The 220,767-nt window shown below is 67.1% G+C and carries 221 protein-coding genes, 2 tRNA genes, 1 other RNA gene, 1 pseudogene and 2 riboswitches (2 of these 227 only partly in view); of the genes and pseudogenes, 133 read left to right on the top strand and 92 right to left on the bottom strand.

What is annotated here, in order from left to right:
• Positions 1–767, bottom strand: the beginning of a protein-coding gene (locus tag KKR91_RS16545) for a long-chain-fatty-acid--CoA ligase (protein ID WP_210227222.1). Its footprint begins 772 nt before the window's first position; 767 of the gene's 1,539 nt are visible here — the first part of the coding sequence; it begins with the start codon at positions 765–767; its stop codon lies beyond the left edge, outside the window.
• Between the two features lie 464 nt (positions 768–1,231).
• On the opposite strand from KKR91_RS16545, the gene KKR91_RS16540 reads away from it, so the two are divergent.
• Genes KKR91_RS16540 through KKR91_RS16515 form a run of 6 tightly spaced genes read left to right on the top strand, consistent with a single transcriptional unit; the run spans position 1,232 to position 6,131 of the window.
• Complete coding sequence (locus tag KKR91_RS16540; RefSeq protein ID WP_210227224.1) at positions 1,232–2,743, top strand: SulP family inorganic anion transporter; 1,512 nt, start codon at positions 1,232–1,234, stop codon at positions 2,741–2,743.
• Positions 2,744–2,752: 9 nt separating this feature from the next.
• Positions 2,753–3,334, top strand: coding sequence for a methylated-DNA--[protein]-cysteine S-methyltransferase (locus tag KKR91_RS16535; protein ID WP_210227225.1), 582 nt, complete (start codon positions 2,753–2,755; stop codon positions 3,332–3,334).
• Positions 3,335–3,341: 7 nt separating this feature from the next.
• Positions 3,342–3,914 (top strand): RNA polymerase sigma factor, encoded by a 573-nt coding sequence (locus KKR91_RS16530; RefSeq protein WP_210227227.1) that lies wholly within the window; start codon positions 3,342–3,344, stop codon positions 3,912–3,914.
• Positions 3,911–4,540, top strand: coding sequence for a methylated-DNA--[protein]-cysteine S-methyltransferase (locus tag KKR91_RS16525; RefSeq protein ID WP_210227229.1), 630 nt, complete (start codon positions 3,911–3,913; stop codon positions 4,538–4,540). Before KKR91_RS16530 ends, KKR91_RS16525 begins: the two co-directional genes overlap by 4 nt.
• Positions 4,537–5,223, top strand: coding sequence for an alpha-ketoglutarate-dependent dioxygenase AlkB family protein (locus KKR91_RS16520; protein ID WP_210227231.1), 687 nt, complete (start codon positions 4,537–4,539; stop codon positions 5,221–5,223). Before KKR91_RS16525 ends, KKR91_RS16520 begins: the two co-directional genes overlap by 4 nt.
• Positions 5,223–6,131 (top strand): DNA-3-methyladenine glycosylase family protein, encoded by a 909-nt coding sequence (locus KKR91_RS16515; RefSeq protein WP_210227233.1) that lies wholly within the window; start codon positions 5,223–5,225, stop codon positions 6,129–6,131. The genes KKR91_RS16520 and KKR91_RS16515 overlap by 1 nt, the downstream gene beginning before the upstream one ends.
• A gap of 19 nt (positions 6,132–6,150) precedes the next feature.
• On the opposite strand, the gene KKR91_RS16510 is transcribed toward KKR91_RS16515, so the two are convergent.
• Positions 6,151–6,534 carry a DUF1304 domain-containing protein gene (locus KKR91_RS16510; RefSeq protein ID WP_337924984.1) on the bottom strand — a complete coding sequence of 128 codons (384 nt, stop codon included), beginning with the start codon at positions 6,532–6,534 and terminating at the stop codon, positions 6,151–6,153.
• Positions 6,535–6,787: 253 nt separating this feature from the next.
• Here KKR91_RS16510 and pstS point away from each other — a divergent pair, with 253 nt between their 5' ends.
• The 3 genes from pstS to KKR91_RS16495 all read left to right on the top strand — a co-directional run bounded on the left by pstS (position 6,788) and on the right by KKR91_RS16495 (position 9,453).
• A complete protein-coding gene (gene pstS, locus KKR91_RS16505; RefSeq protein WP_237687424.1) occupies positions 6,788–7,903 on the top strand; it encodes a phosphate ABC transporter substrate-binding protein PstS in 1,116 nt (371 codons plus the stop codon).
• 109 nt (positions 7,904–8,012) lie between these two features.
• A complete protein-coding gene (locus tag KKR91_RS16500; RefSeq protein WP_237686118.1) occupies positions 8,013–8,213 on the top strand; it encodes a hypothetical protein in 201 nt (66 codons plus the stop codon).
• A gap of 31 nt (positions 8,214–8,244) precedes the next feature.
• A complete protein-coding gene (locus tag KKR91_RS16495; RefSeq protein ID WP_210227236.1) occupies positions 8,245–9,453 on the top strand; it encodes an AI-2E family transporter in 1,209 nt (402 codons plus the stop codon).
• Here KKR91_RS16495 and KKR91_RS16490 read toward each other — a convergent pair.
• Both KKR91_RS16490 and KKR91_RS16485 read right to left on the bottom strand, forming a co-directional pair.
• On the bottom strand, positions 9,450–10,397 hold the full coding sequence (locus KKR91_RS16490; RefSeq protein WP_210227237.1) for a lantibiotic dehydratase C-terminal domain-containing protein: 948 nt from the start codon (positions 10,395–10,397) through the stop codon (positions 9,450–9,452). The two genes, KKR91_RS16495 and KKR91_RS16490, sit on opposite strands and share 4 nt — an antisense overlap.
• Before the next feature lie 540 nt (positions 10,398–10,937).
• A complete protein-coding gene (locus tag KKR91_RS16485; RefSeq protein WP_210227238.1) occupies positions 10,938–12,206 on the bottom strand; it encodes a multidrug effflux MFS transporter in 1,269 nt (422 codons plus the stop codon).
• A gap of 82 nt (positions 12,207–12,288) precedes the next feature.
• Between KKR91_RS16485 and KKR91_RS16480 the strand changes: the two genes are divergently transcribed.
• Positions 12,289–12,753, top strand: coding sequence for a MarR family winged helix-turn-helix transcriptional regulator (locus tag KKR91_RS16480; RefSeq protein WP_210227239.1), 465 nt, complete (start codon positions 12,289–12,291; stop codon positions 12,751–12,753).
• 13 nt (positions 12,754–12,766) lie between these two features.
• On the opposite strand, the gene KKR91_RS16475 is transcribed toward KKR91_RS16480, so the two are convergent.
• From KKR91_RS16475 to KKR91_RS16465, 3 genes are all read right to left on the bottom strand, one after another.
• A complete protein-coding gene (locus KKR91_RS16475; RefSeq protein WP_210227240.1) occupies positions 12,767–13,276 on the bottom strand; it encodes a PGPGW domain-containing protein in 510 nt (169 codons plus the stop codon).
• On the bottom strand, positions 13,266–13,922 hold the full coding sequence (locus tag KKR91_RS16470; RefSeq protein ID WP_210227241.1) for a hypothetical protein: 657 nt from the start codon (positions 13,920–13,922) through the stop codon (positions 13,266–13,268). Before KKR91_RS16470 ends, KKR91_RS16475 begins: the two co-directional genes overlap by 11 nt.
• 84 nt (positions 13,923–14,006) lie before the next feature.
• Complete coding sequence (locus KKR91_RS16465; protein WP_210227243.1) at positions 14,007–14,222, bottom strand: hypothetical protein; 216 nt, start codon at positions 14,220–14,222, stop codon at positions 14,007–14,009.
• Positions 14,223–14,480: 258 nt separating this feature from the next.
• On the opposite strand from KKR91_RS16465, the gene KKR91_RS16460 reads away from it, so the two are divergent.
• Together KKR91_RS16460 and KKR91_RS16455 are read left to right on the top strand one after the other, a co-directional pair.
• Positions 14,481–15,353: an alpha/beta fold hydrolase gene (locus tag KKR91_RS16460; RefSeq protein ID WP_210227244.1), complete on the top strand. Its 873-nt coding sequence runs from the start codon at positions 14,481–14,483 to the stop codon at positions 15,351–15,353.
• A complete protein-coding gene (locus KKR91_RS16455) occupies positions 15,343–17,004 on the top strand; it encodes an ATP-binding protein (RefSeq protein WP_210227245.1) in 1,662 nt (553 codons plus the stop codon). Before KKR91_RS16460 ends, KKR91_RS16455 begins: the two co-directional genes overlap by 11 nt.
• Here KKR91_RS16455 and KKR91_RS16450 read toward each other — a convergent pair.
• Both KKR91_RS16450 and KKR91_RS16445 read right to left on the bottom strand, forming a co-directional pair.
• Positions 17,001–17,711, bottom strand: a complete 711-nt coding sequence (locus KKR91_RS16450) for an IclR family transcriptional regulator (protein WP_210227246.1) — start codon at positions 17,709–17,711, stop codon at positions 17,001–17,003. The two genes, KKR91_RS16455 and KKR91_RS16450, sit on opposite strands and share 4 nt — an antisense overlap.
• Positions 17,712–17,717: 6 nt before the next feature.
• The gene (locus KKR91_RS16445) at positions 17,718–19,619 is read right to left on the bottom strand and encodes an FAD-binding monooxygenase (RefSeq protein ID WP_210227247.1); all 1,902 of its coding nucleotides are present in this window, start codon (positions 19,617–19,619) and stop codon (positions 17,718–17,720) included.
• A gap of 312 nt (positions 19,620–19,931) precedes the next feature.
• On the opposite strand from KKR91_RS16445, the gene KKR91_RS16440 reads away from it, so the two are divergent.
• A complete protein-coding gene (locus tag KKR91_RS16440; protein ID WP_210227248.1) occupies positions 19,932–21,335 on the top strand; it encodes an FAD-binding oxidoreductase in 1,404 nt (467 codons plus the stop codon).
• On the opposite strand, the gene KKR91_RS16435 is transcribed toward KKR91_RS16440, so the two are convergent.
• Complete coding sequence (locus KKR91_RS16435) at positions 21,332–22,246, bottom strand: alpha/beta hydrolase family protein (RefSeq protein WP_210227249.1); 915 nt, start codon at positions 22,244–22,246, stop codon at positions 21,332–21,334. The genes KKR91_RS16440 and KKR91_RS16435 overlap by 4 nt on opposite strands.
• A 73-nt stretch (positions 22,247–22,319) precedes the next feature.
• Between KKR91_RS16435 and KKR91_RS16430 the strand changes: the two genes are divergently transcribed.
• Together KKR91_RS16430 and KKR91_RS16425 are read left to right on the top strand one after the other, a co-directional pair.
• Complete coding sequence (locus KKR91_RS16430; RefSeq protein ID WP_237687422.1) at positions 22,320–22,973, top strand: TetR/AcrR family transcriptional regulator; 654 nt, start codon at positions 22,320–22,322, stop codon at positions 22,971–22,973.
• 42 nt (positions 22,974–23,015) lie between these two features.
• The gene (locus KKR91_RS16425; protein ID WP_210227250.1) at positions 23,016–25,565 is read left to right on the top strand and encodes an MMPL family transporter; all 2,550 of its coding nucleotides are present in this window, start codon (positions 23,016–23,018) and stop codon (positions 25,563–25,565) included.
• A gap of 117 nt (positions 25,566–25,682) precedes the next feature.
• On the opposite strand, the gene KKR91_RS16420 is transcribed toward KKR91_RS16425, so the two are convergent.
• Complete coding sequence (locus KKR91_RS16420; protein ID WP_210227251.1) at positions 25,683–26,156, bottom strand: hypothetical protein; 474 nt, start codon at positions 26,154–26,156, stop codon at positions 25,683–25,685.
• A 143-nt stretch (positions 26,157–26,299) separates the two neighbouring features.
• Between KKR91_RS16420 and KKR91_RS16415 the strand changes: the two genes are divergently transcribed.
• The 5 genes from KKR91_RS16415 to KKR91_RS16395 all read left to right on the top strand — a co-directional run bounded on the left by KKR91_RS16415 (position 26,300) and on the right by KKR91_RS16395 (position 30,466).
• The gene (locus KKR91_RS16415) at positions 26,300–27,277 is read left to right on the top strand and encodes an aldo/keto reductase (RefSeq protein WP_210227253.1); all 978 of its coding nucleotides are present in this window, start codon (positions 26,300–26,302) and stop codon (positions 27,275–27,277) included.
• A gap of 99 nt (positions 27,278–27,376) precedes the next feature.
• On the top strand, positions 27,377–28,267 hold the full coding sequence (locus KKR91_RS16410) for a Rieske (2Fe-2S) protein (RefSeq protein WP_210227254.1): 891 nt from the start codon (positions 27,377–27,379) through the stop codon (positions 28,265–28,267).
• Between the two features lie 9 nt (positions 28,268–28,276).
• Complete coding sequence (locus tag KKR91_RS16405; RefSeq protein ID WP_210227255.1) at positions 28,277–28,723, top strand: hypothetical protein; 447 nt, start codon at positions 28,277–28,279, stop codon at positions 28,721–28,723.
• Between the two features lie 70 nt (positions 28,724–28,793).
• Positions 28,794–29,615: a DUF1295 domain-containing protein gene (locus KKR91_RS16400; RefSeq protein WP_210227256.1), complete on the top strand. Its 822-nt coding sequence runs from the start codon at positions 28,794–28,796 to the stop codon at positions 29,613–29,615.
• Positions 29,616–29,839: 224 nt separating this feature from the next.
• Complete coding sequence (locus tag KKR91_RS16395) at positions 29,840–30,466, top strand: TetR/AcrR family transcriptional regulator (RefSeq protein ID WP_210227257.1); 627 nt, start codon at positions 29,840–29,842, stop codon at positions 30,464–30,466.
• Positions 30,467–30,553: 87 nt separating this feature from the next.
• On the opposite strand, the gene KKR91_RS16390 is transcribed toward KKR91_RS16395, so the two are convergent.
• Positions 30,554–30,630, bottom strand: a tRNA-Met gene (locus tag KKR91_RS16390).
• 95 nt (positions 30,631–30,725) lie between these two features.
• Here KKR91_RS16390 and KKR91_RS16385 point away from each other — a divergent pair.
• Positions 30,726–31,610: an alanyl-tRNA editing protein gene (locus KKR91_RS16385; RefSeq protein WP_210227258.1), complete on the top strand. Its 885-nt coding sequence runs from the start codon at positions 30,726–30,728 to the stop codon at positions 31,608–31,610.
• A gap of 30 nt (positions 31,611–31,640) precedes the next feature.
• Here KKR91_RS16385 and KKR91_RS16380 read toward each other — a convergent pair whose 3' ends face one another.
• Together KKR91_RS16380 and KKR91_RS16375 are read right to left on the bottom strand one after the other, a co-directional pair.
• The gene (locus KKR91_RS16380; RefSeq protein WP_420481408.1) at positions 31,641–34,040 is read right to left on the bottom strand and encodes an ATP-binding cassette domain-containing protein; all 2,400 of its coding nucleotides are present in this window, start codon (positions 34,038–34,040) and stop codon (positions 31,641–31,643) included.
• Positions 34,041–34,367: 327 nt separating this feature from the next.
• On the bottom strand, positions 34,368–34,799 hold the full coding sequence (locus tag KKR91_RS16375) for a VOC family protein (protein ID WP_210227259.1): 432 nt from the start codon (positions 34,797–34,799) through the stop codon (positions 34,368–34,370).
• Positions 34,800–35,140: 341 nt separating this feature from the next.
• Between KKR91_RS16375 and KKR91_RS16370 the strand changes: the two genes are divergently transcribed.
• Positions 35,141–35,638 carry a nucleoside deaminase gene (locus KKR91_RS16370; protein ID WP_210227261.1) on the top strand — a complete coding sequence of 166 codons (498 nt, stop codon included), beginning with the start codon at positions 35,141–35,143 and terminating at the stop codon, positions 35,636–35,638.
• Here the strand turns inward: KKR91_RS16370 and KKR91_RS16365 are convergent.
• The gene (locus KKR91_RS16365; RefSeq protein WP_210227262.1) at positions 35,632–36,186 is read right to left on the bottom strand and encodes a GNAT family N-acetyltransferase; all 555 of its coding nucleotides are present in this window, start codon (positions 36,184–36,186) and stop codon (positions 35,632–35,634) included. The two genes, KKR91_RS16370 and KKR91_RS16365, sit on opposite strands and share 7 nt — an antisense overlap.
• Before the next feature lie 138 nt (positions 36,187–36,324).
• On the opposite strand from KKR91_RS16365, the gene rlmN reads away from it, so the two are divergent.
• Entirely contained in the window at positions 36,325–37,578 is a 1,254-nt protein-coding gene (gene rlmN, locus KKR91_RS16360; RefSeq protein ID WP_237687421.1) for a dual-specificity RNA methyltransferase RlmN, read from the top strand.
• An 87-nt stretch (positions 37,579–37,665) separates the two neighbouring features.
• On the opposite strand, the gene purB is transcribed toward rlmN, so the two are convergent.
• The gene (gene purB, locus KKR91_RS16355; protein ID WP_210227263.1) at positions 37,666–39,087 is read right to left on the bottom strand and encodes an adenylosuccinate lyase; all 1,422 of its coding nucleotides are present in this window, start codon (positions 39,085–39,087) and stop codon (positions 37,666–37,668) included.
• Between the two features lie 267 nt (positions 39,088–39,354).
• Between purB and KKR91_RS16350 the strand changes: the two genes are divergently transcribed.
• Both KKR91_RS16350 and KKR91_RS16345 read left to right on the top strand, forming a co-directional pair.
• Positions 39,355–39,633 (top strand): hypothetical protein, encoded by a 279-nt coding sequence (locus tag KKR91_RS16350; RefSeq protein WP_210227264.1) that lies wholly within the window; start codon positions 39,355–39,357, stop codon positions 39,631–39,633.
• Positions 39,633–41,039 carry an alpha/beta hydrolase gene (locus KKR91_RS16345; protein WP_210227265.1) on the top strand — a complete coding sequence of 469 codons (1,407 nt, stop codon included), beginning with the start codon at positions 39,633–39,635 and terminating at the stop codon, positions 41,037–41,039. Before KKR91_RS16350 ends, KKR91_RS16345 begins: the two co-directional genes overlap by 1 nt.
• On the opposite strand, the gene KKR91_RS16340 is transcribed toward KKR91_RS16345, so the two are convergent.
• Positions 41,016–41,414: a phage holin family protein gene (locus KKR91_RS16340; protein ID WP_210227266.1), complete on the bottom strand. Its 399-nt coding sequence runs from the start codon at positions 41,412–41,414 to the stop codon at positions 41,016–41,018. The two genes, KKR91_RS16345 and KKR91_RS16340, sit on opposite strands and share 24 nt — an antisense overlap.
• Before the next feature lie 110 nt (positions 41,415–41,524).
• Here KKR91_RS16340 and KKR91_RS16335 point away from each other — a divergent pair, with 110 nt between their 5' ends.
• The 5 genes from KKR91_RS16335 (at position 41,525) to KKR91_RS16315 (ending at position 46,764) form a co-directional block, all read left to right on the top strand.
• Entirely contained in the window at positions 41,525–42,664 is a 1,140-nt protein-coding gene (locus KKR91_RS16335) for a histidinol-phosphate transaminase (RefSeq protein WP_210227267.1), read from the top strand.
• 143 nt (positions 42,665–42,807) lie between these two features.
• Complete coding sequence (pdhA, locus tag KKR91_RS16330; protein ID WP_420481407.1) at positions 42,808–44,004, top strand: pyruvate dehydrogenase (acetyl-transferring) E1 component subunit alpha; 1,197 nt, start codon at positions 42,808–42,810, stop codon at positions 44,002–44,004.
• Positions 44,001–44,975, top strand: coding sequence for an alpha-ketoacid dehydrogenase subunit beta (locus KKR91_RS16325; RefSeq protein WP_210227269.1), 975 nt, complete (start codon positions 44,001–44,003; stop codon positions 44,973–44,975). Before pdhA ends, KKR91_RS16325 begins: the two co-directional genes overlap by 4 nt.
• A 55-nt stretch (positions 44,976–45,030) precedes the next feature.
• Positions 45,031–46,509, top strand: coding sequence for a dihydrolipoamide acetyltransferase family protein (locus tag KKR91_RS16320; RefSeq protein WP_210227271.1), 1,479 nt, complete (start codon positions 45,031–45,033; stop codon positions 46,507–46,509).
• A 33-nt stretch (positions 46,510–46,542) separates the two neighbouring features.
• Positions 46,543–46,764, top strand: coding sequence for a hypothetical protein (locus KKR91_RS16315; RefSeq protein ID WP_210227273.1), 222 nt, complete (start codon positions 46,543–46,545; stop codon positions 46,762–46,764).
• Between the two features lie 22 nt (positions 46,765–46,786).
• Here the strand turns inward: KKR91_RS16315 and KKR91_RS16310 are convergent, their stop codons facing one another.
• Positions 46,787–48,079, bottom strand: a complete 1,293-nt coding sequence (locus KKR91_RS16310) for an aminotransferase-like domain-containing protein (protein WP_210227275.1) — start codon at positions 48,077–48,079, stop codon at positions 46,787–46,789.
• 47 nt (positions 48,080–48,126) lie between these two features.
• Positions 48,127–49,095: a helix-turn-helix transcriptional regulator gene (locus KKR91_RS16305; RefSeq protein WP_210227277.1), complete on the bottom strand. Its 969-nt coding sequence runs from the start codon at positions 49,093–49,095 to the stop codon at positions 48,127–48,129.
• A 502-nt stretch (positions 49,096–49,597) separates the two neighbouring features.
• On the opposite strand from KKR91_RS16305, the gene KKR91_RS16300 reads away from it, so the two are divergent.
• Positions 49,598–50,557: a lantibiotic dehydratase C-terminal domain-containing protein gene (locus KKR91_RS16300; RefSeq protein ID WP_210227280.1), complete on the top strand. Its 960-nt coding sequence runs from the start codon at positions 49,598–49,600 to the stop codon at positions 50,555–50,557.
• Between the two features lie 73 nt (positions 50,558–50,630).
• The gene (locus KKR91_RS16295; protein ID WP_210227281.1) at positions 50,631–50,822 is read left to right on the top strand and encodes a hypothetical protein; all 192 of its coding nucleotides are present in this window, start codon (positions 50,631–50,633) and stop codon (positions 50,820–50,822) included.
• 190 nt (positions 50,823–51,012) lie between these two features.
• On the opposite strand, the gene KKR91_RS16290 is transcribed toward KKR91_RS16295, so the two are convergent.
• Positions 51,013–51,573 carry an NAD(P)H-dependent oxidoreductase gene (locus tag KKR91_RS16290; protein ID WP_237687420.1) on the bottom strand — a complete coding sequence of 187 codons (561 nt, stop codon included), beginning with the start codon at positions 51,571–51,573 and terminating at the stop codon, positions 51,013–51,015.
• Between the two features lie 105 nt (positions 51,574–51,678).
• On the opposite strand from KKR91_RS16290, the gene KKR91_RS16285 reads away from it, so the two are divergent.
• From KKR91_RS16285 to KKR91_RS16275, 3 genes are all read left to right on the top strand, one after another.
• On the top strand, positions 51,679–52,308 hold the full coding sequence (locus KKR91_RS16285) for a TetR/AcrR family transcriptional regulator (protein WP_210227283.1): 630 nt from the start codon (positions 51,679–51,681) through the stop codon (positions 52,306–52,308).
• Between the two features lie 80 nt (positions 52,309–52,388).
• On the top strand, positions 52,389–54,608 hold the full coding sequence (locus tag KKR91_RS16280) for a catalase (RefSeq protein WP_210227284.1): 2,220 nt from the start codon (positions 52,389–52,391) through the stop codon (positions 54,606–54,608).
• 331 nt (positions 54,609–54,939) lie between these two features.
• Complete coding sequence (locus KKR91_RS16275; protein ID WP_210227285.1) at positions 54,940–56,271, top strand: MFS transporter; 1,332 nt, start codon at positions 54,940–54,942, stop codon at positions 56,269–56,271.
• Positions 56,272–56,284: 13 nt separating this feature from the next.
• Here KKR91_RS16275 and ald read toward each other — a convergent pair whose 3' ends face one another.
• The 7 genes from ald to KKR91_RS16240 all read right to left on the bottom strand — a co-directional run bounded on the left by ald (position 56,285) and on the right by KKR91_RS16240 (position 61,744).
• The gene (ald, locus tag KKR91_RS16270; RefSeq protein ID WP_210227286.1) at positions 56,285–57,403 is read right to left on the bottom strand and encodes an alanine dehydrogenase; all 1,119 of its coding nucleotides are present in this window, start codon (positions 57,401–57,403) and stop codon (positions 56,285–56,287) included.
• A gap of 69 nt (positions 57,404–57,472) precedes the next feature.
• Complete coding sequence (locus KKR91_RS16265; protein ID WP_210227287.1) at positions 57,473–57,958, bottom strand: helix-turn-helix domain-containing protein; 486 nt, start codon at positions 57,956–57,958, stop codon at positions 57,473–57,475.
• Positions 57,959–57,998: 40 nt separating this feature from the next.
• Positions 57,999–59,597, bottom strand: coding sequence for a malate synthase A (gene aceB / locus KKR91_RS16260; protein WP_210227289.1), 1,599 nt, complete (start codon positions 59,595–59,597; stop codon positions 57,999–58,001).
• Positions 59,598–59,680: 83 nt separating this feature from the next.
• Positions 59,681–60,328, bottom strand: a complete 648-nt coding sequence (locus tag KKR91_RS16255) for a hypothetical protein (protein WP_210227291.1) — start codon at positions 60,326–60,328, stop codon at positions 59,681–59,683.
• A gap of 3 nt (positions 60,329–60,331) precedes the next feature.
• On the bottom strand, positions 60,332–60,643 hold the full coding sequence (locus KKR91_RS16250; protein WP_210227292.1) for a hypothetical protein: 312 nt from the start codon (positions 60,641–60,643) through the stop codon (positions 60,332–60,334).
• A complete protein-coding gene (locus tag KKR91_RS16245; protein ID WP_210227294.1) occupies positions 60,636–61,085 on the bottom strand; it encodes a hypothetical protein in 450 nt (149 codons plus the stop codon). The genes KKR91_RS16250 and KKR91_RS16245 overlap by 8 nt, the downstream gene beginning before the upstream one ends.
• Complete coding sequence (locus KKR91_RS16240; RefSeq protein WP_210227295.1) at positions 61,076–61,744, bottom strand: RNA polymerase sigma factor; 669 nt, start codon at positions 61,742–61,744, stop codon at positions 61,076–61,078. Before KKR91_RS16240 ends, KKR91_RS16245 begins: the two co-directional genes overlap by 10 nt.
• Positions 61,745–62,016: 272 nt before the next feature.
• Here KKR91_RS16240 and KKR91_RS16235 point away from each other — a divergent pair, with 272 nt between their 5' ends.
• From KKR91_RS16235 to KKR91_RS16205, 7 genes are all read left to right on the top strand, one after another.
• Positions 62,017–62,487, top strand: coding sequence for an Asp23/Gls24 family envelope stress response protein (locus KKR91_RS16235; protein ID WP_237687419.1), 471 nt, complete (start codon positions 62,017–62,019; stop codon positions 62,485–62,487).
• A 75-nt stretch (positions 62,488–62,562) separates the two neighbouring features.
• A complete protein-coding gene (locus tag KKR91_RS16230) occupies positions 62,563–62,742 on the top strand; it encodes a hypothetical protein (RefSeq protein ID WP_210227299.1) in 180 nt (59 codons plus the stop codon).
• Positions 62,739–63,158: an Asp23/Gls24 family envelope stress response protein gene (locus KKR91_RS16225; protein ID WP_210227301.1), complete on the top strand. Its 420-nt coding sequence runs from the start codon at positions 62,739–62,741 to the stop codon at positions 63,156–63,158. The genes KKR91_RS16230 and KKR91_RS16225 overlap by 4 nt, the downstream gene beginning before the upstream one ends.
• Positions 63,155–63,718: a DUF6286 domain-containing protein gene (locus tag KKR91_RS16220; RefSeq protein WP_210227302.1), complete on the top strand. Its 564-nt coding sequence runs from the start codon at positions 63,155–63,157 to the stop codon at positions 63,716–63,718. The genes KKR91_RS16225 and KKR91_RS16220 overlap by 4 nt, the downstream gene beginning before the upstream one ends.
• Before the next feature lie 50 nt (positions 63,719–63,768).
• The gene (gene amaP, locus KKR91_RS16215) at positions 63,769–64,368 is read left to right on the top strand and encodes an alkaline shock response membrane anchor protein AmaP (RefSeq protein WP_210227303.1); all 600 of its coding nucleotides are present in this window, start codon (positions 63,769–63,771) and stop codon (positions 64,366–64,368) included.
• Positions 64,369–64,448: 80 nt separating this feature from the next.
• Positions 64,449–64,952: a DUF805 domain-containing protein gene (locus tag KKR91_RS16210; protein WP_210227304.1), complete on the top strand. Its 504-nt coding sequence runs from the start codon at positions 64,449–64,451 to the stop codon at positions 64,950–64,952.
• Between the two features lie 105 nt (positions 64,953–65,057).
• The gene (locus KKR91_RS16205; protein ID WP_215057249.1) at positions 65,058–65,924 is read left to right on the top strand and encodes an MBL fold metallo-hydrolase; all 867 of its coding nucleotides are present in this window, start codon (positions 65,058–65,060) and stop codon (positions 65,922–65,924) included.
• 9 nt (positions 65,925–65,933) lie between these two features.
• Here the strand turns inward: KKR91_RS16205 and cycA are convergent, their stop codons facing one another.
• Entirely contained in the window at positions 65,934–67,403 is a 1,470-nt protein-coding gene (cycA, locus tag KKR91_RS16200; protein ID WP_210228231.1) for a D-serine/D-alanine/glycine transporter, read from the bottom strand.
• Between the two features lie 299 nt (positions 67,404–67,702).
• Positions 67,703–67,814, top strand: a riboswitch (glycine riboswitch).
• Between the two features lie 151 nt (positions 67,815–67,965).
• On the opposite strand from cycA, the gene gcvP reads away from it, so the two are divergent.
• The 9 genes from gcvP (at position 67,966) to KKR91_RS16155 (ending at position 80,729) form a co-directional block, all read left to right on the top strand.
• Positions 67,966–70,833, top strand: a complete 2,868-nt coding sequence (gene gcvP, locus KKR91_RS16195; protein WP_210227305.1) for an aminomethyl-transferring glycine dehydrogenase — start codon at positions 67,966–67,968, stop codon at positions 70,831–70,833.
• A 12-nt stretch (positions 70,834–70,845) separates the two neighbouring features.
• On the top strand, positions 70,846–71,979 hold the full coding sequence (gene gcvT / locus KKR91_RS16190; RefSeq protein WP_210227307.1) for a glycine cleavage system aminomethyltransferase GcvT: 1,134 nt from the start codon (positions 70,846–70,848) through the stop codon (positions 71,977–71,979).
• A gap of 93 nt (positions 71,980–72,072) precedes the next feature.
• On the top strand, positions 72,073–72,450 hold the full coding sequence (gene gcvH / locus KKR91_RS16185; RefSeq protein ID WP_210227309.1) for a glycine cleavage system protein GcvH: 378 nt from the start codon (positions 72,073–72,075) through the stop codon (positions 72,448–72,450).
• The gene (glyA, locus tag KKR91_RS16180) at positions 72,447–73,748 is read left to right on the top strand and encodes a serine hydroxymethyltransferase (RefSeq protein ID WP_273544902.1); all 1,302 of its coding nucleotides are present in this window, start codon (positions 72,447–72,449) and stop codon (positions 73,746–73,748) included. Before gcvH ends, glyA begins: the two co-directional genes overlap by 4 nt.
• A 10-nt stretch (positions 73,749–73,758) precedes the next feature.
• The gene (locus KKR91_RS16175) at positions 73,759–75,174 is read left to right on the top strand and encodes an L-serine ammonia-lyase (RefSeq protein WP_210227311.1); all 1,416 of its coding nucleotides are present in this window, start codon (positions 73,759–73,761) and stop codon (positions 75,172–75,174) included.
• A 100-nt stretch (positions 75,175–75,274) separates the two neighbouring features.
• Positions 75,275–75,649 (top strand): hypothetical protein, encoded by a 375-nt coding sequence (locus KKR91_RS16170; protein WP_210227313.1) that lies wholly within the window; start codon positions 75,275–75,277, stop codon positions 75,647–75,649.
• Positions 75,650–75,772: 123 nt separating this feature from the next.
• Entirely contained in the window at positions 75,773–77,347 is a 1,575-nt protein-coding gene (locus KKR91_RS16165) for an alanine/glycine:cation symporter family protein (protein WP_210227314.1), read from the top strand.
• 188 nt (positions 77,348–77,535) lie between these two features.
• Positions 77,536–79,335 carry an L-lactate permease gene (locus tag KKR91_RS16160; RefSeq protein ID WP_237687418.1) on the top strand — a complete coding sequence of 600 codons (1,800 nt, stop codon included), beginning with the start codon at positions 77,536–77,538 and terminating at the stop codon, positions 79,333–79,335.
• A gap of 95 nt (positions 79,336–79,430) precedes the next feature.
• Complete coding sequence (locus tag KKR91_RS16155) at positions 79,431–80,729, top strand: FAD-binding oxidoreductase (protein ID WP_210228237.1); 1,299 nt, start codon at positions 79,431–79,433, stop codon at positions 80,727–80,729.
• A 94-nt stretch (positions 80,730–80,823) separates the two neighbouring features.
• Here the strand turns inward: KKR91_RS16155 and KKR91_RS16150 are convergent, their stop codons facing one another.
• From KKR91_RS16150 to KKR91_RS16140, 3 genes are read right to left on the bottom strand one after another with little or no spacing between them, the layout of a single operon-like run.
• On the bottom strand, positions 80,824–83,610 hold the full coding sequence (locus KKR91_RS16150) for a molybdopterin-dependent oxidoreductase (protein WP_210227315.1): 2,787 nt from the start codon (positions 83,608–83,610) through the stop codon (positions 80,824–80,826).
• Positions 83,607–84,479: an FAD binding domain-containing protein gene (locus tag KKR91_RS16145; protein ID WP_210227316.1), complete on the bottom strand. Its 873-nt coding sequence runs from the start codon at positions 84,477–84,479 to the stop codon at positions 83,607–83,609. The genes KKR91_RS16150 and KKR91_RS16145 overlap by 4 nt, the downstream gene beginning before the upstream one ends.
• Before the next feature lie 10 nt (positions 84,480–84,489).
• On the bottom strand, positions 84,490–85,587 hold the full coding sequence (locus KKR91_RS16140; RefSeq protein ID WP_237687416.1) for an XdhC family protein: 1,098 nt from the start codon (positions 85,585–85,587) through the stop codon (positions 84,490–84,492).
• Between the two features lie 548 nt (positions 85,588–86,135).
• On the opposite strand from KKR91_RS16140, the gene KKR91_RS16135 reads away from it, so the two are divergent.
• The 8 genes and pseudogenes from KKR91_RS16135 to KKR91_RS16105 all read left to right on the top strand — a co-directional run bounded on the left by KKR91_RS16135 (position 86,136) and on the right by KKR91_RS16105 (position 94,124).
• Positions 86,136–87,470 (top strand): 8-oxoguanine deaminase, encoded by a 1,335-nt coding sequence (locus KKR91_RS16135; protein WP_237687650.1) that lies wholly within the window; start codon positions 86,136–86,138, stop codon positions 87,468–87,470.
• 276 nt (positions 87,471–87,746) lie between these two features.
• A pseudogene (uraD, locus tag KKR91_RS17080) lies at positions 87,747–88,250 on the top strand (2-oxo-4-hydroxy-4-carboxy-5-ureidoimidazoline decarboxylase); the annotation flags it as partial.
• A 6-nt stretch (positions 88,251–88,256) separates the two neighbouring features.
• A complete protein-coding gene (gene uraH, locus KKR91_RS17075; protein ID WP_237687649.1) occupies positions 88,257–88,598 on the top strand; it encodes a hydroxyisourate hydrolase in 342 nt (113 codons plus the stop codon).
• 5 nt (positions 88,599–88,603) lie between these two features.
• Complete coding sequence (pucL, locus tag KKR91_RS16125) at positions 88,604–89,587, top strand: factor-independent urate hydroxylase (RefSeq protein WP_237687415.1); 984 nt, start codon at positions 88,604–88,606, stop codon at positions 89,585–89,587.
• Positions 89,587–90,972: a DUF6986 family protein gene (locus KKR91_RS16120; protein WP_237687414.1), complete on the top strand. Its 1,386-nt coding sequence runs from the start codon at positions 89,587–89,589 to the stop codon at positions 90,970–90,972. Before pucL ends, KKR91_RS16120 begins: the two co-directional genes overlap by 1 nt.
• On the top strand, positions 90,973–91,815 hold the full coding sequence (locus KKR91_RS16115; RefSeq protein WP_210227318.1) for a bifunctional allantoicase/(S)-ureidoglycine aminohydrolase: 843 nt from the start codon (positions 90,973–90,975) through the stop codon (positions 91,813–91,815).
• The gene (gene allB, locus KKR91_RS16110) at positions 91,816–93,171 is read left to right on the top strand and encodes an allantoinase AllB (RefSeq protein WP_237687413.1); all 1,356 of its coding nucleotides are present in this window, start codon (positions 91,816–91,818) and stop codon (positions 93,169–93,171) included.
• Positions 93,172–93,278: 107 nt separating this feature from the next.
• Positions 93,279–94,124: an HpcH/HpaI aldolase/citrate lyase family protein gene (locus KKR91_RS16105; RefSeq protein ID WP_210227320.1), complete on the top strand. Its 846-nt coding sequence runs from the start codon at positions 93,279–93,281 to the stop codon at positions 94,122–94,124.
• 27 nt (positions 94,125–94,151) lie between these two features.
• Here the strand turns inward: KKR91_RS16105 and KKR91_RS16100 are convergent, their stop codons facing one another.
• From KKR91_RS16100 to KKR91_RS16090, 3 genes are read right to left on the bottom strand one after another with little or no spacing between them, the layout of a single operon-like run.
• Positions 94,152–94,736, bottom strand: a complete 585-nt coding sequence (locus KKR91_RS16100) for a dienelactone hydrolase family protein (RefSeq protein ID WP_210227322.1) — start codon at positions 94,734–94,736, stop codon at positions 94,152–94,154.
• Between the two features lie 18 nt (positions 94,737–94,754).
• Positions 94,755–95,231, bottom strand: a complete 477-nt coding sequence (gene rraA, locus KKR91_RS16095) for a ribonuclease E activity regulator RraA (protein WP_210227323.1) — start codon at positions 95,229–95,231, stop codon at positions 94,755–94,757.
• Positions 95,232–95,252: 21 nt separating this feature from the next.
• Positions 95,253–95,825: a TetR/AcrR family transcriptional regulator gene (locus KKR91_RS16090; protein ID WP_237686107.1), complete on the bottom strand. Its 573-nt coding sequence runs from the start codon at positions 95,823–95,825 to the stop codon at positions 95,253–95,255.
• A 111-nt stretch (positions 95,826–95,936) separates the two neighbouring features.
• Between KKR91_RS16090 and KKR91_RS16085 the strand changes: the two genes are divergently transcribed.
• A complete protein-coding gene (locus KKR91_RS16085; RefSeq protein WP_237687412.1) occupies positions 95,937–97,457 on the top strand; it encodes an MFS transporter in 1,521 nt (506 codons plus the stop codon).
• A gap of 40 nt (positions 97,458–97,497) precedes the next feature.
• On the opposite strand, the gene KKR91_RS16080 is transcribed toward KKR91_RS16085, so the two are convergent.
• Complete coding sequence (locus tag KKR91_RS16080) at positions 97,498–97,944, bottom strand: universal stress protein (RefSeq protein ID WP_210227324.1); 447 nt, start codon at positions 97,942–97,944, stop codon at positions 97,498–97,500.
• Between the two features lie 90 nt (positions 97,945–98,034).
• Between KKR91_RS16080 and KKR91_RS16075 the strand changes: the two genes are divergently transcribed.
• Positions 98,035–99,237, top strand: a complete 1,203-nt coding sequence (locus KKR91_RS16075) for a multidrug effflux MFS transporter (RefSeq protein WP_210227325.1) — start codon at positions 98,035–98,037, stop codon at positions 99,235–99,237.
• Positions 99,238–99,480: 243 nt separating this feature from the next.
• Entirely contained in the window at positions 99,481–100,389 is a 909-nt protein-coding gene (locus KKR91_RS16070) for an SDR family oxidoreductase (protein ID WP_210227326.1), read from the top strand.
• 104 nt (positions 100,390–100,493) lie between these two features.
• Here the strand turns inward: KKR91_RS16070 and KKR91_RS16065 are convergent, their stop codons facing one another.
• Entirely contained in the window at positions 100,494–101,492 is a 999-nt protein-coding gene (locus tag KKR91_RS16065; RefSeq protein WP_210227327.1) for a hypothetical protein, read from the bottom strand.
• 196 nt (positions 101,493–101,688) lie between these two features.
• Here KKR91_RS16065 and KKR91_RS16060 point away from each other — a divergent pair, with 196 nt between their 5' ends.
• A complete protein-coding gene (locus KKR91_RS16060) occupies positions 101,689–102,189 on the top strand; it encodes a DUF456 domain-containing protein (RefSeq protein ID WP_210227328.1) in 501 nt (166 codons plus the stop codon).
• Between the two features lie 12 nt (positions 102,190–102,201).
• Here the strand turns inward: KKR91_RS16060 and KKR91_RS16055 are convergent, their stop codons facing one another.
• Together KKR91_RS16055 and KKR91_RS16050 are read right to left on the bottom strand one after the other, a co-directional pair.
• On the bottom strand, positions 102,202–103,734 hold the full coding sequence (locus KKR91_RS16055; protein WP_210227329.1) for a S10 family peptidase: 1,533 nt from the start codon (positions 103,732–103,734) through the stop codon (positions 102,202–102,204).
• A 28-nt stretch (positions 103,735–103,762) separates the two neighbouring features.
• The gene (locus KKR91_RS16050) at positions 103,763–104,011 is read right to left on the bottom strand and encodes a hypothetical protein (RefSeq protein WP_210227331.1); all 249 of its coding nucleotides are present in this window, start codon (positions 104,009–104,011) and stop codon (positions 103,763–103,765) included.
• A 359-nt stretch (positions 104,012–104,370) separates the two neighbouring features.
• Between KKR91_RS16050 and KKR91_RS16045 the strand changes: the two genes are divergently transcribed.
• The 3 genes from KKR91_RS16045 to KKR91_RS16035 all read left to right on the top strand — a co-directional run bounded on the left by KKR91_RS16045 (position 104,371) and on the right by KKR91_RS16035 (position 108,042).
• Positions 104,371–105,252: a manganese catalase gene (locus tag KKR91_RS16045; RefSeq protein ID WP_210227333.1), complete on the top strand. Its 882-nt coding sequence runs from the start codon at positions 104,371–104,373 to the stop codon at positions 105,250–105,252.
• Positions 105,253–105,491: 239 nt separating this feature from the next.
• Entirely contained in the window at positions 105,492–106,844 is a 1,353-nt protein-coding gene (locus KKR91_RS16040; protein WP_210227335.1) for an MFS transporter, read from the top strand.
• A gap of 79 nt (positions 106,845–106,923) precedes the next feature.
• Entirely contained in the window at positions 106,924–108,042 is a 1,119-nt protein-coding gene (locus KKR91_RS16035) for an alcohol dehydrogenase catalytic domain-containing protein (protein WP_210227337.1), read from the top strand.
• Between the two features lie 5 nt (positions 108,043–108,047).
• Here the strand turns inward: KKR91_RS16035 and KKR91_RS16030 are convergent, their stop codons facing one another.
• The 4 genes from KKR91_RS16030 to KKR91_RS16015 form a co-directional block, all read right to left on the bottom strand.
• The gene (locus KKR91_RS16030; protein WP_237687411.1) at positions 108,048–108,419 is read right to left on the bottom strand and encodes an META domain-containing protein; all 372 of its coding nucleotides are present in this window, start codon (positions 108,417–108,419) and stop codon (positions 108,048–108,050) included.
• A complete protein-coding gene (corA, locus tag KKR91_RS16025; RefSeq protein WP_210227341.1) occupies positions 108,416–109,411 on the bottom strand; it encodes a magnesium/cobalt transporter CorA in 996 nt (331 codons plus the stop codon). Before corA ends, KKR91_RS16030 begins: the two co-directional genes overlap by 4 nt.
• Before the next feature lie 57 nt (positions 109,412–109,468).
• A complete protein-coding gene (locus KKR91_RS16020) occupies positions 109,469–111,370 on the bottom strand; it encodes a heavy metal translocating P-type ATPase (RefSeq protein WP_210227343.1) in 1,902 nt (633 codons plus the stop codon).
• Positions 111,371–111,471: 101 nt separating this feature from the next.
• Positions 111,472–111,696 (bottom strand): hypothetical protein, encoded by a 225-nt coding sequence (locus KKR91_RS16015; RefSeq protein WP_210227345.1) that lies wholly within the window; start codon positions 111,694–111,696, stop codon positions 111,472–111,474.
• A gap of 155 nt (positions 111,697–111,851) precedes the next feature.
• On the opposite strand from KKR91_RS16015, the gene KKR91_RS16010 reads away from it, so the two are divergent.
• Entirely contained in the window at positions 111,852–112,364 is a 513-nt protein-coding gene (locus KKR91_RS16010; protein WP_210227347.1) for a mycothiol transferase, read from the top strand.
• Between the two features lie 43 nt (positions 112,365–112,407).
• Here the strand turns inward: KKR91_RS16010 and KKR91_RS16005 are convergent, their stop codons facing one another.
• Complete coding sequence (locus KKR91_RS16005; RefSeq protein WP_210227349.1) at positions 112,408–112,824, bottom strand: four-helix bundle copper-binding protein; 417 nt, start codon at positions 112,822–112,824, stop codon at positions 112,408–112,410.
• Between the two features lie 223 nt (positions 112,825–113,047).
• Between KKR91_RS16005 and KKR91_RS16000 the strand changes: the two genes are divergently transcribed.
• A tRNA-Ala gene (locus KKR91_RS16000) sits at positions 113,048–113,120 on the top strand.
• Positions 113,121–113,195: 75 nt separating this feature from the next.
• Here KKR91_RS16000 and arfB read toward each other — a convergent pair.
• From arfB to KKR91_RS17145, 5 genes are all read right to left on the bottom strand, one after another.
• Positions 113,196–113,618, bottom strand: coding sequence for an alternative ribosome rescue aminoacyl-tRNA hydrolase ArfB (arfB, locus tag KKR91_RS15995; protein ID WP_210227351.1), 423 nt, complete (start codon positions 113,616–113,618; stop codon positions 113,196–113,198).
• Between the two features lie 55 nt (positions 113,619–113,673).
• Positions 113,674–114,960 (bottom strand): Y-family DNA polymerase, encoded by a 1,287-nt coding sequence (locus KKR91_RS15990; RefSeq protein WP_210227353.1) that lies wholly within the window; start codon positions 114,958–114,960, stop codon positions 113,674–113,676.
• Between the two features lie 63 nt (positions 114,961–115,023).
• Positions 115,024–115,455, bottom strand: a complete 432-nt coding sequence (locus KKR91_RS15985) for a LexA family protein (protein ID WP_210227355.1) — start codon at positions 115,453–115,455, stop codon at positions 115,024–115,026.
• A gap of 103 nt (positions 115,456–115,558) precedes the next feature.
• On the bottom strand, positions 115,559–116,134 hold the full coding sequence (locus KKR91_RS15980) for a TetR/AcrR family transcriptional regulator (protein ID WP_210227357.1): 576 nt from the start codon (positions 116,132–116,134) through the stop codon (positions 115,559–115,561).
• Positions 116,131–116,370, bottom strand: coding sequence for a DUF2867 domain-containing protein (locus KKR91_RS17145; protein WP_475558890.1), 240 nt, complete (start codon positions 116,368–116,370; stop codon positions 116,131–116,133). The genes KKR91_RS15980 and KKR91_RS17145 overlap by 4 nt, the downstream gene beginning before the upstream one ends.
• A gap of 592 nt (positions 116,371–116,962) precedes the next feature.
• Here KKR91_RS17145 and KKR91_RS15970 point away from each other — a divergent pair.
• A complete protein-coding gene (locus tag KKR91_RS15970) occupies positions 116,963–117,964 on the top strand; it encodes an ABC transporter ATP-binding protein (RefSeq protein WP_210227360.1) in 1,002 nt (333 codons plus the stop codon).
• Positions 117,961–119,637, top strand: a complete 1,677-nt coding sequence (locus KKR91_RS15965; protein WP_237687410.1) for an ABC transporter permease — start codon at positions 117,961–117,963, stop codon at positions 119,635–119,637. The genes KKR91_RS15970 and KKR91_RS15965 overlap by 4 nt, the downstream gene beginning before the upstream one ends.
• Here the strand turns inward: KKR91_RS15965 and KKR91_RS15960 are convergent.
• Both KKR91_RS15960 and KKR91_RS15955 read right to left on the bottom strand, forming a co-directional pair.
• A complete protein-coding gene (locus KKR91_RS15960; protein WP_210227362.1) occupies positions 119,634–119,984 on the bottom strand; it encodes a hypothetical protein in 351 nt (116 codons plus the stop codon). The two genes, KKR91_RS15965 and KKR91_RS15960, sit on opposite strands and share 4 nt — an antisense overlap.
• A gap of 11 nt (positions 119,985–119,995) precedes the next feature.
• The gene (locus tag KKR91_RS15955) at positions 119,996–120,676 is read right to left on the bottom strand and encodes a DUF6308 family protein (RefSeq protein WP_210227363.1); all 681 of its coding nucleotides are present in this window, start codon (positions 120,674–120,676) and stop codon (positions 119,996–119,998) included.
• 78 nt (positions 120,677–120,754) lie between these two features.
• Here KKR91_RS15955 and KKR91_RS15950 point away from each other — a divergent pair, with 78 nt between their 5' ends.
• The 3 genes from KKR91_RS15950 (at position 120,755) to KKR91_RS15940 (ending at position 123,290) form a co-directional block, all read left to right on the top strand.
• Entirely contained in the window at positions 120,755–121,297 is a 543-nt protein-coding gene (locus tag KKR91_RS15950) for a GNAT family N-acetyltransferase (protein ID WP_210227364.1), read from the top strand.
• 188 nt (positions 121,298–121,485) lie between these two features.
• Positions 121,486–122,415: an ABC transporter ATP-binding protein gene (locus tag KKR91_RS15945; protein WP_210227365.1), complete on the top strand. Its 930-nt coding sequence runs from the start codon at positions 121,486–121,488 to the stop codon at positions 122,413–122,415.
• Positions 122,412–123,290, top strand: a complete 879-nt coding sequence (locus KKR91_RS15940; protein WP_210227366.1) for an ABC transporter permease — start codon at positions 122,412–122,414, stop codon at positions 123,288–123,290. The genes KKR91_RS15945 and KKR91_RS15940 overlap by 4 nt, the downstream gene beginning before the upstream one ends.
• Before the next feature lie 30 nt (positions 123,291–123,320).
• On the opposite strand, the gene KKR91_RS15935 is transcribed toward KKR91_RS15940, so the two are convergent.
• Positions 123,321–123,908, bottom strand: a complete 588-nt coding sequence (locus KKR91_RS15935) for a GNAT family N-acetyltransferase (RefSeq protein WP_210227367.1) — start codon at positions 123,906–123,908, stop codon at positions 123,321–123,323.
• Positions 123,909–123,945: 37 nt separating this feature from the next.
• On the opposite strand from KKR91_RS15935, the gene KKR91_RS15930 reads away from it, so the two are divergent.
• On the top strand, positions 123,946–124,179 hold the full coding sequence (locus KKR91_RS15930) for a hypothetical protein (protein ID WP_210227369.1): 234 nt from the start codon (positions 123,946–123,948) through the stop codon (positions 124,177–124,179).
• Positions 124,180–124,208: 29 nt separating this feature from the next.
• Here the strand turns inward: KKR91_RS15930 and KKR91_RS15925 are convergent, their stop codons facing one another.
• The gene (locus tag KKR91_RS15925; protein WP_420481406.1) at positions 124,209–124,580 is read right to left on the bottom strand and encodes an ArsR/SmtB family transcription factor; all 372 of its coding nucleotides are present in this window, start codon (positions 124,578–124,580) and stop codon (positions 124,209–124,211) included.
• A gap of 112 nt (positions 124,581–124,692) precedes the next feature.
• On the opposite strand from KKR91_RS15925, the gene arsB reads away from it, so the two are divergent.
• The 4 genes from arsB to KKR91_RS15905 are packed head-to-tail and all read left to right on the top strand — an operon-like array spanning position 124,693 to position 128,745.
• Positions 124,693–125,808, top strand: coding sequence for an ACR3 family arsenite efflux transporter (arsB, locus tag KKR91_RS15920; protein ID WP_210227371.1), 1,116 nt, complete (start codon positions 124,693–124,695; stop codon positions 125,806–125,808).
• Positions 125,805–126,221: an arsenate reductase ArsC gene (locus KKR91_RS15915; protein WP_210227373.1), complete on the top strand. Its 417-nt coding sequence runs from the start codon at positions 125,805–125,807 to the stop codon at positions 126,219–126,221. The genes arsB and KKR91_RS15915 overlap by 4 nt, the downstream gene beginning before the upstream one ends.
• Positions 126,222–126,242: 21 nt before the next feature.
• Complete coding sequence (gene trxB, locus KKR91_RS15910; protein WP_210227376.1) at positions 126,243–127,220, top strand: thioredoxin-disulfide reductase; 978 nt, start codon at positions 126,243–126,245, stop codon at positions 127,218–127,220.
• Entirely contained in the window at positions 127,213–128,745 is a 1,533-nt protein-coding gene (locus KKR91_RS15905) for an NAD(P)-binding domain-containing protein (protein WP_210227378.1), read from the top strand. The genes trxB and KKR91_RS15905 overlap by 8 nt, the downstream gene beginning before the upstream one ends.
• Here the strand turns inward: KKR91_RS15905 and KKR91_RS15900 are convergent.
• Entirely contained in the window at positions 128,742–130,049 is a 1,308-nt protein-coding gene (locus KKR91_RS15900; RefSeq protein WP_210227380.1) for an Nramp family divalent metal transporter, read from the bottom strand. The two genes, KKR91_RS15905 and KKR91_RS15900, sit on opposite strands and share 4 nt — an antisense overlap.
• Positions 130,050–130,292: 243 nt before the next feature.
• Here KKR91_RS15900 and KKR91_RS15895 point away from each other — a divergent pair, with 243 nt between their 5' ends.
• A complete protein-coding gene (locus KKR91_RS15895) occupies positions 130,293–131,882 on the top strand; it encodes an HNH endonuclease signature motif containing protein (RefSeq protein WP_210227382.1) in 1,590 nt (529 codons plus the stop codon).
• On the opposite strand, the gene KKR91_RS15890 is transcribed toward KKR91_RS15895, so the two are convergent.
• From KKR91_RS15890 to KKR91_RS15875, 4 genes are all read right to left on the bottom strand, one after another.
• Positions 131,879–132,280 (bottom strand): PLDc N-terminal domain-containing protein, encoded by a 402-nt coding sequence (locus KKR91_RS15890; RefSeq protein WP_210227384.1) that lies wholly within the window; start codon positions 132,278–132,280, stop codon positions 131,879–131,881. The two genes, KKR91_RS15895 and KKR91_RS15890, sit on opposite strands and share 4 nt — an antisense overlap.
• A 25-nt stretch (positions 132,281–132,305) precedes the next feature.
• The gene (locus tag KKR91_RS15885) at positions 132,306–132,674 is read right to left on the bottom strand and encodes a DUF1622 domain-containing protein (RefSeq protein ID WP_210227386.1); all 369 of its coding nucleotides are present in this window, start codon (positions 132,672–132,674) and stop codon (positions 132,306–132,308) included.
• Between the two features lie 56 nt (positions 132,675–132,730).
• Complete coding sequence (locus KKR91_RS15880; protein ID WP_210227387.1) at positions 132,731–133,138, bottom strand: hypothetical protein; 408 nt, start codon at positions 133,136–133,138, stop codon at positions 132,731–132,733.
• A gap of 76 nt (positions 133,139–133,214) precedes the next feature.
• The gene (locus KKR91_RS15875; protein WP_210227389.1) at positions 133,215–133,598 is read right to left on the bottom strand and encodes a hypothetical protein; all 384 of its coding nucleotides are present in this window, start codon (positions 133,596–133,598) and stop codon (positions 133,215–133,217) included.
• Positions 133,599–133,769: 171 nt separating this feature from the next.
• Between KKR91_RS15875 and KKR91_RS15870 the strand changes: the two genes are divergently transcribed.
• Positions 133,770–134,960: an MFS transporter gene (locus tag KKR91_RS15870; protein WP_237687409.1), complete on the top strand. Its 1,191-nt coding sequence runs from the start codon at positions 133,770–133,772 to the stop codon at positions 134,958–134,960.
• 142 nt (positions 134,961–135,102) lie between these two features.
• Here the strand turns inward: KKR91_RS15870 and KKR91_RS15865 are convergent, their stop codons facing one another.
• The 3 genes from KKR91_RS15865 to KKR91_RS15855 form a co-directional block, all read right to left on the bottom strand.
• Positions 135,103–136,569 carry an amino acid permease gene (locus KKR91_RS15865; protein ID WP_210227391.1) on the bottom strand — a complete coding sequence of 489 codons (1,467 nt, stop codon included), beginning with the start codon at positions 136,567–136,569 and terminating at the stop codon, positions 135,103–135,105.
• A gap of 138 nt (positions 136,570–136,707) precedes the next feature.
• Positions 136,708–137,067, bottom strand: a complete 360-nt coding sequence (locus tag KKR91_RS15860; RefSeq protein WP_210227392.1) for a DMT family transporter — start codon at positions 137,065–137,067, stop codon at positions 136,708–136,710.
• A 2-nt stretch (positions 137,068–137,069) separates the two neighbouring features.
• Positions 137,070–137,384, bottom strand: a complete 315-nt coding sequence (locus KKR91_RS15855; RefSeq protein WP_210227393.1) for a DMT family transporter — start codon at positions 137,382–137,384, stop codon at positions 137,070–137,072.
• A gap of 10 nt (positions 137,385–137,394) precedes the next feature.
• A riboswitch (guanidine-III (ykkC-III) riboswitch) is annotated at positions 137,395–137,459 on the bottom strand.
• A 389-nt stretch (positions 137,460–137,848) separates the two neighbouring features.
• On the opposite strand from KKR91_RS15855, the gene KKR91_RS15850 reads away from it, so the two are divergent.
• A complete protein-coding gene (locus KKR91_RS15850) occupies positions 137,849–138,910 on the top strand; it encodes an FAD-dependent oxidoreductase (RefSeq protein WP_210227394.1) in 1,062 nt (353 codons plus the stop codon).
• Here the strand turns inward: KKR91_RS15850 and KKR91_RS15845 are convergent.
• Entirely contained in the window at positions 138,903–139,823 is a 921-nt protein-coding gene (locus tag KKR91_RS15845) for an SMP-30/gluconolactonase/LRE family protein (RefSeq protein WP_210227395.1), read from the bottom strand. The genes KKR91_RS15850 and KKR91_RS15845 overlap by 8 nt on opposite strands.
• Before the next feature lie 145 nt (positions 139,824–139,968).
• Between KKR91_RS15845 and KKR91_RS15840 the strand changes: the two genes are divergently transcribed.
• Positions 139,969–140,268, top strand: a complete 300-nt coding sequence (locus KKR91_RS15840) for a hypothetical protein (protein ID WP_210227397.1) — start codon at positions 139,969–139,971, stop codon at positions 140,266–140,268.
• Positions 140,269–140,294: 26 nt separating this feature from the next.
• Here the strand turns inward: KKR91_RS15840 and KKR91_RS15835 are convergent, their stop codons facing one another.
• On the bottom strand, positions 140,295–140,981 hold the full coding sequence (locus tag KKR91_RS15835; RefSeq protein WP_210227399.1) for a nucleoside/nucleotide kinase family protein: 687 nt from the start codon (positions 140,979–140,981) through the stop codon (positions 140,295–140,297).
• Between the two features lie 149 nt (positions 140,982–141,130).
• Here KKR91_RS15835 and ssrA point away from each other — a divergent pair.
• Positions 141,131–141,501, top strand: a transfer-messenger RNA (tmRNA) gene (ssrA, locus tag KKR91_RS15830).
• 312 nt (positions 141,502–141,813) lie between these two features.
• Positions 141,814–142,791 carry an ABC transporter substrate-binding protein gene (locus KKR91_RS15825; RefSeq protein ID WP_210227401.1) on the top strand — a complete coding sequence of 326 codons (978 nt, stop codon included), beginning with the start codon at positions 141,814–141,816 and terminating at the stop codon, positions 142,789–142,791.
• Here KKR91_RS15825 and galK read toward each other — a convergent pair.
• Both galK and galT read right to left on the bottom strand, forming a co-directional pair.
• Positions 142,788–143,945: a galactokinase gene (galK, locus tag KKR91_RS15820; RefSeq protein ID WP_210227404.1), complete on the bottom strand. Its 1,158-nt coding sequence runs from the start codon at positions 143,943–143,945 to the stop codon at positions 142,788–142,790. The genes KKR91_RS15825 and galK overlap by 4 nt on opposite strands.
• A gap of 2 nt (positions 143,946–143,947) precedes the next feature.
• Positions 143,948–145,066, bottom strand: coding sequence for a galactose-1-phosphate uridylyltransferase (galT, locus tag KKR91_RS15815; protein WP_210227406.1), 1,119 nt, complete (start codon positions 145,064–145,066; stop codon positions 143,948–143,950).
• Between the two features lie 221 nt (positions 145,067–145,287).
• Between galT and KKR91_RS15810 the strand changes: the two genes are divergently transcribed.
• Positions 145,288–145,569 carry a hypothetical protein gene (locus tag KKR91_RS15810; RefSeq protein WP_210227408.1) on the top strand — a complete coding sequence of 94 codons (282 nt, stop codon included), beginning with the start codon at positions 145,288–145,290 and terminating at the stop codon, positions 145,567–145,569.
• A 31-nt stretch (positions 145,570–145,600) separates the two neighbouring features.
• On the opposite strand, the gene KKR91_RS15805 is transcribed toward KKR91_RS15810, so the two are convergent.
• The 3 genes from KKR91_RS15805 to KKR91_RS15795 are packed head-to-tail and all read right to left on the bottom strand — an operon-like array spanning position 145,601 to position 147,780.
• Complete coding sequence (locus tag KKR91_RS15805; protein ID WP_210227410.1) at positions 145,601–146,428, bottom strand: hypothetical protein; 828 nt, start codon at positions 146,426–146,428, stop codon at positions 145,601–145,603.
• A gap of 46 nt (positions 146,429–146,474) precedes the next feature.
• Positions 146,475–147,134: an alpha/beta hydrolase family protein gene (locus KKR91_RS15800; RefSeq protein ID WP_210227412.1), complete on the bottom strand. Its 660-nt coding sequence runs from the start codon at positions 147,132–147,134 to the stop codon at positions 146,475–146,477.
• Positions 147,135–147,144: 10 nt separating this feature from the next.
• Positions 147,145–147,780 carry a TMEM175 family protein gene (locus tag KKR91_RS15795; RefSeq protein WP_210227414.1) on the bottom strand — a complete coding sequence of 212 codons (636 nt, stop codon included), beginning with the start codon at positions 147,778–147,780 and terminating at the stop codon, positions 147,145–147,147.
• Between the two features lie 191 nt (positions 147,781–147,971).
• Here KKR91_RS15795 and KKR91_RS15790 point away from each other — a divergent pair, with 191 nt between their 5' ends.
• Positions 147,972–148,553 (top strand): TIGR03086 family metal-binding protein, encoded by a 582-nt coding sequence (locus tag KKR91_RS15790; RefSeq protein WP_210227415.1) that lies wholly within the window; start codon positions 147,972–147,974, stop codon positions 148,551–148,553.
• Between the two features lie 38 nt (positions 148,554–148,591).
• On the opposite strand, the gene KKR91_RS15785 is transcribed toward KKR91_RS15790, so the two are convergent.
• Positions 148,592–149,374 (bottom strand): alpha/beta hydrolase, encoded by a 783-nt coding sequence (locus KKR91_RS15785; protein WP_210227416.1) that lies wholly within the window; start codon positions 149,372–149,374, stop codon positions 148,592–148,594.
• Between the two features lie 176 nt (positions 149,375–149,550).
• On the opposite strand from KKR91_RS15785, the gene KKR91_RS15780 reads away from it, so the two are divergent.
• Genes KKR91_RS15780 through KKR91_RS15770 form a run of 3 tightly spaced genes read left to right on the top strand, consistent with a single transcriptional unit; the run spans position 149,551 to position 152,239 of the window.
• Positions 149,551–150,273, top strand: a complete 723-nt coding sequence (locus KKR91_RS15780; RefSeq protein WP_210227417.1) for an ABC transporter ATP-binding protein — start codon at positions 149,551–149,553, stop codon at positions 150,271–150,273.
• A complete protein-coding gene (locus KKR91_RS15775) occupies positions 150,270–151,541 on the top strand; it encodes an ABC transporter permease (protein WP_210227418.1) in 1,272 nt (423 codons plus the stop codon). Before KKR91_RS15780 ends, KKR91_RS15775 begins: the two co-directional genes overlap by 4 nt.
• A gap of 5 nt (positions 151,542–151,546) precedes the next feature.
• On the top strand, positions 151,547–152,239 hold the full coding sequence (locus KKR91_RS15770; RefSeq protein ID WP_237687408.1) for a TetR/AcrR family transcriptional regulator: 693 nt from the start codon (positions 151,547–151,549) through the stop codon (positions 152,237–152,239).
• Positions 152,240–152,269: 30 nt separating this feature from the next.
• Here KKR91_RS15770 and KKR91_RS15765 read toward each other — a convergent pair whose 3' ends face one another.
• Together KKR91_RS15765 and KKR91_RS15760 are read right to left on the bottom strand one after the other, a co-directional pair.
• A complete protein-coding gene (locus tag KKR91_RS15765; protein WP_210227419.1) occupies positions 152,270–152,770 on the bottom strand; it encodes a hypothetical protein in 501 nt (166 codons plus the stop codon).
• 67 nt (positions 152,771–152,837) lie between these two features.
• Positions 152,838–153,101 carry a hypothetical protein gene (locus KKR91_RS15760; RefSeq protein ID WP_210227420.1) on the bottom strand — a complete coding sequence of 88 codons (264 nt, stop codon included), beginning with the start codon at positions 153,099–153,101 and terminating at the stop codon, positions 152,838–152,840.
• A 247-nt stretch (positions 153,102–153,348) separates the two neighbouring features.
• Between KKR91_RS15760 and KKR91_RS15755 the strand changes: the two genes are divergently transcribed.
• Positions 153,349–153,825, top strand: a complete 477-nt coding sequence (locus tag KKR91_RS15755; protein WP_210227421.1) for a TetR family transcriptional regulator — start codon at positions 153,349–153,351, stop codon at positions 153,823–153,825.
• Here KKR91_RS15755 and KKR91_RS15750 read toward each other — a convergent pair.
• On the bottom strand, positions 153,822–154,451 hold the full coding sequence (locus KKR91_RS15750) for a GyrI-like domain-containing protein (protein WP_210227423.1): 630 nt from the start codon (positions 154,449–154,451) through the stop codon (positions 153,822–153,824). The genes KKR91_RS15755 and KKR91_RS15750 overlap by 4 nt on opposite strands.
• A 113-nt stretch (positions 154,452–154,564) precedes the next feature.
• On the opposite strand from KKR91_RS15750, the gene KKR91_RS15745 reads away from it, so the two are divergent.
• The 4 genes from KKR91_RS15745 (at position 154,565) to KKR91_RS15730 (ending at position 158,127) form a co-directional block, all read left to right on the top strand.
• Positions 154,565–155,269, top strand: coding sequence for an NUDIX hydrolase (locus tag KKR91_RS15745; RefSeq protein WP_210227425.1), 705 nt, complete (start codon positions 154,565–154,567; stop codon positions 155,267–155,269).
• A gap of 22 nt (positions 155,270–155,291) precedes the next feature.
• The gene (locus KKR91_RS15740; RefSeq protein WP_210227426.1) at positions 155,292–155,729 is read left to right on the top strand and encodes an SRPBCC family protein; all 438 of its coding nucleotides are present in this window, start codon (positions 155,292–155,294) and stop codon (positions 155,727–155,729) included.
• 132 nt (positions 155,730–155,861) lie between these two features.
• A complete protein-coding gene (locus KKR91_RS15735) occupies positions 155,862–156,674 on the top strand; it encodes a trimeric intracellular cation channel family protein (RefSeq protein ID WP_210227427.1) in 813 nt (270 codons plus the stop codon).
• A 55-nt stretch (positions 156,675–156,729) separates the two neighbouring features.
• On the top strand, positions 156,730–158,127 hold the full coding sequence (locus KKR91_RS15730; RefSeq protein ID WP_210227428.1) for an NAD-dependent succinate-semialdehyde dehydrogenase: 1,398 nt from the start codon (positions 156,730–156,732) through the stop codon (positions 158,125–158,127).
• 25 nt (positions 158,128–158,152) lie between these two features.
• On the opposite strand, the gene KKR91_RS15725 is transcribed toward KKR91_RS15730, so the two are convergent.
• From KKR91_RS15725 to KKR91_RS15710, 4 genes are all read right to left on the bottom strand, one after another.
• Entirely contained in the window at positions 158,153–158,701 is a 549-nt protein-coding gene (locus KKR91_RS15725) for a GtrA family protein (RefSeq protein ID WP_210227429.1), read from the bottom strand.
• 58 nt (positions 158,702–158,759) lie between these two features.
• Positions 158,760–160,355: an ATP-binding protein gene (locus KKR91_RS15720; protein ID WP_210227430.1), complete on the bottom strand. Its 1,596-nt coding sequence runs from the start codon at positions 160,353–160,355 to the stop codon at positions 158,760–158,762.
• 6 nt (positions 160,356–160,361) lie between these two features.
• Positions 160,362–161,177 (bottom strand): alpha/beta fold hydrolase, encoded by an 816-nt coding sequence (locus tag KKR91_RS15715; protein ID WP_210227432.1) that lies wholly within the window; start codon positions 161,175–161,177, stop codon positions 160,362–160,364.
• An 89-nt stretch (positions 161,178–161,266) separates the two neighbouring features.
• Positions 161,267–161,824: a dihydrofolate reductase family protein gene (locus tag KKR91_RS15710; RefSeq protein ID WP_210227434.1), complete on the bottom strand. Its 558-nt coding sequence runs from the start codon at positions 161,822–161,824 to the stop codon at positions 161,267–161,269.
• Between the two features lie 66 nt (positions 161,825–161,890).
• Here KKR91_RS15710 and KKR91_RS15705 point away from each other — a divergent pair, with 66 nt between their 5' ends.
• Positions 161,891–163,696 carry a thiamine pyrophosphate-requiring protein gene (locus tag KKR91_RS15705; protein ID WP_210227435.1) on the top strand — a complete coding sequence of 602 codons (1,806 nt, stop codon included), beginning with the start codon at positions 161,891–161,893 and terminating at the stop codon, positions 163,694–163,696.
• A gap of 32 nt (positions 163,697–163,728) precedes the next feature.
• On the opposite strand, the gene KKR91_RS15700 is transcribed toward KKR91_RS15705, so the two are convergent.
• The 3 genes from KKR91_RS15700 to KKR91_RS15690 all read right to left on the bottom strand — a co-directional run bounded on the left by KKR91_RS15700 (position 163,729) and on the right by KKR91_RS15690 (position 166,591).
• Complete coding sequence (locus KKR91_RS15700; RefSeq protein WP_210227437.1) at positions 163,729–165,009, bottom strand: ammonium transporter; 1,281 nt, start codon at positions 165,007–165,009, stop codon at positions 163,729–163,731.
• A gap of 208 nt (positions 165,010–165,217) precedes the next feature.
• Positions 165,218–165,775, bottom strand: a complete 558-nt coding sequence (locus KKR91_RS15695) for an HdeD family acid-resistance protein (protein ID WP_210227439.1) — start codon at positions 165,773–165,775, stop codon at positions 165,218–165,220.
• Between the two features lie 129 nt (positions 165,776–165,904).
• The gene (locus tag KKR91_RS15690) at positions 165,905–166,591 is read right to left on the bottom strand and encodes a phosphoribosyltransferase (protein ID WP_210227440.1); all 687 of its coding nucleotides are present in this window, start codon (positions 166,589–166,591) and stop codon (positions 165,905–165,907) included.
• 165 nt (positions 166,592–166,756) lie between these two features.
• Here KKR91_RS15690 and KKR91_RS15685 point away from each other — a divergent pair, with 165 nt between their 5' ends.
• The 6 genes from KKR91_RS15685 (at position 166,757) to KKR91_RS15660 (ending at position 174,682) form a co-directional block, all read left to right on the top strand.
• A complete protein-coding gene (locus KKR91_RS15685) occupies positions 166,757–167,518 on the top strand; it encodes an SDR family NAD(P)-dependent oxidoreductase (protein ID WP_210227441.1) in 762 nt (253 codons plus the stop codon).
• Positions 167,519–167,593: 75 nt separating this feature from the next.
• A complete protein-coding gene (locus tag KKR91_RS15680) occupies positions 167,594–168,958 on the top strand; it encodes a M20 family metallopeptidase (RefSeq protein ID WP_210227442.1) in 1,365 nt (454 codons plus the stop codon).
• Positions 168,959–168,993: 35 nt separating this feature from the next.
• The gene (locus KKR91_RS15675) at positions 168,994–170,595 is read left to right on the top strand and encodes an AbgT family transporter (protein ID WP_210227443.1); all 1,602 of its coding nucleotides are present in this window, start codon (positions 168,994–168,996) and stop codon (positions 170,593–170,595) included.
• A 120-nt stretch (positions 170,596–170,715) separates the two neighbouring features.
• Positions 170,716–171,678, top strand: coding sequence for an ATP-grasp domain-containing protein (locus KKR91_RS15670; RefSeq protein WP_210227444.1), 963 nt, complete (start codon positions 170,716–170,718; stop codon positions 171,676–171,678).
• A 95-nt stretch (positions 171,679–171,773) separates the two neighbouring features.
• Entirely contained in the window at positions 171,774–173,462 is a 1,689-nt protein-coding gene (locus KKR91_RS15665) for a long-chain-fatty-acid--CoA ligase (protein ID WP_210227446.1), read from the top strand.
• A 248-nt stretch (positions 173,463–173,710) separates the two neighbouring features.
• Entirely contained in the window at positions 173,711–174,682 is a 972-nt protein-coding gene (locus tag KKR91_RS15660; RefSeq protein WP_210227448.1) for a YsnF/AvaK domain-containing protein, read from the top strand.
• Positions 174,683–174,773: 91 nt separating this feature from the next.
• Here the strand turns inward: KKR91_RS15660 and KKR91_RS15655 are convergent, their stop codons facing one another.
• Positions 174,774–175,685, bottom strand: coding sequence for a LysR family transcriptional regulator (locus tag KKR91_RS15655; protein WP_210227449.1), 912 nt, complete (start codon positions 175,683–175,685; stop codon positions 174,774–174,776).
• A 146-nt stretch (positions 175,686–175,831) separates the two neighbouring features.
• Here KKR91_RS15655 and KKR91_RS15650 point away from each other — a divergent pair, with 146 nt between their 5' ends.
• The 3 genes from KKR91_RS15650 (at position 175,832) to KKR91_RS15640 (ending at position 180,867) form a co-directional block, all read left to right on the top strand.
• Positions 175,832–179,308: a proline dehydrogenase family protein gene (locus tag KKR91_RS15650; protein WP_210227451.1), complete on the top strand. Its 3,477-nt coding sequence runs from the start codon at positions 175,832–175,834 to the stop codon at positions 179,306–179,308.
• Positions 179,309–179,689: 381 nt separating this feature from the next.
• A complete protein-coding gene (locus tag KKR91_RS17070; RefSeq protein WP_237686100.1) occupies positions 179,690–179,986 on the top strand; it encodes a hypothetical protein in 297 nt (98 codons plus the stop codon).
• A 122-nt stretch (positions 179,987–180,108) separates the two neighbouring features.
• A complete protein-coding gene (locus tag KKR91_RS15640) occupies positions 180,109–180,867 on the top strand; it encodes an SDR family NAD(P)-dependent oxidoreductase (RefSeq protein WP_210227453.1) in 759 nt (252 codons plus the stop codon).
• Here the strand turns inward: KKR91_RS15640 and KKR91_RS15635 are convergent.
• Positions 180,864–181,103 (bottom strand): hypothetical protein, encoded by a 240-nt coding sequence (locus KKR91_RS15635; RefSeq protein ID WP_210227455.1) that lies wholly within the window; start codon positions 181,101–181,103, stop codon positions 180,864–180,866. The genes KKR91_RS15640 and KKR91_RS15635 overlap by 4 nt on opposite strands.
• Positions 181,104–181,227: 124 nt before the next feature.
• Between KKR91_RS15635 and KKR91_RS15630 the strand changes: the two genes are divergently transcribed.
• Both KKR91_RS15630 and malQ read left to right on the top strand, forming a co-directional pair.
• Complete coding sequence (locus KKR91_RS15630) at positions 181,228–181,557, top strand: DUF6221 family protein (RefSeq protein WP_210227456.1); 330 nt, start codon at positions 181,228–181,230, stop codon at positions 181,555–181,557.
• A 59-nt stretch (positions 181,558–181,616) separates the two neighbouring features.
• Complete coding sequence (gene malQ, locus KKR91_RS15625) at positions 181,617–183,800, top strand: 4-alpha-glucanotransferase (protein WP_210227457.1); 2,184 nt, start codon at positions 181,617–181,619, stop codon at positions 183,798–183,800.
• Between the two features lie 56 nt (positions 183,801–183,856).
• On the opposite strand, the gene KKR91_RS15620 is transcribed toward malQ, so the two are convergent.
• A complete protein-coding gene (locus KKR91_RS15620; protein WP_210227458.1) occupies positions 183,857–184,339 on the bottom strand; it encodes a MarR family winged helix-turn-helix transcriptional regulator in 483 nt (160 codons plus the stop codon).
• Between the two features lie 85 nt (positions 184,340–184,424).
• On the opposite strand from KKR91_RS15620, the gene KKR91_RS15615 reads away from it, so the two are divergent.
• Genes KKR91_RS15615 through KKR91_RS15600 form a run of 4 tightly spaced genes read left to right on the top strand, consistent with a single transcriptional unit; the run spans position 184,425 to position 188,528 of the window.
• Positions 184,425–185,435: an SDR family NAD(P)-dependent oxidoreductase gene (locus tag KKR91_RS15615; RefSeq protein ID WP_210227459.1), complete on the top strand. Its 1,011-nt coding sequence runs from the start codon at positions 184,425–184,427 to the stop codon at positions 185,433–185,435.
• Entirely contained in the window at positions 185,432–185,884 is a 453-nt protein-coding gene (locus tag KKR91_RS15610; RefSeq protein WP_210227460.1) for a MaoC family dehydratase, read from the top strand. The genes KKR91_RS15615 and KKR91_RS15610 overlap by 4 nt, the downstream gene beginning before the upstream one ends.
• Before the next feature lie 60 nt (positions 185,885–185,944).
• Complete coding sequence (locus tag KKR91_RS15605; protein ID WP_237686099.1) at positions 185,945–186,949, top strand: ABC transporter substrate-binding protein; 1,005 nt, start codon at positions 185,945–185,947, stop codon at positions 186,947–186,949.
• Positions 186,950–186,953: 4 nt separating this feature from the next.
• Entirely contained in the window at positions 186,954–188,528 is a 1,575-nt protein-coding gene (locus KKR91_RS15600; protein ID WP_210227461.1) for an acyl-CoA synthetase, read from the top strand.
• Positions 188,529–188,563: 35 nt separating this feature from the next.
• Here KKR91_RS15600 and KKR91_RS15595 read toward each other — a convergent pair whose 3' ends face one another.
• The 4 genes from KKR91_RS15595 to KKR91_RS15580 all read right to left on the bottom strand — a co-directional run bounded on the left by KKR91_RS15595 (position 188,564) and on the right by KKR91_RS15580 (position 192,988).
• Positions 188,564–189,796 (bottom strand): ABC transporter permease, encoded by a 1,233-nt coding sequence (locus KKR91_RS15595; protein ID WP_210227463.1) that lies wholly within the window; start codon positions 189,794–189,796, stop codon positions 188,564–188,566.
• Complete coding sequence (locus KKR91_RS15590; RefSeq protein WP_210227465.1) at positions 189,793–190,674, bottom strand: ABC transporter ATP-binding protein; 882 nt, start codon at positions 190,672–190,674, stop codon at positions 189,793–189,795. The genes KKR91_RS15595 and KKR91_RS15590 overlap by 4 nt, the downstream gene beginning before the upstream one ends.
• A gap of 113 nt (positions 190,675–190,787) precedes the next feature.
• Positions 190,788–191,519 (bottom strand): response regulator, encoded by a 732-nt coding sequence (locus tag KKR91_RS15585; protein WP_210227468.1) that lies wholly within the window; start codon positions 191,517–191,519, stop codon positions 190,788–190,790.
• Positions 191,520–191,593: 74 nt separating this feature from the next.
• Positions 191,594–192,988, bottom strand: a complete 1,395-nt coding sequence (locus tag KKR91_RS15580; RefSeq protein ID WP_210227469.1) for a sensor histidine kinase — start codon at positions 192,986–192,988, stop codon at positions 191,594–191,596.
• Positions 192,989–193,179: 191 nt separating this feature from the next.
• Between KKR91_RS15580 and KKR91_RS15575 the strand changes: the two genes are divergently transcribed.
• From KKR91_RS15575 to KKR91_RS15560, 4 genes are all read left to right on the top strand, one after another.
• Positions 193,180–194,355, top strand: coding sequence for a M20 metallopeptidase family protein (locus KKR91_RS15575; protein WP_210227471.1), 1,176 nt, complete (start codon positions 193,180–193,182; stop codon positions 194,353–194,355).
• Between the two features lie 9 nt (positions 194,356–194,364).
• Complete coding sequence (locus KKR91_RS15570; RefSeq protein ID WP_210227473.1) at positions 194,365–194,820, top strand: DoxX family protein; 456 nt, start codon at positions 194,365–194,367, stop codon at positions 194,818–194,820.
• Between the two features lie 82 nt (positions 194,821–194,902).
• The gene (locus tag KKR91_RS15565; protein ID WP_210227475.1) at positions 194,903–195,130 is read left to right on the top strand and encodes a helix-turn-helix transcriptional regulator; all 228 of its coding nucleotides are present in this window, start codon (positions 194,903–194,905) and stop codon (positions 195,128–195,130) included.
• Positions 195,131–195,171: 41 nt separating this feature from the next.
• Entirely contained in the window at positions 195,172–195,672 is a 501-nt protein-coding gene (locus KKR91_RS15560; protein ID WP_237687407.1) for a hypothetical protein, read from the top strand.
• Here KKR91_RS15560 and KKR91_RS15555 read toward each other — a convergent pair.
• From KKR91_RS15555 to KKR91_RS15540, 4 genes are read right to left on the bottom strand one after another with little or no spacing between them, the layout of a single operon-like run.
• Entirely contained in the window at positions 195,663–196,115 is a 453-nt protein-coding gene (locus tag KKR91_RS15555; protein WP_210227477.1) for a MaoC family dehydratase, read from the bottom strand. The two genes, KKR91_RS15560 and KKR91_RS15555, sit on opposite strands and share 10 nt — an antisense overlap.
• A gap of 25 nt (positions 196,116–196,140) precedes the next feature.
• A complete protein-coding gene (locus tag KKR91_RS15550; protein WP_210227478.1) occupies positions 196,141–197,325 on the bottom strand; it encodes an acyl-CoA dehydrogenase family protein in 1,185 nt (394 codons plus the stop codon).
• Complete coding sequence (locus KKR91_RS15545) at positions 197,322–198,215, bottom strand: amidohydrolase family protein (protein ID WP_210227479.1); 894 nt, start codon at positions 198,213–198,215, stop codon at positions 197,322–197,324. The genes KKR91_RS15550 and KKR91_RS15545 overlap by 4 nt, the downstream gene beginning before the upstream one ends.
• 36 nt (positions 198,216–198,251) lie before the next feature.
• The gene (locus KKR91_RS15540) at positions 198,252–199,187 is read right to left on the bottom strand and encodes an SDR family oxidoreductase (protein WP_210227480.1); all 936 of its coding nucleotides are present in this window, start codon (positions 199,185–199,187) and stop codon (positions 198,252–198,254) included.
• A gap of 95 nt (positions 199,188–199,282) precedes the next feature.
• Here KKR91_RS15540 and KKR91_RS15535 point away from each other — a divergent pair, with 95 nt between their 5' ends.
• From KKR91_RS15535 to KKR91_RS15520, 4 genes are all read left to right on the top strand, one after another.
• A complete protein-coding gene (locus KKR91_RS15535) occupies positions 199,283–199,768 on the top strand; it encodes a MarR family winged helix-turn-helix transcriptional regulator (RefSeq protein ID WP_237687406.1) in 486 nt (161 codons plus the stop codon).
• A gap of 155 nt (positions 199,769–199,923) precedes the next feature.
• Positions 199,924–200,895, top strand: a complete 972-nt coding sequence (locus tag KKR91_RS15530; RefSeq protein ID WP_210227482.1) for a sugar ABC transporter substrate-binding protein — start codon at positions 199,924–199,926, stop codon at positions 200,893–200,895.
• A 2-nt stretch (positions 200,896–200,897) separates the two neighbouring features.
• The gene (locus KKR91_RS15525) at positions 200,898–201,944 is read left to right on the top strand and encodes an ABC transporter permease (protein WP_210227483.1); all 1,047 of its coding nucleotides are present in this window, start codon (positions 200,898–200,900) and stop codon (positions 201,942–201,944) included.
• Positions 201,941–202,717: an ATP-binding cassette domain-containing protein gene (locus KKR91_RS15520; RefSeq protein WP_210227484.1), complete on the top strand. Its 777-nt coding sequence runs from the start codon at positions 201,941–201,943 to the stop codon at positions 202,715–202,717. The genes KKR91_RS15525 and KKR91_RS15520 overlap by 4 nt, the downstream gene beginning before the upstream one ends.
• A 78-nt stretch (positions 202,718–202,795) precedes the next feature.
• Here the strand turns inward: KKR91_RS15520 and KKR91_RS15515 are convergent, their stop codons facing one another.
• On the bottom strand, positions 202,796–204,127 hold the full coding sequence (locus tag KKR91_RS15515; RefSeq protein ID WP_210227485.1) for an acyl-CoA dehydrogenase family protein: 1,332 nt from the start codon (positions 204,125–204,127) through the stop codon (positions 202,796–202,798).
• 176 nt (positions 204,128–204,303) lie between these two features.
• Here KKR91_RS15515 and KKR91_RS15510 point away from each other — a divergent pair, with 176 nt between their 5' ends.
• The 13 genes from KKR91_RS15510 to KKR91_RS15450 all read left to right on the top strand — a co-directional run bounded on the left by KKR91_RS15510 (position 204,304) and on the right by KKR91_RS15450 (position 217,369).
• Positions 204,304–205,002, top strand: a complete 699-nt coding sequence (locus KKR91_RS15510; protein WP_210227486.1) for a TetR/AcrR family transcriptional regulator — start codon at positions 204,304–204,306, stop codon at positions 205,000–205,002.
• A 25-nt stretch (positions 205,003–205,027) separates the two neighbouring features.
• Positions 205,028–205,624 carry a TetR/AcrR family transcriptional regulator gene (locus KKR91_RS15505; protein ID WP_210227487.1) on the top strand — a complete coding sequence of 199 codons (597 nt, stop codon included), beginning with the start codon at positions 205,028–205,030 and terminating at the stop codon, positions 205,622–205,624.
• 325 nt (positions 205,625–205,949) lie between these two features.
• Entirely contained in the window at positions 205,950–206,471 is a 522-nt protein-coding gene (locus KKR91_RS15500) for a nuclear transport factor 2 family protein (RefSeq protein WP_210227488.1), read from the top strand.
• A gap of 2 nt (positions 206,472–206,473) precedes the next feature.
• Positions 206,474–207,085 (top strand): NADPH-dependent FMN reductase, encoded by a 612-nt coding sequence (locus KKR91_RS15495; protein ID WP_210227491.1) that lies wholly within the window; start codon positions 206,474–206,476, stop codon positions 207,083–207,085.
• A 35-nt stretch (positions 207,086–207,120) separates the two neighbouring features.
• Positions 207,121–208,491 (top strand): acyl-CoA dehydrogenase family protein, encoded by a 1,371-nt coding sequence (locus KKR91_RS15490; protein ID WP_210227493.1) that lies wholly within the window; start codon positions 207,121–207,123, stop codon positions 208,489–208,491.
• A 65-nt stretch (positions 208,492–208,556) separates the two neighbouring features.
• The gene (locus tag KKR91_RS15485; protein ID WP_210227495.1) at positions 208,557–209,744 is read left to right on the top strand and encodes an acyl-CoA dehydrogenase family protein; all 1,188 of its coding nucleotides are present in this window, start codon (positions 208,557–208,559) and stop codon (positions 209,742–209,744) included.
• A 41-nt stretch (positions 209,745–209,785) separates the two neighbouring features.
• On the top strand, positions 209,786–210,442 hold the full coding sequence (locus tag KKR91_RS15480) for a nuclear transport factor 2 family protein (protein WP_210227497.1): 657 nt from the start codon (positions 209,786–209,788) through the stop codon (positions 210,440–210,442).
• A gap of 40 nt (positions 210,443–210,482) precedes the next feature.
• Entirely contained in the window at positions 210,483–211,007 is a 525-nt protein-coding gene (locus KKR91_RS15475) for a flavin reductase family protein (protein ID WP_210227499.1), read from the top strand.
• A gap of 74 nt (positions 211,008–211,081) precedes the next feature.
• Positions 211,082–211,771, top strand: coding sequence for a VOC family protein (locus KKR91_RS15470; RefSeq protein WP_210227501.1), 690 nt, complete (start codon positions 211,082–211,084; stop codon positions 211,769–211,771).
• 3 nt (positions 211,772–211,774) lie between these two features.
• Positions 211,775–212,626, top strand: coding sequence for a fumarylacetoacetate hydrolase family protein (locus KKR91_RS15465; RefSeq protein WP_210227503.1), 852 nt, complete (start codon positions 211,775–211,777; stop codon positions 212,624–212,626).
• A gap of 5 nt (positions 212,627–212,631) precedes the next feature.
• Positions 212,632–214,578 (top strand): acetoacetate--CoA ligase, encoded by a 1,947-nt coding sequence (locus KKR91_RS15460; protein ID WP_210227505.1) that lies wholly within the window; start codon positions 212,632–212,634, stop codon positions 214,576–214,578.
• Positions 214,575–216,152: a bifunctional 3-(3-hydroxy-phenyl)propionate/3-hydroxycinnamic acid hydroxylase gene (locus KKR91_RS15455; protein ID WP_210227506.1), complete on the top strand. Its 1,578-nt coding sequence runs from the start codon at positions 214,575–214,577 to the stop codon at positions 216,150–216,152. Before KKR91_RS15460 ends, KKR91_RS15455 begins: the two co-directional genes overlap by 4 nt.
• Positions 216,149–217,369, top strand: coding sequence for an acetyl-CoA C-acetyltransferase (locus KKR91_RS15450; protein WP_210227507.1), 1,221 nt, complete (start codon positions 216,149–216,151; stop codon positions 217,367–217,369). The genes KKR91_RS15455 and KKR91_RS15450 overlap by 4 nt, the downstream gene beginning before the upstream one ends.
• A 79-nt stretch (positions 217,370–217,448) precedes the next feature.
• On the opposite strand, the gene KKR91_RS15445 is transcribed toward KKR91_RS15450, so the two are convergent.
• Positions 217,449–218,102 carry a nuclear transport factor 2 family protein gene (locus tag KKR91_RS15445; RefSeq protein WP_210227508.1) on the bottom strand — a complete coding sequence of 218 codons (654 nt, stop codon included), beginning with the start codon at positions 218,100–218,102 and terminating at the stop codon, positions 217,449–217,451.
• 41 nt (positions 218,103–218,143) lie between these two features.
• Positions 218,144–219,331, bottom strand: coding sequence for an acyl-CoA dehydrogenase family protein (locus KKR91_RS15440; protein ID WP_210227509.1), 1,188 nt, complete (start codon positions 219,329–219,331; stop codon positions 218,144–218,146).
• Positions 219,332–219,571: 240 nt separating this feature from the next.
• Between KKR91_RS15440 and KKR91_RS15435 the strand changes: the two genes are divergently transcribed.
• Together KKR91_RS15435 and KKR91_RS15430 are read left to right on the top strand one after the other, a co-directional pair.
• The gene (locus KKR91_RS15435) at positions 219,572–220,096 is read left to right on the top strand and encodes a DUF726 domain-containing protein (protein ID WP_210227510.1); all 525 of its coding nucleotides are present in this window, start codon (positions 219,572–219,574) and stop codon (positions 220,094–220,096) included.
• 56 nt (positions 220,097–220,152) lie between these two features.
• Positions 220,153–220,767, top strand: partial view of a DUF6308 family protein gene (locus KKR91_RS15430; RefSeq protein WP_210227511.1) — the 5' portion only. It continues 78 nt past the right edge of the window; 615 of the gene's 693 nt are visible here — the first part of the coding sequence; it begins with the start codon at positions 220,153–220,155; its stop codon lies off the right edge, out of view.

Below are 220,767 nucleotides of genomic sequence, written 5' to 3'. Positions count from 1 at the left end.
AGCATCCCCACATACATGGTGGGCACGCCCTCGAAGATGGTCACGCCGTCGCGCTCGATGATCTCCAGCGCCTTGCCGGCGTCAAAACGCGGCAGCAGACTGATCGACGCTCCGACCATGACTGCCGAATTCAGCGCCGAGGTCTGGCCGAACACGTGGAAGAACGGGAGGCCGCCGAAAATCACGTCGGATTCCAGCGTGTGCAGCAGGTTCCGTGAAATATCGGCATTGCTGCGCAGATTGTCGTGGGTCAGAGCCGCACCCTTTGGCCGTCCGGTGGTGCCGGAGGTATAGAGGATGACGGCGACGTCCCCGCCGTCGACCTCCCTCACCTCGGGGGCCGGGTCGGTGTCGGCCAGCAGCTGCATGAATGTGCCGGCGTCCACAGGGATGACAGGAATGCCGCCGGCCTCTTCGGCGCCTCCGAGGGCTTCGGCCAGGATGCCCTCCCAAGCGAAGACCAGGCGGGAGCCGGAATCGGAGAGGTGGTAGGCCACTTCGCGGGCCTTGAGCAGCGGATTCATCGGCACCACCACCGCACCGTAGCGAAGCACCCCGTAATAGACGAACGCCATCTGCGGGATATTGGGCATGATCAGCGCCACGCGTTCTCCCGGCGCGATGCCGAGGTCCCGGAGCACTCCGGCCACCTTGGCGCTCATCGCATCCAGCAGTGCATAGGAAATGACGGTGGAGTCCAGTTTCAGGACCGTGTTGTCAGGAACCCGGGCGGCCGTATCGGTCAGAATGCCGGCGAGGTTTTGCATGAAGATCTCCTTTGATCAGACATGAACGGGGGGTCAGCGGCGCCAACCGACAGCGGCTGGATGGATCGTGACCAGCATCACATACTGAGCGGTATGTATGCAGTGTAACCCCGGCTGTACCCGTTCGGATGGGTGGTCGCAGGGGAATTTCCCGCCCGGCGCGTGCCACCACTGATTCCCCCCCACTTTGTGACAATCGCTCCGGCGCGCAGCGGAGGGATAACGACAAACCGGAGGGATGCCGCAAACCGGAGGGTGGCCGCCTGCACCCCGGTCCCGGCTCCGCCCGCTCCCGGCCCCGCCTGCACCCCGGTCCCAGCGCCGCCCGCTGCCCGGTCCCGCCTGCACCCCGGCCGCTCCGCCCGCTGCCCGGTAATTGCCCGGTAATCTGGAACTGGATCCACCCCCGCGGCCCCTGCCCCGGCGCGTACGGGCCCACCATCGAAGACCCCAAAGGAACACTTATGCCCTCTTCCGCGGCACCCGTCCTTACACCTGCCGCCCGGCAGTCGGTGCTGGGCACCCTGAAGTCTCCGCGCCTGCTGAAGACCGAGGCGCTGGCCGGCCTGGTCGTGGCCCTGGCGCTGATCCCGGAAGCGATTGCATTCTCGGTCATCGCCGGAGTGGACCCCCGGATGGGCCTGTTTGCCTCCTTCACAATGGCCGTCACCATCGCCTTTGTGGGCGGCCGCCCGGCCATGATCTCCGCCGCAACCGGCGCCGTCGCGCTGGTCATTGCCCCGGTGGTGGCCGAACACGGCACGCAGTACCTGGTCCCGACCGTCATCCTGGCCGGTGTGTTCCAGATCCTGCTGGCCGTGGCCGGCGTCGCGAAGCTGATGCGCTTCATCCCGCGCTCGGTCATGGTGGGCTTTGTGAATGCCCTGGCCATCCTGGTGTTTTCATCCCAGGTGCCCGAACTGCTGGGCGTGCCCTGGCTGGTGTACCCGGTGACCGTCGTGGGGCTGGTGATTGTCTTTGGCCTGCCGAAACTGACGACGGCGGTGCCCGCACCGCTGGTGGCCATTGTGGTCCTCACCGCCGCGGCCGTCCTGGCCGGCTGGAACCTGCCCACGGTGGGAGACAAGGGCGAGCTGCCCGAATCCCTGCCGTCGCTGCTGTTCCCCGACGTCCCGCTGACCCTGGAGACCCTTCGGATCATCGCCCCGTATGCGGTGGCCATGGCCTTTGTCGGCCTGCTGGAATCCCTGCTGACCGCCAAGCTGGTGGACGACATCACCGACACCCGCTCCTCCAAGGTCCGCGAGTCCTGGGGCCAGGGCGTGGCAAACATCGTCACCGGGTTCTTCGGCGGCATGGGCGGCTGCGCCGTCGTGGGCCAGACCATGATGAACGTAAAGGCCTCCGGCGCGCGCACCCGGATCTCCACCTTCCTGGCCGGCGTGTTCCTGCTGCTGCTGGTGGTGGTGCTCGGCGACGTGGTGGCCCTGATCCCGATGGCGGCGCTGGTGGCCGTGATGATTTACGTGTCCATCGCGACCTTCGACTGGCACAGCATCCGCCCCTCCACCCTGAAACGGATGCCCAAGTCCGAAACCGCCGTCATGGGAATCACCGTGGCCGTGGTGGTGCTGACCTCCAACCTGGCGATCGGCGTCGGGGTGGGCGTGCTGGCCGCGATGGTGCTCTTCGCCCGCCGGGTGGCGCACTTTGTCACCGTCCGGCGCACGCTGGACGACGACGGCGCCGCGGTCACCTACACGGTGGTCGGCGAGTTGTTCTTCGCCTCCTCCAACGACCTCTACACCCAGTTCGAGTACGCCCTGGATCCGGATGAGGTGCTGATCGACATGAGCGGCTCCCACGTCTGGGACGCGTCCACCGTGGCAGCGTTGGATTCCATCACGGAGAAATACCGGAGGCACGGCAAAACGGCACGGATCACCGGCCTGAACGAATCCTCGGAGACCATCCGGTCCCGGCTCAGCGGCCAGTTCGGGGGCGCAGGCGGCTAGGCTCGGCTCATGACTGCCCTGCATGCCGTGATGGCCTCGCCCATCGGGGAGCTGACGCTGCTGGCCGACGGCGGCGCCCTCGCGGCCGTGTACATGGAGAACCACAAGCGCGGGCCCGCGCGTGAGCTGCTGGGCACGCGGGTGGAGTTGGACGACGACGCCGTGTGTGGCGCGGGCGACGCCGCTGCGGCCGGGCGGGAAGTGGTGGCGGGGCGGGAAGCACCTGCCGCCGCGGTCCTGGCTCGGACCCGGGACCAACTGGCCGAGTACTTTGCCGGGGAACGCCGGGAGTTCGACCTGCCGCTGGCACCGGCAGGCAACCCGTTCCGGCAGCAGGTTTGGGCGCTGCTGCAGGAAATCCCGTACGGCGAGACCCGGTCCTACGGCGACCTGGCCCGGCAGCTGGGGGACAGGAACCTGGCCCAGGCCGTCGGGTCGGCCAATGCCCGCAACCCGGTCTCCATCATCATTCCCTGCCATCGGGTGGTGGGAGCGGCGGGTGCCCTGACCGGATACGCCGGTGGACTGGCCCGCAAGCATTTCCTGCTGGGGCTGGAGGATCCGCGCCGCATCCAGGACGCGCTGTTTTGAGAAGAGCATGGGAGCCACACAGGAAAGCTCACAAATCCGCGTCCGGAAACGTCTACCGGGTGTGGAAGTGAAACCGTTCGAAGCCATAGTCAGGGAACACGGCGCCGCCGTGCTGCGGGTCTGCCGCGCCGTCCTGGGACCACTGGACGCCGATGACGCCTGGTCGGAGACCTTCCTGGCCGCCCTGCGTGCCTATCCGGATCTGGCTCCGGGCGCCAATATCCAGGCCTGGCTGGTGACCATTGCCAAGCACAAGGCCATCGATTTCCACCGCGCCGCAGCACGGCGGCCGGTGCCCGTCGAAGACCTGCCGGAGCCGCCGGATCGTTCCGGCACTGCCAGCGCCGGCTCAGCAGCTCCCGGCGGCCCGGACAGCGGACCCGAGGACTACGATCCGCTGTGGGCCGCCCTGAAAACCCTGCCGCAGCGCCAGCGCGAGGCCCTGGCCTACCACCACCTCGCCGGGCTGTCCTACGCCGAAGTGGCTGTCCTGCTGGGCGGCACCGAGGCAGCCTGCCGCCGGTCGGCGGCGGACGGCATGAAAAAACTACGCGCCCTGAACCTGGAGGACTCCCGATGAGCCTGCCGCTGGAAGAACTACTGCCACCGGGACGGCAGCCGGCGTGCGGCCCGGACGCTGCCGAGGCCGCAGCCCTGTCCCGGCTGCACCGCCGACTTACCGCCTCCGCAGCGGAGACCGGCCTGCTCGACGTCGCCTACACCGTGATCGATACGCCGGTGGGTGAACTGCTCCTTGCCGCCACCCCCGCCGGGCTGGTCCGGGTCTCGTTTGCCTGCGAGGACCACGACGCCGTGCTGGCAATCCTGGCGCAGCGGATCAGCCCCCGGATCCTGAAGGCGCCCGAGCGGCTGCAGGACGCAGCGCGCCAGGTCGCCGAGTACTTTGACGGCGCCCGCCAGTCCTTCGACCTGCCGCTGGATCTTCGGCTGACCGCGGGCTTCCGCCGCTCCGTGGTGGAGCACCTGCCGGACATCGGTTACGGGTCCACGGCCACCTATGCCGCGGTGGCAGCCCTGGCCGGCAGTCCGGGGGCGGTCCGCGCCGTCGGCACCGCCTGCGCGCTGAACCCGCTGCCCGTCGTCGTGCCCTGCCACCGGGTGGTGCGCTCCGACGGAACCCCCGGAGGCTACCGCGGCGGTCCCGCCGCCAAGAGACTGCTGCTGAACCTGGAGGCCGCCGCATGACCGGCACGCTCTTTCCCCGCGACCGCTCCGAACCGGCGCCGGGCGCAGTGCACGTTCCCGGCTGGCTGGACCATTCCACCCAGCGCGGGATCGTCGACGCCTGCCGGCAGTGGGCCATCGGCCCGGTGCCCATGCGCGCGGCAGTGCTGCCCGGCGGGCATCCGATGTCGGTGCAGACCGTCTGCCTGGGCTGGCACTGGCAGCCCTACAAATACACCCGCACCGCCGACGACGCCGGCGGCGGCCGGGTGGCCGACGTCCCCGACTGGCTGGTGCAGCTGGGCCGGCGGGCGCTGGCCGAGGCCTACGCCGCTCCCGGGCAGGCGGGCTACGCCCCGGAAATCTGGAAACCGGAGGACTACACGCCCGACACCGCGCTGATCAACTACTACGCCCACGGCGCGCACATGGGCATGCACCAGGACAAGGACGAGAAGTCCGCTGCCCCGGTGGTGTCCCTCAGCATCGGGGATACGTGCATATTCCGCTTCGGGAATACATCGACGCGGACCAAGCCCTACACCGATATTGAGCTCGGCTCGGGTGACCTGTTCGTCTTCGGCGGCCCGTCCAGGTTCGCCTATCACGGCGTGCCCAAAACGCTGCCCGGAACCGCGGACCCCGACACCGGGCTGAGCTCCGGACGGATCAATATCACCCTGCGCATGACCGGACTGCAGTGATGCTCTCCGCCGGCCTGCAGCCCCCGGCCGTCCGGCACCTGCTGCCCTGCGCCGAGCCGTTTGCCTGGCAGCCGCTGTTCCGGGCGCTGGCCGCGCACGCCGTCCCCGGGCTGGAGGGGACAGGGCACGACGACGGCGGCGCCTGGGTGCGCCGCCTGGTGTCCGGGCCGGCGGGGCCGGCGCTGGTCCGGGTCCGGTTCGGGCGCCCGGGCATAGTGGAGGCCGAGCTCACCCTGGCTCCCGGAACCCCCGAGGATGCCGTGCCTGGGCAGGAGGCCGCAGTGCTGGCTGCCGTGCGGCGCTGGCTGGACCTGGACGCCGACCCGGCGCAAATCGATCCGTTCCTGGCCGGCTTTGACCTGCTGGCTCCGCTGGTGGCGGCCAATCCCGGGCTGCGGGTGCCTGGTTCGGTGGACGGCTTCGAAACCGCCGTGCAGACCATCCTGGGCCAGCAGGTCTCCCTGGCGGCCGCCCGTACCTTCGGTTCCCGGCTGGTGGCGTCCTTCGGCGGGGCCGAGCTGCACGGGTTCCGCGCATTCCCCTCTGCCGGGCAGCTGGCCGCCGTCGGGCCGACGGCGCTGCAGGCCCAGGTGCGGATCACCCACTCCCGGGCCCGGACCATTATCAGCCTGGCCGAGGCAGTGGCGGGCGGACTGGCCCTGGATGCCGCAACGGAACCCCTGGCCACCCGGGCCGCGCTGCTGGCGCTGCCGGGGATCGGCCCCTGGACGGCCGACTATCTGGCGGTACGGGTCTTTGGCGACCGGGATGCCTATCCGGCGGATGACCTGGTGCTCAAGCGGGCGCTGGGTGTGACGACGGCCCGGGCTGCCCGGGACCTCTCCGAACCCTGGCGGCCGTGGCGGGCCTACGCCCTGTTCCATCTGTGGACCGGTGCTGCGTACTGATGCTTCCCGCGCCGGCGGCTCAGGCCCCCAGCACCGTGAACACCAGGCAGATGAGCGCCGGCCCGCCCTGGATCAGCGCGGGCCTGATCATCGCCCGGTTGCTGATCACCAGCACCAGGGCGGCCAGGACCATTGACGCCGAGGCGAAGCTGATCAGCGTCAGCCCGGCTACCCGGCTGCCCGCGGTGAGCAGCACTACCCCGAGCAGTGCACCCACCCCCAGGAACAGATTGTAGAAGCCCTGGTTGTAGGCCAGCGCCTGCGTGGCGGCGGCCTCTTGCGGGGTGGCCACCCGGAAAACGGCCATGGTGGTCGGAGCCGTCCAGCGCAGGGATTCCAGGACAAAGATGTAGAGGTGGATGGCCGCGGCAATCACGGCAAAAACGGCTGCGGTAATGAGCACAATGACTCCTCGTGGCCGAAGACAGCTGCCCGCGTCCGGTGGCCGCCGCTTCAGCGGCCGCGGTGGAAGGGGCGCTGCCGTGGTGCTCCCATGCTTCCACCTGCGCAGGACCGGGCCAAGGGGAGGGCCGTCTTTTCGGTTGGCGGAGGACCGGGAAGGGCCGCTAGCCTTGAAGGGGTGCCCGGCCTTCCCGCCGCGCCCCGGCGGGCCACCAACCAGACCCGCACCTCCAGTTCCCGGAAGGACACTCCCAGTGCCCAAGCCCCGTTCCGTCCGCACCTTCGCCTGGGCTGCCGCCGCCGTGCTGGCGCTTTCTGCCTGCGGCTCCGACTACCCGTTGGGTGACGAGCAGCGCGAGGCCGCGGAGAACAGCACCTCCACGCTGTCCGGCATCCTCTCCGGTTCCGGTTCCAGCGCGCAGGGCCCGGCCATGGACGCCTGGATCGCCGGCTTCGGCGTGATGCACCCGGACGTGCAGCTGCAGTATTCCCCGGACGGCTCCGGTGCCGGCCGCAACGCCCTGCTGGCCGGCGCCGTCGACTTCGCCGGTTCGGACGCCTACCTGCAGGACGAGGAGATCGCCGAAGCCAGGGAGGTCTGCGGTCCCGGCGGGGCACTGGACATTCCTGCCTACATCTCACCGATCGCCGTGGCTTTCAACCTGCCCGGCATCGAGTCCCTGAACCTGGACGCTGCAACCATTGCCGCCATTTTCCGGGGCGACATCGAGAAGTGGAACGATCCGGCCATTGCCGGGCAGAATCCCGGAACCGCCCTTCCGGACCTGCCCGTGACCCCGGTGAGCCGGGCCGATGACTCCGGCACCACCGAGAACTTCACCGAGTACCTGCATGAGGCAGCACCCCAGGCCTGGCCGGAGCGCCCGTCGGGCACCTGGCCCGCCGGGCTCGGCGGCGAAAACGCGCAGGGCAACTCCGGGGTGGTCAGCACCGTGACGCGGACCGAAGGGGCAATCACCTACGCCGATGATTCGGTCATCGACGATTCCATGGGCACCGCCAACCTGCTGGTCGGGGAGCAGTACGTGCCGATCAGCGCCGACGGTGCCTCGATCGCCGTCGCGCAGGCCACCCGCGTGCCGGACCGCGCGCCCCACGACATCGCCCTGCAGCTGGACCGCACCACCACTGCCGCCGGTGCCTATCCGCTGGTGCTGGTGTCCTACCAGATCTTCTGCAGCGGCTACGAGAATCCCGAGACGGTCGAACTGGTTAAGACGTTCGGACTCTACGTGGTGGGCGGCGAAGGGCAGGCCGCGTCGCAGGACGCCGCGAAGAGCGCACCCATTCCGGGACCCCTGGCCGAACAGGCCCAGGCCGCCATCGAGAGCATCACGGTAACCCCCTAGCGGTCCGGGCCACCGGCCGCCCGGCCTAAACCAGGCACTTGCGCAGGCCCCCTTGCGTGTGCCGGGGTGCGGTGGCACCGTTGATCTACCGCACGTTAAGGGGGCTCGAATGCAACCGATTCAGATTGAGCGCTGGTGGCCGTATCTCGATGGCTCAGCCAAGGCATGGCTCCGGGAGAACCTCCGCGACGAAGGCATCCCGGGGAAGATCCAGGACCGCATCGCAGAGGCAGGCGGGCCCGTGATGGAACCCCTCCTGGAGGAACGCGACTGGGTGTTCATCGAAACGCAGCAGCAGTTCGCGGAGTAGCCCGGCCCCCGGGGTGGGGCAAGATGGAACGGTGACTACGAACGACACCGCCGCCCTGCTGCCGGACACTCCGCCAACTGCCGCGCCCAAGCCGCGCGGCTCCTTCGCCCGCGGACTGGCCGCGTCTTCGGTCTGGGTGGGGCGGAGCCTGATCGTGCTCGCCGGCCTGGTGGTGCTCTGGTTCGGCATCCGCTCGCTCTGGTCCATCGCGCTGCCGGCCCTGTTGGCCCTGCTGCTTTCCTCCATCCTGTGGCCGTTGAACCGGGGCCTGCGCAGGGTCCTGCCGAAGGCGCTCGCTGCCCTGCTCTCCCTGGCCAGCCTGCTGGCGGCCGTCGCGGCAGCGGCATTGCTGGTGCTTCCGTCCATTTCCGCCGGATCCCGGCAGCTGGTCGGCATGGCGGGCCGAAACCTGCGGGAACTCAGCGACTTCGTGGCCGGGCTGCCGTTCGCCGTCCAGGAAATCGACTTTTACGGGCTGCTCAACGCGGGAGTGGACCAGCTGCGGGAACACAGCTCCGACATCGTCTCCGGCATCACAGCCGGACTGGGCACGGTGACGTCCCTGACCCTGGTATTCCTGCTGACCCTGGTGTTCACCTTCTTCTGCCTCAAGGACGGGGACAGGTTCCTGCCCTGGGCCAGCCGGTGGACCAACAACCGGGCCTTCGTCCACGCCGTGCGGGTCTCCGAGGAGGCATGGCAGACCCTGTCCGCCTACATCCTGGCCCAGGCCACGGTGGCACTGGCTGACGCCGTCTTCATCGGGCTGGCCCTGTGGCTGCTGGACGTTCCACTGGCGCTGGCGCTGACGGTGATGATTTTCTTCGCCGGGTTCATTCCGGTGGTCGGAGCAGTGACAACCGGCGTCCTGGCCACGATGGTGACACTGGTGGCCCACGGCTGGGTTACCGCGTTGGTGGTGCTGGGCATCGTACTGGTGGTCCAGCAGCTCGAGTCCAACATCCTGCAGCCGTTCCTGGTGGGCAAGACGCTGAAGCTGCATCCCGCCGTCGTACTCGGATCCGTCACGGTGGGCGGCACCCTGTTTGGCATCGTGGGTGCCTTCCTGGCCGTTCCCACCACCGCCGTCGCCATTGTGGTGCTGCGCTACCTGCGTGACCAGTCGCTGCTGGGGTCGGCTACCGCTGCTGCTGCGGTGCCCGACGACGACGGCGTGCCGGATGGCGGGATGGCGCCGGCGACGGCCGGGGCCGCCGGCGCGGGCGGCCCCACACCCTAGGAGTGGCTCAGGAAGTCCGCTTCCCGCTCCTTGCTCCAGGACCGCGCGTACAGTCCCAACCCCGCCTCGTCGCGTACCGATATTCCCAGCCGGTTGAGCATGAGTCGGCTCTGATACATGGTCAGATGCTGGGCGCTGCGGCTGGCCCGGGCCTTGTCGGCCCGGTAAAGGTAGGTGTCGATGGCCCGGGACCAGCGCTTGCGCCAGTTGTCCACGGCGGGTTCGGACGCCGTCGCCGCCATCAGCCGGTGTGCCGGGACAATCCGCGGCGCCAGCTGCGAGGTGAGGGCATTTCGCACCTGGGCCGACTGCGGTCCGGAGGCGGCAGTGCAGCTGTGCAGGTGGCTGTCCCAGTAGTAATCCCAGGAAATGCTCCGGCGGTCTGCCCAGACGGGGGACCGGGGGCCACGCATCATGGCGTGCCCGGCGTCAAAGAGCAGCAGGGCTGCCAGCGAGGAGCGGGTATTGGCCTTGGGGAACCGGGACGTTGCCCAGGAGGCCAGGTCGGACGAGAGTTCGAAGACTTCCTCCGCCAGCGCCAGGCCCTCGGCCCCGCCGTACTTGGCCACCTCGGATTCTGCCCGCTGGGACAGCGGACCCGACTCCCACCGCGGCGGGATCGCGTCTTCCCGGTGGTCGGCGGTCTGCAGTTCCCCCAGATGCGGAATCGACTGGTCGACCAATGCGCGCATCAGGGAGTGCAGGCGCTCCAGTACCCGGGGCGAGGCCAGGATGCGTACTTGGATAAAGGGATGAGCCGGATCGGCCGAACGGGTGTGGAACCACCGTTGGGCACCCCAGGACCTTGCCTGGGCGGCCAGGGGCGTCACGATCTCTCCGAGGATTGAATCACAGCAGTCCCCGCTTACGGGGACGATGGTCAGCGACCACCATTCGGCTCCGGCGGACATCGGCTTGGATGCCTGTGTGGCTAGTTGGCTCATGGGGTCCCTCTCGTTGTTTTCCTGCGGATATGAGAAGACGTGGAGCAGTGGCGCAAGCCTGGTGGCGGCATGCCAAAGGCGGGGCGCGGGGTTCCAAGCGGGCCGCTGGGGCGGCGGGGAAACGGAGCGTCATCGGCTGGTTGCGCGGCGGTCCTGCGGCAGGTAGGGGGCGTGCTCACCCCTCCTGCGGTCCTGCTGCCCGGGCCCGGGCTGAAGGAGGAAAAGCGGGGTTCTGTAACTTCCTTCCGGCTGTGTGAGTGACGTGTGCTGGAGTGTTGCCGTCAGGCTCATATCCTTCCAGCAGCCGCGCATCTCTGCCAGTACTAGCCGGAAATCACCGGGAAAAATGGGCAGGCTGTTGCGCTTGGCGAAAAGCCGGGGGGAGAAAAAAAGACGCCCCCGGGAGCCTTGACGGCACACGGAGGCGTATGCCGAATCACTGCCGACGCGGAGGCGTGGCAGAGGTTCGGGTGGGTGTGCTGCCCGGTCGGGCAGGACCTGGGGAAACCGGCTGTGCCCCTGGGGAAACCGGCTGTGCCCCTAGGAAACCGGCTGTGCAGGCGCTTGGGCCGGCAGGTCTGCTTCGGTCCCGGCGGGTGCCGCGGTCTTGCGGGTCAGGGTCAGGTAGGAAACACCGGACAGGACCGCAAATGCGACCATGGCGATACCCATCGGCACGGCGGTGTCTTCTCCGCCAAGACCCACGATGGGAGCCACTGCGGCCGCGAGGACGTACTGCAGGCAGCCGAGGAAGGCTGAGCCGGTGCCGGCGTGGTGGCCGGCTTCCTCGAGGGCCAGGGCGGTGGCGTTGCCGAAGATGAAGCCCAGCGAGCCCTGGAAGGCCGCGAACAGGACCAGCATGGGAACCATCGGCGTGCCGTTCAGCGCGAAGGTCAGCAGCCCTGCGGCGGCCAGGATGGCAACCACGAGGCCGATGGCGATCATCCGGCGGTAGGACACCTTGCCGGCCAGCGCTGCAGCGATGACGCTGACGATGGTGATGCACAGGGCGTTCATGGCGAAGATCAGCGAGAAGCGGGTCTCGGAGAGTCCCATGATGTTCTGGATGACGAACGGGGACGCGGAGATGTAGGCAAACAGTCCGGCGAATGCGAAGCAGAAGGTCAGCAGGTAGCCCGTGTAATTGCGGTTGCCGAGGACCACTCCGGCCACGTGCAGCGTGGTCTTGATGCCGCCGTGGTTGCGCTCTTCCATCGGAAGGGTTTCCTGGGCGCCAAACACGGCCCACACGAAGAGGGCCAGGACCAGTACGGCAAGGACCCAGAACACGGCCCGCCATCCCGCTGCGGCAATGATGGCGCCGCCGGCCAGCGGGGCGATGACGGGAGCAACAACGCAGATGATGGTCAGGATGCCCAGGAGCTTGGCTGCTGCGGCACCGCGGGCGGTATCGGAGACGATGGCGCGGGCAAGGACGACGCCGGCGGCGCCTCCGAGGCCCTGCAGGAAGCGGGCCGAAGCAAGCACTTCAACGTTGGGGGCGACGGCGCAGATCACGCTGGCTGCGGCACAGACGAACGTGCCGGCGAGCATCGGCTTGCGCCGGCCGATTCCGTCGGAGAGCGGGCCGATGAACAGCTGGCCGAGTCCCAGGCCTACCAGGAAGGTGGTCATGGTCAGCTGGATGCCGGCGGCAGTGGTGTCAAGATCGCCTGCCATGCCGGGGAAGGCCGGCAGATACAGGTCAATCGACAGTGGTCCCACGGCTGTCAGGAGAGCGAGCAGGAGAATGAGCTGGCCGCTGGTGCGGCGCCCCGTGGAAGGGGGAATAAGGCTGGAGTCGGGCATGGTGGCTTTCGTAGGTGAATCGGGGAAAGCCACTATATATATGCAAACATATGTATGTCAAAATATGGGTTAAGATGGGCGCATGACCGAAGAGCGCGAGACAGCGGCCCGGCGGCGGGAAGTGGCCATACTGCTCCGCGACCTCGCCTGGACCATTCACCGGCGGATTCCCGATGTCAGCGGCATCGATCCGCTTGCCTCCACCGAACTGGCAGTGCTCAAGCATGTGCTGGAAACCCCCGGCCTGACCGTCACGGAACTCGCGCGGCGGATGGCCCTCAAGCAAAGCAATACCAGTGCCGCTGTCCGCGTCCTGACCGAACGCGGGCTGGTGACGCGGGAGGGCAGCCCCACGGACCGGAGGATCAGCCGGCTGGTGCCGACTGAAGTGGCGCTGGCGCAGGACGAGGCCATCGAGGATGCCTGGGCCGGCCCGATCCGGAGCGCGCTCGCCGGACTGACCGGCGAGGAAGTTGAAGCCCTGAACGCCGCGGTGGCCCCGCTGCAGCGGTTGAACTCCCTGCTGCGGGCCGACCAGGGGGCCTGAAAGCCTGTCTTGGTTATGCCGCTTCGGCGGCATCGGCCACGGGTGGCTCAGCCGCCGGTTCTGCCGGCTGCCGTCCGCGGAACCGGTAGCAGCTGTAGAAGATCAGGGTGAGGGCGATCAGCCCCGACAGCATCAGTCCTGCTCCGGTTCCCCAGCCGCCGGGCAGCCAGTAGGTATCGGCGAGGGGCCACCAGGGCGGAATTTCGGTCCAGGTTCCCCAGATAATGCCCGCCGCAATGACGGCCAGGGCGCCACTGACGCTGGCGCTGATGCGGGGCCAGGTACACACTCCCTGTTCGGCCGCATGTAAGGCCTTGGCCTTGAGCGGCCGCAGGTATCTGCCGGCCCAGTGGTACTGGAGTGAAAGTACGGCCAGTCCGGCCGCGAGGGCCAGCAGCCCCGGTCCGGGCAGGACCAGGGCTGCCAGGCCAAGGAGGACCAGAGTCCATCCGGCCACTTCGATGCCGGTGCGTCTGACCCATCCAGGCAGTATCCGTGAGTGTTTTTCGCCGTCAGTTGCCAAGTCCGGCCTTGTCGACGCGGCGGTGGAACCGCATTCCGGTCAGTCCGCCGACGATGGCTCCGGCGAGGGCAACAAGGGCGGCGATAATGGCCGAAACGACGGCTGCTGCCGTGTTGTCCCCGGAGAGCTGCGGGTAGGTGTTCAGCTGGGCATTGATATCCAGCTGGCTGCCGGCAATGGCGCCAATGAGGGCGAGGACCACCGCAATGACGATGCCCCAGACCCAAACGGCCACTCCCTGCTTGATGCCGCTGAACCGCGCCATCCGGCCCGCAACATAGCCGCCGCAGAAGTAGGCGATAAAAAGGATCACCATCAGGATGATGACGCCCGTGATGCCTGCTCCCTGCGGATTTGCCACTGCTTCGCCGGCCACATCCACATTGTTGGCAACCAGGGCGGCGCCGAATGCGGTGGCAATGGCGCTCAGGACCACGGTGGTTCCGGCGGCAGCGAGCCATCCGAAGAACGCCGATCCGATCTTGACGCCGCCGAACTGCTCCTTTTCCCGCCCGACGATCTGATCGCGGCTTTCCGTGCCGCCGCTGCGTGCGGAATCACCGGAGGCCGAGGTGCCAGGCGAGGCGGGCCGGGCCCGGTTGGGCTTGCGCGCCGGCTGGCCGGCGGCTCCTGCGCTGGTGCTCATGGGAAGACTCCTTTCGTCGCGTTTCCATCAGAATACGGAGACCTTCCCATGAAAGACAGCCTGCTTACTAAATTTTTGCGGGGCCTAGGAAGAGGGCTTGGCTTCGGATGCGGGGCTGTCCTTATCCGTCTCCAGCGCGGGCTGCTCCTCGCGCTCCTGGCGCTCGTCGTCATGCTGTTTCGAGGTCGCTTCCTCGACGAGCTGCTTAGTCACCTCATCGTTGAACTCCTCCCGGGTGCCGGCCAGGTTGTTTTCCATAGCGTCGGCGCCGGGATTGATGTTCGGGTCCTTGGTGGCCATGATGTGCTCCTGCCAGAGTGGAAACGGATGGACATGTTGAGACCTTCCTTACACTCCTACCTTTGCACACCCTGTGCACAGCAGGCGGTGGCGGGGCAGCTGCCCCGCCCGGCGCTGGCCGGCAGGGAAAGCGGTCCGGGCTCCTTATGCTTTTCTGTTAGCGTTCGTTTGGGCCGGGGCAGCACGGGGTGATTCTCCGCCTGGCCCTGCCTCGTCAACGTGCCGGCTGCCAGTCCGCTCCATAGTGAAGGTCACCCGATGTCCGCTCCGTCCCCGCGTCTATTCGGCGCCGGCATTCAGGCTCCGAGGTCCTCGAGCCCGATCCTGGCCCGCAACAATGTCCGGGTAATTGGTCCGGCCGACGGGCCCGTGCTGCTGCTGGCGCAGGGGTTTGGTTGTGACCAGGTGATTTGGGACCGGTTGCTGCCCTATCTGGAAAACACGCACAGGATCGTGCTGTTTGACCACGTCGGAACCGGCGGCGCAGACCTTCCCGATTTTCAGGACGGTAAATACTCCTCCCTCGCCGGCCACACCGGAGATCTCCTGGACATTCTGGACGCCCTTGAGCTTGAGGATGTCACCGTTGTAGGCCATACCGTGGCGGGCATGATGGCTCTCACCGCCGCTGCCGGCAGTCCGAGAATCGGGCGGCTCGTTCTGCTCAATACGTCCGCCTGCTACGGGCAGGTGCCGGCCGAGGGGTACGACGGTGGCTTAACTCCAGCTGACATGGACCAGATCCTGGCTGCCGTCGATGGCAATCACCCGCTCTGGGCGGACTCCGTTGCACCGTCGCTGCTGGGGCAATCCGCCCCATCCGCCCTCAGCGGCCAGGTGGCGGAGCGCCTCTGCCTGCTGGATCCGGACTTTGTCCTGGGTTTCCTTCGGATGACCCTGCACGCCGACGTCCGGCACCTGCTGGGACAGGTTTCGGTCCCGGCCCTGATCCTCCAATCCGCCGGAGATCCGCTGACCCCCGCCTCCTCCTGCCAGTACCTCTCCGAGCAACTGTCCTGCAGCGCGCTTGTCCACCTCAATGCCAAAGGCAACATGCCCCACGTCAATGCCCCCGCGGAAATCGCCCAGGCCATTCTCGGTTTCCTCCCCGGGTCCACCCATGCCTCCTGAGCCGCCTGCCGAAGAACCCGGCAACAGCGGGACCGGCGTGACCAGCACGCCGGCGCTGCAGGGCTATGAGGCCCATTTCCATGCGGCCCCCTCCGGCTTCCTGGTTCTCCGGCCGGACGGCACCATCCTGGACGTCAATCTCACGCTGTCACGCTGGGTCGGGCGGTCCCGTCAGGGCCTGATCGGAACCAGTGTGCTGGAGCTGATGCCGGTGGGTGACCGGGTGGTCTATGCCTCCTTTGCCGAGCCGCGGCTGGCGGTGTCCGGCTGGTTCGAGGAGATGGCTGTGACCTTCCTGAACGCCGTCGGTGAGCGGCTGCCGGCCCTGGTGTCCGGCGTCCGCTCCTGCCCAGCCGAGAGTGGGGCCGGCGACTCTGCCGTGGACCGCCTGACCGTGTTCAGCGTGCCCAAGCGCACGCTCCGGGAGCGTGAGCTGGCCGCGGCCCTGCGTGCTGCCGAAGCAGCCGAGGCGGCCCGGGCTGAGGCGGAGCAGTTGTTGCTCGAAAAGCAGCGCGCCCTCGAGGAGAAAGACCGGATCCTGCAGGAAAACCTGTTGGAGAGCAGGCAGCGGGAGGCGCTGCTGGAAACCGTGCTCAACACCGCCCAGGTGGGCCTGCTGGTGGTGGACGGAGAGGGGAGCCCCATGCTCGCGAATGCACACTTCACCACGCACTCGATGCGGATCGCCGGCACGGAGTCCACGGATCCCACCCAGCCCGCGGCGCTCACCGACCTTTTTACATACTCCGCCTTCGGCGCCGACCGGGTCACGCCCCTGGCGCCGGAGCAGTGGCCGATCCGGCGTGCCGCCGCCGGGGAGACGTTCTCGGACGAAGTCATGTGGCTGGGTACCGGCGAGCAGCAGGCCGCAGTGAGCGTTTCCGCCCGCCCGGTCCATGGTGGCGAGATCAGCGGATCGGTGCTCTCCTACAGCGACGTCACCCGCCTCGTGCATGCCGTGGCAGCGCAGGAGGACTTCGTGGCCAACGTTTCGCACGAGCTGCGGACTCCGCTGACCTCCATCCTGGGATATCTGGATCTGGCCCTGGACGAGGAGGGCCTGTCGGAGCAGGTGAGCGGTTCACTGACGGTGGCGCAGCGCAATGCCGAGCGCTTGCTCGACCTGGTTTCGGATCTGTTGTCGGTAGCGTCGGGCAACACCAAAATGGAACGCAGGACCGTGGATCTGGCCGCCCTGGTGCGTTCCGGTGCCGTTTCGGCGGCACCGCGGGCCGTGGCTGCCGGCGTCGACCTGGTGGTGGAGGTTCCCGCCACCATGCCTGCCTGCGTCGACCCGCAGCGGATGGAGCAGGTCCTGGACAACCTGCTGTCCAACGCGGTGAAATACTCGCCCGACGGCGGCACCGTCACCATCCGCCTGCGGCGGGAGGCCGGCGCCCTCACGCTTGAGGTGGCTGATACCGGAATCGGCATGTCACCGGCCGAGCAGGAGAAGGTGTTCACCAAGTTCTTCCGCTCCCGCCGCGCGCTCTCCTCGGCCATTCCCGGCGCTGGACTGGGCCTGGTCATCGCACGGAACATCATGGAATCCCACGGCGGCACCCTGGGCTTCAGCAGCATCCCCGGAGAAGGATCCGTATTTACGGCAGTTCTTCCGGAGGAAGGCCAGCGTCGCGGGGAGGGTGCCTAGCCGAGCCGGGCGGCAATGGCGGCTGCCGCCTGCCGGAGCCGGGCACCAATGGTTTCGTTGTCAAAGGGCGTAGCGATATAGACAACCGACACCGCGGCCGGTGGCCGGCCGGGCGCGATGAGGGGCACGGAAACGCCCGTCAGGCCCTCAATCACCTCGTTGCGGCTGACCGTGTATCCGCGGGACCGCGCCAGTCCCACCTCCGGCCGGATCCCGCGGCCCTCGAACAGGGCGGTCAGCTCCGCGTCGGACATGGCCGACTGGATCGCGACGCCGGAGGCTCCCTTTTCCAGCGGATGCCGGGCCCCGGGCCGGCGCGACACCGTACCTGGTCCTTCCCGGGGCTCGGCGCTCAGCAGCGTGATGCACGTGGTGTTCTCCAGTACCACCAGGAACGCAGTCATGCCCAGGTCATCCGCCACGGCACCCAGTTCCGGGCGCGCGGCGGCCTGCAGGTCCTTCGCGACATGCTGCGCCAGGGCCGCCAGTCCCGCTGCCAGATGCAGGTTCCCGGCGTCGTCGCGTTCCACCAGGCTGTGGTCCTCGAGCGTGCGGACAATCCGGTAGGCGATGGAACGGTGGACTCCCAGCTGGGCGGCCGCCGTGGCGATGCTCATCGGCTCGGTCTGCCCAGCCAGGATCTCCAGGAGCCGGATCCCCCGCGAGAGGGTCTGCGACGCCGGACCGTTCACCGGCCGGTCAGCCATGCCGGTCTAGCCGGCAGCCGGTGAGTTGCGGGCCAGCTGCGGCGCGAAGAACGCGGCCAGTTCCGCCGTCGCGGCCAGGGGCAGTACATTGGCCACGTACTGGTCCGGCCGGACCACGACGACGGCGCCGGCCCGGTCCACTCCCCGCACCTCGAAGATGTCCTCGCGTGATTCAGTGCCGAAGACCTTGGCCAGGTCGCTGAGCCGGAACGGTCCGACCTGCGGCTTGAACAGTGCGGGAACGGCACCCAGATCGATGTTCCGGTGATCCTGCTGGTAAATGACCTTGATATCGAACCAGGCATCGAGGTCCGCACCCTCGGGCATTGCGGCAAGCGGCGAGTCCGGTGCCGTGGTGAGCCACTGCGCTAGGTCGGCCACCGGGGAGGCGGCACCGGCGGGCGCGGCATCGGCGAAGACGTAGATCCGCCAGCGGCCGTCGGCCTGCGCCAGGTGGCCGAGCTGGACCGGATTGGCGTCGCTGACCCGCCGCACCGGAGCCGATTTGAAGCGCTTGCCGATAGGGAAGCCCGTGGCCAGGGCCTGGTGGGTGGATTCGGCAATCAGCATGGAGGGCGTGTACTGCGTCATGAATCCGGCCGGGAATTCAGCCGTGCTCACGTAGAAGTCCTCGAGGTCGGAGGGATTCTCGAACTCCTCCGGCCGCTTGGCCATGAGCGTGGACCACTCCTTGTCGAAGTCGATGAGGTTCTGCGCGACGACCTGGCGTTCGGCGGAATAGGTGGAGAGCAGGGCCTCGGGGGCACGGCCCTCCAATACGTGGCCCAGTTTCCAGGCCAGGTTGAAACCGTCCTGCATGGACACGTTCATGCCCTGGCCGGCCTTGGCGCTGTGGGTGTGGCAGGCGTCGCCGGTGATGAAGACGCGCGGGGTGCGGGTGCCCAGGTCCGCGGGCAGGACGTCGTCGAACCGGTCCGTGAGCCGGTGGCCCACTTCGTAGACGCTGTGCCAGGCCACGTTGCGGACGTCCAGGGTATAGGGGGCCATGATGTCATTGGCCCGCGAGATGATGTCCTCGATCGGGGTGGTGCGGACGGCGCCGTTGTCATCCTCGGGCACCACGCCCAGGTCCACATACATGCGGAAGAGGTGGCCGCCCTCGCGCGGGATCAGCAGGATGCTGCCGCCGTTCGAGGACTGGATGGCGCACTTGGTGCGGATATCGGGGAAGTCTGTCTCGGCGAGCACGTCCATGACGCCCCAGGCGTGGTTGGCCTTGTCGCCGGCGAGGGTGCAGCCAATGGCCGCCCGGACCTTGCTCCGCGCGCCGTCGGCGCCAACCACGTACTTGGCCCGGACGGTCCGCTCGGACCCTTCGTCGGGTCCGGCGGTGGCGGCCAGGGTGACGGTGACGGGGTACTCGGCGTCGTCATCGACCTCCAGGCCGCGGAATTCGAAGCCGAAGTCGGGGGACATCCGGGAGGGCGAGTTGGCCATGAAGCGGGCGAAGTAGTCCAGCACGCGGGCCTGGTTGACGATCAGGTGCGGGAATTCGCTGATGCCGGTTTCATCGTCGACGGCGCGGCCGGTGCGGATGATGCGCGAGGGATCCTCCGGGTCAGGCCGCCAGAAGGCCATCTCGACGATCCGGTAGGCCTCGGCGGTGATCTCCTCGGCAAAGCCGAACGCCTGGAAGGTTTCCACGCTGCGGGCCTGGATGCCGTCAGCCTGGCCGATGGCCAGCCGGCCGGGCCGGCGCTCGACAATGCGGGTGGTGATGCCGGGGAACTGGGAGAGCTGGGCAGCTGCCAACATGCCGGCCGGTCCGGAACCCACGATGAGAACGTCCACCTCGTCCGGGAGCTCCTCTGGCCGGTTGATGCCGACGCCCGCGGCGGGCTGGATGCGCGGGTCACCGGAGACATATCCGTGGTGGTGGAATTGCACGGGACTTTCCTCACTTCTTTGTGTCAGAGGCCGCCGGATCTTTGTGTCAGAGGCCGCCGGAAAACGTGTTCTATATTCGAACGGCGAGTTCTCATATCGTTCAGCCGATGTTAGCTGCATTACATTCGGGCTTCAAGCTTCGATGTGATTTACGACGCACTGTGGCAGTCCACCGGCGGGCAGCCGCTCGTAGCTGCTGTCTCTTGACTGCCCCGGGGCGGCGGCGAACAATTTGGAGCAACAGCGGCACGAAAGCCGTCAGAGCGGACACCACCACGGGTCCCGCGGTTGCCGCCAAAGGCGGTGCCTCCCATGCAGTCCGAGCTGAATCCCCATGCCCTTGCCGACCTCCGCGCTGCGCTGGCCGGACCGGTGATCCTGCCCGACGATGAGGGCTTCGACGATGCCCGCGCCGTCTGGAACGGCATGATCGACGTGCGGCCGGCGCTGATTGTCCGGCCAGCAACCTCCACGGACATCGCTCCGGTGCTGGACTTCGCCTCGCGCTGGGGGCTGCCGCTGGCCGTGCGCGGCGGGGGTCACAATGTGGCCGGCAACGGCACCGTAGCCGACGGCGTGGTCCTGGATATGGGTGGGCTGCGCGAGGTCTCGGTGGACCCCGGGACCGGCACCGTCACGGTGCAGGCCGGGGCAACCATGGGCGACGTCGATGCCGCGACGGCGCCCTACAACCTGGCCGTTCCGATGGGGGTGGTCTCCGGAACAGGCGTGGCCGGCCTGACCCTGGGGGGAGGCGTCGGCTGGCTGACGCGCGCGCACGGACTGAGCGTTGACAACCTGCTGGCGGCTGACGTCGTCACCTCCGACGGCGAGGAGGTGCGCGCCGACCCGGATCAGCACCCCGAGCTGTTCTGGGGGCTGCGCGGCGGCGGCGGGAACTTCGGCGTCGTGTCCTCTTTCACCTTCCAGGCTCACCCGCTGCCGGAGCAGGTCCTCACCGGGACCCTGGCCTACGGCAACATGCACTGGCACGCCGCGCTGCGCGCCTACGACGCGTGGGCCGCCGGTCTGCCCGACGAAATGACCACGATCGTTTCCTGCCTGATACCGATCGAGGAATGGGAGATGGGGGACCAGCCGCTGCTGTTGATCGGGCTCGCCTGGGCGGACCCGGACCAGGAGGCGGGGGCCGAACTGATCCGGCAGCTTACGTCGGCGGCTCCACCTGACATGGAGGCAGTGGAAGCGGTGCCCTGGGCCACCTGGCAGACGGCAATGGATTCAACCTTTCCGCGCGGCTCCCGCGCCTACTGGAAAAACTCTTCCATCGACCGGCTGGATGACGCCGTCATCGACGCCCTGGTGCGTGCCGGATGCGAGCAGACCCGGCGGGGGACCGGCTTCGACATCCACCACATGGGCGGCGCCTATGGCCGGGTGGCCGAAGAAGCCACCGCGTTTCCCACCCGGGACGCCCCGTACTGGCTGAACATTTACGGCTACTGGCAGGACCCGGCGGATGACGCCGCCCACACGGCCTTTATCCGTGGGCTGGCGGCGGCCATGGAACCGTTTTCCTCCGGCGCCCAGTACGTGAATTTCATGGGTGCCGAGGATCCGGTGGCCCAGGGTACGGCCCCGTCGGTCTACGGCCCGGACAAGCTCGCCCGGCTGACCGCCCTGAAGAGCGCCTACGATCCGCAGAACCTCTTCCGCCGCAACCACAACATCGTTCCGGCAGCGCCGGCGGGCTAGCTTTCAGCGCGGGGTTGGCGGGCAGCCCCGGACTTCTCCGTCAGCCAGGCGAGCAGTTCAGGCCAGAGGGCAGCGGAAACACCGCTGCGGAAAAAGCCCATGTGCCCGATGGCCGGGACGCCGCCGTCGGCCGGGCTGTAGGTGCGCCGCTCCACCCGGGCATTCACCAGGTGGGCATAGAACCCGTCGATCTGCCGGGGCGTGGCCCACAGATCATCGGTGAGGCCGACGGCGAGCACCTCCGTGGACACGGTTGCCGCACGTTCCGCCGCCCGCATGCCGGGGTCATCAAAAAAGTAGCCCGGCCGGCGCGACCATCTGCTCCATTCCAGCATCGCCGCTGCCGGCATGTCCTCACCCAGGCCCATGCCCCGCCCGGGCACAAAACCCAGCAACAGGGCCGTCAACGGACCAAGGACGTGCAGCACCAGTGACGCCCGCAGGCGTTCGGGCCGGTCCTCGATGGCGGCGACCACGCCGGCATGCGAGGCGACGGCGACGAAACCGGCCAAATGCGACGTCGCGTTGCCCAGTACCAGGGCCTGCCCGCCAAGGCTGTGGCCCACCGCGAGGTGCGGCAGTTCGGGGAACCGGGCGGCCATCCAGTCCGCTGCGGCTGGAACGTCCTGGCTCATCCAGTCCCGCATGCGCAGCGTCCGGTTCTCCCGTGGTGCACCCGAGACGCCGGTTCCGCGGTAGTCGTAAGTGAAGACGGCAAAACCGTGATCCGCGAGGTAGCGGGCAAAACCGTTGTAGAGCCGCTCGGCCACGGCGGTCGCCGGATGAATGGTTACGGTTGCAACCGGCGGGGTCCCCGCCGGCTGCCGCAAGGTGCCGGTGAGGGCTCCGCCTGCCGGCACCGGAACGGTAACACGTTCGGAAGTACTGTCCGTTCCGCTGTTGTTCTGCATGCGGTCCAACCTACGGCCCCGGTTACTCTGCGCCGAATTGCACGAAGTGCATCGGTGCACTTAGTGTAAAGGCGTGCTGAGTAACCTTCCCGCTGACCGCCGCGTGGCGCTGAAGACCCGTCACCGGCAGGCCATCGTTGATGCCGCGGCGGAGCTGATGAATGAACGGTCCGGCACCGATTTCACCGTCGAGCAGCTGGCCGAGCGCGCGGATGTTTCCCGCCGCACGGTGTTCAACCACTTTTCCTCGGTGGACGACGTCGTCACGGAAGCGTGCGGCAATGTCCTCAGCTCCGTCATCGAAAGCCTTGCCGCCGTGCCGGCAGGCGACTGCGGCGAGGCCACCATGATGGAGGAAATGGCCGCCGCGTTCCGATCTGCCGATCTGGTTGCCCCCATGGCCTACCTGACGCGGGTCTTGGGTTGCCCCGAGCAGGACCCGTCTCCGCGGCAGGCCCTGATGACGCTGCGTGTTTTCACCGAGGCAAGCGACCGGCTCCTGGCTGAGATGCTGGCCCGGCGGCCGGAAGCCGACAAGCTGGCCGTGCACCTGCTGGTCGGCTCACTCGCCGGCGGCGTGGGCGTCCTCTATCACCACTGGGCCGCAGAAACCGGCGCAGTGGACACCCCCGAATCCCGTCGTGTCTGGTCCCTGCTCCTGGAACGCCTGATAGCGGCAGTCCGGGACGGGCACGGCAACGAATCCCCACCGCAGCCTCTGCACTGATACCTGCCCTTCCACTTACCCTTCCTCCCTGTTAGGACTCTCATGGCTGAATTCCTCTACCGGCTCGGCCGGGCGGCGGCGCACCGCGCGCGCACCGTCCTTGCGGCCTGGTTCGCAGTGCTGGTGATCGCCGGGGTCGCCTTCACGCTCTTCGGCGGCACCCTTGCCACTTCCTTCTCCATCCCGAACACCCCCACCACGCAGGTGACCGAACGGCTGCAGGAAAAGCTCCCGGCGGCGTCGGGCGGATCGGGTTCGGTCATTGTCCAGACCGAGGACGGCTCGGCCTTTACAGAGGAGCAGCAGCGGGACATTTCCGCACTGGTCGCCGAGACGGCGAAAATCGACGGCGTCGAAAACGTCGTCGACCCCTTTGCCACCGAGGCAGAGCGTGCGGCGCAGGCACAGCAGCTGGCCGACGGCCAGGCGCAGATTGACGCCGGCCGCGCCCAGCTCGACCAGGCCCGTGCCGAGCTCGACGCCGGACAGGCCCAGCTGGACGCCGCCCGGGCGCAGGCCGAGGCGGCCGGTGCACCGGCGGAAATGCTCGCCGCCCTGGATGCCCAGCAGGCCCAGCTGGATGCCGGCCGTGCGGACCTGGAGGCAGGGACCGCCGAGCTTGAAGCCCAGGCGCTGCCTGCCGAACAGGGCGCCGAGCTGCTGGAGATGGCCAAGGAAATCCGTACCGTCTCCGAGGACGGCAGCGCCGCAGTGGTGAACGTTGTCTTCAGCGAATCCCAGATGGAAATCACTCAGGAGACCAAGGACGCCGTCGTGGCGGCCTTCGACGACGCGTCGATCGACGGCGTGAAGGTGGACTATTCCGCAGAGATCTCCGCCGCCGTCCCCAGCCTCTTCGGCATTGGCGAGGTGGTTGGCCTGGTGGTCGCCGCCGTCGTGCTGGTGGTTATGCTCGGCAGCTTCATCGCCGCCGGGCTGCCCCTGCTGACTGCTCTGATCGGCGTCGGTATCGGCGCCCTGGGCGCGCTGGCCTTCTCCGGCGTCGTCGAAATGGCCTCCATCACCCCGGTGCTCGGACTGATGCTGGGACTGGCCGTGGGTATCGACTACGCCCTGTTTATCGTCAACCGGCACCGCCGCCAGCTCAAGGCCGGCTACACCCTGCAGGAATCCATCGCCCTGGCGAACGGCACCTCCGGCAATGCCGTGGTGTTCGCCGGTGCCACCGTGTTCATCGCCCTGCTGGCCCTGAACGTCACCGGCATCCCCTTCCTGGGCCTGATGGGCACCGTCGGTGCAGCCTGCGTTGCCATCGCTGTGCTCATCGCCGTCACGCTGACCCCGGCGCTGCTGAAACTCGCCGGAATACGCGTACTCAGCCGCAAGGAGCGGGCTGCCCTCGACGCTCATAACACTGCCGCTTCAACCGGTGCCGCCGGCAACGGCCGTCCCGAAAGCGTGCAGGCCAAGCCCATGGGCACCGGCCGGGCCATCCTCACCGTGGTCGCCGCCATTGCCGGCCTGCTGCTGATCGCCATCCCGGCCCTGGACCTGCGGCAGAACCTGCCGGACGGTTCAGCCGAAGCGCACGACTCCAGCCAGTACCAGGCCTACGCCGCAGTGTCCGAGAAGTTCGGCGAGGGACAGAACGGCACCTTGCTGGTAGTGGCTGAAATCCCCGGCGAGCCCACCGAGGAAGAAGCGCTGGCGGCCCAGACCGAAATCGCCCGGACCATCTTCGGGGCGCAGGACGTGGCGGCAATTGCGCCGATCGGTTCCTCCGAGGACCGCACCGTGGCCGCCTTCCAGGTCATCCCGGAAGAGGGCCCCACCAGCGAATCCACTGAAACCCTGGTGCACACGCTCCGGGACATGTCTCCGCTGAACGGCGAATACGAGATCGGCGTGGCCGGCTCCGCCAGCGGCAACATCGACATCTCCGAGAAGCTCTCCGAAGCCCTGCCGATCTACCTCGGCGTGGTGGTGGGCCTGTCGCTGCTGATCCTCATCCTGGTATTCCGGTCCCTTTACGTTCCGGTCATCGCCACCCTCGGCTTCATCCTGTCCTACTTCGCAGCCCTGGGCGGCGTCGTGGCGATCTACCAGTGGGGCTGGCTCTCCGCCGTCTTCGGCGTGGAGACCCCCGGCCCGATCCTGAGCTTCCTGCCGACCATCCTGGTGGGTATCCTCTTCGGCCTGGCCATGGACTACATGCTGTTCCTGGGCTCGGGCATGCGCGAGGCCTACGCCCACGGAGCGCCGGCCCGTTTGGCTGTTGCCCAGGGCGTCCGGGCCGGCCGCTCAGTGGTGACCGCCGCGGCGATCATCATGGCCGCGGTGTTCGGCGGCTTCATCTTCTCGCACAGCACCATGATCCGGCCGATCGGTTTCGCGCTGGCCTTCGGTGTCCTCCTGGACGCCTTTGTGGTGCGCATGCTGCTGATCCCGGCGCTGATGCACCTGGCCGGGGACAAGGCCTGGTGGCTGCCGAAGTGGCTGGACAAGATCCTGCCCGACGTCGATGTGGAAGGCGCGTCGCTGGAGCGCCGCCATCCGCACGCCGAGGTTCAAGCGGATGACGCCGGTTCCGCCCCTGCCGTGGCCGGTGTGGACGGCGCGTCTGCCCGCTGACGCGAACCGGGTAGCTGAACCGAAACAGCGCCGGTGCCGCTCTTCTCCCGTGACGGAGGAGGGCGGCACCGTCCGTTAAACCTCAGGTCCGGCCCGGCTATCCTGCGGCGCTACGGTTTAGCGCCCTGCCGCCGCCTCCAGGCGTGGGCCGAGGCAGGCGAGCAGCCGTTCGGGATCGGTGCAGGAGACCACCACGGCCGTGCTGCCGCAGTCGATCCGGACTGACGGACCGCCCACCAGGTACCCCGTTCCGTCGGGCAGGATCCGCAGGCCCATGCCTTCCCGGAGCCCGGTGACCGGTCCCGCCGAGATGCCGGTTATTTCCCGGTACCGGATCTGCGTTGAGAACAGGGCCGCCACCCGGATCTGCACACCGTCCTCCCCAACCGAAATCCGGGCTGTCATCATCAGGATCGGCGCAAAAACGGCCGCGATCAGCAGGCCGGTGACCAGCGGCAGAGGGCCGGCCTCGAGGGCGGCAAGAGCGCTGCCGCCTGCGGCGGTCAGCCCCAGGACGCCCAGAACAGCCCTGTACCTGACCGGTATGCGGGTGCGGAACGTGGTGGCTGGCGGCTGTTCCCCCGAATTCATGACCACCACCCTGCCACACGGGCCGGCTGGACCCTAAACCCCCGGCTTCCCTCCCGAACACGCGGCACCCCTTCTAGCCTTGGTCAGTGGAAGCCGTTTCTGAACAGGGCGGCAACGCAGCAGGCAACCAGGAGGAACCGGACATGCGAACAACCACACTGGGGACCAACGGCCCCGAAGTCGGCGTCATCGGGCTCGGCTGCATGGGCATGAGCTACGCCTACGACATGCAGGCCGAGCGCGACGACGAGACCGCCGTCTCCGTGATCCGCGGAGCGATCGGGCTGGGGGCAACCCTGATCGACACGGCTGACGTTTACGGTCCGTACACCAATGAGGAGCTGGTGGGACGGGCGCTGAGGGGTGGTTTCCGCGAACAGGCGGTGCTTTCCACCAAGGTGGGCCTGGAAATCAGCAACGCGGCTCCCGCCGCCGGGACCATGCCCGGGCTGGTGAAGAACGGGCGCCCCGAGCACATCCGGGAAGCCATCGACGGGAGCCTGCGCCGCTTGGGCACCGACCACGTTGACCTGTACATCCTGCACCGGGTGGATCCGCAGGTGCCGCTGGAGGAGTCCTGGGGTGCCATGGCCCAGGCCGTCCAGGACGGCAAGGCCCGCGCCATCGGACTGTCCGAAGCCAGCGTGGAACAGATCCAGCTCGCCCAGTCGGTGCACCCGGTGACCGCAGTGCAATCGGAACTCTCCCTGTGGACCCGGGACCGGCTGTCCGACGTCGTGCCCTACTGTGAGGCGAACGGTCTGGCCTTCCTTCCCTTCTCGCCGCTGGGACGGGGATTTTTGACCGGCCGCTTCACCTCATTTGAGGACCTGCCTGCCGACGATATGCGGCGCAGGCTGCCACGTTTCCAGCAGGAGAACCTGCGAACCAACCTAGCCATCGTGCAGCGGGTGCGCGACGTCGCTGAACGGGTTGGCGCGACGCCGGGGCAGGTGGCGCTGGCGTGGGTGGCGGCCCGGGGCCGCCGGGTGATCCCGATTCCGGGGACCAAGACGCCCAAGCACCTGCGTGAAAACGTTGCCGCCGCTGACCTCATGCTCAGTGATGAGGACCTGGCCATGCTGGACAACGCGCCGCAGCCGGAGGGCAGCCGGTACTAGGCGGGTCCGGCAGCCCAGACCGGGCCGCTTACTGTGGTGCCCGATCGGCTTGGTGGCTACCCTGTTCAGGACCTGCCGGTCCCGTCTGAGGAGAACACCATGCCACGTCTGCCCCTGGTCAGTGTCGTTGACAAGCTCGAGGACGCAGCCTGGCTGGATCCGGCCGCCAGTACAGTGTCCGGCAGTGTCAGGAAAAACATGCCTGGGCAGCCCGCGGTGACGGATCTGCTGCACGGGGTTCCGCTGGGCCATCCATTGCATCCGGGCTTGGTGGCAGTGCCCCTGGGCGCATGGGTTTCCGCCGCAGTGTTGGATCTGCTCCCGGGCAATGAGCGGGCCGCCCGGACCCTGGTCGGCTTCGGTGCGCTGGCAGCACTTCCTACCGCGCTGACCGGTGTCACCGACTTCTCGCAGCTTGAAACGCAGCAGCAGCGGGTCGGGATCGTGCACGAGGCCGCCAATGTCCTGGCCACCGCCCTGTACGCCTGCTCGTGGGCAGCCCGGAGGCGGGGCAACCAGGGCCTCGGGAAAATCCTCTCCTTTGCCGGGCTGGCCGCTGCGGGGATCGGCGGCTTCCTGGGCGGGCACCTGTCCTACCGGCAGGGCGCTGGCGTGAACCGCAATGAGGACCTGCCCGAGGAGGTCCCGGACGGTTGGCATTCGCTGGGCCCGGTGGACGGTTTCCCGGTGGGCCAGCCCGCCTCAGCCAAGCTCGGCAGTGTTCCCTTGATGGTGCTGCGGACGGTGGCGGCCGACGACGGCGTCTCGGTGCTGGCGGGCACGTGCTCGCATTTGGGCGGCCCCCTGAAAGAGGGGCACCTGGAAGAAGTCCGTGGCCAGCTGTGCGTGGTCTGCCCCTGGCATGGAAGTACCTTCTCAGTGGCCAGCGGCGAAGTGATCCATGGCCCGGCAACAGCTCCGCAGCCGGTGTTCCGCACCCGGGTCCGGGGCGGGCAGTTGGAAGTGAGCCTGACCGGGGCCGGGGAATAGCGGCCCCGGATGCGTGCAGGAAAAGGCCTGGCCGGAAGCGGCCGGGTGGTGCTGGGTAACTACGCCCTGATCAAGGGCCTTGCCGTGGCCACGGGACTCTGGCTGGCGGCAGCGACGTTTCTGTACGTTGTCCTTCTGTTTCAAGGGCAGGAGCAGCCTGGATCGGACTTCAACCCCTTCGGCTTGTGGCTCTTTATGATGGTCGTCTTCGGCGGGCTGTCACTGCTGGTGGGGGTGCCCATGGGGCTGGTGATGGGGCTGTTGCTGCGTCCGGTACGGCGGCAGTGGATTCATGTAGCCGTGTTTTTTGCGGTGCCTTCCGCCGTGTTGTGGGCAGTGTTCGGGTTCGACCCCTTCGGGGGAGTCGTCGGGCTCAGCGTCGGGATTGCAGCTGCATTGGGGCGGCTGTCCGTGTGCCGTGATGTTGAGCTGGTTCCCGCTGGAGGCATCCGCTAGCTGGGGACCGCCAGCCGCCGAGGCTGCCAGCAGCATTCCCCGCAGCTGGCACCGGACGTATCCTCCAAACATGTCCCCGATTCTGGTGTGCCTTTGGATCCTTGCCGCGGCCTGCGCCGGCACCTGGGTCCTCTCCCTGATGACGCGGGAGTATTCCTGGACGGACCGCATCTGGTCCCTGGTGCCGCTGGCCTACGTCTGGGTGTTCGCTGCGGCGTCGGGCTTCGAACCACGGCTGGTGCTCATGGCGGTGCTGGTGAGCCTGTGGGGAGCCCGGCTGACGTTCAACTTCGCCCGTAAGGGCGGCTACGCTCCCGGCGGTGAGGACTACCGGTGGTCGATCCTAAGACAACGCCTGAAGCCGTGGCAGTTCGCCGTCTTCAATCTGTTGTTCATCAGCGTCTATCAGAACCTCATCATCTTCGGCATGACCTTGCCGGCCCTGACCGTGTACCAAAACCCGGGTCCGCTCAACCCGGCAGACTGGATTCTGGCGGTGTTGTTCCTGGCCGCCCTCGCGGGAGAAACCACCGCTGATCAGCAGCAGTGGGACTTTCACCGGTGGAAGGCCTCCGAGCGGGCGGCCGGCCGCACCCCGCAACCCGGATTCCTGCAATCCGGCCTGTTCCGGTTCTCCCGCCACCCCAACTTCTTCTGCGAGCAGGCGCAGTGGTGGATCTTCTACGGGTTTGCCGTGGCGGCCACCGGCGCCTGGCTGCACTGGACCATCCTGGGCGCGTTGGCGCTGACCCTGCTCTTTGCCGGCTCGACCCTGTTCACCGAAAGCATTTCCCGGTCCCGATATCCGGACTATGTCCAGTACCAGCGCCGCACCTCGCCCATCATTCCCCTGCCGCCGCGCGGCCGGCCGCGGCCGGCACCGGCCGGTTGAGCGGGGGGAGTGCCCGCTCAGGATCCGGCCCACGCCGTCCATCCCCGGTCAACACGCCCGGAAGGTCAGGTGCGCCGGAGCCGGCCCGCTCTGCACTAGACTCTTTTCTACAGGTGTTGAATAACCAAGAACGCCTCGGTACCGGCGTCCCCCTGCGCCGGCGCACGGCCAAGGGCCCCGCTTCGGCGGGGCCCTTTGTCGTTTGTTCTGCGAAGATTGATGGCATGGCTGCACCAGTTCCTTCCCTCCCGCCCGACGCGGCCCCCGCGGTCGAGCCCCGGATCGCCCGCACGCGCTGCGCGCTCGAAACCGGGCTGTGGGAATTGCTGCGGGACCATGACCTGGCGGACATCAGCGTCTCGGCGCTTTGCCGGAAGGCAGGCGTGCACCGCACCACGTTCTACGGCCACCACCGCAACATCATCGACTTCGCAGCCTCGGTCTATGCAAACGTGGTGAACGGGCTTGGCGCGGTGGACGTGGACCAGCGCGGAACGGGCAAGACCCAGCTGGAGGTTGGCGTCCTCTATGCCGATGCCCTCCGCCGGATCCTGGAGCACACCTTCGCGGAGCGGCGGGTCTACCGTGCCCTGTTCCAGACCGGCACGTTCCATGCGGTGCTGGCGGACGGGCTGCGCCCGCGGTTCCTCCTGGCGCTGTATGCCTGGCAGGGGTATGGGCTGGTCCCGGACCTGGACTGCGAGGTTGCCGCCGCATTCCTCGGTGGGGCGTACGCATCGTGGATTGCGCAGTGGGTTTCCGGGGAGGATGACGACGTCGAAGCCTGGCTGGCGTCCCTGACGAGCCTTTTGCCCGGGTGGTGGCCCCGGGACGGTTTTCCCCAGCCCTGAGAAACTCCCAATGGTGGGGCCCGGGACACCCAGGGCGGCTTAAACAAAACGGCCCCGACCGGTTTTCACCGGTCAGGACCATCTTCTTGGTTGCGGGGGCAAGATTTGAACTTGCGACCTCTGGGTTATGAGCCCAGCGAGCTACCGAACTGCTCCACCCCGCGTCGTACTTAGAACTGTACCCCCATGTGCGCCCGGATAAAGAATCCAGTGACAGCCGTCACCATTCGGCTCCTGAATCAGCCGCTAGGGTGGACAGGTGAGCCTGCCTACCGTAGATACAACCGTCACTTATCCCTCCGGCGCCGTGGAGTCCACCGGCATCGTTCTCCACGTTGAAGAGCTGCCCGACGGCACACGCGCCGTGCTGCTGGACACCACCGCAGTTCATCCCGTGGACGCCGGCTGGCCGGACCAGGGCGCTGACCGCGCGGTACTCACTGCGGCGGACGGAACCGCTTACGGCCTCCTCGACGCCGTCGTCGCCGCCACCGACGGCACCGCACTGTTCCTCGGCGCGGACATCCCGGTCAAAAAGGGCACCGAGGGGTGGGCCTTCACCGTCGCGCACCTGCTGCCCGCCGGCGCTTCGGTGGCTGAAGGCGAGCCGGTGCGGATCGAGGTGGACCGCGCCTACCGGGCCGCGCTCTCGGCCGGACACACCGCCTGCCACCTGGCCTCGCTGGCGCTGAACCGGCAGCTGGCCGGGGCCTGGAAAAAGGACGTTCAACCAGACGCCGCCGGGAACCCCAATTTTGATGCGCTGGCCATCGAGACCTCCACCATCACCGAGCATGGCTCCACCGACGTCTACCGGCTGGGCAAGTCCCTGCGGCGCAAGGGCTTCATGCCGGAGGCGCTGCTTCAGGACCTGCCTGCTGCCGAAGCAGGCATCAACGCAATCCTCGCGGACTGGACCGCCACCGGTGCGAAGGTGCGGATCGAGTGCGACGGCGAAGGCCTCACCGACCTGCGCCGCTGGACCGTGGACCTGCCCGAGGGTACGGTTCACATCCCCTGCGGCGGCACCCACGCGCAGTCCCTGGCGGAGACCGGCGGCATCCAGGTGACGCTGACCGCCGACGCCGGCGACGGCGCCGTCACGCTCACCATGGACACCATCTGCGTCCAGCCTGCCGGCTGAGCCGCCCGGTCCGGCCGAGGAGCCGGCCGGTCAGGCTCCCACGTAGGCCGCAAGGTGCTCGCCGGTGAGGGTGGACCGGGCGGCCACCAGCTCCGCCGGGGTGCCCTCGAAAACGATCCGCCCGCCGTCATGCCCTGCCCCCGGGCCCAGGTCGATGATCCAGTCCGCGTGCGCCATCACCGCCTGGTGGTGCTCAATGACGATCACCGACCGGCCCGAATCCACCAGCCGGTCCAGCAGCCCGAGCAGCTGTTCGACGTCGGCCAGGTGCAGCCCGGTGGTGGGCTCGTCCAGGACGTAGACGCTGCCCTTCTCGGCCATCTGCGCGGCCAGCTTCAGGCGCTGCCGTTCGCCGCCGGAGAGGGTGGTCAGCGGCTGGCCGAGGTGCAGGTAGCCGAGGCCGACGTCGGCCAGCCGGCCCAGGATCTTGTGCGCCGCCGGGGTGGGGGCGCTGCCGTCGTCTCCGCTGCCGAAGAAGACCTCGGCCTCGGTCACGGACATGCCCAGTACCTCGGCAATGTTCCGCCCACCCAGTGTGTATTCCAGTACTGCGGCCTGGAAACGCTTGCCGCCGCATTCCTCGCAGGTGGATTCCACCGTGGCCATGACGCCCAGATCGGTGAAAATGACACCGGCGCCGTTGCAGGCCGGGCAAGCCCCCTCCGAATTGGAACTGAACAGGGCCGGCTTCACCCCGTTGGCCTTGGCGAACGCCTTGCGGATCGGCTCCAGCAGCCCGGTATAGGTGGCAGGATTACTGCGCCGCGACCCCTTGATTGCCCCCTGGTCGACCACCACCACGCCGTCGCGGCGCGCCACGGAGCCGTTGATCAGTGAACTCTTGCCGGAGCCGGCCACGCCCGTGAGGACGCAGAACACGCCAAGCGGAATATCGACGTCGACATCGCGGAGGTTATGCGTCGCGGCGCCGCGGACCTCCAGGGCGCCCGAAGCCGCGCGGACCGCCGGCTTCAGCCGTGCCCGGTCATCGAGGTGCTGCCCGGTAATCGTTCCGCTCGCGCGCAGGCCTTCCACTGTCCCCTCGAAGCAGACGGTGCCGCCGTCGGTTCCGGCGCCGGGGCCGAGGTCGATCACATGGTCGGCAATGGCGATGGCTTCGGGTTTGTGCTCGACGACGAGCACGGTGTTGCCCTTGTCGCGCAGCTGCAGCAGCAGCCCGTTCATCCGCTGGATGTCGTGCGGATGCAGGCCGATGGTGGGTTCGTCAAAAACGTAGGTGACATCCGTCAGGGAGGAACCGAGGTGGCGGATCATCTTGGTGCGCTGGGATTCTCCGCCCGAGAGGGTGCCGGAGGGCCGGTCCAGGCTCAGGTATCCGAGCCCGATTTCAGCGAAGGAATCCAGCAGGTGCTGAAGCCCGGCCAGCAGCGGCGCCACCGAGGGCTCCTTCAGGCCGCGGACCCACTGGGCCAGGTCGGTGATCTGCAGGGCGCAGGCATCGGCGATGCTCATTCCGTTGATCTTCGAGGACCGGGCCTCGGGGCCAAGCCGGGTGCCGTTGCACTCGGGGCACGTGGTGAAGGTGATGGCCCGGTCCACAAAGGCCCGGATGTGCGGCTGCATGGCCTCCGGATCCTTGGACAGCATGGACTTCTGGATTTTCGGGATCAGGCCCTCATAGGTGATGTTGATGCCCTCCACCTTGATCTTGGTGGGCTCCTTGTAGAGCAGGTCGTGCAGCTCCCGCTTGGTGAACCTGGCGATCGGCTTATCCGGGTCAAAGAAGCCGGTTCCGCTGAAGATGCGCCCGTACCAGCCCTCCATGGAATAGCCGGGGATGGTCAGGGCGCCCTCGTTCAGGGACCTGCTGTCGTCGTAGAGGGCGCTCAGGTCGAAATCGGTGACCGAGCCCATGCCCTCGCAGCGCGGGCACATGCCGCCGAGCCGGTTGAAGGTTGCCTTCTCCGCCTTTGTCTTCCCGCCGCGCTCCACCGTGATGGCGCCGCTGGCCTTCACCGAGGGGACGTTGAACGAATAGGCGTTCGGCGAGCCGATCTGCGGCTGGCCGAGGCGGCTGAAAATGATGCGGAGCATGGCGTTGGCGTCCGTGGCGGTTCCGACCGTGGAACGGGGATTGGAGCCCATCCGCTCCTGGTCGACGATGATCGCGGTGGTCAGGCCCTCGAGCCGGTCCACGTCCGGGCGCGCGAGGTTGGGCATGAAGCCCTGCACAAAGGCGCTGTAGGTCTCGTTGATCAGCCGCTGGGATTCCGCCGCGATGGTGCCGAAGACCAGGGAACTCTTGCCGGAGCCGGAGACGCCGGTGAAGGCAGTGAGGCGGCGCTTGGGAATGTCTACGGTGACATCTTTGAGGTTGTTCTCGCGGGCACCCTGCACCCGGATCACATCCTGCCGGTCGGCCACGTGCGGGGCCGCCCGGCGCATCTGCGCAGTGGTGGACATGTCCATCTCCGTTCCTTGCCCTCGCGCCTTGGGCGCAGGTCCTGCTTCATTCTGTGCGGCCGTTCCCGGCTCTGCAACGGCCGGGAAAACGCCGCGCATCCACTGGCGCCTGTGCCCGCACCGCTGTTCCCCCGGAAGCGGACGCGCACCCTGAAGGCGCTGTTCCTGAAGCAGCTCTCCGGCTCCGGAGATTCAGGCCCGGCCCTGACCAGAAGGGCCGGCCACGGTATCGGCCCGTGGCTCAGCGGCGGCATGGTCCGGCACGCGCCGGGTCGCGCCGCCGCTTCTTTTTGCAGCCGATGCCTCTTTAGGAGGTTTCCTTAGGAGGTTTCCTTAGGAGGTTTCCTCCACCACAGTGGTGGGGATGGACGGATCCAGCCAGAAAAACTCCCAGATGTGTCCGTCCGGGTCCGCGGCCGACCCCGAGTACATGCCCGGCATTTGTTCGGTCGCCGGCTGATACAGGGCCCCGCCGCCCTTGGCGCAGTTTGCCAGGAACGTGTCCACCTCCTCGCGGCTGTCACAGGTGAGGGCATTGATGATCTCCTTGCCGGCTGAGCCAAGATGCGGGCTGTCACCTTTTGGAAGGAAACCCTGGAAGAAGTCCTGCTGCAGCAGCATCACAGAAATGTTGTCGGAAATGACCACCGCCGTGCATTCGTCGTTGCTGAATTGGCGGTTCTTTACAAAGCCCAGACCCAGGTAAAACTCCGTGGACTTTTGAAGGTCTGCGACGGGCAGGTTGGGGAGAATCATGCGGGCCATGATCGTGTCCTTTCGGCGCCAGGTATTGCACTTGTAGGATGTTCAATGAGACCTGCGACACAGAATGTGCACGCTGTTCACAGTGCCACCGGCGGCGGGTGGTTTCAATGGCTGCCTGCCATGAGCGTGGAGCGCCAGCCGCCGGCGGGATGGCTGCCTGCCATGGTGAAGCACTGCCTCCAGCCCTGGCGTCACAGTCCCGGCCGGAAGGGCATCGGTGCTAGTCTCATGCTGCCGAAGGCGGGCGCCCGCGGGCGTTATCTACCTGGCAGACCCTTACGATCCTTCCGGCTCACCGCTGTTCCCAGGTGCCGGAATCGAAGCTCCAAGGAGACGCCCATATGACTACCAGCGACATGGCTACCAGCGACGCCGAATACCTCAGCCGGGCCGTAACCCTGGCCACCGCCAACGTGGCCAACAACGGGGGGCCGTTCGGAGCGGTTGTCGTCACTGCCGAAGGAAAGGCGTTCGACGGCGTCAACCGGGTCACCGCCTCCAATGACCCCACCGCCCACGCCGAGGTCAGCGCCATCCGCAACGCCTGCGCGGAGCTGGGAACATTCGACCTCAGCGGCGCCGTCCTCTACACCAGCTGCGAACCCTGCCCGATGTGCCTTGCGGCATCCTTGTGGGCCCGTGTGAGCCGGGTGGTCTTCGCTGCCGACCGGTACGACGCCGCTGGTGCAGGGTTCGACGACGCCGCGTTCTACGAGTATTTCGAGGCTCCCGCCGCGGCCAGCCTTATGCCGGTTTCGCAGCTGACCGAAGGTGACGGAAGCGAAGCCATGTCTCCGTTCAACGCCTGGAATGCCGCGGAGCGCCGCACCGACTACTGAGTCCGGCCGGGCAGCCGCCCCGCTTCCGGCCGGGTACTGCCCGCCCCGGGCCGGGCCGGTGCCCGGGTCTCTTCTCCGAGGCGCTTGGCATAGCAGGCCGATTCCTCCCGTCCGGCGTGCGGCCCGTAGTTCGGCACCACGCTGTACCCGCCGTGCTGGTAGAACCGGCGCCCGTCCGGCTGGGCCGAACCCGCCTCGGCTTTGATCACCGCATAGCCAGCGGCCCGGGCCCGGTATTCCAGCGCGGTGAGCACTGCGGTTGCCACGCCGGAACCGCGGGCGTACGGCAATACGTAGATCCGTTTGATCTCAGCGGTGGCAGCATCCAGCCGGCGCAGGCCGCCGCAGCCAAGGGGCTGCCCGGAACTCTTGTCGTAGGCCACCAGGAACACCGCGGTGTCCTCGGCGGACGGGGGATCCGCCTCGTGGTCAAAGCTCCCGAACCGTGAATCCAGTTCAGCCTGCTGGGCCGCGCGCAGATCTGCCCCCACCGGGTTGGACCAGGGCACTTCACGGATGGTCAGGTGCGGTGGCTTGTCGGCAAGCATGGGACCTCCTGTGCGGTGAGCGCGCCGGAGCGGGCTTTTTCCTCACCCTAGGAGCCTGCCGTTTCAACGGTGTTTCAATGCTGTGGCCAGCTGGCAAACAGAAAGCAGAGATGCCGGATGCGTGCAAAAATGGAAGGGATGACTTCCCTCGATACTTCCTCCGCAACCCCGACCAGGCCCGTCGGTACCTCCAAGGCGCAGCTGCAGGCGCGGAAGGCGCAGGTCCGTCCTGCCACGGAGGGCTGGGAACAGGCCAAGGAGCCTGACGGCCGCCCGCTGCTGCAGTTCAAGTCGCCGCGCGTCTCCCAGCCGCCGCAGCACTTGGCGGACCTCTCGCTGCCCGAGCGCCAGGCCAAGCTCAAGGAGCTGGGCCTGCCGGCGTTCCGGGCCAAGCAGCTTTCGGTGCACTACTTCCAGCACTACACCACGGACCCCGAGGCCATGAGCGACCTCCCCAAGGAGCGCCGCGACGATCTGGTCAAGGAGATGTTCCCGACGCTGCTGACCGAGGTCAAGCGCCTGACCACGGACAACGGCGACACCATTAAGTTCCTCTGGCGCCTCTTCGACGGCTCCCTCGTGGAGTCCGTCCTCATGCGCTACCCGGGCAGGATCACCCTGTGCGTGTCCAGCCAGTGCGGCTGCGGCATGAACTGCCCGTTCTGCGCCACCGGCCAGGCCGGCCTGACCCGGAACATGTCCACCGCGGAAATCCTGGACCAGATTGTCCAGGCCAACCGGGTGATCAAGGAAGGCGGCCTGGGCGGCAAACGCAACGACGGCGGCCACGACGCCGAGCGCGTCACCAACATCGTTTTCATGGGCATGGGGGAGCCGCTGGCCAACTACAAGCGCGTCATGAACGCCGTGCACCGCATGGCCGCCGATGTCCCCGAGGGCCTGGGCATGAGCGCCCGCCACATCACCGTCTCCACCGTGGGTCTGGTCCCGGCGATCAACAAGCTGGCCGAGGAGAACATTCCGGTCACCTTCGCGCTCAGTCTGCACGCCCCCGATGACGAGCTGCGCGACGAGCTGATTCCCGTCAACAGCCGGTGGAAGGTGGACGAGGCGCTGGACGCCGCATACAACTACTACCGCGTCACCGGCCGCCGCGTGTCCATCGAGTACGCCCTGATCAAGGACATGAACGACCATCCCTGGCGTGCGGACCTGCTGGCGAAGAAGCTCAACGCCCGCGGCCGCGGCTGGGTCCACGTGAATCCGATTCCGCTGAACCCCACCCCCGGCTCCATCTGGACCTCGCCTGAACCGCATGTGACGCGCGAGTTCATCAACCATCTGATCGACGCCGGCATCCCGACCACGCTGCGCGATACCCGCGGCAAGGAGATTGACGGCGCCTGCGGCCAGCTGGCTGCCGCGGACTAGGCGTACCGGCAGGGCCTAAGGCTATGGATATGACGACGGCGGGATGCCGGGTGCGAAACCCGGCCTCCCGCCGTCGTCTGTTCGGGGCTACTTGGTGACGTGATCCACCAGGGCATCGGCGATCCCGATGTAATTGCCCGGGGTCAGCGCCAGCAGGCGGGCTTCGGCGTCGGCGGGCAGGCCGAGCCCGGACACGAATTCCCGCATCCGCTCCGCATCCACGCGCTGGCCGCGGGTCAGGTCCTTGAGGCGCTCGTACGGGTTTTCCAGGCCGGGGGCGCCGGCAATGGCCTCGGCGCGCATCACCATCTGGATCGCTTCGCCGAGCACCTCCCAGTTGGTGTCCAGGTCGGCGGCGAGGACGTCGTCGGCCACGTCCAGGCGTTCCAGGCCCTTCACCACGTTGGAGATGGCAAGCACTGAGTGGCCAAACGCCACCCCGATGTTGCGCTGCGAGGAGGAGTCGGTGAGGTCGCGCTGCCAGCGGGAGGTCACCAGGGTGGAGGCCAGGGTATCCAGCAGGCCGTTGGAAATCTCCAGGTTCGCCTCGGCGTTCTCGAAGCGGATCGGGTTGACCTTGTGCGGCATGGTGGAGGAGCCGGTGGCGCCGGCCACCGGAATCTGCTTGAAGTAGCCAATGGAGATGTAGCTCCACACATCGGTGCAGAAGTTGTGCAGGATCCTGTTGAAGCGGGCTACGTCGGCGTAGAGCTCGGCCTGCCAGTCATGGGATTCTATCTGCGTGGTCAACGGGTTCCAGGCCAGGCCCAGGCCCTCCACGAAGCTGCGGGCCACCTGCTGCCAGTCGGCGCCGGGCACCGAGGCATAGTGGGCGGCATAGGTACCGGTGGCGCCGTTGATCTTGCCCAGGTACTCGGTCTTTTCGATCCGGCGCAGCTGGCGGGTCAGGCGGTGGGCCGTGACGGCCAGTTCCTTGCCCAGCGTGGTGGGCGTGGCGGGCTGGCCGTGGGTGCGCGAGAGCATCGGTACGGAACGGGTTTCCTCGGCCATGACGGTGATCCGGTCCACCAGGTCGTGCGCGGCGGGAAGCCACACGTTTTCCACGGCACCCTTGACGCCCAGGGCGTAGGAGAGGTTGTTGACGTCTTCGGAGGTGCAGCCGAAGTGCACCAGTGCGGTCAGGTCCTCGATGCCGATCGCTGCCAGCCGGCGGCCGATGTAGTACTCCACGGCCTTGACGTCGTGGACGGTGACCTGCTCGATCTCGGCCAGTTCGGTAATGGAAGTGCCGTTGAAGCCGGTGACGATTTCGCGCAGCTGTGCCTGCTGCTTATCGCTGAGCGGGGAGGTGCCCGGAAGCACCGCGTTGGACGTCAGGTGGATCAGCCACTCGACTTCCACGTGCGTCCGGTCGCGGTTCAGTGCGGCTTCGGAGAGGTAGTCCACGAGCGGTGCCGTGGCGCCGCGGTAGCGGCCGTCCAACGGGCCCAGCGCGATCGCGGGTGTGACGGAGGCAAGGGGGACGCGGGGAGCAGCGGTTTCAGCCATGCGGCAATTCTTTCATGTTCCGCACCCGTCCCCGGCTCTGTGACCTGCTACGGCGGGACCCGCGCGCGTGTCCGCACCCGCGAGACCTGTCCTCAACCGGCAGGCGGTCCGGGCCCTGCCGGGCTGCTCCTCCCCAGCCGGGACCGCGGCTCCTCCGCCGCCCGGGGCCAGATGAGAGAACAGGGGTGGCCGGGGCGGCCGAATCGGGGCCGGAATACGGCAGGGCCGGAAATAGGCGGGGCCGGACCGGCAGGCGGGAGGGTGGACGTGGAAGCATGGCACGGGGCAAATCCCCCCGGCGCAGCGGACGCTGCTGCCGCGGCCGGGTACGTGAGCTCGGTCATAACGAATCTGGAAACCCTGCAGAACATGCTGCCCGGTATGGTGCAGATGGACTGGCGCTCCCAGGCAGCGGATGAGTTTTCATCCTTGATGGAGAGCTGTGGGCTCAGCATCGGACAGACCCTGGAGGAGTTTGAGGCTGCCAGGGTGGCCCTGGCCCGGTATGAAACGGAGCTGGGAATGCCGGGTCAGGGGGATGGCTAGTGGAGGAAGGGGCATTCTCCGGGCGGACGGAGGCCGGTGCCGGGCTGCACGTTAAAGGGGGCTCGCAGGGGCTGACCGTGGAGTATCAGGAGCTGCAGGCCGTGGCCGGAAAACTGGAGGAAAAGCTCGAAGTGCTCCGGGACCTGCAGTTCCGCGGTGCAGACCACTGCAACCGGCTCTATGGGCTAAGCGCTGCGCCGGAAGACGCAAGCCATGCAGCCGTAGCGGTGGAGACCGCTGTGCGGGAGCTTCGGGCGGACATCGAGGACCTGACGGGCGCTGCCCGGGGCCTGCGGGAAGCGAGCCGGAACTATCTGGACACCGAGGGGCGGCTGGAATCGGCGCTGAAGAAGGTGCCCGGTTCGCTGGGACTTGCCGTCCTTGATTGGAAAAACAACGGTGGTGGATATCCGGGCCGCCGGGTCACGGAGCTGCTGGTTCCGCAGCACGACGAGGCCATTATTTCCCTCTTTACCGCGCTCGCCTCCGGAGTGGTAGGCGGGCTGCGCCACGTGGACGTCGTCGCGCTGGAGGGAAACCACGGCCGGGTTGCGCTCTCCGGCACCGCCGGCGGATTGCTGGGCCGGTCCCGTGAACTGCAGCACCAGGACCCGGGCGTCATCGAGATCCTGACGATAAACCGCGACGGCCGGCAGGTCCGGATCGTCACCCTGCCCGGAACCCAGCCCGGATCCGTCATGGTTGGCGCGAACCCTTTTGATGCCTACGGCAACGCGGAGGCCCGGGCAGAGGACAGCCGGTACGTGGCGAACGCAGTGGCCGAAGCACTCCGGCAGGGCGGTGCCGCGGCCGAGGACCCAGTGATCCTGGTGGGGTACAGCCAGGGCGGAATCCATGCCGTCAACACCGGGGCCAGGCTGGTGGAGACCGGAGAGTTCTCCGTGCGGATGATCCTCACTGCGGGAGCGCCGCGCGGTGACCGGGACGTGCCCGACGGCGTCAAGGTGCTGCACCTGGAACATACGCGGGATTGGGTGGCCGGCGCGGACGGGTCATCCAATCCGGACACCCCGGACCGGATTACGGTTACCGGAACCGCACCTGTGCCGCTGCTGCCGGATGTCGATCCCGGCCTGGGGCCTGCGCATTCCCTGGACAGCTACCTCGATCTGGCAGCGGCGGCCGATGCCAGCACCGATCCGTCGCTGACGGATCAGCTGGGGCAGCTGGGGCAGCTGGTGGGGCCGGGGGCTGTGGCGTCCCGGAGTCTTTTCCAGCTCTCCCGGTCCCGGCCGCCGGGGCTGGCCAGGCTTCTTCCAGCAGTTCCTGCACCAGCAGTTCCTGCACCAGCAGTTCCTGTACCGCCGGCGGGTGTTTGTGCGCCGGCCCGGAAGGGAGCCGGTGTCCCAGGGGAGCGGCCGTTACTTTCGGGTCCCGGTCAATGATCCGGCCACCAGCGAGACCAGGGAGATGATGATCGACGCCAGGATTCCGGTCCAGAAGAAGGAGTCCACCACCAGATGCACCGGCGTGAAGCTGCTCAGCCAGGAGGTGAGCATGAGCATGGCCGCATTGATGATAATCGTGAACAGGCCGAGGGTCAGGATGGTCAGCGGCAGTGACAACAACTTGACGACAGGCCGGATCAGCGCGTTGACGAGTCCGAAGACCAGGCCGATGAAGAGATAGGCGAGCACCAAATCGAACGTGGGGTCACCGGTGACGTCACCGGCGGTTTCGGTGATTGCGATCCCGGGCAGCAGCAGGCCTGCCACCCAGACAGCCAGGGCATTGATGAGGATCCGAACCAGAAAGCGCATGCCCCCATGCTGGCACACCCGCCCACCGGCCCCAAGCGTGGCGCGGGCGAGGCGGGTACCGTGCCGGTGTCACAGATCACTGACGCGGGGAAGGATATTAGTGTTAAGGCATGACCACCACCGAGAAGGACACCGCGGCAGCTGCCGATCCGGCCCCGCACATCCGCCCCCGCAGCGCCCTGGCGAAACTGCCCCGCTATGTGGCAGGCAAGCCGCCGGCAGCCATCGACGGACTGCAGGGCTACAAGCTGTCGTCCAACGAAAACCCCCTTCCGCCGCTTCCCTCGGTGCTGGAAGTGATCAGCGCCTTCCAGGACATCAACCGGTATCCGGATCCGCTGTCCACCACCCTGCGCAACGAGCTGTCCACATTCCTGGACGTCCCGGCCGAGGACATCGTCACCGGCGGCGGGAGCCTGGGGGCCCTTAACCAGCTGCTTGCGGCGTTCGCCGGGCAAAACGACGACGGCGTCCCGGACGAGGTCATCTACCCGTGGCGGTCCTTCGAGGCGTACCCGATCAGCGTCGGCCTGGCGGGGGCAGCGAGCGTCCAGGTGCCGCTGCGCGGGGACGGGACCCACGATCTGGAGGCCATGGCGGCCGCAGTGACCGAGCGGACCAGCATCATCCTGCTCTGCACGCCCAACAACCCGACCGGACCGGCCTTGAAAACCGCCGAGGTTGAGGCCTTCCTCGCCAAGGTTCCCGCCGACGTCATTGTGGTGATTGATGAGGCCTATGAGGATTTCGTCCGCGACCCGGAGGTGGTCAACGGCATCGGGATGTACCGCAAGTATCCAAACGTTGTGGTCCTGCGCACGTTCTCGAAGGGGGCGGGGCTCGCCGGCCTGCGGGTGGGGTACTCCATTTCACATCCTCCGGTTACCGACTACCTGCGCGTGGCAGCCGTCCCGTTTGCGGTCTCCCAACTCGCGGAAACAGCCGCTGTGGCATCACTGCAGCACCACGGCGAACTTGTGGAAAGAATACAAGGAATCGTTGCCGAGCGGACACGCGTCGTCGAGGGCCTGAGAGAGCTCGGATGGCGGATTCCGGAGGCGCAGGGGAACTTTGTATGGCTCGCCCTGGGGGAGCATTCCCCCGGGTTTGCGGCCCTTGCGGCAGGGCAGGGGCTGGCCGTCAGGGCGTTCGGTGCCGAAGGTGTCAGGGTCACCATCGGCGAGCCGGAGGCCAACTCCAGGTTCCTGGCAATATGTGCAACTTATACAAAGGGTCCCCTCGTTTCCTAGCGGGTCCTAAGTGCGGGCAGCGGCCGGACCCTCGTTAGGCTGGGTGGAGTAAGTTCCACATATATGCCCGATCGACGATCTATTCCCCCTTCGGCATATATCTAGCGCGGGCCCGTCTGCTGACTGCCCGGCGAGGAGTACGCATGGACCTCAAGCACCTGCCGGCCCCTACCAAGGCCGCCGATGCTTCCGCTCTGCCCGGCCACCAACACGACGGCGGTGCCGGCTCCGGCAGCGGAGTCGACATGGTGTCGTTGCTCAGCCCCGAGGGGGAGCTGCTTCAGGATGCGGCCTACGGTGCATACGCGGCGGAACTGGGTCCCGATGAGCTGCGCGGACTGTACCGCGACATGTTCACCATCCGCCGGTTCGATCAAGAGGCCACCGCGCTGCAGCGCCAGGGCGAACTCGTCATGTGGGTTCCGCTCACGGGGCAGGAAGGCGCGCAGATCGGCTCCGGCCGGGCACTGGCGGCCCAGGACTACGTCTTCCCCACCTACCGCGAGCACGGCGTCGCACTGACCCGCGGCCTGGAACTGGCCCACCTGCTGCGCCGCTTCCGCGGCATCTCGCACGGCGGCTGGAACCCGAGCGAGGCGAATTTCCACCTCTACACGCTGGTCCTGGCCGCACAGGTTCCCCACGCCGTCGGCTATGCCATGGGAATGGCCCGGGACCGGGTGCTGGATCCGTCGCTTCCCGAGGCCGCCACCGTGGCCTATTTCGGCGACGGCGCCAGCTCAGAGGGCGACATCCATGAGGCTATGGTTTTCGCCGCCTCGTACAACGCGCCGGTGGTCTTCTTCTGCCAGAACAACCATTGGGCCATCTCCGTTCCCACCGAAGTGCAGTCACGGATTCCGCTGGCCAACCGGGCCAAGGGCTACGGCTTCCCCGGCATCCGCGTAGACGGCAATGACGTCATCGCCGTGCATGCGGTCACCCGCTGGGCGCTGGAACATGCCCGTTCCGGCAAGGGCCCGGTACTGATCGAAGCGTTCACCTATCGGATGAGCGCGCACACCACGGCGGATGATCCCACCAAGTACCGCCTCAGCTCCGACGAGGAGGCCTGGCTTCCGCGCGATCCCCTGATCCGGCTGGAGAAACACCTGCGGGCAGCCGGCCTGGCCGATGACGCGTTCTTCGAAACGCTCGTCACGGACGGACAGGCCATGGCGGAGAAACTCCGCGAAGACGTGCTGGCCATGAAGGCTCCCGGGTTTGAGGACGCCTTCACCGATGTCTACGCCGAGGCCCACCCGCTGATCCAAGAGGAATTGGACTTCCACCGCCGCTACGAGGCCGGCTTCGCCGACTCCCAGGAGCCCACAGCATGAGCACCATGACCCTGGCCAAGGCCATCAACGCCGGTCTCCGCGCCGGGCTGGCGGATAACCCCAAGGCCCTGCTGATGGGGGAGGACATCGGCGACCTCGGCGGCGTCTACCGCGTCACGGAAGGACTGAAGGCTGAGTTCGGCGCCAGCCGTGTCGTGGACACCCCGCTGGCCGAATCGGGCATTATCGGGACCGCCATCGGACTGGCGCTGCGCGGCTACCGGCCCGTCTGTGAAATCCAGTTCGACGGCTTCGTGTTCCCCGGGTTCAACCAGATCACCACGCAGCTGGCCAAGATGCACTCCCGCAGTGAAGGGACGCTTCGTTCCCCCGTGGTCATCCGCATCCCCTACGGCGGCGGCATCGGTTCCATCGAACACCATTCGGAATCCCCGGAAGCGCTGTTTGCCCATACCGCCGGCCTGCGCATTCTCGCTCCGTCCAATCCACAGGACGCCTACTGGATGATCCAGCAGGCCATGACGTGCCAGGACCCGGTGATCATCTTCGAACCGAAGCGCCGCTACTGGCTCAAGGGCGACGTCGACACTGAGCAGCCCAGCGGCGATCCGTTCCGCGCCCACGTGCTGCGCGAAGGCACTGACGCCACCATCGTCGCCTACGGGCCGCTGGTCCCGGTGGCCCTGGCCGCGGCCAAGGCGGCAGAGGAAGACGGCCGCAGCATCGAGGTGGTGGACCTGCGGTCCATCTCGCCGATCGATTTCGACACCATCACCGAATCGGTCCGGAAGACCGGCCGGCTCATCGTCACCCACGAGGCGCCGACCTTCGGCGGCATCGGCGGCGAGATCGCGGCCCGCGTCGGCGAGCGTGCCTTCCTCTCGCTCGAAGCCCCGGTTATCCGGGTCGGCGGATTCCACATGCCCTATCCCGTCGCCAAGGTCGAAGAGCACTACCTGCCCGACATCGACAAGCTGATGGACGCCCTGGACCGGTCCTTCGCCTACTGACCGGGCTCGCCGAAGGCCCCGTCCACGCCGCGCTGCACACGAAGATTGAGAAACCATGACTTTGAGAACGTTCCACCTCCCCGACGTTGGAGAAGGCCTGACCGAGGCCGACATCGTCTCCTGGAAGGTCAAGACCGGAGACACGGTTGCCGTCAATGACGTGATTGTCGAAATTGAAACGGCAAAGTCGCTGGTCGAACTCCCTTCCCCGTACGCCGGCACGGTCTCCGCCCTGCTCGTGCAGGAAGGCCAGACCGTGGAGGTGGGAGCGCCGATTATCAGCGTTTCGGCCGGTGCGCAGGCCGAACCGGGCATCGCGCAGCCCGGCGCCCCGATGACTCCGGCTCCGGTGCCGGCGCCGGCTGCAGACGATGAGCAGCCCAGTGCCTCGCTCACGGGCACCGGACCCAAGGCCGACGCCGTCAAGCGCCGCCCGCGGGTTCAGCGGCCGTCGCCGGGCAGGGAAGCGCCGGCGGCGGTCCCGGAAACCAACGTTCCGCGCCCCGGCCCGCTGCCCCGGACGGCGGCCGAACCTGCCTCAGCGGCGGCCACTGTTCCGGACACCACTGTTCCGGGCGCCGCAGCCTCTGAATCCCGCGTCCCCGGAGTAGCCGCTGCCGGCGCTGCGGTGCAGGAATCCTTGAACCGGCTGCTGCAGCGCGTGCTGGCCAAGCCGCCGGTCCGCAAGGCCGCCAAGGACCTGGGCATCAACCTCGCCGATGTCCCGGCCACCGGCGTCGACGGCGAAGTGACCAAACAGGACCTGATCAGTTACCAGGCGCAGCGGGAGTCGGAGCAGGCCGCCGCGGATACGTTCTGGAAGCCGGCACGCAAGCCCCAGGAGATGCGGATCGAGCGCATCCCGGTGAAGGGAGTGCGCCGTGCCACCGCCAAGGCCATGGTGGAGAGTGCCTTTACGGCCCCGCATGTGAGCATCTTCGTGGACGTGGATGCCTCCCGGACGATGGAATTCGTGCAGCGGCTGAAGGCGTCCCGCGACTTCGAGGGCATCAAGGTCTCCCCGCTGCTGATCCTGGCCAAGGCAGTGATCTGGGCCGCGGCCCGCAACCCGTCCGTCAACGCCACCTGGGCGGGCGAGGAAATCCTGGTCAAGCACTTCATGAACCTCGGCATTGCGGCCGCGACGCCGCGCGGACTGATGGTGCCCAATATCAAGGACGCCCAGGACCTGTCCCTGAAGGAACTGGCGGTTGCGCTCAATTCCCTGGCCACCACCGCACGCGCCGGCAAGACGCCGCCGGCCGACATGCAGGGCGGCACCCTGACGGTCACCAATATCGGTGCGCTCGGCATTGACACCGGCACCCCGATCATCAATCCCGGCGAAGTGGCGATTGTGGCGTTCGGAACCATCAAGCAAAAGCCGTGGGTTGTGGGCGGCGCCGTTGTTCCCCGCTGGGTGACCACGCTCGGCGGTTCCTTCGACCACCGTGTGGTCGACGGCGATCTCTCCGCGCGGTTCATGGCCGACGTTGCCTCCATTCTGGAGGAGCCGGCGCTGCTCCTGGACTGACGGACGGGCGGGCGCCGGATACGATCAGGGACTATGAGAACTCCACGCGGCCTTCAGGGCCAGGGCTCCGGCGCCCCGCAGATCGATATCAAACGCACCCTCATGCTGCTGGCGGTGGCGTTCATCATCTCCAGCCTGCTGATCATCCTGTTCCCGGGCCTGGGGACCATCTGGCGGCTGCTGATCATCATCGGCCTGTTTGCCGTGGTTTTCCCGCTCCTTGAACGGCGCCGCCGGAACCGGCGGAACCGCTAGCTCAGGACCGACGGCCGTCGGATCAGTGTCCGGCGGCGTCCACGGCCCGGCGCAGCACGGGAGCGAGCCTGCGCACCCCTTCGGTGATGTCCTCTTCGGGGACGGCACTGAACGCCAGGCGCAGCTTGTTTGACGGCTCGTCCGACGGCGTGAAGGCGGCGCCCGGGATGAACACCACTCCGGCGTCGATTGCCTCGTACAGCAGCGGATAGGTATCGAGGCCCTCGGGCAGGCTGAGCCAGACAAAAAAGCCGCCGTCGGGCACCGTCCAGCTCACGCCGTCGGGCAGGTGCTCGGTGAGCGCGGCCAGCATCGAAGCGCAGCGCGCGGCGTACAACAGGCGCGAGGCGCGGATGTGCTCCATCCAGTCATAGTCGCGCAGGTAGGCGGAGACCAGCATCTGGGACAGCGGGGATGGGCAGAGCACCACCGCTTCGCAGGCCAGGTAAAAGCGCCGGTGCAGGTGCCGGGGCACCAGTGCCCAGCCCACACGGACGCCGGGAGCGAAGATCTTGGAGAAGGAGCCCAGGTACAGCACGTCGTCCGGATTCCCGGCGCGCAGCGGCGTCAGCGGCATGCCGTCAAAGCGCAGCATCCCGTAGGGGTTGTCCTCCAGGATCAGGATGTTGGCAGCCTTGCAGATATCCACGATCCGCTGCCGGCGCCCGGCAGCGAGGGTGATGCCGCTGGGGTTGTTGAAGCTGGGGATCGTATAGAGCATCTTGATGGACTTGCCCTGCTCCCGCAGGGTGGCGATGCATGCTTCCAACGCCTCGGGAACCAGCCCGTCTGCGTCCATCGGCACCGGCTGGAGTTCCACTTCGTAGGCCTCAAAGGCGTTCAGCGCCCCCACGTAGGTGGGGTCCTCGCACAGCACCACGTCGCCGGGGTTGCAGAACACCTTGGCCGCGACGTCCTGGGCTGACTGCGAGCCGGTGGTGATGACAATGTCGGCCGGATCGGCGTCGGTGATTCCCTCCGCAGCCATGACCTCGCACGCCTGGCGCCGCAGCTCCTCAGTGCCCTGGCCGGCTCCGTACTGCAGGGATTCCAGCCCCTGCTCCGCCACGATCCGCCGCACCGTCTCGCCCAGGTCCGCCAGCGGAAGGGACCGCAGGTAGGGGCTGCCCCCGGCGAGGGACACCAGCCCCGGCCGGATGGAAATGTCGAAGACGTCCCGCACGGCCGACTGCTTGATGTGGAAGGCCCGGTCCGAGAACAGGGCCTCGTGCCGGTGCGTGGAGGCAGCAGCCCGGTCAAGCGCGGTCTGGGTGTCCGCGTGCAGGATGTCAGCGGAGTTCTCCTCGAAAGTCATGTCCACATCCTAGCCCGGTGTATTCACCAGTAGGCAACGAATGTTGTCTAAATCCACCCGGCGCGGTGAGCCTTGATACCGGCCTGGAACCGGCTCTCGGCCCCCAGGTCCTCCAGCATCTTGGCGATGTGCCGGCGGCAGGTCCGCACGCTGATTCCCAGCCGGCGGGCAATGACGTCGTCCGGATTTCCGGCGGCCAGGGCGCGCAGGATGGACCGCTGCGTGCTGGTCAACTGGTTGGACTGCGGTTCCTCGGCCAGGAAGGGCTCCCCGAGCTCCCAGGCAAAGTCGAACATGCGCACGAAGATCTGGACCAGGTTGGGATCGCGGATGACCAGCCCGGCCCGGTCGTCAGGGGTGCGCCCCCGCGGGATAACCGCAACCTTGCCGTCGAAGATCACGGTGCGCAGGGGCATATGGGGCAGCGTGCGGAATTCACCGCCGGCGGCGGTGACGGCCTCCACGGCCCGGCGGGTGGGCACATGGTCCCGGATGCTGGCGTGGTAGAGGGTGCGGCGCTGGACCCCCTGCCGCAGCAGGTCGATGTCCTTCTGGACGCTTTCCTCCTGGGTGTCAGCGTTCGCCCCGGGGCCGGGACGGGACATCAGGACGCATTCGGAAGCAGAGCGTGCGTATTCAATCAGGACCCGCATCACCCGGTCAGGGTCCTCCAGCACCTCCACCGCCGAATCCGTGGAGGCCTGCCGGCTGGCTGCGGCAAAGGTCGGAATCAGGCCGGCCAGTTCACGTCTCTTGGCGCCGATGCGGGAGCGCAGATCCAGGAGGGCACGCTCATCCGGGTCGACGAGCTCGGCGAGGGCGACGTCGGGGGACACCGCGGTGTAGCCCGCCAGATCCCCGCCGGCCGGAACCAATAAGCAGCGTTCGGTCAACTGGGCAATAGCTTTTTGAAGGGACCGGGTGGTGAGGCCAAGTGCCTCGGACGCGTCGGAGACCGTCCATCCGGGATGGCTGACTGCGTACCGGTAAACGGCCAGGGAGGACTGGTCCAACACCACCGCTCCTTTCGAGACTTAAGCAGGAACTTCTGCTGCCGGCATCAGCCGGAACCGGCGGCCCGGGACTAGCTGACATGGCCGCTTAATGACACTATGCCCCAGCCGCCGCCATCAGGCCATGCGCACGCCATATTTCGCGGGGATCCGGGCAGTTCCGCGGAACCCGGGCCCTTGCCCGGCGCGCCCCCCGGGGGCGGAACAGGCCATGTCAGCAACAGGGCATCCGAAAGGGTAGACGAAGGCTTGCGCAGCGGGGGAAGCTTTCGGAGTCAATCAATCGCACCAGGCTTCAGGGCCGCAGGCAGAGGAGGGGGACTGAACATGACCACCAAGGTTTGGGACTGGATCTAGCCACCGCCCCGCAGGGGGAACGGCGAGCTGCACAGTCAGACGAGCTACACAAGTCAGACGAGCTACACAAGTCAACAGCATTGATGAACACACAGTTAGTCCCGCCAGCGGCGGTAACCAAGCACGGACCCCGGAGGGGAAGCACGCCATGAGTCAGTTGACAGCAGTTCGAAACGCCTCGCGGACTCACTCAACAGGACAGTGGTGGACACTCTCGATATATACGGGCGGCTTCGATGTAGCGGACGGCATCATTGGAGAGCTGGTTACCCCGCTGGCAGCACAAGCCCAGGCGTTGGGAGCCCAGCGCTGGTTTTACACACGGTGCTCGGAGCCGGCAAATGCCCACGTGCGCCTGCGGCTGCTTGCCGCCCCCGACATCATCGAGAGGCTCCAGTCCCTCTTGGGGGCCCTGCAAGAGCAGGCCTCCGGCGTCATCGGCCATCTGGAGGTGACGCATCAGTTCAGCCAGCCGGTCGCGGACCGGATGGGACCCGGAGGCATGGAGCAGCACAGCTCCCGCGTTGAAGCGGATCTGGCCAAGTACGGGGGTGTTGAGGGACTCGCGCTGGCCGAGGAAGTATTTGAGCTTTCCTCTGAACTGGGGGCCTGGGCGACGGCGCGCTTCCCCAAGGTCCAAAACCGGTGGGCACTGGGTTCCCTGCTCCTTTTTGACGCTGCGCGCAGCATGATGAGGGGGCCCCGCTCTGCCAGCTGGCCCGACCGCCGGCGCGTGTCCTGGGATTACTACTGGGACAGCCACCTGCGCAGCTGCACGGCGGGCTTCGGTCCGCGGGCAGAAAGCGTCCGGCAGGCCATGACGGTCCAGGTTGCGGCCAAAGTGGCACCCACCCAACGGCTGATGGCGGCCACGGCTGCAGAATCGGCGGTGGAAAACTGGCGCCGCCGCTGGTTCCGGACCATAGACACCTACCTGTACCGGGCAGACAAGGCGCGGCTAAGCCGCAGTGCACAACACCTGACGGTCTACCAGGCCCACATGCTGCTGAACCGGCTTGGACTATCACTGCGCGAAGAGGCGGCACTGGGCCTCTACGCGCGGAGTTGGAGTACGGATCGGGAGGCCCTCCTCCTGGACAGGCGTTGACGCCACATTGGGACGCACCCAAATACTGAACCCGCATGACATTCCCAGGACCCACTGAAAGGAGGCTGCCGTTGTGGCAAGCCGCGACGAAGTAGTTGTAGCAGCCAGCTCCCGGGACCTTTCGGAAGTCCTGGGGTGCTCCGAGGATGTGGTGGAAGACCTGCGGGACATGGGCATCGTCGAGTCGCGCGGAGAGCTGTGGAATGTTGGCCCGGCCCGCGATTACCTGCGGGATGCCGCCTGGGCCGGAGGCTTTTGGCATTAGCTGCCGAGCCTTGGCGCTAGCCGCAGACCCGGAACCAGCCCGAAGACAACATCAAACCGAAGACAACGACAAAGAGGACGGACCCGGTTGCCTCGGCAGGCGGGTCCGCCCTCTTTGCTGTGTTTGGGCCTTCTTTACTGTCTTGACTCTATTACTGCAGTGACACTGCAGTAATAGAGTGCAGGGCAGGCTAAGCCGCAGCGACGGCCGAGCTGTCGGCGAGCGTCTCGAGCACGGTGCGGATCTGTTCCACGACCTCGGCGTCATCCTTCGGGTGGATCTCGGCGAAGCGGGTCACCGAGGCGCCGATGGAGAGCCGCACGTCCTCGACCACGCTGGCTCCGGCAATACCCAGGGACTTGCGCGCGTCGTCGTGCGCCCACACTCCGCCGAACTGGCCGAAGGCCGAGCCGATAACGGCGGCGGGGGTGCCGGAAATGGCGCTGGTGCCGAACGGGCGGGAGAGCCAGTCAATGGCGTTCTTCAGGACGGCGGGCATGGTCCCGTTGTACTCCGGGCACACGAGCAGGACGGCGTCGGCGCCGGCCGCGGCGGCACGCAGGGCGACGGCGGCTTCGGGAACCGAGCCCTCAACGTCGATGTCCTCGTTGTAGAACGGAATCCTGCCGAGACCCTCGAAAATCTCGACCTCGACACCTTCCGGGGCAATCAGGGCCGCTGTTTCGGCCAGCTGGCGGTTAACCGAGCCCGCCCGCAGGCTGCCGACCAAGGTCAGTACTTTGGTACTCAATGAAACTCCTATCCGGGACGCTGCCGGTGACGGCAGAGTCGTTTGTTCTTCCACTATAAACGGACCGTAGTCCGCTTCTATTCCCGGCAGGTTAGACTTGCCCGCATGCATGAGAGCGGAGGCGAGAACCAGGGTGGCGGCTGCGAACGCCTCGACGCGGCCCGCAACCGCCGGCTGCTGCTGGGAACGGCCCTTGGCATCGTCGCCGAACAGGGCGCCGACGCCCTGACCATGGACGATCTTGCCCGCCGGGCCGGCGTGGGTAAGGGAACGGTCTTTCGCCGCTTCGGCAGCCGGGCCGGGCTGATGCAGGCCCTGCTGGACCACGCCCAGCGTGACTTCCAGGAGAGTTACATGAGTGGCCCCGCGCCGCTGGGTCCGGGGGCGCCGCCGCTGGAGCGGCTTCATGCCTTCGGTATGGCCCGGATCCAGGCAGTGGAAATCACCGGTGAACTGCGGCGGGCCGCCGACGTCGCCGGTCCGGGCAGCTATCGGCATCCCGTCCGCCGGCTGGAGCTGGCCCACCTCACCATGCTCCTGTCCGCGGTGCCGGAAGTCCGCGATCCCGAACTGTCCGCGTACCAGTTGGAGGCCTTTTTGGAAGCCGGACTGCTGCTGCACCTGCACCGCGGCGCAGGCATGTCGCTCGAGAGGATCATCGACGGCTGGGTGGGGCTGGTGTCATCGGTGGTCGGTGCTGCTGGGGACGACCCGCCTCGAAGGATAAATGTGTAAGCAGGCTTACTAATTTAGTAGGGTGGTTATTGGCCGTCGCACTCGGGCGGCTGACTGGTCCGAACAATGATGGAGGCTTCATGTCTGAAAAGAGCGCATCCGTGCCCGACCTGCCCATCCCCGGCGCTCCGGCGCCGCAGCCGCCCGAGCTGGCCGAGCCGGTGGAGCCGCGTGAGCCGCTCCCGCCCAAGCCGGATCAGGACGGGCCGGAGACGGTTTCTCCCACCGGCGTTCCCACCGGGGCGCCGAAGGCCTCCAATGCCCAGAGCGGACGGTACCTGACCACCGCGCAGGGCGTCCGCCTGCAGGATACCGACCATTCCCTCAAGGCCGGCCGGCGCGGACCCGTGCTGCTGCAGGACCATCATCTCCGGGAAAAGATCACCCACTTCGACCATGAGCGCATCCCTGAGCGCGTAGTGCATGCCCGCGGCGCGGCAGCCCACGGCGTGTTTGTCGCCAACGGAGCCGCCGAGGGCGTAACCCGCGCGGGCTTCCTGGCCAAGGGCACCGAAACTCCGGTGTTTGTCCGCTTCTCCACCGTCCTGGGCTCACGCGGGTCAGCTGACACAGTCCGCGATACCCGCGGTTTCAGCACCAAGTTCTACACGGACGAGGGCAACTATGACCTGGTAGCCAATAACATTCCGGTGTTCTTCATCCAGGACGCCATCAAGTTCCCGGACGTCATCCACGCGGGCAAGCCGCATCCGGACCGCGAAATTCCGCAGGCCCAGAGTGCCCATGACACCTTCTGGGACTTCGTTTCCCTCCACACCGAGGCGCAGCACCACACCATGTGGAACATGTCCGACCGAGGGATTCCCCGCTCCTACCGCACCATGGAGGGCTTCGGCGTCCACACGTTCCGTCTGGTCAATGCCAAGGGCGAAACCACGCTGGTGAAGTTCCACTGGAAGCCCCGGCAGGGTGTGCACTCCCTGGTCTGGGAAGAAGCGCAGATCATCAACGGCATGGACCCCGACTTCCACCGCCGGGACCTGGCCGACTCCATTGAAGCAGGCGCCTTCCCGCAGTGGGACCTGGGCATCCAGGTCTTCCCGGATACCGAAGACGAAATGTTCGAGGGCATCGACCTGCTGGACCCGACCAAGCTCGTCCCAGAGGAACTGGCTCCGGTGCAGATCATCGGCACCATGACCCTGAACGCCAATGTCACGAACTACTTCGCGGAAACCGAACAGGTGGCCTTCCACCCGGGACACCTGGTGCCCGGCATCGACGTCACCAACGACCCGCTGCTGCAGGGCCGGCTGTTCTCCTACATCGACACCCAGCTGACCCGCCTGGGCGGGCCGAACTTCAGCCAGATTCCGATCAACCGGCCGCACGCACCGGTCAATGACATGTTCCGCGACGGTTTCCACCAGGATGCGGACCATTCAGGCGTGGCTCCCTACCAGCCCAATTCGCTCGACGGCGGCTGCCCGTTCATGGCGGGTGCGGACATGGGTGCCTTCATCGATGTTCCCGCCGAGGTCCCGGCGGCCCGCAAGGTCCGCGAAAACCCCGCCACCTTCGATGACCACTACAGCCAGGTCAGGATGTTCTTCCGCTCCCTGACACCGGTGGAGCAGGACCACGTGGTCCAGGCCTACACGTTTGAATTGGGCAAGTGCTACGAGGAGAACATCCGGCTGCGCCAGTTGCAGGCCCTGGCGAACATTGACGAGCGCCTGGCCTCGGAAGTGGCAACCGGGCTGGGCCTGGAGGCACCGTTGCCCACCGTCGTCGTCGAAGACACGGCACCGAGCCCGGCCCTGAGCCAGCTGGGCGGATCCTGGCCGGTGGCCGGCCGCATGGTCGGCGTCATTGCCGATGAATCCACCGACCTGGGCACGCTCGCCGAAGTGATGGCTGCGGTTGACGCCGAAGGCATGGTGCCGCTGGTCATCGCGCCGCACGGTGGAAAGCTCGGCGGCGGGGTGCCGATCCAGCGGACCTACCTCACCGCCCGTTCCACCGAATTCGACGCCGTCGTGGTGGCGGCCTCCGGCGCTGCGGCCACCGACGCCGTGGACAGCCTGGACGCCAAGGCCGGGAACCCTGAGGGGCACCCTTCCCTGGATCCGCGCATCACCCTGCTGCTGGCCGAGGCATTCCGCCATTCCAAGGCCATCGGCGCCTGGGGTGACGGCGCTGCCGTACTGCAGGCGGCCGGCGTACCCGTGGACGCACCCGGCGTCGTCGTCGGCGGCGGTGCCGAAGTAGCCGCCGGCCTGACTGCGCTGCTGGCCAAGCACCGCGTCTGGGAGCGCTTCCCCACCGCGGTCGCGTAAGCGGTCTGCACCAGCTGACTCCGGCAAGGACGGGGCGGCAGGACGCTCAGGGGAGCCCGGCGGCGACCGCCACCGGGCTCCCCTTTTCCGTGGCTGCCGCGTCGGCCTGAGCGCGGGCCAGAACCCCCAGGATTGCCGTGCGTTCGCGGCTGAGGCGGAGTTCGGTCAGCGATTCATCCGTGCCCGACGGGTCAGGAAGGCGGAGAGCGGCCGGCAATTTTACGCCGCCCGGCCGCTGCCCTCCTAATCAACGCCGCGGCACCACGTCATGGAGCTACACGGACGGGATGCAAATCACGGTGTGTCATTCGTCTCCCCTAACATTTGAGGAATGCACCTCAAAGACCGGATCGAAGAATCTCCCCTGAGCCGACGGCAAGTCGGCATCATCGCCATTTGTACCGCGCTGTATATGATCGACGGTTTCGACGTCCTGGTCATGGCGTTCAGTGCCGCAGACGTCTCCAAGGAATGGGACCTCAACGGCGCCGAACTCGGATTCCTGCTCAGCGCGGCGCTGGTGGGGATGGCGGTCGGTTCGATCTTCGTCTCGACGGTTGCCGATGTCATCGGCCGGCAAAAAACACTGCTGATCGGCGTCTGCATTGTCGCCCTGGGCATGCTCGGCTCGGTCTTCGCTCCGTCCTACACCGTCCTGCTGATCCTGCGCCTGATCACCGGCGTGGCCATCGGCACGCTGCAGGCAACCATCAATGTCTTTGCCTCGGAGTTCTCCAACGCCAAGCGCCGGTCCACGGCCCTGTCCATCGTGAGCATCGGGCAGCCGGTCGGCGGCGTCCTCGGCGGGCTTGTCACGGGCCTGCTGATCGCGTCCTTCGGGTGGCGGTACGCCTTCCTGTTCGGGGCCGTGGCAACCCTGTGCATGATTCCGCTGGTACTGAAGGTGCTGCCGGAATCCATCGACTACCTCTCCGAACGCCGCCCGCCCAATGCCTTGGAGCGCATCAACAACACCCTCCGCAGCATCGGCCAGGAGCCGGTATCGGCACTGCCTGAGCCGGTGGCCCGGGCCGGGAAGTCCCGGTTCGCCGAGGTCCTTACCGGCGTCAACGCCCGCCGCACCATCCTGCTCTCGCTCGCCTACTTCATCCTGATGGCCAGCTTCTACTTCGCCAACTCGTGGACCCCGAAGCTCATCACCGCTTCGGGCTTCAGCGCGCAGGACGGCATTACCGCCGGTGTGCTCTTCAGCGTCGGCGCAATCACCGGAGCAGTGGCCCTGGGCATCTTCGGCGCCCGCTACAACATGCGGAAGGTCCTGGCGGTCTTCTTCGTCATCGGCGCTGCCACCTTCGTGGTCTTCGCCAACTCCACCAACGGCTCGCTGTCACTGGCACTCTTTGCCGCTGCGCTTGTGGGGTTCGGCTCCAACGCGCCGATCGCCGGGATGCTCGCGATCAGCCCCACCTACTACGACTCCAACGTGCGCGGCACGGCGCTTGGCCTGGTCATCGGCATGGGCCGGGTCGGGGCGATCGTCTCCCCGATCCTGGCCGGCACGCTGATCGACGGCGGCTGGACTCCCGGCGACCTGTACTTCCTCTTCGTGATCCCGATGGCGCTGGGCGCCGTCGTCATTTCGATGCTGGGTGCGCCGGTGCTGCGCGGGGCCGAAGCAGCCAAGGTCCCCGCGCCGCACTAGCCGGCACGGGGACTCAGGCGGGAACCAGTTCCGTCCAGTCCGGAGCCAGGTCCAGTCCGTGGGCCTGGGACACGGAGGCATGGGCCACCTGGCCGGCGGCGATGTTCAGCCCGCGGGCCAGGGCCGGCGATGCCGCAAAGGCGCCCCGCACGCCGTGGTCCGCCAATGCCGCCGCGTACCGCAGCGTGACGTTGGTCAGCGCATAAGTGGACGTGTTGGGGACCGCGCCGGGCATGTTTGCCACGCAGTAGAACAGGGAACCATGCACTTGGTAGGTCGGGTTCGCATGGGTGGTGGGGCGGGTGTCCTCGAAGCACCCGCCCTGGTCCACAGCGATGTCCACGAGCACGCTGCCACGCTTCATCCGCGAGACCATGTCATTGCTGACCAGCTTCGGGGCCCGGGCGCCGGGAATCAGCACGGAGCCGATCACCAGGTCGGCATCCAACAGGGCACGCTCAATCTCGAATGCGTTTGAGGCGACGGTCCGGATCCGGCCCGCGTACATCGCATCCAGCTCCCGCAGCCGGTCGATGTTGATGTCCAGGACCGACACGTCGGCATGCGAGCCGACGGCGCCTGCCACCGCGTTGGTGCCGGCCACCCCGGCACCCAGCACCACTACCTTCGCCGGCCGGACCCCGGGCACGCCTCCGAGCAGCAGGCCCGGCCCGCCGGCCGGAGAGGTCAGGCACTGCGCGCCGACCTGTACCGACAGCCGGCCGGCAACCTCCGACATCGGTGCCAGCAGGGGCAGCAGGCGGCCTTCCTGCACGGTCTCATAGGCGATGGCCGTCATGCCGGAGTCCATCAGGGCCCGCGTCAGTTCCGGCTCGGCGGCCAAATGCAGGTAGGTGAACAGCACCAGGTCCGGACGGAAATGCCGGTATTCGGAGGCGATGGGTTCCTTGACCTTCAGGACCAGCCCCGCCCGGCTCCACACATCGTCGGCGGAGTCGAGGATCTGTGCGCCTGCAGCGGCGTATTCCGTGTCGCTGATATTGGACCCGGCACCGGCGCCGGCCTGCACCAGGACGGCGTGCCCGCGCGTCGTAAACTCATGAACTCCGGAAGCCGTGATGGCTACGCGGAACTCGTTGTTCTTAATTTCCTTGGGGACACCGATAATCACAACTTGCTCCATTGCATCGCAGGTGCGGCGGCGAACCGCCGGATTCCCACCAGCATAGGGGAGGGCGGGTCAGGAGTCGCCCGGGCCCTGCACTCCGCCGGTCCGGGTCCCCTTGGCGGCCTGCTGTTCCAGCCATGCCTCGACGTCGGAGAGCCGGATCCGGCGGTGGGTGCCGCGGTACTCCACGGGGATGATCCCGGCATCGGTGAGGTTGCGCAGGTAGGTGTGGGAAATCCCTGCGGCTGCGGCAGCCTGCGACGTCGTCAGCAGCGGAATCTTCGATGCGCCGGGCGCCGGGCGGGACGCCGCCGGGGAGCTCGATGGTGCCGGGGCGGCAGAGGCCCCGGCATCATCGCCGGCCGCGGAAGCAACGGACACCGCTTCCCCGCGGGCGAGCCGGGCCAGCAGATCCAGTACCGCATCACGGGCCGCCGCCGGCAGCCGCAGGGCAGTGCCGTCCACAAAGACGGTCACATCCCCTGCGGAGAGGGCACGGGACAGGGCGCGCACTTCGGCGGCCGGCAGCGCTGGAGTCTTCAGGGGGCTCTGGGTCATGCTGCCATCTTGCCAAAGATCCGTCCCGTGCGCGGGACCTTTAGTCGATCAGCTCGTAGGCCGGCAGCGTCAGGAAGTCCACGTACTCCTTGGCGAGGCTGATGTCGGCAATCAGTGCGCTGGCCGGAGCGTAGTAACGGGTGAACATTTCCTCCGGGACCTCGCTGCGCAGGCGCTCGGTTTCCTCGTTCAGCAGGCGCGTCACCAGGGCCTCGGTCACGGTGGCGCCGGTATCCTCCAGGACCACCGCGTTACGCACCTGCTGCCAGACCTGGGAGCGGGAAATTTCTGCCGTTGCCGCATCCTCCATCAGGTTGTGGATGGCCACGGCACCATTGCCGGAGAGCCAGACGGCGGTATAGGCGACGGCGACATACAGGTTGGACCGCAGGCCGGCCTCGGTGATCGAGCCGCCGGCCGTGGTGACGTCCAGCAGGTCCGTGGCTGTGACGGCGACGTCGTCGCGCTGCTTGTCCACCTGGTTGGGCTTGTCGCCAAGGACGGAGTCGAAGACCTCGCGGCAGGTTGCCACCATGTCCGGATGCGCCACCCAGGAGCCGTCGAAGCCGTCGTTGGCTTCCCGCGTCTTGTCTGCCGTGACCTTCTCGAAGGCGCGGGCGGTGGTCTCGGGCTCCCTGCGGTTCGGGATGAAGGCCGCCATGCCGCCCATGGCGAAGGCGCCGCGGCGGTGGCAGGTCTTGACCAGCAGCTCGGTGTAGGCGCGCATGAACGGCGCGGTCATGGAGACATCGGCCCGGTCCGGCAGCAGGAAGGCCTTCCCGGCGTCACGGAAGACCTTGATCATGCTGAACAGGTAGTCCCAGCGGCCGGCGTTCAGCCCGGACGCGTGGTCCCGCAGTTCGTAGAGAATCTCGTCCATTTCGAAGGCGGCGGGGATGGTCTCGATCAGCACGGTGGCGCGGATGCTGCCGGCCGGGACTCCGACGTAGTCCTCGGCGAAGGTGAAGATGTCGTTCCAGAGCCGGGCCTCGAGGTGGCTCTCCATTTTGGGCAGGTAGTAGTAGGGGCCGGCGCCGTTCTCCAGCAGGGTGGCGGCATTGTGGAAGAAGTGCAGGCCGAAGTCCACCAGGGCGCCGGCAACGGGCTCGCCGTCGACCACTACATGCTTCTCCGGCAGGTGCCAGCCGCGCGGGCGCGTCACCATCACGGCCAGTGGCGCGTCGGTGCGCAGGGCGTACTCCTTGCCCTCGGGGCTGGTGAAGGACAGCTCGCCGCGGCTCGCCCCGTAGAGGTTGACCTGGGCGTCCACCACGTTGTGCCAGGTGGGGGTGTGGGCATCCTCCAGATCGGCCAGCCAGACCTTGGCTCCGGAGTTCAGGGCGTTGATCGCCATCTTCGCGGGCGAGGCGGGGCCGGTCATCTCGACCCTGCGGTCCGACAGGGCGGCGGGTGCCGGGGCCACGGTCCAGTTCCCCTCGCGGACCTGCGCGGTTTCCGGCAGGAAATCCAGGCTCTCGCCGGCGGCAATGCGGTTGCGGCGCTCCACCCGGGCGTCCAGCCGTGCCTTCCGCTCCGGCTGGAAACGGCGGTGCAGCTCTTCGATGAACGCCAGGGCGTCCGGTGTCAGGATCTTTTCGGCACCCTCCGCTGGGGACAGGTCGCTGACTTCAATGGCCATGTTTGATCTCCCTACAGTTCGGTCTCTCAGGGCTGCCGCCTGCGGCGTTGCAGCGTGAGTCGGAGTTTACACGCGGGGCGTGCCTAGGCCGCGTCCCGGGAGCGCATGAAGGTAAGGATCTGCGCCGCCGCACTCCAGCCGTGACGGCCGTACCAGAGCGCGGACTTGGGCAGCGCAGGCAGAAGGACCAGGGCGGCGTCGCTGTCCGCTGCTTCGGCGGCCAGCGAGGCGAGTATGGCGGCTTCCATGGTGTGGTCCGGATCCGCCCGCCGGATGTCGATGCCGCCGAGCAGGGCAAAACCCTCGCCCAGCGCCAGTTTCCCGCGCGCCACCGGCCCGCCGGAGGCAGTGATCTCCACGCTCCGCCACGCCGGCTCCGAGATGAGGGTGAGCTCGGCGCCGTCGGGCAGCTGCGGCACCTGCGGGACGTCGGCCGGGTCTGCGGCCAGCAGCGCGAGCCGGGACAACGGGGCCAGTCCGTATCCGGCGGCGAAGGTGCCGGCGGTCTCCTCGTCGCCGGTCACCAGCGTGAGGAGGGCGCCGCTCCGGTCGGCGACGGCGGCGGCAGCCCGGGGCGTGTCCCCGCCGGGCCATGTTGCAACGTACTGCGGCGGAACGGATGCTCCGGCCGGCACCATCACCACAGCATCCCCGAAAGCAGTGCTGTGCAGCCCGCGCACTGCCGCCCACACCGGAGCCCACTGCGGAAAGTTGCCCTGCCACGGTCCCACGGGTTACCGCTCCGGACCGAGAGAGGCCGGCGGAGACGATTCGATGGCAAGGATGCTCACGTTGATGGAGGCCCGGGGAACCCCGGCCCGATACAGCGCCGCGTAAAGCCGCTCCTGCAGCTGGGCCGCCACCTCAAGTGCACTGAACCGGGCGTCCGTGGTGATGTCCAGGTTAATGACAGCCCGGCGCCCGGCCATGGCCGCGGCGATCCCGGTGTGGCTGGTCCGGACTCCCGGAGTCTGCTGCACCGCCGTTGCAGCCAGCGCCGCGACTGCGCCGTGGGCCGCCCCCGAATGGCCTGGCCGGTCAGTCATCGTAAAGGTCCTCTACGGTCAGGTGGACGGTACCCGGAACCACCCCTACGGAGGCAGCCACCGCCTCCCGGATGTTGCGCCGCACCAGGTCCATTGCCCGGCGGATATCCACGCCCGGCGCCACCGCGGTGCGCAGCTGGATGCGCAGTCCGGAGCCGGCGCCGGCAGGCCGGTCGATGCGGCAGCGGCGGGAGCGGACACCGGCAACATCCCGGGCGGCGTCGTGCACGACGGCGGCCACCGCCTGTTCGCTGATGTCCACCCTCCCGTGCAGCGTGGCGGCCAACGGCACGCGGTCTGCTCCCCGGGCATGTGATGCGGCGGCAGCAAGCACCGCCTGCACCAGACGGCGGGGCGGGCGCAGGGCGGGGTGCCGCAGGTCATGCTCCCGCAGCGAAGCAGTGGCCGCGGCGAGCACGGGCAGGGAAGGGGTCAGTGCCATTGGATCATTGCCTCCGCGAGCTTTTCCCGGGCGCGGGCAAGGCGTCCACGCACCGAGTCGGGACTGATCTGCAGTGCGGCGCCTATCTCGGCATAACTCTGGTCGTGAAGTTCGCGCAGGACCCAACAGGCACGCTGGCCCGGCGGGAGGTCGGCCAGGGCACGGGAGAGACACTCCAGTTCAGCGGCGAGCTCCGCGCTTCGATGCGGATCCCCCGTGCGGGGTTCCAGTGACGGCCACAGCCCGGCCGAATCCACCGCGTCCTCCGGGCGTGCCGTCCGACGGCGCAGGAGGTCCAGGCAGCGGTTGGTGGCCGTCCGGTACACCCAGCCGCCGAAGGCTCGCGAGTCCACCAGCGCAGGCAACGCCCGCCACCCGGCCGTCAGTGTTTCCTGGACAACGTCTTCGGCGTCGCCGCGGTCATTGAGCATCCGGTAGGCGAGTCGGAACAGGCGTCCTTGATATGTCGCCACCAGATGTTCAAAGGCGAACAGGTCACCGTCCTGGGCGCGGGCCACGATTGTTGGCTCGTCCAGGCCCTCCAACGCGTGCAGGGCGCCTCTGGAGGTCCGGTCCGGAGTGCCGGGACCGCGGGACCGCGTAACAGTGCGGGCCTCTGGGAAGATGCCGGACTCTTCCGGCGAATCAGCCGTGGCCATGGGTGCCCCTGTCCGGTCCGGCGGACCGCCGGGCCTCCTCAAATATCGCAGATGCGTCACGGCCGGGGAACAGCCCGGGCCCGCGTGCAGCCGCCCGAAAAGAAATTTCCGCGGGCCCGTGACGATAGGCACTAAGGCCCGTCCTTAACCGGGAAGAGCATTTAGTGCGGGCCAGTCCCGAGGAGATGAGATACATGGCAGATGCCCGGAATCCAGGACAATCCGCCGGCGCCGAGAGGCCGCCGGAACCTCACACAGTTCACACCGGGAGCGTGGCCGCGAGTGCGGTCCCCAGCCCCAGTGGAACCCAGCCGATAAGGCAATCCGGGCCCCTGCACACGCCACAGGGGGACACCACCATTGAGGACACCGTGGTGCAGAAACTCGCCGGCCTGGCCACCCGGGAAGTGCCGGGCGTCTATGCCATGGGCAACGCGGCACGCCGGGCGCTGAGCTCGGTGTCGGGGCGCATCTCCGGTGCCCAGACCAATGCCGCCGACGGCGTGAGCGTGGAAAAGGGGGAGCGGCAGGCGGCGATCGACGTGAGCATCGTGGTGGAGTACGGCTACTCGATAGTGGAGGTCAGCCAGGGGATCCGCCGCAATGTCATCCGATCGGTGGAAAACGCCACCGGACTCGAAGTGCTCGAAGTCAACGTCGATGTCACCGACGTGCACCTCCCCAACGAAGATTCCGGCGACGGAGACGATACCGGGAACCAGCCAGCGGGCCGGTTGGAATAGGGACCCGCAGGCCTGGGCTAAGCAACTCTTGCCCGGCGGTGCATTGGTGCCGCCGGCCAACAGAAGGAGGACCACATGTCCGCAACAAAATGGTGCTTGGCGATCGGGCTGGTCCTGGGGATCGTGTTGGCATTCGGAGGGTGGTACGCCTTCCTGCTGACGCTGCTCTTCGGCCTGATCGGGCTGTTGATAGGCCTGGCCGCGGACGGCAGGCTTGATGTGCAGTCGCTGTTTGGCAGAGCGTCCAGCAGATGAGCGCACCCGGGATTGAAAAGGGACGCGCACCGGGCGGCAGGCCTCCCCGCCGGGAGGTAGGGGACCGCGGAACCACGGTGCTGGCCCGGAAGGTGCTGGAGAAAATCGCCGGACAGGTCGCGAAGGATGAAACCGACGCGGGCGGCAGCTCGGGCGGGTTCCTCGGCATCGGCGCGCAGGCGGATCTCTCCGCACGGCCGCAGGCAACCGTGGAGGTGTCGGGCAGTGTGGCCACGCTGCGGGTGGAGGTAGGCCTGCCCTATCCGGTCCCGCTCCGCCAGGCCGCGGACCGGCTCCGGGACCGCATATCCGCCCGGGTGACGGAGCTGACCGGCGTCGAGGTGCGCCAAGTGGACGTCACTGTTTCCTGGCTGGAGCTCGATCCTCCGGACGACGTCCGGCGGAGGCTGCAGTGAACGGGCCCCGGGTCCGGCTGCGTCCCCGGCCCAGCCGCGCGGTGCCGGCGGTCGTTTGCTCCTTGGTCCTGCTGGCGGCCGGAGTCTTTCTGGTCTGGGCGGCGATCGCCCGGCTCGTCGAAGGACAGTGGCCCCGCTTCTTCACAGCGGTACCCGATTGGCTGGCCTCACTGAGCTGGAACAGCCCCGGCAGCTGGATCGCGGGTATTGTCCTGGCGGTGATCGGGGCTCTCCTGCTGTTGACCGTGCTGATCCCGGGACGCTTCCACTCCCTGCCCCTGCATCTGGAACCCAGCCCCGAGGTAACCGGCACCAGCGAGGCAGTCATGCCGCGCCGGGCCGCTGCCCGCCTGGCCGCAGCCACCTGCGAACACATTGACGGGGTGTCCTCAGCCTCGGCAACGGCATCGGACCGGGAAGTGAGGGTGAACGTGACAACGGCGCTGCGCAATACCGCCGACCTGCAGCACTGGGTGGCGGACGGCGTCTCCTCCCGGCTGCAGGCCTCCGGGCTGGACCCGGTTCCGCATATCACCGTCACCATCAGGTCCAGCAGCTGAAGGCCTTGGCGGAACCTCCCACGGAAAGCACCAGAGGAACGAGGAACACCATGCGGGCACACGCGGGGACCACCAACCGTGTTTGGCTGACCATCCTTGGCCTGCTGTGCCTGGCGGCGGGGGTCTGGGTCCTGCTGCTGGCCTCGGGAGTGGTGGGCCGTCCCGCGGAGCCGGTGCTGGGTGGCTCTCCGGAAACGCTGACCGGAAGCCAATATGCTCCCGTCACCGCACTGGTTGCCGGTCTCCTGCTTGGCCTGCTGGGGCTGTGGTGGCTGCTGGCCCAGATTCCCCGGCGGCGTGCTGCCGGAGAGTTCCGGCTGCAGGAGGACCCCGCACGTGGCATTACTGTCTGCAATCCCCCCGTACTGGCCGCTGCCGTGGAGACCGCCACCGAACGGATCCCCGGGGTGCGGGGTGCCACAGCCCTGGTCCGCGGCACCCCGGAGGAACCGGACTTGACCCTGAAAGTGACGGTCGATGCCCGGGCCGACATCAGGGCGGTGGTGGACCGGATCCAGCAGGCGGTGGTTCCGGACCTGGCTCTGGCCCTCGGCAACCCCCTGCACAGCCTGGGCATCCAGGTGGAGGTGAGCACCAGGGCCGGATCGGCCGACAGTGCCGTCAGCTCCACCGGAACCGTGGTGTATTAGGCCGGAACGGTTGCCTGCGGTGCGGCGCCCGGAAAGGTTAGCATTGGTTTTTTCAACACGAATCCTTTGGGGGAAAACCAATGTCTGTCCAGAATGCCCAGTTCGATTCCGCGCCCGTGAAGCCTGAGGACCTGTCCCAGCCGCTGTACGGCGCCTCTTTCGGGCAGGCCGTTAAGAGGTACTTCAAGAAGTACGCCACGTTCTCCGGCCGCGCCAGCCGCAGCGAGTACTGGTGGGTCATGCTCCTGAACACCGTGGTCACCACGGTCCTGTACATCTGGCTGATGATGTCGATGGCCAACAGCATTGATCCGTGGACCAACGAGCTGACCGGCTCTGCCTTCATGGTTCCTGCCGGCCTGATGATGCTGTACTCGCTGGCTGTTCTGGTCCCGGGCGTGGCACTGCTGGTCCGCCGCCTGCACGACGGCGGTTTCAGTGCCTGGTTCATCCTGCTCGGCCTCGTCCCGTTCGTGGGCGGCATCGCGATCCTGGTCTTCTCGCTCCTGCCCAGCAAGCCTGAGGGTGCCCGGTACGACGCCGGCGCCCAGCAGCAGCAGTACCTGCCCTACCCGCAGGCCTAGTATCCCGGGCGGCTGCTGGCCGAAAGCACGGCTTCATGCCAGCAGCTTGCCGGGGTTTGGCGGCAACCCTGTCAGCTGAAACGCAAGCGTGTTCTACTAGGGCCCATGCCAGCGCCCTCCTCCGCAGAACCGGCGGCCGATCCCGCCGCAGCCCCTTCCTTCGACGCCCCCGGGAACCTGCCGCTGTGCGTCACCTGCGGCACCCAGTACGGCGCCTCCCGCAGCGATTGCCCGATCTGCGACGACGAGCGCCAGTATGTGCCGCTGACCGGCCAGGCCTGGACCACGCTGGAGAAGCTGCGCGGGCCCTCGCACCGGGGCAGCATCCATGCCCAGGGTCCGGGCGTGCTGGGCATCGGGTGCGAGCCTTCCTTCGCCATCGGCCAGCGCGCGCTGCTGGTCAAGGCGGCGGGCGGCAACATCCTGTGGGATTGCCAGGCCTATCTGGACGATGAGTTGGCGGCCCTGATCCGGGCCGAAGGCGGAATCAGCGCCATCGCCATCAGCCACCCGCATTTTTACACCACCATGGCCGAATGGGCCCGGGAATTCGACGCGCCTGTTTACCTGCATGCCGCGGACCGGCGGTGGGTGGGGCGGGCGGATGACCATCTGCAGTTCTGGAAGGGTGAGCGCCACAGTTTGGCCCCCGCCCTGACCCTGTACCGGGCCGGCATCCACTTTGCCGGCGGCACCGTGCTGCACTGGATGGACGATCCGGACGGGGGTGGCGCGTTGTTCACCGGCGACATCATCAACGTCATCCCCGACCGGACCCACGTCTCGTTCCTGTACAGCTATCCCAACCAGATCCCCGAGCGGCCCGAAACGGTGAAGGCGGCCGCCGCGGCCCTCGAACCGCTGCGTTACGAGCGCCTCTACGGGGGCTGGTGGGACCGGATCATCCCGCACGGCGCCGACCGCATTGTGCAGGAGTCCGCCCGCCGCTATCTGGCCTTCACCCGCGGGTAGGAAGCGCGGCTAGCGAACCAGTGCGGCCTGCTCGGCGGCGACCATCGCCTTGTGTTCAGCCACACGGGCCTGGTGCAGCGGGGTCCGGCGCAGGAAAGCGTAGACCACGCCGAGCAGGGCAAACCAGACCGGGGTGACCAGCAGCGCCTGCAGCGTGTCGGCCTGGGTGGTCAGCGCCCAGAGAATGAAGCCGAAGAACGCCAGCACCACATAGACCATCACGACGCCGCCGGGCAGTTTGAAGGTGGAGGCCGCATGCAGCTGCGGCCGGCGGCGGCGGTACACCAGGTAGCTGACCAGGATCAGCGTCCAGACAAACATGAAGCACAGCGCCGAGATGGTGCTGACCAGGGTGAAGGCCGCGCTGACCGACTCGCCGGCGTACAGCAGCACCACCCCGGCCAGCAGGAAGGTGCAGGAGAAGAACAGGGCGTTCTGCGGCACCTTGCGCCGTGAGAGGCGGCCGAACGCCTTGGGGGCATCGCCGTCGTGCGCCAGGCCGAAAACCATGCGCGAGGTGGAATATATCCCTGAATTCGCGGAGGAAGCAGCCGAGGTCAGGACCACGAAGTTCACGACGGCGGATGCGGCGCCCAGCCCTGCGAGGGCGAACATGCCCACGAAGGGGCTTTCGTCGGCGCTGAACCTGTCCCACGGAACCACGGAAATCAGCACCACCAGGGCGCCTACATAGAAGAGCATGATGCGCAGCGGAATGGAGTTGATGGCCCGCGGAAGGTTCTTCTCGGGATCCTTGGTTTCCGCTGCCGCGGTTCCCACCAGTTCAATGCCCACAAACGCGAACACGGCAATCTGGAAGCCGGCCACGAAGCCCATGGGTCCGGTGGGGAAGAACCCGCCGTGCTCCCAGAGGTTGTTGAAGCCTGCAACGTCATTGCCGCCGGATTCGAAGCGGGTGAAGATCATGACCAGGCCCACCACGATGAGGGTGACAATGGCCAGGATCTTGACCAGCGCAAACCAGAATTCGGCCTCGCCGAACGCCTTGACGCTGGGAAGGTTCAGGGCCACCAGCGCCAGGATGCAGGCCAGTGCGGGAATCCACAGCGGAGCGTCGGCCCACCAGAAGGTGACGTAGTGGGAAATGGCCACCACATCGGCAATGCCGGTGACCACCCAGCAGAACCAGTAGGTCCAGCCGGTGAAGAACCCTGCCCACGGGCCCAGCAGATCGGCGGAGAAGTCGGTGAAGGACTTGTACTTGAGGTTGGAGAGCAGTAGTTCGCCCATGGCGCGCATGACGAAGAAAAGCATGAAGCCAATGACCATGTAGACGAAGATCACCGACGGTCCGGCCACGGAAATTGTCTTGCCGGAGCCCATGAACAGGCCGGTGCCGATGGCACCGCCGATGGCCAGGAGCTGGATGTGCCGGCTGGAGAGGGAGCGGGCGAGTTCCGGTTCGGAGGAGGAACTCGTTCCCCCGGGAAGGATCTCCGCAGGGGAGGGGCGGGTCATGCGGTCAGACATTGGGCTCTTTTCTGAATTTGGCACCCGCCGGCGCACGCGACGCCGCTACGTACTCGGGGAGCGGCATCTCTTTCAGAGACCACATGAGGTTGTTGGCGCCACCGCCGACACTCAAGTTTGGAATCAGCGCCCCGGCCCTGTCAATTTGGGGCGCCGGGGCCCTGGACACACCCCCTCGCCGCGGTGGCGGCGGCGTCAACAACAATGCGGCCGCCGTCACTCTCTTGATGGGGCACCTGCCGCAGGGTAGGGTCGCACGTGGATATACACAAGTGAATATGCCTTTATCAGCCGTGGCGGGAGAGTCCCGCGTTTTTGCAGCCAACCACTGCACCGGCGGGCGCCGTAGGAGCAAACCCTCCCCGGGAATCTCTCAGGCCCCTGTACCGCCACAGCGAGGCAACTCTGGAAAGCAGCTTCCGCACCCCGGTGCGAAGTTCACCGACGGTGCAAGCGGGGCCACCCCCGCGGAATCTCTCAGGTCCGATACAGAGCGGGGAGGACCCAACGTTCGTTGGCGTACCCCCGTCTGCCTTTCCTGGAGCCCATGATGAGAACTGATTCCCCGGCCGCCGAGCCTGCCGCCGCCTTTGTCGACCGCCACATCGGTGCCCGCGCCGGTGCCGCCGAAACCATGCTGAAGGCCGTCGGTTATGACAGCCTCGATTCCCTCGCGGACATGGCCGTTCCCGCCGCCATCCGGCAGGCCAACCCCCTGGTCCTCGATCCGGCCCGCTCCGAAGAGGAAACCCTGGCGCAGCTGCGCGTGATCGCCGGAAAGAACAAGACGGCCGTGCAGATGATCGGCCAGGGCTACTACGGCACGCACACCCCGCCGGTGATCCTGCGCAACGTCGTCGAGGATCCCGCCTGGTACACCGCCTACACCCCCTACCAGCCGGAAATTTCCCAGGGCCGGCTCGAAGCCCTGCTGAACTTCCAGACCATGGTCCAGGACCTCACCGCCCTGCCGATCGCCAACGCCTCCCTGCTGGATGAAGCCACTGCAGTTGCTGAAGCCGTGCTGCTGATGCGCCGGTCCAACAAGTCGAAGGCCAACGGCGCCATCGTGCTCGACTCCGAGGCACTGCCGCAGACCATCGCCGTGGTCAAGGGCCGGGCCAAGGCCCTGGACTTCGACGTGATCGTCACCGACCTGGCCAACGGCCTGCCCGACGGCGACATCACCGGCGTCGTGCTGCAGCAGCCGGGAGTCTCCGGTGTGGTCCGCGACCTCGGACCGGTCATCGCCGAAGCCAAGGAGCGCGGCGCACTCGTCACGGTGGCCGCCGACCTGCTGGCCCTGACCCTGATCACCCCTCCCGGGGAGCAGGGCGCCGACATCGCCGTCGGCTCCGTGCAGCGCTTTGGCGTGCCGCTGTTCTTCGGCGGCCCGCACGCTGCCTACATGGCGGTGCGCAAGGGCCTGGAACGCTCCCTGCCCGGCCGCCTGGTGGGGGTCTCCAAGGACTCCGCGGGTACGCCCGCCTACCGCCTCGCGCTGCAGACCCGTGAACAGCACATCCGCCGCGAGAAGGCCACGTCCAACATCTGCACCGCGCAGGCGCTGCTGGCCATCGTCGCCTCCATGTACGCCGTCTACCACGGACCGCAGGGCCTCACCGCGATCGCCCGCCGCGCCCACAACTCGGCCCGGACCCTGGCCACCGCCCTGCAGGACGCCGGGATCGAACTGCTGCACGACTCCTTCTTCGACACCGTCACCGCCCGCGTCCCCGGCAAGGCTGCCGCGATCGTCGCCGCCGCCGAGGCCCGCGGCATCAACCTGCGGCACATTGACGCCGACACCGTCGGCGTCTCCTGCGACGAGACCACCACCGAGGCCATCATCGTGGACGTCGCCGCCGCCTTCGGCGCCCCGGCCACCTCGATCGCCGCTGCCGCCGAAGCCGTCGAAGGGTTCACCCTGGACGCGCAGCTGCTGCGCAGCTCCGAGTTCATGACCCACCCGGTCTTCCATACCCACCGCTCCGAAACCCAGATGCTGCGCTACCTGCGCCGCCTCTCGGACCGCGACCTGGCCCTGGACCGCACCATGATCCCGCTGGGCTCGTGCACCATGAAGCTGAACGCCACTGCGGAAATGCAGTCCATGACCTGGCCGGAGTTCGCCTCCATCCACCCCTTCGCTCCGGATTCCCAGACCGAAGGCTGGCGTGAACTCATTGCCGACCTGGAAGCCAAGCTCGCCGTCATCACCGGCTACGACCAGGTCTCCATCCAGCCCAACGCCGGCTCCCAGGGTGAGCTGGCCGGCCTGCTCGCGATCCGCGGCTACCACCATTCCCGCGGCGAGACCCAGCGCAACGTCTGCCTGATCCCCGCCTCCGCGCACGGCACCAACGCAGCCTCCGCAGTGCTCGCCGGCATGAAGGTGGTGGTCGTGGCAACGGCCGGCGACGGCGCGATCGACCACGCCGACCTGCGCGCCAAGATCGACGCGCACCGGGAGAACCTCTCCGCGATCATGATCACCTACCCGTCCACCCACGGCGTGTTCGACGACGACGTCCGCGACGTCTGCGATGCCGTGCACGAGGCCGGCGGCCAGGTCTACATCGACGGCGCCAATCTCAACGCCCTGGTCGGGCTCGCCCAGCCGGGCGAATTCGGCGGCGACGTGTCACACCTGAACCTGCACAAGACCTTCTGCATCCCGCACGGCGGCGGCGGACCCGGCGTGGGTCCGGTGGCCGTGAAGTCGCACCTGGCACCGTTCCTGCCCGGCGACGCCGCGACCTGGACCGAGGGCGAGGACATCCCCGTCTCCGCCTCGCGCTTCGGCTCCGCCGGCGTGCTGCCGATCTCCTGGGCCTACGTGAACCTCATGGGCGGCGAGGGGCTGACCGAAGCCACCAAGAGTGCCCTGCTCTCCGCCAACTACGTGGCCGCCCGGCTCAACGAGTACTTCCCGGTCCTCTACACCGGACGCGGCGGGCTCGTGGCCCACGAGTGCATCCTGGACCTGCGCGGGCTCACGGCCCGGACCGGCGTCACCGCCGAAGACGTGGCCAAGCGCCTGGTGGACTACGGTTTCCACGCCCCCACGCTGTCCTTCCCGGTCGCCGGAACCCTGATGGTCGAACCCACCGAGTCCGAGGACCTGGGCGAAATCGACCGCTTCATCGACGCCATGATCGCGATCCGCGCCGAAATCGACCAGGTCGCTGCCGGAGACTTTTCCCTCGAGGGCAGCCCGCTGCGCAACGCGCCGCACACCGCCGTCGTCGTCGCCGGCAACGAATGGGACCGCGCCTACCCGCGCGAGCAGGCCGCCTTCCCGCTGGCGAGCCAGCGGATGGACAAGTACTTCCCGCCGGTGGGACGGATCGACGGCGCCGCCGGCGACCGGAACCTCGTCTGCTCCTGCCCGCCCATCGAAGACTTTGAGAACTGAAGGACCGCGATCATGACTGAGAAATTCACTGCCCTCTACGAAGAGCACAAACGCCTCGGCGCCTCCTTCACCGACTTCGGCGGCTGGCAGATGCCCCTGAAGTACAGCTCGGAGCTGGCCGAGCACCACGCGGTCCGCAAAGCCGCCGGCCTCTTTGACCTCTCCCACATGGGCGAAGTGGAGGTCACCGGCCCCGACGCCGGCGCCTTCCTGGACTACGCGCTCACCGGCAAGCTGTCCGCCGTGAAGGTGGGGCGCGCCAAGTACTCGCTGATCACCAACGAGGCCGGCGGGATCATCGATGACCTGATCAGCTACCGGCTCGCCGAAGACTCCTACCTGGTGGTGCCCAACGCCGGCAACGCCCCGGTGGTGGCCGCCGAGCTGGCCGCCCGCGCCGACGGCTTCGACGTCCGGGTCCACGACGCCTCCGCCGACACATCCCTGGTCGCCGTGCAGGGCCCGAACGCCGAGGCCATCGTCCTGGCCCTGGTACCCGCCGGCCAGGCGGAAAAGGTCACCGGAATGAAGTACTACGCCGCTGACACCGTGGACCTGGCCGTGGGCGGGGAAGCGGGGGAGCGCACCCTGAACCTGCTGCTGGCACGCACCGGTTACACCGGTGAAGACGGCTTCGAGATCTACGTCCCGAACGACGACGCCGCGGCCCTCTGGGGTGCGCTGCTCGCCGCGGGTGCGGAGTCGGGCCTGATTCCCGCCGGCCTGGCCTGCCGGGATTCGCTGCGCCTGGAAGCGGGCATGCCGCTGTACGGCAACGAGCTCTCCCTGGACCTGGACCCCTACGCCGCCGGCCTCGGTCCGGTCGTCGCCCTCTCCAAGGAGGGCGACTTCGTGGGCCGCGCCGCCCTGGAAGCCAAGAAGGAGCAGGCTCCGGCCCGCCGCCTCGTCGGCCTGAAAGGGGCCGGCCGCCGCGCCGGCCGCTCGCACTACCCGGTCCTTTCCGATGGCGCCGTGATCGGCGAAGTCACCTCCGGCGCCCCGAGCCCCACGCTTGGCTATCCGGTTGCACTGGCCTACGTCGACACGGCCTTCGCCGAGCCGGGCACGGAAGTCCAGGTGGACCTGCGCGGCAAGCCCGAGCCCTTCACCGTCGTCGCCCTCCCGTTCTACAAGCGCGCGAAGTAGCACCGTCCGGGCGGCGAAATGCCGCCCGGACGGCCCCCAGACCTAGACTTTGAACTAGTACAGAACCAGCAGACGCAGTGAAAGGCACATCCCATGAGCAAAGTTGATGCAGGACTCCGCTATTCGGCCGAACACGAGTGGGTGGACGGTTCCAGCCCCGTAAAGGTCGGCATTTCCGCCGTCGCCGCCGACGCCCTGGGCGACGTGGTGTACGTTGACCTGCCCGAGGTCGGTTCCGTCATCACCGCGGGCGAGACCTGCGGCGAAGTGGAGTCCACCAAGTCCGTCTCGGACCTGTACGCACCGGTCTCCGGCGAAATCGTGGAGATCAACCAGGAGGCCATCGACAACCCGGCCCTGCTGAACGAGGACCCGTACGGTGCCGGCTGGCTCTTCACCGTCAACACCACCTCCGAGGGTGCGCTGCTCAGCGCCGAGGAGTACGCAGAGAAGAACGGCGGCGAGCTGTGACCGATTACCTGAACGCGCACCTCGCGCAGATCGACCCGGAGGTGGCGCAGCAGATCGACAACGAGCGCCGCCGCCAGCAGTCCGGCCTGGAAATGATCGCTTCGGAGAACCACACCTCCGTGGCCGTGATGGAATCCCAGGGTTCCGTGCTGACCAACAAGTATGCCGAGGGCTACCCGGGCCGGCGCTACTACGGCGGCTGCGAATACGTGGACGTCATCGAGCAGCTGGCCATCGACCGGGCCAAGGACCTCTTCGGCGCGGGCTTCGCGAACGTGCAGCCGCACTCCGGCGCACAGGCGAACGCCTCGGTGATGCACGCCCTGATCCGTCCGGGCGACACCATCCTGGGTCTGTCCCTGGCCCACGGCGGACACCTCACGCACGGCATGAAGATCAACTTCTCCGGCCGCCTCTACAACGTGGTGCCGTACAACGTTGCCGAGGACACGCAGCGGATCGACATGGCCGAAGTTCAGCGCCTGGCGCAGGAACACCAGCCGAAGCTGATCGTCGCCGGCTGGTCCGCCTACGCCCGGCAGCTGGACTTCGCCGAGTTCCGCCGGATCGCCGATTCCGTGGGCGCCTACCTGATGGTGGACATGGCCCACTTCGCCGGCCTCGTCGCCGCCGGGCTGCACCCCAGCCCGGTCCCGCACGCCCACGTGGTCACCTCCACCACGCACAAGACCCTGGCCGGTCCGCGCGGCGGCATCATCCTCTCCAACGACGCCGACATCGCCAAGAAGATCAACTCCGCTGTCTTCCCGGGACAGCAGGGCGGCCCGCTGGAGCATGTCATCGCCGGCAAGGCCACCGCGTTCAAGATCGCCGCCACCCCGGAGTTCAAGGAACGCCAGGAACGCACCCTGGCCGGCGCCCGGATCCTCGCCGAGCGACTGCTCGCCGACGACGTCGCCGCCAAGGGCATCTCCGTGATCTCCGGCGGCACCGACGTGCACCTGGTGCTGGTGGACCTGCGCAACGCTGCCCTGAACGGGCAGGAAGGCGAAGACCGGCTGGCGCAGATCGACATCACCGTGAACCGCAATGCCGTGCCGTTCGACCCGCGCCCGCCCATGGTCACCTCCGGCCTGCGGATCGGCACCCCCGCCCTGGCCACCCGTGGCTTCGGCGAGGACGCGTTCCGTGAAGTCGCGGACATCATCGCGCTGGCACTCATTGCCGGTGCCGATGATGACCTCTCGCCGCTGAAGGACCGCGTCACCGCCCTGGCGAAGGCACATCCGCTGTACACCGAGGTGGCCGACCTGGCCACTGCACCGGCGCACGTCTAAGGAACCCCCCATGGCTGTCGGCGTTTTTGACCTCTTCTCCGTGGGCATCGGCCCCTCGAGCTCACACACCGTGGGCCCGATGCGTGCCGCTGCCGTCTTCGCGGGGGAACTGGCCGACGCCGGCGTCCTGGAGTCCGTGGCCGGTCTCCGCGTGGACCTGTACGGGTCGCTCGCGGCGACCGGCCGCGGGCACGGCACCATGACCGCGGTGCTGCTGGGGCTGGAGGGCTTCGCGCCGGAGAAGATCCTGCCGGCCGAAGTCGAAGAACGCCTGGCCGCAATCGAAGCGACCCGGAAACTGCAGCTGTGCTCGCAGGTGCCCGGTGCCGGTTCCCGCATCCTGGAATACGGGGAAGCGGACATCGTGCTGCATCCGCTCACTGTCCTGCCCCGGCACACCAACGGTTTGAAGTTCGCCGCCATGGCGGCCGACGGCGGTGTGCTGCACGAGGCGACGTTCTTCTCCGTGGGCGGCGGGTTTATTGTGCGCGACGGCGAGGAGCGCGCAGCTGCCTTGGAGCTGGAATCCACCAAGGCGGCGCTGCCGTTTCCGTTCCGCACCGCCGTCGGGCTGCTGCAGCACTGCACCGACAACGGGCTGAGCATCAGCGGGGTCATGCTCGCCAACGAAAAAGTGTCCCGTTCCGAGGCCGAAATCCGCGCCGGACTGCTGCACATCCGCGACGTGATGGAGGAATGCAAGAACTCCGCGATCTCCCGCACCGGACTGCTGCCCGGGGGACTGAAGGTCCGCCGCCGCGCCCCGGCCTGGCACACCCGGCTGCGCGCCGAGGATCCGGATCGGGACCCCAGGTTCTGGCAGGAATGGGTGAACCTGGTGGCGCTGGCCGTCAACGAGGAAAACGCCTCCGGCGGCCGCGTGGTCACCGCACCCACCAACGGTGCGGCGGGGATCATCCCGGCGGTGATGTTCTACGCCACCCACTACGGCCCCGGCATGGAAAACGCGACGCAGGAGGAGCGCGACGACGTCGTCGTGCGTTTTCTGCTCACAGCAGGAGCAGTGGGCGTCCTCTACAAGGAGCAGGCCTCGATTTCCGGCGCCGAGGTGGGCTGCCAGGGTGAGGTGGGATCGGCGTCGTCCATGGCGGCTGCCGGGCTGGCCGAGATCCTTGGCGGCAGCCCGGAGCAGGTGGAAAACGCCGCCGAAATCGCGATGGAACACAACCTGGGCCTGACCTGCGATCCGATTGGCGGGCTGGTGCAGGTGCCGTGCATCGAGCGCAACGCCATCGGCGCGGCCAAGGCCGTCAACGCGGCCAAGATGGCGCTCTGGGGTGATGGCGACCACCGTGTTTCGCTGGACGAAGTGATCGTGACGATGCGCGAAACCGGACGCGACATGAGTTCGAAGTACAAGGAAACCGCGCTCGGCGGCCTCGCCGTGAATGTGGTGGAATGCTGAGCCGGGCGGCCGTGGCAGGTTGAGCACTGCCGGTTCCTTTGATAGACCGTAAGGACGCTTAGTGAGTGCACCTGCTGTCCATTAACGGGAGGAATCCATCATGGCTGAACGCGGAAACACCACGCACGGGCGCCGCCTCGACGAGGAAATGAAACTGGAAACCGACGGGCTGACCCGGAACGCGGTGCCGGACCGCGCCCAGGAATGGCGCCAGCCCGAACCAATGCCGGATGACACCGATTCGCAGGAAGTCCTCGACGCGATGGAACCAAACGGCGTGTTCGGCTTTCCGCCGGTTTTTTCGGCCATAATTCCGGATCCCGCCGTGATCCCGGACCCCATCCCGGACCCCATCCCGGACCCCGGCACCATTCCCAGCCCCGGCACGGCCGCCAGCCCCGGCACCATTCCCGCTCCCGGCGCCGCTCCCACTCCCGCCACCGCCGGTTTCCTCAACCGCAGAAAGGACGCGTAGGGCTGACAGCACTGCGTGCGCGGCGCTGATGCTTCCAGTGTGATTTGTGCAACACCAGTGGTTTAAGTAAGGCTGTGTAGGCATATTCGACAGCATGCTTACTTGAACCGAGGTTTTACACGAATGAGCACAGCCCGATCAGTCCCGCTTGCCCCGGCATCCGCGGAGGTGGGGTGGCTTGGCTCCGTCGATGCGACCATCAACTCCTTCTTCGAACCGATCACCGCGGTGTTTTCCGGAATCGTGTTCTTCCCGATCACCGTCGGCGCCCTCAGCTTCCCCGCCGTCGTCGCCTGGCTGATCGTGGCCGGCGTCGTCTTCACCTTTTACTTTGGTTTCATCCAGTTCCGCGGCCTGAAAGTGGCCGCCGAGGTGATCCGCGGAAAGTTCTCGTCGAAAGACGATCCGGGGGAGGTGCCGCACTTCCAGGCCCTGACTTCCGCCCTGTCCGGAACCGTGGGCCTCGGCAACATCGCCGGCGTCGGTGCGGCCATGGCCCTCGGCGGGCCCGGTGCGACCTTCTGGATGATCCTGGCCGGCCTGCTCGGCATGGCCTCGAAATTTGCCGAGTGCACCCTCGGGGTGAAGTACCGGGAGGTCCATGAAGACGGCTCGATCAGCGGCGGGCCGTTCAAATACCTGCCGGTCGCCTTCAAGCGCTTCGGCCGGTGGCCGGCCAAGATCCTCACCGGAACCTTCGCGGTGGCGATCCTGCTGTTCGGGGTGGCCGGCGGCAACATGTTCCAGGCCAACCAGACCTTCGCCCAGATCCAGAACGTCACCGGCGGCGACGACGGCATCCTCGGCAGCGCCGGCGCGGCCCTGCTGTTCGGCGTCGTCCTGGCTGTCCTGGTGGCCGTGGTGATCCTGGGCGGCATCAAATCCATCGGCGCCACCACCTCCAAGCTGGTACCGGCCATGGCCGCCGTCTACATTGTGGCCTGCCTGTTCGTCATCATCGTGAACTTCGAGAATGTTCCGGCCGCCTTCGGTGCCATCATCGACGGCGCCTTCCGTCCCGAAGGCTTCGCCGGCGGGGTTGTGGGCGTCATGATCGTCGGTTTCCAGCGGGCGTCCTTCTCGAACGAGGCAGGGGTGGGGTCCGCAGCCATTGCGCATTCTGCGGTCAAGACCCGCCGGCCGGTCAGCGAGGGCTTCGTGGCCCTGTTCGAGCCACTCATGGACACCGTCCTCATCTGCACCATGACCGCCCTGGCCATCATCATGGCCGGCGCGCCCAGCCTGCAGGCGGGGATCCAACAGGTGCAGGGCGGCGGGGATGCGCCCGACGGCGTCATCCTCACCTCGGATGCCTTCGCCACCGTCCTGCCATGGTTCCCCGTGGTGCTCTCCATCGCCGTCGCCCTCTTCGCCTACTCCACCCTCATCACCTGGTCCTACTACGGCCTGAAATCCTGGGAATACCTCTTCGGCCGCGGCCGCCGCCGTGAAATCGCCTACAAGGTCATTTTCCTGACCTTCACCGTTGCCGGCTGCGTCCTCTCCTTCAGCCAGGTCATCAGCTTCACCGACGCCGCCCTCTTTGTCTGCGCGTTCGTGAACCTGCTCGGCGTGTATCTGCTGCTTCCCGTGATCAAGCGGGAAATGAAGGAGTACCTGGCAGACCGCAAGAGCGGCAAGCTGGAGATGCTCGGAATCGAAGACGAGGACATCAAGGAGGCCGCGGCCAGCGCCTAACGGCCCGGCCCGGTCCCGGCAAAGGAATCCTCCCCGGCAGCGGGCCAGCTGCCGGGGAGGATTCTTTTGCTTGCCACCCGTTGACCGGAGAACCCGGGGAGCCTAGGGTCAACGCTACGTTCACTGCAACGGGGGGAGCCCCTCTGTGCTGGGTGGGCACCAGTCACGGCAAAAACAAAGGGGTTTTTGTGGATATCCAGACGCAGGCCTTTCAACAGATCATCGATCCGGTAGGGGGCTCGCTGGTCATTTCCGCGATCCTCGCCGCGCTCCCGCTGCTCGTGCTTTTTGTGCTGCTCGGCGTATTCCGGATGAAGGCCTGGCAGGCCGGCATCATCAGCCTGGTGCTGTCCATCCTGTTGGCCGCCATTGCCTGGCGGATGCCGGTGGGACAGGTGGCGGCGGCCACCGGACTCGGTGCGTTTTACGCGATCTTCCCCATTCTCTGGATTCTGATCAATGCCCTGTGGATCTATAAACTCACCGTCGCCACGCCGTGGTTCGAGGTCCTGGGCCGGACCATCCGTTCCATTTCGGATGACCTGCGGATCCTCTCGATCCTGATTGCCTTCTGCTTCGGCGCGCTGCTGGAATCCCTGGCCGGCTTCGGCGCACCGGTGGCCATCGCCGCAGCCATGTTGATGGCGGCCGGGATGAAGCCGCTGAAATCGGCCATCGTGGCGCTGCTGGCCAACACCGCACCGGTTGCGTTCGGAGCCATGGCCGCTCCGATTATCGCCCTGAACGGGGTGACCGGGATTCCGCTCCAGGAACTGTCCTCGATGACCGGGCGCCAGACACCGTTTATTGCCCTGGTGGTCCCGTTGATCCTGGTCTTCCTGGTAGACGGGAAACGCGGCCTGCGGCAGACATGGCCGGTGGCCCTGGTCTCCGGAGTCGTGTTTGGCCTGGCCCAGTTCGTCGCGTCGAACTTCTTCGTGGTGGAGCTGACCGACGTCGTGGCCGCCGTCGCCACGGTTATCGCCGTCCTGCTCATGCTGCGGGTCTGGCAGCCGGCTGAAATTATCGGGATGTCCGGGCAGGTACAGGAGTCCACGGAGGCCCGCCAACCGGTGGATGAGGCCCGCCAGTCGGTGGACGCCGGCAGTTCAGGAGTGTCGGCCGCAGCTGCAGGTCCGGACGCCCAGGCAGACGCGCAGGCAACCGGCACCCCACCGAACGGCAAGGGCGCCCGCGGACGCCGCTCCGCCGCAGCACCTGCGGACAGGGACAACGCCCGCCCCGATGCACGCAGCGTCTGGATGGCAACCGCCCCCTACCTGATCATCATTGTGGTGTTCTCGCTGGCCCAGGTCCCGGTCATCAAGACCTGGCTGACCGAAATCGGCAGCGTGACCTTCCGCTGGCCGGGGCTCGACGTGGTGGATTCGGGCGGCAAGGCCGTCAGCGCGCAGACCCTGCGCTTCGATCACATCCGGGCCACCGGCACCCTGCTCCTGTTCGCCGGCATCCTCACGATGCTCCTTTACCGGATCCGGCCGGGACAGGGCGTGAGGGTCTACGGGGACACCCTGAAGCAGCTGCGCCTGACCATCGTCACGGTCTGCGCGGTGCTGGCACTGTCCTTTGTCATGAACCTCTCCGGACAGACCACCACGCTCGGTGTCGCGCTGGCCTCCGCCGGCGGATACTTTGCCCTGCTCTCGCCGCTGCTGGGCTGGATCGGGGTGGCCTTGACCGGGTCCGACACATCGTCCAACTCGCTGTTCGGGCAGCTGCAGGTTGCCGCCGCCAATGAAACCGGTCTGTCAGCCACCCTGATGGCGGCATCGAACTCCTCCGCCGGCGTCCTCGGGAAGATGCTGTCGCTGCAGAACCTGGCCATTGCCGCGGCGGCCGTGGGTTTGGAAGGCTCGGAAAGCACGCTGTTCCGTAAGCTCATCGGCTGGAGCCTGGGGCTGCTGGTGCTGATGACCCTGCTGATCTGGCTGCAGTCCACGCCGGTCCTGGACTGGATGGTGCCGTGAGTATTTTCTCCGACCCCGATGCCGTCTGGGGAACCGCAGCACCTGCGGCCCTGGATCACCTGCTGGGCGCGGCCCCGCACGCCTCCACCGATCCCATGGACCGGGAACGGGCCAGCACCGACCGCTCGGGTTTTGTCGCCGACACGCATCCGGACGGCGTCGTTTTCGCGGAATCCGCAGAAGACGTGGTGGCCACCCTGCAGCTGGCAACCGACCACCGCGTGCCGGTGGTGCCGCGCGGGGCGGGCACCGGGCTGGCGGGCGGCTCGTCCGCGCGGTCCGGCGAGGTGGTGCTTGACGTCTCGCGGATGAATAACATCCTGCGGATCGATCCGGTGGAACAGCTCGCCGTGGTGCAGCCCGGCGTGCTGAATGCTGAAATCAATGCCGCCGCTGCCGAGTACGGCCTGTTTTACGCCCCGGATCCTGCCAGTACCGCCATCTGCTCCATCGGCGGCAACATTGCCACCAATGCCGGCGGGATGCGGTGCGCCAAGTACGGAGTCACCCGCGAGTCGGTCCTGGCGCTGCGCGTCATCCTGGCCGATGGGCGGGAACTGCGCACCGGCCGGGAAACCATCAAGGGTGTCACCGGCTATGACCTCAATGCGCTGATCATCGGTTCCGAAGGCACGCTGGGCATCGTGGTCGAAGCCACCCTGCGGCTGCGCCCGCTTCCGGTGGCTACTGCCACCGTGGCGGCCTTCTTCCCGGACGTTGAAAGCGCCGCACGGGCTGCTTCTGCCGTGGTGGCGGCACGGATCCAGCCGTCCATGATGGAACTCATCGACGGTCCGACCCTGGAAGCGGTGGATGCCGCACTGGGCACCGATTACCGGTCCCGCGGGGCTTCGTTCCTGCTGGTGCAGACCGACGGTTACGGTGCGTTCCTGGAACAGGAGGTGGTGCTCGACGCCATCAATCCGCACGCCACCTCCTGCACCAAGGCGGCCGACGACGACGAAGCAGCCGCCCTGGTGAAGGCGCGGCGGGAGGCCATCCCGTCCTTGGAGAAGATCGGCCGGGTGTCGATCGGCGACATCGGGGTACCGCGCGGCAGGCTCGCGGAAGCCGTGACCGGGCTGGAGGAAATCTCTGCTGCCACCGGAGTGCGGATCTTCACCATTGCGCACGCCTCCGACGGCAACCTGCATCCGATGATCGTGATGGACCCGCAGGACTCCGTGACGGAGGGGCCGGCCAAGGAGGCGCTGGGGCAGATGTTCTATCTGGCCCACCGGCTCGGCGGCACCCTGACCGGCGAGCACGGGGTTGGACTGCTCAAACGGGACTGGGTGGCGGAGGAGCTGGGGGCAGTGTCGGTGGGCGTGCAGCACGCCATCCGCCGGGCCCTGGACCCGCTGGGCATCCTGAATCCAGGCAAGGCCATTTGACGCCGGGTAGGCCCGGTGGAATGCGCCTGCGGGTCGCCGAACTGCGCGCGGCTTCCGGGACGGCCGGAGACCCGGTCCCGGGCAGCGGCCCGGCCTAGACGCCCACCGGACCGATCTGGACTCCTGCGGCCCCGGCCTGGACACCCGGCGGGCCGGCCTGCGTAGGCCGGCTGGCCTGCAGGGCCAGGAACACGGTATCCCGGGCCAGCGGCAGGGACGGAAAGCGGATGCCGGTGGCATCGCGGACAGCGTTGGCCAGTGCCGGGGCCACCGGATTGAAGGGGCTTTCGCTCATGGACTTGGCACCTTTCGGTCCCAGCGAGTCGTCCGTGTCGGCGAAGAGGACCTCGGTGCGGGGTATGTCTGCGAAGGTGGGCACGTGATATTCGCGCAGGATCCTGGTCTCCACCTCTCCGGTTTCGCTGACCCGGACCTTCTCGAACAGCGCGGCCCCCAACGCCTGGGCTATGCCGCCCTCAATCTGGCCCCGGCACTGCATCGGGTTCATCACCACTCCCGCGTCGGCTGCATGCACGCTTTGCAGGATCCGGATCTCGCCGGTGCCGCTGTTCACCGCCACCCGGAAGCCCTGCACGTTGAACGCCACCGACCGCGGGGTGCCGCCCCAGCGTCCCTGCGCTGACAGGTTGATCCCGGCTTCCTGCGCCCGGGCGGCCACCTCGGCCAGGGACAGGCGCTCGCCGCCGCATTCCACCGCCTCGGCTTCCAGCACCACCTGGGCGGAGGTGTTCGCGAAGAGCGACGCCGCGAATCCCTTGAGCAGCACCGCCAGTTCCTCGGCTGCTGCCAGGGTGGCCTTGCCTGCCACCACGGTGCCGGTGGAACCGTAGGCTCCGGTGTCATGGTCCACCAGATCGGTGTCCGACTGCCGGATCACCACCTGGCCCGGATCCGTGTGCAGCGCGGTGGCTGCCAGCTGCGTGTGGACGGTGGTGGTGCCGTTGCCGAATTCCGCCGTGCCGACGTCGAGCCCGTACCGCCCGTCCGGAAGGAGCATGATTTTCGCGTGTGAGATGTGACCGCGCGGGGGCACGGTGTCGATCATGGCGACGGCGGTTCCCGCGCCCACCAGCCACTGCGGATCCAGGCCCTCACCGGATGTCTCCGCGGAGACCAGGCCGCGGTCCAGTGCGTCCCGGACCAGATCGACGCACTGGTCCAGTCCGTAGCTGCCGTAGTGCACGTCCTCCGCCGGCTCCGCTGCGGTGGAGAGCATCGCGTCCCCCTTCGCCACGACATTGCGGCGGCGGAACTCCAGCGGTTCCATCCCGATCCCGCGCGCCAGTTCATCCAGCGCGGATTCGACCGCGAAAATCATCTGGCTCAGCCCGTAGCCACGGAACGCCCCGGAAGGAAGCGTGTTGGTGTAGACCGCCCGGGCGTCCACCTTCTTATTGCGGCAGCGGTAGACCGCAACCGATTCGCCGCAGCCATGGAACATGACTCCCGGCGCGTGGTTTCCGTACGCCCCCGTGTTCGTGGTGACATCCAGCTCCAGGGCGGTCAGCGTCCCGTCGCGCGCCGCGCCGGCCCGGACGCGGACGGCGAACGGGTGCCGGACCGTGCTGGCCGTGAACTGTTCCTGGCGGGTCAGTTCCAGCTGGACCGGCCGGTTCAGGCGCAGCGCGGCCAGCGCCACCAGGTCCTCGGTGAGCACTTCCTGCTTGCCGCCGAAACCGCCGCCCACCCGCCCGGCTACCACCCGCACCGACTCCGGCTGCAGGTCGAAAATCCGGCACAGCGTCCGCCGGACCAGGAACGGCACCTGGCTGGAGGTGCGCACCGTGAGCCGGCCGGCGTCGTCGAACCAGGCAACGGCGGCGTGGGTTTCCAACGCCACGTGCTGCAGCCGCTGGCTTTCGTAGGTGTTTTCATGAACGACGGCGGCGGCGGCGAAACCCGCGGCGAGGTCACCGATTTCGGAGTGCAGCTCGGCCACGATGTTGGAGCCGGTATCCGCGTCCGGATGCAGCAGCGGGGCATCCGGGGCCAGGGCGGCGGCCGGGTTGAAGACGGCGGGCAGCAGCTCATATTCGACCTTGATCCGCCGGGTTCCCTCGGCGGCGGCAGCCACCGAGGATGCGGCGACTGCGGCCACCCGCTGGCCCTTGAAACGGACCACGTCGTCCAGGATCCGGGTATCGTCCGGGTCGTCGGTGTGCAGTTCGTGCTGGGCGCTGGAAAAACGCTGCAGCGGAGCGTCGTGGTGGGTGAAGACCGCCTCGACCCCGGGAACAGCCAGCGCTTCGGACGCATCAATGGAGACGATCCGCGCGTGCGGATAGGGGGAGCGGAGGATTTTCAGATGCAGTAGTCCGGGCAGTGCCGGGCCCGGCAGATCCAGGGTGTAGCGGGCGGTACCGGTGACGATGGCGGGCCCGGCCGGGGCAGGAATGTTGGCGCCGATGCTGCCGGTGCCGGGTGTGGCAGTATGCCGCACGCCGCAGACGGCGTCTTCGATCGCCCGGTAGCCGGTGCAGCGGCACAGGTTGCCCTTCAGGTTCCGCGGCAGGTCCTGCTTCTGTTCCTCATCGAAGGTTGCGGCGGTCATGATCATCCCGGCGGTGCAGAAGCCGCATTGGAACCCCTGGGCGTCCAGGAACTGCTGCTGCATCGGATGCAGGCCGTCCTCCCCGGCCAGGCCCTCGATGGTGGTGATTTCCCGACCCTCGGCCCGGACCGCCGGATAAATGCAGCTGTGCACCGGTTTGCCGTCCACATGGACGGTGCAGGCCCCGCAGTCCCCGGCGTCACAGCCCTTTTTCACACCCAGGGTGCCCTGTTCGCGCAGGAAGGTCCGCAGGCACTGCCCGGGAAAGGGGATGGCCTCAACCGCGGTGTTGTTGATCCGGTAAGTCATTGGACGCCGTCCTTTCCGTCGGGAGAGAAACCGGGAGAGGGAACCGGCGCGGCGAGCTCAGCCCGGATTTCCTCCGCCAGCCGTCCGGTCATGTAGCGCCGCCACTCCGGAAGCCCGTGCACGTCGTCATGCCACAGGCCGGGTTCGACGGCGGCGTCCAATGCCGCCCGCAGCTCCGCCGCATCCGGTGCCGAGGCAAAGCGGACCTGGACCGGCCGCTTGGTCGCCGCCGTCACGGTCAGCACAAAACCGCCGTCGGCATCCAGCCGGCCGATCAGCAGCGCCCCCGACCGGCCCAGATTGGTCAGCGACTGCCGCCGGAACGCGGTGCGGGATTCCAGTGCGGCTGCGGGAACGCTTACGCTGCGCAGCAGTTCGCCCGGAGCCAGTGCGGTGCGGCAGTCTCCGGTGACCAGCTCGGTCACCGGCAGCCGGCGGGTGGAGCCATCGGGACTGTGGATCAGGGCGATGCCGTCCAGGGAAGCGGTGAGCGCGGTCATGGGGCCGGCGGGCAGTCCGGTGCAGATGTTCCCTCCGACGGTGGAGACATTCCATACCTTGAAGGAGGCCACGAAGGAGTCGCAGCAGAGCGCCACCAGGTCCAGGGCGCGCCACCTGGTGCGCAGGTCAGCCGGTGCCGCCCCGGGGTAGGCGAACAGCTCGGCGATGGTGCAGGTGGCGGCGATCTCCAGCCCGGCAGCGGAGGCCGTCAGCGGTTCCCACCCGGCGGTGGTGATGTCGAGCAGCCGTTCCAGGGTGTCGCTGCCGTAGGAGAACAGCACGGTGCCGCCGGCCAGCCAGGCGTCTCCGGGACGCCATTGACCGGGGTCGGCCGTGTGCACCAGATGTGAGACGGTGGGCAGATCCATGGTGCTTCCCCTAGCTAACGTGCAAACGGTTGAACGGATGAATGGGGCCGGTGCCATCCCGCAGCGGCAGCCCGCTGGCAGCCGCACCGGACCTGGCGGCCACTATTTCAGCGAAGACGGAAAGCGCGGTTTCCTCGGGGCTGGCGGCGCCGATGTCCAAGCCAACGGGGGAGTGCAGCCGCTGCAGCTGCAGCGGCGTGACGCCGGCGGCAGCCAGTGCGGCCATCCGTGTCTCATGGCTGCGCCGCGATCCCATCGCTCCAACATAGGCCACGTTCAGCTGCAGGGCCGCGGCCAGCACCGTGACGTCAAACCTGGCGTCATGCGTGAGCACGCAGATCACCGACCGGGCATCCAGTGCGCCGGACTGGTCCTGCTGGCGCAGGTACTGATCCGGCCACTGCACCGTGACCTGGTGGGCGGCGGGAAACCGGTCCGGGGTGGTGAAAGCCGGCCGGGCATCGCAGACCGTGACGTGGTAACCCAGCAGCCGGCCCTGCCGGGCCAGGGCGTCGGAGAAATCGTTGGAACCCACCAGCACCAGCCGCGGCGCCGCGAGCCGGGATTCCAGGAACAGGACGGCGCCGCCGCACTCCGGCCCGCCCAGGTCCACCTGCCCGGTCCGGCCAGCGGCGATCAGTGGTGCCAGGCGGGCGGCTGCCGGCAGCGGGTCGGCGTCCAGCAGTGCGCGCAGTCCGGCGCCATGGCGGGACAGGAGCTCGGCCGGGGTGGCAGCAGCGGCGGCCGGATCGGACACCAGGAGGGGCGCGGACATCGGTCCGTCCATGCGGGTGAGGAGCGCGCAGGGGGTTCCGGCGGCGGGCAGGTCCGGCAGCATCACGGGGGAAAACGGCTGGATCATCACGTCCAGTGTCCCGCCGCAGGTGAGTCCGGCGGCGAAGGCATCGGTGTCGCTGTAGCCGAAGCTCTCCAGCCGCGGCCGGCCATCGGCGAGGGCATCTTCGGCAACGGCCACCACTGCAGCCTCCACGCAGCCGCCGGACAGGGAACCGGTTATGGTCCCGTTGCCGCTGATCAGCATGGATGTCCCCACCGGGCGCGGAACGGACCCGGTGGCGCGGACCACGGTGGCGGCAGCGCATGGCAAGCCGCCCTCCATGGCCGAAGCCAGTGCATCCAATATCTCCAACACTGCGGCCAACCCTCCAGCAACGCCTGCCGGCGGTTATCTCCGCCGGCCATCCAAGGAACCAAAGCGGTGAGTTCCCCCTGCCGCAGGGCAGGGGCCTTAAATCCGCGGAACAATAGCAAAAGTCTGATGTCGGATAACGGATGACGCTAATATCCACGCAGCCGAAAGAATGCGAATTCTGAGCACCTTCGAATGTTCCGCGGTAAAACCGTATTGGCTCCGATAATTTTCACGGAAGCGTACCATGCTGATCCGCCACGCGGGATGCTTTACGGGATATGACACCTGACGGGTTGCCGTAGGCTGGGCAACGTGCGGCCGGCAGGCACCACCGCATCCGCGCCGCACTTGGCGGCCGGTCGACTGACGCGGTCAGCCGAGCAGCCTCTTGGATCAGCAGACAAGTTCACTGAGCTGGCCCCGGAAGGGGTCTGTCTCCGGCGAACTCTGCCCCCAACCCCGATCCCGCGAACTCTGCCTCCCCGGACTCCGTCCGCCTCTGGATCAGGAACCCGCTGGCCGCTTTCACCGCCAACGGGCTCGACGCCGGCGGCGGCCTGGTGATCGAAAACGGCGTTATTGCCGAGGTGCTGGCCGCGGGGCAGGCACCCGCCGAGCCCTGTGCGGAGACCTTTGACGCCTCCGCACACGTGCTGCTGCCGGGGCTGATCAATACGCACCACCACTTCTACCAAACCCTGACCCGGGCCTGGGCCCCGGTGGTGAACACGCCGCTCTTTCCCTGGCTGAAAAACCTGTATCCGGTCTGGGCCCGGCTGACTCCGGCGGATCTGGAACTGGCCACCACCGTGGCCCTGTCGGAACTGCTGCTGTCCGGGTGCACCACCGCGGCGGACCACCACTACCTGTTCCCGGACGGGCTGGAACAGGGCATCGACGTGCAGGTGGAAGTGGTCCGGAAGCTCGGGATGCGGGCCATGCTCACCCGCGGCTCCATGACCCTGGGAGAAGATGACGGCGGCCTGCCTCCGCAGCAGACCGTCCAGTCGGCCGCAGTGATCCTGGCCGACAGCGAACGGCTGATCCGGAACTATCACGAACGCGGCGACGGCGCGGTGATCCAGATCGGCCTGGCCCCCTGCTCGCCGTTTTCCGTCACCCAGGGGATCATGCGGGACAGCGCCGCGATGGCACAGGAGCACGATGTCCGCCTGCATACCCACTTGGCTGAAACCATGGATGAGGAAGCCTTCTGCCTGGACATGTTCGGGCTGCGGACGGTGGACTACCTGGAAAGCGTCGGCTGGCTCGGGGACCGGACCTGGCTGGCCCACGGCGTGCACTTCAACGACGCGGAGATCGCCCGGCTCGGAGCGGCAGGCACCGCGGTGGCCCACTGCCCGACGTCGAACATGCGCCTGGCCAGCGGCATCGGCCGGATGGCCGAACTGGAGGATGCGGGTTCGCCGGTGGGGCTGGGGGTGGACGGCTCCGCATCGAACGATGCCTCCAACCTGATCCTTGAAGCACGGCAGGCCCTGTACCTGCAGCGGCTGCGCTACGGCGCGGAGGCCATCACTCCCGAACGGGCGCTGGGTTGGGCCACCAAGGGGTCGGCCCGGGCGCTGGGGAGGACCGACATTGGTGAACTGGCACCTGGGCGGCAGGCCGATCTGGCCCTGTTCCGGCTCGATGACCTGCGCTTCTCCGGCAGCCACGACCCGCTCTCCGCATTGTTGCTCTGCGGGGCGGACCGGGCCGACCGGGTGATGGTGGCCGGAAACTGGCGCGTCATCGACGGCACGCTTCCGGACTGCGACCTGCCGGAACTCATCTCCCGGCACACCGCCGCGGCCCGGAAGATGATGGCCGGATAAGCGGCGCCGAGGCAACTCAACGCTAAGAATTTAACCTGCCTGCGGCTGAGAATTAACGCCCCGGAAACGGAACTTCGTTTTATTCCGACGCAAACAATTCGTTCTTGACAGGCGGGGCCCGCGGCACCCAGACTGGCGCAAATAACAATTGCAGTGCCGTAAAAAGCGCCGTAAACATCTGAAGTGTCGTAAAACATCGAATCAAGTCGGCTTGTCCGATGGTCAAGGGTGTTCAGCGCCGACACTGCAGTCCTGCCTATCTGAAAGCTGACACCCATGGCACCAGAGCTCTCCGGGAATTTTCTCGACACGTTCAACGCCGCCTCCCTGCCGGAGGCGGAAACCATGTTGCGCCCCTGCGTCGACATCCCGCGCTGGGCCTCAGAAGTAGCAGCTGCCCGCCCGTTTGCCACCCCCGGGGAACTGCTGAGCTTCGCTGAGCTCGCTGCCCCGGACTGGACCGAAGCAGAGATCGATGCTGCGCTGGTCCATCATCCGCGAATCGGCGAGCGTCCGGCCGGTTCCGGCTCCGAGGCGCAGTTCTCCCGCGGCGAGCAGGCCTCCGTGAGCAGCCTCGACGGCCTGTCCGAGAGGCTGCTCGCCGGAAACCGAGACTATGAAGACAAGTTCGGCCGCGTTTTCCTCATCCGCGCGGCCGGGCGCAGCGGCGAGGAGATCCTGGATAATCTCCGCCAGCGGCTCGGCAACACCTCCGCCGAAGAACTCCCCGTCATCGCAGCCCAGCTGCGGGACATCGCCATCCTCCGGCTCCGGAAACTCCTGGGCGTGGCGCGCAGCCACATCACCACCCATGTCCTGGATACCGCTGCCGGAAAGCCGGCCGACGGCGTCGCCGCCTCCCTCTGGTCCCTGCGCGACGGCGGTTGGGACCAGGTCGGAGAGGGCACCACGGACGGTGACGGCCGGATCAGCAGCCTTGGCCCGGAAGAACTGCTTCCGGGTACCTACCGGATCGACTTCGCCACCGGCGACTACTTTGCCGCTACGGCAACCGACACCTTTTTCCCCAGCGTCTCCCTGACCTTCACCCTCGCCAACCCGGAGCAGCACTACCACGTGCCGCTGCTGCTCAGTCCCTTCGCCTACTCCACCTACCGAGGAAGCTGACCACCATGACAGAAGCAATGCAGGCCCCGATGGGGAACAGTTTCACGGAAAAGGCACCGCAACATCCGGAACCGGCAGCGGGGGAAAGTGGCGCTGCGCCGCGGATTGTGCTCGGCAGCAACCAGTATGGAAAGGCCGAGGTCCGGCTGGTCAAAGTCACGCGGGATACCGCCCGGCATCAATTGGAGGACCTCAGCGTCACCTCCCAGGTGCACGGCGACTTTGAGGCGGCCCACACGCAGGGCGACAACTCGCATGTGGTGGCCACCGATACGCAGAAGAACACCATTTATGCCTTTGCGCGCGACGGCGTGGGCTCGCCGGAGGAGTTCCTTGGCCGGCTGGCAGCCCACTTCACCACCGGTTTCGACTGGGTCAGCGGCGGACGCTGGGCGGCGGAGCAGTACTTCTGGAACCGGATCAACGACCACGACCACGCCTTCGCGAAGGACAAGTCCGAAATCCGGACCGCGGTGCTCCTCGCTGCGGACGGCCGGACCCACCTGGTCTCCGGGATCACCGGCCTGACCGTCCTGAAAACCACCGGCTCCGAATTCCACGGCTTCCCCCGGGACCGCTACACCACCCTGGCCGAGACCACCGACCGGATCCTGGCCACCGACGTCACCGCCAAGTGGCGCTACGCCGACGGCGCCGACCTCTCCGGCCTGGACTTCAACGCCGTCTACGCTTCGGTGCGGAACCTGCTCCTGGACGCCTTCGCTGCCACCCATTCCCTGGCCCTGCAGCAGAGCATGTTCGAAATGGGCAAGGCAGTGCTCCAGGCCCATCCGGAAATCGACGAGGTCCGGCTGTCACTGCCGAACAACCACCACTTCCTGGTGGACCTGGCACCCTTTGGGGTCGACAACCCCAACGAGGTCTTCTTCGCCGCGGACCGGCCCTACGGACTCATTGAGGCGGCCGTGCTGCGGGAGGGTACGGAGCCCCAGTCGCCGGTCTGGAACACCATCGGCGGATTCTGCTGATGCCCCGCAGGGCACCGAACCCGAACCCAAACCCGGCGCCGGCCACCGTCCTGGGCGGGGAGCACCTGCTCCGCCTGGACGCTGCGCTGGCCGACACCGACCGGCTGCTCGCCGCCGCATACCCCGGCGACGCCGGCACCCGGCAACCCGTGCATACCGTGTACATCCCGGCCGATCGCTGCCTTCCCGGGCTGCCCGCGGACTGGGGCACGGCCGGCCTGTCCGCGGTGGAAAACCACGGGGGATTGCCGGCGCTCGCCACCCTGCTGGGCCTGGACGCGGACCTGGCCGCCGCCGTCGTGCCCCTGGTCGACGCCAAGCTGCGCACCGAGCCCATCGAAGACCTGCGGCTGGATTTCGAAGACGGCTACGGCCTGCGCCCCGACGCTGAGGAGGACGCCCATGCGGTCCGCGCCGCGGCGGCGGTGGCGGGCGCCGTCCGCACCGGCACCGCGCCGCCGTTTGTCGGCATCAGGTTCAAGTCCTTCGAAGCAGCCACCCGCGCCAGGGGCGTCCGGACACTGGATCTGTTCCTGTCCGGGCTGCTCGGGTCCGGTCCGCTGCCCGACGGGCTGGTGCTTACGCTGCCCAAGGTATCCACGGTGGATCAGGTCGAAGCCATGGCCTTTACCTGCGGGCGGCTGGAGGAGGCCCACGGGCTTCCCCCGGGGCGGCTGCGGTTCGAGGTGCAGGTGGAAACCCCGCAGCTGATCCTGGCCGCCAACGGCACCGTGCCGGTGGCACCGCTGATCCACCGCGGCAAAGGGCGGGTTTCCGGCCTGCATTACGGCACGTATGACTACAGCGACTCCCTGCAGATCGCCGCGGCGCACCAGTCCATGGAGCATCCGGCCGCCGACTACGCCAAGGCCGTGATGCAGGTGGCTGCCGCGGGAACCGGCGTCCGGCTCTCCGACGGATCCACGAACATCCTGCCGCTGGGCACCCCCGGCGAGGTCCGCAGTGCCTGGGCGCTTCACGCCCGGCTGGTGCGCCGTTCCCTGGAACGTGGCTTCTACCAGGGCTGGGACCTGCACCCCGCGCAGCTGCCCACCCGGTATCTGGCCACCTACTCCTTCTACCGGGAAGGGTTCGACGCCGCTGCGGGCCGGCTGCGCGATTATGTGCAGAAACGGTCCGGCAGCGTCCTCGACGAGCCCGCCACCGCGCGCGCCCTGGCCCGGTTTGTGCACCGCGGTTTGCTCTGCGGAGCGCTGACCGGGGATGAGGTTGTCAGGAACACCGGGCTGGCCGGCCCCGACCTCGCTGCCCTCGCGCATCCCCACGCCGCCGCGGCAGGTACGGAGCCAGCCAGTGGCACCAACACCGACGCCGCCACAACCACCAACGCAGCCACCAACGCACCCACAGAGAAGGTCCGCTAAGTGAACACCCCAGACCGCAACGCCCCCCGCTACTTCGCCCCCGAGGCAGGCCTGCCGGCCCAGACCGAGCTGCTCACCTCCCGCGCCGTAGTCACCGAGGCGTACACAGTCATTCCGCGCGGAGTGCTGCGGGACATCGTGGTCAGCGTGCTGCCCGGCTGGCGGGACACCCGCACCTGGATCCTGAACCGGCCGGTGGCCGGCGGCGCCACCACCTTTGCCCAGTACCTGGTGGAGGTGGGGCCCGGCGGCGGGTCCCGCACTCCGGAGCCGGAACAGGGCGTGGTGGAGTCCTTCGTGTTTGTGCTCGAAGGAACGCTGACCGTTGCCCTGGCCGACGGGGAGCAAACGCTCACCCCCGGCGGATTCGCCTACCTGCCTCCGGAAACGGTCTGGGAGGTGTCCAACGACGGCGCGGACCCGGCGAAGTTCCAATGGATCCGCAAGGCCTACCAGCCGCTGGCCGGGCACCTGCCGGCACCGGTATTCGGCAACGAGGCGGACCTGGAACCGGCCGCGATGCCGGGCACGGACAACAAGTGGCGGACCACCCGGATGATTCCGGTCGATGACATTGCCTACGACATGCACGTCAACGTGGTGACCTTCGAGCCGGGCGCGGTGATTCCGTTCGCCGAAACCCACGTGATGGAGCACGGGCTCTACGTGCTCGAAGGCAAGGCCGTCTACCGGCTGAACCAGGACTGGGTGGAGGTGCAGGAAGGCGACTACATGTCCCTGCGCGCGTTCTGCCCGCAGGCCTGTTATGCCGGCGGGCCCTCCAACTTCCGCTACCTGCTCTATAAGGACGTCAACCGCCAGGTCCTGCTCGGAGGCCGTTAAGTGGCGCCGGCGTATGACACGGCGCCGTATGACACCGTGATCCGCGGCCGGGCAGTCCTGACCCCTGACGGCCCGGCCCCGGCCGAGGTAGGCATCAACGACGGCGTGATCACCGCCGTCGTGCCCCTGGGCGCCGGGCTGGAAGGGGGCACCCTGATCGAACTGGCCGACGACGAAACCCTGCTTCCCGGACTGGTGGACACCCATGTCCACGTGAACGAGCCCGGCCGCACCGAATGGGAGGGATTCGCCTCCGCCACCCGGGCCGCGGCGGCCGGCGGCGTCACCACCCTGATCGACATGCCGCTGAACAGCATCCCGCCCACGGTGGATGTTGCAGCGCTGGACACCAAACGGGCTGCTGCCGCTTCCCAGGCCTACGTGGACGTCGGCTTCTGGGGCGGCGCCGTGCCGGGAAATGCCGCACAGCTGCAGCCGCTGCATGAGGCCGGGGTGTTTGGCTTCAAGTGCTTCCTGGTCCACTCCGGCGTGGACGAATTTCCCCACCTTGAGCCGGCCGAGATGGAAGCCGACCTGGCCGAGCTGAAGCGCTTCGACGGGCTGCTGATCGTCCATGCGGAAAACCCCGCCGTGCTCGGGCAGGCTCCCGCGGCCGCCGGTGCCCGGTACACCGATTTCCTTGCCTCCCGGCCGGCGGCCGCGGAGGACACCGCCATAACCCAGGTGATCAATGCGGCCCGGCGCACCGGGGCCCGCGCCCACATCCTGCACCTGTCCTCGGCCGATGCGCTGCCGCTGATCGCCGACGCCAAGGCCGACGGCGTCCGCCTCACCGTGGAAACCTGCCCGCATTACCTCACCCTCGCGGCAGAGCAGATTCCCGACGGCGCCACCGCCTTTAAATGCTGTCCGCCGATCCGCGGGGACGACAACCGGGAACGGCTCTGGCAGGGCCTGATGGACGGAACGATCGACTGCATCGTCTCCGACCACTCACCGAGCACGTTGGACCTGAAGGCGCTGGACAGCGGAGACTTCGGCCTGGCCTGGGGCGGGGTGTCCTCCCTGCAGCTGGGCCTGGCCCTGATCTGGACCGAAGCCAGGACCCGGGGCGTGCCCCTGGAGCAGGTAGTGCAGTGGATGTCAGCGGCACCGGCGCGGCTGGCCGGGCTGGAAGCCAAGGGCGGCATCATTCCGGGACGTGACGCGGACTTCGCCGTGTTTGCCGCTGAGGACACCTTTACCGTTGACCCGGCCGCCCTGCAGCACAAGAACCCGATCACGCCCTACGCCGGCTCCGAACTGACCGGCGTCGTCCGCCGCACCCTCCTGGCCGGCGCCGACGTCGACCCCCTGGTTCCGCGCGGGCGGCTGCTGCGGCGGGGGGAATCGTAGCCGAAGCGGGCCCCGGAACCGCCCTTCCGGAACCAGGCAGTGATGGTGGACACAAACGTTGGCGTCGCATTTAAGCGAACCGGCACGGTGAAAGTAGTGTCTTATCTATGGCACCCTTCCGAAACAGCCGCGCCGCGTCGCTGCCCGCTAAACTCTCCCGTTCCTGGCTGCTGGCCTCGGCAGCCGATGAAGCGAACTTCGCACCGGCGCTTGCCTCCGAAGCGGACTCCGTGGTGTTCGACATGGAAGACGCCGTGCCCGCCCCCGGCAAGGCTGAAGCCCGCGAACGCGTGGTGGAGGCTCTCTCCACCGGCATGACCGCCTGGGTGCGCGTCAACGGCATCGAAACCGACTACTGGGCCGACGACCTCGCGGCCCTGTCCAAAGCCCCGGGACTGCGCGGCGTCATGCTCGCCATGACCGAAAAGCCCGAGCAGGTCACCCACACCGCCATGCGGCTGCAGGCAGGAACCCCGGTGCTGGCCCTGGTGGAATCGGCCCTCGGTATTGAGAACGCGACGGCGATTGCCTCCGCACCGGGCACGTTCCGCCTGGCCTTCGGCGTCGGTGACTTCCGCCGCGACACCGGTGCCTCCGACGATCCCATGGCCCTGGCCTACGCCCGCTCCAAGCTGGTGGTCGCTTCCCGCGTCGGCCAGCTGCCCGGCCCGATCGACGGCCCCACCGTCGGTGCCCTGGGCGACAAACTGCTGGAGGCATGCAAGGTCACCCAGTCCATGGGCATGACCGGCAAGCTCTGCCTGATGCCTGAAGCTGCCGACTTCATCAACCACGGCCTCTCGCCGAGCGAATCGGAGGTCCTGTGGGCCCACGAGCTGCTCGAAGCGCACGCCGCCGGCGCCGTGGTGGGCGATGGTTCCTACCTGCCGCGCCTGGCCCGCGCCCAGAAGATCTCCTCGCTGGCCGATTCCTACGGACTCTGGAACGCCTAGGCCTGAAGGACTACCTGGCGGGACCGCCTAAGCCGCGTCAATCGCAGTGAGCAACTCCAGCACCCGCGCCGTAAGTGCGGGTGCTGCGCTCTCGTCATAGTCCGCCAGGGCGATGTCCGCAAAGAGGTGCGAGATGCCCGGATACAGGATCAGCTCCGCCTCGCCGGTGGCTTCGACCAGGTTCTCGGCGGCGCTGAGATCGCCCTCCTCCACAAAGATCGGATCCGCGTCCATGCCGTGGATCTGCACCGGCACTCCGTCCGGCCAGCTGTCCGCGTAGGTTCCCAGCGGCATACACGCACTGACCAGCACCGCGCCGCGGGCGCCGGGCCGGGTCTGCGCCAGCCGCTGGGCGCAAAGCACTCCCAGCGAGAAGCCGATATAGACCATTTCGGGCGGAAAGCGGCCGGCGATCCTGACCCCGGCTTCCTCGATCTCCTCCAGACCGAGTTCCTGCGCGTAGGCCACGCCGTCGTCGAGGTGCGCGAAGGTGTGGCCGTCGTAAAGGTCCGGGACGGTCACGGTGTGGCCGGCCCCGCGCAGCACGTCCGCAAAAGCGTCCATGCCGGAGGTCAGCCCCTGCGCGTGGTGGAACAGCAGGACATTGGCCACGGGAGTGCTCCTAGCGTTCTACGCGTCCCGGCGTTCGACGAGGATGCCGTCTTCATCGGCATAGAGCACGGCGCCCGGGTGGAAGGTGACGCCGCCGAATTCAACCGGTACATCCACCTCGCCGGCGGATTCCTTGGCGCTCTTGCGCGGATTCGAGCCCAGCGCCTTTACGCCCAGCGGAAGCTTGGCCACGGCGGCCCGGTCCCGGATCGGTCCGTTGATGACCACTCCGGCCCAGCCGTTCGCCACGGCCGCGCCGGCAATCATGTCGCCCATCAGCGCGCTGTTGAAGGATCCGGCGCCGTCGACCACCAGCACGGCACCGCCGCCGGGGGAGTTCAGGAGGGACTTCACCAAGCCGTTGTCTTCCAGGCAGCGGACGGTGCGGATCGGCCCGGTGAAGCTGGTGTGTCCGCCCAGGTCCTGGAACTGAAGGGTCACGGACGCCAGGAGATCGCCGTGCTGGTCGTAGAGGTCTGCTGTGCTGAATTCCATGGACCTACTGTGGCACAGGGCCTAGCGGGAGCGCTGGAGCGACGCTGCGTGTGCCTTCAGGACTTCCACGACTTCCAGCAGCTCGGCCACCGACTCGGCGGTGGAGGAGCTTTTCTCCCGCGGCCAGCCGCCGGGCAGGCCCTCGTTGTAGTAGAGCCCGTCGCCGAGCAGCACAATGGCACGGGCGATGGCCGGGCTGCCGACCTCAGCCAGCACCAGGTCCATCCAGTCGCGGTGGATGCGTTCGAGCACTGCCGAGGCTTCCGCGTCGGAGGCCTGGGCCAGGCGTACGACGCCGATCAGGGCGCGGTCCAGCGCGCTGCCCACGTAGACGGATTCCCGGACCAGGTACCGGGACGGGCCCTCGGGATCAGCGGCCATGGTCCGGATATCCTCGGCGGCCAGCTCCTGGAGCCGGGTTATCAGGGCGGCGGCCAGGGCTTCCTTGTTCTTGAAGTGGTACAGCAGCCCGCCCTTGGAAACTCCGGCCAGCGCGACGACGGCGTCCATTGTGGCCCCCCGGGGACCTTCATTGATCAGCAGTTCCTCGTAGGCGGAGAGGATGCGATCCCGGGTGGATATGTGCTCAGGCATACGTTTACGCTACGCCATCAATTCCTGTACAGTCTAGACGGTACAGTAAATGCCTGCGGCCCGGCCGCCGGCTGCTGGCGAACACCCCCACGATCCTTAAAGGAGACAGCTGTGCCCGCGGTACTGGAAGCGCACCCCATTCAACGAGCCGGACGGCGTGAATGGCTGGGACTGGCAGTGCTCATGCTGCCTGTGCTGCTGATTTCCGTGGACAACACCGTGCTCAGTTTCGCCATCCCGTCGCTGTCCCGCGCGCTGGCTCCCACCGGCACCGAACTGCTCTGGATCGTGGACATCTACGCACTGGTCCTGGCCGGCCTGCTGGTCCCCATGGGAGCACTGGGTGACCGGATCGGCCGGCGGAAGCTGCTGCTGGTGGGCAGCGCCGGATTCGGCCTGGTTTCCGCCGCCGCGGCCTTTGTCCCCAGCGCCGAGGCCCTGATCGGCGCCCGTGCGCTGCTCGGGCTCTTCGGCGCCATGCTGATGCCGGCCACACTGTCCCTGATCCGGAACATCTTCACCGTTCCCTCCCAGCGGCGCATCGCCATTGCCGTCTGGGCCGCCGGCTTCTCCGGCGGCGCCGCGCTCGGCCCCATCGTGGGCGGCGTGCTGCTGGAGCACTTCTGGTGGGGATCGGTGTTCCTGCTCTCCGTTCCGGTGCTCATCCCGCTGCTGGTCCTGGGCCCGATCCTGCTGCCCGAATCCCGTGACCCGAATCCGGGGCCGGTGGACCTGTTGAGCGTGCTGCTGGTCATGGCAGCGATGTTCCCGGTTGTCTACGGCATCAAGGCGATTTCGACCTCGGGGGCAGGGGCCGAATCGCTGCTGCCCATCGCCGTCGGGCTGGCCTTCGGGGTGCTCTTTGTCCGCCGCCAGCTCCGCCGCCTGCATCCCATGCTGGATGTGCGGCTGTTCCGCAACCCCACCTTCAGCGGTTCCATCGGCGCCAACCTGCTCAGCGTCTTCTCACTGGTCGGGTTCATCTTCTTCCTGTCCCAGCACCTGCAGCTGGTCCTGGAGAAGTCACCGCAGGAAGCCGGCCTGATCATGCTGCCGGGCCTGCTGCTGACCATCATCGCCGGGCTGGCGGTGGTCCGCGTGGTCCGGCACATCCGCCCGGGATACGTGGTGGCCGGCGGACTGCTGCTGAACGCCGTGGGCTACACGATCATCCTGGCCGCCGGGGACGGCGGAGTGGGCGGGCTGATGGTGGCGTTCATGGTCCTCGGGCTCGGCGTGGGGGCGGCCGAAACGATCTCCAACGACCTGATCCTGTCCTCGGTGCCGCCCACCAAGGCAGGTGCGGCCTCGGCGATCTCCGAGACGGCCTATGAAGTGGGTTCCGTGCTGGGCACCGCCGTCCTGGGCAGCATCCTGACGGCGGACTACCGCAACGGGGTGTCAGTGCCCGAGGGGCTGTCGCCGGACGACGCTGCCGCCGCCTCCGAGACGCTCGGCGGTGCCGTTGAGGCGGCCCAGCGGCTGCCCGGCGAGTCCGCGCAGCAGCTGCTCGAATCGGCCCGCGCCGCCTTTGATTCCGGTGTGGACACCACCTCGCTGATCGGCCTGGTGCTGATGCTGGTTGCCGCAGCCGGCGCCGTCGTCATCCTGCGCCGCGCCACCGCCGACTAAACGCCGCCCGGGCTCCCCGCCACTCCCGGGCGCACCGGAATTAGTCCGATTCGGTGCGGTGGATGATCAGGACCGGACAGTTGGCATGCGAGGCCAGGGTCGAACTGACCGACCCCAGCAGCAGCCCGGCGAAACCGCCCCGGCCGCGGTTGCCAACCACCAGCATCTCGGCGCCCCGGCTGGCTTCAATGAGCATTTTCGCCGGGTTGCCCACCAGCGCCGTCCGTTGCAGGCCCGGCGGGACATCATCGCCGAACGCGTCCCGGACCGCGTCGCGGAGGACCTCCTCGGCCTCGGTGTGCGGGGACCAGGTCTCGGTGGCGACGGGGGGCGTCAGGGAAATGGCGTGCTCCCCGACCGTCACTACCTCCAACGGGCGGCCCAGTGCCTCGGCCAGGTGGCGCGCCTTCCGCAGGGCCTGCAGGGACAGCTGTGAACCGTCCACCCCTGCGACTATCCGCTTGCGGTCTTCACCTTGAGTGCTCATGTGGTCCCGTTCCTCTCAGGCAGCAGCCGTTGCTGTGTCAATCCTGTCGGAAATTACGGCCGCGCGGGAGGGGAGCCATAGCATCAGGACATGCTTTATCCCGATCGCCGCCGGCCCGTAACCACCATGACAACCGGCCTGCTGCTGGTCTTGGCCCTGCTCTCGGCCACCGGACCGTTTGCCACCGACCTGTATCTGCCCTCATTCCCTGCAATGACCGGGGAGCTCGGGGCCTCTGCGACCGGCGTGCAGCTGACCCTCACCGCCTTTTTCCTCGGCATGGGCGCCGGCCAGCTGGTCTTCGGTCCGCTCTCCGACCGGCACGGACGCTTCCGCCCGCTGCTGCTGGGCTCGGCGGGCTTTGTCCTCGCCTCCGCGCTCTGCGCCCTGGCCCCGACACTGGAGGTGCTGGTGGCGGGACGCCTCATCCAGGGGCTGAGCGCATCGGCGGGCGTGGTGATTGCGCGGGCCATGGTCTCGGACCTGACCACGGGAGCGACGTCGGCCCGGACCTTCAGCCTGCTCATGACCATTGGCGGTGTGGCCCCGGTCCTGGCCCCGACGGTGGGCGGTTTCCTGGCCGAGGGCCTGGGCTGGCGCGGGGTGCTGTGGGTGCTGGCCGGGCTGGCACTGCTGATGTTCGCCTGCGTGGCTGCAGTGGCGGGCGAAACCCATCCCCGCGTCCACCGCAGCAGCGGTCCGTTGCTGGCCGGTCTGGCAGAGGTGCTCCGGAACCGGAAATTCACCGGCTATGTGGTGCTCTTCGCAAGCAGCTTCGGGGTCCTGATGGCTTACATCTCGGCATCACCCTTCGTCTACCAGAACCTGATGGGGCTTTCGGCCTCCATGTACGGCCTGGCCTTCGGCATCAACGCGATGGGCCTGGTGGGTGCGGGGTTTATCTCCGCCCGGCTGGCCCATCGGGTGCCGCCGAGGAAAACCGTCACCGTGGCCGTTTCCGTGCTGCTGGCCATGTCCCTGGCCATTCTGGCGCTCGTGGCGCTGTCCTCTCCGCCGCTGCTTCTGGCGGTCCCCATCTTCTGTGCCGCCAGCTCCATTGGCTTCATCATGGGCAACACCACGTCCCTGGCGCTCGCCGAAGCAGGCCAGGCTGCCGGCAGCGGCTCCGCGGCGCTGGGCAGCGCACAGTTCTTCATGGGCGCTGTCGTCTCGCCGCTGACCGGGCTGGCCGGCGGGGGATCCGCGCTCCCGCTGGCACTGGTGATGACTGTCTGCGCGCTGCTGTCCGTCGCAGCGCTGGCCGCAACCAGGCGGCGCAGGCCGGCTCGGTAGACTTGGCGACTATGCGAACCATGAATAAGTACCGCACCGTCATTGTCTGGCTTCTGATCATCGCGCTGGTGGGAAGTGTCGGCGTCGGCTTCCTGGGCCTGTTCTTCTAGGCTCAAAAGTTGAGGCCGGCAGGCCGCCGGGTCTAGGGTAGTAAGCATACTTACGCTTTTGGCCGGGAGGGTGAAAACACCGCCGCGGGCCGGCGTACCGACGCAGAATGACCTACCGAAAGTGGGAAACTCTATGACCAACGGCAGCACGAAAGACCAGTACACGTTCCAGAACCCGGTGGACCGGTTCCCGGAAATCACCCCGCCCGTCCAGGACCAGCCGGAGCCCGGTCTCGACGCCGATCTGGAGCCGAAGACCGACCGCGGCGAGGATTCCTACCGCGGAACCGGCCGCCTCGAAGGGCGCAAGGCCCTGATCACCGGCGCTGACTCCGGTATCGGAGCGGCAGTGGCCATCGCCTACGCCCGTGAAGGCGCCGACGTCGCACTGGCCTACCTGCCCGAGGAAGAAGAAGACGCACGGGAGATCATCCGGCTCGTCGAAGCCGCCGGCCGCAAGGCGGTAGCGCTCCCCGGCGATGTGCGCGACGCCGCGTACTGCAAGCAGCTGGTCGCCGACGCCGTCGAGGCACTGGGCGGCCTCGACATCCTCGTGAACAACGCGGGCAAGCAGGTGGCCGTGGACAATCTTGAAGACCTCTCCGACGAGCAGCTGGATGACACCTTCAAGACCAACATCTACGCCTTCTTCCGCATCACCAAGGCGGCGCTGCCGCACCTGCCTGCCGGCTCAAGCATCATTAACACCACCTCGGTCCAGGCCTACAGCCCCTCGCCGTACCTGCTGGACTACGCCAGCACCAAGGCGGCGATCAACAACTTCACCAAGGGACTGTCCCAGCAGCTGGCACCCAAGGGAATCCGCGTGAATGCCGTCGCGCCGGGACCGTTCTGGACGCCGCTGCAGGTTTCCGACGGCCAGCCCAAGGACAAGCTGCCCGAGTTCGGCAAGGACACCGCGCTCGGCCGCGCCGGTCAGCCCACCGAGCTGGCCCCGGCCTATGTGTTCCTGGCATCGCCGGAATCCAGCTTCGTGGTGGGCGAAACGCTGAACGTCAACGGCGGCATGCCCACGCCGTAGCGGGCAAAAAGCCCGCGGACAGCAAAAAGCCGGCCTGCCCTCCTTGGATGGAGTGCAGGCCGGTTTTTTGTGCCGGTGGTTTTTTCCGGCAGCCGGCGGGTCGGTTACGCGCGGACGTCGGCGTCGCTGAAGTCCGCCCGGTCGATCCGGCGGTGGTAGCGCATCCCGGCCAGGCCGCCCAGCAGGGCTCCAAGCAGGGACGCGGCCAGGGTGGCCGCGATGGCAATCCAGGTCACTGCGGAGGCGCCGTCAAGGTCCTCGGGCAGCGGAGCCACGGTGTTCAGTGCGGTGATGCTGCGGATGTTGTTGTCAAAGACCAGTCCCAGCACTACCACCACAACACCGGCGATGAGGGCCCAGATCCAGACGGCCAGGCCCTGCTTCAGGCCGTTGAACCGGGCCATCCGGCCTGCCACGTAGCCGCCGGCGTAATAGGCCAGCAGCAGGACGAGCAGCAGGACAACGACGCCGATAATTCCGGCGCTCTGGTTGGCCATGGCCTGGTCCAGTGACTGGTCGAGGTCATTGTCGGTGGAGAAGCCGACGGCGGCGCCAATGGCAGCGGCCAGTGCGGACAGGAGCACCACCATGCCGGTGGCGGTCAGCCAGCCGAAGAAGGCCGCACCGAACTTGATGCCGCCGAAGCGTTCCTTTTCCAGGGCCAGCAGCGCCTCGCGGTTGGCCCTGTTGGGGAGCGCGGTGTTGGGAAGCGCGGCTCCGGCGGCGGTGGTGTCTGTGGTTCCGGCAGGGGTGGCTGTCCGGTCGTCGGCCACCTCCGGGCGGTTGCCGTTGTCTGCCGCGTAATCCTGGTGCGGATCCTTGGTGGCGCTCAGCGGCATGGCACGCGTTGTGCCGTCGTCGTGCGGAGAGGCGTCCATGCGGCGTGCGGATGCTCCGTCGGTGCCGCCTTCCGATTCCGCTGCTCCGGCCCGGGCTGGACCGGCGGATGTTGCACCGGCGGGGAGGACCTGGGTTTCGTCGGCAGGTGCCAGGCGGTCTGACCGGTCCCGGATGGGTCCGCCGTCGGGGCCCAGCGGGTTGGAATTGTCGGCGGAGCTGTTGGCGGCTCCGGGGCGGCCGGTGTTGCCTGATTCCGTGCTCATCTGTTTCTCCTGGTGCGGTGGCGTGGCGGCTGGGTGCAGCCGATGGTGCGGCCGGATTGGCCTGTGCTGTAAGCAAGCTTAGTATTCACGGTCACTGCTTGGCGATTGCCGGACTGTCGCCGCGCGCCGGTTCAGGCGCCGTTCCGGCCTGGACCGCTTGTCCGGCCCCGGCTCATGTGGATGGAAGACTGGGGAAATGGACCCCGACATTCTCATTACCGTCATCGCCGCCCTTGCCATCGCTGTTGGCCTGACCGGCATAGTTGTCCCGGTCCTGCCGGGGAGCATCCTGATTATCGCTGCCCTGCTGGGCTGGGCGCTGGCTATGCAGAGCACTGCCGCGTGGTGGGCCTTCGGGGTGGGGGCAGCCCTGGCGCTGGCGGGGTTGTTGTCCAGCGCGGTGCTGACCGGGCGGAAACTCAAGCAGCGTAAAGTCCCCAACACCTCAATCCTGGCCGGAGTGGTGGTGGGTGTCGTCGGGATGTTCGTCATTCCCGTGGTGGGATTGATCGTCGGGTTTGCGGTGGGGCTCCTGCTCAGCGAATACCTGCGCCGTCGCAGCCTGCCCGAGGCCTGGTCGGCCAGCTACGCCGCACTGAAGGCGATGGGCCTGGGTATCCTGCTGGAGCTGGGCTTCGCCTTTGCCGCCGGCACCGCGTTTGTCGGCGGCATCTGGTGGCACTTCGCCTCGCGGTAACTCCCGGCGAACCTAACCGGCGCTGACGAACTCGGCCAAGGCGCCCAGCTGGTCCACCCGGCATTCGGGATTGACGTACATCATGTGCCCGGCCTCGTAATAGTGGTGGCAGAACCGGGCCCGCGCCGCATCATCCAGCCGCATGTGCGCCCAGACGTACTCGGCGGCGAAATGGGGTGTGGCGCCGTCGTGGTAGCCATAGTCCACATGGACCCGCAGCGCCGGATTGTGCACCAGAAGCCGTTCCAGGGTGTCGGTGACATCCACCGGGACCCCTTCGAAGTTCTTGTAGCTCCAGGGCTGGACCCGGCCGGTGAGGATTTCATACGGCAGGTCGTTCTCATAACCCAGCTCGGCCCGCAGATAGTGGTTGATGGCCGCCGAGTACGGCCCGTTGATGGCCACCAGGGACGGATCGTCCCAGTTGATGGAGTCCTGCTGGCGGGCCGGACGGGCGGTGAAACGGCCGTCGATCCGGCCCACCACCAGGTTCTCGTCGCGCAGCAGCTCGGCGGAGAACTGCGCGTAGTCCCAGCGCAGATTGGTGCGGCGGATAAAGCCCGGATCGAGGGTGGTGATATCGGCCAGCCGGCGGACGACGTCGTCGAACTCTTCTGCGCTCAGCCGCGCGCCCTGCGTCAGGGCGTAGCCAAACTCCTTCCCGGCAAAGTCCTCTGCCTCGCGCACCACCTCGGCGAGCTCCCGGTCCCCGTACCGCCCGTGGAAATGCGCGATGGCTGCGTAGGTGGGCAGGTGCAGGGCGTAGGGGGTGTCGCGGCCGGGGGCGAAATCCAGCGTGGCCAGGTTCAGGACGGTGGAAATCAGCCCCAGCCCGTTGACGGCCATCCCGTAGGCGTCGAAAAGCCTGCCGGCGACGGCCACGGCCCGCAGCGTGCCGTACGACTCGCCGACCAGGTATTTCGGGCTGAGCCAGCGGTTGTTGCGCGTGGTCCAGAGCCGGATCACTTCGGCCACCAGGTCCCGGTCCGCCTCGAACCCGTGGAATTCTCCGGCCTCGTTGCCGTCCACCACGCGGGAGAAGCCAGTGTTCACCGGATCGATCATCACCAGGTCTGCGTGCTGCAGCAGGGTTTCCGGATTGTCGACCAGTCCGAAGGGCGGTGGCGTCAGCGAGCCGACATCCCCGGAATCAACTATCCGCGGACCGAGCAGCCCCATGTGCAGCCACACCGAGGAAGATCCCGGGCCGCCGTTGAAGGCGAAGACCACCGGCCTGCGGTTGGCGGCGGGGGCCGGCGCCGGGGCTGCAGGGTCCCGCGGTGCTGCCGTTTCCCGCGGGGCTGCGGAGTCCCCGGCGTCGTCCGGATCGGCGGTGTAGGCCACCAGGAAAATCTCTGCCTTCGGCTGGAACCCGTCGGATTTACCGTCCGTGGTCACTTCCCGGCGCAGCACCATCCGGCCGGTTGTGGTCGTGTAGCGCAGGCCGGAGGGCAGGGCATGGTGGCGGACCGTGAAATCGTCGGTGGCCAACTGGTCCGGTGAAGCGCTGGTCTCAGGATGCTGGGTGTCGTCACTGGTGGGCATTGGTGAAGTCTAACGACCCCGCCGGCCCCTATGCCGGGTGGCGCAGTGCAGCCGTCTCGTCGAGTTCGCGGCGGTCCAGGAGTCCGGCTAGGGCTTCGTACCACTCGGCCGCGTCCGGCGAGGGGTACTCGCAGTCCAACTGTTCATAGGCACGATCCACGAGCACCTGTAGCTCGGGTGTGGGGATGGCGGCCAGCCCTTTCGCGTCGGCCGGATCCTCCGGCAGCCCCAGCACGCGGAGCTGGTCCGGGGAGAAGGGCTTGTATCTGATCCTCATCCGCTTATTCCGTTTCCGGGAGCGGATGGACCTGCAGCAGGCGCAAGGGCCCGGTGCGGCGGAAATGTGGGAGTCCACGGACCGCTGTCCGTGCGGATGAGCGCGCGCGGGTGTTCCATATTGATTCCAAACCGGATCATCTAGGTGGGAAGCGTGGCGCACTTCTGGGCCGTTCTCAACGCTAGCCCTTTGCCTGCCGCTCCACAATCAGCAGGGCCTACTCGGTGTCTGCAGCCCCAGACGGAAAAACATAAATAGAAACCTTGCTGATGACTTTGCCCTGGGCTAGCTTTCTAAGCGACAACCCGCAGATCCCCTCCGGGACCGGTAAGACGGGAACGCCAGCGGAGGTGTGCAGAGTGTTCTTTCACAAGCAGGAACTCCAGTTCAAATCCACCCCGGACCAGCCCGATGCCGTTTATGCCCGCAAGCTCCAGGAGGTGCTCGGAGGCCAGTACGGTGAGATCTCCGTGGCCCTGCAGTATGAGTTCCAGGCCTGGAACGCCCACGTTCCGGGCAAGTACCGCGATCTGTTGTACGGAATCGGTGCCGAGGAAATGGGCCACGTTGAAATGCTGGCCATCATGATTGCCCAGCTGCTGGAAAAGGCGCCCCTGGGAATCACGGAGGACGCCGTCCAGTCCGACCCCACCGTGGCAGCCGTGGTCGGGGGCATGGATGTCCAGCACGCCATTGTGGCCGGGGCCGGCGCCCGCCCCGTGGATTCCAACGGGAACCCCTGGCAGGGGAGCTACATCACGGCCAGCGGCAATATGCTGGCGGACTTTACCGCCAATGCCAACGCCGAAATGCAGGGCCGGCTGCAGGTGGCCCGGCTCTACCATATGACCGACGACCACGGGGTCCGGGACCTGCTCTCCTTCCTGCTGGCCCGCGACACCATGCATCAGAACCAGTGGACAACTGCCGCGCTGGAGCTGCAGGCGGAGGGTGCTGAATCCCTGCCGGTCCCCTCCAACTTCCCGATCAAGAAGGAAGAGCGCTCCGTTTCCTACCAGTACCTGAACTTCTCCGACGGCCAGAGTGCCTCCGAAGGCTCCTGGGCTTCCGGACCCACGCCCGACGGCCTCGGCGAGTTTACGTACCACGAGGGCCCGACGACGTCGGCCCCCATGCCTGAACCGACCCGGGTGGATGCGCGCTACTACGGCACTACCGACCTGCCGAACATCGTGGAGAAGGCTGCCGGAGCGGTCCAGGACAAGATGCACAAGGAATAGCGGCCCGCAAGCACCACTGCAGCACCGCGGCTGCGCCTGGAACGGCGCAGCTGCGGTGCTGCTTCGTTGTGTGGGCAGCCATGCACTCCCGCCGCGGTCCTGACGCGCTGGTTTGTCATAAATGCGCCTTACTGTGTCCTGCGCCACATTTGCGGTACCTTGGCCGCAGAACATTACCGACCGTTCTTTCAGTTATTCCTTTGTCACTCGCCCCACTTCGGATAAACGATGGAGTTTCCATGAGCAACAGCACCGCCGCGCTGCCCAACGGGCGCATGACCAGCGAGGAGCGCAAAGTCCTTGCGGGCACGCTGGTTGGCACCACCATTGAGTGGTACGACTTCTTCATTTACGCCCAGGCGGCCGGCCTCGTGCTGGCCACCCTGTACTTCGGTCCCGTGATGGAGGGGCCGCTGGGCCAGGTGGTCTCCTTTGCGACCATCGGCATCAGCTTCCTCTTCCGCCCCTTGGGCGCCGTCGTCGCCGGCCACCTTGGCGACAAGCTCGGCCGGAAAAAGATGCTTGTCTTCACCCTGCTCATGATGGGCGCTTCCACTGCCCTGATCGGCCTGGTCCCCACCTATGCCCAGATTGGCATTGCCGCCCCGATCCTGCTGGTGGTGCTGCGCATCCTGCAGGGATTCTCCGCAGGTGGCGAGTGGGGCGGCGCGGCCCTGCTTTCGGTGGAACATGCACCGGTGAACAAGCGCGGCCTGTTCGGCGCCTATCCGCAGATCGGCGTCCCGATCGGCATGATCCTGGCGACCTTCGTCATGTATGTCCTGAGCACTGCCCTGACCGAGGAACAGTTTCTCTCCTGGGGCTGGCGCATCCCGTTCCTGTTCTCCGTGGTGCTGATCGGGGTGGGCTACTTCATCCGCCGCTCCGTCTCGGAAAGTCCGGTGTTCAAGGAGATCCAGGAGCGCAAGAACGAATCCTCCGCACCTCTTGCCCAGCTGTTCAAGCACAACACCCGCGAAGTCATCCTCAGTGCCCTGATCTTCATCGCCAACAACGCCGCCGGCTACCTGGTCATCGCGTTCTTTGCCTCCTACGCCACGACAAAGGTCGACGCCGGCGGGTTGGGCATGCACCGGCCCTCGGTGCTGCTCGCCACCACCCTGGGCTCCTTCGGCTGGCTGATCTTCACGCTCTACGGCGGCATCCTCTCCGACCGGATCGGCCGCATCAAGACCTTCCAGATCGGCTACGCCTGGGTGTTCCTGTGGTCGGTGCCGATGTTCCTGCTGATCGACACCGCCAACGTTGTGCTGTTTGCCGTATCCATCTTCGTGCTGACGATCGGCCTCGGGCTCTCCTACGGTCCGCAGTCGGCGTTGTACGCGGAGATGTTCCCGGCCCGGGTGCGCTACTCGGGTGTCTCCATCGGCTATGCACTCGGTGCGATCCTGGGCGGCGCCTTTGCGCCGACCATCGCCCAGATGCTGCTCAACAAGACCGGATGGTCGCCGTCAATCGGGATCTACATCATGGTGCTGTGCGTGATCTCCTTTGCCGCAGTCACTATGGTGAAGGAAACCAAGGGCGCTGACCTGCACATAGAGGAAGCGGGGCAGAAGAACCGCCGCTGACGCTGCTAACACCTGGCAGGGCAGCGGTCCCGAGGACAGCGGCAGGAAACCGGCAGGAACAACGGATGGGGTGGGGCGCATGAGGATTCGTGGTGCTGTTCTGGAGCAGGTCGGAAAACCGGCAAAGTACGCCGATTCCCGTCCACTGTCGGTCTGCGACCTGGAGCTCGACGACCCGGCGGGGGACGAGATCCTGGTCCGGATCGAGTGCGCCGGAATCTGCCACTCCGACCTGTCGGTGCTCAATGGGGACCGGGTGCGCCCGGTCCCCATGCTGCTCGGCCATGAAGCATCCGGCATCGTGGAGGCGGTCGGCCCCACGGTGACGGAACTGGTCCCCGGCGACCGCGTGGTGATGACATTCCTGCCACGCTGCGGATCCTGCCGCGGCTGCGCCTCCAACGGGCTGCTGCCCTGCAGCCAAGGAACCGCCACGAACAACGCGGGGACGCTGCTGTCCGGGCAGATCCGGCTGCACCGCGGCGGACAGGATGTGCTGCACCACCTGGGGGTGTCCGGTTTTGCCACACACGCCGTGGTGGATAAACGTTCCGTCGTCAAGGTCGGCGACGATGTGCCGCCCGAGGTGGCTGCCCTGCTGGGCTGCGCCGTGCTGACCGGCGGCGGCGCGGTGCTCAACCTGGCCAAGCCCGCGCCGGGGGACACCCTGATGGTGGTGGGCCTGGGCGGAGTGGGGATGGCCGCGCTCCTGACCGCCCGTGCCCTCGGCGCGGAGGTCATCGGGATCGACGCCAATCCGGAAAAACTCGACCAGGCGCTGGGCCTGGGGGCAACCGCGGCCTACACCCCGGCCGAGGCCCAGGCCCGGTCCGTCACCGCCCCCACGGTGGTGGAGGCAGCGGGTAGTGCCCGCGCCTTCGAGACCGCCGTGGCGCAGACCGAACCCGGCGGCACCACCATCACCGTGGGGCTTCCGGCGCCGACCGCGCTGGCACAGATTTCACCGTTGACGCTGGTCGCCCAGGCCCGGACCATCATCGGCAGCTATCTCGGCTCGGCCGTGCCCTCCCGCGACGTGCCGGTGTTCGCCGACCTCTGGCGGCAGGGCCGGCTGCCGGTGGAGAAGCTGGTCTCGGCCCGGATCGGACTCGAGGATATCAACACGGCGATGGACGACCTGGCCGAGGGTCGCGCCCTGCGGCAGATCATCCACTTTGACGGGGCTGCCGCTCAGTAACCCGGTCAGCGCTGCAGCGTTCCGATCGGGTCGCCGTTTTCGTTGAACAGCGCCAGCGTTTCGCCGTCGATCTCTGCGGTGGCCGCCGCGGAAAGCCACGTGTCGATCTCCTGGCAGTACATCATGGTGCTCGCCATATCGATGAGGATGACCGTGGCGCCGTCCTGCGTCCAGTGGCCCATCAGGCGGTTGCAGCCGTCGGTGCCGCTGACCCGTCCTCCGGCTGCGAAGTCCAGCGACGGCGCGCTGGAATCGGAGACATCGCCCCAGCTGCCTTCGACCGAGGGCACCGACGCACCGGGCGAATCGGCGCAGGAGGCCAGCAGCGCCGCGGCTGCCAGCAGGAGCGTGGCGCCTGCCACCCGGTGCAGTCTCACAACCATTTGTTCCGCTTGAAAGTCACGTAGAGAATGACGCCCATCGCAGCCATCGCCACCACGGCCAGCGGATAGCCCCACTGCCAGGCCAGCTCGGGCATGTGCTCGAAGTTCATGCCGTAGATGGTGCCGACCAAGGTCGGGGCAAAGAGAATGGCAGCCCAGGAGGAGATGCGCTTGACCTGCTCGTTCTGCTCGATACTGGTTTCGGCCAGCCGGTTCGAGGCGAGCGTGGAGGCGAGGTTCAGGGCGTTTTCGAGCAGGGCACGGTAGGCGTTGACCCGGTCGATCAGGCGCAGGATGTGGTCGAGGACATCGCCGAGGTTGTCCTTGAGTTCGGCCGGAACCCCATACAGCTCGGCATTGCGCTGCAGGCTCCCGACCACGCCTTCCAGCGGTGACAGCGCCCGCTGGAACTGGATGACCTCGCGGGAGAGCTCGTAGATGCGCCGGGAGACTTCCGCGTCGCCGCCAAAGAGCTGGTCCTCAATCTCGTCAATATCGTTTTCCAGCCCTGCCGCCACCGGCGCATACTCATCCACCACCTGGTCCAGCACCGCGTACAGCACGGCGTGCGGGCCCAGGGCCAGCAGATCCGGTTCCTGTTCCAGGCGCTTGCGCACCCGGCCGAGGTCGGGGGATTCGGCATGCCGGACCGTCACCACGAAATTGGGCCCGACGAAAACGTGCAGCTCGCCAAACTCCACCCGCTCGACGTCGTCGAGGTAGCGGGCCGGTCGCAGCACCGTAAACAGTGTGGTGTCGTAGTGTTCCAGCTTGGCCCGCTGGTGCCCGGCCAGCGCGTCCTCCACAGTGAGCAGGTTCAGGCCGAACTCCTCCGCCACGGCCAGCAGTTCGATGTCATCCGGGCGGTAAAGCCCGATCCAGGCCATGCCGCCTGAGGTGCGGGTCAGCTCGAACGTCTCGTCGAGGCTCTCCGGTGTGTGCTGCCGTTTGCCGTCCACATACACGCCGTTGTCGATCAGTGTCATGGACGTCCCCTAGCGTTTGTCTCCTAACGGCCGCGGCGGCTGCCCGGCCGCTGTCCATTATCCCTTCTCAGGCACCGGGGCGGGCACCGGACGCGCCTGATGCGTGCCCGGATCGGGCCTCTCGGCGGCGGGGCCGCCCAACGCCCGCAGCGCGTTGAGGATGGCCAGCAGATCCACCAGCTCCTGGGTCAGCGCGCCGGCCACGGCCGGAATGAACCCGAAGGCGGCAACCAGCATCAGGCCGACGCTGAGGATCACGCCCAGCCAGATGCTGCCCAGCGCCACGCGCATTGTCCGGCGGCCGATGTCGACGGCGTCGGCCACCTTCGAGATGTCATCGGCCACGATCACGGCGTCGGCGGATTCCCCGGCGGCAGTGGAACCGCGGGCGCCCATGGCAATTCCGACGTCGGCGGCCGCGAGCACCGGGGCGTCATTCACGCCGTCACCGACCATGATCACCGGCCGCCGGGGCAGGGCGTCAACGAGCCGCACCTTGTCTTCGGGCAGCAGCTGCGCATGGACTTCGCCGATGCCCAGCGCGGCGGCGGTGCTCTCCGCCGTGGCCTTTCCATCGCCGGTGAGCATCACCGCGGGCCCTATGCCCAGGGCGGCCAGCCGGTCCAAGGTCGCCCGGGCATTCTCCCGGGGGGTGTCGCTCAGGGTCAGGGTTCCGGCGAAGCTCCCGTCCACAGCGACATAAACCACGAGCTGCCCGGGTGCGACGACGGCGGCGGCAGTAACCGGCCCGCCGGCCGCTGCCTCCACGAAACGCTGCTTCCCGACCAGGACCAGATGCCCGTCCACGGTGGCCTGCACGCCGTTGGTGGCGATTTCCGCTGCCGATTCGGCAGCGCTCAGGAACAGGCCGCGGTCCCGGGCGGCGTCCTGCACGGCGGCGGCGAGCACGTGGGAGGAATACTGTTCCGCGGACGCGGCCAGCTGCAGCAGCCGGTCGGCAGTAAACGGCGGTTCGGGATGCACACCCACGAGCTCCGGCCGGCCGTAGGTCAGGGTGCCGGTCTTGTCGAAGGCGATGCTGCGGGCGCGGGCCAGCTGCTGCAGGGCGGCCCCGCCCTTGACGATGATGCCGTTGCGGGCCGCGCGGCTCATGCCGCCCATGAACGCCACCGGGGCGGCGATCAGCAGCGGGCAGGGAGTGGCCAGGACCAGCACCTCGGCGAAGCGCGCCGGGTCACCGGTCAGTGCCCAGGCCGTGCCGGCAATGAGCAACGAGACGGCAGTGAAGGGGACGGCGAAACGGTCCGCCAGCCGCACCACCGGCGCCCGGGACTCCGCGGCTTCCCGCACCAGTGCCACGATGCGCTGGTACTGGCTGTCCGCCGTCGTCGCCGTGGCCCGGATCCGGACCGCCCGTGATCCGTTCACCGATCCGCTCATCACGCTCTGGCCGGCGGTCACCGTGACCGGCAGCGATTCCCCGGTCAGGGAGGATTCGTCGAATCCTGCCTCGGGGCTGAGCAGGACGCCGTCTACCGGGACCAGTTCGGCCGGTTTGATCAGCAGGACGTCCCCGGCCCTCACCTGATCTGCCGGAATGTCCTCGGGGGTGTCGGTATCGAGCGGGACCCGGTGGGCGCTCTGCGGGGCACGCGCCAGGAGGGCGTCGAGTTCGCTGCGGGCCCGTCCGGCGGCGAAATCCTCCAGTGCTTCGCCGCCGGTGAGCATCAGCACGATGATCAGGGCGGCAATGTACTCGCCCACGGCCACGGTGGAAACCATCGCCACCACCGCCAGGATGTCCAGCCCCCAGTGCCCGCGCCGGATGTCGCGGATCATTCCGGCGGCCGTGACGGCGGCGATCACCAGCACATAGGTGCTGGCCAGCCACGCGGCGGCGGTGGGGAGGCCGGCAGCCAGCAGGGCAAAAACGGCCAGCCCGACGACGACTGTGGCCGCCACGGCGCGGTACCGGCGGATCGCGGAAAACATGTTCATATGTCCGTTGTAGGCCTGTGGCGCCGGTGTTTCCAGCAAGATAAAGCTTGCCTAAGCTCCGCCGTGGCGGTCCGGCGGCGCGTTCGGGCTGGGCGATGGGGTTACGGAAGCCTGCGCCTGCTCAGCAATCCGGACATCAGGAAGGCCAGGCCGATGGCAAGCGGCCACCAGGTGTACATGCTCAGGGTTTCACCCAGGAAGGCCACCACCAGGATGCCCAGCATGCAGGAGATCACCATGATCATGCCCACGGCGATCCGGATCCGCCCCTGGTGCGGCGAGGGGAGGGGAGGCAGCCACGGAGGACGCTCATCGGTCCAACTCATGCGGCAATTTTAGGACCGGCCGCCGCCGATGCAACCCTCTGGAAGCGAGGTTTTTCCCGGTCCGCCCAAGCGCAGGCGTTGTGCCCTTTCCCGCCGGTGGGCGGCGTGAAAGGATGACGGCCATCCGCGATCCGCCACAACCCCCTGGAGCCCCCATGGAACCGAGCGACCTGTTCATCGATGCCTTCGGCCGGCTGCCCCAAGCGGTGCGCCGGGCGGTCCACGGCCTGGACGCCGGGGTGCTGAACCGCCGGCCCTATCCGCAGGGTAACTCGATCTCCTGGCTGATCTGGCATCTGGCCCGGGGTGAGGACGCGCAGATTGCCCCGTTGGCCGGGCACGAACAGGCTTGGACTGCCGAGGGCTGGTTTGAGCGGGTGGGCCTGCCCCTGGCCGTGGAGGACACCGGTTACGGCCATACTTCGGAGCAGGTGGCCGAGGTCCGGGTGCAGTCAGCGGAGGTGCTGCTGGATTACTACCAGGCGGTGCATTCCCGCACCGCCGCATTTGTCTCCGGCGTGACCGGACAGGACCTGGACAAGGTGGTGGACACCGCGTGGGATCCGCCCGTCACCCTCGGCGTCCGGCTGGTCAGCATCCTCGGTGACGGCCTGGAGCACGTGGGCCAGGCGGCCTACCTGCGCGGCATGCTGCTGGCGGACAGCTAGGGCTGCGGGCGCCTGACCGACATGCCGCGCAGGCGTCTCGTCTTTACCCGGCCATCACGGCGAGCAGCTGCTCGCACATGGCGGCGCACCGGCGGCAGGTTTCGGCGCAGATCCGGCAGTGCCCATGCTCGGCCGCGTGCTGGGCGCATTCTTCGGCGCATTGATGGCAGGCTGCCGCGCACGCGCGCAGCAACGCAGCGGTACTGCCCTCATAGCCCGAGTACCGGGTTCCGGTCCGGGCTACCGTGGCTCCGGTCGCAGCGCAGATATCGGCACAGTTCAGGTCCCTGCGGATGCACTCCACCATGTCGCCGAGCATGTCCTCGCTGAGGCAGGCATCGGCGCAGGCGGTACAGACTTGCACGCAGTCAAAGCAGGCAATGACGCAGGTGGAAACGGCTTCGAGGTCCGTTCCCGCGCCGTCGGGCCGTTCGCTGAGCATGGATTCGATGAGGGACATGGCACTGCTCCTTTGAGGGGTCACCCTTTGTCCGGTCGTCCGGACTGTCAGGATAGGTCGCCGGGCGGCACTGTCGGCAGGGTCGTGAGCCGAACTGTGCCCGTGCGGGCGTCTTTGAGGCTTACCTGCAGTACCTGCCGCCTCGGGGATTTGCGCCGGGGCACGGGCGCGGGTCTAGAATCGTGCTTAGTGCTCTTCGGAGCCGCCCGGCCTGGCCGGGGGAGGGGCTTTAGCTCAGTTGGTAGAGCGTTTCGTTCGCAATGAAAAGGTCAGGGGTTCGATTCCCCTAAGCTCCACAGCATGACTGGCCCAGAGACAGTCCCGCCAGGAAAACCCCGGAATTTCCGGGGTTTTTTTGTTGTGGTGAACCGCTAATCGGCGGAGGGCCGTTGGCGCTGCTGTTTGGTTGCTGACCGCTTCTTCTTGGCGTCCAGCCGCCGGTATTTTGACCCCCGGGTGGGTTTGGTCTTCCGCCGCAGCGGAGCATCGGGGGCAAGGCCGCCGGCCACGAGTTCGGCAAGCTTGGCCAGGGCAATCTCCCGGTTGCGCAGCTGGGAACGCTGTTCTGAAGCCGTCACAGTCACGGCTCCGGCGATCAGGCGCCGCTGCAGGCGCCTGAGCAGCATGTCCCGCTGGCTCTCGGACAGCACGGCCGACTCGGCGATGTTCCACGAGAGTGCAACGCGGCTGTCAGAGGTGTTCACATGCTGGCCGCCCGGCCCGGAGGAGCGGGAGAACCGCCAGGTAAGTTCGGCCGCGGGAATGGTGAGTGTGGGCGACACCAGCAGATCCATAACATCAGCCTCGCACGTTTCGGAAAGCGATCGGCGCTTAGAGTCCGGTTGGTCCTCAGACCGCCCGGACCACCGGCAGGTCCGACCACTCCGTGGTGTAGCGCGGCGAGGCGAACTTCCGCGCCATGGTCCAGTCCGGCTTTGCCGAGGACATGCCGGCCAACCCCAGGCCGATGCTGGCGGATCCGTATTTGTCCGTCACCTGTGCCAGCAGCGGCCCGATGTCCTTCTGCTCCGGACCGGCCGCAAACAGGTCGAAAACCGGCTCGGCGCCGGCGGGGGAGAGCCCGGTGAGCATGATGCCGGCCTTGGCGTAGGGCGCGCCGTCCACTGCTTGGGAATCCATGGCCGCGATGGCGGCACGGGTGAGCACCATGGGATCCGCCGTCGGCCGTTCCAGCCGTACCGTCACCGAGGGCGCGGAGGCAGCCTTGTCATTGAACCGCGAGGTCGCGGCGAAGACCGTCATCACGGTGGCCAGCAGCCCCTCCTTCGCCAGCCGGGTGGCAGCCTGCTGGGCATAGAGGCTCATCACCTGGCGCATCGACTCCCGGGTCACCACCGGCGTCGCGAAGCTGCGCGAAAACAGCACCTGCTGCTTGTCTGCGGATTCCGTTTCCATCGGGATGCAGGCGGTGCCGTTCAGTTCCAGCACGGTGCGCTGCAGCACCACGGAGAACTTGCTGCGGATCATGGCCGGATCGGCATCACGCAGGTCGGCCACGCTCTCGATGCCGAGGGCATTCAGCCGTACCCCGTTCCGTGACCCCACACCCCACAGCCCGGTCACCGGAACCCGGGACATGATCCGGTCGACGACGGCGGGATCCAGGGCGTCGAGGTTGCAGACCCCGCCCATGTGTGGATTCTGCTTGGCGATCCGGTTCGCGAATTTGGCCAGGGTTTTGGTGGCACCGATTCCCACGCAGACCGGCAGGCCGATGTTCCGTGCCACCGCGGCGCGGATGTCGGTGCCGCGGCTGCGCAGTTCCGCGTCGCTGCCGTGCAGGTGCAGGAAGCACTCATCAATGGAGTAGATCTCCTGCTCCGAGGAAAACCGCGCCAGCAGCTGCATCACCCGCGAGCTCAGGTCCCCATACAGCTCGTAGTTGCTCGAGCGCTGCACCAGTCCCAGTTTCGGGGCGGATTCAGCGAGCTTGAACCACGGATCCCCGGTCTTGATGCCCAGCGCCTTGGCCTCATCGGAGCGGGCCACCACGCAGCCGTCATTGTTGGAGAGCACCACCACGGGAATGCCGGCCAGCTTCGGGTCAAACACGCGCTCGCAGGAAACGTAGAAGCTGTTCACATCCACCAGGGCGAACCGCTGCTGCTCAGCCACGGCAGGCTCCGGGGCGGCGGGGCCCGGCGGCTGGACTTCCGGCAGCTGAACTCTCGACAGTCCTCAGACGTGGTGCAGGCATCGGGTCACCACGCCCCAGACGGACAGTTCGGCCGGATCGGGCACGCGGATGTCCGTCGATCCCGGGCTGTCCGCGTGCAGGAAGATGCCCTGTCCGGTGAGGAGGAGCCGGCGGATGATCAGCTCGCCGTTCAGGACGGCGACGACGACGGACCCGTCCTTGGGCGTCAGGGACCGGTCCACGATCAGCTCATCGCCGTCGCTGATCCCCGCACCGTCCATCGCATCGCCGGAGACGCGCATGATGAAGGTGGCGGTGGCGTCGCGGATCAGGTGCCGGTTCAGGTCGATCCCGGCGTCGTAATAGTCCTGGGCCGGGGACGCGAAACCGGCCGGAAGGGTGGAACCGCGGCCGGGCTGGGGGTCGCCGGTGCCGCCGGAACGCGGGCCGGGCTGCGAGGAAAAAACCGCCACGGAACACCTCCCCTAGAACAAAGTTTCGAATGCTAACAGGTTAGCACCGCACGCCTCTGCCTGGACCTCGCTGCTCTGCACGACCTCACTGCTCCGCTGGACCTCAGTCGTCGTCGAGGCCGATCAGATCCATGAACAGGCCGTGCGCCGCATCCGCCCCGGACCGGTCCCCGGTGAGCAGCAGGTCGAAAATGAGCCCGTTGACCACGCCGAGGGCCAGCCTGGCCTGGACCGGAGCAATGGCGGGGTCGCGGCCGGCCTGCACCAGGCTCTCGGCGAGGATATCGATCCATGGCGTCACCAGGGTGTCACGGAGTCCTTTGGCGTGCCGTTCACCCTGCATCGCGTGGGCGGCCAGTTCAAAAACCAGCGGACCGTACGCGAGGGCCTCTTCCACCACTTCGTTCCAGAAAGCCCGGGTGGCCGTGCGGGGCAGGCCGGTGCCGACGGAGTCCATCAGTGCCGCATAGGCCAGCCGCTGCCGCTGTTCCACGGCGTCGACGACGGCGGCCAGCAGCCCTTCCCGGGAGCCGAAATGGTAGTTCAGCATCCGGTGGCTGGTGCCGATGTTCGCGGCCAGGCTGCGCAGGCTCTCGTTGTGCACGCCGTTCGCGGCGAAATACTCCAGTGCGGCTTCCAGCAACTGCTCGCGCCCGCTGCGCCCCTCAGCCACGCTCATGCCTGCCCGGCGCCGTCGCGCCATTCCTGTCCGATGCCCCGCAGCAGGGGCGGGTAGACCAGGAGGTGCCGAAACGGGGTGATGGCTGCCATGTAGGTCCGGCCCAGCAGTCCGTTGGGTTTGACGAGGACCGCCATCTGGCCGTGGTGAGAGCTCGTGCCGCCCTCCACCCAGCGCAGGTGCAGCACGCCGTGGACGGTCCGGTTCGCCATCTCGGCAGCGAATTCGTCTTCCAGAAGGTAGACGGGGTGAACGGGAGCCGGGCAAAGGCTGGGCCGGAGGGTGCGGCGAGGAGGCCGGGGGGAAGCCGGTCACGCAGGGTCGGCACCCGGTGGCCGACGCCGTCGTCGGCGCCGTCCCAGTGGAGCAGGGCGCCGAGCTTCCAGCGGATGGCGAAGAGGAGCCGGGCAATCCGGGAGGGGTTGTCTCCCGTATCCCCTGCGGCAAACAGCCGGACCAGTCTGGGGAAATCGTCCGGGCCGCCCGGGGTGGGCAGGTCCCAGACGCCGTAGAGGCGGAAATCCGGAGTAATCCCGTGGATCTTCCAGCGCTCTTCTGTGCGCTCACGGATCGGATGTTTCACGGCCGTGCCTCCTGGTGCAGGAATGACTTGTACGGGAATGACCTGTGTGGGCCTGTGGGGGAACGCCTGGCACCGGGAAGCCTGATGCCTGGAGCAAATTCCCGGAAATGATGCCTTTGTCTGGACTGTTGTGAATGAGACGTACATCACCGATACTCGATGTACCAGATGGTACACCGCGTATCCACGGGCCCGCCACAAGGCCGGCCGGGAACCATGGCCCGCACAACGCTCCGGAGCTTCCCATGAACCAGCTCGCCATACAAACCACAAACCTCGTCAAAACCTTCGGCCCCACCCGCGCCCTGGACGGCTTCTCCCTGTCCGTGGAGGCCGGGACGGTGGCCGGCTTCCTCGGGCCCAACGGCGCCGGAAAGTCCACCGCCATCCGCGTCCTGCTCGGAGTCCTGCGCGCCGACGCCGGAACGGCCAGGGTTCTTGGGCTGGATCCCTGGGCCGACGCCGTCGCCATCCACCGCCGCATCGCCTACGTCCCGGGGGACACCAGCCTCTGGCCCAATCTGACCGGCGGCGAAGCGATCGACATCTTCACCCGCCTCAACAACGGCAGCCGCGACACTGGCAGCCGGGGCGGCGGTCAGCACGGCGGTCTGGAAAAGCGCCGCGGGGAACTGCTCGAACGCTTCGAACTGGATCCCACCAAGAAGGCCCGCACCTATTCCAAAGGCAACCGGCAGAAGGTTGCCCTGGTGGCGGCGCTCGCCTCCGACGCGGACCTGTTCCTCCTCGACGAACCCACCTCCGGCCTGGATCCGCTCATGGAAGCGGTCTTCACCGACGAGATCCGCAGCCTGCGCGAGCAGGGCCGCACCGTGCTCCTCTCCAGCCACATCCTCGCCGAGGTGGAGAAACTGTGCGACACGGTCACCATCATCCGCGCCGGGCGCGACGTCGAAACCGGCACCCTGGCGCAGCTGCGCCACCTCACCCGCTCCACCGTGACGGCAACGACGACGGCGGATCCCGCCGCCCTGGCCGCCGCACCCGGCGTGCACAACCTCAGCCTCGACGACGGCTACCTGCGCTTCGACGTCGACAATGCCAGCGTCACTGACGTCCTGCTGCTGCTGGCCGGTGACGGGACCGGAGGCAGGTACGCAGACAGCAACGGAACCGGCGGCCGGGCGCCAGGCGTGCAAAACCTGACCATCTCGCCGCCGTCACTGGAGGAACTGTTCCTGCGCCACTACGGCGATGCGGTGCCGGCAGAAGGCGGCGTCCGATGAGCACGGAACACCGGGTCACTGCCGGACCGCCCTCAACTGCCGCAGCGCGCCCCACCGCTTCGGCACAAGAGTCCTCTTCACCGTGGGCCGCCACTTCAGGGCTGCTGCGGCTGGACCTGCGCCTGGACCGGATCCGCATCCTGGTCTGGACGCTGGCGGTCGGCCTCGGCGTCGCCGGGTCGATGGCCACCTTCGAAACCACCTACACCACGCCGGAATCGCTGCAGGCCCGCGCGGGCCTGATGGCCAACCCCGCTACCGTCATGATGACCGGACCCGCCTTCGGGCTGGAAAACTACACCTTCGGGGCCATGGTCGCGAACGAGCTCTCGCTGTATCTCCTGCTCGCCACGGCCATCATGAGCATCCTCCTCGTCGTCCGGCATACCCGCGCCGAGGAGGAATCGGGGCGGATGGAGATGCTGCGGGCACTGCCCGTGGGCCGGTTCGCTCCCGCCACGGCCGCCGTGCTGACGGTCGCCGTCGCCAATGCAGTCGTTGCTGCCGCGATTATCGCGGCGCTGGCCGGATCGGGCCTGGAAACGGCCAGCTCGGTGGCCCTCGGTGTTGGGGCGGCCCTCACCGGCCTGGTCTTCGCCGGCGTCGCGGCGGTGGCCGCCCAGCTGACCGAGCATGCCCGCAGCGCCACCGGAACCGCGATGGCCGTGCTGGCCGCTGCGTTCCTGGTCCGCGGCATCGGCGACGTGATCAACAATCAGGGCTCATGGCTGTCCTGGTTCTCCCCGTTTGCCTGGGCCCAGCAGACCCGCCTGTACGTGGATCTGCGCTGGTGGCCGCTGGCGGTGTCCGCCGTGGCAACCGTGGTGCTCCTGGGCCTGGCCGTGTACCTCGCCCAGCGGCGGGATCTGGGTGCCGGCCTGCACCGGCCGCAACCCGGTCCTGCAGCCGCACCGCGGACGCTGCTCTCACCGGCGGGGCTTGCCGCCCGGCTGCTGGGCGGCTCCTTCGCGGCCTGGGCAGTGGGTGCGTTCCTCTTCGCCGCGGCGTTCGGGACGCTGGCCAACTCACTGGAGGACGCCTTCGCTGATATTCCGGAGCTGGCAGGCCTGATCGCCGTGGATCTGGAGGACATGACCACCAGTTTTGCTTCAGCCCTGCTTTCCTTCCTCATGATCGCGCCGCTGGTTTTCAGCGTTTCCGCGGTCCTGCGGCTGCGCGGGGAAGAGGACGCCGGCCGCGTCGAGCAACTCCTGGTCACGGGCAGTTCCCGGCCCGGGCTGCTGGCACGCTGGCTGGCCGTGGTTGCTGTGCAAACCGTCCTGATCACCGCCGCGGTCGGGCTCGGCACCGGGCTGGGCGTGTGGGCAGGAACGGGCGACGCCGGCTGGATCGGGGAGCTCACGATCGCTGCGTTCGCCTATCTGCCGGCCATCGCGCTGGCCGCAGCCATAGCGGTGGCCCTGTTTGGGCTTGCCCCGCAGATCGCTGCCCTGGCCTGGGCTCCCGTGGTGTGGGCGGCCGTCGTACTGTATCTGGGGGCGCTGCTCAACCTTCCGGAGTGGGCCGCGGATCTGTCGCCGCTGACCCACGTGGCCCTGGTACCGGGGTCCGACCTGGAGGCCGCACCGCTGGTCCTCATGGGACTGTTCGCCGCCGTGTTGACGGTCGCCGGCTTCGTGGGTTTCCGCCGCAGGGACGTGGGATCGGCCTAACCGGCCATGCCGGTCTGCGTGCTGGCCATCGACATCGTCACAAGGATCCCGATGGCCAGGACTACCAGCAGCAGGACACCGCTGATAATCGTGATGACCAGCGCGCTGCGGGGCCGCGGCCGCCGCCGGACCAGGGCGATGACCGCGAGGACCAGGGCCAGCCCGGCCAGCGGGAAGAAGAACGGCGGCAGGCAGACCGAGAGCACCAGGGCCACGAGGGCCACGATGCCCGACGGCGACCCCAGCCAGGGGCCGGGGACGGTGGGCGCCGGTACCGCCGGCTCCGGTGTTCCGCCGCCGTTCACTGCGGGAGGCTCGTGTGCCGGTCCTGTGTCTGAGTGGGTCATAGTTGCTGATCCTAGTCCTCGAGGTCCTCGCCCTGTGGTTCGAAACCCTGCCGCTTGCCATGCATCCAGAGCACAATGTCCAGTTCCCGCAGCTGGGAAACCGGCTCGGTGATGCCGGAGGCGGCCCGGATCTCGGCCAGCCGCTCGGCCAGCACCCCGTCGGCGTAGGAGGTGTGCCAGTACAGCCACTGGTCCTTGGGGCCCGGCAGGGCTGTCACCCTGCGGATGATGGAGTCGTACACCGGGATCAGCCGCGGCCGTTTCCGCGCCATGATCTTGCTGGCGGTGCTCGGCCCCACACCCCAGCCGGCGTCGTCGTGCTTTCCCCGAAGCAGGTTCCACAGCTGGCGGGCCGGGCTGTCGACGCCCAGATCCTGCACCGGATCGGCGTCGGGAAGATCCACATCGGCGGGAATCCCGGCGAGCAGGCTGGAGATGTCGGCAGCCCGGGTCTCGAGGACAGCAATGGCGGTCCGGGCCGGTATCTTCACCGACCGGAAGGAGGCTGCCACCAGGTCGTCAGCGGTAATCCGGTTCACGACCCCGGGTGCGTCGCCGCCGCCGGCCCAGGAATCGAAACGGGAACTGCTGCGCACCATCCCCGTCCGCGGCATGATTTCCGTAAAAAAGTCACGCAGGTTCCGCGCTGCCGTATCCACGGTTATTTCGCCGGTCGAGATGACGCGTCTCATGAATCCCCCGATGGTGGGTCTGAAGTCATAAAGCAGGTGATGTCCCCACACCCTACTGGCGTTCTATAGAGTCCGACCATGTTTACTTTTCACCCGATGGTCGAATCCGAACAGGATGCCCGGCAAATCGTGGAGTTTCTGACCTCTAACCGGTTTCCCTTTCATGTGAGGGCCGAGCATTCCGAAGAGTCCGCCCTCGACGCCGTGGAAAGCGGACGCTTTTGGACAAAGGAGTCCCAGGGTTACTGGATTCACGACGGCGCCACGCGGCTGGGGATGGTGGTCCTGGACGACCTCGAGGACGACACCCCCATGTTCGACCTGCGGCTGGCCGAAGAATTCCGCGGCCGGGGGTTCGGACCGCAGGTACTGGCCGCACTGTGTGCCCTTGTCTTTGAGCACTATCCCGACGCGGTGCGTTTTGAAGGCCAGACCCGCGAAGACAACATCGCGATGCGCAAGACATTCCTCCGGACGGGTTTTTTGAAGGAAGCCCACTACCGGCTGGGCTGGCCCACGCCCGAAGGCCCCCGGGTGGCGTCTGTCGCCTACGCCATCCTGCGGCAGGACTGGGAAACCAAGGACACCACATGGTTTGAATGGGACGACCTGCCGGCCTGACCTGCCGGCCTGACCTCCCTGTGCCCCGGCGGCCTGCCGTGTCCACTGCCTTGCCCACACCGGTGCTTTCAAGGAAAGACGCCACGGCAGTGTCAGCCCGCTAAGATCCGCAGAGTCGGACGGAGCGCCGTTAGACTCTGGAAAAACCGGCCGCTGCCGCCGGAGGACCCCTGGGGGAAACTTTGACTTTGAGCACGGACACCGCCATCTCTGTGCGCGGGCTGACCAAGAGATTCGGCGCCACCACGGCCGTGGACAACCTGTCCTTCGAGGTGCAGGCCGGCAGTGTGTTCGCCTTCCTGGGCACCAACGGCGCCGGTAAGTCCACCACGATCTCCTGCCTCACCTCCGTCATTCCGTTCGACGCCGGCGAGGCAGCCGTGGGCGGTGACGACGTGCGGACCGCGGGAGGCGCCGTCCGGAAGAACATCGGCGTGGTCTTCCAGGACTCAGTGCTAGATCCGCTGCTCACCGGCCGGGAAAATCTCCGGATCCGGGCCCGGTTCTACTCATCCGATGCCGCCGCCAACGATGCCCGGATCGCTGAACTCAGTGCCCTGATCGGGCTCGAGGACTTCGTGGACCGCCGCTACGGCACCTATTCCGGCGGGCAGCGCCGGCGCGTGGACATCGCCCGCGCGCTGCTGCATTCGCCGTCGATCCTCTTCCTGGATGAACCCACCGCCGGCCTGGATCCCGCCAGCCGCGCCGTCGTCTGGTCCACGATCCGTGAACTGCGGGACCGGCACGGCCTCACTGTTTTCCTCACCACGCATTACATGGAGGAAACCGAGGAAGCGGACCGGGTCTGCATCATCGACAGCGGCCGGATCATCGCCGACGGCACGCCGGCCCAGCTGCGCGCGCAGCACAGCAACTCGGTCCTGAGCATCACCTCGGGCAACCGCCCGGCCCTGCTGGCGCTGGCTGCGGAGGTGGATGCCGGGATCCGGGATGAGGACGACGGCGGCGTGGTGCGGCTGGTGGTCCCGGACGCCGCAACTGCCCGCCGGATCCTGGACCGGCACGGCGACCACGTCCTCGACTTTGAGTTCCGGCACGGCAACATGGACGACGTTTTCCTGGCACTGACCGGACGCGAAGGAGACACGGCATGAGCGTCGTCGTTAACCTGATGTCCCGGAACCTCCGCCTCTTCTTCCGTGACCGGCTGGGGGTGTTCTTTTCCCTGCTCTCGGCACTGATCCTGTTCCTGCTCTACACCCTGTTCCTGGGCAACGGGCAGGTGGAAAGTCTCCAGGAGAACTTCCCCGCCGCGAGCGAAGAGGACGTCAAGGGTTTCGTGGACACCTGGATGTTCGCCGGAATCGTGGGAATCACCGCGATCACCACCGGGCTCGGTGCGATGAGCGTGTTTGTGGAGGATTCGGCGTCGGGCCGGTTCCGCGACTTCCTGGTCTCACCGATCCGCCGCGAGGCCCTGATCCTGGGCTACCTGCTCTCCGCCGGCGTCGTCGCCCTGATCATGACCACGGTGGTCCTCATCATCAGCCTGGCCTACCTCTACCTGGTGGACGGCGTCAGCTTCGAGGCCGGGCAGATCGCCACTGTCTACGGTTACCTCGCCGTCAGCTGTCTTGCATTTGCCGCGCTGAGTGCCTTCGCGGTCTCCTTTGTCCGCACCACCGGGGCCTACTCGGCGCTGTCCACCATCGTGGGTACCATCCTGGGATTCCTCGCCGGCTCTTACATTCCGGTGGGCGCGCTTCCGGACGGGGTGGCGACGGTCATCAACGCCCTGCCCTTTATGCAGGCCTCGATACCGATCCGGCAGGAAATGACCGAGCAGTCCCTGGAATCCATGACGGGCGGAAACCAGGAAGCCATCACGGACCTGGAGGGCCTCTTCGGCATCACGGCCACGGTGGGGGATTGGGCAGTGAGCAACACCTACGTGTTGTTCATCTTGGCCGCCATGACCGTGCTGTTCACGCTGCTGGCAGCCGTGCAGATCCGCCGCCGGATCGCCTGACTTCTCTGCGGACGCCTGAATTCTCTAAAGTCAGGGCCGCGGATCGCCGGAAAGCATGCCCATGCTCACGGCGTCCACCCATGCGCCGTCCCACTTCAGGGCGTCGCGCTGCAGGCCCTCCACGGCGAAGCCGGCCTTCTCATAGGCGCGCTGCGCCCGCGGGTTGAACGCAAACACCTCGAGCGCCACGCGATGCAGGCCCAGGTCATCAAACGCGTGCGCGACGACGGCGCGGGTCGCCTCGGTGCCATACCCCAGTCCCAGCACCCCGGCCGGGGCGAGCATGATCCGAAAACCCACGGAGGCGTTGTCCGGATCCAGGTCATTCAGGACCACTTCGCCGAGGTACCGCTCCTTCCGGTGTTCCTCGTCCGGGTGCAGGGCGTCGGCGAGGCGGATGACGGCCCAATCGGCGCGGTCGTGCTGTTCGGAAAGTCCGCCAAGCCACGCGCGGATCTGCTCCGTCGTGAACTCCGCGTGGGTTCCGGTCAGGCGCTTGGATTCCGCGTCCTGCAGGGCAGCCCAAGCGCCGTCGTAATGTTCCGGACCCAGCGGTTCCAGGCGCAGCCGCGGTGTCGTGAGAGTGGCCTGGTCGGCGAAGAGGTTCCCGGAAATCATCTGGCCAGCCTATCCGCCGCCTGCGTAGCCTCGTGCCATGGACCGGAACACCCCCGCCGACCGCCTGCTGCTGATCTGGCGGGTGCTGTTCTGGTTCTGCGCGATAGCCGGGGTGCTGATGGCCGGGTTCATTCTCTTGGAGCTGACTGCGCCGGGCCGGGACCGTCCGGCGGCGTCCTTCCTTCCCGCAGTGTTCCTGCTGCTGGTCTGGGCGGGGCTGACCCGGTTTATCGGAATTCAGGTGCGGCGCCTGCGGCAGCCTCCGCGCTGAGGGGGATTCAAGCAGGAGATCGGCTGGGTTCAGCCGCTAAAGACGGAACCGATCTGCTCCAGGGCGCCGGGAACCAGCGAGAAATACGCCCACACACCGCGCTTTTCCCGGTGCAGGATCCCGGCGTCGACCAGGATTTTCAGGTGGTGGGAGACGGTCGGCTGGCCTAGGCCTACGGGTTCGGTGAGGTCGCAGACGCAGGCTTCGCGGTTTTCCTGTGCTGCGATCAGCGACACTAGGCGCAGCCGGGTCGGATCGGCCAGGGCCTTGAGGAGCCGGGCCAGCCGGACGGCCTCCTCGCCTCCCAGCGCCCCGCTGGTCAACGGAGTGCAGCAGGTGCCGGTGACGTCGTCGCATGCCGGGGCCGCGGGCCGGGCGTCGGTCAGGTCGAGGGTAGTCACCCGTCCATTATGCCCTCACATTGACAGCTGTCGATATCTCTCGGGATACTGAATATCGATTCTTATCAATATCTGCCGTTCAGCCGGTGCCTGTGCGCACCCGAGGAGTTCCGTGAGTACTGTTCCATCCCTGGGCGGGACGCCGCCGGCGGTTCCGCGCCTGTCCACCCTGGACCGTTTCCTGCCGCTGTGGATCCTGGGCGCCATGGCGGCCGGCCTGCTGCTGGGCCGCTTTGTGCCCGGCATTGGCCCGGCGCTGGACGGGCTGAAGATCGCCAATGTGTCACTGCCCATCGCGGTGGGGCTGCTGGTGATGATGTATCCGGTACTGGCCAAGGTCCGGTACAGCCAGACCGGGGCCGTGCTGCAGGATAAGAAGCTCATGGTCACATCCCTGGTGCTGAACTGGGTGGCCGCCCCGGCGTTCATGTTCGCGCTGGCCTGGATCTTCCTGCCCGACCTGCCCGAATACCGCACCGGGCTGATCATCGTCGGCCTGGCCCGCTGCATCGCCATGGTGCTGATCTGGAACGACCTGGCCTGCGGAGACCGGGAGGCCGCAGCGGTGCTCGTGGCCATCAACTCCGTGTTCCAGGTGTTTGCCTTCGGTGCGCTGGGCTGGTTCTACCTGCAGCTGCTGCCGTCCTGGCTGGGGCTGGAAACCACCAGTGCCGGGTTCTCCTTCTGGGCCATCACCGCATCCGTACTGATCTTCCTGGGCATTCCGCTGGTGGCCGGCTATCTCAGCCGGACCCTCGGTGAGCGGGCCAAGGGACGGGACTGGTACGAAGGAAAGTTCCTGCCCAAGATCGGCCCGTTTGCCCTCTACGGGCTGCTGTTCACCATCGTGGTGCTGTTTGCGCTGCAGGGCGGCACCGTCACTGAACGCCCGCTCGACGTCGTACGCATTGCACTGCCGCTGCTGGTGTATTTCCTGGTGGTCTTCGCCGCCGGAATGCTGCTGGGCAGGGTGCTCAAGCTCGGCTACGCCCGTACCGCCACCCTGGCCTTCACTGCCGCCGGCAACAACTTTGAACTGGCCATCGCCGTGGCAATCGGCACCTACGGGGTGACCTCCGGGCAGGCACTGGCCGGCGTCGTCGGGCCGCTGATCGAGGTGCCGGTCCTCGTGGCGCTGGTCTACGCCGCGCTCTGGGCCCGCCGCTTCTTCACTCCCGCCGCCGGGACCCCCACACTGGAAACCACCACCGAAAAGGCACACCGATGACCGACTCGCCCTCCGTCCTGTTCGTCTGCATCCACAACGCCGGCCGCTCCCAGATGGCCGCCGCCTACCTCACCGCCCTCTCCGGCGGCCGGGTGCAGGTCCGCTCCGCGGGTTCCGCCCCGGCCGACGCCGTGAACCCTGCCGCCGTCGCCGCCATGGCCGAGGACGGCATCGACATGTCCGCGGAAATCCCCAAGGTCCTGACCGTGGACGCGGTGCGCGAATCCGACGTCGTCATCACCATGGGCTGCGGCGACACCTGCCCCGTCTTCCCGGGCAAGCGGTACGAGGACTGGGCGCTGGCCGATCCGGCCGGGCAGGGAGTGGACGCCGTGCGGCCCATCCGCGACGACATCAAGGCGCGCATCCAGGGGCTGCTCGCCGAGCTGCTTCCCGAGTATTCCCAGCCGTAATTTCGCCTGAAGGAGCACATCATGGGCACTGATCCGGTCATCATCATCGGCTCCGGTCCCGCCGGCTACACGGCGGCGACCTATGCCGCCCGCGCCGGCCTGAAGCCACGGGTCTTCGCCGGGTCGGTGACGGCCGGCGGAGCGCTGATGAACACCACGGAGGTGGAGAACTTTCCCGGTTTTCCGGACGGCGTCCAGGGTCCGGAGCTGATGGACGGGATGCGCCGGCAGGCGGAAAAGTTCGGCGCCATCATCCAGTACGACGACGTCGTTTCCCTTGAGCTGGGCGGCCACACCAAGAAGGTGGTGACCGGCAGCGGTGAGAAGTTCAAGGCCCGCTCGGTCATCCTTGCCACTGGATCCGCCTACAAGGAGCTGGGCCTGCCGGAGGAGAAGCGGCTCAACGGCCGCGGGATCTCCTGGTGTGCCACCTGCGACGGCTTCTTCTTCCGCAACAAGGACATCCTGGTCGTCGGCGGCGGGGATTCAGCCATGGAGGAAGCCCTGTTCCTGAGCCGGTTCGGACGGACGGTCACCGTGATCGTGCGGCGCGGCGAACTGCGGGCCTCGCGGATCATGGCGATGCGGGCGAAAAGCCACGAAAAAATCCGGTTCGAATGGAACAGCGAGGTGACCGCGGTCCACGGCGCGGACAAGGTCACCGGCGTGACCCTGACGGATACCGTGACCGGCGACAAGCGCGAACTACCGGCCGACGGCGTGTTTGTCGCGATCGGCCATGTGCCCCGCACCGAACTGCTCCACGGCCAGGTGGACCTGGATCCGGAGGGTTACATTGTTGTTGCCGCCCCCACCACGGCCACCACCGCCGACGGCGTTTACGCCTGCGGGGACGCCGTGGACCACCGCTACCGCCAGGCGATCACCGCCGCCGGCACGGGCTGCGCTGCGGCCCTCGACGCCGAACGCTACCTGGCCGCACTCGAAGACTCAGACAGCATTGCCACCGCACTCCTTGAAGGATCACTGAATGACTGACCTGCCCGCCCAGCCTGCAATCGAATCGCCCTTCGCCGACCTGCCCGTCGTCGTCATCGGCGCCGGCCCCATCGGTCTGGCAGCTGCCTCGCAGCTGCTCGAAAACGGCCTCACGCCCCTGATCTTCGAAGCCGGAGACAGCGCCGCTGCCGCCGTCCGCGACTGGGGCCATGTGCAGCTGTTTTCGCCCTGGCGGTACAACGTCGACGCCGCCGCACGCCGGCTGCTCGAGGCCGGCGGCTGGCAGGCGCCGGACCCGCAGGTGCTGCCCACCGGCGCTGAGCTGGTGCAGCAGTATCTGGAACCGCTGGCCCGCACTGCTGAGATCAGCGCTGCGCTGCACACCGGTTCCCGGGTGCTGGCCGTCAGCCGGGTCGGGCTGGACCGCACCCACGCCGCCGGCCGCGACACCACCCCGTTCCTGGTCCGGGTGCAGACGGCGGACGGCAGCATCACTGATCACCGCGCCCGTGCCGTTATTGACGCCTCCGGGACCTGGAGCCGGCCCAATCCGCTGGGTCAGGCCGGCCTGCCGGCGCTCGGCGAGCACGAGGCGGCGCCGATGATTTCCCGGCCGCTGCCCGATGTCACCGGTCGCGACCGTGACCGGTTCGCCGGCCGCCGGGTCCTGGTGGTGGGCGCCGGCCACTCAGCTGCCAACACCCTGCTGTCCCTGGCAGACCTGGCGGATTCAGCACCGCACACCCGCATTCTCTGGGCCGTCCGCGGAGCCAGCGTCACGCGGCTCTATGGCGGGGGAGACCTGGATGGGCTGCCGGCTCGCGGCGCTCTCGGGACCAGGCTGCGCAATCTGGTCGAGGCGGGCCGGATTGAACTGCACACCTCGTTCACGATCACCGGGTTCAAGGCTGCGGACTCGCTGCTGGTCACCGGATCAACGCCCGACGGCGATTCCTCCCTGGAGGTCGACGTCCTGATTCCGGCCACCGGCTTCCGGCCCGAACTGGAGATGCTGCGCGAAATCCGCCTGGATCTGGACCCTGCCGTGGAAGCTCCCCGCGCCTTGGGGCCTCTGATTGATCCGGAATTCCACAGCTGCGGAACGGTTCCGCCGCATGGAGCGCGGCTGCTCGCCCATCCGGAGAAGGACTTTTATATTGTCGGCATGAAGTCCTACGGCCGGGCTCCCACGTTCCTGCTGGCCACCGGCTACGAGCAGGTCCGTTCCGTGGCGGCTGCCCTGGCCGGGAACTGGGCGGCGGCGGACCAGTTGGAACTGGAGCTTCCGGAGACCGGGGTCTGTTCCACCGATCTCGGCGGCGGCGGCTGCGACACCGAGACGGCCGCAGCCGCTGACGAGGCTGCGCCGTCGTCGTGCTGCGCACCGCAGGCTGAGGAACCGTCGTCGTGCTGCGCACCGCAGGCTGAGGAACCGTCGTCGTGCTGCGCAGCTCCGGCCGGGCCGCAGCCCGTCTCCCTGGGCTTCGCCACCGGCAGCGCCCACGGGCGTTCGGGAACTGGCGAGCGTTCTGAAGCTACAAAAACCTCCGGCGGCTGCTGCTAGGCCGCGCCGCTGAAGGTCAGCACCAGCAGTGTGATGTTCAGTCCCACCAACAGGACCGCCACCACCACGCCAAGCGCCGTCGTCCACCAGCGGTTGCAGTGCACGCCCATCAGGTCCGGGCGCGAGGTCAGCCAGACCAACGGGATCAGGGCAAACGGGATGCCGAAGGACAGGATCACCTGGCTCAACACGAGTGCCCAGGTGGGGTCGATGCCGGCGGCGAGGATCAGCAGTGCCGGAATCAGGGTGATCAGGCGGCGCAGGAGCATGGGGATCCGGACCTTCAGCAGCCCCTGCATAATCTCGGCTCCGGCATAGGCGCCCACCGAGGTGGAGGCGAGGCCGGAGGCGAGCAGGCCGACGGCGAAAAGGGTGGCCACGACGCCGCCGAGTGACGCTGCGATCGCGGCGTGCGCTCCTTCCAGCGTGTCAGTTCCGTCCACGCCCTGCAGCGAGCTGGCGGCCAGCAGCAGGATCGCGAGGTTCACCGTTCCGGCGACGGCCAGGGCGATGGTGACATCCCACCGGGTGGCGCGGATCAGCATGGGCGTGGTCAGGATGGCGCTGCGGTCCGGGAAGCGGTCCCGGGTCAACGCGGAATGGGCGTAGATGGCGTGCGGCATCACTGTGGCGCCGAGGATGGAAGCAGCCAACAGTACCGATTCGCTGCCCTCGAAGCGGGGGATCAGCCCTTCGGCCAGGGCGCCGGCGTCCGGAGGTGCGATGATGACGCCGGCCGTGAACCCGACGGCGATGATCGCCATCATCGAGATGATCACGTATTCGAAAGTGCGGTGCCGGCCGCTGCCCTGCAGTGCCAGCACGGCCATCGAAATCACACCGGTAATGACGCCGCCCAACAGCAGCGGCAGGTCGAACAGCAGCCACAGGGCCACCGCGCCGCCGATCACTTCAGCCACATCGGTGGCCATGGCCACCAGCTCCGCCTGCAGCCAGTAGAGGCGGCGCCCGGTCTTGCGGCCCATGCGCTCACCCAGCAGTTCGGGCAGGGACTTGCATGTGACCAGTCCGAGCTTCGCCGAAAGGTACTGGATCAGCCAGGCCATCACGTTCGCCACCACGACCACCCAGACCAGCAGGTAGCCGAAGCGGGCTCCGGCGGTCATATTGCTGGCCACGTTGCCCGGATCGAGATAGGCAACACCGGCCACCAGGGCAGGGCCAAGCATCCAGAGCAGGCGTTTCGGTGCCGGCAGGGAGGCGCTCGTGGAGTCCGTGGGGCGTTCCGAAGGCGGTCCCGAGGGTGATCCCGACGGGGGCACAAATGCGGTTCGGCGGCTCATGCATGAAACCTAGCACGAAAGTTCGGTGCGCCGAAGTTTGTACCGTGGACATGCGAACACGGGCTCAAAGTTCTGTCACGTCGGCTGCCGGGGGGCCTCAGGGCAGTGGCAGGTATTGACCCGCCGGACCAAGTGATCGAGCCAAAAAGTGGGGTATCTGCAGAGGCGGAAAAGGGGCTGTTTTGGCCTGTTTGGGGCCCTTTTCGCGCCGGAAATGTCAGAGGCGGATGAAAGCCTGAAGACATGGATCAGGACAGGAATGTTCCCGGCAACAGCGCCGGCAGCAACGCCGGCAACAACGCGGGCGGCGACGACGGCGGCGGTGGGGCCGACGGCGGTTGTGGCGGGGCGCGCGCGACCGCGGCGGCGGCCGCGGCGGAGCGCAGCCGGGCGGTTTTCGACGCCGGCCTGGGAGCTTTCACCGGCTCCCTGGTCCTGCAGGGCGTCGAAATCCTGGATCAGGACCAGGCCGGTGCGGTGTTGACCCGGCTGGATCAGCTGGGCAGATGGGTGCAGGCGCAGCAGGCCAAAGTCCTGCACCGAATCGAGGACATCTTCCGGGACGAAATGTTCTTCGCATCAGGGAAACCCGAGCCCGGCCTGGCATTCAGTCTCGCCGCCGAAGAGGCCGCGACCATCCTGGGGATCCCCACCGGCACGGCGGCCATGCGGATGAACGAAGCCGGCTCTCTCTGCGGGACCCACGCCGCCACACTGGCGAAACTCGAGTCCGGGGCGCTGAGCTACGGACATGTTCAGACGGTGCTGGATCAGTCCCAGAGCATTCCCGCCGGCGAACTGCCGGGATTCGAAGCGGAGCTGTTGGGCGTGGCAGTTGCGGGGCAGACGGGTTCCCAGTTTCGGGTCAAGGCCCGGCGGCTGCGGGAGAACAAGTATCCGGAGACGATGCAGAAGCGGCAGCGCACGGCCTTTGAGAAGCGCCGCGTGGTGCTGGATCCGGACTGTGACGGGATGTCCTGGCTCTCTGCGTTGTTGCCAGCAGAGAAAGCGCAAGCGATCTTCACTCAGCTTTCGAAGGCCGCCCGTGGCGAACGGTCCGCCGGCGATCCACGCATGGTGGATCAGCTGCGGGCAGACATTCTCGAGGATTTGCTGCTGGACCGTGACGATCAGCAGGCCAGCTCCAATGCAGAGAAGGGCGACGCAACTGCCTGTGGCGGGAACCCTGGTGATAAAGCGGCTGGCGGCAAGACCCGTGGCCGGGCAAGGGCCCGGGCACGGACCGAGATCCTGGTGCTGATCACCGCCGAAACTCTCTTCGGCGCCGACGAGCAGCCCGCGGAGCTACACGGCTACGGACCCATCAGCCCCGAGACCGCCCGCCGGATGGCCTGGGAGGCAGCGAAATGGACTCCGGTGGAACGGGATCCGGAGACCGAGGAAATCCTGCGGGTCGGTCGACGGCGGAAAGTCCCCGCCGGGCTGCAGCGCTGGTTGCGCGCCAGGGATGGAACCTGCCGGTTCCCTGGGTGCCGGTCCAATGCCGTGATTTCCGAGATTGACCACACCCGGCCCTGGGCCCAGGGCGGGGCAACCGACCACGACAACCTCGAACACCTCTGCCGGCGGCACCACATGTTCAAAACCGAAGGGTTCTGGAAGGCCTGCCAACCGGCAGCGGGGATTATCGAGTGGACCTCACCGGGTGGGCGCGTTTATCGGACAGATCCTCACCTGCAGATGGTGACCTCGCCGGTCGTGCCGCTGGCAGCCGATGTGCCGCTCCCAGTCGTGCCACTGGCAGCAGATGTTCCGGTCCCAACCGGTGTGGATGACCAGCCTGATTCCGACGCTGATCCTCCGCCCTTCTAGGTCAGGCTCTTCGTGGGAGGGTTGGTCCTGCTCTCGACTCTTCCTTCACTGCTGCCGCTGTTGTTTCCTACGCTGTCGTCCCCGGCGCCGACGCTTGGGTCTTCCGCCTCATCCGGGAAGGCCAGGTTGCGCCGGTGGGAGGTGAATAGCCACAGCACTGCACCTGCCACCGGAATCAGGACAATGACCGCGGCCCACGCCCGCCGTCCCGCAACGGAAACCCAGAGGGAATTTCTCACACTGAAAAGAGCCGCGGCGGCCAGAGTGGCGTAAAGAACCACTGATACTGCAATCAGCGGCAACCACATCAGGTATTCGATAGGCATGGAATAACCTTGCTCTTTCATCATGAACAGGGGACAACGGGCGGTGAAGGAGTCACCAATCCGGACGTTCACCCCAGAATATGGTCCCGGCCCGCTGTCACACCTCATCCCCTGTGATGACATTTGGCCGCGGTGCCTGCCACGGCAACCTTCCGGTGACTTCCAGCTGCAGCGTGTAGCTAAGGAAGGTCCGGATCAGGACAATCAGCGCCAGCACACCCAGAGATTCAAAGGTGGGAGTCACCGCCACGGTGCGGATGATGTCCGCTGCCACCAGCAACTCGAGCCCGAGCAGGATCGACCGTCCCAGCTCCTGCCGGTAAGGCTCGTACACCGGTTGGCCGGAGCGTCGCAACAGGGCAAGGGCAGCGGATCCGGTGGCAACAATGGCACCAATGATGATCGCCGCCACGCCGGCCAGATCCACTATTTCGCCGGTCACTTCGATAATGCCCTTGAAATCCACAATGTGCTCCGCTCACCGGGCCGCTGGCGTTCCTCAGAAAAGGGTTGCTCACAAAGCTAGGCCGCTGCCGGCACCGCATCCACTCCCCGGCCCGGATAATGACGGAGCTCCGCAGGAGTTTGTGTCACCGGGTAGTAGAAGGACCAGTCGTCGTAGGGGTCCTGCCAGGCGGACTTGTCCCGCGGAATCCGGTGCACGGTCTCCGCCGGAATCCAGCGGTTATGGGCACGGCCGGCGTCGTCGATCCAGTGCAGGAGCACCTGGGTGCGGGTCCACGCGGCAGCCTTGCCATCGATGATGGCTGTGCCCATGCGGCACCGCACGTAGGGCTCGCGCCGGTAGTGGGCATGGGTAACGGCACGGGATTGTCCCGGGCCCGGACGCTGCTGCGTTGCCTGTCCGGCGGAACCGGGTGATTCAGGGGCAGCACTGCGGGGGAGGAGCGCCGACGGCGAAGAAGTCATGGGACCACCATGCCGCCCGGCTCTGACATTCCTAGGCGGCGCCAGCTTTAGATCAGGAGCGACTCAGGAACCCTGTTCAGGAAGCCATGTCCCGCCATAGTGCGGCAGCCTTGTTGGCAACCGCGGCACCGTGATTCGCAACGCGGCGGGGAGCCATGCGAATGACCGGAGCAAGATCGGAAAGGCCGCCATGGAGGGTGTGCTGCGTGGCGTTGCCGGGCTCGCCCTCGCGGCGCACGGGGTTGGCGTCGGGAGTCGGGCGGTTGGCCAGCATGTACACGGCAGCAACCATCGCGACCAGCAGCGAAATGAGGGTCACCACGCCAAGCCCATACAGGGCGAGCAGCGCGTAGAAGGGGGAATCAAAGAGTCCGGCAATGAAGTCTGCGCTGCCCAACAGCAGCCAAAGCCAGAAGATACCTACAGCGATGAGCATCGTCCGCCCACGGCGGAAGAGCATTGCGGATTTTTTCCGCGCCGAAGGCATTGTTTGAGACTCCCCGCCCATTTCCACTCCCCAGATAGCAGACCCGGCCATGCAGGTCCTCAAGCAGATAATAGCCCGTTTATGACGCAACACCGTTTCACGGTGCGCCAGAATGTAGTGTGTCGCTCCGGGAAGGGTAGAAATTTGAACACGAAGTCCGGTCCGGGCCTCCTTTTTGTCCTGGTCTGCGCCATGGGCGCGGGCCCGGTCATGAATTACGGCCTCAGCGCTGCGAGCAGCCTGATCATTGATGACCTCGGCATCAGCGAGGCGCAGTTTGGCCTGCTGGCCACCGTCTGTTTCCTCAGCGCTGCCCTGTCCTCGGTGTCCCTGGGCCGGCTCAGCGACCGCATTCCGGGACGGGCCCAGCTGCTGATGATCTTCGGCGGAACCGCGCTGGCACTGATCCTGATGGCCCTGTCCCGCAACTACGTGTGGCTGCTGGTTGCCGTGGCCCTGTCCGGACCGGCACAGGCGATTTCCAACCCGACTACCAACCGGGTGATCACGCATCACGTTGAACCCGCCCGCCGGTCCGGTTGGCTGGGCATCAAGCAGTCCGGCGTCCAAGCCAGCCAGCTGTTCTCCAGCCTCTTCTTTCCCGCTGCAGCGCTGGTGGCCGGCTGGCGGGGCTCTGCCACGGGAGCCGCCGTCGTCATGGCCGCGCTGCTGCTGTATTCATGGAACAAGCTGCCCGCTGACCCGCCGATGCCGCCGCAACCCAAAACCGCAGCCGACGGGCGCCAGCGGTTTCCGTTGACGGTGTGGCTGCTGGCTGGCTTCGCCCTGCTGTCGGGGGCCGGAATGCAGGCAACCAATGTGTATCTGCCGCTCTTCGCGCAGCGAGAACTGGGATTTTCGCTGCTTATGGCCGGTGCCGCCGCAGCTGCCGCAGGTGTGGTGGGGGTGGCCTCACGGGTTCTGTGGGGGCGTCGGATGGCCGCCGGCACAACGGTGCCGATCCTGCTGGTCACGCTGGCGCTGGGCGCCATCGGCGGCGCCGGGCTGCTCCTGGCGGCAGGCCAGACCGGCCTGCCGGTGTTTCTGTGGACCGGCGTCGTACTCCACGGCGCAACGGTGCTGGGCGTGAATGTGGTGGTCATGGCCGCCGTGCTGCGCGAGGTGGAACCGGCCCGCGTCGGTGCGGCCACGGGAGTTGTGTCGCTGGGGATGTATGCGGGGTTCGCCGCCGGTCCGCTGGCGATGGGGCTTCTGCTGCAGCACTCCGGCGGGTTCCTGGCCGGGTGGATCTTTGTTGGCAGCGGGTATCTGCTGTGCATGGCGCTCGGCCTGGTCCTGCACCGCACCGCGGCCCCGGCGACGGCGGCCGCCTGACGGGCAACCTTTCCTGACCAGGCGGAATTGCCCCGCCGCGCTGTCACCCACAGCCCGTTCACAGCTCGATGACAGCCTGGGGGTACATCCGCGCACACGTGGTCGACGACGAATCCCTTCCCCGGAACCCGCCTCCCCGAACTCAGGTGCCTTCCGGAGCAGCAGGGGGTTGGGCGAGCCGCGGACTGCCCGGGTTCATGAGTGAGTGCCTGCGGCCGTAGAACCAGTAAATGATCAGGCCGATGATCAGCCAGACGCCGAACCGCAGCCAGGTCTCCCAGTGCAGCTGCAGCATCAGGAAGCCGGAGGAGAGCACCCCGAACGCCGGAATCCACGGCATGAGCGGCAGCCGGAATTCCCGCGGTGCATCCGGCTTCTGGTAGCGCAGCACGATCACCGCCACGGAGACCACCACAAACGCCGCGAGGATGCCGATGTTCGTCAGGTCCGCCACCGCACGGATCGGAAAGATGCCGGCCAGCAGTGCGGACGCGATCCCGGCGATCCACGTCACCCGCTGCGGTGTCCCGTGGCGGTCCGTGCCGGAGAACCATCCCGGCAGCAGCCCGTCGCGGCTCATGGAGAACCAGACCCGGGTCACGCCCAGCAGGAAGGTGAGCATGACGGTGAGGATGGAGATCACGGCAAAGGCCGAAAGCACCGTGGCGATGACGGGCAGCCCCACGGATTGGAACGCGGAGGCAAAGCCGGCGGTGGGGCTGATCTCTGTGTAATTCTGCATTCCGGTCAGCACCAGTGTGGCCAGGATGTACAACACCATGGAAATGCCAAGGGACAGCAGGATCGCCTTGGGCATGTGTTTCTTGCCGTCCGTGGCCTCTTCGGCTGCGGTGCTCATGGCGTCGTACCCGAAGACCGCAAAGAACACTGTTGCAGCGCCGGTGAAGACCACGCCGAATCCGTTGGGCAGGAAGGGCGAGTAGTTGTCGGGGTTCACGAAGAAGAACCCCAGCCCGACGATGAAGAGAATCAGCAGCACCTTCAGGGCCACTGCCACCAGTTCGAACCGCCCGAACGTCTTGGTGCCCCGGCTCAGGATCCAGGTGATGAACAGGCAGACCACGATGGCCGGCACATTGGCCACGCCACCCTCCACCGTGTCGCCCGTGCCCTGCATCCAGACGGGAACCTCGACGCCGATCCCCGCCATGAACTCCGTGAAGTACCCGGAGATGCCGATCGCCACCACCGCCACGATCGCCGTGTATTCCAGCAGCAGGTCCCAGCCGATGAACCAACCGATGATTTCGCCCAGCGCCACATAGCCGTAGGTGTAGGCCGACCCGGCCCGCGGAACCATGCCGGCGAACTCGGCGTAGGACAGGGCCGCCGCGGCGCTTGCCAGCCCGGCAACCAGGAACGAAATCAGCACGCCGGGCCCGACGCCGGGGGCATCGGGTCCACCGTTGGCCACCAGTCCGGCGAGGGTGAAGATGCCGATGCCGATGATGCCGCCCACGCCGATCGCGGTCAGCTGCCAGAGGCCAAGGCTCTTGAAGAGTTTGCTGCCGGTTTTTTCGTCTTCCACCTCTTCGATCGGCTTGCGTCGGAAGAGGGATGCGGAGGACGGGCTTTCTGCCGTGGTCATGGAAGGCTCCGATCATCGCTCGCTGCCGGCTGTTTCAGCAGTGCCGTACTTAGAGGTAATTCAGTACGAAAGCAGTATCGTCCCGCCGGAGGGCCCCGGGAAAGACCCGCCGTGGAGAAGGCAGCTGGAAGCCGCTGTTCAGCCCCCGGTCTGGTCCCGGTCCGGGGCGTCCTCGGGTTGCGGAGAGTCGACGAACTTCAGGCCCACTACGCAGCCGATGATCCCGGCCAGGAAGAGGATTTTCAGCCCGCCGGGCTGCTCCCCGCCGGACAGCATGGCGTAGGCCACGGTCAGCACCGCGCCCAGCCCGGTCCACACGGCGTACGCGGTGGAGATGGGAATGGAGTTCATGGCGTAGGACAGGCCCACCATGGAGGCGATGCCGGCGGCAAGGAAGATCAGGGTCGGGACCAGCAGGGTGAATCCGGCTGACGCATCCAGGGCTGTGGCCCAGACGGCTTCGAGGACGGCGCTGAGGAGAAGGACGATCCACGGCATGCTTAGCCCACCAGCTTCAGGCCGACGACGCAGCCCACGACGCCGAGAAGTAGCAGGATTTTCACCACGGTGGCCTTTTCGCCGCCGAAGGCCATGGCGTAGGCGGCGGTGAGGACCGCGCCGATGCCCACCCAGACGGCGTAGGCGGTGCCCACCGGAATGGACTGCATGGCGAAGGCGAGGCCGGCCATGCTCAGGATGATGCCCGCGGCAAAGATGACCGTTGGCCAGCGCCGGCGGAAGTTTTCAGATTTGCCCAGCGCCGTCGCCCAGACGGCCTCCAGCATGCCGGAGAGAACAAGAATGACCCATGCCATGACAGATTCCTTTGGCCAGTCTTGTCGCTGTCCGGGTACTGAACCGTCGTCCGGAGACCGGCATCCGGTCTTGGCATCCTACGGTAGCAAATCCGGCGCCAACCGGAGCAGTTGTTGACCGGATGCCACTGCGCCTCCTGCACGGCCGTGGACATAAGGCCGTGGACATAAGGGGGCATGACGATTATCAAAATCAACGCGATCACTGTTGCGCTCCGAGGACGAGGGGATGATGGGCCAGTCCGTCGTCGTCGCGCCCGGCACCCCGCCGAAACAACCGTCTGAGGAGCAACCGTCTCCGGAACAAAACCCAGACCCCGAACACCAGCACTGAAGCCGGATTCCGGCGGAAAAGGAGCAGAATATGAAAACCCTCTGCTGAGCCTGGGCATGGCATGCTGTCCGGCAGCGATCAGCGTCCGTCCCGTCATCACCCGGCCATCCACTACCCGAAGGAGCAAACCATGCGCGGATCAGCAGTGATCGTTGGAGCCGGTATCGCCGGAACCGCGGCCGCCCGCGGCCTGCTGCGCGCCGGCTGGTCAGTCCAGGTCTTCGAGCGCAACGCCAGCTTTCCCGCCAGCGGAACGGCGCTGGGCATGTGGCCCGAAGCGATGGATGCCCTGGACCGGCTGGGGGTGGGGGACGCCGTCCGCGCCGACTCTGTGCAGGAGCGCGGCGCCCGCCTCCTGCGTCCCGACGGCAGGGAGATAGCTGCCCTGGGCCTCGGCCGCACTGCCCGGCTGGTGCCCCGGACCGTGCTGTTGAATGCCCTGGCCGGGTACCTGCCAGCCGGTCTTGTCCAGTGGAACTCACCGGTGGCGGAGCGCGCAGTCCTCCCGGAAGCCGATGTGGTGGTGGCGGCCGATGGGATTTCCAGCCCCCGGCGCACGGCATTGTTCGGAACCCGTCCCCGCCCGCTCGGGACCGTTGCCTTTCGGGGGACGGTTCCGGGGCGGGCCGGCGGGGTTTCGGAGACCTGGGGTGCGGGCCGGCTGTTCGGGATCACGCCGCTAGATGCCGAAAGCACCAACTGGTTCGCCTGCCTTCGTTCGGCCGACCTGCCTGGTTTCCTGCCCGACGGCGCCCCGCAGAGCCGCCAGGCCCGGGTCCAAGCCGAGGCCCCGCAGATCCTGCGCGGGCTCTACCGGGGCTGGCACCCCGGCGTGGCCCGGGTACTGGACGCGCTGGACGGAAATCCGGTGGACTACCGCGAACTGTTCGATATTCCGCCGCTGCCCTCCTACGTTTCCGGGAGGACGGCGCTGCTCGGCGACGCCGCCCACGGCATGGCGCCGAACCTCGGGCGGGGAGCCTGCGAAGCGCTGCTCGACGCCGTCGCGCTCGTGACCGCCCTGACCACGGCTCCCGACGTTGCGGCGGCACTGCGGACGTACGACGCCGGCCGGCGGCGACACGGAATCCGCACCGTCCGGCTGGCCCGGCTGCTGAACCGGGTCAGCACGGCCCAGCGGTTTACCGCTCCCCGGAACGCGGTGCTGAATGCCGCCGCCCGGTTCAGCTGACGGCGCCGGTAACCAGGGTGCGGATCCGGTACAGGCTGGTCGTGGCCGTCATGTAGAGGGTGCGGCCGTCGTCGCCGCCGAAACAGACGTTGCTGACGGTCTCCGGCACCGGAATATGCAGGATCTCCGTTCCATCCGGGGAGAAGACCCGGACCCCGTCCCCGGAAGAGGACCACAGATTCCCCTGGGCATCCAGCCGGAAACCATCCGGCACCCCCGGAGTTACCTCGGCAAAAACCCGCCCGTTGCGGGCAAACCTGCCATCCACGACGTCGTACGCGTGGATGGCATGCCCGTGCAGCCGCGCCCCGCCGTCCATCGCCGGGGTGCCCAGTGAGGTGTCCGAGACGTAGAGGATGGACTCGTCGGGGGAAAACGCCAGCCCGTTGGGCACCTCCACATCGATGACCGCCGGCGTCAGCTCACCGCTGGCCGGGTCAAAGCGGAAGACGTACCTGTCCCCGTATTCCTCCCGGCCCGGATGCCCCTCCGTGTCCTTCTGGATCCCGTAGGAGGGATCGGAGAACCAGATGGTTCCGTCGGACTTCACCACCACGTCATTGGGGGAGTTCAGCCGGCGGCCGTTGTAGGAGTCCACCAGCGTTTGCACGGCGGGCACGGCGCCGGGCGTGGTGCCGGTGTCCCGCTCGATGGCCCGCCGGCCATGCGAGCACTGGACCACCGCCCCGCTGCGGTCCAGGGCACGGCCGTTGGGATATTCGGCGTCGGCGGCGTAGACCTCCAGTGCTCCGGTCTCCTCGCTGAACTCCAGCACCCGGTTGCCGGGAATGTCGCTGAACCGCACGGCCCGCCGCTCCGGCAGCCACACCGGCCCCTCGGCCCAGACCGCGCCGCTGGCCACCCGCTCCGGCTTGCTGCCGGGGGCAATCAGGTTCTCAGGGGCAATCGGCATGTGTGGCTCCGCTTCGGTGAAGGATCAGGGATGAGTCACAGCATAGATGGGTCCCGGCGCTGGCGGGGACACGGTGAAAGCGGCGCCCGACGGCGGGGCGATAGGCTGGGGTTCATACCCTTCAGACCCCTAGGAGAAGACCACCGTGAGTGCAGCCCTGACCTCCCTCGTTTCCAGCGCCGGCCTGATCGGCGGTTACAAAACCGCCCGCGACACCGGCAACCGCCAGCTCGGCGGAGCCGTCCTGGCCGCTGCAGGCACGGTGGCCTTTTTGCTGTGGAAGCGCGACGCCGGCACCGGCACCGCTGCCGCCCTCACCGCCGCCTACGTTGCGGCCTTTGGCCTCTCCCATCCGCTGGCCAAGAAGCTCGGCGCCTGGCCTGCCGTGTACACGGTAACCGGCGCCACCGCCGCGGCCTCGCTGATCTTTGGCCGCCGCCGCTGACTGCTAAACCGGCCGGTAGCCAGTGACTATCCGCCGGACAGCCGGAGCACAAGATCGGCCTGTCCGGCGTGGGCAGTTATCAACCTGGCATTGGCGTCGTCGCTGCCCAGGGCCCACTCACGGGCCTGTTCCGGGGTCTTGCCGAACGCTGCGTGCCGGCGGATCAGGCGCTGGCGGCGGATGTCGTCGTCGGCGTCGAGATACCAGACCTGATCCAGGGCGGCCCTGGCCCGCGGCCAGTGGCCATCCGGCTGCAGCAGGTAGTTCCCTTCGGTGATGACCAGGGGAACGGTGCAGTGCACGGGCAGCGCAGAGCCGATCGGCTCCTCCAGATCCCGTTGAAAATCGGGAGCATAGATGACCGGCTCCTGCTCCGTTTGAAACCGCAGGCGGTGCAGCAGCGCCGCGTAGCCGCCGTCGTCGAACGTATCCGGTGCGCCCTTGCTGGCGCGCCGGCCCAGCGCGTCCAGGACGTTGTTCGCCAGATGGAAGCCGTCCATCGGCACCAGTACGGCGGTCCCGGGTCCGAGCGCCTGAACGAGCCGTGCGGCAACCGTGGATTTTCCGGCCCCGGGAGCGCCGGTGATGCCCAGGATCCGCCGGGTGCCGCCGGAGGCCAGGGAACGTGCCCGGCGCACCAGTTCAGCCAGGTCAGTGAGCACCGGCGGGGTTGTTCCGGCGCCGTTCGCACGGCCGGGAAGGGAGGTGTCCATCTGGACATTCTCCAGCAGAAAAACTCTTCGCGGAGCGGGAATCATCGGCCGGAGCCCTGCGTTATTCTGTACGGACGCCGGAGAAGGCGGCCATCGCAGCAAAGTGGCAGCCAGGAAAACGCGGAAGCCACGACTTGGCAACTGAACACGGGGATGATCGGTTTCGACGATGTTTGCCGCGACAGGGGAAGCGGGCCGAGGATGCAGAGTTATCTCGCTAACGCTCTCTGCAAAAAAATAAGTGCCAAACCTATGCGCACTGACTTCGCCCTTGCTGCCTAAGCAGTAAGGCACAGTCCGTCAGCCCGGAGTTGCTCTCGCTCCGGTGCCTGGCGTCGTTTAGAGGGCCACTGCTGAACACCCAAGCCGTGAGGGTGTTCGGGACACTTTGACGGCTGGGCCCGGATCAGCCGCACGTCTGTACGACGGCTGGGGCCAAGAAAATCCGACACAGACTGCGCCCGGAGAAGCCCTATCAACACAGCATCGGACGGGGGTTCGATTCCCCCCATCTCCACGAGTCAGATTCACGACCGGCGGCTGCCGGACCGAAGGCCTGCCCGCAACCGGGCGGGCCTTCGCTGTTTCCCGTCGTTACTGAAAAGCTGCCACTGTCGGCTGCTACTGAAATTCGAGCGGTATGACCGTTCCCTGGTGGTAGCGCAGCCGCGCCTGCCCCGCTGACATGTCCCACACTGAATTTCAGCATGTTCGTTCATGGGTTCAGTGTGCCTGATGGCCGGACCTGACCGTGTGTCCTTTTCCAGCCGGGTATGCCTCCCTACTCTGGAAGGTGGACATGGGGGGCTTCCCACGAGACCAAGGACCTCAAATGGCACAAGGACCTCAGGCAGCACAGGAGCACCGGAATGAGCCGCCCGGCAGTGGCTCGAATCCGCTGAGAATGGGCGTGTTCTCCATATCGCCCGTCCTGGCAGCGGCGTGGAAGAAGGGTTTCTTCGCCGACAACGACGTGCATGTGGTGTATGAACAGGTGCAGTCCTCGGACCAGCAGTTCCAGGACTTCGCCGCCGGAAACTACGACGTCCTGCAGACCGCCTGGGACAACGTGGTCAACTACCGGACCAATGCCTCCAATAACCTGGGACGCCCGCTCTACGCCATGGCGGACTTCGCGCTGGACCTGGGCATGGGGCTGACCGTTACCAGCCCGCCGGAGATCACGTCGATGGAGGCAATACGCGGGGGCGAGGTGGCTGTGGATGCCCGGAACAGCGGCTACGCCTACGTCATTTACTACCTTTTGGAACAGGCCGGGCTCGCCCGGGACGAGGACTATACCGTCGTCAGGCACGGCGGCTTAGCCGAACGCTATCTGCGTTTGAGCGACGGCTTCACTGCTGCCACGCTGCTGAGCGACGGACTCGAGGCGCTGGCGCAGCAGCAGGGAATGAACCAACTGGCGGATGAGTCAGCGCTCGGCATGCCCTATGTCGGTTCAGTCGCCGCATGGAATGGGGACTGGTACGCCGAGCACCGTGATGTCGGGGAACGATTCCGTGAAAGCTACGAGGCGGCCCTTGCCTGGGTGCTGGACCCGGGTCACCGGGACGAAGTGGTGGACCTGGTGGCCAATGTCCGCGGACTGCCCAAGCCCGACGCCCGGCTGGTGGTTGACGCCGAACTGGGGCCCTGGGGCATCGCGCGGGACACCAATGTCGCCGATGATGCCGCCCGGTCGGTGATCGGCCTGCGCCAGCAATACAACGGGTTCGACGCCGATCCGGTGGTGGACCCGTACGGAAACCTGTTGCCGTTTTTCGTCAGCAACGGCCCGGATGCCTCCTAGCCCTCCACCCGCCCGGCCCCGGACGCGGGCAGTACGGGGAAGAGGGCCGGCTCGGTATAGCCGGCGGCAGTAAATGCCCCCAGCACCGCGCCGGCGACGGACGCGGCGTCGTCGGTCTTCACGAGCGTTATGGCCGATCCGCCAAAACCGCCGCCGGTCATCCGCGCGCCCAGCGCTCCGGCGCCGCGCGCTGCCTCGACTGCCAGATCCAGCTCTGGGCAGGAAATCTCAAAGTCATCGCGCATGGACGCGTGGCTCGCGTTGAGCAGCGGGCCGAGCGCGGCCGGACCCTGCTCCTGCAGGAGGTCGACGGCGGCCAGCACGCGGGCGTTCTCTGTCACCACATGCCGGACCCGGCGGAAGGTCTCATCATCCAGGGTGCGGGCCGCTTCCGCCAGGTCGGCATCCGTGAGATCACGCAGCGCCGGCACGCCCATGGCCCGCGCCCCGCGCTCGCAGGAGGCCCGCCGGGAGGCGTAGCCGCCGGTGGAATGTTCGTGGCTGACCCGGGTGTCGATCACGAGCAGCGTGAGGCCGTTAGCGGCCAGATCCAGTGGGACCAGCCGGGATTCCAGGGACCGGCAGTCGAGAAAGACCGCATGGCCCTCCTCGCCGAGCAGGGACGCGGACTGATCCATGATGCCGGTGGGAGCACCCACCATCCGGTTCTCCGCACGCCGCCCCAATTCAGCCAGCTCCGGCCCGGTCAGGCCGGCGTCGGCCAGGTCATTGGCCATGGTGGCCACCGCGCATTCCAGGGCGGCGGAGGAGGAGAGGCCGGCACCGACCGGGACATCGGAATCAATATAGAGGTCCATCCCGGGAATCCGTGTTCCGCGTTCCCCGAAGGCCCAGAGGACACCCAGCGGATAGGCGGCCCAGCCGGTGATGCTGCCGGCGCTGATCCCGTTCAGGTCAGCGCTGGCCGAACCTCCGTCGCCGAGGGACGAATACACCCGGGCGGTGCGGTCCCGGCGCGGGGCGGCGGCCACCAGGGTGGAGCGGTTGATGGCGAACGGCAGCACAAAGCCGTCGTTGTAGTCCGTGTGCTCCCCGATCAGGTTGACCCGGCCGGGCGCTGACCAGATGCCGGCAGGCTCGCGGCCGAAGCGTGCGGTGAAGGCGGCGGACAGCTCAGCGGCGGAGAGTGTCATTGTCAGCCTTTCCGGGCGGTAGCGGGAACAGCGGCGCGCAGCTGTGCCGCCACCTGCTCGGGGACGGTGTCATTGATAAAGGCGCCCATCGCGGCCTCCGAACCGGCCAGGAACTTGAGCTTGTCCGCCGCCCGGCGCGGCGAGGTGAGCTGCAGGTGCAGCCGGCTGGCGGGGCGGAAACGTGCGTCCAGCGGGGCCTGGTGCCAGGCGGCAATGTAGGGCGTGGGTGTGGAATAGAGGCCGTCCACGCGGGCCAGCAGTTCGAGGTAGACGCCGGTCAGGTCATCGCGTTCCTCGTCCCGCAGTTCGGCCAGGTCCGCGACCTGGCGGTGCGGCACCAGATGGACCTCCAGCGGCCAGCGGGCGGCGAACGGAACATAGGCGCTGAAGTGCCGGCCCTCAAGGACCATGCGCTCGCCGGAGCTTCGTTCAGCATCCAGCACTGCCCCCACCAGGGTCCGGCGGCCCTCGGAGGCCTCGAAGTACGCCGCTGCCTGCTCCGCCATGACAGCGGAGCGCGGAGGAATGAAGGGGTAGGCGTAAATCTGTCCGTGCGGATGCAGCAGCGTGACGCCGATATCGGCGCCGCGGTTCTCGAAGCAGAACACCTGCCGGATGCCCTCCATTGCTGACAGCGCTCCGGTCCGCTGCGCCCAGGCATCCACCACGGTACGGGCCCGTTCGGGGGAGAGTGATCCGAAGGATCCCTCATGTGCCGAGTCGAAGGCAACCACTTCGCAGCGCCCGTACGCCGGCGCCGTCGTGCCCCAGACCGGATCCGCCGGCAGCAGGCCCAGTTCCGGGCCGAAAGAGGGAAACCGGTTTTCGAAGACCGCCACCTCGTAGTCCGTGGCCGGGATTTCGGACAGGTGCGACGGCGACGACGGGCAGAGCGGGCACTGGTCGGCGGCGGGCAGATGGGTGCGGGTCTGCCGGTGCGCGGCGACGGCGATCCACTCCCCGGTCAAGGGGTCATAGCGGACGGTTCCGCTGGCGGGCCGGTCCGGCAGGCCACGGCGGTCGGAGGGACCTGCCAGGCGGCGGCGGGCGGTCGCTTCGGACGCATCGAAGTAGATGAGCTCCCGGCCGTCGGAGAGCCGGGTGCTGGTGTGGACTGTCATAACTTCCTTCGTCTGCCGGCTGCCCCGGCCCCAGACTATCCCACGCCCTCAGGCGCCTGTCCGCCGCCTTGGGGTGCAGCGCAGGGAGCTTTCGCTGGCATAGTGGTAAGCAGGCTTATAATCTAAGGGTGCCGTCGGGGATGTGAAGCCCCGCTTCGCAGTCCGTTCCAGCCACTGCGCGCCGACAATGTGTTCCTGTTTCAAGTAAAGGAGAAGCGACTATGTCCAGTGCTGACCACAGCCCTGTCGTACCTGCCGAGAACGAAGCCGATGTCCTGGAACAGCAGGCGCCCGTTGTTCCGGAGGCCCAGGAGGATACGGGGAGCCAGGACCCGGTCCGGGCGCACGGGGACCCGCTGCGGCCCGAGGGGTCCGAAGCCGACCGTTTGGAGCAAAGCACTGACGGAGGGGCGGGCACCGACGAGGATGAGTACCCCCGCGGCGACGAGGAGCAGTACCCCGCCGGCGCCGATGAGCAATACCCCGCCGGAGCCGATGACTGAGGAGCCGATGACTGAGGAGGAGTAGGAGCGCTCAGGCTGCCCGCTCGGCAGGTGCCGTCGTCGGGCGGGGCGCCCCGCTCTGGTGCGCACCGTGCGGCCTGATGCCGAGTTCCTGCATGGTGTGGGCCTCCAGATCCGCCACGGCCGTCTCCGGCAGGTCGATGATGCCGTGGAGTGAACCGCGCAGACTGCGGTAGGCGGCGTCGACCTCTGACCGTGTAGCGGCCTGGTCGAGGATGATGTTCAGGGCCTGCCGTGCGCTGGCGAGCTTGCTGCGTTCGGCATCGGTAAGCCGGGACTGTCCGCAGCGCCGGGCATATTTCTCCGCCGTCGTCAGCGCCACTTCGAAGCGGTCCACGGCGTGGCTGAGTTTGGAACCCGCTGCGTGCCCCCGCCCTAGGTCCAGGGCCTGCGCCTCGGCGGCCCGGATGCCCTGCATCGCGACGATCACCTCGCGGACCACCGGATCGGTGTAATCGGTCATCACCGGGTAATCGATCATCAGCGCGACGTCGGTTTCGTAGCGGGACCATTGCACCAGCAGCTGGTCCCGGCGTGCGTACAGCCGCTGCCAGGACTCAGCCTGGGCGGCGGCTGCAGAGCGGCGGTTCCGCCTGCCGCGGGCCTTCCGGCTGCCGAAGCGGATGCCCAGCCCCAGCGCCAGCAGTGCGCCGATAAACAGCGACGGCGTGATGAATACGGCCAGGAATGAAAACACCGAGGGATCCCCGCTGTCTCCGGACACCGCCACCTGGAGCAGCTGGACGAGGCCGTAGCCCAAAACGGCCACCATGCCGGCAGCAAACGCCGTCAAAATCAGAGCTGCCACCGCGACTTTTTTCGCCAGTCTCTTCAGCATGGCGCCAGCTTACCGAAACCCTTGGCCGCCGGGACAGGGTCGTGGCCTAAGTCATCGTGAACTCCAGCACCGGCTTCGCCATGTCGGCCCCGACAACCTCCGGGGCCCGCTTGTTCCCGCGCACCTCGAACGAGTGGTTGCCGCCGTCGATCCACTGCACCACGGCGTTGGGTCCGATCCGTTCAGCCACCGGCTCCAGTTCCCCGGGCAGCGCGAAGGGATCGCGGGTGCCCTGCAGGAAGAGCATCGGCAGGCTCAGCCCGTACAGGTGCTCGTCGCGCAGCTTCTCGGGCTTGCCCGGCGGATGCAGCGGATAGCCGAGGAAGATCAGTCCCGCCGCCGTCATCCCTTCCGCCACGGCCATGGAGGCCATGCGTCCGCCGAAGGATTTCCCGCAGGCCCAGAGCGGCAGGCCGGCGGTACGCGCCGCCGCCGCCTCCATCGCCGCACGCCAGGCAGCGATCGCGGCCGGCGGCCGGTCCGGGAACTTCCGGCCGGCCTCGCGGTAGGGGAAGTTGAAGCGCAGGGTCGCAACGCCGCCGTCGTTCAGCGCATCGGTAAAACCGGTGAGGAAGGGATGGTCCATGCCCGCTCCGGCCCCGTGCGCGACGACGACGGCGGCCGTTGCGTCCGCGGGGCCGGCAAAGGCGGCGGTGACTTCGGTGTCACCTGTGGGAAGGGTGAACTGCTCGTGCTCAAGTGGCATGTCCTCCAACTTACTGCCGCGTGCGTGGGCTTCGTATCCGGGAGACCAGCCGCAGCGCCGGCCCCTGCAGGAACAGCAGCAGCAGCCCCCAGAGTCCGATGCGCGGAAACAATACCGAGACGGCCAGGGCGAGGAGCATCAGTAGTGTGAGGATTCCGGCCGGTGCCAGCGCCACCGGTCCGGCATCAGGAGGCCGGATTTCGGGTGTGCGGTGGATGATCAGCTGCTGGATCAGCCCAAAGGCACTGATCCAGGCGAGCGTGCCGACATAGAGCCCGTTCGCCAGGGGACTCTCCCGGTTCGCGTCGTCGAGCAGCTCGGTAGGGAAGGGCAGGAACACCACCCCCAGCATCCAGGGCATATTGGCCCAGATCAGTGCCGGTGTGCCGCCGGTGACCTGCTCGTAGGTGTGGTGGTGGGCCAGCCACAGGCGGAAGATCACCACGAAGCTCAAGGCAAAGGCAAAGAGCTCGTAGGTATCGTCCCTTATGAACCCGGCAAGGTCAGCGGCTCCGATGCGGCTGGCATCGTCGACCAGCGGGAGGATCAGGAGTGTCATCGCGATGGCCGTGACAGCGTCCACGTAACTGATCAGCCGCGAGATGCCGGTGCGGCCGGTCAGTGGCGGGCGGAGCTTCTTGTCCATGGCACACCGTCTTCCGCGCCCGGTTGGCAGTGCGGCCATCCTAGCCGGAGCGCAAGGCGGGAGAAACAGCGATGGCGCCTTACCGCACCCAGCGGTGCTTGCTACCGTCGAATGAGACGCAGATGCACTGTTGCAGGACCAGCAGAAGCAACAGGCACAGGAGAAGCCGACGTGTTCCGCGAGGAGGAACCATGCGCGCACCAGTCGATTTTCGGCATGCAGCCAGGGATACCGGGGCGGTGATTGCCGGAATCCGGGACGATCAGCTGGACTGGCCCACCCCTTCGCCGGAGTACACGGTGGGCGATCTGCTGGACCATATGGACGGCCTGTCGCTGGAGTATGCGCTGAGCGCCCGGAAAAGCGCGCCGCCCCCTGGTGTGGAGGAGCCGCCGCCGGCCGACGCCGGGAACCTCGCCGTGGGCTGGCGCGAGCGGATCCCCAACCAGCTCACCGCGCTGGCGGGCGCCTGGGCGGACCCCGCCGCCTGGCAGGGTGAGACCGTCGCCGGGCGGGTGCCGCTGTCCGCCTCGGAGGCGGGCATGTTTGCCCTGGACGAGATCATCGTGCATGGCTGGGACCTGGCCCGCTCCACCGGGCAGCACTTCAATCCGGACCCGCGTGCGGTGCAGGCCTGCGCCGAATTCCTCCTGGAACAGCCGCGCAGCCCGGAGCTCTTCGGACCCGCGGTGCCGGTGGACGAGGCCGCGTCGCCGCTGGACCAGCTGGTCGGGCTGACCGGCCGGGATCCCGCCTGGGTTCCGGAGATCTGACCGGCGCCCCAGCGCTGCTACCAGCCCAGCCAGCGCTGCTACCAGCCCAGCCAGTCCAGCGCCTCCCGGGCAACTTCCGGCGGAACGGCATGGCCGCCGTCGAACTCCCGGTAGGTGACGCTGTAGCCGTCCCCCTCCAGCGAGGGCACGATCCGCCGGCTGGTGGCGCGGATGGGCAGGACGTCGTCGGCCCGCCCGTGGGAGATGAAAACCTCCGGCTTGGCTTCCCGCGGACCGGAGGGAATGAAGCCGGGTGAAAAGGCAAGGATCCTCGAGAACAGGTCCCCGTTGGCCAGCCCCAGGCCCAGGGCGTAGGAGGCGCCGTCGGAAAACCCGGCTATGCCGATACGCCTGGGGTCCACGTCCAGCGTGGAGAAAGCCTCTTCCAGGCCGGCGTCGATCTGTGCCACATCGTCCTCGTAGCTGCCGCGGATGGCGTCCCAGGTTCCGGTGCGCGAGGCAGGGGACATCAGGGCTATGCCGAATTCATCCGACAGGCCCGACAATACGGACAGGCCGCGGGCCGCATCACCGCCGGCTCCATGCAAAACCAACAGCAGCGGCAGGGGGCCGGCGGCAGCGGTTGCGGCACCGGCCGGTGCGGCAGGGACGTAGAGGAGGGCGTCCCGTTCGGCCACCAGGCCCAGCGGCCGCTGCCCGGCAGGGTTCCCGGTTCCGCCGTTGGTGGCGACGTTCCCGGGACGGGCAGCAAGGTGGGCGGCATGGGAACCGCCGTCGGTGCTGCGCAGGGGGCGGCAGCCCGGAATGAACGCGCCGGCAGCGAGCAGCGCCGCTGCTGACAAAAGAGACCGACGGGACATCTCCGTCCTTTCCCTCCTACATGCTCCTCATGCCGAAGAACAGAACGGCTGTCCCTACGCGGGAACCTGCATCCTGCGAGTAAATAGCCGCAGCCTCCAGCTGTAAAGAAGTTCCTCGCAAGCCGCGGGATATGCACCCACTGCAAACTTGCAGGAACTGCACGTAGGCTTGGCGTATGACACCATACGTACTCAGCGCGCAGGACCTGACCAAGTCGTACGGGCAGGGGGAGAACCGCTTCGACGCCCTCAAGGGGGTCAGCCTCGCCGTTGAAGCCGGCGAATCCCTGGCTATTGTCGGCAAGTCCGGTTCTGGCAAGTCCACGCTCATGCATTTGCTCGCACTGCTGGACACCCCCGACGGCGGCATCATCTCGGTCAAGGGCCAGGACGCCCGCTCGCTGGGCAAGAACGACCTGAACGAACTGCGCAACCGGGACTTCGGCTTCGTGTTCCAGCAGTTCTTCCTCACGCCCAACGCCTCGGTGCTGGATAACGTTGTCCTGCCGCTGATGATCGCCGGAGTGAAGCCCGCCGAGCGCAAAAAGCGCGGCATGGAGGCGCTGGAGCGCCTGGAAATGGCCGACAAGGCCCGGAACAAGGCCACCGACCTCTCCGGCGGCCAGAAGCAGCGCGTGGTCATCGCCCGGGCCCTGGTGAACAACCCCTCGGTAATCTTCGCCGATGAACCCACCGGCAACCTGGACACCGCCACCGGCGCCGTCGTCGAGGACATCCTCTTTGACCTGAACCGGGAACAGGGCATCACGCTGATCGCTGTCACCCACGACACCGACCTGGCCGCCCGCTGCAGCCGCCAGTTCTACATCAAGGACGGCCGCGAAGTGTCAGCCGCCGAACTCACCTCCACCACCATCACCACAGGGGCCTCCGCATGACCGTCGGCGATATTCTCCGTTCTGCCATCTCCAACACCTTCCGCAGCAAGGTCCGCACCGCGCTGACCGTCGTCGCGATCTTCATCGGCGCCTTCACGCTGACCCTCACCAGCGCCATCGGCGCCGGCGTCTCGGACTACATCGACAAGCAGGTCGGCGCCATTGGCGGCGACAACCTGATGACCGTCTCACCCACCGCCGAGGCCGCCGCCGAAGAGGACGGGCCGAAGGAATACGATCCCAACGGCGCCGCCACCCAGGGCAACTTCACCCTGCTCTCCGACGCCGACATCGAGACCATCCGCGCCACGGATGGAATCGATAAGGTTGAACCCGCCGCCATGCTGGCTCCGGACTTCATCCAGTACGACGGCGGTGCGAAGTTCGAGCTGACCACCAACCCCATGGTGGGGCTGGCCGACGCAGACCTGGCCGCCGGCCGACAGCTGTCCGACGGCACCGGAGCACTGGAAGTCCTGATCCCGTCCAGCTACGTCGAAGCCATGGGCTTTGCCGACGCCGACGCCGCCCTGGAGCAGCCGGTCACCATTGCCGTCACCGACTACGCCGGTGTCCAGCACACCGTCGAGGCCGTGATTGCCGGCGTGCAGAACGACTCGCTCTTCGGCGACGGTGCCGGGTTCAACGCGGACCTGCGCGCGGAGCTGGATGCCCTGCAGCGCAGCGGCATTCCCGCCGGGGTTTCCACCGGCTACGTCACCTCCGTTGCCTACCTGGACGCGGACACCGACGAAGAGCAGCTCGCCGCGATCAAGGCCGACCTGGAAGAGCAGGGCTACACCGCCCTGACCGTCGCGGACCAGATCGGCGCCATCCAGACCGTCATCAACGGCATCATCGGCGTCCTGAACGCCTTCGCCGTCATCGCCCTGATTGCTGCCGGCTTCGGCATCGTGAACACCCTGCTGATGAGCGTGCAGGAACGCACCCGGGAGATCGGCCTGATGAAGGCCATGGGCATGGGCGGCGGCAAGATCTTCGCCCTGTTCAGCTTCGAAGCCATCTTCATCGGCTTCCTCGGTTCCGCCCTCGGCGCCGGAATCGCCGTCGGGCTCGGTTCGGTGATCAGCTCGGTCCTCTCCGACACCGTGCTGTCGGCCCTGCCGGGGCTTCACATCATGCTGTTCACGCCGGCCTCCGTGGCCACTATCATCGGCGTCGTGATGCTGATCGCGTTCCTGGCCGGCACCCTCCCGGCCCGCCGGGCGGCCAAGCAGAACCCGATCGACGCCCTGCGGTACGAGTAGCTCCGATGAGCGAAGGAACGGACATGGACGGCAGCACACCGAACGCACCGTCTGAAGGGCTGCGCGCCCGCAAGCGCGCAGCCGCCCGCTCCGCGATCGAAAAGACGGCCGTCCGGCTGGCGCTGGAGCACGGCTATGAGCACGTCACGGTGGAGATGATCTGCACCGAATGCATGGTCTCCCAGCGGACGTTCTTCAACTATTTCGGCTCCAAGGAATCCGTGTTTCTTGGCCCCGCGCCGGCGGCCGCGGCGGAGGTGGTGGCCGGGGGATTCCTGGCCGACACCGGCACCCCCGTGGTCCTGAGCCTGGCCACGGCAGTGTTTTCCACGCTGCTCGAGGGCCAGCCGGACCCGGTGCTGGCCCGCGACCGGATGAAGGTGGTGATGGGCTCCCCGGAGCTGCTGGCGAAGCAGAACGAGTGGATGGCCGCCCACGAAAAGCAGATGGCGGAGCTGGTCCTGCAGCGCTACGCCGCCGTCTCCGGTCCGGATGCCGATCCGGCCGGTATCCGCGGCCGTGCAGCCGAGGCGCAGCTGGTGGTGGGGCTGGCGCTGGGCGTGGTCCGGGTAGCGCTGCAGCAAAACCAGGCGCTGCAACAAGACCAGGCGCTGCAGCAAAAAGACGACGGCGGCTGGCCGGTTCCGGGCATTATGGAACGTTCCGGGGAGCTGTTGGGGAAGATCTTCGGCAGCTGAGCTTGCCCGGCGAGGGAGCCTGGTGCCTAACTAGGCGCGGGCCTGCACCAGATTGGCAAACGGCAACCTGCCGTGGATCTGGCGGAACTGCTCGTGGTACGCGGCGTGGGCCGCATTGAGCTCGTCCGCAGGCAATTCCTTCCATGCGACGAGCAGCGAATCTGCGTCGGCCAGCTGCCAGATCAACCGGCCGTCCCAATGTCCCGGCGGCCGTCCCTCGCCGAAGTCGACAAATTCTGAGAGCTGGCGGCGGAGCCCGCGGTTGCCCTTGCTGCCGGGACTGGCTTTGCCGATGAACAGGACGTCGGCGTCGGCGACCCATTCAGCGGCGAGTGCGGCGCGGGGCAGGGACGGATTCTTCTTCTTGAAAACCCCGGCCGTGCTGACAGCCAGGAACCGCGGTTCAAATCCCTCCGGCCGCAGCACGGCGAAAAGCCCCTGGCGCTGCGGAATCCGGTTGCCTTCCAGGGCCATCAGGGTCCGGAAACCGGTGAACCCGTCGTCGGAGAGTGACTTCTTGTTCAACGGCATGGGTTCCTTGCATCTGTGCGGGGACCGGGCCATTCGCCCGGAGATGATTCGCACCTTCGATGCTACGTCAGCCCGCTCCCGGCCCGTCGTCGTCGTCGCGCTGGTTCGGCAGCGCACCGAAGCTGCGCCTGATGCCCGTGCCCTTGCCCAGATGCTCAGGATTGGGCTGGGAGGTGGCGATCAGGACCAGCAGAATCAGCAGTGTGACGATGAAGGTCACGCAGGCCGCGGCGATGCCCAGTTCCCAGCGGAATTCACGCTCGCTGCCGCCGGTGGAGAACAGGGCCACCGACAAACCTGCCACGGCAGCCAGCACTCCGGAGATAATCACCGGGACGTTGCCGTAGTCCTGTTTATCCGGCTGCCTACGTGGGCGCGGCGGACCCGGGGAGCCCTGGTTTCCGGGGGGTGGTGGAGTGAAAGGCATGGCGCTACCTCCTGCAGAACGGGAACCGCAGGTGGCAATCGTAAGACTCAGGCAGTACCCGCCGGAAGTACCTCACGGTGGAGCCGGCGGCAGGACCGGGCTAGGCTGGCCGGTCAACCGAAAGGCGGTTGATCGTTGAGCTGGAGGAAAAATGTTCAGGCCAGGCGCACCTATCGAGGAAATCGAGCAGGACGTTGAAGCAATGATTATCGAGCTGGTCCACGAGCTGGGCCGGCTCGCAGAAGCCGACCCGGATCCCATCGGAGCCCAGGACCGCGCCTACATCAAGGCCTTCTCGGACGCCGGGACCAACAGCGAGACGGATCAGGGAGCGCTGCTGGCCACCGCCGTCGCGCGCCCGAATCTCGCCGAATCACTGATTTACCTGAACCGGCGGCTGGACCGCGACAATCTGGACCCGAAGCAGCCCAGCTGTGTGCTTGGCGTGATCATCCGGCTTGCCATGGACGGCCTCTGGGTCAGCGACATCCTGGACGCCACCCGCTTCGAGGCCAGGGAACGCACCCGCATCACCGGCCTGCTCACCGCTCTGAGCCGGGTCAGCGACGGGCAGCTGGGAACAATGCTCAAAGCCATCGAAGCCAACGGAGCCGGCACCAAGGGCTAATCCGCGGGCTGGATCGGGCGGACCGGCTGCCGCAGCACCGTGCGCAGCTTCTCGGTGGCGGTCCGCCGCGGATCGCTGAGGTAGACCTCGTGATGGTCGCCGTTGAAGGTCAGGCCGTGTGTGGGCAGCCACTGGTGGTGCAGCCGTTCCAGGACCGGGCCCTCGGCGTCGTAGGCGCCGATATACAGGATCTGGACCGCCGTGCCTTCCTCAAGGGTGAGCAGCCGCACCCGGTCCAGCCCGGGCAGCTGCTTTTTCTTCTGCACGGCAGCCAGCGCATCCGCCACCAGTTCCGGGGTGATCCACGGCGGCTGGGCCACCAGCATGGTCCAATCCCAGGCGGCCTTGTCGCCGCGGGTGAAGGCGGTCATGTCCGCGGCCCGCCACTGCCCCTCCAGCGGACCCACCGTAAAGTCCCGGTCCAGGTTCTTTTTGGACGCAAACTTCACTGCGTAGGCCGTGGGATAGAGGCATTCCAGGGCTCCCACGTACTCCGATGACGTGTTGGGATCGCCGTGGCCGTCATAGGCCAGATATTGCAGGGGAGGGACCTCCACCAGGGCAAAGTCGCCGGCTTTCGGCGCATACAGCTCCGGGTAGGTCTTCTTGAAGTCGAACTTGTCCATCCGCATTCCTTCCGGCCGGGTCTCAGCGTAGGGCGGCCGGAAGCAAAACGGCTACCATCCTTGAGAGAGAACCGGTGGGCTCCCTTCCGAATCGAACGAACGGATACTTGCTTATGATGCACGGCACGGCTTCCACTGTGGTGCTCCTGAGGGATTCGGCCGACGGGCTGCAGGTGCTGCTGCTGGAACGGCCCCGGCACCGTGGCTCCTTCGCCGGGGCCTGGGTTTTCCCAGGCGGCCTGGTGGATCCGCAGGACGCCGACGGCGGGAATGCCAGCGGCGCAGACGCGGACGACGACGTCGAACTTGCCGCCGCGCGCCGCGCCGGCGTCCGCGAAACCGCTGAAGAGACCGGCTTGGCACTGGCGGCACCGGATCTGGTCCGGCTTTCCCGCTGGTTCCCCCCGCCCGAAGCGCCGCGGCGCTACAGGACGGAATTCTTCCTCGCGAAGGCCCCGGCCGGCGAGGTGGTCCTCAGCCCCGACGAGCACGTGGCCTCGGCATGGCTGACTCCCGCCGAGGCGTTCCGCCGGCAGCGGGAGGGCACCATGGACCTGGTGCCGCCCACCTGGGTGACCCTGCACGGGCTGCTTCACCACAACACCGTGGCCGGGGCGCTGGAGGCAGCCGCCGCGTCGGTTCCCGAAACATTTGCCACCCGCCAGCTTTCCGGCCGGGAGCCCCTGGTCATGGTGTGGGCCGGGGACGCCGAGTATCCGGACGCTGCACCTCCCGAAACGGCGGGGCGCAGCGATCCCGCCCGCCGGCACCGGCTGGTCCTGGGCACTGGCGGCTGGAGCTATCAGCGCAGCAGGTAGTGGCGCCGCTTAGACTGGCCCGATGACCAACCCCTATCTCATTTCCCGTGACCGGCTCGTTCCCGCTGCACCCGACGCCGTCTTCGACCTGCTGGCCCGCCCGTCCATGCACAGCGTCATTGACGGCTCCGGCACAGTCCGCGACGCACAGCCGCAGGGCCCCGCGCGGCTCGCGCCCGGAGCCACCTTCGGCATGGACATGAAGATGGGTGTTCCGTACAAGATCTCCAACACCGTCACCGAGTTCGAGGAAGGCCGGCGGATTGCGTGGCGGCACATGGGCGGGCACGTCTGGCGCTATCTGCTGGAACCCGTCGACGGCGGCACCCTGGTGACCGAGCAGTGGGACGCCCGGGCGGTCCGGCATCGTGTCATGTACCGGATCACGGGCGTGACCCGGCGGCATCCGGCGAACATTGAACAGACACTCGAGAAGCTCGCCGGGCACTTCGCGAACTAGCAGCGGCTGGCAGCGGAGCAGCCGGAAAGCGGGTCCCGGCCTGCGTCTCCCGGCACGACCCCCCAGACCGCAGGCCTGCCGGGCTAGAATGGACGCCGGAATCACGGCAGAACATCAAGGATCAGGAGTGGCATGGCGACGTTTGATCCAGAAGCTGTCTTCAACGTCGTTGATCTGGCCGGCGTCCTGGCCAACGGGGTCATCGGCGGTGCCGTGGCCCGGCAGCTTCGGATGGATCCCGTCGGCTTCCTGGTCCTGGCGCTGACCTCCGCCCTGGGGGGCGGTGTCCTGCGTGACACTCTGCTGCAGGCCGGAACACCGGTGGCGCTGACCAACCCCGCCTACCTGCTGGCAGCGATCGCCGGCGCGTTCGTTGCCTACCTGATCGAGCTCAAGGGCAAATGGGCCAACCGGTTCCTGATCGTCATCGATGCCCTTGCCCTGGGCTGCTGGGCCGCCACCGGAACATCGAAGGCCCTGACCGTGGGTCTGGACTGGCTGCCGGCTATCCTGATCGGCGTGGCCACCGCGGTGGGTGGCGGCATGATCCGCGACGTTGTGGTGGGCCGGGTGCCGGCCATCTTCGGCGGCAACACGCTGTACGCCACCGGTGCGCTGATTGCCGCCGTCGAAATGGCAGTCCTGCACCGCGTGGGCCTGCCGAACGTGGGGATGGGGGTCGCCATCGTGACTGCCGCCGTCGTCTGCACCGTCGCCCGCCGCCGCGGTTGGAAGCTGCCCGCTCCGGGGGAATGGAGTGTCCGGCTGGGCCGGCGTCCGCGGCCGGCCGGTCCCGGAGCGAACGGATCCGCCGGACGACGCAGCGGGGCAAAAAAGGAGCAGCAGGGCTGGCCCCGGCCCCGTTTCGGCAAGGTGGCGGGGCTGCGGACCTGGCGCCGGGAGCGTCCCGAGCCTGACGACGACGCCCGCGCCGGGAACCGTTGAGCCGGCAGCGAAACCGTTTGTTGGCTGGAACACACGCGCCGGTAGCGTGGCACCCATGACTGCTTACAAGACCGTGAACCCCGCTACCGGGGAAACACTGAAGGAATTCGCCGAAGCCACCGACGCCGAAATCAACGAAGCGATCACCGCTGCCCACGGGGCGTTTGCCGCCTGGCGCGCCGAACCGGTAGCGGCCCGGAGCAAGATCATGGCCCGGGTAGCCGAGCTGTACCGCGAACGCAGCGACGAGTTGGCGGCCCTCATCTCCACGGAAATGGGCAAACCTCTGCGTGAAGCCAGGTCCGAGGTCGCACTGTCCGCAAACATCTACGACTACTACGCCGCCGAGGGCCCCGGCTTCATGGCCGATGAGGAACTCACCGTCAAAGGCGGCGGCGGAGCCACGGTGCGGACCGCGCCGGTCGGCGCCATCCTGGGCATTATGCCGTGGAACTACCCGTACTACCAGGTGGCCCGCTTCGCCGGTCCCAATCTGATGCTGGGCAACACCGTGCTGCTCAAGCACGCCAACAACTGCCCGCAGTCCGCCCTGGCCATGGAGCAGCTTTTCCGCGACGCCGGACTGCCGCAGGACGCGTACATCAACCTCTTCGCCACCAACGACCAGGCCGCTGCCATCATCGCCGATCCCCGGATCCAGGGCGTCTCGCTGACCGGTTCCGAGCGTGCCGGCTCCGCCGTGGCCGAGGTGGCCGGCCGGAACCTGAAGAAGTACGTGCTGGAACTGGGCGGCAGCGATCCGTTCATCGTGCTGGATTCGCAGGATCTGGACGCCACGGTCAAGTTGGCTGTTGCCGGCCGGATGGGCAACGCCGGCCAGGCCTGCAACGCTGCCAAGCGCTTCATCATCGTCGAAGAGATCTATGAGGAGTTCGTGGAGAAGTTCACCGCGAAGATGGCGAAGATCCAGCCCGGAAACCCGCTGGACGAGGGAACCCGCTTCGGCCCGCTTTCCTCGCAGTCAGCCGCCGACTCCCTGGTCGATCAGATCCGCGACGCCGTGGACAAGGGCGCAACCCTGCATACCGGCGGCAGCCTGATCGACGGACCGGGCGCCTATGTGCAGCCGACAGTGCTCACCGGTGTCACCCCGGACATGCGTGCCTTCTCCGAGGAGCTGTTTGGCCCGGCCGCGGTGATCTACAAGGTTGCCGGCGCCGACGAAGCGGTGGAGCTGGCCAACTCCTCGCCCTACGGCCTGGGCGGCGCCGTCTTCAGTGCCGATGCAGACAAGGCCCTGGACGTGGCAGACCGGCTGGAATCGGGCATGGTCTGGATCAACGGAGTGTCCGGCACGCAGGAGGACCTGCCCTTCGGTGGTGTCAAGCGCTCCGGCGTGGGCCGCGAACTGGGCCGCTACGGGATGGACGAGTTCGTCAACAAGAAGCTCATCCGCACTCCGGTGCAGCGCACCGCCCCCACCGCCCGGTAGGCAGCCGGCCTGGCAGCGGGGAGGGCTACGCGTTTTCCTTCAGTGCACTCTCCGCAGACGGGCTCTCCCCGGGCGCACCGTCCCCGGCGGCACTGGCCGTGCCCGGGCCGTTTTCCTTTGATGCGGCCCGGGCCGCCCGTTCCTCTTCGGTGGTGAACACGATGTAGCGGTAGGCGAAATAGCGGAAGATGTTTCCGGCGAGCACACCCACGACGTTGCCGGAGACGTTGTCGGCGAACTGGCTGTCGAATCCCAGCAGATAGTGGGAGATATAGAGGCAGCCGGTGGCGATCAGCAGGCCCACCAAGTTGGTCAGGGCGAACAGCAGCGTTTCGCTGCGGATGCTCCGGCCGCGGGTCTTGCGGAAGGTCAGGTAGCGGCTGCCAAGCCAGGAGACAGTGGTCGCGGCGGTAACGGAGGCGATCTTCGCCGTGATCGGGCTGTCATCCAGGAACGTGGAGGCCAGTACGTTGAAGAGTGCCACATCCACAATGAATGCCACGGTGCCGACAAGCGAAAACGACCCCAGCCGGCGCAGGACTTTCCGCGCCGGAGAGATTCCGTTGTCGGCCATCGGCTGCTCCCCTGATCATTCGGCCCGGCGGCAGGCCGGGATCAACCCTTGGATATTTTCACAACAGGTTCGGGGCCACAAAATCCGCTTCGTGGCGGGCAAGCGGGAGTGTGACGGTAAAGACAGTTCCCTTGCCCGGCTCGCTGGTCAGGGTGATGGTGCCGTGGTGTTCCTCAACGATTTTGCGGCTGATGACCAGGCCCAGGCCGACGCCGGGAATCGCGGCTTTGCGGGCGGTAGCGGACCGGAAGAACTTGGTGAACACCTCGGTCTGCTCAGCTGCGGTCATGCCGATACCGGTGTCCGCCACCGTGATCACGGTATGCGTCCGGGTGCGCCGGGCACTTACCGTCACCTGCCCGCCGTCGGGCGAGTACTTGACCGCATTCGAGAGCAGGTTATCCAGCACCTGGCCGATGCGGTCCGGATCCACGGTATCCGGCAGATCGGCAGGGAGGTCGGCAACAAAATCCACTCCGTTGATCTGCGCACGCGGCGTCGCGGAGGTGATTGCCGCCTGGATCAGCTCGGTCAGGTCAGCCGGCTGCAGCGAGACGGTGTTGCCGCCGGTAGCTGCGGTGAGCAGGTCCGAGACCAGCGCCAGCAGCTTCTCGGAGTTGCGCAGGGCCACCTTCAGGGAGGTTGTGACGTGGCCGGGCAGGTCCTCCGCGTCTTCGAGCACTAGGTCCAGGTAGCCCATGATCGAGGTAAGCGGCGTCCGCAGCTCATGGGACACGTTGGCCACAAAATCCTCTTTGACCCGGATCGCCTCCACCAGGCCGGTGACGTCGCTGAAGGCGATCACCGATCCGCGGAAAGCACCCTCGCCGCGCACGGACCGCGCCGAGACACTCAGCGCGCGCTGGTGATCGCCTGCCCCGAACCACACCAACTGATCCGAGAAGGACTCACCCAACACCGCCCGCCGGATCGGCCGCAGGTCCGCGGGCAGGGGTGTCACGCGGTCGGTGCCGAAAATCAGCAGTTCGCACTCCACAGCGTCACGGACACCCGGCGGAAGGGCATGCAGGCGGTTGAACTCCTGCCGGCTGTTGGTCAGCACGTTGTTGCCCACCTCGTCGACCACCACCACGCCAACCTCCACCGTGTTCAGGATGGTCTCCAGCAGCGATTCCTTGCGCCGGCTTTCGGCGAGGCTGGCCTGCAGCACGAGGTCCTTTTGCCGCAGCGCCTCCTGCTGGGCGGCGACTGACGCCTCAGCGCTGGCCCGCGCCGTTTCAGCCTCCTCCGCCTTGCGCAGGGTGGAGACCAGTTCCTGCTCATAGAGCCGCCGCTCGTGGGCGTTGAAGACTATGACGCGGTCCAGCGCCGGCTGCGCGCCGTCGGCCGGAATCCGGCTGGCCGACAACAGGCACGGCATCCGGTCCCCGTCGGCCTTTGTCAGGTCAACGGCGAGCTCGGCGAACGCGCCGGCGGTTCCCATCTGGGGCGAGGCGTGGGTGGCGTACAGGATGCGGTCGCCGATCGGCAGCAGCTTCAGGAAGCTGGTGCCCACAAGTTCGGCATGCGTTCTCCCCAGCCAGGCCAGCAGGGTGCGGTTGACCTCCACGATGGTGCCACCGGTCGTGGTGATCAGGTAGCCGGCCGGGGCGTCGTGGAAAAGGGCGGCATAGTCCAGGGTGAGCTCGCCCATCGGGTGTTACGCTGCCCGGCTCAGGTAGCCGATGATCGTGTCTGCCGTTTCTGCGGGAGCGCTGACATGCGGCAGGTGGCCGGTGGCCTCCAGGACAGTCAGCGTTGCATTGGGCAGGTGTTCCTGCGTGTACTCACCGACCTCCACGGGCGCCAGCATGTCGTTGCTGCACTGCATGACCAGGGCCGGCACAGTGACATCGGTGAGCAGGTGGCGGATATCGGTGAGGAAGGCAACCCGGGCAAATTCGCGTGCAACCGTTGGATTGATCCGGCAGATGCCGCCCTCGAGTTCGGCATGGAGCTCGGGGGAATCGGGGTTGCCCATGATGACCGGGGCCATGGCTGCGGCCCAGACCATGTAGTTGTTGTCCAGCGACGCCAGCAGTTCGTGGATGTCTGACTGGGACGTGCCGCCCACGTACCCGTCTTCCGGGTAATCCATGTAGCTGGGCGAGGAGGCGAGGAAGACCAGGGCCTTGAAGCGGGACGGATCTGCCGCTGCTGCAGCCACACCCATCATGCCGCCGACGCTGTGGCCCACAAAGGTGACCTCCTGCAGGTCGAGTTCCGCCATGATCTCCTGGACATCGGAGGTGTAGCCGGCCAGTGAGGAGTACTTGGCCGAGGCGTAGGCCTCCGGGTCGGAGTTGCCCGCACCCACGTGGTCGAACAGGACCACCCGGTAATCAGCGATGAATCGGGGCAGGACACGGTGGAACATGCCCTGGTCGCAGCCGAAGCCATGCGCGAACATGATGACCGGGCCGTCCGGGTTGCCCAGGACCCGAACGTTGTTGCGGGTGCGGATATCTGTCCCCATGAGACTGACCTGTAACTTTCGAAGAGACTGCGTGGAGCGTGTGCCGGCGCAACGTTCAAAACACGCTCCGGTGTGCACAAACTCACACTCTACAGGTGCTGCGGGGGACGCAATTCCAGCGAATACCGGAGCTCGGCCGCCCCGCCGTTGAACGACGTCGTGCCGGTCAGCCGCATGGGCGCGGTGGGCGCTGTCACCGGCAGCAAGGGGCGTCCGCGGCCCAGGGCGACGGGCATATACGTGACCCGGATTTCGTCCAGCAACCCCGCGTCGGCGAACTGTGCCGCCACCTTGCCGCCACCTATCACCCAGACGTCGGCGTCCCCTGCATCGGAGACCGCCGCCGCGCAGATCGACCCGATGTCCCCGGAGGTGAAGCGCACGCCGGTGCCTTCCGGTGCCTGCAGGCTGCGGCTGGTCAGGACCTGGCAGGGGAGCGTGCCGTACGCCCAGGTGCCGGGCTCGTTGACGCGCACCCACTCATAGGTGGCCGAGCCCATCACCAGTGAGCCAACGGAAGCCATGAACTGGTCGAAGTGGGCCTGGAAGGCCTCGAAGCCGAAGCTCAGCAACCAGTCCAGATTGTCGTCCTCCGTGGCGATATAACCATCCATGGATGATGCGACGTAGTAAATAACCTTGCCCATGCTGCCGAGCATAGCGGGAAGTAGGGTGGAAAAAGCAAGCACGCTGATCATCACCGGGAGGCAGTAATGGGTGGAGCACAGGAAGAGCCGGAGCTGGTTGCGGACCTGATGGTCCGGCGGCTGAAGGCCTGGGGCGTGGGCCGGATCTTCGGCTACAGCGGGGACGGCATCAACCCCCTGATGGGCGCCCTGCGCCGGGCCAGCGGGCCGGAGTTCATCCAGGCGCGGCACGAGGAAAACGCGGCGTTCATGGCCGTGGGCCACGCGAAGTACACCGGGGAAGTGGGGGTGGTGGTTTCCACTCAGGGGCCCGGTGCCATCCACCTGCTCAACGGCCTCTACGACGCCCGGATGGATTCCGTGCCGGTGGTGGCCATCGTCGGGCAGCAAAGCCTGAGCGTCCTGGGTTCGGCCTATATGCAGGAGGTGGACCTGATGCACCTCTTCCGTGACGTGGCCTCCGGCTTCCGCCAGCAGGTCTCCAGCCCGGAGCAGGCGCCGCTGGTCATTGACCGGGCCTTCAAGGAAGCGCTGGCCACCCGCACGCCGTCCGTGGTGATCCTGCCGCATGACGTCCAGCAGGCTCCGGCCCCGGAGCTGGACCAGGAACACGGCGTGCTCAGCACGGCTCCGGTCTGGGTGCCGGCGCAGATCCAGCCCCGGCACCAGGACATCCAGGCTGCCGCCGACCTGCTCAACAACGGGCAGAAGGTGGCGCTGCTGGTGGGGCAGGGCGCCCGGCACGCGCAGGAGCAGGTGGTGGCAGTCGCCGAAAAACTGGGCGCCGCCATTACCACCAGCCTGCTCGGCAAGCCCTACGTCGATGAATCGCTGCCGCTGGCCGCCGGCGTGATGGGCCACCTGGGCACCTCCGCCAGCGGATTCGCGCTGGCCAACTGCGACACGCTGCTGATCATCGGCTCCAACGATCCCTGGACCGAGTTCTATCCGCCGCCCGGCGCCGCCCGGGCGGTGCAGATCGATATTGATTCCGCCGCCATCGGCAACCGGTATCCGGTGGAAACCGCCGTGACCGGAGAGGCAGCCGCCAGCCTGGACGCGCTGCTGCCGCTGCTGAAGGACCGCGGCCGCACCCCCTGGCGCGACGACGTCGAACAGGCCGTGCGCTCCTGGCACGAGTTGTCCCTGGAGCGGGCCTTCACCCCGGCGGATCCGGTCAACCCGGAACGCGTTGTCCACGAGCTGAGCCGCCGCCTGCCGGCCAACGCGCAGGTGGCGGTCGACGTCGGCAGTTCCGTCTACTGGTACGCCCGCCAGCTGCGTCTGCCGCCCGGAGTTCCGGCCCACCTGTCCAGCACGCTGGCCAGCATGGGCTGCGCCGTGCCGTACGGGATAGCCGCGAAGCTCGCCGCCCCGGACCGGCCGCTGGTCGCGCTGGCCGGTGACGGGGCCATGCAGATGGCCGGCATCACTGAACTGATTACCGTCAGCCGGCTCTGGCAGCAGTGGAAGGACCCGCGGTTTATTGTCTGCGTGCTGAACAACCGCGAACTGGCCGAGGTCACCTGGGAACAGCGGGAGATGGAAACCGAGCCCCGGTTTGAATCCAGCCAGGCGCTGCCGGACTTCAACTATGCCGGCTACGCGGAGCTGTTGGGCTTCGAGGGCATCAGGGTGGAGGACCCGGAACTGCTGGGGCAGGCCTGGGACCGGGCGCTCGCCGCGAACCGGCCGTGCATCATCGAGGTCCTCACGGACCCGGATGTTCCGCTGCTGCCGCCGTTCCCCGGCGGCAGGGCACAGGCGGAATCCATGATGGAAGCGATGGAAAAGGAAGGCCCGCAGACGCAGCACGCCCGGGACCTGCTCTCCGTCTACCTCCGCCAGGAGCAGGCACTGGCGGAGGACTGACGGACTTCTGTCCGGTGGAGCCGGGAGATCCGCTACGGGCGGGCGCCCAGCTCCACCGGATCCTCGTCGTTCAGGTACGCAGATTCGGCGTGGGCTGCCAGATCGATGCCCTGCAGTTCGCTTTCCTCGGGGATCCGCAGGCCGATGGTCAGCGCCAGGACCTTGGCGATCACCCACGTGACCACGAAGGAGTAGACAAGCACTGCCCCCGCTGCGAGCGCCTGGATTCCCAGCAGCTCGAAACCGCCGCCGTAAAACAGTCCGCTGACACCGTTCGGTGCAGCCTCGGTGGCGAACAGGCCGATCAGCAGGGTGCCCAGCAGGCCTCCGACGGCGTGGACGCCGACGACGTCGAGCGAATCGTCATACCCGAGCCGGTACTTCCATTCGATGGCCAGCGAGCACACCAGCCCGGCCAGCAGGCCGATCGCCAGGGCGCCAAGCGGGCTCACCGCGCCACACGCGGGAGTGATGGCCACCAGCGCGGAGATCAGCCCTGAGGCTGCACCCAGCGAGGAAGAGGTGCCCAGCCGCAGCCGGTCCATCAGCATCCAGCCGAGCAGCCCGGCGGCTGCGGCCACGGCAGTGTTCAGGAAGACGACGGCGGCGGTGTGCCCGGCGCTCAGCGCCGAACCGGCGTTGAAGCCGTACCACCCGACCCAGAGCAACCCGGCGCCGAGCAGCACCAGCGGACGGCTGTGCGGCTTGCCGTGGGAGTGCGGCCAGCCCTTGCTGCGGCCCAGGACCAGGGCCAGGGCCAATGCCGCGACCCCGGCGTTGAGGTGGACGGCGGTGCCGCCGGCGAAGTCGATGGCACCGAGCTGGTTGGCGATCCAGCCTCCGGTCACCGAGCCGTCCTCGCTGCTGAACGCGAACACCCAGTGGGCCACCGGGAAGTAGACCAGCGTGGCCCACAGACCCGCGAACAGCATCCACGCGCCGAACTTCATGCGCCCGGCCGCGGCCCCGGCCACCAGCGCAGTGGTGACGCAGGCGAACATCAGCTGGAACGCGGCGAACAGTGCCAGCGGCAGCGCACTGGCCTCGTCCTCGACCAGCAGGTCGGAGAGGCCGAGGAACTCCAGCGGGTCTCCGAGGAGCCCGGCCCCGGTGAGGGAGTTGCCGAAGGACGCCGAGTAGCCGTAAAGCACCCACAGCACGGCAACCAGGCTGGCGCCCCCAAAGCACATCAACATCATGTTCAGGATCCGGCGAGACCCCACCATTCCTCCGTAGAAGAAGGCGATACCGGGAATCATCAGGCAAACCAAAGCGGAACTGGCAAGCAGCCAGGCGGTGTTTCCAGAGTCCATGGAGGTACTCCATTCGGGATGTGGCCGGCCGTGCAGGCCGGAACGGCGGGAGGAAACCTGCCCTTCCAGAGTCGCGGCGCTGTATTACAACCACGTTTCCCGCAGGATTATCGCTGTGTTAACAGCTGCTGGGAGCCTGCTGGACGTTGCCTCGATGCCCTGCTTGGAAGCCCGTCCCGGATGCCCGTCCCCGATGCCCGGATGCGCCCTACGCAGCCCGCGGCAGGCCCCGGCCGAAGGTGAAGGCGCGCACCACTTCCACGATCCCCAGCACCACCAGGAAGATGCCGCCGAAGATGACCAGGGTCGTCAGCGAGCCCACCGGCAGGAACAGCACCACAATGCCGGCAATAATGCTGATGACACCGTAGGCGATCGCATACCAGCGGGAGCCGCCGCTTTCGGTTTCAGCCAGCGCCATGATGCCCTCGACGATCCACGCCACTCCGATCGCCAGTGCGAGCACGGCGAGCGAGGCCAGCGGGTTGCGCATCGCCACCACGCCAAAGATGAAGAGCAGTACGCCGGTGAGGATGTTCAGCACCCGCAGTCCGCCCAACAACGGTGTCACGAGTCCGGTGATGACACGGACGGCCCCGGCTACAAGGAAGAACAGCCCGAACAGGAACGCGATCACCTCGAGGGTGGCCTCGGGCCAGAACAGCACGAGGGCCCCCAGGACAATGGAGAGGACCCCGGTCAGTGCCAGGCCTCCGCGGATAGTGCGGACTGCTGTGCGGGTGAGTCCGGCTATGTCCAGACTCATCCCGCCGAGTCCAAATTCGCTTCCTGACATGGACATTGGAACCTCCCACAGCATCGGATGATGGTTCCCCCGTATAGGAATTATCCGGTGCCAGGGCGCCGAATCTCTAGGGTGTGGCGCCGGAACCGGTCACGGTGTGCCCAGGATCTTCCGGACCTCATCGTCCGTGGTCTGGCCGAAAACCGCGTAGGCCTGTCCCACGGCGGACAGGCCGGCTCCGTTCCAGGGGATGACGACGTCGTCGGCCACTGCCGCTGCGTCCGCGGCGTTGCCGCAGCTGACCGGAGCCGCCGCTACCAGCCGGGCCGGCTCCTGCGCGCGCAGCGCCAGCAACGCGGCCCGCATGGTGCTGCCGGTGGCGAGCCCGTCATCCACCACAATCACCGTCCTGCCGCTGACATCCAGCGGCGGCCGGCGCATCCGGTAGAGCTTGTCGCGCCGGATCAGCTCAAGCAGCGAGATGGCGGCGGCCTCGTCAAAGGCGCGGTCCGCTGCGCCGGCGTCCTGCGGCTGGAATGACCCCATGGCCCGCTGCCAGTCCGCCAGCACGGTTTCATTCCGGACCGTGGTGACATTGCCGGCGAGCCAGGCCATGGCGCCGGCGGCCAGCTCCGGCTGGGCCGGCACCCCGACCTTTCGCACGGCCACGATGTCCAGCGGGGCCCGCAGCACTCCGGCTACCGCGGCGGCCACCGGCACGCCTCCGCGCGGGAGTCCCAGGACCAGCAGCCGCGGTGCGCCGAAGTACGGCGCAAGTTCGACGCCGAGGGCCCGCCCGGCGTCCTGCCTGTCCCGGTACGGCCGCGATGCGCTCATGACTCCTCCTCGGCAGGGGCTCATTGGGGGCGCGCTTTCCTGCCACGGGTTTTCCTGCCACGGTAGGGGCGGCTGAGGTCCGCTGGCAAGGCGGCGGAGCGCCGCGGGGCGCGCCGTTGCCAAAGCGGGCAGCAGATAGCGCCCGTGGCATGGAAAGGTGGAGCCATGACTTCAACAGCATTGATTACCGGCGCAACGTCCGGCATTGGAGCCGAGTTCGCCCGTCAGCTGGCCAACCGTGGCTACAACCTGGTGCTGACTGCCCGCAATGAGGACCGGTTGCGCGACTCCGCCGCCGCCCTGGCGCGCGAGTATTCGGTGCAGACCGAATACGTCGTCGCCGACCTCGCGGACCCCGAAGGCGTGGAACGGGTGAGCAGGCGGCTGGAAAAACCGGACATCACCATGCTGGTGAATAACGCCGGCTACGGACTGAAGAACAGCTTTGAGCGCAATGACCTGTCCGTGGAGCTGGATCACCTGAACGTCCTGGTGGCTGCACCGCTGCAGCTAAGCCATACGGCGCTGAACACCATGCTGTCCCGGATGGAGAACCCCGGCGGGCACATCATCAATGTCGCCTCCGTGGCCGGGTTCATTCCGCGCGGCACCTACAGCGCGGCCAAGTCCTGGGTGATCACCTTCAGCCGGTGGGCCAACATCGCCTACCGCGGCCGCGGGATCCACGTCACCGCGCTCTGCCCGGGGTTTGTGCACACGGAATTCCACCAGCGCATGGACATGGACAAGTCCCTGTATCCCGGCTGGATGTGGCTCGACGCCGAACGCGTGGTGCGCGAGGGACTTGCCGATGCCTTCGCCGGCAAGGGCGTGTCCATCCCCAGCAAGCGCTACAAGCTGCTCGCCTGGTTCGGTGCGCGCGGCCCGCAGACACTGGTCACCCGGATCGCCGGCCGCGGCCGCTAGGCACAAACACCGCCGGCACAACACCGCGTCATCCAACTGGCCTCCGGGGCGCATCCGCCCCTAGTGTGGGGGCCCATGACGCGCCTCACAGTCCCCAGTACGGCTTACCTGACCCGGCTCGACGCCGAAACCCGGCTCCGGATGGCCACGGCCAAAACACCGGACTCACCCTTCGCCGGTGCCCCCGGTGAACTTGCCGCCGCCGTCGAGGCGCAGGTGGAGGCGCTCGCCGCCGACCTGTCCGGGGTGGTCCACACCCTGCACCAGGATCCGGAAACCGCCTACCAGGAACACCGCAGCGCCGCTTACCTGGTCCAGCTGCTGCACCGTCACGGCATCGAAGCACAGCTGGGTGCCTACGGCCTGCCCACCGCGATCAGCGCCGAAATCGGCGGCACCGGCACCGGCACCGGCGCCGGCACCGAAACCGGCGCCGCCGCACCCACAATCGCCATCCTGGCCGAATACGATGCACTGCCCGAGGTGGGCCACGCCTGCGGGCACAACGTCATCGCGGCCACCGGCGTCGGCGCCTTCATTGCGCTGGCCCGGACGCTGAAGGAAGACCCGGCGGCCTTTGAGGGCCGGGTGCTGTTCCTCGGCACTCCGGCGGAGGAGGGGCACTCCGGCAAGGAGGTGATGGCCCGCAACGGGGCGTTCGACGGCGTCGACGCCGCCATTATGGTCCACCCTTACGCCATGGACCTGGCCGAGCAGGTCTGGCTGGGCCGGCGGCTGCTGACCGTGACGTTCAGCGGAGTGGCGGCGCATGCCTCCGCGCAGCCGTTCATGGGACGCAACGCCCTGGACGCCGCGTCGCTGGCCTATACCGCCATCGGGCTGCTCCGCCAGCAGCTGCCGCCGTCGGACCGGGTGCACGCGATCATCACCGAGGGCGGGCAGCGCCCCAGCGTCATTCCGGAAAAGGCAGTGCTGAAGCTCTACGCCCGGTCCAAGTACCCCGAAACCCTCAAAGACCTCAGCGCCCGGCTGGAGGACATCGCCCGCGGCGCGGCCCTGATGACCGGCACGGGCGTGCAGATTGACTGGGATGAACACCCGCCCTCGCTGCCGGTGCGCACCAACTCCGCCCTTACAGGCCGGTGGGTAGCGGCCCAACAGCGCCGCGGCCGCGCTCCGCTGCCCGCCGGCGTCGTCTCCGAGACCATCGCCGCCTCCACCGACTTCGGCAATGTCAGCTACCGGATCCCCGGCATCCATCCACTGATCGGCATCGCTCCCGCCGATGTTGCGCTCCACACCCGCGCGTTCGCCGAGGCCGCAGGATCCGAGGCCGCCGATGCGGGGGCGCTCGACGGCGCCGCCGGGCTGGCCCTGACCGCCCTGGACTATCTCAGCGATCCGGAACTGCGCGCCGCCGTGGCCCAGGAGTTCAAGGATGCCGGCGGGCCCGTGGACGTCCCCGCCTACTTCGCCTGACACCTGCCCCGTCCCGCCCCAGAAATGAGACCGGCATGACCACTGAATCTGCTTCCACCCGCTCCGGCCGTTCCAGCCTTCCCGACCGGCTGCTGGGCACAGTGGAACGGATCGGCAACAAGCTGCCGGACCCGTTCATGCTCTTCCTGTTCCTCTTCCTGATCGTGGCGGTGCTGTCCACGGCCATGGCGTGGGCCAACGTGGTGGTGACGGTCCCGGGCGCGGCCGAGGAAACGGTCATCAAGGGGTTCTTCACCGCGGAAGGGCTCAGCTGGTTCACCACCACCCTCGGTGCGAACTACCTGGGCTTCCCGCCGCTGGCCACCGTGCTGCCGATCCTGCTGGCCGTAGGCGTGGCCGAGAAATCCGGGCTGCTCTCGGCCCTGATCCGCCGCGCTTTCGGCTCGGCGCCGCGCTGGGCGCTGCCATACGCCGTCGGCTTTGTCGGCGTGACCGGGTCGATCATGTCCGACGCCGCGTTTGTGGTGATCCCGCCGCTGGCCGCGCTGGTCTTCAAGGCCGCCGGACGCCATCCCGTGGCCGGGCTGCTGGGCGGTTTCGCCGCCGCGGGCGCCGGTTATTCCACCTCCATGCTGGTCACCAGCCTCGATGCGCTCTTTTCCGGGATTACGACCGCGGTCACCGCGTCCCTGCCCAACCCCGGCGCCCCGGTGAACCCGCTGTCCAACTACTTCTTCAACTTCGTCTCCTCCTTCGTGCTGATCCTGCTGGCCGGATTCATCATCGACAAGATCCTTGAACCGAGGCTGACCCGGCAGGGTGTGCCCACTGAGGAAACCGCCGATGCCGAGGCCGAGGGGACAAACACCGGCTCCGCAGCCGCCGTCCCCGCGCTGTCCTCGGAACTGACCTGGACCGAGCGCAAAGGCGTGATCTGGGCGGTGGCGGCCGGCGCCGTCGTCGCCGCGGCCATCCTTGCGGGCGCACTGCTGCCGGACTCCCCGTGGCGCAACGAAGACGGCGGCTTCCTGCCCAAGTCCCCGCTGCTGAACTCGATCGTCTTCATCGTGTTCGTCCTCTTCACCGTGCCGGGCCTGGTCTACGGCAAGATCACCGGCACCATCGCTTCGGCCAAGGACATCCCCCGCGTGATGGGTGCATCGATCAAGGACATGAGCGGGTTCCTGGTGCTGGCGTTCATCCTGGGCCAGTTCATTGCCCTGTTCAACTGGTCCGGGATCGGCAACTGGATTGCCGTGGCCGGGGCCGGCGGCCTGGAATCCATCGGGTTGACCGGCTATCCCGCGATCATCGGCTTCATCGCGCTGGCTTCCGTGCTGAACCTGTTCATCATTTCCGGCTCGGCCATGTGGACGCTGATGGCTTCGGTGTTTGTGCCCATGTTTGCCCTGCTCGGCTTTGAACCGGCCTTCATCCAGGGCGCCTTCCGGGTGGGGGATTCCGCCACCCAGATCCTCACTCCGCTGAACCCGTACATGATCGTGCTGCTGACCATGCTGCGCAAATATGAGCCGCAGGCCGGGCTGGGCACCGTCATCGCCAGGATGCTGCCCTTCACCGTGCTTTTCTGGCTCGCCTGGGTAGGGGTGTTGACCGTGTTCTACGTGCTGAACCTGCCGATGGGGCCGGGCAACGGAATATACATCGGCGGCTAGACGCTGCATCCGGCAACAACGGCATTCAACAACGGCACCATTCAACAACGACGGCATTCAACAACGGCGCCATTCAGCAACGACGGCATCGTGACAACAACCTGAGGAAAGGCACTCCCGATGAGTTCCACCAGCCCCAAGATCTACGCCCTGCACGAGAACCCCGAGTGGTTTCCGCCCTTTGCCCGCGCCTTCGAAGCCGAGGGCCTGGAAGTGGAGGAGTGGCTGCTCACCGACGGCGTCCTGGACCTGGACGCGGTGCCGCCCGAAGGCATCTTCTGGTCCCGGATCAGCGCCTCCTCCCACACCCGCGACCACGGGCTGTCCAAGGACTATGCCCGGGCGGTGCTGTCCTGGCTCGAAGCCCACGGCCGGCGCACCGTCAACGGGCGGCGCATCCTGGAACTGGAAATGAGCAAGGTGGACCAGCTCACCGCGCTCCGGGCCGCCGGCATCGACACCCCGCGCACCGTTGCCGCCGTCGGGCGTGATTCGATCCTGGCTGCTGCCAAGGAATTCCCGGCGCCGTTCATCACCAAGCACAACCAGGGCGGCAAGGGCCTGGGCGTGCGCAAGTTCGAGTCCCACGGCGAGCTGGCCGACTACGTGGCCGGCCCCGGCTTCGAGGAACCGGCAGACGGCATCACCCTCATCCAGGAGTACATCGTTGCCGCGGAACCCTTCATCACCCGGGTGGAGATCGTGGGCGGGGAGTTCATCTACGCCATCAAGGCGGACACCGCCCGGGGCGGGTTCCAGCTCTGCCCGGCCGACGCCTGCGCCATTGACCCGTCCACCGGCAAGCCCATCATGCCGCCCGGGGCCACCATAACCCCGGATGCCGACACCCAGCTGTTCAGCCTCCGGGAGGGTTTTGACCACCCCATCATCGAAAAATACCTCGACTTTGCGCGGCGCACCGGGTTGGAGGTCTGCGGCATCGAATTCATCGAGACCGCCGACGGCCGGATCCTCACCTACGACGTGAACACCAACACCAACTACAACGCTGTGGTGGAAGCGGCAGCACCCCGGTCCGCCCCGCGTGCGCTGGCCCGGTATCTGGCAGGGCTGGGTTCCTGACTGTCCAACACATCAGTGGCTTCGGACAAGAAATTTATCCTCCGGCGCGGCCCGTCGATATAGTCAGGAATATCGAAACCGAAGGAGCTCCCGTAATGACTGCTGCCCAGGAACCACTGTGGGTCAAGAACTACCAGCCCGGCGTTCCGGCAACCATTGAGCTGCCCACCGAGTCCCTGACCGCGATGGTGGAGGACGCCGTCGCCCGTTACGGACCCAAGGTGGCGCTGGAATTCTTCGGGGCTGAAACCACGTACACGGAGCTGGGCGAGCAGATCAACCGTGCCGCCGAAGGGCTGCGGAAGCTGGGCGTACGCCGGGGCCACCGCGTGGCCATCGTGCTGCCGAACTGCCCGCAGTACCTCATCGCGTTCTACGCCGTGCTGCGCCTGGGCGCCGTCGTCGTCGGCCACAACCCGCTCTACACCGAGCGGGAACTGCGCCACCAGTTCGAAAACCACGGCGCGCAGGTGGCCATCATCTGGGACAAGGCCGCGGAGAAAATCCAGGACTTCCCCGACGACATTGCGGTCAAGACCGTCATTGCCGTGGACATCACCAAGGCCATGCCGCGGCTCAAGCGGATGGCGCTGCGGCTGCCGCTGCCCTCGCTGCGCCGCACCCGCGCCGGCCTCACCACCAAGACGCAGAACACCATGTCCTGGGAAAAGCTGCTGAGCGCACCCCCGCTGGACAGCGCTCATCCGCGCCCCTCCGTGAAGGACCTGGCAGCGTTGCAGTACACCTCAGGCACCACCGGCATTCCCAAGGGCGTAATGCTCACCCACTTCAACCTGCGCTCCAACGCGCTCCAGGGCCAGGCCTGGATGCACGGCGCCGAAGAGGGCAAGGAAGTCATCTACGGCGTGCTGCCGATGTTCCATGCCTTCGGCCTGACCCTGTACCTGACCTTCGCCATGCTGACCGGGTCGCGGCTGGTGCTCTTCCCCAAGTTCGACGTCGACCTGGTGCTGTCGGCGGCGAAGAAGTCCAAGCCCACGGTCTTCTGCGCCGTGCCGCCGATCTACGAGAAGGTGGCGCTGGAGTCCAAGGAGCGCGGCATCGACCTGTCCACCATCCGCTTTGCGATTTCCGGGGCCATGACGCTCCCGGCCACCACCGTGAAGCTGTGGGAAGAGGTCTCCGGCGGGCTGCTGGTCGAAGGCTACGGACTCACGGAGTCCTCACCTGTCGCGCTGGGCAACCCGTTCGCTGATACGCGCCGCAACGGCACCATCGGCGTGCCGTTCCCGAGCACCGAAATGCGCGTGGCCGACCCGGAGCATCCGGAAAACGACGTGCCGGCCGGGACGCCGGGCGAACTGCTGATCCGCGGGCCCCAGGTCTTTGCCGGCTACTGGAACAACACCGAGGACACCGAGGAAGTGCTGCTCGAGGGCGGCTGGCTGCGCACCGGCGACATCGTGACCGTGGACGACGACGGCTTCGTCAAGGTGGTGGACCGCCGCAAGGAACTGATCATCACCGGCGGCTTCAACGTCTCGCCTTCCGAGGTGGAGGAAGTGCTGCGCAGCAACCAGGACATCGCCGACGTCGCCGTGGTGGGGCTTGCCCGGCCCGACGGCGGCGAGCAGGTGGTGGCCGCCGTCGTGCTGCAGCCGAACACCGACCTGGACGAGGCCGGGCTGCGCGCCTGGTGCCGCGAACGGCTGACGCCGTACAAGGTGCCCCGCCGCATTGTGGCCGTTGAGGAACTGCCCAAGTCCCTGCTGGGCAAGGTGCTGCGGCGCCAGGTGCGGGACCTGCTGGCCGACGACGCGTAGGGCGCAGGCACCCGCTACCTATTGACGCTCCCATGCTGTTGGGTTGGAATAGTAAGCAGGCTTGGGATTCCAGGCCGGGCCGAAAATCGGGCCCTGACACGGCTCATCCGGAGTTTGGCGTGCGTACCCGTCGAAGGCCGATCGGCTCCTGATTCCTTCGCCGTTCGCCCTGTGGTGTACCGGGCTGACTCCGGCCCTCAGTGAATAACACCGACCAGGTGAAGGTTCGCAGCAGCAAGGAGACCAACATGATCAGCAACCAGCAAGTCGAAGGCCTGATGGCCGGTTCGGGTAATGTCCTGGGACCCAATGGAGACAAGATCGGTTCCGTTGGAACGTTCTATCTGGATGACCAGACCAACGAACCTGCCTGGGTCACCGTCAATACGGGACTCTTCGGCACCAACGAGTCCTTTGTTCCGCTCAGCGAAGCGACCGTCGAAGGCGTGGATGTCCTGGTGCCCTATTCCAAGGACGAGGTGAAGAACTCACCGCAGGTGGAATCGGACGGCTCCATCTCGCCTGAAGAAGAGGTGACGCTGTACCGCTACTACGGCTTCACATACGACGACGGCTCCGCCGACACCACCTCCATGAGCTCCGGCACCGGCACCATGACCGACAGCCGGACGGACTCCATGACCGACCGGAGCAGCGGCATCGGGGAGGACAGCGACTTCACCCGCTCCGGCAACGCACACGGAACCGTGGGACATGACACTTCCGGCCCCACCACCGACGACGCCATGACCCGTTCGGAAGAACAACTGGATATCGGTACGCAGAGCAGGCAAAGCGGCAAGGCCCGCCTGCGGAAGTACGTGGTCACCGAGACCGTGACCACGCAGGTTCCGGTCAGCCACGAAGAGATCCGGGTGGAGCGCGAGCCCATCACGGATGCCAACGTGGACTCCGCCATGGCGGGCCCGGAGCTCAGCGAGGAAGAGCACGAGGTCACGCTGCACTCCGAGGAGCCGGTGATCAACAAGAAGACCGTTCCGGTGGAGCGGGTCCGGATGGACACCGAGACCGTCACGGGCACGGAAGACGTGACCGAGGAAGTCCGCAAGGAGCACATCGAAACCGATGTGGACGGCACCACGCGCGGCCATTCATCACGGGGCAGGGATGCCTCGGGTGGTTCCGGATCGGGTGGTTCCGGCTCGGGCAGCTCGGGCTCGGGCGGTTCGGGCTCCGGCGGTTCCAGCTCCGGCAGGTAATCCCGGCTATCGGGCACCAAAAAGTGCAGCCCCGGCTTCGGCCGGGGCTGTACTGCTGTGCACCTGTACTGCTGCGTACCCAGCCCGGCTTCTAGCCCGCCGGCTGCTGCCCGGCCACCTGCCGGGCCGACCGGTCCAGCACCTCACGGCACGCAAGGATGGCCGGCCGGCGGCGACCCGCCCGGCGGACCGAGGTGAAGATGCTCCGGCGCGGCCTGCCGGGCAGCTCCAGCAGCGCCACGCTGGGCTCGCGTCCGGTCCAGACCAGGTCCGGCATCAGGGCCACGGCGTTGCCGGATTCAATCAACCGGATCTGCGCCTGCAGGTCGGCCGTCTCGTAACGGACATCGGGTTCAAACCCGGCCCGCCGGCAGGCCTGCTCCGCCCAATGCCGGGAGGCTGCTCCGCGCGGTTCCATCACCCAGGGCAATTCCGCGGTGTCGGCGAGGGACTGCACCGGAGGCAGTCCGGCATGCGGTACCGCGAGCCGGATGGCGTCGGACGTCAGATGCACGCGGTCCAGCTCCGCGTGCCGCACCGCCGCGTGCCCGGGATACTGCTCGGCAATGACCAGGTCAAAGTCCCGGGCCCAGGTTTCATAGAGTGCGGTTTCAGGTTCGCGCTGGACCATCTCCACACGCAGTTCCGGATGCTCCCGGCGCAGGATGGACAGTGCGCCCGGGAGCAGGGCCAGGGCCGCGGACTGGAATACGGCGATGCGGATTGTTCCGGTCACCGTCGTCAGCGATGACGCGAGGTCTGCCTCGGCCCGTTCCAGGGACTCTAGGATGTCGGAGGTGTGGGCCACCAGGATTTCCGCCTGCGGGGTGAGCTGTACCCGTCGCCCGCTTTTGCGCAGGAGTTCGACTCCCACGTCCTTCTCCAGCAGGGCCAGCTGCTGCGAGACAGCCGAGGGGCTGAGGCTCAGCGCCTCCGCCACGGCAGCGAGGGTGCCGCGCACCTTTACCTCCCGCAGAAGCGTCATGCGGCGCACGTCGAGCACGGTCTTCCTCCGATGTGGTTTGCCCAATACTTTTCATTAGCAAAACTAACCTATACCAGTAAGAAAAGTTGCCTTTGCCTTACGGAACTTTGCGCGGATACTTAGAGAAGTACCAATAAGCCGCACGTTGAAAAGAGCCGCCCGCCATGAGCAACACAGTTACGGAAACACCCGCGGGTGCGTCCGCCCCCCATGACCTCGCCGATGAAGCAGTGGCCCTTGTGCGCCGCTGGCTGACCGAAGCCAAGAACGTTCCCGTTGACGCGTCGGCTGCCCAGCTGGCGGGCGTGCTCAAGGATCCGGCCGGCCTGGACTTCACCGTCGGGTTTGTCGACGGCGTCATCCGCCCCGAAGACCTCCGTGTCGCCGGCCGCAACCTGGCAACCCTGGCCCCCGGCGTCCCCGGCTTCCTGCCCTGGTACATGCGCTCCGCCGTCCGGCTCGGCGGCGTGATGGCGCCGGTGCTTCCCCAGGTTGTCATTCCCGTGGCCCGGAAGGTGCTGCGCCGCATGGTGGGCCACCTGATCGTGGATGCCACCGACGCCCGCCTGGGCAAGGCAATTGCCGGCATCAAAAAGGACGACGTCCGGCTGAACATGAACCTCCTGGGCGAGGCAGTCCTCGGCGAGCGTGAAGCTGCCCGCCGCCTCGAGGGCACCCATGAACTGCTGGCGCGCGACGACGTCGACTACGTCTCCATCAAGGTCTCCTCCACCGTCTCCCCGCACTCGCACTGGGCCTTTGACGAGGCAGTGGAGCACGTGGTGGAAAGCCTGACACCGCTCTACCGCCGCGCCGCGTCCTCCGCGCAGAAGAAGTTCATCAACCTGGACATGGAGGAATACAAGGACCTGGAGATGACCATGGCGGTCTTCACCAAGCTCCTCTCCCAGCCCGAATTCAAGGACCTGGAAGCCGGGATCGTGCTGCAGGCCTACCTGCCGGACGCCCTGTCCGCCATGATGCGGCTGCAGGAATTCGCCGCTGCCCGCCGCGCCGACGGCGGTGCCCCGATCAAGGTCCGCGTGGTCAAGGGCGCCAACCTGCCCATGGAACAGGTTGAAGCCTCGCTGCACGGCTGGCCGCTGGCTACCTGCGGCACCAAGGCGGAAACCGACACCAACTACAAGCGCGTCATCAACTACGCGCTGCAGCCCGGGCACGTGGACAACGTCCGGATCGGCGTCGCCGGCCACAACCTCTTCGACATCGCCTTCGCCTGGCTGCTCGCCAAGCAGCGCGGCGTCACCGAAGGAATCGAGTTTGAAATGCTGCTGGGCATGGCCACCGGCCAGGCCGAGGTCGTCAAGCGCGACGTCGGTTCGCTGCTGCTGTACACCCCGGTGGTGCATCCGGCGGAGTTCGACGTCGCCATCGCCTACCTGATCCGCCGCCTCGAAGAGGGCGCCAGCTCCGAGAACTTCATGTCAGCGGTGTTTGAGCTCAGCGAGAACGAGGCCCTGTTCGAGCGCGAGAAGCTCCGCTTCCTGACCTCGCTCGAGGCCCTCGACAACGCGGTCCCCGCCGCCAACCGCACCCAGGACCGCAGCCGTCCCCGTCCGGCGGATACCGCCGGCGCCGACGCCGCCAATCAGGGTTTCGAAAACACCCCGGACACCGACCCGTCACTGCCGGCCAACCAGGCCTGGGGCCGCGCCATCCTGACCCGGGTCGCGGACTCCGAACTGGGTGCCGCCGCCGTGGCTGCCGCACAGATCGAGACCGAAGCAGCGCTCAACGCCGCCATCGCCAAGGGCGTCGACTCGGCGAAGGGCTGGGCTGCGCTTCCCGCAGCCGAACGCGCGGAGATCCTGCACCGTGCAGGCACCGTCCTGGAGGACCACCGCGCCGACCTCATGGAGGTCATGGCGGCCGAGACCGGCAAGACGCTGGACCAGTCGGACCCCGAGGTTTCCGAGGCCATCGACTTTGCGCATTACTACGCCGAGCGCGCCAAGGACCTGGAGACCATCGACGGCGCCCGGTTCGTTCCGGCGAAGCTGACCGTCGTGACCCCGCCGTGGAACTTCCCGGTGGCCATCCCCGCCGGCTCCACGCTGGCCGCCCTGGCCGCCGGTTCCGCCGTCATCATCAAGCCCGCCCGCCAGTCCGCACGCAGCGGCGCCGTCATGGTGGAGGCACTCTGGGAAGCCGGCGTGCCCCGCGACGTGCTCCAGATGGTGCAGCTGGGCGAGAAGGAACTCGGCAGCCAGCTGGTAGCCCATTCCTCCGTGGACCGCGTCATCCTCACCGGCGGTTATGAGACGGCTGAACTGTTCCGCTCCTTCCGCGCCGACCTGCCGCTGCTGGCTGAAACCTCCGGCAAGAACGCCATCATCGTTACTCCCAGCGCAGATTTCGACCTCGCCGCGCGCGACGTCGTCGCCTCCGCCTTCGGCCACGCCGGACAGAAGTGCTCCGCCGCGTCCCTGGTCATCCTCGTGGGATCGGTGGCCAAGTCCCCGCGTTTCCGCAACCAGCTTGTTGACGCCGTGCAGTCCCTGAAGGTGGGCTACCCGGTGGATGCCGTCACCCAGATGGGTCCGATCATCGAACCGGCCGAGGGCAAGCTGCTGCGCGGCCTCACGGTGCTGGGCGAGGGCGAGTCCTGGCTGATTGAACCGAAGCAGCTGGATGAGTCCGGCCGGCTGTGGAGCCCGGGCGTACGCACCGGTGTCCGCCGCGGTTCCGAATACCACCTCACCGAGTACTTCGGCCCGATCCTCGGCGTCATGACCGCCGACACGCTCGAGGAAGCCATCGAGCTGCAGAACCAGATCGAATACGGCCTGACCTCGGGCCTGCATTCCCTGGATCCGAAGGAAATGGACGTCTGGCTGGAAAACGTCTCAGCGGGCAACCTCTACATCAACCGCGGGATCACCGGCGCCATTGTGCAGCGCCAGCCCTTCGGTGGCTGGAAGAAATCGGCAGTGGGTGCCGGCACCAAGGCCGGCGGCCCCAACTACCTGATGGGCCTGGGCGAGTGGGAGCCTGCCGTTTCCACCGGCGCCGGAGCACCCGTGACGCATCAGGGTGCAGCCAAGCTGCTGGCCACGGCTGCCGCCGGCAGCTTCGAAGCAGACACCGACTTCCTGCAGCGCGCGCTGAGCAGCGACGCGGCAGCCTGGGCTGAGGAATTCGGCACGGCCAAGGACGTCTCGGCGCTGAGCGCCGAGCGCAACGTCTTCCGGTACCGGCCGCTGCCGGTCACCATCCGCCTGGCCGAAAACCAGCCGCTGTCCGCTCTGATGCGCGTTGCCGCCGCGGGCCTGCTGGCCGGCTCGGCCCTGCGGATCTCGTCCGGCGTGGAGTTGCCGCTGGCATTGAAGGCTGCGCTGACCGAGCAGGGAATCGTTGTGGCGCAGGAGAACGACGCCGCCTGGCTGGCTGGCGCTTCCAGCTACGATCCTGCCGTCCAGGGTTCCCGGATCCGGCTCATCGGCGGCGACGCTTCGGCTCTGGCGGCAGCACTCGGCGGACGTCCGGACGTGGCTGTCTACGCCAACCCGGTCACCGAAGCCGGACGCGTTGAACTGCTGCCGTTCCTGCATGAGCAGGCAATCAGCATCACCGCCCACCGCTTCGGTACGCCGAACCACCTCTCCGATGCCCTGATCTAGTTCGGCTGGAGCTGAACCGGACAACAAACACAACAAAGGACGGCACCGGGTCTATCCCGGCGCCGTCCTTTGTTGTTAAGGTGTGGCGCATGGAACTCATTTACGAGTAGGGCCGTGCCCGGACCGGGCTGAGGGATCCGCGCCGCATCAGCCGCTGATCCACCCGGTCGCACGCACCCGCTTTTCGCAGACAGCATCCACCCAGCGCCGGGTGAGCTTGTCGATGGTGCGTGTTGCTGACCGTGCTCCCGTCCAACCGGCCCGCTGCTGTCGCTGCGCCACCTGTTTGTGGCCGGCGGCAGTGTCTTGGCCGCGTCAGGACCGCTGTCCGCACCATACCCAGCGAAGCTCCCGGCCCGTATCCATTGTTCGGAGACAGCCATGACGCGCAACAAGAAAAACCGTTCCAGTTCCCTGTCCACACCCCTGTCGGCACCCTCTCTGTCGGCGGCTTCCCTGTCCGGGACGCCGCTGCCGGTACCGGGCGTACCGCTGGAGGCAAACGTGAACCTCGCCCCTGCCGCAGCCGCCAAACTCGGCACCGATGCGTCGGAAAAAGCAGCTGCCGCGGCCGCAGCGGAGAGCGCCCTTCCCGGTTGGCAGAGCCTGGGCAAGGACCACAAGCCCACGCATGCCAACGGCAAGCAGGGGCGACGCGAAAAGAAGGTGCGCTGGTAAGGAGCCGGCGCCACCAAACCTTCGCAGGGACCCGGGCATGCTCCCGGGTCCCTGTGCAGGCGCTGCGGGCAGTGCCATCATTGACAGCCTCAGCCAGCCACAGCGGACGAAGAGGCTCAAGAATGCTGCTCAATAAGAAGAACGCAGTCATCTACGGCGGCGGGGGAGCCATTGGCGGCGCCGTTGCCCGGGCCTTCGCACGGGAGGGGGCCCGGGTGTTCCTGGCCGGGCGCAGTCCCGAGAAGCTCGAGTTGGTGGCCCGGCAGATCCGTGCCGCCGGCGGCTTGGCCGAAACGGCGCTGCTCGATGCCACCAACGGCCGCGCGGTGGAGCAGCACGCTGACGACGTGGTGGCCGCCGGCGGAAGCCTGGACATTTCGATGAATGTCATTCAGCACGGAGACGTTCAAGGCCTGCCAATGGTGGATATGCATGTGGAGGACTATCTGAGGCCGGTATCGACGGCGGTGCAGACGGTCTTCCTGACCGCCCGCGCGGCTGCCCGGCACATGATGCAGCAGCGCTCAGGCGTGCTGCTGGCGTTCGGCGGATCAGGGGATCCCACGCCGGGAAACTACTTTGGCGGGCTGATCACTGCCTTCGAAGCGGTCGAGGCGATGCGCCGGCAGCTCGCCGTGGAACTCGGCCCCTACGGGATCCGGGTCCTGACGCTGCGCAGCGGGGGAGTGCCGGAGAGCCTGCCGGAGGATATGGGCGACCGAGAGGAGATCGCCAGCAGCATTGTCGACGCCACTCTGCTGCGCCGGGCAGCCACCCTCGAGGAGGTGGGCAACGCGGCAGCGTTCGCGGCATCGGACAAAGCCGCCAGCATGACGGCGGCTACCCTGAACATCAGTGCCGGGGCGCTGATGGACCGCTAGCTGGGGTTTTTCCAGATGGTGTAGTCCTCGACGCTGACCGAGGTCCGGGTACCGTCTTCGTCCGTGCGGATCCAGATGGTACCCAGGCCGGGGGCAGTGTCGCGGACTTCTCCGCTGTAATAGACCTTCTTCCCGCTGCGGACCTCTACCAGGTCCCCGCGGTGGAGGGAGCGGATGTTCCGAACGCGTTTGGCTCGGGTGGTTGTGGCAGGTGCTGGGGTGCTGACTACTGGCAAGGGGCATCTTTCTCTTGGCTTAGTTATGTCAACTAAGCGGGCCGGAGATTTATTCCTCCCCGCGCCGCGTCGTTCCGTGCCGCTCCTGCTGACGCCCCCTGCGCCGGGGCGTAGCATCGGTCCCATGGACATCGTGGATTTCCTCCTGACGCGCTTCCAGGACGACGCAGCGGAATCCCGGAAGCTCCTGACAGCCAAAGGCCTTCCTCCCTCGGACCGCTGGTATGAAGAGCGCCTGCTGCGCGAATGCGAGGCGAAGCTGATGCTGATCGAGATCATCGGTGGGGCCCGGCGCAACACACTGTCCAGGATGTTGATGGACCCGGAAGCCCAGGGCAAGCACTTCGCGGATGAACTGGAATGGACAACCCTGGCACTGGCGGCGATGGCTGCGACCTATGAGGACCATCCCGATTATCAGGATGTCTGGCGGCTTACCGAAAAACGCAGCTGAGCCCCGATGCAGCGGGTGCAGGTTGGGGTCGGGGTGCCCAAGCCCATAGATTGGCTGTCATGACTGAAGTGAATTCCACCGGCGACCAAGCCGCAGGCAGCTCCCTTCTGCAGGAGCTCGCGGCACATCATCACGTAGCCACCACCTTCAACGGCTGGGACGGCACCCGCAAGGACGTTTCCGACGAGACACTGCGCCAGGTGCTGGCTGCCCTGGGGGTTGCCACCGGCACGGACGAAGAGCTGGCGCAGTCACTGGCGCAGGCGCACCTGGCGCCGTGGCGCCGCACCCTGCCCGGCGCCGTCGTCGTCCGTGGACAACGCAGCCAATCGGTTCCCGTGCACCTGCCGGCCGGGCAGAAGGCCCAGGTCTGGATTACCGAGGAGAACGGAAACCGGCGGGACCTGGAATGGCCGGGCGTGCCAGGTGAGGAACGCGAGGTCGACGGCGTGCCGACCGGCCAAACCATGGTGCTGCTGCCGCAGGACCTGCCGCTGGGCTGGCACCGGTTCCAGATCCAGAGTGAAGACCGGCAGGCCGAAACGGAATTGGTGGTCACGCCTGAGCGGCTGACAACGGGCGCTGACGTGGCGCGCAAAAGGGCATGGGGGCTGATGGCACAGCTGTATTCCGTGCGCTCGTCCCGTTCTTGGGGGATCGGTGACCTCGGGGATCTCGCGGACCTGGCAGCGCTGTCCGGCGCCGGTTACGATGCCGATTTCATCCTGATCAATCCGCTGCACGCCGCCGAACCGGTGCCGCCGGTGGAACCCTCGCCCTACCTGCCCACCACCCGCCGCTTCTTTAACCCGCTGTACATCCGGGTGGAGGATGTTCCTGAGTTCGCCTATCTGTCCGGTGCAGACCGTGCCCTCGTTGACCAAGAGGCACGGGCCCGCAGTGCAGCGAACCGGTCATCGGAGCTGCTGGACCGTGACACCACCTACGCGGCAAAACTTGCTGCCCTGGAACTGGTCTTCTCCGTGCCGCGCAGCATCGCCAGGCAGCTGCAGTTTGAACGCTTCTGTGCCGTGGAAGGCAAAGGCCTTGAGGACTTTGCGCTGTGGTGCACGCTGGCGGAGAACCTGCCCGCCGGCGACCCGCGCTGGCAGCAGATCACCGGTCCGGACAGCAGTTATGTCAGGGAGCACCGCGGGGAGCTTGCACCCCGTGCCGAGTTTTACATGTGGCTGCAGTGGCTGTGCGACCAGCAGCTGGAAACGGTCCAGCGGGCCGCGCGCAGTGCGGGCATGGAGATTGGCGTGGTCCATGACCTGGCCGTGGGTGTCCATCCGGCCGGTGCCGACGCCTGGATGCTGCGCCCGGTGCTCGCTCACGGAGTTTCCGTGGGGGCCCCGCCGGACATGTTCAACCAGCAGGGCCAGGACTGGAGCCAACCGCCATGGCATCCGGGGAGGCTCACCGACGCCGGCTACCTTCCGTACCGGGACATGCTGCGCACCGTGCTGAGGCATGCCGGGGGGCTGCGGGTCGACCACGTCCTGGGGCTGTTCCGGCAGTGGTGGATTCCCGCGGGATCATCCCCCGGGGAGGGTGCGTACGTGTATTTCGACCACGAGGCGCTGGTCGGCATCCTGGCCCTCGAAGCCCAGCGGACCGGCGCCCTGGTGGTGGGCGAGGACCTGGGCGTGTTTGAGCCCTGGGTCCAGGACTACCTCGGGGAGCGGGGCGTGCTCGGCACCTCCATCCTGTGGTTCGAAGCCACCGAAGCAGGCCCGCGGCCCCCGGAGGATTACCGGGCCGGAGCCTTGACCACCGTGAACACCCACGACCTGCCTCCCGCCGCCGGCTACCTTGCCGGCGAACATGTGGACCTGCGCAGCTCCCTGGGCCTGCTCAGCCGCCCTGTGGAGGAGGAACGGGCCGCCGACGCCGCGGCACAGGAAGCAGTGCTGTCCCTGCTGCGCAGCCGCGGCCTGCTGCCTGAATCAGCTGCCGGAATGCCCGTGTCCGGATTCGGACCACCTGACCCGGAGCAGGTCCGCCAGACGGTGGAAGCCCTGCATGCCTTCATCCTGCAGACGCCGTCTGCACTGCTCGGCGTGGCACTGGCCGATGCGGTGGGGGAGCGGCGCACGCAGAACCAGCCCGGCACGTCTGACGAGTATCCGAACTGGCGGATTCCGCTGTGCGGGCCGGATGGGGAAGCTGTCCTGCTTGATGACCTGCCGTCCAACCCGCGCTTCTCGTCCCTGGCGGGCCTGATGAAGGACTCGATCTAGGCTGCCTGGTTCGGGCTGGAGCCGGCTGCCCTCCGGCCGCTTAGCCCTCCGGCCGCTTAGCCCTCCGGGGTCAGCGCCACCCGCCGCAGCAGGGACCGCAACTGGTCCCGTTCCGCCGCGTTCAGTGCAGCGAGGGACTCGTTGCTGGCCGCTTCGACCAGCCGGGCCGCCTCGGCAAACAGGCTGCGCCCGGCGTCGGTGGCGGCAATGATGTTGGAGCGGCGGTCGCGGGGATCGGCCATCCGGAGCACCGCGCCGCGCTTTTCCAGCTGGTCCACCAGGGCCACGATCTGGCTCGGGTCCAGGGCCAGGAATTCAGCCAGTTCACGCTGGGAAGGCTGCGTGCCGCTGCAGGCCAGGGAAAGCACCGAATAGGAGCGCACCTTCAGGTCCAGCACGGCGAGGGCGGCGTTGGCGCGGGCGGACCCCAGCGACCGCGCGCGGGCTGCAAGGAATTCGGTTTCGTTGGCAAGGTCCGTGGCATACAGGCGGTTGATGCCTGTCGTCCCGGATGCGCCGTCCTGCCCTGGTTCGCTCATGCCCTCACAATACGCGAAAAAGAACACTGTTGACTTTTTCAACGATGAGGGTTGTGATGAACGCATCAAGAGCGAAGGAGCTCGGATGTCCCTCGATGGAAAAGCAGCCATAGTCACCGGCAGCGGGCGCGGACTTGGCCTCGCGTATGCCCGTGAGCTGGCCAGGCTGGGCGCGTCCGTTGTTGTGAACGACGTCGATCAGTCAGTGGCGGACGAGGCAGTGGCAGGAATCCGCTCCGCGGGCGGAACTGCCGTTGCCGTTGTAGCCCCCGTGGGCCCCACCGGCACTGCGGAGGAACTGGTGGCCGCGGCCCTGGAGAACTTCGGCCGGCTGGATGTCATGGTCACCAACGCCGGAGTGCTGCGGGATAAAACCCTGTGGAAAATGACGGACGAGGATTTCGATACCGTCATCAACGTGCACCTGCGCGGCACCTTCACCTGCGTCCGCGAAGCGGTGGGCGTGTTCCGGGTGCAGGGGAGCGGCCGGATCATCTGCATCGGCTCGCCCACCGGCCAGCGGGGCAACTTCGGCCAGACCAACTACGCCGCGGCCAAGGCCGGAATTGTCGGCATGGTGCGGACCTGGGCCCTGGAGCTGCGCAAGGCGGGGATCACGGCCAACGCCGTCATCCCCGTGGCTGCCACCGCCATGACCGAGACCGTGCCGTACTTCCGCAGCGCCGTGGAGGCCGCTGCACGCGGCGAGGCGATGCCGGACTTCTTCCGCAGGGACCTGGGCTTCGGGACGGCCGACGACGTCGCCGGGCTGGTTGCGTTCCTCGCCTCCGATGCGGCGGCGGGCATCACCGGACAGGCCGTGGGGATCGGCGGTGACCGGCTGCAGCTGTGGTCCCATCCCGAAGCCGTGGCCACCGAGTACAGCAGCGGGGGATGGAGCTACGAGGAACTCACCGCCCGCTTCGGGGACCTCTTTGGCGGCCGGCTGCAGTCCGTGGGGGAAACCTTCCCGCCACTGCCGGAAGAACTACGGCCCGAAGAACTGCAGCCCGAAGAACTGCAGCCCGAGGCCGAGCCGGCGCCCGGCCCGCCGGCTGCTGACCCTGATCCCCGCGCCAAAAGGAGAACCGCATGAGGACCACCGTTTCCCTCGAAGAACTGCCCGGGCTCACGGGCCGGGACCTGGGCTGGACCGAATACCGGGAAGTCACCCAGGACCGGGTCAACACGTTCGCTGATGCCACCGACGACCACCAGTGGATCCACACCGACCCGGAGAAGGCAGCGGACGGCCCGTTCGGGGGCCCGATCGCCCACGGCTTCCTGACCCTGTCCCTGGCCATTCCTTTCTGGAGCGAGCTGCTGGATGTGACCGGTGCGAAGACCAAGGTGAACTACGGGCTGGACAAGGTCCGTTTCGTTTCACCGGTCCGGGTGGGAGCCAAAATCCGGATGAACGCCCGGGTCACCGAGGTCACCGAGGTTGCCGGCGGCTTCCAGGTCGGCGTGGACCAGGTCATCGAGGCAGACGGCGAAACCCGGCCCGCCGTCGTCGCGCATTCCCTCTACCGCTTTTACGCCTAACCGTCCACCGCCCGGCTACCAGCCAGGGCGCCACTTTCCAGCTTCAGGAAGAGGCAGGTCATGAGGAACACGATCACCAGGAAACTGTCCACGGCGGCGGCAGGCGCAGCCGTGCTGGCCCTGGCACTCACCGGCTGCTCCGGCGGCTCCCCCTCCGGAACCGAGGCGGAGTCCACTCCGTCGGCCGGCGAAAGCCAGGGGCTGCAGAAGGTGGTGGTGGGCGTGCTGTCCATTGCTCCCTCCTCGGCCATGCAGTACGGCATCGACCAGGGGATTTTCGAGGAGCACGGCCTGGACGTTGAGCTCCAGCCCGGCACCGGCGGGGCGGCCATGCTGCCGGCGGTCTCCACCGGCGACCTGCAATTCGCCGTGGGCAACCCGCTCTCCGTCATGGTGGCCAAGGATAAAGGCCTGGACATGAAGATTGTGTCCGGGTATTCCAACTCGCTCGCCGAGGGAGCCGACATCAACGGGGTGGTGGCCCGCAAGGATTCAGGGATTACCTCCTTCGGCGACCTGGAAGGCAAAACCGCCACCGTCAACGCGGTCAACACCCAGGGCGACCTGACCATCATGGAGAGCGCGGCCCTGGATGGCGGCAACCCGGAGAACATCAAGTTCAACGAACTGCCGTTCCCGGACATGGAAGCCCAGCTGGAGATGGGCAACACGGATGCCATCTGGCTGCCCGAACCGTTCCTGAGCCGTGCCCTGGCCAATCCAGACAACGTCCTGGTGGGGCACCCGAACCAGGAAGCCATCCCCGGAATGCCCACCATGGTCACGTTCACCTCCGGCCGGTACGCGGAGGAGAACCCCGAGACAGTCACCGCCTTCCAGGAAGCCGTCACCGAAACGCTCACCCAGGCGCAGGCCAACACCGACGATGTCCGGGCCACGCTGCCGGCCTTCATGGGAATGGACCCGGCCGTGGCTGAGGGCCTGCCCATGGAGGAGTTCGACGGCGAGCTCCGCACGGAACAGCTCGAGGGCCTGGGCGGGCTGATGATGAAGTACGAGTTCGTGTCCAAGGAGCCCGACGTCGCAGCCATGACGGTGCAGTAGGGCCATGAAGAACCAGGGGCTGGGATCCTGGATACACCGCCGCCGGCGCAAGTCCGCCGACCGGGCGGCCCTGATCTTCCAGGGCCGCCGGATCGGCTATCCGGAGCTGGATGAACGGATCAACCGGCTGGCGCAGGCGCTGCGGTCCTTTGGCGTGGAGCACGGATCCCGCGTGGCTTTCCTCGGAGACAACCATCCCGCGTTCCTGGAAACGTTTTTCGCCGCCGGTACGCTGGGCGCCGTGTTTGTACCGTTGAACACGCGGCTGGCTCCGCCGGAAATCCGGTTTGCGCTGCAGGATTCGGGCAGCTCGGTCCTGGTGTACACCGGGGCACTCGCTGAACTGGCGCGGCTCGGATCAACCGGGACCCCGGTGGCAGTGCGGCTGGCAGTGGCCGACGGCGGGACGGAACACGGCGGGCAGGAGCTGGAGGGCGGTTCGGACGGGACAGACGTTGATGGCGAAACCCTGGACTTCGACGCCGTGATCGCCGGGGCTTCCCCGGACCGGCTGGATGTGCCGGTCGGAGGGGAGGACGGCGCCATGATCCTGTACACCTCAGGGACCACCGGACAGCCCAAGGGCGCCCTGCTGACCCACGCCAACCTGGCCTGGAACTGCTACAACGTGCTGGTCGACTACGATCTTTCCGGTTCCGAGATCGGGCTGATGATTTCGCCGATGTTCCACGTTGCTTCGCTGGACATGGGCGTGCTGCCGGTGCTCCTGAAGGGCGGAACCGTGGTCCTGGAAACCCGCTTCGACCCCGCCCGCACGCTCGCGGCCATTGAGCAGTATTCCGCCACCTACATCAGCGGCGTTCCCACCACGTTCCAGATGCTCTGCGAACATCCGGACTGGGACAAACGGGACATCAGTTCGCTCTCCACCATGACCTGCGGCGGATCCGCCGTGCCGCTGCGCGTCCTGGAAGCCTACGAAGCCCGCGGGCTGTCCTTCTCCAACGGCTACGGAATGACCGAAACGGCTCCGGGAGCCACCGCGCTGCCGGCCGACCGGTCGCGGGAAAAGGCTGGATCCGCCGGGCTGCCGCACTTTTTCACTGATGTCCGGATCACCTCTCCGGACGGGGAGGTCCTGGGTGCCGGGGAGGTAGGCGAGGTCCAGATTTCCGGACCCAACGTGATCGCCTCCTATTGGAACCGTCCGGACGCCACCGCTGAGGCATATGCCCAGGAGGGCTGGTTCCGGTCCGGGGACATGGGCTATTTCGACGACGACGGGTTCCTGTTCATCTCCGACCGCCTGAAGGACATGATCATTTCCGGCGGGGAGAACATTTATCCGGCCGAGGTGGAGCAGGCCATTGCCCAGCTGGAAGCCGTTGCAGCGGTGGCCGTGATCGGTGTTCCGGATGACAAATGGGGTGAAGTGCCGCGGGCTGTCATCAGCCTGCGGGAGGGGTATACGTTGACGGCCGAAGAGGTGCAGCAGCATCTCTTCGGCCGTCTGGCCCGGTACAAGGTTCCGCGGACCGTGCTGATGGTGCAGGATTTCCCGCGGACCGCCAGCGGAAAGATCCGGAAGGCGGACCTGCGGCGGCTGTACTCGGACTAACGCCGTATCCGGACTAACTGCCGCGGAGAGCCAGCCTAGGCCTCCAGCTTCATGGCCTTGCGCAGCGTCAGCGCGCCGCCGCTCTGCATGACGGCCCGGCGGTAGATCTTCTCGCTGAAGCGCAGCAGGGCGTAGGCAGCGGCGAGGGCCACCGCCAGGGAGGCGAACGTCTCCCACAGGGGAACCTCGGAGCTGAGCATCCGGATGGGCATGGCCACCGAGGAGATCACCGGCACGTAGGAGGCAATCACGAGCAGCTGTCCCTTGGCGAACATCCCGGCAAACAGGGCGGCGATGATCACGGTCAGCACCGGCGTGGAACTGTTGTTCAGGTCCTCGCTGCGGCTGGCCATGGATCCGATCATGGCCCAGGCCGAGGCCAGGATCAGGAAGCCGGCCAGGAAGAACACCAGGAACCAGCCCGAGGCCGGAATGATGGAACCCACCATGTCCGCGGTGTCGGTCAGGTTCAGTGCCAGCAGGGCTGCCCCGCCGTAGGCCGCCAGCTGGACCATGGCCAGGATGGTGTTGCCCGCCACCTTGCCGTAGAGCAGCTGTCGGATGGGAATGGCAGTGGCCAGGATTTCCACCACGCGGTTCTGCTTCTCTTCCAGGACCGAGTTGGCGATTGCCATGCCGAAGATGATGGCTGACATGTAGAACAGGAAGCTGAAGACAAAGCCCACCACGGTGGCCAGCAGCGCGTTCTCCGCGTTGCCGTCAATCAGTTCTTCCTGCAGCTCGCTGCCGGCCAGCAGCTGCGTGCCGGTGGTGCCGGCCGCTTCCGCGTTGGTGTTGATGACGTGCAGCCGCAGGGCTTCGGACAACGGAGAGCGCAGGCCGTTGTCGATCTCTTCGCCGCCCACCAGCGTCCAGGTGCCGTCCGCCCCGGCCAGCAGGGCGGCGTCGGCCTCTGAGTCGCTGACCAGGGCCCGTGCCGCCTCGGGGGAGCCGGCGTCGACCGCCTCGAAGGTGGTGTTGCTGTCGTTGGCGGAGGCAGCCTCATCGGCAAGTTCCACCACTGAAGAGCCCTGGCTGCCGGTGACGGCAACCGTGTAGTCGGTGCCGCGGTTGGACATGTAGGCATTGAAGACGACGCCGCCCACAATCAGCAGCAGGGTCACCAGGGTGGAGATGAGGTAGCTGCGGTCGCGGGCCTTCACCATGACCTCGCGCAGGGTGACGATGGCCCACGCGGGAGTGTTGTTGCCTGCCCGTTCGGGCTGCTGCGCTGCAGGGGAAGCGGGACGGCGGGTTTCGGTGGTCATGCTGATACCTCCCGGTAAATTTCGCTGAGGGTGGGCCGCAGGGGAGTGAATTCCTCCACCGTGCCGCGGGCCAGGGCGGCGCTGAGGAAGCGCTGGGTGTCGGCGTCGCCGTCGAACTCCAACAGCGCCGTGGGACCGGCCACGTCAATCACCTGCAGGCCCGGCTCGTCGCGGAGCCAGCCGGCGTCGGGAGAGACAGTGACGCGGTGCCGGCGCGGGGCGCTCGCGCGCAGCGACTCGCTGGAGCCGGCGGCCATGACGTTCCCGGCCTTGAGGACCACCAGGTTGTCGCAGAGGCGGTCCACGAGGTCCAGCTGGTGGCTGGAGAAGAGCACCGGCACACCTGCGGCGGTGCGCTCGCGCAGCAGCTCCACCATGGAATCCACGGCCGCCGGGTCAAGCCCGGAGAACGGCTCGTCCAGGATCAGCACGGTGGGGCGGTGCAGCAGCGACGCGGCGATCTGTACCCGCTGCTGGTTGCCCAGGGAGAGCGATTCCAGTTTGTCCTTGTACCGGTCCGCCAGCGTGAAGCGTTCCAGCAGGTCCATCGCTTCACGGCGGGCATCGGCGGCGCTCATCCGGTGCAGCTGGCCCAGGTAGATCAGTTGGTCCAGGATGGGCTGCTTGGGGTAGAGGCCGCGTTCTTCGGGCATGTAGCCGAAGTGGGAGCGGTCTGCGGCAGTTACGGGGGACCCGTTCAGGAGTACCTCGCCGGCTGTGGCCGTCAGCACCCCCATGATCATGCGCATGGTGGTGGTTTTACCGGCACCGTTGCCGCCCACGAATCCGGTCATCTGTCCGGCCGGAACGTCGAAGGTGACGTTGTCCACCGCCGTCTTATCCCCGAATGTCCGGGTGAGGTTGCGAACCTGCAGCATCGTGGCTGCTCCTTTCCCGGGCGGGCCGGGTGTTGTTGGAAGGTTTCTTCTCCTTCAACCCTAGGGGAGGGGGTGCCAGCTCCGGATCGGCCAGGCGGGTGAATCTATCCGGGTCAGGTCCGGGGGCCGGCGGATGATTCCGCCGCGCTCTCCCCCGGAAGGATGAGTCCGGATTCGTAGGCGAAGACCACGGCCTGCACCCGGTCGCGGACCTGGATCTTGGCGAGCAGGTTCGAGACATGGGTTTTCACGGTTGCCTCGGCCAGGAACATGTCGCGGGCTATCTCGGCGTTGCTGCATCCTCCGGCCAGCTGGACCAGGACTTCGCGCTCGCGCGCCGTGAGGGATTCCAGAAGCCGGCGGTGATGTTCGGAGACCGGGGCGGGTGCTCCGGCCGCGGCGGGCGCCTGCTCGGCATCAAGCTGCCGGGCAAACCGCTCGATGACCCGGACCGTTACTTCCGGTGCCAGCAGCGCGTGGCCGCTGGCCACGGCGTGCACCGCGGCTACCAGGTCATCGGGATCGGCGTTTTTCAGCAGGAAGCCGCTGGCTCCGGCACGGATGGCGTCAAAGAGATAGTCATCGCGTTCAAACGTGGTCAGGATGATGACCTTGGCGGTTCCGGCGGACGTGACCTGCTCGGTGGCCCGGATCCCGTCCAGCACCGGCATCTGCACATCCATAAGGATGACGTCCACGGGATTGGCCGCGGCGAATGCGACAGCCTCGGCGCCGTTGGCCACCTGCCCGACGACGTCGATCTCCTCCTCCACAGAGAGCATCATGGAGAATCCGGCGCGTACCAGCGCCTGGTCATCTGCGAGCAGTATCCGTATCGGTTCCATCTTGTCCTTCTGCTTCCGGCAGTCCCTGGGCTCCGCCGCCCCCGCGGTCCACGGTAGCGCAGGCGGAGCAGGCTTTAGCGCTGTGTGAAGCGCACGCGGACCCGCCAGCCGCCGCCGGCACGCGGCCCGATCTCCGCGACACCCCCATGCAGGGCCGCCCGTTCCCGGATGCCCCGCAGGCCAAAGCCGGAACCGGAGGTGCTGCCCGGGCGCGGCCTGCCGTCGTCGACCGTTTCCACTTCCAGCCAGCGGACATTGCCGGTGGTACCGGTGCGCAGCGTGACGACGGCGGCGCCGGCGGTGGAATGGCGGCGCACGTTCGCCAGGGACTCCTGTACGGTGCGGTAGATCGACAGCGCCAGCGGTGCTGACACCGAATCCAGGGCGCCCGGGCTGTCTTCGATCCGGCTGAAAGAGACCTGCAGTCCGTTGGCACGGTGCTCGGCGACCAGGGCGTCCAGCTCCGCCAGCCCCGGCTCGGGCCTGCGGTGAGTGCCGCCGTCGCCGGTTCCGGGCTCACCCTCGTCGGAGGCGCGCAGCACCCCCAGCAGGGAGCGCATTTCCTCCACCGCCTGGCGGCTCGATTCCTCGATGGTCTGCAGGGCCGTCGCGGTGGTTTCGGGTTTCTTCACCAGGACGCGCCGCGCGGCTCCGGCATGGACACCGATCACCGCGATGTGGTGCGCGACGACGTCGTGCAGTTCGCGGGCGATCCGCAGCCGCTCATTGACTACGGCCTGGTGCGCCAGTTCTGCTGACTGGGCCTTGAGCTGCTCGGCCTGATGAGCGAGCTGCTCCCGCTGGTGGGCGCTGCGCCAGGAAGTGAGGCCGAAGATGATGGCGCCGCCGAAATACGCGGCGTTGATCAGGGCGGAGTAAATGGCATACGAAACCATCGGCGGCAGCAGTCCCCGCGCGGTGGGGTCATCCTCCTGGGTCTCAAAGAGATCCTCCATGAAGGAGTCATATGCATTGGAGACCGTGAAGGACAGCAACAGCCACAGGGCCATTCCCGTGATCACCAGCAGCAGGGCCAGCCGGAGCAGGCGGCGGTTCCGCGCCCAGGCCACGCCGGCGTAGATGGCGGCAAAATAGGCGCCCTGAAAGACGACCTGCACGGAGAGGGCCGGCATGTACATGCTCAGGCCCAGGAAGAGGGCAGAGGAAACGAGCAGAACGGTAACCGGGAAGCGGCGGCGCAGTGCCAGCGGCAGGATCATCAGGGCCAGCACCAGATGCTGCAGCCAGACCGGGCGGTCCTCCCCGCCCATGGCGCCGAACCCGCGGCTGCTTTCGAGGGCAATGGCACCGATCAGGATTACGACGGCGGTGCCGATCACGTCCCGCCGCAGCTGTTCCCGGGTGGGGGCCGGGCGTTCCCAGTCATCGCTGACCTTTTGCTGGATCCGGTCCTGGAACCGGCTGGAGCGGGTAAGTTGATCGGCCGGCGGCGCTGCAGTCTCGAGCATGGGCCCAGTCTACGAGTGGGCCTGTCCGCTACGGATCCGCCGGAAGGATTCCGTCGCAGGGATGACGGCCGGCACCCGGGGCGGCGCCCTGTTGGGTGTGCCCGGCGGGGTTTCAGATGGTTTACTGCCTAGAGATGGAACGGCGCCTGTACGGCAGCCGTGTATTCGCGCTGACGACAGGACTTGACCGCATGTTTGTTGAAGAGGCCCAAACGATCCTGCCCGAACTGGTGGCGCTGCGGCGGGCATTGCACGCCGATCCGGAGACCGGAAACGACCTGCCGCGGACCCAGGAGCGGATCCTGGCAGCCCTGGCGGGGCTGGATCTGGAGATCACCCTGGGCGTGAAGTCCACGTCGGTGATCGCTGTGCTCCGCGGCGCCGAGCCCGGACCCGCGGTGCTGCTGCGCGGCGACATGGATGCCCTGCCCGTGTCTGAGCTGACCGACCTGGACTATGCCTCAACCAACGGCAACATGCATGCCTGCGGCCATGACCTGCACGTGGCCGGCCTGGTCGGCGCCGCCCGCCTGCTCTGCGCCCAGCAGGAAGACCTCTCCGGCAGTGTCATCTTCATGTTCCAGCCGGGGGAGGAGGGGCACGACGGCGCCAGCCTCATGATTGACGAGGGGGTGCTCGACGCCGCCGGAGAGCGCCCCGTGGCTGCCTACGGAATCCATGTGCGGCCCGGTCCGCTGGGGGTTTTCCGGACCCGGCCCGGGACCCTGATGGCCGGGGCCAACGAACTGCGCATCACCGTCAAGGGATCCGGCGGCCACAGCTCCCAGCCGCAAACCGCCGTCGACCCCGTTCCTGCGCTGACCGAGATCGCCACCGCGCTGCAGACCATGGCCACCCGCCGCTTTTCGGTCTTTGATCCGGTGGTGCTGACCGTGACCCAGCTCGAGGCCGGCGACGCCATCAATGTCATCCCGGATACCGCCAAGCTGGGGGCCTCGGTGCGCACTCTTTCCGAGGAGTCCCTGGACCGGGTGATCGTGGAGTCCAAGGCACTCGCCGAAGGCATTGCCGCCGCCCACGGATGCAGCGCGGAGGTGGACTTCACCGTGCGGTACCCCGTCACCTGCAACGACCCGGGGCGCACCCGGGAAGCCATCACCGGACTGCGGGAAATGTTCGGCGAGGACCGCGTCCTGGAATCCCGGGATCCGCTGATGGGTTCCGAAGACTTCTCCCTGATCCTCAATGAGGTGCCCGGAACGTTCCTGTTCCTGGGGGCCACCCCGCCGTCGCTCGATCCGGAGGCTGTTGCCTGGAATCATTCTCCGCGCGTGGTGTTTGACGATTCCGTGCTCGGCGACCAGGCCGCGGCGCTCGCCCAGCTGGCGTACAACCGGCTGACCTAGGGCCTGCAGATGACTCGTGCACCTCTGGTATCAGCCCTCGCCCGTCCCTCGGAGCCCACCTCCAAGGCCCGCCGGATCGGCGCCATCGCGCTGGGATCGTTCCTGGCCTTCGCCGGTACCTTGCACCTGACCTTTGCCCGTTCAGAGTTTCAGGCCCAGGTCCCGGACTGGGTTCCGGTGGACGACGACGTCGTCGTGCTGCTTTCCGGGGTGGCGGAGATCAGCCTCGGTGCGGCTTTGATCCTGCTGCGCAAGCGGCGGGTTCCCGTGGGCCTGGCGGTGGCGGCGTTTTTCGTCGCGATCTTTCCGGGCAACATTTCCCAGTACGTCACCCACACCGATGCGTTTGGCCTCAATTCCGACCGTGACCGCCTGATCCGCTTGTTCTTCCAGCCGCTGCTGGTGCTGTGGGCACTCTGGTCCACGGGTGCGTGGAAGGGCCTGCGGGCTGCGGCGAAGAAGTAGCGGCGGGGGCTTGGCGCGCAGGGTCGGAGGAAAATGTCTGGGATCCTTGACTTCAAATGTCAAGGATCCCTAACATTGCCATATGGTTCCTCGAAAGGCTGACTTTGCGAGTCCGGTGCGGGAGCGCCGGAAGCAGCAGCGCATGACCCAGGCAGAGCTGTCCGAGCAGGTGGGTGTGAGCCGGCAGACGATTATCGCCGTCGAGCAGGGCGACTACGCCCCGTCGGTGTATCTGGCCTTGAAGATTGCCCGTGCCTTGGGCGGGACCGTCGAGGAACTGTTCACCGACGAGGCGGGAGACCGGAAATGACACGCAAGCCGAGCAGGCTCGACCGAGCCGCCGAAAGAATTATGGACTTGGACAGTCCCGCCTACGGCGACGAACGGGAACGCTCCGTCTTCATGGAGTCGAATGCTTTCGGGTTGACGATCGGACTTTATGCGGGCCTCGTGGGTGCCTTCATCGCCGCAGTCTTTGGGCTGTTCCTGCTGCCCGTGACGCTGTTGGTGCTAACGACGATGCTTCCGTCTCTCGCCGCGCTTTGGTACGCGAAGCGGCGCGGCGTGAATCCGCAGAAGCTCGCGGAAAATGCCGGGGCCCGGTCCACGATGCTGGGCATCGTCGTCTTTGGCGTGGGCATGGTGGTTACCTTCGCGGCCATGGGCTACACCGTGTTCGCGGGCCAGCCGCTGATCAGCCCGCCGCAGTTTGACGTGACCCCCGGTGAAGGATTCCTTGGCGGGATGGCGCAGGGAGCCGTGATTGGCGGCATGATCGGCGGAGCCGGGGCCATCATCGGCGGGGTGCACGGCTACCGGAAGGCTAACCGGGTGCGGCCGGCTCAGGCGTAGAAGCGCTGCAGGCTACGCGCGACGACCGCGGGCTTAGCGCCGCCTTCGATCTCAATCGTGACATCGACGGTGAGCTGGTAGCCGCCGGCGACTTCGGTCACCCCCGCGATGGCCGCGGTCATCCGGATGCGTGCGCCCACCTTAACGGGGGAGACGAAGCGCACTTTGTCGAGTCCGTAATTGACCTTCGTGGAGACGCCGTCGACAGTAAGCAGCGACTCCCACATCGGAATGAGCAGGGAGAGGGTGAGGAACCCGTGCGCGATGGGTGCGCCGAAGGGGCCGTCCTTGGCACGCTCGGGGTCGGTGTGGATCCACTGGTGGTCGTCGGTGGCGTCCGCAAAGGTGTTGACCTGCTCCTGCGTGATCGTCCGCCAGTCAGTGAAGCCGAGGTCGGAGCCAACGAGGCCGGGCAGGTCGGAATACGCGGTGGTTGTCGTCATGGTGCTGGGGTCCTTTTGCTAGGGGTCAGGCGAAGGCGGACTGGCCGGTGAGGGCCCGTCCGACGATGAGGGAGTTGATCTCGTGCGTTCCTTCGTACGAGTAGACGGCTTCCGCGTCAGCGAAGAACCGTGCAACGTCGTGTTCGAGGAGGATGCCGTTGCCGCCGAGGATTTCGCGCGCCAGGGCGACCGTCTCGCGCGCGTGCAGCGCGGTCCACATCTTGGCCAGTGCGGAGTTCTCGTCGCTGAAGTCGCCGGCATCCTGGCGGGCGGAGAGCTGTACAACCATTGCGAGCGAGGCGACTGTGTTGCCAAGCATGCGGGCAAGTTTTTCCTGGATGAGTTGGAAGCCTCCAATGGGCTTTCCGAATTGCTCGCGCTTGCGCACGTAGGAGAGCGTGGCTTCAAGCGCACCGGCCTGCAGGCCAGCGGCGATCCAGGCGACATCCGAGCGCATGGCGCGGAGAATCCGGGAAACATCGCGCCACGAATTGACGCCTTGCAACCGGTTGGACTCGGAAACACGCACACCGGTCAGAGTAATAACCGCGTTCTGCATTGGCCGCAGGGCGATCTTGCCCGAGATGGGGCTCAGCGCAACGCCGGGCGCATCCCGAGGCACGATGAAGGCCTTGACCTGCCCGTCGGCGATATCCCGGGCGAAGACAGCAAATACATCGGCCGACGACGCGCCACCGATCCAGCGCTTAGCGCCGTCCAAAACCCAATGCGCGCCGTCACGCCGGGCGGTCGTTGCCATGCCGCCAGCGATATCGGAACCATGGTCCGGCTCGGTGAGGGCGAAGACACCCTTCAGCGCGAACGAGCGGATCTCCGGATCGAGATTCTCCGCCTGCTCGGGCGCCCCGCCGAGGGCGCAGGCGGTGCGGAACAGCCCGGACTGTGCGTTGTACACGGTGGCGACGGAGACGTCTGCGCGGGCGAGCACATAGTTGCGAAAGCCGGCGAACATCGACGAGCGTGCCTCGTGATCCGGGACGTCCCTGGGCTCCATCAGATTCAGCGGGATCAGGGCGTCGAGCACACCGTCGGGCATCGTCGCGGTCTCCCATGCGTCAGCCATCAGGGGACGCACCTCACGATCAAGAACGCCTGCGAGTTCGGCGAGGGCAGCCCGCGCCGGCCCACTCAGATGTGTCTCGGCGAAGCCGTAGGGGTCTATTCCGATCGCGGATGCCGTGATGGTCATGATGGTCCTCCGAGGCCCAGCAGGCGCACCGCGTTGTCTTTCATGATCCCGGGGAGTACCTCAGGCTTGAACGGGGCCTGTTCCACGTCGCGGAGCCAGCGGTCGGGGGTGATCATGGGAAAGTCGGAGCCGAACAGCACACGCCGCTTCAATGGCGAGTTCGCCGCCCGCACGAGCTCTGGCGGAAAGTACTTCGGGCTCCAGCCAGAGAGATCGATCCACGTGTTGTGCTTGTGCGTTGCAACCGAGATCGCTTCGTCCTGCCAGGGCACAGAGGGGTGGGCCATGATGATCTGGAGTTCGGGGTGCTCGGCTGCCACCACATCAAGCAGCATTGGGTTCGAAAGTCCCAGGCGCAGGCCGCGTCCACCCGGCATTCCGGCGCCGATGCCGGTCTGCCCCGTGTGGAACAGGGCAATGACACCGGCCTCCTGGAGCACTTCGTATAAGGGGAAGAATGCCGTGTCGCTCGGGTCAAAGTTCTGCAGGGTCGGATGGAACTTAAAGCCGCGCACGCCCTGGTCCTCGATGAGCCGGCGTGCGTGCACCACCGCGTCTGCACCGCGTAACGGGTCTACGGAACCGAAGGGGATGAGCACGTCGTTGTTGCGTGCTGCGCCCTCGGCGATGTCCTCACTTCGAATGGGCTGGTGGCCCAGCGAAGTCGTCACGTCGACAGTGAAGACGACAGCAGCCATCTTGCGCTCGCGGTAGTAGTCCGCAACCGAATCGAGGTCGGGCCTCGGGCCGTCCGTGGCGAAGTATTTCGACGCAGCCTCGGAGAGGTCGGCGGGCAGGGAAGGGTGCCCGTGCGCGCCCACTTCTATGTGGACGTGCATGTCGATAGCGGTGATCGCGTCAACATCGATGGCAGGTTCGTATCGGGTCATGTCGGCTCTCTTGCGCGGAGAAGTGTGGAACCGGGGTTAGGCGGTCGGAGCTGCGGCCGGCCGGAGTTCTTCGGGCAACGGCGGGAACTTTTCACCAATGCTCTGCAGATTGTCGGTGATGAGGCCGGGTCCCCGCGCGGCAAGAGCATCGTAGGTCCAGCCGCCGTCCTGATACTCGGTGACGACGGGCTCCGGGTGTGACCACACCTGCAGGCGGTCACCGCCCACGCCGATGACCTGACCGGTGATGTTCGCGGCCTCATCCGAGGCGAGGAAGGCGATGGTGCCGGCGACGTCAGCGGCGGTGCCGAAACCGAGGTCGTGGCGGAAGAACGCAGGCATGGCTTCGTCCTTCTCGTCCGCCGCAACGGCAGCGGCGAAGTACGGCACGGTCGCCGTCATTGCGGTGGCCGCTACGGGAACGACCGCGTTGGCAGTGATGCCGGCCTTCCTGAGCTCAAGCGCCCATGTCCGCACCATGCCCACGATGCCGGCCTTGGCCGCCGCGTAATTAGTCTGGCCAAAGTTGCCGCGCTGTCCGGTGGGGGAGCCGATGCAGATTATGCGGCCGGCGATGCTGTTCTCACGCATATAGGCGGCTGCTTCCCGCACACAGGTGAAGGTGCCGCGGAGATGCACGTTGATAACGAGGTCGAAGTCCTCGTCGGTCATCTTCCAGAGCACGGTGTCGCGCAGGACGCCGGCATTGGTGACCAGGATGTCGAGACGGCCGAAACTCTCCACCGCGGCGGCGACGAGAAGTTTGGCGGTCTCGGTGGATCCGACCGGGGCAACAACCGCGAAGGCCTTGCCGCCTGTCGCCTCGATCGAGGCGACGGCGTCAGCCGCGATGGCACTGTCCACGTCGTTTATGACAACTGATGCGCCCTGGCGGGCGAGTTCCTGCGCGTAGGCCAGGCCAAGGCCGCGACCCGATCCGGTAACGATGGCGACTTTGCCTTCGAGGCTCATGGTTTTCTCCCTATCGTGAAGTCGTTCCCATAAAAACCTAAATAGTTGAATAAGTCAATCATTTGATTTGCCACAGAACCCTTTAGCATGGTGCCATGTCGAAACCACCTTCTCCGACGGGGGTCATGGGTTCATCAAGAGAGCTCAGCCGCCTCTGGGGCACCGTGATCGCCGGTGACCTCGCCTTCTTGATGGCGCGGGCACATGCCATCTCGCTCCTGAATGCCAACGCTGCTCTCGCCGAGTTCGGACTGCAGGTGCGGTCCTACTCGGTGCTCGCACTTGCGGCGGAGGATGCCCGCCCCACGCAGCGAGAGCTTTCCGCCTTCTTCAAGCTGGACCCCAGCCAGGTCGTCTCGATCATTGACCGGTTGGAGTCTCGCAACTGGGTGCGCCGCGAGGTGGATCCGGGCGACCGCCGGGTGAACGTCGTCGTCGCCACTGACGCCGGCCGTGCGCTGTACGGGCGGGCCAGGGAGGCTGCCCGAATAGCCGAGGGGTCCGCGTTCGCGGCGCTTTCAACCGCCGACCAAGCGGTGCTTTCCGCTCTCGTGCGAAGGATCGCCAGCAGCGCCGACTGAGTCCGCCCGCGTGATCCGCCGCCTGTCCGCACTCCGTGCCGGGCCAGGCGTGGGAGGGGGTATTGCGCAATTGGCTACTGGTCGGTACAGTGCAGAAACCGACAACGTCGGGTGTCTTTCGCTGGCAATGCTGCCCCCGTGCCCAAGGAGTTTCAATGAAGAATACTCGCGCCTTTACAGTTGCAGGCGCCGCACTCGCGGCAAGCCTGTTGACCCTTTCCGGATGTGCCGCATCCGGCGAGGCAGTTTCCAAGCCCGCCGGTTCCGCCGGCGCGGAGTCGAAGGGAGAAATCGCCTTCTTCACTCCGTCCTCCCAGATCGACGTCGTCGCGGCGCTGGCCGACGGCGTGGCCGAGTACTTCGAGAGTGAGGGTTACACCGTCACCATCCAGGACGCGGGCTTCGACGCCGTGAAACAGGCCCAGCAGATCCAGCAGGCCATTGACACGCGAAGCATCGTGGGGGCGTGGATCATGCCCGTGGCGCCTGAGACCGCTGCTCAGAGCATCGCGGCCCTGCAGGGGGCGAAGATCCCCGCGGTCGTGGAGGGTCCCCCGATGTCGGTCGGATTGGACGGCCCTCAGCCAGGGATCGCGTTCGATATGCCGGACTTCCTGAAGTACGGCACGATGATCGGCGACACTGCAGCGAGTTGCGCCGTTGACGGCGAGGGGCGCGAGGCGCTGTTCCTGATGCCGCCTGACGCCGCCGGCGGCACGGAGCAGGTCATCGGTGCCATCGAGGAATCCTTCGCAGCCGGAGCCCCGGACGTCCCCATCGTCGCGACCGGCGAGGCTGCGGATATTTCGAGTGCACAGACCACCGTCTCGCAGCTCCTCATCGCTAACCCTGACGCGAACGTCATCATTGCGGCGAGCGATGAGACCGCGCTCGGCGCGGCCGGTGCCTTCAAGGCTGCCAACAAGACTCCGGCCTGCATCGTGGCCGGAGGCGGCGGTGACGGGGCCGTGGCCGCCCAGGAGGCCGGGGACATCACGGCGGTCGTCAGCTGGGACTACACCTCTGCCATTGCAGAGGCCGGGACCGACCTCATCCGCATGATCTCCGACCCCACCTCTCCGGGAGGGATCATCGAGACGCCGGTGAAGTCCACGGGCGGTAACTGAATATGGCGCTCGTCACCCCTGCCAGAACGGTGAGCCTGGAATCCCCCAGCAACCGGCTGCCGTGGAAGATCCGTGGACTGCTCTTGATCCGTGACCAGGGCCTCATGGCGCTCTTCATCGCGATCGTCATCGTCTTCGCGTTCTGGGGGGCACCGTACTTCCTTACCCTCCCCACCGGTATCTCGATCCTGAACGCGGCAGCGATCGCGAGCATTTTCGCCGCGGGTGTTGCCGTCGGGATCATGACGGGCGTGCTGGACCTCTCGGTACCTGGCACGGCCGCGCTGGCCGGCGTCGTCACCGGGCGCCTCCTGCAGGAGGGGCTGCCGGTGGGGGTGGCGATCATGTGCGGCTTGCTGATGGGGCTCGTCGTGGGTCTGGTCAACGCCCTGGTTGTGCTTCGGGGGTTCAATCCCCTCATTGTTACCATCGCCATGCTCAGCGTGCTCAGTGGTGCAGCGCTCCTGATCGCCGGCAGTTACAACATCTCGGGGCTTACCCAGCTGGTGTTCATGGGGACGCGGACGTACTTCGGCATTCCCGCACCGGTGTATATCGCGGTGGTCCTCTTCGTCATCCTCACGGTGTTCCTCAAGTTCACCCGCGGGGGGATGCGGCTGCTGGCCGTCGGCGGCAGCGCCGAGGCCGCCCGCCGCGTCGGCATAGCGGTTAATTGGTACCGCATTCTCGGCTTCGCGATCTCGGGACTGTGTGCAGCCCTCGGGGGGATCGTGACGGCGGCCTACATCACTACCGCAGTTCCGAGCGCCAGCGTGGGCACCGTCTTCACCGCGATGACAGCTGTTGCGCTTGCCGGGGTGCCGTTCGTCGGCGGGCGGGGGAGCCTCCCCCGAGTCGGCCTTGGCGTGATCGTGGTAGCGACGATCTCTGCCGGACTGCTGCTGGCGAAGGTGCCGTCGGACTGGTCTTCGGTGGTGACGGGCGTGCTGCTGGTCGGCGGTCTCGGCCTCAACATGTGGACGACAAACACAACGTCAAAGCTCCTTCTCGCCGGTGGCGACGACGGCGCGAAAAGAGGAACACGATGAGTGACGCCGCATTGGAACTGAAGGACATCTCTGTCCACTACGGATATGCGCGAGCCCTGGAGCGGGTGTCCCTCACCGTCCGTCCAGGCGAGGTCGTCGCGCTCTTGGGGGATAACGGCGCCGGCAAGTCGACGCTGCTGAAGGTAATGTCGGGTGCGCACAGCCCCAGCTCCGGGGAGATCCTGGTACACGGGCGCCCGGTGGAGTTCAAGTCACCGCGGGATGCGTCCGGTGCCGGGGTCCAGATGGTGTATCAGGATCTCGCACTGGTGGAGGCGATGGATATCGCCGGGAACCTCACCCTGGGCCGGGAGCAGCTCATGCGTGGTCCTCTCGGATGGCTCGGCTTTCTCGACCGTAAGGCCATGCGGCGCGAGTCGGAGCGCGAGCTCGACGAGCTGGGAATCCGGACGGCGCCGGTGAATCGTCCCGTCGAGATGCTGTCCGGTGGACAGCGCCAGGTAATCGCCATCGCGCGCGCAAGCGCCCGCTTGCCCGAGCAGGGAATCCTCCTCATGGATGAGCCGACGGCCGCGCTCGGCCACGAGCAGACCGAACTCGTCGAGGAGCTCATTACGGCCCTCGCTGCGCGCGGCACCTCGATCGTCGTAGTCACCCATAACCTTCCCCTCGCCTTTGCCGTGTCCGATCGCACCCTGGTCCTCAACCGCGGGCGCAAGGTGGCAGATATCGCGACACGCTCAGTCGACAAGGAAAGCGTCATCGGGTGGATCACGGGAGCCTCCGTCCAAGAGGGCGTCCTGGAGTCCTGAGCTCTACACAGGGGGAGGCCGGGAGATCTCGGGTGGAGCGAAAGCTCCACCCGAGATCATCAGTATTTGTTGTGCCGGTTACTTCTGCGCACTCTTGTCCTGCAGGCCGCCGGCGAACATCTTGAACGGGGGCTGTCCCAGGAGGCGTCGGCCACTGATCTCCGCAAGCGATTCCAGGCGCATTGCGCCGTGGGAGAGTATGACGCCGGCGTCGCGCGAGTAACGCTGGAGCGGGCTGGACAGCGCCATGCCCGACGAGCCCAGGATGCGCAGCAGGAGGTCGATCGCGTCCTTTGCAAGCTGTCCGGCGAAGGCGAGGTCAGTACAGCCCTGTGCTTCCTCGTCCCCGGTGTAGTCTTCGCCGCGAACCGCCAGATGGTCGATCTCGTCCGCATACTGGAGCACGGTCGCGCTCGCAACACCGATGAGCGCCTTTGCCTTGCCGGCTGCCACCTGGCTCGATGCCATCTCGGCGATCGTGTCATACGGCGGGCTGAACGGCTTTCGCTTGGGTGCGAGCTGCTGGAATACCTCGAGGGCGCCCTCCGCCATTCCGGCCAGGGTGGCCATGTTCAATACAGTGGCGGTCATCATGGATGCCCGTGTCTTCGCCTCGTAGGCAAGGCCCGCGAACCGTCCGGCCGCGCTGTCCATGTGCACCGGGAGCTCTGCCATGTCGATGAAGCGGTGGTCGGGGACGAACATCGGCGTGGTGGTGATGATGGAGTTGGAGTCGGACGCCATCATGCCGGCCACGTGCCAGTCATCGAGCGGCTGGATATCGGCCGGATCCATCATGAAGAGCGCATGCCCGCTGCGGTTTCCGTCGACCCATGCGGCACCGCCGAAGAGCCAGGCGGCGTCATGGTTTCCCGATACATAGGTCCACTTGCCCTCGACGTTCCACCCTCCTTCCACCCTGGTCGCCTTGCCTGTCACGGCAGCGAATGTGGACCCCCCGGCGGCCAGCGGGCCTACGTGGCCCTGCTGGCGGCTGTAGAGCTCGTCCACCAAGGGCTTGGGGAAGGTGCTGACCATCCGAAGGCTGGTGCCGACAAAAAAGGTCCAACTTGCCGCGGCGTCACCTCGTCCAAGCGCCCTGGCAATCTCCGCAATGTCGCGAGCGCCCAGAGCGTAGCCGCCGTACTCAATGGGGGCGCAGGCGCGGTAGAGGCCAAGTTCGGTGAAGGCCTCGACAATCTCTGTGCTGAGCCGGCCCCGGCGTTCAGACTCAGGGGCGAGCTCGCGAATGCGGTGCTGGAGGGTGCGCACCCCGGCCGCGAGCCGCTTCCCCTCAGCGGTGAGGTATCTCGACGCCGGCGCATCCAAGGGGCTTGAGCGCTCCGGCGGAGGTCCTGGGGGCAGGCCCTGGCTCAGTTCGGCGGGCGGCTGGGGGATCGTGTCAGTCATATCATCTCCGTCTGTCGGCTGGATTGTACTGTACGGACCAGTTTGAGAGTTTGTCCATCGAAACTTTCCGTACTGGTCGGTCCAGCGCATAGGATGGGGATTATCGGCACCTGGCGGGCGTGAATCCAGCCGGAGCGGAAACATTTCAGCCGGAGCGGAAATACGAGGAGAGCCGGATGCCACGGGCAAAACGAAGCGGCGGGCGCAGCAAGCGCGACGCGGTGCTCGATGCTGCTGTCGAACTGTTGCTGGTCAACGGGTATGACGGCACGTCCATGGATGCGGTAGCTGCTCGGGCCGGAGTGTCCAAGACGACGGTCTACGCGCATTACTCGGACAAGCTCGAGCTCTTCAAGGCTGTTCTGCAGCACGGCAGCATGGAGCTCGGGGAGCGGTTGCGCGAGCTTCGGCAGCGCGAAGGATCAGCGGAGGGGTCCGCTGAGGATCGGCTGGTCGACGCGCTGGTCGCGGCGAGCAAGGCTGGCACGGGCGCGCAGGCGATCGCCTACTTCCGCGTGCTGATCGCTGAGCACAACCGTCGGCGCGAGATTCAGTCCGTTATCACTACCCTTGCGATGCCTGATGTCTCGGACATCATCAGCATCATCGCCCAGCTGCTCGTTGCCTATGGCTCCGAGCACGGCTTCGAAGTGGACCGGCCGGAGGCACACGCCTCAATGCTCCTGCGGATGACGGTTTCCGGCATCGAGTTCGACGCACTGATCTCGGACTTCGCCGTCTCCGGCGAGCTGCTCGAAGCTCATGTGGGCTACATTGTGCGCGTCTTCCTGCGCGGGCTGCGTCCAATTGCGGGGGAGCAGGACTTGGTGCTGAAACCCGACTACGACTACCCCTGGGGCCCGGCGCTGGGCTGAGGATGCCCGGAGAAAGGCTGCCACGGTGAATAGTCCCGGTGAACGGCCGCGGCACAGCCGGCTCTCGCCGCACCGCGAGGCAGAGATCCTCGCCGAGACCCTGGGCCTCCTCGAGGAGGTCGGTTATGAGGGCCTGGCCATGCCCGCCGTGGCGAAACGCGCCAGATGCAGCACGGCAACGATTTATCGTCAGTGGCACGGCAAGCCGGGGCTGGTTATGGCCGCCCTGCGTTCACACTCCCAACTGGCGGAGCCGTCCGATCTTGACACCGGCACGCTGCGCGGCGACCTGGTCGCCGTCATGGAGCAGATCGCCCATGTGGCCGAGTCAGAGATGACTCTCCTCGCGGCCCTCGCCCACGCATCGATGCGCGATGAGGCGCTCGCGGAAACGATGCGTGAGCAGCTCTCGGCTCCTGCAGGTTCCCCGCTCGACCGGGCCATTGACCGCGCCGTCGCAAGGCAGGAAATCTCCGTCGACGCGTCCGTCCGGCGCTATTGCCATCATGTGTTCCTGTCCATCCCGCTTGCCAAACACCTGGCTGAGGGAACGTTTCCGGACCGCGATTACCTGGTCGGCTTCGTCGACACGGTTCTGGTCCCGGTGCTCTCGCACCGCTGATACTTCGCACTCCCGCCCCGGCGGCGCCCACGCGCGCATGCTGCCGGAGGTGTGCGTTTTTCAACCGTGCTTTCGCATGTCCGTGGGCATCATCGAACCCACAGGGCCCCCGAGCCCGGCGATGCCTTCACCGTCCGCATCCGCCCGAGCTGCGCGTGCCTCCAGACCCATATCCTGCGTCAGGAACGGGCTGCGAAAGGTGACGGGGGTTGCGCTCCCTGTGGAGCGGCAGTAGTGTGACGCTCGAGCTGATCGAAACGCTGACGTTTCGATAATGTCGCCCACTCGCGGCGCGACGCAGACAGCCGCAGAGAGGACCCGCATCATGCCTGGATTCGCCATCATCAATGGGATTGCTGAGATCAGCGATCCCGCGATCTATCAGAACTGGCTCGATAACGAGGAGTTCAAGTCTGCGGTCGCCGCCGATTCTTCGCCTGAGCGCACCGCGGTCAAGCGGCTGCTCATCGAATTCGAAGCCGACATGGCCCGCATGGTCCGTGACGACAAGGTGCAGGAACAGGTCGTCGAGGTGATGACCAGATACGCCGCCGAAGACTATGTCCAGCACGATCCGAACGCGCCCGGCAACGGGCTCGAAAACCTCATCGAGCACTTCCGCCACGTCCCGGCCACCGGCGTCGTTCCGCCGCCCGTGGTGGGTGTCATTCTCGACGGTGAGGTCGCCTGCCTCATGATGCGCGAGGTCGTGCCGGATCCCGTCGTTGCGGGAGAGGCATACGAATGGAACATTCTCACCCTGTTCCGCGTGCACAACGGCAAACTCGCCGAGCACTGGAGCACCTTCCGCAAGGCGGTCCCCGGCCAAAACCCGCTGGGGGACTGACGATGCCCAAACTGCAGATCATTGTCGGCAGCACTCGCCCCGGCCGCCTCGCCGGACCCATAGCAAAGTGGGCCTTCGAGCGAGCGGTGGCCGATGGGAGATTCGAGGTAGAGCTTGTCGACATCGCGGAGTATGAACTGCCCGTCCTCGACGAACGCCACCACCCTGTCCTGGGACGCTACGAGCATGGGCACACGCAGCGGTGGGCCGCGAAAATCAGGGAAGCGGACGCGTTCATCTTCGTTTCACCGGAGTACAACTACGGGCCGTCGGCCGCCCTGCTGAATGCTTTCGACTACCTCGGGCGCGAGTGGATGTATGCTCCCGTCGCCTTCGTCAGCTACGGCGGCATCGCGGGAGGTCTCCGTGCAGTCCAGGTCATGAAACAGATCGTCACGACTGTCCGCATGATGCCGCTGCCGGACGGCGTCGTACTGCCGCTTGTTATGCAGAACTTTGAGGCCGGCGACTTCGTGCCGCCGCCTTCCGCCCAGGGTGCCGTCGCACCGATGCTGACGGAACTGCTGCGGTGGACGCATGCGCTGGGACCGCTCCGTGCCCAAGGCCCGCCGCCCCCGGCGCTGCCGTCGGGTCCGGCCGCACCCCGCCCCTGATCACGGAAGCCTCAATGAAGAGAATGGATCCCTCGATGACAACATCACACACAATGCCGCCAGCAGGTATCCCCAACGGAGAGCCGATCCTGCCGGACGGGCTTCCCGCCACCGGGGCGAAGTTTCCCGAATCGCCGTACCTGAGTGATGAGGGCCGCCGAATGCGGGACGAGATCGTCCAGCTCCTCCCGCTGCTGCGCGAACAGGCAGCCGAGGGGGAAGCGCTCGGCGCACTGACTCCTGCCACCCTGGAAGCGGTGAACCGGGTCGGTGCCTTCAAAATCACGATCCCCACGGAGTTGGGCGGCTACGCATTCGGGGCCCGCGACACTGCGGAGGTCGTGCGGACACTCGGCCAGGGCGATGCGGCAGCCGCCTGGTTGGTTATTGTTTCGAGCGCGACCCGGAACATCCTGGGATTCGATGCGAAGGTCCGCGACGAAGTATTTGCGGGAATCGACGAATGGGTCGGTCCGCTCGTGTTCGGCGCGACCGTCTTCGCTCCGAAGGTCGGCGACGGCCGCAAGGTGGCCGGCGGCTACCAGGTGAAGGGCAAGTGGTCGTTCGGCAGCGGCAGCAAGCACGCTGCCTGGGGTTCCGTAGGTTTCGAGTATGACGACCCGGCAAGCGGCGAGCGGCGACGCGCAATGGGGGTCCTGTCCAGGGACCAGTACACGATCGTCGACGACTGGCACGTCATGGGGCTTCAAGCGACGAACTCGAACAGCATCCGGGCGGACGAGGAGATCTTCGTCCCCGACTACCGCGTCGTCCACACCGCTGACCTTCCGCGTCTGAGCGATTCACTTCGCGGCGCCTACTCGGGGTTGGGTTTCAAGCACGGAGCGTTCGGGATGATGATCGGCAGCAGCGGCGCGTTCGCTGCCTTGGCCATCGGGATCGCGCAGGGGGCACTGGACTCGTTCCTGGCGCAGGCCGCGAAGCGTCCCCCGTTCAATCTGCCCTACCGGACCATGTCGGAGATGGCCTCGATCCAGGTGGTCGCCGGCAAAGCCCGTGCGGTCATCAACGCGGCGGACGCCGTCCTCGCCCGGCACATGGACGAGGCTGATCGGCGGGCGCTCGCGGGAGAGGACTATCTCCCCTCTGAAGAACCCGAGATCACGATGGACCTTGTCCATCTGATCCACCAGTGCCTTCACACGGTGGACGGACTTCTCCTCACTCTGGGCTCGTCTGCGGTCGTACTCTCGAACCCGCTCCAGCGTGCGGTGCGAGACATACACGTCCTGGCCACGCATGGTGCCTTCCGCATTGATCCAATGGCCGAGATAAACGGCCGTGACCTGTTCGGGCTCCCGCCGTTCCCGATGATGGCTGCCCTCAGCTCTCCGGCGGCCCCGCCGCAGGGGCCGCCCGCCTCCGGGGCCCCGCCCCGGACGTAGGCCTTTCTTCCGGATACACATCTCTCTCCCGCCCAAATCCCATCATTACGAAAAGGTTCGCCGTCATGCCCCAGTTGCTCACCGCCCCCCTTCCCTCTGAACTCCTGTCGAATGCCGAAGCACTTGTGCCCCTGCTGAGGGAGCGCGCTGCCGAGACCGAGGAGCTTCGCCGCCTCCCGGACGAAACAATCTCCGACTTCGAGAAGGCGGGCCTGTTCAGCGCGATGCTCCCGGCCACTTTGGGTGGCTCCCAGATCGATCTCATCGAATTCGTTGACATCGTCCGGACCCTGTCCCGGGGCGATGCATCGGCCGGGTGGGTCGGCGCGTTCCTCATGTCCCACAATCTCCTGCTCGCCCGTTACGGGGCACAGGCGCAGGCCGACTTCTTTCAGGGCGGCACGTACGCGCTGGCAGCGGCTGCAGCCACCCCTCCCGGAACGGCGGTGAAAACCGAGGGCGGCCTGTTGATCAGTGGCCGGTGGCGCTTCGCGTCCGCCGTGATGCACGCCCAATGGGTGATGGTCAGTGTTGCTTCTCCTGCTGGGCCGCTCTCAGTGGCAGTGCCCATCGAGGACGTGACGATCGTCGATACCTGGCAGGTTCCCGGCATGAAGGGCACCGGCAGCAACGACGTCATGGCGCAGGACCTCTTCGTTCCCGATTACAGAACCATTGAGTTCGGCCTGTTCTCTGCCGACTCGGAGCGGGCTGCTGCCCTGCACCCCGGCTACCCGCTTGCCGCCTACCCCGTCAACCGCATCCTGCCCGTCATCCAGGCGGCCGTTGCGCTGGGCACTGCGGATGCAGCCCTGGAGCTGTTCCGCACGAATGCCGGCAAACGTGTCCGCATGCAGACGGGGCAGCGAATCGTGGACGACCCGCTGGTGCGGTCGGCATACGCCCACGCATGGGACCTGCTGCACGTCGCAGAGCTGCAGATGAGGGACGCACTCGAAATGACGGCCGCCATCTATGGGCCTGAACACTCGAAGGAAGCAAGTCTGGAGAATCGCGCCGTGATCAACCTGGGCCTCACGGGCGCAGGGACCAAGGCATTCGCCGCAGTGGACCTGGTGGTCCGCTCGTCGGGGGCCTCTATTTTCCGCACGGGGGACCCCCTGGAGCGCATCTGCAGGGATGTGCAGGTTATTCGCAACCACGCATCGGCCGACTTCATGTCCATGAGCGCCGTTGCCGGCGGTGTCCTTCTCGGGCAGGGGCTCGGCGACTTCGTGGAACCCCTCTTCTGATCCATGCGGCCCCTCCCTCCCCTCCGTTACGAAAGGGCATGATGTCCGAATTTGCAGAGGTCGTCCGCCGCCTGGAACGCCTCGAGGCCGTTCACGAAATCGAAAATCTCATGGGGCGCTATGCGTTCTACCACTCGGCCTATCGGGACGACCTGATTCCGCCGCTGTTCGCGGACCGGGAGGATCTGGTTGTCGAGATGCCGTTCGGTACGTTCACCGGGCGGGATGCCGCCCGGAGGGCGTGGGCGCCACCGCCAATGAAGGCACCCACGCGCGACCTGGCCGGTGAATACGCCGAGCACCTGCTGACGACACCGGTGGTGGAAGTCGCCCGGGACGGGCGCACCGCCCGGGCGGCATGGATCTCGCCAGGCGCCGAGGCGCATCACCTCGGGTGGGTTGAGGGGAACCCGCTTCGCGGTCTCTGGTACTGGGGTCGCTACTCGGCGGATTTTGTCCGTGAAGACGATGCCTGGCGGCTCTGGCACTTCCGGCTCTCGGCCACCTTCATCACGGACTATAGCGCCAGTTTCACGGATGTTGCTGCGCAGTTGAGCCCTCCGCCGCTGCCGCCCGCCGGCGGGAACGGACCGGATGCCCCGCCCCGCGGGCAGGTGCCGTACTCGCCTGTCTGGGACCCCCGGGAACTCGCGCTCGCCCCGGAGCCGTACGACACGTTCCCCGGGCTGCCGCAATAAACCCATTGCGCTTATCTGCACTACACCGTACAGTACGACTATGAATCTCAATGAGGAGGCACCGGTGGATACGCACGCAGAAGTTTCCGTTGATCCGCAGGCATTCCGTGCAGCTATGGGAGCCGTCGCCACGCCCGTCTCCATCGTGACGACCACTCTCGGTGTCCCGCATGGGACAACAGTCAGCGCGTTCGCGTCGTTGTCGCTCGATCCGCCGATGGTCCTCGTGTCGCTTCAACACGACTCGGACCTGCTCGAGTTGATCACGCGGTCCGGGCGGTTTGGTCTCAATGTCCTCGCCTTCGACCAGGCGGGGATAGCCTCGACCTTCGCAAGGCGTGGGCTCGATCGGTTCGCCGGCGTGAATTGGGTGATGGATCAGGGATTGCCGCGTATTGCCGGCATCGCGTCGTGGGCAGCGTGCCAGGTCGTGGACCTGGTACGGGCCGGCGATCACACGATCGTGACGGGTCTCGTCGGTGCTGCGGACAGCTTCGATGTTGCCGGCCTCGTTTACCAGCACCGCCGGTTCGGTCACTTCACCCCGGTGGAGCCGGCGGCCTGAGGGCCTTCCCTACAAAACTGAGTCGTAAGTACACCAAATCGGCTGCGGCGCAGCCGCCGAGTAAAGGAACAATGATGTCCCAGTCCGTCTACGCCACCACGCCGAAACCGCGCCCTATCCGGGCCCCGAAGCTCCACCACGCGACCTTCATGACCATGGAGATCGACCCCATGGTGAAGTTCTACGAGGCAGTCTGCGGCTTGCAGCCGATCTTCTACTCGGAGAACGCTGCCTGGCTGGTCAACGATGAGGCGAACCACCGCATCGCGCTTCTCCGGATCCCCGGCACGGTCCCGCCGGTGGATAAACCCCACTCGGCCGGAATTCACCACACGGCGTTCGAGTACCCCGACTTCGACTCGTGGCTGGACAACTACGTCCGCCTGCGGGATCAGGGAATCCTTCCCGCCTTCAACATGGACCACGGCATGACGATGTCCATGTACTACGCCGACCCCGACGGGAACGGCATCGAAATCCAGGTGGACAACTTCCATGACTGGGGCAAGTCGAGCGAATGGATGTGGGCATCGCGCGAGTTCGCGGAGGACCAGCTCGGGCCGCAGTTCGACCCGGACATGCTGGTTGCCGCACGCGAGGCGGGAATGGACCACGACGAGATCCATCGCCGGGCGTATGCCGGAGAGTACCGTCCCGCCGTCGAAGTGCCCAACCCGTCGTTCCCCGACCGCTGGGCCGAGAAGATCGCGGCGAATCCCGAGCTCCTGCGCGGAGTTCCCTTCCCGCACGCAGCGGAGGCCTGACCGATGCGCATCGCCAACCTGAACGGCCGTGCCTGCCTCGTCACCGAGGAGGGAGCAGTAGACATCGCCAAGGCCTCCGACGGCGGTTTCGGGCCTGACCCCATGGACGTTTACGAGCGCTGGAGCGACTTCGCCGCCTGGGCGGCGCAGGCGACCCTGCCGGAGGCAGTGCCCTTCGAGCCGGCGGATCTGGGCATCCCGGTCCCGAGGCCTCCGCAGGTGCTCGCCATCGGCGTGAACTACAAGGACCACGCCGCCGAGGCGAACATCCCGGCACCCGATGAACTGATCGTCTTCACGAAGTTCCGCTCCAGCCTCGCAGCCCCCAACGTGCAGGTCGAACTGCCGAGCGACGACGTCGATTACGAAACCGAGATTGTCGTGGTTATCGGTAAGGAAGGCCGCAAGATCCCGAAGGCCGATGCCTGGCAGCATGTGGCCGGCATCGCCGTCGGCCAGGATTACTCGGAGCGCACGATCCAGCGCCGTCCCCCCGTTCCTCAGTTCTCGCTGGGCAAGTCGTTCCCGAATTTCGGACCGTTCGGACCGTACGTGGTCACACCGGACGAATTCCCGGACCGGGACTCCATCTCGTTCCACGCGGTGCTGGAGCGCCCGGGCGAAGAGACAATTACTCTTCAGGACGGCGACACGGATCAGCTCTTCTTCCCGATTGACGAGAGCATCCACCGGCTCTCGCAGATCGTGACGCTGTTGCCCGGGGACATCATCTTCACGGGCACGCCGGCGGGTGTGGGACTCTCGCGTGGGATCCTGATGCGGCCGGGCTATCGGCTCACCAGCACTCTCGACGGTTTTGGCTCGTTTACGAACGAGTTCATTGCGGCATCGTGACTCAGATGTCTGAGGCGCCCGAGGTTACCTGGGCGCCAACCGAGGAAAGCATCCGGAACACCCGTCTGTGGGCCCTGCGTGAGCTCGCCCTCGAACGCCACGGCGTGCTCCTCGACGACTACCCCGCCTTTTGGCGGTGGTCGGTTGAGGAGCCCGGGGCATTCTGGGATCTCGTACGTGAGCACGCAGGTCTGATAGGCGACGGACTGGCGGGACCTGCCCTTTCGGAGCGCCGCATGCCCGGCGCAGTCTGGTACCCGGATGCGCGGCTGAACTATGCCGAGAACGTCCTGCGGCACGCGGATACGCGGCCGGACGAGGTGGCGGTCGTCGGCCTGTCCGAGGATGGGCGCAGCGAATGGACCTGGGCCGGTCTCCGCGACCGTGTCGCTGCCCTCGCCTCCCACCTCCGCGGCCTCGGCGTGGAGCAGGGCGACGTCGTCGCGGCTGTCTTTCCGAACATCCCCGAGGCGATCGCGGCGATGCTCGCGACCGCCTCCCTCGGCGCCGTCTGGTCGGTGTGCTCGCCCGACTTCGCCCAACCTGCCATCGTTGACAGGCTCGCGCCGCTGACGCCCCGCGTGCTGCTGGGCTCCTCCGGCTACACGTTCAAGGGCCGAGCGGTCGACTCCCGGCCGCTGGTGGACTCGGTCGGTTCCGCGCTGCCCTCAGTGACCGACGTCGTGTACCTCGACGACCTGGACGCCTTGCCGCATGCACCCGCGGACTACCGGCGCCTCCCGTTCGACCATCCCTTGTGGGTTCTCTTCTCCTCGGGCACCACGGGCGTCCCGAAGGGCATTGTGCACGGACACGGCGGGATGCTGCTGGAGTCGGCCAAGGGGATCGGGCTGCAGTTCGACCTCGGTCCGGGCGATCGGTACTTCACCGCAGCGAATACCTCCTGGATGGTGTGGAACACTCTTCCGAATACGCTCAGCGTCGGGGCGTCGGTGGTCACCTTCCCGGGTGCGTCCACGTGGCCGGACGCCGACGGGCAGTTCGCCATCGCCGCCCAGACGCGGGCGACGATGCTCGCGACCGGCGCCGCGTACCTTGCCCTCGTGGAGAAATCCGGGCTGCGCCCGGGGGACCGCCACGACCTCTCGTGCCTCGGTACGATCATGTCGACCGGTTCGGTCCTCGCCCCCTCGACCTGGCGCTGGGTCCACGAGGCGGTCAAGGCAGATGTCCACCTGTCCAGTGATTCCGGCGGCACCGACATCTGCAGCGGTTTCATCGGGGGTAACCCCTGGCAGCGCGTGCACCTCGGCGAACTGCAGGGCCCGACGCTCGGAACTCCCGTCCAGGTCCGCGCCGAGGACGGCCGGGAGGCGGCGGACGACGAAGTGGGCGAGCTCGTGCTCACCGGGCCGATGCCGTCGATGCCGGTCCGCTTCTGGGGCGATGAGGATGGCGCCAAGTACCACGCGGCGTACTTCGAGGCGGATCCCTCGGTCTGGACGCACGGCGACTGGATCAGCCGCACCCCGCGCGGGGGTGTTGTGGTGCACGGAAGATCCGACGCAACGCTCAACCGCGACGGCGTGCGGCTGGGCAGCGCGGAGATCTACGCCGCGCTGCAGACCCTGGATGAGGTGCGCAACGGCGTCGTTCTGGGCATCGAGATGCCGGGCGGGCGGTACTGGATGCCCCTGTTCGTGGAACTGGCCGACGGCGTCGGACTCAGCGACGACCTGGTGGCCCGGATCCGGACCGCCATCCGCTCCCGGGCGACGGCACGGCACGTTCCCGACGCGATCGAAGCAGCGCCGGGCATCCCCGTCACATACTCCGGCAAGCGGATCGAGGTGCCCTTGAAGAAGGTGTTCCTGGGCCATGACGATGCCAAGGCGGTAAACCGCGGATCGCTGCAGAACCCAGGCTCGGTCGACTGGTTCGTCCAGCGGGCCCGAGTGTTCAACGAAGAGAACGGAATCAAAGCCAAATGAGCGACAACGATGTCGATGTGCTTGTTGTGGGGCAGGGCGTGGTGGGGCAACTGACCTCGCTCTACCTTGCACAGCGCGGGTACCGGGTGTTGGCCATTGAGCAGCACCGCGAGCCGTACTCTCTGCCACGGGCGGTCCATTATGATCCGGACGTCAACCGTTTCCTGGCCGGCGTAGGCCTGGATGCGGAGGAGCAGGCCACGTTCAGCGAGCCTGCCCTGAGCTACGACTGGCTGACTGCCGATCGGAAGCTCCTGCTGACCTTCCCCGCACCCCTCGACGGGCCGCAGGGCTGGCCGGAGTCCACCATGTTCGCCCAGCCCGACCTCGAAGCCGCGCTGCGCAGGCACCAGGAGGCGGCCGAAGGGCTCGAGATCCGCTGGGGAACCGCTCTGGCCGGGTTTGACCAGGACGCCGAGGGGGTGTCGGCGTTCATTGACGGACCTGCCAGCGAGACCACGGTCCGGGCCAAGTTCCTCGTGGGATGCGACGGTGCCAACTCAGCCGTGCGGGAACTCGCCGGGCTGTCAATGACGGATCTGGACTTCAGCTCGGACTGGCTGGTGATGGACCTCCAGTTGGCCGAGCGTGCATGGACACCCGAGAACGGCCAGATCTGCGACCCGCTGCGTCCCACGTCTGTCGTCTCCGGTGGTCCTGGCCGGCGCCGCTTCGAATTCATGCTGATGCCGGGGGAGGACGCTGCGGCATTCACCAGCACGGAGAACGCCTGGGAACTTGTCGCTCCCTGGGAAGTCACTCCCGAAAACGCCGACCTTGAGCGCCTGGCGATGTATACGTTCAACGCGCGGTGCGTCACCGAATGGAGCCGCGGGCGCGTGTTCGTCGCCGGCGATGCCGCGCACCAGATGCCGCCCTTCTTCGGGCGGGGGATGGTGTCGGGGGTCCGCGATGTCGCGAACCTCGTGTGGAAGCTTGACCACGTGTTGAGCGGGATCGCGCCGCTTGGTCTGCTCGACACCTATGGGAGCGAACGGGGTGCCCACGTTCAGCATGCGCTGATGATGTCGCTGGAACTTGGCCGGATGATTTGCGAGACGGATCCCGCCAAGGTCGAGGCGCGCGACACCCACTTCCTCAGCATCGGGCCGTTCCCGTGGAATGCCCTTCCTCCCATGCCGCCGGAGATCCTCGGGCCGGGCTTCTTCCCCGGCGGTGCGCCCGGATCAGATCCGGTCGCCGGCCGAATCGGCGTGCAGGGACGGTTGCGGGGCCTCGACGGCAGCGAGAGCGCCGCAGACCGGATTACCTGGGGTGAGTTCGTGGCCTTCGTCGACGGGCGCGTGGTGAGCGAGGACGATGCAGAGCGTATCCGCGCGGCCAGGCCCGCCGGATTCCCATGCAAGGTCATCGAGGTTATGCCCCCTGATACCGCGGCCCGCAACCGCCACAGCGGCAGCGACGTCGACGGCCGGTACGGGGAGGTCTTCGACACGGCCGTGGCCGTCGTCTACCGTCCCGACTTCCACGGGTTCGCCTCCGCAAAGACCGTTGACGACGCCATAAACCTCATGGCCGCCCTTGAAACAACCCAGCTGGGGGAATCCGCATGACCACTCTTGCCGACAACGATGCCGTCATCGTCTCCATCGCCCGCACGGCCATCGGCCGTGCCCGCAAGGGCGGGCTGGCCGATGTGCGAGGCGATGAACTGGCCCGCCAAGTCTTCGCCGGCGTCATCGACCGTGTACCAGGCTTGTCAATCGACGACGTCGACGACCTGATGCTCGGCACGGCGGCCCCCGACGGTGAACAGGGGTTCAACATGGCCCGCGTCGTGGCGACGCTGCTCAACTACGACTCCCTGCCGGGCACGACAGTGAACCGCTTCTGCGCATCCTCGATCCAAACCACCCGGATGGCATTCCACGCCATTAAAGCCGGCGAAGGGGACGCGTTTCTCGTCGGAGGCACCGAGTCGACATCACACGCGGCCCCGCCGGCCGGCGCGGGCAACGCCGCTTTTGACGTCGCCGCGGAACGCACCGCGCAGGCGATGCTGTCGGGGGAGCCGTGGCGCGACCCACGTGCCGAGGGTGCAATGCCTGACGCCTATATCCAAATGGGCCACACGGCGGAGTATGTTGCACGGCTGACCGGAGTCAGCCGTGCTGAGCAGGACGCCTTTGCTGCGCGCTCGCAGCGCCTGGCGGGGGAAGCGCAGGCCAGCGGCTACCTCGCGCGGGAGATCGTGCCCGTGGTACGGCCGGACGGATCGGTCTTCGACCAGGATGACTCGCTGCGTCCGGGGACCACGGCGGAGGCGCTTGCCGAGCTGAAACCCGTGTTCTCGCCCGTCGGAACGGTCACGGCAGGTAATGCCTGCCCGCTCAATGACGGTGCATCCGCCGCAGTGGTCGTCTCCGGGAGGTACGCGAAGGCGCACGGTCTGCAGCCACTGGCACGCATCGTCTCGACCGCTGTCTCGGGTCTGTCGCCGGAGATCATGGGGCTTGGACCCGTTGAGTCGTCGCGGCGGGCGCTGCGCCGCTCCGGCCTGACCATCGCTGACCTCGACCTTATCGAAATCAACGAGGCATTCGCCGTCCAGGTCGTTGCCTCTGCGAGGGAGCTCGGGATCGACGTGGACCGTCAGCTCAACACGCACGGCGGGGCGATTGCCATCGGGCATCCGTTCGGCGCGACGGGCACCCGCCTCATCGGCACGCTGATCAACGGCCTGTCGACCGGGGACAAGACGCTCGGCATGGCCACACTGTGTGTGGGAGGCGGGCAGGGAATGGCACTCGTGCTGGAACGCCTCAGCTGATCGGCAGAACGGAAAGCGGCCGGGTGAATTGTTCACCCGGCCGCTTTTCGGTGTTCCTGCGTGCTTTGGTCCTGCGTGCTTAGAACTCGTCCTCATCGACGAACGTGGCATAGGGCTCGGGCGCGTGCACGAGTTCCTTGGGATCCCATGACGGGGTGTACTCGACCTGGAACCGCGGAGCGCTGTCCGGTCCGCCGTTGCCGATCGGGGCCGGGGGCCGGGGGAGGCTGCCGTCGGTGAAGCTCTTGTAGTAGTCGGCGACGAACGTGAGGGAGTTCCGGTACTTCCAGATCTTCCAGGCGCCATCCTCCTTGCGGAAGACCAGGTGGTAGCGCCCCCAGTACCAGAACCCGTGGAGGGGATTACCCTCGACCCAACCAAGGTGGTGCGCCTCGGCGCCCGGCGTGATCCACGCGGCCTTGGCCGTTTGGAGGTCATCGGCAACCTCGATGACGGGCGTGGACAAAAGATGCTCGACGTACTCACCGCTGAGGTCGCGGGGCGGCAGGCCCTCGTCGAGGGCGCCGACGAAGCAGCGCTGCGCCGCGTCGGAACCGGTGTAGCGGCCGAACGGGAGTTCGATCACGGTGTCGGACCGTGTGCTGAAGTACGGCACTATCGGTTCGTTCGCGTAGGCGGAATGGAGGAACTCAATCCTTCCCATGATGTTCGAGATCTCGATGTAGGCCTCGGTCCGGGAAATCCGGCGTTCGAGTGCGGCAATGTCGGTCATAGGGTCTTCCTTTTCATTTGGTGGAGGGCAGTCGGATCGATTTAGAACATGGGCTCGGCGTAGTCGCCGATACCAACACCGAGCAGCGCTCCGCCGGCGACCGATGCCATGGTCTCGAAGTCGACTGCGGCGTGATTGCGCATGACCTGCGTGTCGCGGACGATCCGCTCCAGGGGGTCCCCGGTGCGGAAGATGGAGGCGCCGGCTGCCCGCACCACGAGGTCGATGGCCTGGAAAGCTTTCTGCCCGGCTCCGGTCAGCCCCAGATTGATGCGGGCGCGATCTGCGAGCGTCGCGGGACCGGTGGAGTGCCTGCCGTAAACCCGGTCGGTGTGCGCAAGCGCGTCGTGCAGCTGGAGACCAGCGACCTGTACGAGGTCCCATGCCTTGCCGTAGGTCTGGCGGGTGATCGGTTCGTCGATCTGCTTCTGCCGGGTCTGCATCCGGACCCGCTTGCCGATCCCGGCTGCGAACAGCTCGAGGGCTGCGTCTGCGGTGCCGATGGCGACGGCGGAATGGATGAGGTTGAGCGTGCGGTTCATGGGGTAGCCGATGAGCGGGTATTCAGTCAGGGCCGCACCCTCGTTGTGCTCGGACGAGTACACGGGGAAGGAAACCGTGCGGTGGCGCGGAACAAAGAGTCCCTCCAATTTGATGTCGTTGGAGCCCGTGGCTTTCATTCCGGGCACGTGCCAGGTGTCGACGATTTCGGTCTCGCTGACGGGCACCACAACGCTGAGAGGGCCATCGGGTGACATTGCACTGAGCGCGGCCCACTCGGCATGGAGAACACCGGAGCCGAAGCGCCAGGTGCCGGAGACGGTATACCCGCCCTCCACCGGGGTTGCGGTTCCGGGCGGGCCCGCAGCGGCGACGGTGAGTCCGTACGGCTTGTCCGCGAAGAACTCACCCTGTGCCTGCGCGCCGTAGCGATAGAGAAGGGTCGAGTGCGAGATGAGGAATGCGGCGATCCAGCCGGCGGAGGCATCGCCCCGCGAGAGGACGCGGACGAGGTCGGCAAACTCGCTGAGGCCCAGTGCGGAGCCACCGTGTTCGGCGGGGACCATCGCTGTGAAGAACCCGGCTGAGCTGAAATCCTCGATGGTCTCATCGGGCTGGCGTCGGAGGTTCTCGGCCGCGGATGCACGCTCCCGCAACAGTGGGACCAGCTTTTCCGCGCGGGCGATGAGCTCGCTTGCTGTGGGGGCGGTCGTTGTCGTCGTCGACATCGGTATACCTCTCGTGGGTGACGTATTGAAAGAACTATACTGTACGTACCAGTGCAGTGTTGCACACTCTTTGTCCGGACTGAACCACCGGGCGCTGCGCATCCCTGCGTGTCCGCGGAGTCTGCCCGGGTTCTGCCGCGGTCGGTGAGTCCCGTGGCAGAACCGAACCCTCATTGAAAGAAGTCCTGGGTGGAATGGATGTCCTGGCCCTCGGCTTCGGAGCGATGAAGCGGGGTTCCGGTGGGCGACGACGTCGTTGTGCTGCTTTCGGGTGTCGCAGAGATCAGCCCGGCTGATCCGGCTGTTTTTCCAGTCGCTGCTGCTGGTGCTCTGGCGGATCTGCTGGCCCGGACGAGCGAAGACTCTTACATTCTGGTTGGGCACAGTCTCGGCGCACGGGCCATGGTTGTCACAGCCCAGACCTTGGCCAGCAAGAAGGATGGCCCGCGTGTGGAGGCCATGCACCTTCTGGGGGCCGCCATCGGAGGCAAGAGCGACTGGAACAGCCTGATGGCCAAGGTCGACGACGCGGTCTATAACTACCACTCAGTCAATGACAGTGTCCTCAAATTCCCCTATGCCGCCACTCAGCCAGGAGAGTGCGCGGCCGGCCTTACCGGGTTCAAAGCAGGCGGCGGGAAAATGCAGAACATTGATGTCTCTGTGCAGGTCAAGAGCCATTTTCAGTATCACAGGAACGTACGGCTGCTCTCGCAGCCGGTGGTCCGGATAAGCCAGGGTGAAATAGCTCCTCTCGGCACATAGGTAGTATCAGCGCTGGGGGAGCGTCCGCTGCCCTGCCATCATTGGGGAGGCAAGACGTGCAGATTCCGGAAATACTCACTAACCAGCAGGTTGGCCGAGCGGCAAAATTGCTCAAGGACTACTACACGCAGCCTGTTTCCAAGGGGCGGGTCCGAACGGGAGCGCGCTTCGATTCATGGGCGGGCGGCGGCGACGCCCCCGACGTCGTCAATGCCATCACTGCAGACGACATGCTGGCTGCGTCTTTCCTTTCCGTGCCCTTTGAACCTGCCGCAGTGATTGGCCTGCTTGCCGAGCGCCAACTTGATATCACCGCACTGCTGACGGAGATCCCCGTTGATCTCGATCTGGCCGATGTCACCCACGATGACTTCAAAGCCCATTTGGGCGAGGAAAGCCCTGCGTGGAAGCTCTGGAACATTCTCCGCGGCAAGGAAGACGGCGGCTGGGGCATCGGCCCCACTCGAGCCAGCAAGCTCATGGCACGCAAGCGTCCGCGTCTGATCCCAATCTGGGATTCGGTGGTCGGGGAAGAGATCGGTCTAAAGAGCTCCCTGACGCAGTGGACCGACTGGCACGAGATGCTCACCCAAGACGGTAAAGCGTTAGCTACCCGCCTGGACAACATCCGGGACCAAGCCGAAGTGCCATACCCGGTGTCCCAACTGCGC

This window comes from Arthrobacter jiangjiafuii (assembly GCF_018622995.1).
Classification (GTDB): Bacteria; Actinomycetota; Actinomycetes; order Actinomycetales; family Micrococcaceae; genus Arthrobacter_B; species Arthrobacter_B jiangjiafuii.
This window is presented reverse-complemented; position numbering and strand designations above follow the sequence as displayed.

Bases quoted from the DNA above. Each gene is read 5' to 3' on its own strand.
- KKR91_RS16540 (WP_210227224.1), top strand. From the start codon at position 1,232: ATGCCCTCTTCCGCGGCACCCGTCCTTACACCTGCCGCCCGGCAGTCG.
- KKR91_RS16535 (WP_210227225.1), top strand. From the start codon at position 2,753: ATGACTGCCCTGCATGCCGTGATGGCCTCGCCCATCGGGGAGCTGACG.
- KKR91_RS16530 (WP_210227227.1), top strand. From the start codon at position 3,342: ATGGGAGCCACACAGGAAAGCTCACAAATCCGCGTCCGGAAACGTCTA.
- KKR91_RS16525 (WP_210227229.1), top strand. From the start codon at position 3,911: ATGAGCCTGCCGCTGGAAGAACTACTGCCACCGGGACGGCAGCCGGCG.
- KKR91_RS16520 (WP_210227231.1), top strand. From the start codon at position 4,537: ATGACCGGCACGCTCTTTCCCCGCGACCGCTCCGAACCGGCGCCGGGC.
- KKR91_RS16515 (WP_210227233.1), top strand. From the start codon at position 5,223: ATGCTCTCCGCCGGCCTGCAGCCCCCGGCCGTCCGGCACCTGCTGCCC.
- KKR91_RS16500 (WP_237686118.1), top strand. From the start codon at position 8,013: ATGCAACCGATTCAGATTGAGCGCTGGTGGCCGTATCTCGATGGCTCA.
- KKR91_RS16490 (WP_210227237.1), bottom strand. From the start codon at position 10,397: ATGAGCCAACTAGCCACACAGGCATCCAAGCCGATGTCCGCCGGAGCC.
- KKR91_RS16485 (WP_210227238.1), bottom strand. From the start codon at position 12,206: ATGCCCGACTCCAGCCTTATTCCCCCTTCCACGGGGCGCCGCACCAGC.
- KKR91_RS16480 (WP_210227239.1), top strand. From the start codon at position 12,289: ATGACCGAAGAGCGCGAGACAGCGGCCCGGCGGCGGGAAGTGGCCATA.
- KKR91_RS16470 (WP_210227241.1), bottom strand. From the start codon at position 13,922: ATGAGCACCAGCGCAGGAGCCGCCGGCCAGCCGGCGCGCAAGCCCAAC.
- KKR91_RS16465 (WP_210227243.1), bottom strand. From the start codon at position 14,222: ATGGCCACCAAGGACCCGAACATCAATCCCGGCGCCGACGCTATGGAA.
- KKR91_RS16460 (WP_210227244.1), top strand. From the start codon at position 14,481: ATGTCCGCTCCGTCCCCGCGTCTATTCGGCGCCGGCATTCAGGCTCCG.
- KKR91_RS16455 (WP_210227245.1), top strand. From the start codon at position 15,343: ATGCCTCCTGAGCCGCCTGCCGAAGAACCCGGCAACAGCGGGACCGGC.
- KKR91_RS16450 (WP_210227246.1), bottom strand. From the start codon at position 17,711: ATGGCTGACCGGCCGGTGAACGGTCCGGCGTCGCAGACCCTCTCGCGG.
- KKR91_RS16440 (WP_210227248.1), top strand. From the start codon at position 19,932: ATGCAGTCCGAGCTGAATCCCCATGCCCTTGCCGACCTCCGCGCTGCG.
- KKR91_RS16435 (WP_210227249.1), bottom strand. From the start codon at position 22,246: ATGCAGAACAACAGCGGAACGGACAGTACTTCCGAACGTGTTACCGTT.
- KKR91_RS16425 (WP_210227250.1), top strand. From the start codon at position 23,016: ATGGCTGAATTCCTCTACCGGCTCGGCCGGGCGGCGGCGCACCGCGCG.
- KKR91_RS16420 (WP_210227251.1), bottom strand. From the start codon at position 26,156: ATGAATTCGGGGGAACAGCCGCCAGCCACCACGTTCCGCACCCGCATA.
- KKR91_RS16415 (WP_210227253.1), top strand. From the start codon at position 26,300: ATGCGAACAACCACACTGGGGACCAACGGCCCCGAAGTCGGCGTCATC.
- KKR91_RS16410 (WP_210227254.1), top strand. From the start codon at position 27,377: ATGCCACGTCTGCCCCTGGTCAGTGTCGTTGACAAGCTCGAGGACGCA.
- KKR91_RS16405 (WP_210227255.1), top strand. From the start codon at position 28,277: ATGCGTGCAGGAAAAGGCCTGGCCGGAAGCGGCCGGGTGGTGCTGGGT.
- KKR91_RS16400 (WP_210227256.1), top strand. From the start codon at position 28,794: ATGTCCCCGATTCTGGTGTGCCTTTGGATCCTTGCCGCGGCCTGCGCC.
- KKR91_RS16395 (WP_210227257.1), top strand. From the start codon at position 29,840: ATGGCTGCACCAGTTCCTTCCCTCCCGCCCGACGCGGCCCCCGCGGTC.
- KKR91_RS16380 (WP_420481408.1), bottom strand. From the start codon at position 34,040: ATGGACATGTCCACCACTGCGCAGATGCGCCGGGCGGCCCCGCACGTG.
- KKR91_RS16375 (WP_210227259.1), bottom strand. From the start codon at position 34,799: ATGGCCCGCATGATTCTCCCCAACCTGCCCGTCGCAGACCTTCAAAAG.
- KKR91_RS16370 (WP_210227261.1), top strand. From the start codon at position 35,141: ATGACTACCAGCGACATGGCTACCAGCGACGCCGAATACCTCAGCCGG.
- KKR91_RS16365 (WP_210227262.1), bottom strand. From the start codon at position 36,186: ATGCTTGCCGACAAGCCACCGCACCTGACCATCCGTGAAGTGCCCTGG.
- rlmN (WP_237687421.1), top strand. From the start codon at position 36,325: ATGACTTCCCTCGATACTTCCTCCGCAACCCCGACCAGGCCCGTCGGT.
- purB (WP_210227263.1), bottom strand. From the start codon at position 39,087: ATGGCTGAAACCGCTGCTCCCCGCGTCCCCCTTGCCTCCGTCACACCC.
- KKR91_RS16340 (WP_210227266.1), bottom strand. From the start codon at position 41,414: ATGCGCTTTCTGGTTCGGATCCTCATCAATGCCCTGGCTGTCTGGGTG.
- KKR91_RS16335 (WP_210227267.1), top strand. From the start codon at position 41,525: ATGACCACCACCGAGAAGGACACCGCGGCAGCTGCCGATCCGGCCCCG.
- pdhA (WP_420481407.1), top strand. From the start codon at position 42,808: ATGGACCTCAAGCACCTGCCGGCCCCTACCAAGGCCGCCGATGCTTCC.
- KKR91_RS16325 (WP_210227269.1), top strand. From the start codon at position 44,001: ATGAGCACCATGACCCTGGCCAAGGCCATCAACGCCGGTCTCCGCGCC.
- KKR91_RS16320 (WP_210227271.1), top strand. From the start codon at position 45,031: ATGACTTTGAGAACGTTCCACCTCCCCGACGTTGGAGAAGGCCTGACC.
- KKR91_RS16315 (WP_210227273.1), top strand. From the start codon at position 46,543: ATGAGAACTCCACGCGGCCTTCAGGGCCAGGGCTCCGGCGCCCCGCAG.
- KKR91_RS16310 (WP_210227275.1), bottom strand. From the start codon at position 48,079: ATGACTTTCGAGGAGAACTCCGCTGACATCCTGCACGCGGACACCCAG.
- KKR91_RS16300 (WP_210227280.1), top strand. From the start codon at position 49,598: ATGAGTCAGTTGACAGCAGTTCGAAACGCCTCGCGGACTCACTCAACA.
- KKR91_RS16285 (WP_210227283.1), top strand. From the start codon at position 51,679: ATGCATGAGAGCGGAGGCGAGAACCAGGGTGGCGGCTGCGAACGCCTC.
- KKR91_RS16280 (WP_210227284.1), top strand. From the start codon at position 52,389: ATGTCTGAAAAGAGCGCATCCGTGCCCGACCTGCCCATCCCCGGCGCT.
- KKR91_RS16275 (WP_210227285.1), top strand. From the start codon at position 54,940: ATGCACCTCAAAGACCGGATCGAAGAATCTCCCCTGAGCCGACGGCAA.
- KKR91_RS16265 (WP_210227287.1), bottom strand. From the start codon at position 57,958: ATGACCCAGAGCCCCCTGAAGACTCCAGCGCTGCCGGCCGCCGAAGTG.
- aceB (WP_210227289.1), bottom strand. From the start codon at position 59,597: ATGGCCATTGAAGTCAGCGACCTGTCCCCAGCGGAGGGTGCCGAAAAG.
- KKR91_RS16250 (WP_210227292.1), bottom strand. From the start codon at position 60,643: ATGACTGACCGGCCAGGCCATTCGGGGGCGGCCCACGGCGCAGTCGCG.
- KKR91_RS16245 (WP_210227294.1), bottom strand. From the start codon at position 61,085: ATGGCACTGACCCCTTCCCTGCCCGTGCTCGCCGCGGCCACTGCTTCG.
- KKR91_RS16240 (WP_210227295.1), bottom strand. From the start codon at position 61,744: ATGGCCACGGCTGATTCGCCGGAAGAGTCCGGCATCTTCCCAGAGGCC.
- KKR91_RS16230 (WP_210227299.1), top strand. From the start codon at position 62,563: ATGTCCGCAACAAAATGGTGCTTGGCGATCGGGCTGGTCCTGGGGATC.
- KKR91_RS16225 (WP_210227301.1), top strand. From the start codon at position 62,739: ATGAGCGCACCCGGGATTGAAAAGGGACGCGCACCGGGCGGCAGGCCT.
- amaP (WP_210227303.1), top strand. From the start codon at position 63,769: ATGCGGGCACACGCGGGGACCACCAACCGTGTTTGGCTGACCATCCTT.
- KKR91_RS16210 (WP_210227304.1), top strand. From the start codon at position 64,449: ATGTCTGTCCAGAATGCCCAGTTCGATTCCGCGCCCGTGAAGCCTGAG.
- KKR91_RS16205 (WP_215057249.1), top strand. From the start codon at position 65,058: ATGCCAGCGCCCTCCTCCGCAGAACCGGCGGCCGATCCCGCCGCAGCC.
- cycA (WP_210228231.1), bottom strand. From the start codon at position 67,403: ATGACCCGCCCCTCCCCTGCGGAGATCCTTCCCGGGGGAACGAGTTCC.
- gcvP (WP_210227305.1), top strand. From the start codon at position 67,966: ATGAGAACTGATTCCCCGGCCGCCGAGCCTGCCGCCGCCTTTGTCGAC.
- gcvT (WP_210227307.1), top strand. From the start codon at position 70,846: ATGACTGAGAAATTCACTGCCCTCTACGAAGAGCACAAACGCCTCGGC.
- gcvH (WP_210227309.1), top strand. From the start codon at position 72,073: ATGAGCAAAGTTGATGCAGGACTCCGCTATTCGGCCGAACACGAGTGG.
- KKR91_RS16175 (WP_210227311.1), top strand. From the start codon at position 73,759: ATGGCTGTCGGCGTTTTTGACCTCTTCTCCGTGGGCATCGGCCCCTCG.
- KKR91_RS16170 (WP_210227313.1), top strand. From the start codon at position 75,275: ATGGCTGAACGCGGAAACACCACGCACGGGCGCCGCCTCGACGAGGAA.
- KKR91_RS16165 (WP_210227314.1), top strand. From the start codon at position 75,773: ATGAGCACAGCCCGATCAGTCCCGCTTGCCCCGGCATCCGCGGAGGTG.
- KKR91_RS16155 (WP_210228237.1), top strand. From the start codon at position 79,431: ATGGACCGGGAACGGGCCAGCACCGACCGCTCGGGTTTTGTCGCCGAC.
- KKR91_RS16150 (WP_210227315.1), bottom strand. From the start codon at position 83,610: ATGACTTACCGGATCAACAACACCGCGGTTGAGGCCATCCCCTTTCCC.
- KKR91_RS16145 (WP_210227316.1), bottom strand. From the start codon at position 84,479: ATGGATCTGCCCACCGTCTCACATCTGGTGCACACGGCCGACCCCGGT.
- pucL (WP_237687415.1), top strand. From the start codon at position 88,604: ATGACAGAAGCAATGCAGGCCCCGATGGGGAACAGTTTCACGGAAAAG.
- KKR91_RS16120 (WP_237687414.1), top strand. From the start codon at position 89,587: ATGCCCCGCAGGGCACCGAACCCGAACCCAAACCCGGCGCCGGCCACC.
- KKR91_RS16105 (WP_210227320.1), top strand. From the start codon at position 93,279: ATGGCACCCTTCCGAAACAGCCGCGCCGCGTCGCTGCCCGCTAAACTC.
- rraA (WP_210227323.1), bottom strand. From the start codon at position 95,231: ATGGAATTCAGCACAGCAGACCTCTACGACCAGCACGGCGATCTCCTG.
- KKR91_RS16090 (WP_237686107.1), bottom strand. From the start codon at position 95,825: ATGCCTGAGCACATATCCACCCGGGATCGCATCCTCTCCGCCTACGAG.
- KKR91_RS16080 (WP_210227324.1), bottom strand. From the start codon at position 97,944: ATGAGCACTCAAGGTGAAGACCGCAAGCGGATAGTCGCAGGGGTGGAC.
- KKR91_RS16075 (WP_210227325.1), top strand. From the start codon at position 98,035: ATGCTTTATCCCGATCGCCGCCGGCCCGTAACCACCATGACAACCGGC.
- KKR91_RS16070 (WP_210227326.1), top strand. From the start codon at position 99,481: ATGACCAACGGCAGCACGAAAGACCAGTACACGTTCCAGAACCCGGTG.
- KKR91_RS16065 (WP_210227327.1), bottom strand. From the start codon at position 101,492: ATGAGCACGGAATCAGGCAACACCGGCCGCCCCGGAGCCGCCAACAGC.
- KKR91_RS16060 (WP_210227328.1), top strand. From the start codon at position 101,689: ATGGACCCCGACATTCTCATTACCGTCATCGCCGCCCTTGCCATCGCT.
- KKR91_RS16055 (WP_210227329.1), bottom strand. From the start codon at position 103,734: ATGCCCACCAGTGACGACACCCAGCATCCTGAGACCAGCGCTTCACCG.
- KKR91_RS16050 (WP_210227331.1), bottom strand. From the start codon at position 104,011: ATGAGGATCAGATACAAGCCCTTCTCCCCGGACCAGCTCCGCGTGCTG.
- KKR91_RS16040 (WP_210227335.1), top strand. From the start codon at position 105,492: ATGAGCAACAGCACCGCCGCGCTGCCCAACGGGCGCATGACCAGCGAG.
- KKR91_RS16035 (WP_210227337.1), top strand. From the start codon at position 106,924: ATGAGGATTCGTGGTGCTGTTCTGGAGCAGGTCGGAAAACCGGCAAAG.
- corA (WP_210227341.1), bottom strand. From the start codon at position 109,411: ATGACACTGATCGACAACGGCGTGTATGTGGACGGCAAACGGCAGCAC.
- KKR91_RS16020 (WP_210227343.1), bottom strand. From the start codon at position 111,370: ATGAACATGTTTTCCGCGATCCGCCGGTACCGCGCCGTGGCGGCCACA.
- KKR91_RS16015 (WP_210227345.1), bottom strand. From the start codon at position 111,696: ATGAGTTGGACCGATGAGCGTCCTCCGTGGCTGCCTCCCCTCCCCTCG.
- KKR91_RS16010 (WP_210227347.1), top strand. From the start codon at position 111,852: ATGGAACCGAGCGACCTGTTCATCGATGCCTTCGGCCGGCTGCCCCAA.
- KKR91_RS16005 (WP_210227349.1), bottom strand. From the start codon at position 112,824: ATGTCCCTCATCGAATCCATGCTCAGCGAACGGCCCGACGGCGCGGGA.
- arfB (WP_210227351.1), bottom strand. From the start codon at position 113,618: ATGGATCTGCTGGTGTCGCCCACACTCACCATTCCCGCGGCCGAACTT.
- KKR91_RS15980 (WP_210227357.1), bottom strand. From the start codon at position 116,134: ATGAGCGTGGCTGAGGGGCGCAGCGGGCGCGAGCAGTTGCTGGAAGCC.
- KKR91_RS15970 (WP_210227360.1), top strand. From the start codon at position 116,963: ATGAACCAGCTCGCCATACAAACCACAAACCTCGTCAAAACCTTCGGC.
- KKR91_RS15965 (WP_237687410.1), top strand. From the start codon at position 117,961: ATGAGCACGGAACACCGGGTCACTGCCGGACCGCCCTCAACTGCCGCA.
- KKR91_RS15960 (WP_210227362.1), bottom strand. From the start codon at position 119,984: ATGACCCACTCAGACACAGGACCGGCACACGAGCCTCCCGCAGTGAAC.
- KKR91_RS15955 (WP_210227363.1), bottom strand. From the start codon at position 120,676: ATGAGACGCGTCATCTCGACCGGCGAAATAACCGTGGATACGGCAGCG.
- KKR91_RS15950 (WP_210227364.1), top strand. From the start codon at position 120,755: ATGTTTACTTTTCACCCGATGGTCGAATCCGAACAGGATGCCCGGCAA.
- KKR91_RS15940 (WP_210227366.1), top strand. From the start codon at position 122,412: ATGAGCGTCGTCGTTAACCTGATGTCCCGGAACCTCCGCCTCTTCTTC.
- KKR91_RS15935 (WP_210227367.1), bottom strand. From the start codon at position 123,908: ATGATTTCCGGGAACCTCTTCGCCGACCAGGCCACTCTCACGACACCG.
- KKR91_RS15930 (WP_210227369.1), top strand. From the start codon at position 123,946: ATGGACCGGAACACCCCCGCCGACCGCCTGCTGCTGATCTGGCGGGTG.
- KKR91_RS15915 (WP_210227373.1), top strand. From the start codon at position 125,805: ATGACCGACTCGCCCTCCGTCCTGTTCGTCTGCATCCACAACGCCGGC.
- trxB (WP_210227376.1), top strand. From the start codon at position 126,243: ATGGGCACTGATCCGGTCATCATCATCGGCTCCGGTCCCGCCGGCTAC.
- KKR91_RS15905 (WP_210227378.1), top strand. From the start codon at position 127,213: ATGACTGACCTGCCCGCCCAGCCTGCAATCGAATCGCCCTTCGCCGAC.
- KKR91_RS15900 (WP_210227380.1), bottom strand. From the start codon at position 130,049: ATGAGCCGCCGAACCGCATTTGTGCCCCCGTCGGGATCACCCTCGGGA.
- KKR91_RS15895 (WP_210227382.1), top strand. From the start codon at position 130,293: ATGGATCAGGACAGGAATGTTCCCGGCAACAGCGCCGGCAGCAACGCC.
- KKR91_RS15880 (WP_210227387.1), bottom strand. From the start codon at position 133,138: ATGACTTCTTCGCCGTCGGCGCTCCTCCCCCGCAGTGCTGCCCCTGAA.
- KKR91_RS15875 (WP_210227389.1), bottom strand. From the start codon at position 133,598: ATGCTCTTCCGCCGTGGGCGGACGATGCTCATCGCTGTAGGTATCTTC.
- KKR91_RS15865 (WP_210227391.1), bottom strand. From the start codon at position 136,569: ATGACCACGGCAGAAAGCCCGTCCTCCGCATCCCTCTTCCGACGCAAG.
- KKR91_RS15860 (WP_210227392.1), bottom strand. From the start codon at position 137,067: ATGCCGTGGATCGTCCTTCTCCTCAGCGCCGTCCTCGAAGCCGTCTGG.
- KKR91_RS15855 (WP_210227393.1), bottom strand. From the start codon at position 137,384: ATGGCATGGGTCATTCTTGTTCTCTCCGGCATGCTGGAGGCCGTCTGG.
- KKR91_RS15850 (WP_210227394.1), top strand. From the start codon at position 137,849: ATGCGCGGATCAGCAGTGATCGTTGGAGCCGGTATCGCCGGAACCGCG.
- KKR91_RS15845 (WP_210227395.1), bottom strand. From the start codon at position 139,823: ATGCCGATTGCCCCTGAGAACCTGATTGCCCCCGGCAGCAAGCCGGAG.
- KKR91_RS15835 (WP_210227399.1), bottom strand. From the start codon at position 140,981: ATGGACACCTCCCTTCCCGGCCGTGCGAACGGCGCCGGAACAACCCCG.
- KKR91_RS15825 (WP_210227401.1), top strand. From the start codon at position 141,814: ATGGCACAAGGACCTCAGGCAGCACAGGAGCACCGGAATGAGCCGCCC.
- galK (WP_210227404.1), bottom strand. From the start codon at position 143,945: ATGACACTCTCCGCCGCTGAGCTGTCCGCCGCCTTCACCGCACGCTTC.
- galT (WP_210227406.1), bottom strand. From the start codon at position 145,066: ATGACAGTCCACACCAGCACCCGGCTCTCCGACGGCCGGGAGCTCATC.
- KKR91_RS15810 (WP_210227408.1), top strand. From the start codon at position 145,288: ATGTCCAGTGCTGACCACAGCCCTGTCGTACCTGCCGAGAACGAAGCC.
- KKR91_RS15805 (WP_210227410.1), bottom strand. From the start codon at position 146,428: ATGCTGAAGAGACTGGCGAAAAAAGTCGCGGTGGCAGCTCTGATTTTG.
- KKR91_RS15800 (WP_210227412.1), bottom strand. From the start codon at position 147,134: ATGCCACTTGAGCACGAGCAGTTCACCCTTCCCACAGGTGACACCGAA.
- KKR91_RS15795 (WP_210227414.1), bottom strand. From the start codon at position 147,780: ATGGACAAGAAGCTCCGCCCGCCACTGACCGGCCGCACCGGCATCTCG.
- KKR91_RS15790 (WP_210227415.1), top strand. From the start codon at position 147,972: ATGCGCGCACCAGTCGATTTTCGGCATGCAGCCAGGGATACCGGGGCG.
- KKR91_RS15785 (WP_210227416.1), bottom strand. From the start codon at position 149,374: ATGTCCCGTCGGTCTCTTTTGTCAGCAGCGGCGCTGCTCGCTGCCGGC.
- KKR91_RS15780 (WP_210227417.1), top strand. From the start codon at position 149,551: ATGACACCATACGTACTCAGCGCGCAGGACCTGACCAAGTCGTACGGG.
- KKR91_RS15775 (WP_210227418.1), top strand. From the start codon at position 150,270: ATGACCGTCGGCGATATTCTCCGTTCTGCCATCTCCAACACCTTCCGC.
- KKR91_RS15770 (WP_237687408.1), top strand. From the start codon at position 151,547: ATGAGCGAAGGAACGGACATGGACGGCAGCACACCGAACGCACCGTCT.
- KKR91_RS15765 (WP_210227419.1), bottom strand. From the start codon at position 152,770: ATGCCGTTGAACAAGAAGTCACTCTCCGACGACGGGTTCACCGGTTTC.
- KKR91_RS15755 (WP_210227421.1), top strand. From the start codon at position 153,349: ATGTTCAGGCCAGGCGCACCTATCGAGGAAATCGAGCAGGACGTTGAA.
- KKR91_RS15750 (WP_210227423.1), bottom strand. From the start codon at position 154,451: ATGGACAAGTTCGACTTCAAGAAGACCTACCCGGAGCTGTATGCGCCG.
- KKR91_RS15745 (WP_210227425.1), top strand. From the start codon at position 154,565: ATGATGCACGGCACGGCTTCCACTGTGGTGCTCCTGAGGGATTCGGCC.
- KKR91_RS15740 (WP_210227426.1), top strand. From the start codon at position 155,292: ATGACCAACCCCTATCTCATTTCCCGTGACCGGCTCGTTCCCGCTGCA.
- KKR91_RS15735 (WP_210227427.1), top strand. From the start codon at position 155,862: ATGGCGACGTTTGATCCAGAAGCTGTCTTCAACGTCGTTGATCTGGCC.
- KKR91_RS15730 (WP_210227428.1), top strand. From the start codon at position 156,730: ATGACTGCTTACAAGACCGTGAACCCCGCTACCGGGGAAACACTGAAG.
- KKR91_RS15725 (WP_210227429.1), bottom strand. From the start codon at position 158,701: ATGGCCGACAACGGAATCTCTCCGGCGCGGAAAGTCCTGCGCCGGCTG.
- KKR91_RS15720 (WP_210227430.1), bottom strand. From the start codon at position 160,355: ATGGGCGAGCTCACCCTGGACTATGCCGCCCTTTTCCACGACGCCCCG.
- KKR91_RS15715 (WP_210227432.1), bottom strand. From the start codon at position 161,177: ATGGGGACAGATATCCGCACCCGCAACAACGTTCGGGTCCTGGGCAAC.
- KKR91_RS15710 (WP_210227434.1), bottom strand. From the start codon at position 161,824: ATGGGCAAGGTTATTTACTACGTCGCATCATCCATGGATGGTTATATC.
- KKR91_RS15705 (WP_210227435.1), top strand. From the start codon at position 161,891: ATGGGTGGAGCACAGGAAGAGCCGGAGCTGGTTGCGGACCTGATGGTC.
- KKR91_RS15700 (WP_210227437.1), bottom strand. From the start codon at position 165,009: ATGGACTCTGGAAACACCGCCTGGCTGCTTGCCAGTTCCGCTTTGGTT.
- KKR91_RS15695 (WP_210227439.1), bottom strand. From the start codon at position 165,775: ATGAGTCTGGACATAGCCGGACTCACCCGCACAGCAGTCCGCACTATC.
- KKR91_RS15690 (WP_210227440.1), bottom strand. From the start codon at position 166,591: ATGAGCGCATCGCGGCCGTACCGGGACAGGCAGGACGCCGGGCGGGCC.
- KKR91_RS15685 (WP_210227441.1), top strand. From the start codon at position 166,757: ATGACTTCAACAGCATTGATTACCGGCGCAACGTCCGGCATTGGAGCC.
- KKR91_RS15680 (WP_210227442.1), top strand. From the start codon at position 167,594: ATGACGCGCCTCACAGTCCCCAGTACGGCTTACCTGACCCGGCTCGAC.
- KKR91_RS15675 (WP_210227443.1), top strand. From the start codon at position 168,994: ATGACCACTGAATCTGCTTCCACCCGCTCCGGCCGTTCCAGCCTTCCC.
- KKR91_RS15670 (WP_210227444.1), top strand. From the start codon at position 170,716: ATGAGTTCCACCAGCCCCAAGATCTACGCCCTGCACGAGAACCCCGAG.
- KKR91_RS15665 (WP_210227446.1), top strand. From the start codon at position 171,774: ATGACTGCTGCCCAGGAACCACTGTGGGTCAAGAACTACCAGCCCGGC.
- KKR91_RS15660 (WP_210227448.1), top strand. From the start codon at position 173,711: ATGATCAGCAACCAGCAAGTCGAAGGCCTGATGGCCGGTTCGGGTAAT.
- KKR91_RS15650 (WP_210227451.1), top strand. From the start codon at position 175,832: ATGAGCAACACAGTTACGGAAACACCCGCGGGTGCGTCCGCCCCCCAT.
- KKR91_RS17070 (WP_237686100.1), top strand. From the start codon at position 179,690: ATGACGCGCAACAAGAAAAACCGTTCCAGTTCCCTGTCCACACCCCTG.
- KKR91_RS15640 (WP_210227453.1), top strand. From the start codon at position 180,109: ATGCTGCTCAATAAGAAGAACGCAGTCATCTACGGCGGCGGGGGAGCC.
- KKR91_RS15630 (WP_210227456.1), top strand. From the start codon at position 181,228: ATGGACATCGTGGATTTCCTCCTGACGCGCTTCCAGGACGACGCAGCG.
- malQ (WP_210227457.1), top strand. From the start codon at position 181,617: ATGACTGAAGTGAATTCCACCGGCGACCAAGCCGCAGGCAGCTCCCTT.
- KKR91_RS15620 (WP_210227458.1), bottom strand. From the start codon at position 184,339: ATGAGCGAACCAGGGCAGGACGGCGCATCCGGGACGACAGGCATCAAC.
- KKR91_RS15615 (WP_210227459.1), top strand. From the start codon at position 184,425: ATGTCCCTCGATGGAAAAGCAGCCATAGTCACCGGCAGCGGGCGCGGA.
- KKR91_RS15610 (WP_210227460.1), top strand. From the start codon at position 185,432: ATGAGGACCACCGTTTCCCTCGAAGAACTGCCCGGGCTCACGGGCCGG.
- KKR91_RS15605 (WP_237686099.1), top strand. From the start codon at position 185,945: ATGAGGAACACGATCACCAGGAAACTGTCCACGGCGGCGGCAGGCGCA.
- KKR91_RS15600 (WP_210227461.1), top strand. From the start codon at position 186,954: ATGAAGAACCAGGGGCTGGGATCCTGGATACACCGCCGCCGGCGCAAG.
- KKR91_RS15595 (WP_210227463.1), bottom strand. From the start codon at position 189,796: ATGACCACCGAAACCCGCCGTCCCGCTTCCCCTGCAGCGCAGCAGCCC.
- KKR91_RS15590 (WP_210227465.1), bottom strand. From the start codon at position 190,674: ATGCTGCAGGTTCGCAACCTCACCCGGACATTCGGGGATAAGACGGCG.
- KKR91_RS15585 (WP_210227468.1), bottom strand. From the start codon at position 191,519: ATGGAACCGATACGGATACTGCTCGCAGATGACCAGGCGCTGGTACGC.
- KKR91_RS15580 (WP_210227469.1), bottom strand. From the start codon at position 192,988: ATGCTCGAGACTGCAGCGCCGCCGGCCGATCAACTTACCCGCTCCAGC.
- KKR91_RS15575 (WP_210227471.1), top strand. From the start codon at position 193,180: ATGTTTGTTGAAGAGGCCCAAACGATCCTGCCCGAACTGGTGGCGCTG.
- KKR91_RS15570 (WP_210227473.1), top strand. From the start codon at position 194,365: ATGACTCGTGCACCTCTGGTATCAGCCCTCGCCCGTCCCTCGGAGCCC.
- KKR91_RS15565 (WP_210227475.1), top strand. From the start codon at position 194,903: ATGGTTCCTCGAAAGGCTGACTTTGCGAGTCCGGTGCGGGAGCGCCGG.
- KKR91_RS15560 (WP_237687407.1), top strand. From the start codon at position 195,172: ATGGACTTGGACAGTCCCGCCTACGGCGACGAACGGGAACGCTCCGTC.
- KKR91_RS15555 (WP_210227477.1), bottom strand. From the start codon at position 196,115: ATGACGACAACCACCGCGTATTCCGACCTGCCCGGCCTCGTTGGCTCC.
- KKR91_RS15550 (WP_210227478.1), bottom strand. From the start codon at position 197,325: ATGACCATCACGGCATCCGCGATCGGAATAGACCCCTACGGCTTCGCC.
- KKR91_RS15545 (WP_210227479.1), bottom strand. From the start codon at position 198,215: ATGACCCGATACGAACCTGCCATCGATGTTGACGCGATCACCGCTATC.
- KKR91_RS15540 (WP_210227480.1), bottom strand. From the start codon at position 199,187: ATGAGCCTCGAAGGCAAAGTCGCCATCGTTACCGGATCGGGTCGCGGC.
- KKR91_RS15535 (WP_237687406.1), top strand. From the start codon at position 199,283: ATGTCGAAACCACCTTCTCCGACGGGGGTCATGGGTTCATCAAGAGAG.
- KKR91_RS15530 (WP_210227482.1), top strand. From the start codon at position 199,924: ATGAAGAATACTCGCGCCTTTACAGTTGCAGGCGCCGCACTCGCGGCA.
- KKR91_RS15525 (WP_210227483.1), top strand. From the start codon at position 200,898: ATGGCGCTCGTCACCCCTGCCAGAACGGTGAGCCTGGAATCCCCCAGC.
- KKR91_RS15520 (WP_210227484.1), top strand. From the start codon at position 201,941: ATGAGTGACGCCGCATTGGAACTGAAGGACATCTCTGTCCACTACGGA.
- KKR91_RS15515 (WP_210227485.1), bottom strand. From the start codon at position 204,127: ATGACTGACACGATCCCCCAGCCGCCCGCCGAACTGAGCCAGGGCCTG.
- KKR91_RS15510 (WP_210227486.1), top strand. From the start codon at position 204,304: ATGCCACGGGCAAAACGAAGCGGCGGGCGCAGCAAGCGCGACGCGGTG.
- KKR91_RS15500 (WP_210227488.1), top strand. From the start codon at position 205,950: ATGCCTGGATTCGCCATCATCAATGGGATTGCTGAGATCAGCGATCCC.
- KKR91_RS15495 (WP_210227491.1), top strand. From the start codon at position 206,474: ATGCCCAAACTGCAGATCATTGTCGGCAGCACTCGCCCCGGCCGCCTC.
- KKR91_RS15490 (WP_210227493.1), top strand. From the start codon at position 207,121: ATGACAACATCACACACAATGCCGCCAGCAGGTATCCCCAACGGAGAG.
- KKR91_RS15485 (WP_210227495.1), top strand. From the start codon at position 208,557: ATGCCCCAGTTGCTCACCGCCCCCCTTCCCTCTGAACTCCTGTCGAAT.
- KKR91_RS15480 (WP_210227497.1), top strand. From the start codon at position 209,786: ATGTCCGAATTTGCAGAGGTCGTCCGCCGCCTGGAACGCCTCGAGGCC.
- KKR91_RS15475 (WP_210227499.1), top strand. From the start codon at position 210,483: ATGAATCTCAATGAGGAGGCACCGGTGGATACGCACGCAGAAGTTTCC.
- KKR91_RS15470 (WP_210227501.1), top strand. From the start codon at position 211,082: ATGTCCCAGTCCGTCTACGCCACCACGCCGAAACCGCGCCCTATCCGG.
- KKR91_RS15465 (WP_210227503.1), top strand. From the start codon at position 211,775: ATGCGCATCGCCAACCTGAACGGCCGTGCCTGCCTCGTCACCGAGGAG.
- KKR91_RS15460 (WP_210227505.1), top strand. From the start codon at position 212,632: ATGTCTGAGGCGCCCGAGGTTACCTGGGCGCCAACCGAGGAAAGCATC.
- KKR91_RS15455 (WP_210227506.1), top strand. From the start codon at position 214,575: ATGAGCGACAACGATGTCGATGTGCTTGTTGTGGGGCAGGGCGTGGTG.
- KKR91_RS15450 (WP_210227507.1), top strand. From the start codon at position 216,149: ATGACCACTCTTGCCGACAACGATGCCGTCATCGTCTCCATCGCCCGC.
- KKR91_RS15445 (WP_210227508.1), bottom strand. From the start codon at position 218,102: ATGACCGACATTGCCGCACTCGAACGCCGGATTTCCCGGACCGAGGCC.
- KKR91_RS15440 (WP_210227509.1), bottom strand. From the start codon at position 219,331: ATGTCGACGACGACAACGACCGCCCCCACAGCAAGCGAGCTCATCGCC.